The sequence below is a fragment of the Treponema vincentii genome (assembly GCF_010365865.1).
In the GTDB taxonomy this organism is placed as follows: Bacteria; Spirochaetota; Spirochaetia; order Treponematales; family Treponemataceae; genus Treponema.
In genome coordinates, this window is sequence record NZ_CP048020.1 from 173,015 (window position 1) to 403,700 (window position 230,686).

197 protein-coding genes, 10 tRNA genes, 2 other RNA genes and 16 pseudogenes (2 of these 225 cut by a window edge) are annotated in these 230,686 nt (G+C 44.3%); 130 read left to right on the top strand and 95 right to left on the bottom strand.

The annotated features are described in order from the left end of the window. Positions 1-623, bottom strand: the 5' portion of a protein-coding gene (locus GWP43_RS00755; RefSeq protein ID WP_162662037.1) for an endonuclease/exonuclease/phosphatase family protein. The gene continues 427 nt to the left of window position 1, outside the view; the window shows 623 of its 1,050 coding nt (coding positions 1-623); its start codon is at positions 621-623; its stop codon lies beyond the left edge, outside the window. Positions 624-833: 210 nt separating this feature from the next. On the opposite strand from GWP43_RS00755, the gene GWP43_RS00760 reads away from it, so the two are divergent. Continuing rightward, complete coding sequence (locus GWP43_RS00760; RefSeq protein ID WP_162662038.1) at positions 834-2,915, top strand: sodium-translocating pyrophosphatase; 2,082 nt, start codon at positions 834-836, stop codon at positions 2,913-2,915. Between the two features lie 125 nt (positions 2,916-3,040). Here GWP43_RS00760 and trpS read toward each other — a convergent pair whose 3' ends face one another. Both trpS and GWP43_RS00770 read right to left on the bottom strand, forming a co-directional pair. Further along, the gene (gene trpS, locus GWP43_RS00765) at positions 3,041-4,090 is read right to left on the bottom strand and encodes a tryptophan--tRNA ligase (RefSeq protein ID WP_162662039.1); all 1,050 of its coding nucleotides are present in this window, start codon (positions 4,088-4,090) and stop codon (positions 3,041-3,043) included. Positions 4,091-4,422: 332 nt separating this feature from the next. Then, positions 4,423-5,124 (bottom strand): Bax inhibitor-1/YccA family protein, encoded by a 702-nt coding sequence (locus tag GWP43_RS00770; RefSeq protein ID WP_162662040.1) that lies wholly within the window; start codon positions 5,122-5,124, stop codon positions 4,423-4,425. 91 nt (positions 5,125-5,215) lie between these two features. On the opposite strand from GWP43_RS00770, the gene ssrA reads away from it, so the two are divergent. Beyond that, positions 5,216-5,564, top strand: a transfer-messenger RNA (tmRNA) gene (gene ssrA, locus GWP43_RS00775). 3 nt (positions 5,565-5,567) lie between these two features. Here ssrA and GWP43_RS00780 read toward each other — a convergent pair. Further along, positions 5,568-6,611, bottom strand: a complete 1,044-nt coding sequence (locus GWP43_RS00780; protein ID WP_162662041.1) for a hypothetical protein — start codon at positions 6,609-6,611, stop codon at positions 5,568-5,570. 31 nt (positions 6,612-6,642) lie between these two features. On the opposite strand from GWP43_RS00780, the gene GWP43_RS15130 reads away from it, so the two are divergent. Then, complete coding sequence (locus GWP43_RS15130) at positions 6,643-6,768, top strand: hypothetical protein (RefSeq protein ID WP_269138863.1); 126 nt, start codon at positions 6,643-6,645, stop codon at positions 6,766-6,768. A gap of 487 nt (positions 6,769-7,255) precedes the next feature. On the opposite strand, the gene GWP43_RS00785 is transcribed toward GWP43_RS15130, so the two are convergent. The 3 genes from GWP43_RS00785 to lepB are packed head-to-tail and all read right to left on the bottom strand — an operon-like array spanning position 7,256 to position 11,668. Further along, positions 7,256-9,292: a motility associated factor glycosyltransferase family protein gene (locus tag GWP43_RS00785; RefSeq protein WP_203232427.1), complete on the bottom strand. Its 2,037-nt coding sequence runs from the start codon at positions 9,290-9,292 to the stop codon at positions 7,256-7,258. Next, complete coding sequence (locus tag GWP43_RS00790) at positions 9,273-11,150, bottom strand: penicillin-binding protein (RefSeq protein ID WP_162662042.1); 1,878 nt, start codon at positions 11,148-11,150, stop codon at positions 9,273-9,275. Before GWP43_RS00790 ends, GWP43_RS00785 begins: the two co-directional genes overlap by 20 nt. After that, positions 11,141-11,668 (bottom strand): signal peptidase I, encoded by a 528-nt coding sequence (gene lepB / locus GWP43_RS00795; RefSeq protein ID WP_162662043.1) that lies wholly within the window; start codon positions 11,666-11,668, stop codon positions 11,141-11,143. Before lepB ends, GWP43_RS00790 begins: the two co-directional genes overlap by 10 nt. A gap of 117 nt (positions 11,669-11,785) precedes the next feature. Here lepB and GWP43_RS00800 point away from each other — a divergent pair, with 117 nt between their 5' ends. The 38 genes and pseudogenes from GWP43_RS00800 (at position 11,786) to GWP43_RS00985 (ending at position 69,716) form a co-directional block, all read left to right on the top strand. Continuing rightward, positions 11,786-12,397 (top strand): tetratricopeptide repeat protein, encoded by a 612-nt coding sequence (locus GWP43_RS00800; RefSeq protein WP_230977826.1) that lies wholly within the window; start codon positions 11,786-11,788, stop codon positions 12,395-12,397. A 2-nt stretch (positions 12,398-12,399) separates the two neighbouring features. Further along, positions 12,400-13,026, top strand: a complete 627-nt coding sequence (locus GWP43_RS00805) for a hypothetical protein (RefSeq protein WP_162662044.1) — start codon at positions 12,400-12,402, stop codon at positions 13,024-13,026. A 148-nt stretch (positions 13,027-13,174) separates the two neighbouring features. Further along, positions 13,175-14,200 carry a hypothetical protein gene (locus GWP43_RS00810; protein ID WP_162662045.1) on the top strand — a complete coding sequence of 342 codons (1,026 nt, stop codon included), beginning with the start codon at positions 13,175-13,177 and terminating at the stop codon, positions 14,198-14,200. After that, complete coding sequence (locus tag GWP43_RS00815) at positions 14,197-14,958, top strand: hypothetical protein (RefSeq protein WP_162662046.1); 762 nt, start codon at positions 14,197-14,199, stop codon at positions 14,956-14,958. The genes GWP43_RS00810 and GWP43_RS00815 overlap by 4 nt, the downstream gene beginning before the upstream one ends. 12 nt (positions 14,959-14,970) lie before the next feature. Further along, positions 14,971-16,170: a type II secretion system protein GspD gene (locus GWP43_RS00820; protein ID WP_162662047.1), complete on the top strand. Its 1,200-nt coding sequence runs from the start codon at positions 14,971-14,973 to the stop codon at positions 16,168-16,170. Between the two features lie 30 nt (positions 16,171-16,200). Then, entirely contained in the window at positions 16,201-16,905 is a 705-nt protein-coding gene (locus tag GWP43_RS00825) for a hypothetical protein (protein ID WP_162662048.1), read from the top strand. 22 nt (positions 16,906-16,927) lie between these two features. Beyond that, on the top strand, positions 16,928-18,625 hold the full coding sequence (locus GWP43_RS00830; RefSeq protein WP_162662049.1) for a SpvB/TcaC N-terminal domain-containing protein: 1,698 nt from the start codon (positions 16,928-16,930) through the stop codon (positions 18,623-18,625). Between the two features lie 164 nt (positions 18,626-18,789). Next, entirely contained in the window at positions 18,790-19,503 is a 714-nt protein-coding gene (locus tag GWP43_RS00835; protein ID WP_162662050.1) for a hypothetical protein, read from the top strand. Positions 19,504-19,667: 164 nt separating this feature from the next. Beyond that, positions 19,668-20,528, top strand: coding sequence for a hypothetical protein (locus tag GWP43_RS00840; RefSeq protein WP_162662051.1), 861 nt, complete (start codon positions 19,668-19,670; stop codon positions 20,526-20,528). A 44-nt stretch (positions 20,529-20,572) separates the two neighbouring features. Beyond that, positions 20,573-20,791, top strand: a complete 219-nt coding sequence (locus GWP43_RS00845) for a hypothetical protein (RefSeq protein WP_162662052.1) — start codon at positions 20,573-20,575, stop codon at positions 20,789-20,791. 23 nt (positions 20,792-20,814) lie between these two features. Next, the gene (locus GWP43_RS00850) at positions 20,815-21,969 is read left to right on the top strand and encodes an FG-GAP repeat domain-containing protein (protein ID WP_162662053.1); all 1,155 of its coding nucleotides are present in this window, start codon (positions 20,815-20,817) and stop codon (positions 21,967-21,969) included. Between the two features lie 368 nt (positions 21,970-22,337). Then, positions 22,338-26,082, top strand: a pseudogene (locus GWP43_RS00855) (toxin TcdB middle/N-terminal domain-containing protein); the annotation flags it as partial. Between the two features lie 521 nt (positions 26,083-26,603). Then, a complete protein-coding gene (locus GWP43_RS00870) occupies positions 26,604-27,059 on the top strand; it encodes a hypothetical protein (RefSeq protein ID WP_162662055.1) in 456 nt (151 codons plus the stop codon). 99 nt (positions 27,060-27,158) lie between these two features. Further along, entirely contained in the window at positions 27,159-27,650 is a 492-nt protein-coding gene (locus tag GWP43_RS00875; RefSeq protein ID WP_162662056.1) for a hypothetical protein, read from the top strand. Positions 27,651-27,901: 251 nt separating this feature from the next. Next, on the top strand, positions 27,902-28,429 hold the full coding sequence (locus GWP43_RS00880) for a hypothetical protein (RefSeq protein ID WP_203232429.1): 528 nt from the start codon (positions 27,902-27,904) through the stop codon (positions 28,427-28,429). A gap of 15 nt (positions 28,430-28,444) precedes the next feature. Beyond that, positions 28,445-29,698, top strand: a complete 1,254-nt coding sequence (locus tag GWP43_RS00885; RefSeq protein ID WP_230977842.1) for a SpvB/TcaC N-terminal domain-containing protein — start codon at positions 28,445-28,447, stop codon at positions 29,696-29,698. A 19-nt stretch (positions 29,699-29,717) separates the two neighbouring features. Then, positions 29,718-30,200 carry a hypothetical protein gene (locus GWP43_RS14350; protein ID WP_230977844.1) on the top strand — a complete coding sequence of 161 codons (483 nt, stop codon included), beginning with the start codon at positions 29,718-29,720 and terminating at the stop codon, positions 30,198-30,200. Beyond that, entirely contained in the window at positions 30,160-38,157 is a 7,998-nt protein-coding gene (locus GWP43_RS00890) for a toxin TcdB middle/N-terminal domain-containing protein (RefSeq protein WP_162662057.1), read from the top strand. Before GWP43_RS14350 ends, GWP43_RS00890 begins: the two co-directional genes overlap by 41 nt. A 2-nt stretch (positions 38,158-38,159) precedes the next feature. After that, positions 38,160-38,528, top strand: coding sequence for a hypothetical protein (locus GWP43_RS00895; RefSeq protein WP_162662058.1), 369 nt, complete (start codon positions 38,160-38,162; stop codon positions 38,526-38,528). 277 nt (positions 38,529-38,805) lie between these two features. Further along, entirely contained in the window at positions 38,806-40,818 is a 2,013-nt protein-coding gene (locus tag GWP43_RS00900; RefSeq protein ID WP_414162712.1) for an RHS repeat domain-containing protein, read from the top strand. A 2-nt stretch (positions 40,819-40,820) separates the two neighbouring features. Next, positions 40,821-41,561, top strand: a complete 741-nt coding sequence (locus GWP43_RS00905) for a hypothetical protein (RefSeq protein WP_162662059.1) — start codon at positions 40,821-40,823, stop codon at positions 41,559-41,561. A gap of 12 nt (positions 41,562-41,573) precedes the next feature. Continuing rightward, a complete protein-coding gene (locus tag GWP43_RS00910; RefSeq protein ID WP_162662060.1) occupies positions 41,574-42,575 on the top strand; it encodes a tetratricopeptide repeat protein in 1,002 nt (333 codons plus the stop codon). 115 nt (positions 42,576-42,690) lie between these two features. After that, positions 42,691-47,145, top strand: coding sequence for a toxin TcdB middle/N-terminal domain-containing protein (locus tag GWP43_RS00915; protein WP_230977846.1), 4,455 nt, complete (start codon positions 42,691-42,693; stop codon positions 47,143-47,145). 86 nt (positions 47,146-47,231) lie between these two features. Next, a complete protein-coding gene (locus tag GWP43_RS00920; RefSeq protein WP_162662061.1) occupies positions 47,232-47,444 on the top strand; it encodes a hypothetical protein in 213 nt (70 codons plus the stop codon). A gap of 361 nt (positions 47,445-47,805) precedes the next feature. Next, a pseudogene (locus tag GWP43_RS15480) lies at positions 47,806-48,036 on the top strand (RHS repeat-associated core domain-containing protein); the annotation flags it as partial. 554 nt (positions 48,037-48,590) lie between these two features. Next, a complete protein-coding gene (locus GWP43_RS00930; RefSeq protein ID WP_162662062.1) occupies positions 48,591-48,992 on the top strand; it encodes a hypothetical protein in 402 nt (133 codons plus the stop codon). Between the two features lie 80 nt (positions 48,993-49,072). Beyond that, positions 49,073-49,390, top strand: a complete 318-nt coding sequence (locus GWP43_RS00935) for a hypothetical protein (RefSeq protein WP_162662063.1) — start codon at positions 49,073-49,075, stop codon at positions 49,388-49,390. A 41-nt stretch (positions 49,391-49,431) separates the two neighbouring features. Next, positions 49,432-49,635 (top strand): hypothetical protein, encoded by a 204-nt coding sequence (locus GWP43_RS14150; RefSeq protein WP_203232430.1) that lies wholly within the window; start codon positions 49,432-49,434, stop codon positions 49,633-49,635. A gap of 11 nt (positions 49,636-49,646) precedes the next feature. Then, positions 49,647-50,153 carry a hypothetical protein gene (locus tag GWP43_RS14155; RefSeq protein WP_203232431.1) on the top strand — a complete coding sequence of 169 codons (507 nt, stop codon included), beginning with the start codon at positions 49,647-49,649 and terminating at the stop codon, positions 50,151-50,153. 518 nt (positions 50,154-50,671) lie between these two features. After that, positions 50,672-50,770 (top strand): annotated as a pseudogene (locus GWP43_RS15335) (hypothetical protein); the annotation flags it as partial. A gap of 586 nt (positions 50,771-51,356) precedes the next feature. Continuing rightward, positions 51,357-59,759 carry a toxin TcdB middle/N-terminal domain-containing protein gene (locus GWP43_RS15340; RefSeq protein ID WP_162662065.1) on the top strand — a complete coding sequence of 2,801 codons (8,403 nt, stop codon included), beginning with the start codon at positions 51,357-51,359 and terminating at the stop codon, positions 59,757-59,759. Then, positions 59,744-60,247 carry a hypothetical protein gene (locus GWP43_RS00955; protein ID WP_162662066.1) on the top strand — a complete coding sequence of 168 codons (504 nt, stop codon included), beginning with the start codon at positions 59,744-59,746 and terminating at the stop codon, positions 60,245-60,247. Before GWP43_RS15340 ends, GWP43_RS00955 begins: the two co-directional genes overlap by 16 nt. 281 nt (positions 60,248-60,528) lie before the next feature. Then, a pseudogene (locus tag GWP43_RS15150) lies at positions 60,529-61,032 on the top strand (RHS repeat domain-containing protein); the annotation flags it as partial. Between the two features lie 946 nt (positions 61,033-61,978). Then, positions 61,979-62,161 (top strand): hypothetical protein, encoded by a 183-nt coding sequence (locus GWP43_RS00965; protein ID WP_162662067.1) that lies wholly within the window; start codon positions 61,979-61,981, stop codon positions 62,159-62,161. A gap of 673 nt (positions 62,162-62,834) precedes the next feature. Continuing rightward, a pseudogene (locus tag GWP43_RS14375) lies at positions 62,835-65,337 on the top strand (RHS repeat domain-containing protein); the annotation flags it as partial. Positions 65,338-65,942: 605 nt separating this feature from the next. Beyond that, entirely contained in the window at positions 65,943-66,986 is a 1,044-nt protein-coding gene (locus GWP43_RS00975; RefSeq protein ID WP_162662068.1) for a hypothetical protein, read from the top strand. A 157-nt stretch (positions 66,987-67,143) separates the two neighbouring features. Further along, positions 67,144-69,073, top strand: a pseudogene (locus GWP43_RS00980) (RHS repeat domain-containing protein). Between the two features lie 19 nt (positions 69,074-69,092). Beyond that, positions 69,093-69,716 (top strand): hypothetical protein, encoded by a 624-nt coding sequence (locus GWP43_RS00985; protein ID WP_162662069.1) that lies wholly within the window; start codon positions 69,093-69,095, stop codon positions 69,714-69,716. A 565-nt stretch (positions 69,717-70,281) separates the two neighbouring features. Here the strand turns inward: GWP43_RS00985 and GWP43_RS00990 are convergent. Beyond that, positions 70,282-71,166 (bottom strand): Rpn family recombination-promoting nuclease/putative transposase, encoded by an 885-nt coding sequence (locus GWP43_RS00990; protein ID WP_162662070.1) that lies wholly within the window; start codon positions 71,164-71,166, stop codon positions 70,282-70,284. A gap of 209 nt (positions 71,167-71,375) precedes the next feature. Between GWP43_RS00990 and GWP43_RS00995 the strand changes: the two genes are divergently transcribed. The 42 genes and pseudogenes from GWP43_RS00995 to GWP43_RS01205 all read left to right on the top strand — a co-directional run bounded on the left by GWP43_RS00995 (position 71,376) and on the right by GWP43_RS01205 (position 100,232). Then, the gene (locus GWP43_RS00995; protein ID WP_162662071.1) at positions 71,376-71,528 is read left to right on the top strand and encodes a hypothetical protein; all 153 of its coding nucleotides are present in this window, start codon (positions 71,376-71,378) and stop codon (positions 71,526-71,528) included. Continuing rightward, on the top strand, positions 71,529-71,897 hold the full coding sequence (locus tag GWP43_RS01000) for a hypothetical protein (protein ID WP_162662072.1): 369 nt from the start codon (positions 71,529-71,531) through the stop codon (positions 71,895-71,897). Positions 71,898-72,078: 181 nt separating this feature from the next. Then, complete coding sequence (locus GWP43_RS01005; RefSeq protein ID WP_162662073.1) at positions 72,079-72,300, top strand: hypothetical protein; 222 nt, start codon at positions 72,079-72,081, stop codon at positions 72,298-72,300. 9 nt (positions 72,301-72,309) lie between these two features. Beyond that, positions 72,310-72,702: a hypothetical protein gene (locus tag GWP43_RS01010; protein ID WP_162662074.1), complete on the top strand. Its 393-nt coding sequence runs from the start codon at positions 72,310-72,312 to the stop codon at positions 72,700-72,702. After that, a complete protein-coding gene (locus tag GWP43_RS01015; protein WP_162662075.1) occupies positions 72,699-73,283 on the top strand; it encodes a hypothetical protein in 585 nt (194 codons plus the stop codon). The genes GWP43_RS01010 and GWP43_RS01015 overlap by 4 nt, the downstream gene beginning before the upstream one ends. A gap of 2 nt (positions 73,284-73,285) precedes the next feature. Then, complete coding sequence (locus GWP43_RS01020; protein WP_162662076.1) at positions 73,286-73,573, top strand: hypothetical protein; 288 nt, start codon at positions 73,286-73,288, stop codon at positions 73,571-73,573. An 84-nt stretch (positions 73,574-73,657) separates the two neighbouring features. Beyond that, the gene (locus GWP43_RS01025; RefSeq protein ID WP_162662077.1) at positions 73,658-73,921 is read left to right on the top strand and encodes a hypothetical protein; all 264 of its coding nucleotides are present in this window, start codon (positions 73,658-73,660) and stop codon (positions 73,919-73,921) included. A gap of 44 nt (positions 73,922-73,965) precedes the next feature. Continuing rightward, positions 73,966-74,211 (top strand): hypothetical protein, encoded by a 246-nt coding sequence (locus GWP43_RS01030; protein ID WP_162662078.1) that lies wholly within the window; start codon positions 73,966-73,968, stop codon positions 74,209-74,211. A gap of 19 nt (positions 74,212-74,230) precedes the next feature. After that, the gene (locus GWP43_RS14380) at positions 74,231-74,854 is read left to right on the top strand and encodes a hypothetical protein (protein ID WP_230977852.1); all 624 of its coding nucleotides are present in this window, start codon (positions 74,231-74,233) and stop codon (positions 74,852-74,854) included. 246 nt (positions 74,855-75,100) lie between these two features. Next, the gene (locus tag GWP43_RS01040) at positions 75,101-75,580 is read left to right on the top strand and encodes a hypothetical protein (RefSeq protein ID WP_162661902.1); all 480 of its coding nucleotides are present in this window, start codon (positions 75,101-75,103) and stop codon (positions 75,578-75,580) included. A gap of 238 nt (positions 75,581-75,818) precedes the next feature. Then, positions 75,819-76,052, top strand: a pseudogene (locus GWP43_RS15485) (RHS repeat-associated core domain-containing protein); the annotation flags it as partial. Between the two features lie 508 nt (positions 76,053-76,560). Beyond that, a complete protein-coding gene (locus GWP43_RS01050; protein ID WP_162662079.1) occupies positions 76,561-77,268 on the top strand; it encodes a hypothetical protein in 708 nt (235 codons plus the stop codon). A 500-nt stretch (positions 77,269-77,768) separates the two neighbouring features. Beyond that, positions 77,769-79,880 (top strand): RHS repeat domain-containing protein, encoded by a 2,112-nt coding sequence (locus tag GWP43_RS01055; RefSeq protein WP_230977862.1) that lies wholly within the window; start codon positions 77,769-77,771, stop codon positions 79,878-79,880. A gap of 203 nt (positions 79,881-80,083) precedes the next feature. Further along, positions 80,084-80,704 carry a hypothetical protein gene (locus tag GWP43_RS01060; RefSeq protein WP_162661903.1) on the top strand — a complete coding sequence of 207 codons (621 nt, stop codon included), beginning with the start codon at positions 80,084-80,086 and terminating at the stop codon, positions 80,702-80,704. Beyond that, positions 80,682-80,918: pseudogene (locus tag GWP43_RS15490) on the top strand (RHS repeat-associated core domain-containing protein); the annotation flags it as partial. The gene GWP43_RS01060 and the pseudogene GWP43_RS15490, both read left to right, overlap by 23 nt. A gap of 599 nt (positions 80,919-81,517) precedes the next feature. After that, positions 81,518-82,438: a hypothetical protein gene (locus tag GWP43_RS01070; protein WP_162662081.1), complete on the top strand. Its 921-nt coding sequence runs from the start codon at positions 81,518-81,520 to the stop codon at positions 82,436-82,438. 329 nt (positions 82,439-82,767) lie between these two features. Then, the gene (locus GWP43_RS01080; RefSeq protein WP_162662083.1) at positions 82,768-83,430 is read left to right on the top strand and encodes a hypothetical protein; all 663 of its coding nucleotides are present in this window, start codon (positions 82,768-82,770) and stop codon (positions 83,428-83,430) included. A 527-nt stretch (positions 83,431-83,957) separates the two neighbouring features. Further along, positions 83,958-84,776, top strand: a complete 819-nt coding sequence (locus GWP43_RS01085; protein WP_230977866.1) for an RHS repeat-associated core domain-containing protein — start codon at positions 83,958-83,960, stop codon at positions 84,774-84,776. A gap of 21 nt (positions 84,777-84,797) precedes the next feature. Beyond that, entirely contained in the window at positions 84,798-85,322 is a 525-nt protein-coding gene (locus GWP43_RS01090) for a hypothetical protein (protein ID WP_162662085.1), read from the top strand. Positions 85,323-85,478: 156 nt separating this feature from the next. After that, positions 85,479-85,832 (top strand): hypothetical protein, encoded by a 354-nt coding sequence (locus GWP43_RS14390; protein ID WP_162661904.1) that lies wholly within the window; start codon positions 85,479-85,481, stop codon positions 85,830-85,832. A gap of 182 nt (positions 85,833-86,014) precedes the next feature. Then, a complete protein-coding gene (locus GWP43_RS01100; protein ID WP_162662086.1) occupies positions 86,015-86,227 on the top strand; it encodes a hypothetical protein in 213 nt (70 codons plus the stop codon). Beyond that, positions 86,211-86,534, top strand: coding sequence for a hypothetical protein (locus GWP43_RS01105; RefSeq protein ID WP_162662087.1), 324 nt, complete (start codon positions 86,211-86,213; stop codon positions 86,532-86,534). The genes GWP43_RS01100 and GWP43_RS01105 overlap by 17 nt, the downstream gene beginning before the upstream one ends. A 695-nt stretch (positions 86,535-87,229) precedes the next feature. Beyond that, a complete protein-coding gene (locus GWP43_RS01110; protein WP_162662088.1) occupies positions 87,230-87,616 on the top strand; it encodes a hypothetical protein in 387 nt (128 codons plus the stop codon). A 1,002-nt stretch (positions 87,617-88,618) separates the two neighbouring features. After that, on the top strand, positions 88,619-89,050 hold the full coding sequence (locus tag GWP43_RS01115) for a hypothetical protein (protein WP_162662089.1): 432 nt from the start codon (positions 88,619-88,621) through the stop codon (positions 89,048-89,050). A gap of 287 nt (positions 89,051-89,337) precedes the next feature. Further along, positions 89,338-89,634, top strand: a complete 297-nt coding sequence (locus GWP43_RS01120) for a hypothetical protein (RefSeq protein WP_162662090.1) — start codon at positions 89,338-89,340, stop codon at positions 89,632-89,634. Beyond that, positions 89,594-90,232 (top strand): hypothetical protein, encoded by a 639-nt coding sequence (locus tag GWP43_RS01125; RefSeq protein WP_162662091.1) that lies wholly within the window; start codon positions 89,594-89,596, stop codon positions 90,230-90,232. Before GWP43_RS01120 ends, GWP43_RS01125 begins: the two co-directional genes overlap by 41 nt. Positions 90,233-90,401: 169 nt before the next feature. Then, complete coding sequence (locus GWP43_RS01130) at positions 90,402-91,034, top strand: hypothetical protein (protein ID WP_162662092.1); 633 nt, start codon at positions 90,402-90,404, stop codon at positions 91,032-91,034. A 184-nt stretch (positions 91,035-91,218) separates the two neighbouring features. Continuing rightward, positions 91,219-91,410, top strand: a complete 192-nt coding sequence (locus GWP43_RS01135; RefSeq protein WP_162662093.1) for a hypothetical protein — start codon at positions 91,219-91,221, stop codon at positions 91,408-91,410. A gap of 95 nt (positions 91,411-91,505) precedes the next feature. After that, complete coding sequence (locus GWP43_RS01140; RefSeq protein ID WP_162662094.1) at positions 91,506-91,736, top strand: hypothetical protein; 231 nt, start codon at positions 91,506-91,508, stop codon at positions 91,734-91,736. A 789-nt stretch (positions 91,737-92,525) separates the two neighbouring features. Continuing rightward, complete coding sequence (locus GWP43_RS01145) at positions 92,526-92,957, top strand: hypothetical protein (RefSeq protein WP_162662095.1); 432 nt, start codon at positions 92,526-92,528, stop codon at positions 92,955-92,957. Between the two features lie 679 nt (positions 92,958-93,636). After that, positions 93,637-93,816: a hypothetical protein gene (locus GWP43_RS01150; RefSeq protein WP_162662096.1), complete on the top strand. Its 180-nt coding sequence runs from the start codon at positions 93,637-93,639 to the stop codon at positions 93,814-93,816. Positions 93,817-93,999: 183 nt separating this feature from the next. Continuing rightward, on the top strand, positions 94,000-94,173 hold the full coding sequence (locus tag GWP43_RS01155; protein WP_162662097.1) for a hypothetical protein: 174 nt from the start codon (positions 94,000-94,002) through the stop codon (positions 94,171-94,173). 62 nt (positions 94,174-94,235) lie between these two features. After that, on the top strand, positions 94,236-94,739 hold the full coding sequence (locus GWP43_RS01160; RefSeq protein WP_162662098.1) for a hypothetical protein: 504 nt from the start codon (positions 94,236-94,238) through the stop codon (positions 94,737-94,739). A gap of 152 nt (positions 94,740-94,891) precedes the next feature. Further along, positions 94,892-95,401 (top strand): hypothetical protein, encoded by a 510-nt coding sequence (locus GWP43_RS01165; protein ID WP_162662099.1) that lies wholly within the window; start codon positions 94,892-94,894, stop codon positions 95,399-95,401. A gap of 58 nt (positions 95,402-95,459) precedes the next feature. After that, positions 95,460-95,912 (top strand): hypothetical protein, encoded by a 453-nt coding sequence (locus GWP43_RS01170; RefSeq protein WP_162662100.1) that lies wholly within the window; start codon positions 95,460-95,462, stop codon positions 95,910-95,912. Positions 95,913-96,164: 252 nt separating this feature from the next. Continuing rightward, positions 96,165-96,446: pseudogene (locus tag GWP43_RS15495) on the top strand (RHS repeat-associated core domain-containing protein); the annotation flags it as partial. 586 nt (positions 96,447-97,032) lie between these two features. Next, positions 97,033-97,371, top strand: a complete 339-nt coding sequence (locus tag GWP43_RS01180; RefSeq protein WP_203232433.1) for a hypothetical protein — start codon at positions 97,033-97,035, stop codon at positions 97,369-97,371. 94 nt (positions 97,372-97,465) lie between these two features. Then, positions 97,466-97,744: a hypothetical protein gene (locus tag GWP43_RS01185; RefSeq protein ID WP_162662102.1), complete on the top strand. Its 279-nt coding sequence runs from the start codon at positions 97,466-97,468 to the stop codon at positions 97,742-97,744. Then, positions 97,741-98,322 (top strand): hypothetical protein, encoded by a 582-nt coding sequence (locus GWP43_RS01190; protein ID WP_162662103.1) that lies wholly within the window; start codon positions 97,741-97,743, stop codon positions 98,320-98,322. The genes GWP43_RS01185 and GWP43_RS01190 overlap by 4 nt, the downstream gene beginning before the upstream one ends. Positions 98,323-98,499: 177 nt before the next feature. Next, a complete protein-coding gene (locus tag GWP43_RS01195; protein WP_162662104.1) occupies positions 98,500-98,982 on the top strand; it encodes a hypothetical protein in 483 nt (160 codons plus the stop codon). A gap of 105 nt (positions 98,983-99,087) precedes the next feature. Next, a complete protein-coding gene (locus tag GWP43_RS01200) occupies positions 99,088-99,570 on the top strand; it encodes a hypothetical protein (RefSeq protein ID WP_162662105.1) in 483 nt (160 codons plus the stop codon). A gap of 326 nt (positions 99,571-99,896) precedes the next feature. Further along, positions 99,897-100,232 carry a hypothetical protein gene (locus GWP43_RS01205; RefSeq protein ID WP_162662106.1) on the top strand — a complete coding sequence of 112 codons (336 nt, stop codon included), beginning with the start codon at positions 99,897-99,899 and terminating at the stop codon, positions 100,230-100,232. A gap of 14 nt (positions 100,233-100,246) precedes the next feature. Here the strand turns inward: GWP43_RS01205 and mfd are convergent, their stop codons facing one another. From mfd to GWP43_RS01220, 3 genes are read right to left on the bottom strand one after another with little or no spacing between them, the layout of a single operon-like run. Further along, complete coding sequence (mfd, locus tag GWP43_RS01210; protein WP_162662107.1) at positions 100,247-103,861, bottom strand: transcription-repair coupling factor; 3,615 nt, start codon at positions 103,859-103,861, stop codon at positions 100,247-100,249. A 9-nt stretch (positions 103,862-103,870) separates the two neighbouring features. Beyond that, the gene (locus GWP43_RS01215) at positions 103,871-104,524 is read right to left on the bottom strand and encodes a Crp/Fnr family transcriptional regulator (protein ID WP_162662108.1); all 654 of its coding nucleotides are present in this window, start codon (positions 104,522-104,524) and stop codon (positions 103,871-103,873) included. Beyond that, positions 104,517-105,551 (bottom strand): cyclic nucleotide-binding domain-containing protein, encoded by a 1,035-nt coding sequence (locus tag GWP43_RS01220; RefSeq protein WP_162662109.1) that lies wholly within the window; start codon positions 105,549-105,551, stop codon positions 104,517-104,519. Before GWP43_RS01220 ends, GWP43_RS01215 begins: the two co-directional genes overlap by 8 nt. A 188-nt stretch (positions 105,552-105,739) precedes the next feature. Between GWP43_RS01220 and GWP43_RS01225 the strand changes: the two genes are divergently transcribed. Continuing rightward, positions 105,740-106,600, top strand: coding sequence for a PHP domain-containing protein (locus GWP43_RS01225; protein ID WP_162662110.1), 861 nt, complete (start codon positions 105,740-105,742; stop codon positions 106,598-106,600). Between the two features lie 108 nt (positions 106,601-106,708). Here the strand turns inward: GWP43_RS01225 and GWP43_RS01230 are convergent, their stop codons facing one another. The 15 genes from GWP43_RS01230 to GWP43_RS01300 all read right to left on the bottom strand — a co-directional run bounded on the left by GWP43_RS01230 (position 106,709) and on the right by GWP43_RS01300 (position 115,753). After that, the gene (locus tag GWP43_RS01230; protein WP_162662111.1) at positions 106,709-107,998 is read right to left on the bottom strand and encodes a glycine/betaine/sarcosine/D-proline family reductase selenoprotein B; all 1,290 of its coding nucleotides are present in this window, start codon (positions 107,996-107,998) and stop codon (positions 106,709-106,711) included. A gap of 10 nt (positions 107,999-108,008) precedes the next feature. Further along, the gene (locus tag GWP43_RS01235) at positions 108,009-109,298 is read right to left on the bottom strand and encodes a glycine/sarcosine/betaine reductase component B subunit (RefSeq protein ID WP_162662112.1); all 1,290 of its coding nucleotides are present in this window, start codon (positions 109,296-109,298) and stop codon (positions 108,009-108,011) included. A 100-nt stretch (positions 109,299-109,398) separates the two neighbouring features. Beyond that, a complete protein-coding gene (locus GWP43_RS01240) occupies positions 109,399-109,851 on the bottom strand; it encodes a threonine/serine exporter family protein (RefSeq protein WP_162662113.1) in 453 nt (150 codons plus the stop codon). Next, positions 109,851-110,657 carry a threonine/serine exporter family protein gene (locus GWP43_RS01245; RefSeq protein WP_162662114.1) on the bottom strand — a complete coding sequence of 269 codons (807 nt, stop codon included), beginning with the start codon at positions 110,655-110,657 and terminating at the stop codon, positions 109,851-109,853. The genes GWP43_RS01240 and GWP43_RS01245 overlap by 1 nt, the downstream gene beginning before the upstream one ends. A 254-nt stretch (positions 110,658-110,911) precedes the next feature. Further along, entirely contained in the window at positions 110,912-111,415 is a 504-nt protein-coding gene (locus GWP43_RS01250) for a Smr/MutS family protein (RefSeq protein WP_162662115.1), read from the bottom strand. Between the two features lie 86 nt (positions 111,416-111,501). After that, positions 111,502-113,451 carry a hypothetical protein gene (locus GWP43_RS01255; RefSeq protein ID WP_162662116.1) on the bottom strand — a complete coding sequence of 650 codons (1,950 nt, stop codon included), beginning with the start codon at positions 113,449-113,451 and terminating at the stop codon, positions 111,502-111,504. Between the two features lie 7 nt (positions 113,452-113,458). Continuing rightward, entirely contained in the window at positions 113,459-114,625 is a 1,167-nt protein-coding gene (gene metK, locus GWP43_RS01260) for a methionine adenosyltransferase (RefSeq protein WP_162662117.1), read from the bottom strand. A gap of 177 nt (positions 114,626-114,802) precedes the next feature. Further along, positions 114,803-114,901: signal recognition particle sRNA small type (ffs, locus tag GWP43_RS01265), an RNA gene on the bottom strand. Next, positions 114,902-114,988 (bottom strand) — tRNA-Ser (locus GWP43_RS01270). A gap of 97 nt (positions 114,989-115,085) precedes the next feature. Then, positions 115,086-115,170, bottom strand: a tRNA-Ser gene (locus tag GWP43_RS01275). Between the two features lie 7 nt (positions 115,171-115,177). Further along, positions 115,178-115,252 (bottom strand) — tRNA-Arg (locus GWP43_RS01280). Between the two features lie 17 nt (positions 115,253-115,269). After that, positions 115,270-115,344, bottom strand: a tRNA-Arg gene (locus tag GWP43_RS01285). A 17-nt stretch (positions 115,345-115,361) separates the two neighbouring features. Then, positions 115,362-115,436: transfer RNA gene (locus tag GWP43_RS01290), tRNA-Arg, on the bottom strand. Between the two features lie 74 nt (positions 115,437-115,510). Continuing rightward, positions 115,511-115,597: transfer RNA gene (locus tag GWP43_RS01295), tRNA-Ser, on the bottom strand. A gap of 71 nt (positions 115,598-115,668) precedes the next feature. Beyond that, positions 115,669-115,753, bottom strand: a tRNA-Ser gene (locus GWP43_RS01300). A gap of 249 nt (positions 115,754-116,002) precedes the next feature. On the opposite strand from GWP43_RS01300, the gene GWP43_RS01305 reads away from it, so the two are divergent. Both GWP43_RS01305 and GWP43_RS01310 read left to right on the top strand, forming a co-directional pair. Further along, positions 116,003-116,413 (top strand): single-stranded DNA-binding protein, encoded by a 411-nt coding sequence (locus tag GWP43_RS01305; protein WP_162662118.1) that lies wholly within the window; start codon positions 116,003-116,005, stop codon positions 116,411-116,413. A gap of 312 nt (positions 116,414-116,725) precedes the next feature. Further along, on the top strand, positions 116,726-117,400 hold the full coding sequence (locus GWP43_RS01310) for a DUF2715 domain-containing protein (RefSeq protein WP_162662119.1): 675 nt from the start codon (positions 116,726-116,728) through the stop codon (positions 117,398-117,400). Positions 117,401-117,619: 219 nt separating this feature from the next. Here the strand turns inward: GWP43_RS01310 and GWP43_RS01315 are convergent, their stop codons facing one another. The 7 genes and pseudogenes from GWP43_RS01315 to GWP43_RS01345 all read right to left on the bottom strand — a co-directional run bounded on the left by GWP43_RS01315 (position 117,620) and on the right by GWP43_RS01345 (position 126,330). Beyond that, the gene (locus GWP43_RS01315) at positions 117,620-119,119 is read right to left on the bottom strand and encodes an NAD(P)-dependent malic enzyme (RefSeq protein ID WP_162662120.1); all 1,500 of its coding nucleotides are present in this window, start codon (positions 119,117-119,119) and stop codon (positions 117,620-117,622) included. Positions 119,120-119,823: 704 nt separating this feature from the next. Further along, positions 119,824-120,771, bottom strand: a complete 948-nt coding sequence (locus tag GWP43_RS01320; RefSeq protein ID WP_162662121.1) for an L-lactate dehydrogenase — start codon at positions 120,769-120,771, stop codon at positions 119,824-119,826. Positions 120,772-120,908: 137 nt separating this feature from the next. Then, a pseudogene (locus GWP43_RS15500) lies at positions 120,909-121,049 on the bottom strand (BrnT family toxin); the annotation flags it as partial. Between the two features lie 166 nt (positions 121,050-121,215). After that, positions 121,216-121,632 carry a DUF488 domain-containing protein gene (locus GWP43_RS01330; RefSeq protein ID WP_162664706.1) on the bottom strand — a complete coding sequence of 139 codons (417 nt, stop codon included), beginning with the start codon at positions 121,630-121,632 and terminating at the stop codon, positions 121,216-121,218. 15 nt (positions 121,633-121,647) lie between these two features. Further along, positions 121,648-122,271 carry a DUF488 domain-containing protein gene (locus GWP43_RS01335; RefSeq protein ID WP_162662122.1) on the bottom strand — a complete coding sequence of 208 codons (624 nt, stop codon included), beginning with the start codon at positions 122,269-122,271 and terminating at the stop codon, positions 121,648-121,650. A gap of 303 nt (positions 122,272-122,574) precedes the next feature. After that, positions 122,575-125,421, bottom strand: coding sequence for a hypothetical protein (locus tag GWP43_RS01340; RefSeq protein ID WP_162662123.1), 2,847 nt, complete (start codon positions 125,419-125,421; stop codon positions 122,575-122,577). 66 nt (positions 125,422-125,487) lie between these two features. Continuing rightward, positions 125,488-126,330 carry a hypothetical protein gene (locus tag GWP43_RS01345; RefSeq protein WP_162662124.1) on the bottom strand — a complete coding sequence of 281 codons (843 nt, stop codon included), beginning with the start codon at positions 126,328-126,330 and terminating at the stop codon, positions 125,488-125,490. Positions 126,331-126,539: 209 nt separating this feature from the next. On the opposite strand from GWP43_RS01345, the gene GWP43_RS01350 reads away from it, so the two are divergent. Then, on the top strand, positions 126,540-127,700 hold the full coding sequence (locus tag GWP43_RS01350) for a glycosyltransferase (protein WP_162662125.1): 1,161 nt from the start codon (positions 126,540-126,542) through the stop codon (positions 127,698-127,700). A 137-nt stretch (positions 127,701-127,837) separates the two neighbouring features. Here GWP43_RS01350 and GWP43_RS01355 read toward each other — a convergent pair whose 3' ends face one another. The 3 genes from GWP43_RS01355 to GWP43_RS01365 form a co-directional block, all read right to left on the bottom strand. Then, positions 127,838-128,911 (bottom strand): DUF2804 family protein, encoded by a 1,074-nt coding sequence (locus GWP43_RS01355; RefSeq protein WP_162662126.1) that lies wholly within the window; start codon positions 128,909-128,911, stop codon positions 127,838-127,840. Between the two features lie 28 nt (positions 128,912-128,939). After that, positions 128,940-129,992, bottom strand: a complete 1,053-nt coding sequence (locus tag GWP43_RS01360) for an S-methyl-5-thioribose-1-phosphate isomerase (RefSeq protein ID WP_162662127.1) — start codon at positions 129,990-129,992, stop codon at positions 128,940-128,942. Positions 129,993-130,058: 66 nt separating this feature from the next. Then, a tRNA-Leu gene (locus GWP43_RS01365) sits at positions 130,059-130,142 on the bottom strand. A gap of 87 nt (positions 130,143-130,229) precedes the next feature. Between GWP43_RS01365 and GWP43_RS01370 the strand changes: the two genes are divergently transcribed. Continuing rightward, the gene (locus GWP43_RS01370; RefSeq protein ID WP_162662128.1) at positions 130,230-132,125 is read left to right on the top strand and encodes a DEAD/DEAH box helicase; all 1,896 of its coding nucleotides are present in this window, start codon (positions 130,230-130,232) and stop codon (positions 132,123-132,125) included. A 405-nt stretch (positions 132,126-132,530) separates the two neighbouring features. Here the strand turns inward: GWP43_RS01370 and GWP43_RS01375 are convergent, their stop codons facing one another. From GWP43_RS01375 to GWP43_RS01400, 6 genes and pseudogenes are all read right to left on the bottom strand, one after another. Further along, on the bottom strand, positions 132,531-132,668 hold the full coding sequence (locus GWP43_RS01375) for a hypothetical protein (protein WP_162662129.1): 138 nt from the start codon (positions 132,666-132,668) through the stop codon (positions 132,531-132,533). Positions 132,669-132,819: 151 nt separating this feature from the next. Then, positions 132,820-133,668 carry a carbohydrate ABC transporter permease gene (locus tag GWP43_RS01380; RefSeq protein WP_162662130.1) on the bottom strand — a complete coding sequence of 283 codons (849 nt, stop codon included), beginning with the start codon at positions 133,666-133,668 and terminating at the stop codon, positions 132,820-132,822. A 31-nt stretch (positions 133,669-133,699) separates the two neighbouring features. Next, complete coding sequence (locus GWP43_RS01385) at positions 133,700-134,635, bottom strand: carbohydrate ABC transporter permease (RefSeq protein ID WP_162662131.1); 936 nt, start codon at positions 134,633-134,635, stop codon at positions 133,700-133,702. A gap of 193 nt (positions 134,636-134,828) precedes the next feature. Continuing rightward, positions 134,829-136,136, bottom strand: a pseudogene (locus tag GWP43_RS01390) (ABC transporter substrate-binding protein). A 226-nt stretch (positions 136,137-136,362) separates the two neighbouring features. Beyond that, on the bottom strand, positions 136,363-137,025 hold the full coding sequence (locus tag GWP43_RS01395) for a methionine ABC transporter permease (protein ID WP_162662132.1): 663 nt from the start codon (positions 137,023-137,025) through the stop codon (positions 136,363-136,365). Continuing rightward, on the bottom strand, positions 137,022-138,023 hold the full coding sequence (locus GWP43_RS01400) for a methionine ABC transporter ATP-binding protein (protein WP_162662133.1): 1,002 nt from the start codon (positions 138,021-138,023) through the stop codon (positions 137,022-137,024). The genes GWP43_RS01395 and GWP43_RS01400 overlap by 4 nt, the downstream gene beginning before the upstream one ends. A 119-nt stretch (positions 138,024-138,142) precedes the next feature. Here GWP43_RS01400 and GWP43_RS01405 point away from each other — a divergent pair, with 119 nt between their 5' ends. After that, the gene (locus GWP43_RS01405) at positions 138,143-139,645 is read left to right on the top strand and encodes a Do family serine endopeptidase (RefSeq protein ID WP_162662134.1); all 1,503 of its coding nucleotides are present in this window, start codon (positions 138,143-138,145) and stop codon (positions 139,643-139,645) included. A 100-nt stretch (positions 139,646-139,745) separates the two neighbouring features. Here GWP43_RS01405 and GWP43_RS01410 read toward each other — a convergent pair whose 3' ends face one another. The 5 genes and pseudogenes from GWP43_RS01410 to thiD all read right to left on the bottom strand — a co-directional run bounded on the left by GWP43_RS01410 (position 139,746) and on the right by thiD (position 146,934). Continuing rightward, complete coding sequence (locus tag GWP43_RS01410; protein ID WP_162662135.1) at positions 139,746-142,082, bottom strand: adenylate/guanylate cyclase domain-containing protein; 2,337 nt, start codon at positions 142,080-142,082, stop codon at positions 139,746-139,748. A 182-nt stretch (positions 142,083-142,264) separates the two neighbouring features. Further along, positions 142,265-142,348: pseudogene (locus GWP43_RS15665) on the bottom strand (DNA-binding response regulator); the annotation flags it as partial. 275 nt (positions 142,349-142,623) lie between these two features. Continuing rightward, a complete protein-coding gene (gene recJ, locus GWP43_RS01420) occupies positions 142,624-144,756 on the bottom strand; it encodes a single-stranded-DNA-specific exonuclease RecJ (RefSeq protein ID WP_162662136.1) in 2,133 nt (710 codons plus the stop codon). 21 nt (positions 144,757-144,777) lie between these two features. Continuing rightward, positions 144,778-146,109 (bottom strand): thymidine phosphorylase, encoded by a 1,332-nt coding sequence (locus GWP43_RS01425; RefSeq protein WP_162662137.1) that lies wholly within the window; start codon positions 146,107-146,109, stop codon positions 144,778-144,780. 15 nt (positions 146,110-146,124) lie between these two features. Then, complete coding sequence (thiD, locus tag GWP43_RS01430) at positions 146,125-146,934, bottom strand: bifunctional hydroxymethylpyrimidine kinase/phosphomethylpyrimidine kinase (protein ID WP_162662139.1); 810 nt, start codon at positions 146,932-146,934, stop codon at positions 146,125-146,127. Between the two features lie 235 nt (positions 146,935-147,169). Here thiD and GWP43_RS14405 point away from each other — a divergent pair, with 235 nt between their 5' ends. Further along, complete coding sequence (locus GWP43_RS14405) at positions 147,170-148,924, top strand: hypothetical protein (protein ID WP_230977875.1); 1,755 nt, start codon at positions 147,170-147,172, stop codon at positions 148,922-148,924. A 71-nt stretch (positions 148,925-148,995) separates the two neighbouring features. Further along, positions 148,996-149,520, top strand: coding sequence for a DUF1697 domain-containing protein (locus GWP43_RS01440; RefSeq protein WP_162662141.1), 525 nt, complete (start codon positions 148,996-148,998; stop codon positions 149,518-149,520). A 491-nt stretch (positions 149,521-150,011) separates the two neighbouring features. Here GWP43_RS01440 and GWP43_RS01445 read toward each other — a convergent pair whose 3' ends face one another. The 6 genes from GWP43_RS01445 to GWP43_RS01470 form a co-directional block, all read right to left on the bottom strand. Further along, on the bottom strand, positions 150,012-150,719 hold the full coding sequence (locus GWP43_RS01445; RefSeq protein WP_162662142.1) for a PP-loop family protein: 708 nt from the start codon (positions 150,717-150,719) through the stop codon (positions 150,012-150,014). 60 nt (positions 150,720-150,779) lie between these two features. Further along, positions 150,780-151,427 (bottom strand): helix-turn-helix transcriptional regulator, encoded by a 648-nt coding sequence (locus GWP43_RS01450; RefSeq protein WP_162662143.1) that lies wholly within the window; start codon positions 151,425-151,427, stop codon positions 150,780-150,782. A 25-nt stretch (positions 151,428-151,452) separates the two neighbouring features. Beyond that, positions 151,453-152,379: a tetratricopeptide repeat protein gene (locus tag GWP43_RS01455; RefSeq protein WP_162662144.1), complete on the bottom strand. Its 927-nt coding sequence runs from the start codon at positions 152,377-152,379 to the stop codon at positions 151,453-151,455. Positions 152,380-152,453: 74 nt separating this feature from the next. Next, positions 152,454-153,209 (bottom strand): OmpA family protein, encoded by a 756-nt coding sequence (locus GWP43_RS01460; protein ID WP_162662145.1) that lies wholly within the window; start codon positions 153,207-153,209, stop codon positions 152,454-152,456. A 41-nt stretch (positions 153,210-153,250) separates the two neighbouring features. Then, complete coding sequence (locus GWP43_RS01465; protein WP_162662146.1) at positions 153,251-153,547, bottom strand: hypothetical protein; 297 nt, start codon at positions 153,545-153,547, stop codon at positions 153,251-153,253. Beyond that, a complete protein-coding gene (locus GWP43_RS01470) occupies positions 153,525-153,704 on the bottom strand; it encodes a hypothetical protein (RefSeq protein ID WP_162662147.1) in 180 nt (59 codons plus the stop codon). Before GWP43_RS01470 ends, GWP43_RS01465 begins: the two co-directional genes overlap by 23 nt. Before the next feature lie 330 nt (positions 153,705-154,034). On the opposite strand from GWP43_RS01470, the gene GWP43_RS01475 reads away from it, so the two are divergent. From GWP43_RS01475 to GWP43_RS01485, 3 genes are all read left to right on the top strand, one after another. Further along, positions 154,035-154,367: a helix-turn-helix domain-containing protein gene (locus GWP43_RS01475; RefSeq protein WP_162662148.1), complete on the top strand. Its 333-nt coding sequence runs from the start codon at positions 154,035-154,037 to the stop codon at positions 154,365-154,367. Between the two features lie 97 nt (positions 154,368-154,464). Next, positions 154,465-155,904: a potassium/proton antiporter gene (locus tag GWP43_RS01480; RefSeq protein ID WP_162662150.1), complete on the top strand. Its 1,440-nt coding sequence runs from the start codon at positions 154,465-154,467 to the stop codon at positions 155,902-155,904. A gap of 133 nt (positions 155,905-156,037) precedes the next feature. Next, on the top strand, positions 156,038-156,295 hold the full coding sequence (locus GWP43_RS01485) for a SemiSWEET family transporter (protein WP_162662152.1): 258 nt from the start codon (positions 156,038-156,040) through the stop codon (positions 156,293-156,295). Between the two features lie 88 nt (positions 156,296-156,383). On the opposite strand, the gene GWP43_RS01490 is transcribed toward GWP43_RS01485, so the two are convergent. Beyond that, on the bottom strand, positions 156,384-158,294 hold the full coding sequence (locus GWP43_RS01490) for a bifunctional metallophosphatase/5'-nucleotidase (protein WP_162662153.1): 1,911 nt from the start codon (positions 158,292-158,294) through the stop codon (positions 156,384-156,386). A 94-nt stretch (positions 158,295-158,388) separates the two neighbouring features. Next, positions 158,389-159,525, bottom strand: coding sequence for a YibE/F family protein (locus GWP43_RS01495; RefSeq protein ID WP_162662155.1), 1,137 nt, complete (start codon positions 159,523-159,525; stop codon positions 158,389-158,391). Between the two features lie 157 nt (positions 159,526-159,682). On the opposite strand from GWP43_RS01495, the gene GWP43_RS01500 reads away from it, so the two are divergent. Beyond that, positions 159,683-161,776 (top strand): methyl-accepting chemotaxis protein, encoded by a 2,094-nt coding sequence (locus GWP43_RS01500; RefSeq protein ID WP_162662157.1) that lies wholly within the window; start codon positions 159,683-159,685, stop codon positions 161,774-161,776. 558 nt (positions 161,777-162,334) lie between these two features. On the opposite strand, the gene GWP43_RS01505 is transcribed toward GWP43_RS01500, so the two are convergent. The 3 genes from GWP43_RS01505 to GWP43_RS01515 form a co-directional block, all read right to left on the bottom strand. Further along, positions 162,335-162,775: a GNAT family N-acetyltransferase gene (locus tag GWP43_RS01505; protein ID WP_162662159.1), complete on the bottom strand. Its 441-nt coding sequence runs from the start codon at positions 162,773-162,775 to the stop codon at positions 162,335-162,337. Between the two features lie 53 nt (positions 162,776-162,828). After that, on the bottom strand, positions 162,829-164,307 hold the full coding sequence (locus GWP43_RS01510) for a C69 family dipeptidase (RefSeq protein WP_162662161.1): 1,479 nt from the start codon (positions 164,305-164,307) through the stop codon (positions 162,829-162,831). Positions 164,308-164,430: 123 nt separating this feature from the next. Continuing rightward, complete coding sequence (locus GWP43_RS01515) at positions 164,431-166,527, bottom strand: methyl-accepting chemotaxis protein (RefSeq protein WP_162662163.1); 2,097 nt, start codon at positions 166,525-166,527, stop codon at positions 164,431-164,433. Between the two features lie 305 nt (positions 166,528-166,832). On the opposite strand from GWP43_RS01515, the gene GWP43_RS01520 reads away from it, so the two are divergent. After that, positions 166,833-167,522, top strand: a complete 690-nt coding sequence (locus GWP43_RS01520; RefSeq protein ID WP_162662165.1) for a hypothetical protein — start codon at positions 166,833-166,835, stop codon at positions 167,520-167,522. 66 nt (positions 167,523-167,588) lie between these two features. On the opposite strand, the gene GWP43_RS01525 is transcribed toward GWP43_RS01520, so the two are convergent. From GWP43_RS01525 to fabV, 6 genes and pseudogenes are all read right to left on the bottom strand, one after another. Then, positions 167,589-168,521: an acetyl-CoA carboxylase carboxyltransferase subunit alpha gene (locus GWP43_RS01525; protein WP_162662167.1), complete on the bottom strand. Its 933-nt coding sequence runs from the start codon at positions 168,519-168,521 to the stop codon at positions 167,589-167,591. Between the two features lie 30 nt (positions 168,522-168,551). After that, positions 168,552-169,308: pseudogene (locus tag GWP43_RS01530) on the bottom strand (acetyl-CoA carboxylase carboxyltransferase subunit beta). Positions 169,309-169,319: 11 nt separating this feature from the next. Further along, a complete protein-coding gene (locus GWP43_RS14410) occupies positions 169,320-169,688 on the bottom strand; it encodes a biotin carboxylase domain-containing protein (RefSeq protein ID WP_230978138.1) in 369 nt (122 codons plus the stop codon). A 9-nt stretch (positions 169,689-169,697) separates the two neighbouring features. Beyond that, positions 169,698-170,648, bottom strand: a pseudogene (locus tag GWP43_RS01535) (ATP-binding protein); the annotation flags it as partial. A 2-nt stretch (positions 170,649-170,650) separates the two neighbouring features. Continuing rightward, positions 170,651-171,229 (bottom strand): acetyl-CoA carboxylase biotin carboxyl carrier protein, encoded by a 579-nt coding sequence (gene accB / locus GWP43_RS01540; protein ID WP_162662169.1) that lies wholly within the window; start codon positions 171,227-171,229, stop codon positions 170,651-170,653. 29 nt (positions 171,230-171,258) lie between these two features. Continuing rightward, positions 171,259-172,455 (bottom strand): enoyl-ACP reductase FabV, encoded by a 1,197-nt coding sequence (gene fabV / locus GWP43_RS01545; protein WP_162662171.1) that lies wholly within the window; start codon positions 172,453-172,455, stop codon positions 171,259-171,261. A 105-nt stretch (positions 172,456-172,560) separates the two neighbouring features. Between fabV and rsxC the strand changes: the two genes are divergently transcribed. The 7 genes from rsxC (at position 172,561) to era (ending at position 178,785) form a co-directional block, all read left to right on the top strand. After that, the gene (rsxC, locus tag GWP43_RS01550; protein WP_162662173.1) at positions 172,561-173,937 is read left to right on the top strand and encodes an electron transport complex subunit RsxC; all 1,377 of its coding nucleotides are present in this window, start codon (positions 172,561-172,563) and stop codon (positions 173,935-173,937) included. A 3-nt stretch (positions 173,938-173,940) separates the two neighbouring features. Beyond that, the gene (locus GWP43_RS01555; RefSeq protein WP_162662175.1) at positions 173,941-174,963 is read left to right on the top strand and encodes an RnfABCDGE type electron transport complex subunit D; all 1,023 of its coding nucleotides are present in this window, start codon (positions 173,941-173,943) and stop codon (positions 174,961-174,963) included. Further along, positions 174,960-175,538 (top strand): RnfABCDGE type electron transport complex subunit G, encoded by a 579-nt coding sequence (locus GWP43_RS01560; RefSeq protein ID WP_162662176.1) that lies wholly within the window; start codon positions 174,960-174,962, stop codon positions 175,536-175,538. The genes GWP43_RS01555 and GWP43_RS01560 overlap by 4 nt, the downstream gene beginning before the upstream one ends. A 13-nt stretch (positions 175,539-175,551) precedes the next feature. Beyond that, positions 175,552-176,385, top strand: a complete 834-nt coding sequence (rsxE, locus tag GWP43_RS01565; RefSeq protein ID WP_162662178.1) for an electron transport complex subunit RsxE — start codon at positions 175,552-175,554, stop codon at positions 176,383-176,385. Continuing rightward, positions 176,372-176,944, top strand: a complete 573-nt coding sequence (locus GWP43_RS01570) for an electron transport complex protein RnfA (protein WP_162662180.1) — start codon at positions 176,372-176,374, stop codon at positions 176,942-176,944. Before rsxE ends, GWP43_RS01570 begins: the two co-directional genes overlap by 14 nt. Positions 176,945-176,962: 18 nt before the next feature. Then, positions 176,963-177,805: an RnfABCDGE type electron transport complex subunit B gene (locus GWP43_RS01575; RefSeq protein WP_162662182.1), complete on the top strand. Its 843-nt coding sequence runs from the start codon at positions 176,963-176,965 to the stop codon at positions 177,803-177,805. Positions 177,806-177,897: 92 nt separating this feature from the next. Next, positions 177,898-178,785, top strand: coding sequence for a GTPase Era (gene era / locus GWP43_RS01580; RefSeq protein WP_162664707.1), 888 nt, complete (start codon positions 177,898-177,900; stop codon positions 178,783-178,785). 163 nt (positions 178,786-178,948) lie between these two features. Here the strand turns inward: era and GWP43_RS01585 are convergent, their stop codons facing one another. The 10 genes from GWP43_RS01585 to GWP43_RS01630 form a co-directional block, all read right to left on the bottom strand. Then, positions 178,949-179,746 carry a metal ABC transporter permease gene (locus tag GWP43_RS01585; RefSeq protein ID WP_162662184.1) on the bottom strand — a complete coding sequence of 266 codons (798 nt, stop codon included), beginning with the start codon at positions 179,744-179,746 and terminating at the stop codon, positions 178,949-178,951. Positions 179,747-179,854: 108 nt separating this feature from the next. Continuing rightward, positions 179,855-181,054 (bottom strand): knotted carbamoyltransferase YgeW, encoded by a 1,200-nt coding sequence (ygeW, locus tag GWP43_RS01590; RefSeq protein WP_162662186.1) that lies wholly within the window; start codon positions 181,052-181,054, stop codon positions 179,855-179,857. Positions 181,055-181,109: 55 nt separating this feature from the next. Beyond that, complete coding sequence (locus GWP43_RS01595) at positions 181,110-182,456, bottom strand: YgeY family selenium metabolism-linked hydrolase (protein WP_162662188.1); 1,347 nt, start codon at positions 182,454-182,456, stop codon at positions 181,110-181,112. A 394-nt stretch (positions 182,457-182,850) separates the two neighbouring features. After that, positions 182,851-182,924 (bottom strand) — tRNA-Val (locus GWP43_RS01600). A gap of 205 nt (positions 182,925-183,129) precedes the next feature. Next, positions 183,130-183,888: a TPM domain-containing protein gene (locus GWP43_RS15155; protein WP_162662190.1), complete on the bottom strand. Its 759-nt coding sequence runs from the start codon at positions 183,886-183,888 to the stop codon at positions 183,130-183,132. A 16-nt stretch (positions 183,889-183,904) separates the two neighbouring features. Further along, complete coding sequence (locus GWP43_RS01610) at positions 183,905-184,567, bottom strand: regulatory protein RecX (protein ID WP_162662192.1); 663 nt, start codon at positions 184,565-184,567, stop codon at positions 183,905-183,907. Beyond that, positions 184,521-184,910 (bottom strand): 30S ribosomal protein S9, encoded by a 390-nt coding sequence (gene rpsI, locus GWP43_RS01615; RefSeq protein ID WP_044017141.1) that lies wholly within the window; start codon positions 184,908-184,910, stop codon positions 184,521-184,523. Before rpsI ends, GWP43_RS01610 begins: the two co-directional genes overlap by 47 nt. A 17-nt stretch (positions 184,911-184,927) precedes the next feature. Next, entirely contained in the window at positions 184,928-185,356 is a 429-nt protein-coding gene (rplM, locus tag GWP43_RS01620) for a 50S ribosomal protein L13 (protein ID WP_162662194.1), read from the bottom strand. Between the two features lie 88 nt (positions 185,357-185,444). Beyond that, positions 185,445-185,693: a hypothetical protein gene (locus GWP43_RS01625; protein ID WP_162662195.1), complete on the bottom strand. Its 249-nt coding sequence runs from the start codon at positions 185,691-185,693 to the stop codon at positions 185,445-185,447. A gap of 20 nt (positions 185,694-185,713) precedes the next feature. After that, positions 185,714-185,787: transfer RNA gene (locus GWP43_RS01630), tRNA-Arg, on the bottom strand. 160 nt (positions 185,788-185,947) lie between these two features. On the opposite strand from GWP43_RS01630, the pseudogene secA reads away from it, so the two are divergent. From secA to GWP43_RS01640, 3 genes and pseudogenes are all read left to right on the top strand, one after another. After that, positions 185,948-188,497 (top strand): annotated as a pseudogene (gene secA / locus GWP43_RS01635) (preprotein translocase subunit SecA); the annotation flags it as partial. Positions 188,498-188,572: 75 nt separating this feature from the next. Then, the gene (locus tag GWP43_RS15670) at positions 188,573-188,692 is read left to right on the top strand and encodes an SEC-C metal-binding domain-containing protein (protein WP_371922135.1); all 120 of its coding nucleotides are present in this window, start codon (positions 188,573-188,575) and stop codon (positions 188,690-188,692) included. Between the two features lie 24 nt (positions 188,693-188,716). After that, positions 188,717-189,868 carry a M20 family metallopeptidase gene (locus GWP43_RS01640; RefSeq protein ID WP_230977886.1) on the top strand — a complete coding sequence of 384 codons (1,152 nt, stop codon included), beginning with the start codon at positions 188,717-188,719 and terminating at the stop codon, positions 189,866-189,868. 235 nt (positions 189,869-190,103) lie between these two features. Here GWP43_RS01640 and GWP43_RS01645 read toward each other — a convergent pair whose 3' ends face one another. Then, complete coding sequence (locus tag GWP43_RS01645) at positions 190,104-190,751, bottom strand: peroxiredoxin (protein ID WP_162662197.1); 648 nt, start codon at positions 190,749-190,751, stop codon at positions 190,104-190,106. Between the two features lie 283 nt (positions 190,752-191,034). Between GWP43_RS01645 and infC the strand changes: the two genes are divergently transcribed. From infC to GWP43_RS01675, 6 genes are read left to right on the top strand one after another with little or no spacing between them, the layout of a single operon-like run. Continuing rightward, on the top strand, positions 191,035-191,556 hold the full coding sequence (infC, locus tag GWP43_RS01650) for a translation initiation factor IF-3 (protein ID WP_162662199.1): 522 nt from the start codon (positions 191,035-191,037) through the stop codon (positions 191,554-191,556). A gap of 15 nt (positions 191,557-191,571) precedes the next feature. Further along, positions 191,572-191,778 (top strand): 50S ribosomal protein L35, encoded by a 207-nt coding sequence (rpmI, locus tag GWP43_RS01655; RefSeq protein WP_162662200.1) that lies wholly within the window; start codon positions 191,572-191,574, stop codon positions 191,776-191,778. 24 nt (positions 191,779-191,802) lie between these two features. After that, positions 191,803-192,162, top strand: a complete 360-nt coding sequence (gene rplT / locus GWP43_RS01660; protein WP_162662202.1) for a 50S ribosomal protein L20 — start codon at positions 191,803-191,805, stop codon at positions 192,160-192,162. Positions 192,163-192,165: 3 nt separating this feature from the next. Further along, a complete protein-coding gene (locus tag GWP43_RS01665) occupies positions 192,166-192,636 on the top strand; it encodes a cell division protein ZapB (protein WP_162662204.1) in 471 nt (156 codons plus the stop codon). Positions 192,637-192,638: 2 nt separating this feature from the next. After that, positions 192,639-192,977: a cell division protein ZapA gene (locus tag GWP43_RS01670; RefSeq protein WP_162662206.1), complete on the top strand. Its 339-nt coding sequence runs from the start codon at positions 192,639-192,641 to the stop codon at positions 192,975-192,977. After that, positions 192,974-193,432: a YaiI/YqxD family protein gene (locus tag GWP43_RS01675; protein WP_162662208.1), complete on the top strand. Its 459-nt coding sequence runs from the start codon at positions 192,974-192,976 to the stop codon at positions 193,430-193,432. The genes GWP43_RS01670 and GWP43_RS01675 overlap by 4 nt, the downstream gene beginning before the upstream one ends. Here GWP43_RS01675 and GWP43_RS01680 read toward each other — a convergent pair. After that, positions 193,371-194,654: a GAF and HD-GYP domain-containing protein gene (locus tag GWP43_RS01680; protein ID WP_162662210.1), complete on the bottom strand. Its 1,284-nt coding sequence runs from the start codon at positions 194,652-194,654 to the stop codon at positions 193,371-193,373. The genes GWP43_RS01675 and GWP43_RS01680 overlap by 62 nt on opposite strands. 232 nt (positions 194,655-194,886) lie before the next feature. Here GWP43_RS01680 and GWP43_RS01685 point away from each other — a divergent pair, with 232 nt between their 5' ends. From GWP43_RS01685 to GWP43_RS01700, 4 genes are all read left to right on the top strand, one after another. Then, positions 194,887-196,326 carry an aminoacyl-histidine dipeptidase gene (locus tag GWP43_RS01685; protein ID WP_162662211.1) on the top strand — a complete coding sequence of 480 codons (1,440 nt, stop codon included), beginning with the start codon at positions 194,887-194,889 and terminating at the stop codon, positions 196,324-196,326. 348 nt (positions 196,327-196,674) lie between these two features. After that, positions 196,675-198,096: an alanine/glycine:cation symporter family protein gene (locus GWP43_RS01690; RefSeq protein ID WP_162662212.1), complete on the top strand. Its 1,422-nt coding sequence runs from the start codon at positions 196,675-196,677 to the stop codon at positions 198,094-198,096. Positions 198,097-198,421: 325 nt separating this feature from the next. Beyond that, on the top strand, positions 198,422-200,308 hold the full coding sequence (gene oadA / locus GWP43_RS01695) for a sodium-extruding oxaloacetate decarboxylase subunit alpha (protein ID WP_162662213.1): 1,887 nt from the start codon (positions 198,422-198,424) through the stop codon (positions 200,306-200,308). Positions 200,309-200,368: 60 nt separating this feature from the next. Continuing rightward, on the top strand, positions 200,369-201,730 hold the full coding sequence (locus GWP43_RS01700; protein WP_230977893.1) for a glycoside hydrolase family 3 N-terminal domain-containing protein: 1,362 nt from the start codon (positions 200,369-200,371) through the stop codon (positions 201,728-201,730). 46 nt (positions 201,731-201,776) lie between these two features. Here GWP43_RS01700 and GWP43_RS01705 read toward each other — a convergent pair whose 3' ends face one another. Both GWP43_RS01705 and GWP43_RS01710 read right to left on the bottom strand, forming a co-directional pair. Next, positions 201,777-202,076 (bottom strand): type II toxin-antitoxin system YafQ family toxin, encoded by a 300-nt coding sequence (locus GWP43_RS01705; RefSeq protein WP_162662215.1) that lies wholly within the window; start codon positions 202,074-202,076, stop codon positions 201,777-201,779. Then, a complete protein-coding gene (locus GWP43_RS01710) occupies positions 202,073-202,273 on the bottom strand; it encodes a DUF2281 domain-containing protein (RefSeq protein ID WP_162662216.1) in 201 nt (66 codons plus the stop codon). The genes GWP43_RS01705 and GWP43_RS01710 overlap by 4 nt, the downstream gene beginning before the upstream one ends. A gap of 216 nt (positions 202,274-202,489) precedes the next feature. On the opposite strand from GWP43_RS01710, the gene GWP43_RS15160 reads away from it, so the two are divergent. The 4 genes from GWP43_RS15160 to GWP43_RS01720 all read left to right on the top strand — a co-directional run bounded on the left by GWP43_RS15160 (position 202,490) and on the right by GWP43_RS01720 (position 205,165). Beyond that, positions 202,490-202,774, top strand: a complete 285-nt coding sequence (locus tag GWP43_RS15160; RefSeq protein WP_269138864.1) for a CC/Se motif family (seleno)protein — start codon at positions 202,490-202,492, stop codon at positions 202,772-202,774. Positions 202,775-203,101: 327 nt separating this feature from the next. Further along, positions 203,102-203,428: a 2-dehydropantoate 2-reductase N-terminal domain-containing protein gene (locus tag GWP43_RS15165; RefSeq protein ID WP_269138865.1), complete on the top strand. Its 327-nt coding sequence runs from the start codon at positions 203,102-203,104 to the stop codon at positions 203,426-203,428. Further along, positions 203,382-204,035, top strand: coding sequence for a 2-dehydropantoate 2-reductase (locus GWP43_RS01715; RefSeq protein WP_269138866.1), 654 nt, complete (start codon positions 203,382-203,384; stop codon positions 204,033-204,035). The genes GWP43_RS15165 and GWP43_RS01715 overlap by 47 nt, the downstream gene beginning before the upstream one ends. Positions 204,036-204,106: 71 nt before the next feature. Continuing rightward, the gene (locus tag GWP43_RS01720) at positions 204,107-205,165 is read left to right on the top strand and encodes a PTS sugar transporter subunit IIC (protein WP_162662217.1); all 1,059 of its coding nucleotides are present in this window, start codon (positions 204,107-204,109) and stop codon (positions 205,163-205,165) included. Between the two features lie 140 nt (positions 205,166-205,305). On the opposite strand, the gene GWP43_RS01725 is transcribed toward GWP43_RS01720, so the two are convergent. Then, positions 205,306-205,920 carry a YoaK family protein gene (locus tag GWP43_RS01725; RefSeq protein ID WP_162662218.1) on the bottom strand — a complete coding sequence of 205 codons (615 nt, stop codon included), beginning with the start codon at positions 205,918-205,920 and terminating at the stop codon, positions 205,306-205,308. 63 nt (positions 205,921-205,983) lie between these two features. On the opposite strand from GWP43_RS01725, the gene GWP43_RS01730 reads away from it, so the two are divergent. From GWP43_RS01730 to GWP43_RS01745, 4 genes are read left to right on the top strand one after another with little or no spacing between them, the layout of a single operon-like run. Next, positions 205,984-206,904 (top strand): ABC transporter ATP-binding protein, encoded by a 921-nt coding sequence (locus tag GWP43_RS01730; RefSeq protein WP_230977894.1) that lies wholly within the window; start codon positions 205,984-205,986, stop codon positions 206,902-206,904. Beyond that, positions 206,901-207,635: an ABC transporter permease gene (locus tag GWP43_RS01735; RefSeq protein WP_162662219.1), complete on the top strand. Its 735-nt coding sequence runs from the start codon at positions 206,901-206,903 to the stop codon at positions 207,633-207,635. The genes GWP43_RS01730 and GWP43_RS01735 overlap by 4 nt, the downstream gene beginning before the upstream one ends. Then, positions 207,632-209,200, top strand: coding sequence for a Gldg family protein (locus GWP43_RS01740; RefSeq protein ID WP_162662220.1), 1,569 nt, complete (start codon positions 207,632-207,634; stop codon positions 209,198-209,200). Before GWP43_RS01735 ends, GWP43_RS01740 begins: the two co-directional genes overlap by 4 nt. After that, positions 209,197-210,087 (top strand): DUF4340 domain-containing protein, encoded by an 891-nt coding sequence (locus GWP43_RS01745; RefSeq protein ID WP_162662221.1) that lies wholly within the window; start codon positions 209,197-209,199, stop codon positions 210,085-210,087. The genes GWP43_RS01740 and GWP43_RS01745 overlap by 4 nt, the downstream gene beginning before the upstream one ends. A gap of 50 nt (positions 210,088-210,137) precedes the next feature. On the opposite strand, the gene GWP43_RS01750 is transcribed toward GWP43_RS01745, so the two are convergent. The 14 genes and pseudogenes from GWP43_RS01750 to rsmI all read right to left on the bottom strand — a co-directional run bounded on the left by GWP43_RS01750 (position 210,138) and on the right by rsmI (position 223,317). Next, complete coding sequence (locus tag GWP43_RS01750) at positions 210,138-212,372, bottom strand: AAA family ATPase (protein ID WP_162662222.1); 2,235 nt, start codon at positions 212,370-212,372, stop codon at positions 210,138-210,140. Next, positions 212,365-213,405: a hypothetical protein gene (locus GWP43_RS01755; protein WP_162662223.1), complete on the bottom strand. Its 1,041-nt coding sequence runs from the start codon at positions 213,403-213,405 to the stop codon at positions 212,365-212,367. The genes GWP43_RS01750 and GWP43_RS01755 overlap by 8 nt, the downstream gene beginning before the upstream one ends. Before the next feature lie 14 nt (positions 213,406-213,419). Then, complete coding sequence (locus GWP43_RS01760) at positions 213,420-214,043, bottom strand: TP0733 family outer membrane beta-barrel protein (protein ID WP_162662224.1); 624 nt, start codon at positions 214,041-214,043, stop codon at positions 213,420-213,422. Positions 214,044-214,180: 137 nt separating this feature from the next. Further along, the gene (locus GWP43_RS01765; RefSeq protein ID WP_230977896.1) at positions 214,181-214,756 is read right to left on the bottom strand and encodes a hypothetical protein; all 576 of its coding nucleotides are present in this window, start codon (positions 214,754-214,756) and stop codon (positions 214,181-214,183) included. A 2-nt stretch (positions 214,757-214,758) separates the two neighbouring features. Beyond that, on the bottom strand, positions 214,759-215,352 hold the full coding sequence (locus GWP43_RS01770) for a hypothetical protein (protein ID WP_162662226.1): 594 nt from the start codon (positions 215,350-215,352) through the stop codon (positions 214,759-214,761). Between the two features lie 2 nt (positions 215,353-215,354). After that, a complete protein-coding gene (locus tag GWP43_RS01775; protein WP_162662228.1) occupies positions 215,355-215,822 on the bottom strand; it encodes a hypothetical protein in 468 nt (155 codons plus the stop codon). Further along, complete coding sequence (locus GWP43_RS01780; protein ID WP_162662230.1) at positions 215,819-216,841, bottom strand: RnfABCDGE type electron transport complex subunit D; 1,023 nt, start codon at positions 216,839-216,841, stop codon at positions 215,819-215,821. The genes GWP43_RS01775 and GWP43_RS01780 overlap by 4 nt, the downstream gene beginning before the upstream one ends. Then, on the bottom strand, positions 216,831-218,108 hold the full coding sequence (locus GWP43_RS01785; protein WP_162662232.1) for a 4Fe-4S dicluster domain-containing protein: 1,278 nt from the start codon (positions 218,106-218,108) through the stop codon (positions 216,831-216,833). The genes GWP43_RS01780 and GWP43_RS01785 overlap by 11 nt, the downstream gene beginning before the upstream one ends. After that, a complete protein-coding gene (locus tag GWP43_RS01790; protein ID WP_162662233.1) occupies positions 218,105-219,562 on the bottom strand; it encodes a hypothetical protein in 1,458 nt (485 codons plus the stop codon). The genes GWP43_RS01785 and GWP43_RS01790 overlap by 4 nt, the downstream gene beginning before the upstream one ends. Positions 219,563-219,565: 3 nt before the next feature. Then, complete coding sequence (locus tag GWP43_RS01795; RefSeq protein ID WP_162662235.1) at positions 219,566-220,051, bottom strand: divergent PAP2 family protein; 486 nt, start codon at positions 220,049-220,051, stop codon at positions 219,566-219,568. Between the two features lie 21 nt (positions 220,052-220,072). Next, the gene (locus GWP43_RS01800; RefSeq protein ID WP_162662237.1) at positions 220,073-221,002 is read right to left on the bottom strand and encodes a TrmH family RNA methyltransferase; all 930 of its coding nucleotides are present in this window, start codon (positions 221,000-221,002) and stop codon (positions 220,073-220,075) included. 3 nt (positions 221,003-221,005) lie between these two features. Beyond that, a complete protein-coding gene (locus GWP43_RS01805; RefSeq protein WP_162662239.1) occupies positions 221,006-222,154 on the bottom strand; it encodes an iron-containing alcohol dehydrogenase in 1,149 nt (382 codons plus the stop codon). Positions 222,155-222,308: 154 nt separating this feature from the next. Further along, positions 222,309-222,593, bottom strand: a complete 285-nt coding sequence (locus GWP43_RS01810) for a flagellar biosynthesis anti-sigma factor FlgM (protein WP_162664711.1) — start codon at positions 222,591-222,593, stop codon at positions 222,309-222,311. A 47-nt stretch (positions 222,594-222,640) separates the two neighbouring features. After that, positions 222,641-223,317, bottom strand: a pseudogene (rsmI, locus tag GWP43_RS01815) (16S rRNA (cytidine(1402)-2'-O)-methyltransferase). Between the two features lie 459 nt (positions 223,318-223,776). Here rsmI and yqeC point away from each other — a divergent pair. From yqeC to GWP43_RS01835, 4 genes are read left to right on the top strand one after another with little or no spacing between them, the layout of a single operon-like run. Then, a complete protein-coding gene (gene yqeC / locus GWP43_RS14420; RefSeq protein WP_162662241.1) occupies positions 223,777-224,547 on the top strand; it encodes a selenium cofactor biosynthesis protein YqeC in 771 nt (256 codons plus the stop codon). Positions 224,548-224,596: 49 nt separating this feature from the next. Beyond that, complete coding sequence (yqeB, locus tag GWP43_RS01825; protein ID WP_230978139.1) at positions 224,597-225,370, top strand: selenium-dependent molybdenum cofactor biosynthesis protein YqeB; 774 nt, start codon at positions 224,597-224,599, stop codon at positions 225,368-225,370. A gap of 9 nt (positions 225,371-225,379) precedes the next feature. Next, positions 225,380-225,943, top strand: coding sequence for a 4'-phosphopantetheinyl transferase family protein (locus tag GWP43_RS01830; protein WP_162662245.1), 564 nt, complete (start codon positions 225,380-225,382; stop codon positions 225,941-225,943). Positions 225,944-225,985: 42 nt separating this feature from the next. Further along, on the top strand, positions 225,986-226,279 hold the full coding sequence (locus GWP43_RS01835) for a hypothetical protein (protein WP_162662247.1): 294 nt from the start codon (positions 225,986-225,988) through the stop codon (positions 226,277-226,279). A 78-nt stretch (positions 226,280-226,357) separates the two neighbouring features. Here GWP43_RS01835 and GWP43_RS01840 read toward each other — a convergent pair whose 3' ends face one another. Beyond that, the gene (locus tag GWP43_RS01840; protein ID WP_203232456.1) at positions 226,358-227,041 is read right to left on the bottom strand and encodes a metal ABC transporter ATP-binding protein; all 684 of its coding nucleotides are present in this window, start codon (positions 227,039-227,041) and stop codon (positions 226,358-226,360) included. Positions 227,042-227,116: 75 nt separating this feature from the next. After that, a complete protein-coding gene (locus tag GWP43_RS01845; RefSeq protein ID WP_162662251.1) occupies positions 227,117-228,604 on the bottom strand; it encodes an HDOD domain-containing protein in 1,488 nt (495 codons plus the stop codon). Between the two features lie 529 nt (positions 228,605-229,133). Between GWP43_RS01845 and GWP43_RS01850 the strand changes: the two genes are divergently transcribed. Together GWP43_RS01850 and gltA are read left to right on the top strand one after the other, a co-directional pair. Beyond that, positions 229,134-229,979, top strand: coding sequence for a sulfide/dihydroorotate dehydrogenase-like FAD/NAD-binding protein (locus tag GWP43_RS01850; protein WP_203232457.1), 846 nt, complete (start codon positions 229,134-229,136; stop codon positions 229,977-229,979). A gap of 55 nt (positions 229,980-230,034) precedes the next feature. Next, positions 230,035-230,686, top strand: the beginning of a protein-coding gene (gene gltA, locus GWP43_RS01855) for an NADPH-dependent glutamate synthase (protein ID WP_162662255.1). Its footprint extends 860 nt past the window's final position; only the first 652 of its 1,512 coding nucleotides appear in the window; its start codon is at positions 230,035-230,037; its stop codon lies beyond the right edge, outside the window.

Consider the following 230,686-nt stretch of genomic DNA (forward strand, 5'->3'; position numbering starts at 1 on the left):
TGTTGAGCGCGGACGACTGCACTGTCGGAACCACCGGTTTTTGATTTCCAATGCACGGCAAAAACGGTTAATAACTGCGGCTTATCTTTGCTCCCCGTATTCAATACCACCTCAATTAGCGGACGCAGCGACACCCTTTTTTCGGTCTGCAAGCGATGTACAAAATAGCGTTCAACAGGATACTTACTCAAAATCACCGTAGTAAAGGCGCCTTTATCCGAATGCGGCGGGCATACTGCATAGGGATAATTTTCTCCATTCGGTAGTTGTTTACAGAAGTCCTCAATCACGCGGTTACTTTCAACCTCCTGCAAGACCACGATATCAGGCAACCGGTCTTTTTTCCCTGTCAGCTTTTCTCCTGCTGCAAATATGGTGCCTTTAAGCCGTTCGAGGCGGGCTTTGTACTTCTGAGCTGTCCATCGGGATTTACTCCCTTTGTATTCTTTAAACTCGGTACCGTCCTCTACGGCGTCAAAGAATGTCTGCGTGTTATACGTAACGAGTGTAACAGGCTCATTAAACTGCCTATCCGTAAGGGGAGTACACCGCGTGCATTGTAGAAAGAAAACGCCCACGGCAATGCAGGCAAAGAACGGAAATAACAATCGTTTAAGTTTCATGGCTTAACCTCCGGCTCTTATATAGAGCACGAGACGCAAAATGGCTATAAAATCAGGCTTGAAAAAACATATTTCATGTATTAAAATACGAAAATCAGTTCCAATAAAAAGTACTTTGGACACGTCACAGAAGCAATAGTTATAAATTGCAATAGAATCTTCTATAAAAAATTTTATAAAAGAGGGAAAAGTATTGAGAGGAGTAATAGTATGATAACTAATCTTGTGTATTCCGTATTGGTGCTTGTTCTTGCGGGGAGCATTGCAGCATTGCTGTATGCCTTTGCAAAAACGCGCTGGATTAACCGGCAGCCGGTAGAGAACGATGACTTACGGCGCATCAGCGGGTATATCTCGGAAGGAGCAATGGCTTTTTTGAACCGCGAATATAAGGCATTGGTGCCTTTTATTGCAGCGGTTGCTTTGTTTTTGGCTGCCGGGAATAAAGGCGAGCTTAAAATGGAAGCGCTTACTTTCGTATTGGGCGCAGCAGTATCCCTGTTGGCAGGATTTATCGGTATGAAGGTTGCAACTGCGGCAAATGCGCGCACGGCGCAGGCGGCAAAAAACGGCGGTCTTACCCCGGCATTAAAGGTTGCATTCTCCGGCGGCAGCGTCATGGGTATGAGCGTTGTCGGTCTTGCGCTATTCGGATTTTTTATTGTAATGCTTATAGGAACCCTGACTTACGGAACGGATATCAAGACTTTTTATAATATAACGCTACCGCTTGGAACCGCCTTTTCGCTTGGCGCTTCCTCAGTCGCGCTTTTCTCTCGTGTCGGCGGCGGTATCTTTACCAAAGCGGCGGACGTCGGTGCAGACTTGGTCGGTAAGGTAGAAAAAAACATTCCCGAAGACGACCCGCGCAACCCTGCCACTATTGCGGATAACGTCGGTGATAACGTCGGCGACGTTGCAGGTATGGGGGCAGACCTCTTTGAATCCTTTGTCGGTTCGCTGATTGGAGCGATGATTCTCGGTTTAACCGTCGTCGCTTCCGATTCCCTTAAATTAAAGCTTATGGTATTGCCGCTTTTGATTGCGGTTTTGGGTATTGTTGCATCCTTAGTCGGAACGATATTTGTACGTGCAAAACCGGGAAGCGATCCTCAAAAAGCGTTGAACGCCGGTACCTTCGGCGCGGCAATCCTGGCAACTGTTTTCTTGTTTATCGTATTGAAGTTCTTTATCGGCGAAGAAACCTTTAATGGAACCGCCGGTATGTACCATATCTTCGGCGCAACGATTACCGGTCTCGCCTCCGGCGTTCTTATCGGGCTTTTAACCGAGTACTATACCGGTACGGGCAAGAAGCCGGTTGTTTCGATTATGAATTCATGCGAAACAGGCGCCGCAACAACGATTATTACCGGTCTCGGCGTCGGTATGCGCAGTGCATTCCCGACCATCGTATTGATCGGAGCGGCAATCTGGGGCAGCTTCAGCTTGGCAGGCCTCTACGGTGTCGGTATTGCGGCAGTCGGTATGCTGGTTACGCTCGGTATTCAACTTGCCGTCGATGCTTACGGCCCCATCGCGGATAACGCAGGCGGCCTTGCTCAGATGGCGGAGTTCCCGGGCGAAGTACGTGAAATTACCGACAGCCTCGACGCCGTCGGAAACACTACCGCTGCAATCGGGAAGGGTTTTGCTATCGGTTCCGCAGCATTAACCGCTATCATCCTTTTCACCTCATTTAAAGAACATACCGGCGTCGATATTGTCGATATTACGAATATTCCCGTTCTGACCGGTATCCTGCTGGGCGTTGCGGTGCCGTTCCTCTTCTCCGCTATGGCGATGTCCGCAGTCGGTAAAGCCGCGTACAAGATGATAGAAGAAGTGCGCAGTCAGTTTAAAAATAAGCCCGGCATTTTGAACCACACCGAAAAGCCGGACTATAAGCGCTGCGTAGACATCAGTACGCAGGCCGCTATCCGCGAAATGGTTATCCCCGGCCTTGTTGCCATTATCACACCGATTTTAGTCGGCTTTGTCGGCGGCCCGGCGATGCTTATCGGGTTATTAACCGGCGTTACCGGCTCTGGCGTTGTACTCGCCATCTTTATGGCAAATTCGGGCGGCGCATGGGATAACGCAAAGAAGATGATTGAATCGGGCAGCGGCGCAGGCAAAGGCTCCGAAGCGCACAAGGCCGCCGTTGTCGGCGATACGGTTGGCGATCCCTTCAAAGATACCGCCGGTCCTTCGATCAATATTTTGATAAAGCTGATGTCGATGGTCTCATTGGTTATCGCACCGATGCTGAAAACTTTCTGGGGCTTATAAAAGAAGATCTCTGTATAGAACTTGCGGTAATACGCTCCGATGGGTGTAAACCGCAGGGCAAAAAAAAGCCGGTTTATGGTTGTCCATAGACCGGCTTTTTTATAATTTGTTGAATCTTCTTCTCGTTATCGGTTTTTTTTCTGTACTTCTTCCGCTTTTCGGGAAATTTTATTCCAAACACCGGAAACACCCATTGCTTTTTTTACGATTTTAAGGGTTTGTGCGGCTTCCGCCCGCATCTTCATCGTACCGTTGTAGATAATTTCGTCGATGAAGCCTCGCTTGGATGCATACATCGCACGCCGTTCTCTAATAGGTTCAAGGAAAGTATTGATGGCGGCGGCGAGTTTATCCTTTACTTCGACATCGCCAACCTTTCCCTTCCGGTAGCGTTCTTTTAAATCTTCAATTTCCGCTTTGTTCGGATTAAAGGCATCATGGTAGATGAACACCGGATTCCCCTCTACAGTTCCCGGAATATCGGCGCTGGTTCGGTTGGGATCGGTGTACATACTGCGTACCTTTTTTATCACTGTTTTTTCATCATCGCAGAGAAATATCGCATTGCCGAGGCTCTTCGACATCTTAGCCTGCCCGTCCGTACCAACAAGCGAGCCGCAATCGCTTACCATAACCTCCGGCAACGGAAACACATCACCGTACATATAGTTAAAGCGTTTTGCGATTTCCCGCGTCAATTCGACATGGCTTTCGTTGTCCTTGCCGACCGGCACCAGATTTGCACGGGGCAGCAATATATCGGCAGCTTGCAGCACCGGATAGCCGAGGAGCCCAAGCGGTAATTCGGAAAGATGGGCTGCCTTGGCCATATCCTTTATGGAAGGAATACGCTGCAGCCGCGGTACGGTAACAAGGTCGGAAAAGAACAGGTTCAATTCGCATACTTCCGGTACCGCTGATTGCAGATAAATAACCGATTTTTCAGGATCGATCCCGCAAGCTAAATAATCCAGAGCCATTTGCCGCACATTATCGGCAAGTTCATCGATATATTGTTTATCAGGCTTTGTCGTCAGTGTATGTAAGTCCGCAATGATAAAAAAGCATTCAAATTCGTCTTGGAGCCGTACGCGATTTCTAATCGAACCGACATAATGTCCCAGATGAAGGTTCCCTGTAGGACGATCACCCGTTAAAATTCGTTTTCTTTCCATAAAGGCGATAGTACCATGTTTATATTTAGCAGTGCAAGGGTAACCGCAAAAGAATCAACGCGTTAGTACATAATCGACTTAACCAAAATGAACAGCATTACATTCCTCATAACGAGTTCTGATAAATTGCCATTGGAAAATATATAGTTAAATCGAAAAAGGAAAGGATTATGATATATAGACGATTGGGTGGATGTGTAATATATGGAAGGAAAATAGCGCTCCGCTATCGAGATGCAGCAACCGGCAAAGTGTATACTTTGTTCAGCTGCCGCATTTCGAACAATTGTTATGGGAACCCCTAAAAGCTAACCCTGTTTTTAGAGATGTCTTTATCTTCTTTTGCCGAATAAGCGGAGGAGGGCTAAGAAGATATTAACAAAGTCAAGATACAGCTCTAATGCGCCGATAATCGCAACCTTCTTAAAATCTTCATTATCCTGTGCATAGCGGGCAGCTTGTGTAATCTTTTGCGTGTCATAAGCGGTTAGTCCGGTAAACACACCGACAGCCACAAAAGAAATCAGCCAACTGAGCGAAGAAGAATTCATAAACCAGTTAACGATTGATGCAATGATCAGTCCGGTTAGAGCCATCATCAAATACTTACCAGCTGAGTTTAGATTGCTCTTTGTCGTTGCCCCGTAAATACTCATTGCACCGAACATCAGCGCTGTTATGACAAAAATACTTACAACAGAAGTGCTCGTGTAGACAAAGAGTACCACCGAAAGCGTCAATCCGTTAACAATCGAGTAGATAACAAAAGAAGCGGCCGCAGCCGGAAAGCTCATCCTTCTGATACCTGCTGACAGGATAATGACCAGTGCAAATTCTGCGATAATCAACCCTAAGAAGGTAAAACGGTTCCCAAAAATAAAATAGAGGAGTGTTTCGCTGTTGAATACCGCAAAGGCTGCAATTCCGCTGATTGCTAAAGCTGCAACCATCCATCCATATACGGCGGTGATAAACCGCTGAGAGATTTTTTCATTTGCTTGCTGCAATGAAATGTTGTCAGGTGATGTGTTCATGTTCTTAATATACAAATGAATATCTAATATGTCAATCAATCGGGTGTTGACAGGAGGCGGGTAAATCCGTATATTCGATGCGATTAAGCCTGGGGATGTTCCGGTTTCGACTAGGAAGTAGAGGCTTGAGTTGCAGGTGGAGAGCCGTACTCCTAAAAAGCGGCAAACTTTATAACTGCCAACAATGACAGTTCCGACTACGCATTAGCTGCGTAATCGCGGAACCTACCGAGTGTTGCTTCCGAGCGAGGTAGAGTTCCGACGCTATTCGGAGCTTGCTTTTTACCGGATGCGGACGGTAAAAAGGACACTTCCCGCAATACGGATTCGACGCTTTCGGCGCTGACACCGGATCCCGACAATCACCTCGCGCCGATAAACCTGTAGACGCTCCTGTGTCTCTTTTTAGGACGGGGGTTCAATTCCCCCCATCTCCAACGTTTCTATTGATACATAATTAAATACGGGCGCGGGTTGAGTAAAAATACTTCTTCCGGCTTCATAATCGGAACGTCATAACCGGCGCCTGCAACCATCGGTTTTAAAAAGAGCTTAAACGACTTTAACGGAATATTTTTTGCGACTGCGTTATATGCATACGTTTCTTTTTTTAACTTCGGTGAGCCGAAACCGTCGGAACAATGGATGAGCTGCACCCGCTCGTAATTGCTTTTTACCAAGTGCCGCTGTTGAATCATTTTTGCATTAAACTGGTGAATAACCAACATACGCCTACCGCCGATACCGTGTTCAATCATATAATTCTGGATAATTTGCTGCGCTTCGTTGATCTCCTCCGCTGTAACGGAACCGATTTCCTTCATCGGTTTCGTGGTGCGCCATTCGGGGTCAAGCGCGAGATGGACATTCGGATATTTTAAGAACGGGAGTAATTTTTTCGTTGCCTCGGCTACAGAGTACTTGCCGATTTGATGGTCGAGGAACACATACCACCCCCGCGCTGCCGCAAAGGCAATGTACTGCTCTACAATATCGGTAGAGAGTATGCCGATTTCACCGGCAGGCCAGCAGGTGCCGTAAATGATATAAAATGCGGGGATAATTTTTCGATTGCCGTTTGCAACATCGTAGAGTTTAACGAATTCGTTCATAATCGGCTCAATCTCTGTAAGCGAATATTGACCGAGTATACCCATTGTGCGGGCATTCGGTTTTCCGTATAGCGCAAAAATATCGCTATTGAGCAATACCGATTGCAAGCCCTGTTCCGCTCGCTCTTTGTTTTTTAAAATATCCTGATACTCAATAGGACCAGCCAGACCGCCCGTTTCCATAACGCTAATTTCCGGTTTATTGAGAAAAAGAGCACGGGGAAAGACCGGTTTCCATTCAATCTGTCCCTGCGGAACGGCTGCATTCCTTTCAGGATTGACGGAATCATAGGCAAATGCGCCGGTGGTATAAAACACGGCGGTACAAAGAAGTAGGACGATTTTTTTCGGCAAAGATACTACCATAGCTTTCATAGTATCGGCAATAACTGAAAAAGCTATAGGTATGAAACACCCGCAGATTCTGCATGGAATCCCCGCCGTCCTTGGCAGTTCTGACACGTTGAGGATATTCAGAAGCGGCACGGATGCCATTGTTCGGGAATGTACATCCTTGCACATTCCCGAATAGCGCTTTTGCAAATAGACGGTATAGATACGAGGCGCGAGCACAAATTAACCGCAGGCACGGTAAAAAATATACATCCTTGTATATTTTTTACCGTGCCTGCGTGTTTGCAGGGCAAACACGCTACTGACTAAAACCACCACCATCCGTGGTGGAGATGACACGTTGAGGATTTTTCAGTAGCGGCACGGATGCCGCTGGTTCTATCAGAAGCGATGTTTCAGCGATGCTGAAACTCGCTGTCAAAAGTGTACAAGGATGTACACTTTTGACAAGGCAACGAAGTAGATATGCCGTATATTTTCAAAAGAAAAGGACGGTCTGATCAACAGCATCAAACCGTCCTTATTTCGGGTGTATAAGAAACGGCGTCTGGATGTTGATACCGCCGTTTAATGTCCCCTTCTTTTTTCATTATCGGCGGTGGCTTTAAAATATTGAGAAATATTTTTATTTTTATGGAAATATGCGAAAGGATATCGGTGCATTTTTAAAAAATATCTACTTGTCGGCTTTTAAATATATCATGTGCTTGTAACGCCATCAGACGAATCCTTTTGTAGATATTTTCCGCAGCGGCAATGGGCTGCAAATCGCTGTCTTTGCCGGTTTCGTCATTAAAAAAGAGCACGGCAACCAAATCTTTCGCAAAACCGTTCTTTATGTTCTCGTCTATTTTGTTGAGTTGTGCAATTAAGGCAGCCTGTTCACGGGTACCGCTTCCGTTGCCGGAATTTCCGCTTTCACGTTTGCCTGCTTTGTTGTATTCCGCTAATCGGCGGCACAACGCCTCGGCTTTTTCCGCTTGGGCTGCGAGACCGGCGGCACTCTCGGTCATTGCCTTGACCGAAGCGGCTAGCTGCCGCTTCCGCGCACCGCAGCCGTCTAGGAATGCTTGGGAATACACGCTTTTTACAAGAGTTTCCAACCGTTCATCGATGGCGACGCGCGGGAGGCCGCCGGTCATGCCTGCAAAATCTTCCGCAGTACAGGCGGGCATTCCGGGAATAAACACTCCGTGCGGCATAAGATTGAAGGTTTTAACCTCCGGATATTTGGCAAGCGTGCTTTCAAACCACCACGCATAGAGCAGCATCCGGCGGTCGGTCAGTACTGTACCTCCGGCATAATCCTGATGCAGCGAAGGAAATGCCGAATATAAGCTGTTAAAGTTCGCCTGCTCTGCGGAAGCAACACGGGTAGAGCGGGTATGGACGGCTTCTTCAAAGGTGCTGCCTGCAAAGTGCGTTTGCTTACCGGGATAGGCCAAATCCAACCCCGCCATGATAACGGGCTTGGCGCCGATATACCGCGCAAAATCCCACGCAGTCGTTGCAACCGAACCTCCGGCAGCGAGTACACAGTCCCCATCGCCGTTTTGCTTTTCACCTTTGCTTTCAAGATAACGGGCAAAGGGTACCGAAGATTCGGAGAGGAATACTGCGCGGTAACGCTGCCGGAGTACCGCCGGAAAAACCGCCGCCTCGCTGATTAAAATAGACTTGCTTGTGTCCAATCCGGCGGTATGCAGGTAGTTCCAATACTGCGGGTCAAAGCTGAGGATAAAATCCGGTGTAATGCCTGCCCGCAGACATGCCCGCAGCGCCGTATCCACCGCAATAATCAGAAAATCTTTGCCGCTTTTTTTTATCTCCTCAAGATGAGCGGTTAAGCTCGGCTCGCCGGCAAGGACGACGGCTACCGCATCGGGAAAAGCATTTTTAAAACAGCCGATCTTTGCCGTCGTGCAAAGCATATCGAGGTTCTTTACCGTATTTTTTAACCACAGTGTACCGAAGCGTTCCAGCGTTTTGGCATTGATGCTGTTTTTCATTTTATTCCGCTCGAGTAGCGTAAAAAAAGTTCCGTACCACGGCTTATACGCTTCGGTAGAAACGGGCGCTTTAAACAGTATTTTGCTGTTCCACCCCGTCGAAGCGAGAAACGAGGCTGACTCCTCCGGTTGTGTTCCGATCAGAAGGCTTAAATGCCGGTGCCGGAAAAGGGAATCGAGGCGACGGGCAGCCAAACAGCACAGAAAAATGTTCATATCCGCTTCGATGATCACCGCTTCGGCGGCAGGAAACCGTTCGATATACTGCGACGCAAGATAGCCTAAGCCAAGCCCCGTAAAGATACAGCGGCTCTGCGCCTCTGCGGTTTGAAAAAATTCGGAATCGAGGATACGGCGGGCTTCTTCTTGAGGGTTATATTTGGAATGCACAAAGCTGCCGTTTACCGCCAGCGTCGGCGTATGTTCCATACCCTTTGCTTTTGCTTGTACTAATCGGTATGCGGGCGGTACGGCTTGTAAACACTGAAGAGCCGTTTCCGGTCGATCGAGCCCGAGTCTTGCCGCCTGTTCGGGAAAGCGGGCGGTAAAGTCATTACAATTTTGGAGGAACACCTCGGTATCGATAGTAAAGGGTACGCAGACAGAAGTAGCTCCGGCACCGATGGACGCACCATTGCTACCGGTAGAAGCCGCACCGATAAAAGCTGCGCCGTTATTCGAGGGTGAGTTCAATGATCATTCCTTTTACAACCGGCGTTCCCGCCGCCGGACTCTGGGCAGTTACATAGCCGTCTCCGGTCAGCTTAACCGTAATATCGGTTCTGCCTAATAAATCGAGCAGCAACCGCTTGGGGGTGCCGATCAAATCAGGCATCGTGTCGCCGACGGTTACCGGTGTTTGGCGATGCGATTGAATAATGCCGGTATGGGTTACGTTCGGAGCATTTGCCCGCCCCATTCCACGATAATCGATAATTGCATTGGCCGCTTCCGAGATAGCCGGCGCGGCAACCAACGAACCGTATGTTTCTCCGACCGGACGGATAACCGCCATATACAAGATAATCTGCGGATCATCGACGGGAAAAATACCGATACAGCTGCTGAGGTAATCGGTGGAACTGTAGCCGCGCCCATCCGCTTGCGCCATCTGTGCCGTACCGGTCTTAACGGAAATCGGTACGCCTTTAATCGAAGCACGAAAACCAGTCCCGTCATCGGCAGCGGTCTGCATATACCCGAGTACCGTTTTTGCCGTTTGTGCCGAAATAACCTGTTCGAGTGATTTCGGTTTATGCCGGTAGACAGGCTTACCTGCCGAATCCAGAATTTCGGATAATAGGCTGAGTTTTAATGTTTTGCCTTTATTGGTAAATGCCGTTGCCGCTTGTACAATTTGCAGGGAGGTAACGCCGATTTCCTGCCCTATCGCAATGGTATGTTTAGTACGGGCTGACCATGACGACACCGGCGCAAAAATGCCCGCCGCTTCTCCGGGTAGCTCAAGGCCGGTCTTTTTCCCGAATCCGAATGCCCGCAGCTTTTCGGCAAAAGCCGCGGCATCCGTTTTGTCGGCAATCTGTGCCATCCCGTCGTTACAAGAAAATCTGATAATGTCGCGCGGTGTTACTTGGCCGTGTACCCGCAAACAGCGGATCACATTTTGGTCTTTTTTTTCACTTAGCTGCCGCGGTTTAAACGCAAATTGCGCATCGCAGGTGTAGACATCGGAATCCTTTGTCGTGCCGAGTTCTAAGAAAGATGCTATCGAAAAAATCTTAAAAACGGATCCCGGCTCATAAATAAAATAGGCGGGGCGGTCAAACCGTTCTTCTTTTTTACTGGATGTAAAATGAGCTAAATCGACCGACGGTTCGTTTATATACGCAAGGATTTCGCCCGTCTTTGCATCTGCTGCCAAAAAAATGACTGCCTCCGCCTTTGAGCTCTTCATTGTCCGTTCGGCTATCTGTTGCAGCATATACTGAATGGAAGCATCGATTGTTAAGGCAACCGTATAACCGTTTTTGTCCGCACCGGCAGTACCTTCAGGCGGGGAAAGGATATTTTGCATAGAGTATTCAATACCTGCCAATCCCTTACCGTCATCACCAAGATAGCCGATCAGCGTCGATGCAAGTGCATTCTCAGGATAGATGCGGTTTGCTACCGCTTCAAGTCTGATCCCTTTTAAATTATATTCCCGTATTGCATCTTTTAAAATATCTTTTTCATTTTCACTCAATTTCTTTTTTAAATACAAAAAGTTTGACTTGGAAGCCTGAATTTTATCAAGCAGCTCGGATTCCGATATTTCGAGAATCGGAGAAAGAATATTGACAAGACGGTTAACATCCCCAATCAATGTTTTATTTACCGATAGATTATACAGCGTTGTGGCTGCCGCTAAGATTTTTCCGTTCCGATCTAAAATTGAGCCCCGTTCGCGGGTCTTCTTAACGGTACGTACTTCCGGTTCCGCCCCAAGCATTGCCCGCGCATATTTTGCAGCGATTAAGCCGGTAAAGATGAGCAACAAGCCGATAAAAAAGATAATGCGTTTTTTAGAAATAAAATGATTTAGTTCCATAGTAACCGACCGCAGATACTATCAACCGAGACAAATCCGTAATCACGGGAGTCGCGGGATTGGATTGCATTATCGCCGAGTGCTAAAATAAAACCGGTAGGAACATATTGTTCGGCTTGCGGTAAAAATCCTCCCAGATTTCTAAATTGGACGCGGTTAAGCGCAACAGTTCTATTATCGTCTAATATAAGCGAACCATAACTTTCCGCCGATTTTTGCGGAGCCGAAATAAAATGCAGTTCCGTATTTTCTATTTTTACGCAGCGTTTTACCACAAACCGCCCGTCTATATGATAGAGGACGGTATCCCCTGTTTTTGGCATTCCCCAGCGGCAAAGATACCGGTTTGCAGCAGGAAGCTGAATTCCATACGCCAATTTCCATATAACAACAAACTGCCCATCGGAAAGGGTGGGTTCCATCGAATGCCCCGAAATCCGCCTTATATCTAAAACATAGCTTTTTAAAAAGAGCAGGCCGCCTATTAGCACAAGGAAGCCCAGGAGTTTTCTTTTCACCGGCTAAAGATAGCAAAAAAACAAGATTTTTTCCAGCGTGAAGCAACCGCGATGCTCTATTCTTCTTTTAGGTGAGAACAAACTATTTTTATTTTGACAGCGGTATTATGGTGTGGTATGCTTTTAGAATATATGATGATGGAACGAAATAAATGGCTTTTAGTTTTGGCGGCTGCCGTAGTTGCAGCGGCGGTGATGTCCTGCACGAGCGTGTGGAATAAGAAATACAAAGATGATGCAGGAGTCATGTATGGGATGATCTATGACGAACGGGAAGAAGGTGTGGCGTTGGTCAACGTAAAGGTAAACGGAAAGCTGAAGGCGGTGTCGGACGGGCAGGGGCGGTTTATCCTACAGTTTTATTTTGCGGATATAAAGGATAAGAAGGAACAACTGATAGAATTGGAAAAAGAAGGGTACGAAAAATTTAAGCAGGTATTTTATTATGAACCTCTGAGCTTATTGCATTTAAGGCTTGAAAGCGGTGAATACTTATTAAAAGAAGCGGAAGGGGGGATAGAGAACGGAAACTATGAAGAAGCGGAGGGGTTTCTTGATCGAGCGTTCGAAATAGAAGAGAGCCGAGATGAAAGTCTTTATTTGAGAGCGGTGATACGATATAAGGAAGGGAAAGCTGATGAGGCGCTTGCGGCGTTAGAAAGCATGAGCAGAAAGGAATATGCTGCGGTAAAAGCGTTTATGCAGATGCTGGAAGGGGTAAGGAAATAAAAGTGGAGCGGCGGATAAAAGGATACCTCAGAAAAGCTGCGGCAGTGTCGGCTTTTGCGCTTTTAGTTTTGAATACCGCTATACTGGTGAGTGTGCAAAGCAGGCAAAAAGAGATGGAAAGGATGCTGACGCTTGCTTTAGAGCAAGGGAGAGATGCAGCGGAAAAAGCGCTTGGGGCACAGGGAGAGGAAATAAAAGAGGCGATCGCGGTAAGCGAAGCGAATATAAACGGGCGACTGGACAGGATAGAGAAAACGATGATTGCACAGGGGCGGGTAAAACGCGGAGCGGCGGGGCAAGTTCCGGCAGGAGAAAAAGAAAGCGGGAGGGGAGTGCGGCTCTTGTATGATGAAACATATTTGGAAGGGAAAGAAGAAGAAGCCTACCGGCTTTTAAAGGGAAAGAAATATGCCGCGGCATATCAACTGTATAATGAAATTGTAGAAAAAGATCCGGAGCGACTTATGAGCCGGTATTACCGGATGTATAGCTTATTTTACGCGAATGAAATGAACAGAGAAAATTATGCGTTTTTATTGAAAGAAATCGAATATCTGCGGGGGATGGGGATGAATGAAGATAGCTTTAATAAGATAGAAGCGTTTATCGGAAAGGAAGGCTTATTTTAGACAATGCAGTTGGCATTGTCTAAAAACGCTGCGAGTTTGCGTTCGCAAACATCGCTTATTAACATGTGCGCTACCGCGCACGAATTCGGCAGCCTCAAAAATTGATATTTTGTTCGGCTGTCGAATTTTAAGGAACGAGGAATAGTAGATGAGGGGCGGTAAGTCGTTTTTATTGGCATGTGTTATTGCAGTATTGCATACGGTAGCGGCGCATGGGGAGCGCGTTTATATTGCGCCGATTTTAAGCGTGGATGCAGGTGAGGAACGGTACGAAATAGACGAGCGGTATCAGGATGATATTTATCAGAGCCTTGAAGAACAAAAAGGGGCGCTTGAAATGATGGTAGTAAAAACACCCGCGCAGATAAAGACAGTGAGGTCTTCCTATGATGCCTTAAAAGTATGTAAAGAAGAAAAGATTGAGTATTTGCTCTATGGATGGGTAAAAAAGAGCGAGCATACGTATGAAGGAGAACTGCGGATATTTGACGGAGAGGGGCGTAAGAATATTTATACCGTATACGAAAAAGACGGAGCGGCAGAATATGAAGCGTTTATAAGGAATATCAGCGGGAAAGTAGTAGAAAAGTTGCGGGAGCTTTTTTACCTACCGGCTGAGGAAAAAGGTGAAACGCACAGTAAAATCAATGTACAAGCGGAGATAGGCTATTGGACATTTATGAATAAAGATTGGCTCAAATATCTTACGGGAACAATAAGCGTTGGAGGAGGGCTTGAAGTAATACCGAAAGACGTAGTTTTTTCTTGGAAGAAAATAAATATGTATTTTTCGATCGGATTTGCAGCGGATTATCGTTTGGCAGTGAGCGGAAAAGAGGCAATAAAAAGTTACCTACATACCATTGATATCGCAGGATATACGAATGTGTATGTTAATTTTCATAATGAGCACACTATATACGGGAAAACGGGGGTATTCTATGATTTTGATATTCTTTCATATAGTGATAAATATGCAGACGGCAAGGTGTCCCACTCGGGAGCGGTAGGTATGGTTTTTGGACTTGGATATAAATACGGAATTAATGAGAAGGTGCGTTTGCTGTTTGAGAATGATTTTGAATGTATTTTTTATAAGAAAGTGATGGGAAAATATAAAGGGACGTTCGGGGTGGAAGTGGAAGTATTTAAAAAGGAGTATAAGGGAAGATGAGACGGAGCGTGGTTGCAGCGGCGTTAATAGTAGGTTCAATAGTGATATATGGCGGATGCGGGAACGGTATATACGGCATTGTTGCGCGGGATCAGGGAGATCCCGATACGTTTTATCTGAACGTAGATTCATTTAGCGAAGAGAATGTCATACGGTGCAGTTGGGCAAAAGATGAGCGGTGCGACAGATATATTGTGATGAGGAGCGAAGATAGGGAGCCGTTACATTTTGAAAAAGTATATGAGGGAGACGGGACGAGGTATGAAGATGCGGTGTTAAAAGAAGATACACGGTACTTATATCGGCTGGATAAGGTGCGGGGAAAAAGAGGTTTTAAAGGAAAGACCCATTACATGGGGATATACAGTAAACAGGTAAAAGATGTGTATGAGCCGAATGATAAGAAAGAGAATGCGGTTCTTTTGGAAAGTGATAAACAAGCAAATGTGTATTATTACCGGTCGACGGAAGGGACGATTTTAGAGGATGAAGACTGGTATAAGATAAGAGTTCCGGCGAGGAGGCAGGCGAAGATAACGATTATCTATAATGTTGCAAACCAGCCCTTTGTTATCACGAAACCGTACAACGGAGAGGAGGAGCGTCCTGCAACGAATGGCTTCGTTGAGATAAAAAACGATACGGACTACGAAAGGGAATTGAGGTTTAAAATATCATTGGATAAGAACATTGTCGTAAGCGGAAGTGCGGGAGGTGCATGCTATCGGTATACCTTGCGCCTTTTATCAATTGAATAGGGAAAGAGCGAGATGAAAAGAAAGGTCGTTTTGCTGGGCATACTTTTTTTATCGCTTTGCTTATATGGGCAGGAAGCGGAAGAAGAAAAGAGTAGCGAAAAATATGAGCTGCAATACATTGAAGCGAAAAAATTTATCGACGCATTACCGGAAGGATTGAAGAAGAACAAAATATATATATTAACGGACAGAAACGGATTTGTTATTCGGTGCGGAGAAGAAGAGAAAAAGGTAGTAGAAGAGTATATTCGGATACTGGATGAGGAGCCAAAAGCAACGGCGGTAACGCTAAAGTACCTATCGACGGAAGAACTGTTAAGGAATTTACCGCCGTCGGTGAATAAAGAAAGTATAACGGTAACGAGTAACCCGAACATTCTTTTTTTTAACGGGAGTGAAGGGAGAAAAGAGCAGTTTTTAAAAGAACTGGAACTGATTGATAAACCGAAGGCGCAGATACGGTACCAATTATTGGTGGTGCAGTATGAGAAAAGCGAGGATATGAATTGGACTAAGAGTCTTGAAGTAAAGAAGAGTAAGGGACAGCCGATGAGCGAATTTTCCGGAGTGATGAGTAATATCTTTAATATCAATTTTGATATTGTTTCGAAATTCGGCTATCAGTTTATTGCGAAGTTGAGCTTTGAGTTATCCGAAAATAAGGCACGAGTATTAGCGGACACAACGCTGAACGGACTGACGGGAGAAGAGGTAAAATTCCAAAATACGAATACGTTTCGCTATATCGATAAGACATTCGATTCAAATGGCAAGCCTTTATATGGGTCGATGAGGGAGATAACGTCTGGGTTATTGCTAAATATCAAGGGGAATGTTTCCGGAGACGGAATGATAACGATGGAAGTAAATGCGCAAGTGTCGAAGCAGGGATCGGGGGGAGTAACAAGCGGGGTACTGCCGCCGACGTCGGAGAAGATTGTAAAGACAAAGGTGAGGACGCAATCGGGTACGCCGATTATTATCGGCGGTTTGTTGCAAGCGGAAAGAAATTCGAGTGAAAAAAAAGTACCGGGACTCGGCGATATACCGATAGCGGGAATGTTATTTAAAGATACAAGTGGGGCGGAAACGGTGACGGAGATGGTTATTTACATTGTGCCGTATCTGCATCGGGAGAAAGAGAAAAAAGAGAAAAAGAGCGAGCGACTGATGCGGCTGTATAAGAAGTATGTAGAAGAAGAAGCGAACTGAAAAGCATCGGAAAATTTTATAGGAGTAACTATGAAAAAGACAAACAAGATTATTACTTTGTTGTTGTGCCTCGGATTATTGACAGGCTGTGTTAATCAGTACAGCCCGGGAGGCGCCGACGGAGATAACCCGCTTGACGAAGGGAAAGAGATAGAAGAAAAGGAAGATGAGAGCAAACCCTCTGAAGACATATTGTTTACTAAAGGAGCCGACGGGAAGATTATATTTAAGGTGAGAGACACAAAATATTGGAGCGTGAGGGGATACACTTTATGGAAATTTTTCGGGACAGAGATAGATAAACAGAAACCGTGCATACGGGTCGTAAAGAAAGAAGGAGCAAGCGAAGCCGGATACGGGCTTGTATGCTACAGTACCAAGACAGAGGTAGGACAGAAGCAGTACCGGATGCTCGTTGTACTGATACATACGGACGGAAGATACTCGGTAGGCTATGCAGTGAACGGGAAATATGAGCATATAGCATGGAAAAAAGTGAGCGAACGGTTGGCAAAGGGCTATGGGGTGTCGAATAGCATCAGCGTAAAGAAAGCCGGAAAGGCGATACAGATATACTTTAATGACGAAGGGTGTGAAGGAAAAGCAGACTACACGATTAACAATGCGGATGAGTATGCCTTAGGGGAAGGAGAAGCGGGAGTAATAGCAGTAACATCAGCGAAGGATAAATTTCCGAGCGAGTGCGTGTGGATAGAGTACGAGGCGGTACGGTAGGCTGAACAGAAGGGAGAAGCAGATGAAAAGAATAAAAGAAGCCTTGGCAGGGATAGTGAAGAAAGCAGTATTTACGGTCTACCTTTTTACGGTGATAGCGCCCGGCGGTGTGTACGGACAAGGGCGGAGAGAAGGGGCGCGCGGCGTGAAGAGAGAAGCGAGTACGGTTGTGGCGCAAAAGGTTATCGGGCAAGAGGGAGGAGTGTTAGAGGCGGAAGGAGTACGCTTTAGCATCCCCGAAGGAGCGGTGGAAGCGGAAGTCGAGATAACGATTAGCCGGCTGTATGAAGTAGCAGAGGGAGGAGAAGTAAAGAACGTCACGGCAGGGTTTGGCGGGTGGCGGTTTTTACCTAAGGGGATGAAGTTTAAAAGAGCGTGCGAACTCTCGCTTGAGTACGATGCGCGGATAGAAGGGGAAGACGCGCAGGGGATTTATACATACTACTATGATGAGAAAGAGAAGCGGTGGGTTGCATTAGAGCGAAAGAGAGTTGATGAGGAAGGGAAGCGGATCGAATCGTATACGGATCATTTTACGGATATGATCAACGGGACATTGAGCTTACCGGAGAGCCCCGAGCCGGTGCGGGTGAACTTAAACAGCATCAAGGAGTTAAAAGCGGCGGATGCGGCAGGGGGGATAGAGGGAATAGAAGGACTGAAAGGAGGAAGTGAAGGAAGCGCATCGTTTGGGATAAAGCTCAAAGTACCGGAAGGAGTGAAAGGGATGGCGCCTGCTCTCTCGGTGAGCTATTCGAGCGGGAGCGGGTGGGGGCTTATAGGGAAGGGATGGAGTTTAGGAGGAATAGAAAGCATCAGCATCGACACGAGGTTCGGGCTACCGGCATATGACAGGAAGGACACGTACTTGGTAGAAGGGAGCCGCGTGAAGTACGAAGGGGGCGTATGGAGAAAGGAGAAGGAGCAGCAGTACGAGCGGATAGCAAACGGCTGGGTCGAAGGGAGAGGAGTAAGTGAAAATTATTTTGAAGTAACGGGAAAAGACGGACGGGTAAAGATATACGGGAAAGAAAGGTGGAGCGGCAAAGGAGAAGGAGCAAAATATATTTATTATTTGGATAGGGAGAGCGACAGCTTCGGAAACGAGGTGAAGTATGTGTACAAGAAAGAAAACGGAGCGGACGGAGAAGAAGTTATCCTTGAGGAGATTGTATACGGGAAAGAGAGAGATCGAAAGGTAACGATAGCGTATGAAGGAAGAGGAGATACGCGGATAGACGGACGGGGAAAGTACGTGCGGAAAGAGAGTAAGCGGATAGCGAGCATAGAGATGAGCGTCGGCGGGCGGATAGTGAGGAGATACGGCTTTGAATATAGAGAAGATAAGGAAGTAGGAAATGAGGCGGGTGAAAATGAGATGGGAGAGAGCCTTCTTAAAAAGATAGAAGTGAAAGGGGAAGGAGAAGCGGAAGGGTATGCGTACAGGTTTGAGTATGAGCAGGCGGAGAAGGATAAGAGCGGAAACTTTGTGTCTCGGAGACGGAAGGCTGGGAGAAGCGGAAGCATTGCGGAAAGCGTGCACATAAGCGGAGGGGGAAGCGGCAGCGGAGGAGCGGGAGTAAACTTTATAGACAGCGTGTCGATATCCGGCGGGATAACGGCGTCAGCGGGAAGCGGAAGGGGGCACAGTAAGCGGAATTTTGTGGATGTAACTGGAGACGGGATAGCGGATATTGTGGGTGGAAGAAAGGGGAAATAAGGATATATGAAGGGAAAAAGCAGAGCGACGGAAAGATAGGATATGAGAAGGCTGAGTACTTTGATGGGAAGGCATTAAAGGGGCTTTATTTAAGTGAGAATGAGGATTGGAACTGGAGTGTCGGAGGGAAGTTAGATATCAGCGGGGCCGGTGTCGGAGCGGGGATGGGGTTAACGAAGCAGTGGAGCCGCGGAGAAAGTAGAAGTGAATTTACGGATGTAAACCGAGACGGGTATGTGGATTTTGTGTCGAACGGAAGATACTACGAAAACGATAGGGGAAGAGGCTTTAAAGGAGGAGTCGGTTTACAGGGAGCGGAGAAAGCGGGGATCGGGATAAGTGAAGCCGAGAAGAAGGAAGCGGAAAAAGGGCATTACTTTCAGGAAGGGGTACAAGCGTGGCGGAGTGAGGTAAGCGGGGAGATAGAGATAGGAGTAGAGATACAAGAGAAAGGGAGAGGACAGTTAAGCGTGTGGAAGGGGACGAATAAAGAAGGAGTGAAGATCGGGGAATGCACGGAGAAGAAACAGTATGTGTTTACGGAAGCGATTAGGAGAGGCGAGTATATCTATTTTGCGACTGAGACGGATGATAAAGCGGAGATAGGGGAGAGCATCAAGGCTGGGATACGGATACGGTACCTGAAGTACAAGCGAGATGAATTACTGGGAGCACATATAGCGTATCAGCTGCCGGGGAGGCTGAATGAGGAGCCTGATAGAGAATTAGCCTCGCTTTACACGGAAGAGGAAGGAGAGGCAGATGAAGATGGGAATCGGGATAGGTATTGGCAGCTAAAAACTGATTATCGAAGAGAGCTGAGTGAGCAAGCGATAGAGGATACTGGAAAAAGGATACTACACATACGTCGGAAGTGAGATAGCAAAGGAGACGTTTGAGAAGGTATTTAGCAGAATCGGCACAGATGATGAAAAGCAAAAGGTAAAAAAGAGCGTACAGTACGATGCGGGGTTTGAAGAATATATTTACACAGGGGATGGGTTCGGGAGTACGCTGTACAGCGATATCATCAAAAGGATGAGTGAGGGCGAACAAAAAAGAAGCGGCAGGATATAAAAACGTTGACGGAAGCGTAAGGTACCCGCTGTATGACGGGGATGGAAAGGCATACTACCGAGATAGGCTTACGTTAAAAGTGAACAGCGAGCGGGAAAAGGGTGAGCGTGGCTACGAGAATGAAAAGGGAGTAGAAGTAGGGCTCATCAACGGAAAGACGTACCGGTTTGATAAAGAGGGAGAGGAGCTTGTTCTGTATGAGCAGGGAAGAAGAAAAGAAGGGGCAGTGGTAACAAAAGAGGGAAATAACGTCAAGGCAATAGTAGCGGGGCGGAGTAAAAAGGGGTATGAATTTTCGATTGAGCTTGCGGGGAGAACGCTCGGCAAGGTTATCAGTGAAGAGGAGTACGAGAAGGGAGCGAATGATAGAGTTGAGAAGGATGTGGAATACCGGATCAATCGAGTAGAAAGAATAAGCGAAAAGGTATACGAGAAGATAAAGGATAGGACAATTATTAAAGGCTCCCAGACGGTTCGTATCGGGACACTGTATGAAAAGTCGGGGAACGAGTGGCATTTGAAAGAGGGCGCCGCAGAAGAGGATAAAAAAGAGATAGTAAAAGCGTTGAAAGAAGCGCGGAGAGAAGGGAAAGTCATTATCGAAGAACAATGTGCTGGAGTAGGGGAAAGAAAGATACGAGAGATTGGAATATTCACTGCGGAAGAGAGGAAAGAAATCGGGGAAGAATATTTTGAAGCGATAGGGGATGAGTATCAAATAAAGAGCGGGATAGGAGAAGCGAAAGTTGCGCGATTGGAAAAGAAGCTAAAGCGGTATGAAAGTGAAATGTATGATTTTCCGTACTTTACACATATGATAAGGTAAGAGGCGAATACCGGACGACGAAAGAGCATCTTGAAAAAGAAGAAGTGCAGGAGTTTTTAGCGTATGTCGAAAGCTATTATTACGAAAGGGTCGGAGCGTGTATAGCGTATCCGCGTGAGAGCCTTTATGAGGTGCAAGGCGGACAGATAGAAGTGGTGAAGATACAAGGGGGGGGAAGGTTGTCACAACATGGGAAGGGATACAAGAGTACCGAGGGAATGAGAACTATCGGATTGGAAAGTATGAAGGGAAAGAAGGGATAGCAGGGTTCGGCCGGTATGAGCAGATGTACGGCGGGGCAAACCGGTGGTACTACGGACTTTATTCGAGGTGGGGGCAACAGCGCTTCAGTGTGCAAGCCCTGTTTGCACCGAATGAATATGAGAAGGAGTATGGAGGAAAAATTGGGAATGAAGGAGCAAAAAAAGTTGATAAGGAACAGCAGGAACTAAAAAAACAGGCAGATGCGAAAACATCGAAAGCGCCAAGCGGCGAGGCGGTAAAAGATAAGGTACGTACAGAGATAGCAAAAGGCACTCTGGGCGGATATAGCGCGGTACAGACGTATGGGAAGTATGTGGAAGAAAGCGGCAAACAGGACTCGCCCGGCGAAGCGCCGAAGAAGGATGAGGGAAGCGGACGTATATTTAGCGATAAAAGCCTTGTCGGAGCGGTTGTAGGCACGAGTGAAAACGGCTTTGATGCAGACGGACAGATGGCAAGCGTCATACATTACTATGCCGCGTATATCGATGATGAGGTGCTGCACTCAAGCCGAATAACCGGCGGGGCATACCGGAATCTGCCGTGGGTGAAAGGAGGCAAAGGCTTTGCACTTTCTGCGAATGAGAGTGAAAGCTATGACACGAACGTCGGTGCGCATGCGCTTAACTTCAATGGGAGCTTAGGGGGTAACACCGGAGAAAGTAAACAGATACAAGGCTATCAGGACATCGACGGGGACGGCTACCCTGATATTTTAAAAACAAGTTCAGGAGGATTGAGCGTACAGTACGGTAGCGGTGAAGGAGTCTTTAGCCGACCGGGATACCTCGGAGGAGGGGGCTTAAGCATGAACAGCAATAACTCGACGGTGTACGGAGCAGGACTGGGACTGTCGGGAGGGACGCAGACCGTACGAACAGTGATTGGGAGCATAAAGGATATATCAGTAGAACCGGCAGGTTCGACACCGTACGGAGTAAGCGCGAGTGTGGGAGGCAATTATTCACACGGCAATCAGTATCAGAGCAGCGGCTTAGTAGACATAAACGGCGATGGTTTACCCGACTACCAGACGATAGCAGGAGCGAAGCTGAATATCGGAGAAGCGTTTAAAGCGGCCGGGAAATGGAGCGAAGCGAACATTTCAAGCGGAACGGTCAAAAGCGGAGGAGGAAACTTCGGGATAGGATTGGCTATCGGGCCAGCCATTGGCTAGTTACGGAGGAGGAAACATCGGGGTCAACGTGAACATCAGTCAGACGGCCACGGAAACCCTTATAACCGACATCAACGGAGACGGGCTGCCCGACCTTTTTGCGCGTACAAGAGGACGGCAGCTATGCTGTCAAATTGAATCGCGGAGCAGGATTCGACGGAAAAGAAAAGACAATTGAAGTACGGAATCTTGAAGGGGCGGAGTATAAAGATTATTACAATGGGGCGCTGAGCCGACTGGTAGGGACATCAGAACGTATCCAAGTGCCGTACCGACCGGGTGGCATGAATAAAAGTTTTGGAACAGCGGAAATAGAAAAGTTGTTACAGATACCGAAAGCACTGGAGTTTAACACGAGCCGGAGCGTGGGCGTGTCCGGAAGTCTTTCAGGACAGGTGGGGTTTCCGGTATGGGCAGGGATTAATATCATTTGTAACTTTTCAGGTGGAGCGAGCGGAACCTATAGCGAAAGTGAGGTGAGCTTACGCCTCTTTGACGTAGACGGAGACGGCCTCGCCGACCGAGTGTTCAACATCGGAGGGGCGAATAAGCTTTATGTACAGCGGAACAAGTTAGGGAAAGTAGGACTATTAAAAACGATACACCTACCGACCGGTGGCAGCTATGAGATAGAGTACCAAAGAGTAGGGAACACACGGGAGCTGCCGCAGAGTAAGTATGTGTTAAGCAGTGTAACGATGAACTCAGGGCTACAGAGTAAGAGCGGCAACATACAATCGTACCGCACAACCTATAGCTACAAAGACGGCTACTATGACCGCAAAGCAAAAGAGTTCTATGGGTTTAAGACAGTACGTGCGGTAACGGGAACGGGAAAGACGACCGAAACAGAATACTACATCGATGCCTATTACCGCAAAGGGATGGTTAAAAAAGAGACGGTCAGCGCTCAAGGAACCGTTTATTCGATAAAAGAGTATGAAACGGATGAAGTCCCTCACGCACGGGTAAAGCGAGAGTGGAACACCATACGGGAAGGATACCGGTCGATACAAACGGAAAGCGATTATCGCTATGATCGGTACGGCAATGTTACGAGCTTAGAAGATAAGGGAGACGTGAGTAATCCCAACGACGATATTATTGCCCGCATACGCTATTGGGACAGCGGCGATGAGCGGCGCTACTTTAAAGCACACCCGGAGCGCATCGAAGTGTTGGATGGTAAGAGCGGCAGGCTGTTGAGGAAGCGAGAAGGACGCTACGATAGCCAAACGGGCGCGATAACGGAAGTAAAACAATACACGGGCAATAACACACTCCTTACCTATACGATAGAGTGGGATGAAAGCGGAAATATCAAAACGCTCACGAGCCCCACCGGAAAGAAGGTGCGCTACCGATACCAAGACGGGATATATGTCACCAAAATAACGGAAGAAGGAAGCAAAGGTGGGACGCCATACGAAAGCACGCTCCTTTGGGATAGCGCCTTAGGGGTAAAACTTGAAGAAACCGATAGCGCGGGTAACACCATGAAGTATCGGTACGACGGCTTCGGGCGGGTCATTGAAGTGCGAAGCCCGTATGATGATCCGGCAAAAGTGCCCTACGCAAAGTACGAATACCATACCCCTTCATCTTCTTTCTGGTACACGGTAACGGCAAATAAGCTTACCACCGAAGCGGCCGACACGGCCGTGATGAAAACGATAGTCATGCATGACGGCTTAGGCCGCGCCCTCTACACGGCGAAAGAAGGAGAAGTCTACCGAGAAGGAACCGCCGGAGAAACAAATGTCGGCTGGAATATTTCGGGAGCGACACACTACGATGAGGCGGGAAGAAAGATAAAAGAAGGAATGCCCTTCTTCTACGCAGGCGATTTACCGGCTGAGCTTGCAAGTAAAGCTTCTTACGCAAGCGTCGAGCAGTTCTATGAAACAAACGATTTTACAGCGCTGCGAAACGAAACCGCGTACACCTACGACGGCATCGACAGGGTAATCAATACATTGTTACCCGACGGAAGCGAGCAAAAAAATGAGTACGCGATAGAAGACGGTTTACAGATAACAATCGCAACCGACCCGCTTGAGAATAAGAGCGTTACAAAGAAAGACGCGCGCGGAAACATCACGGAAGTAGAACGAAGAGACAAGGCAGATAACATCCTCACCAAAGGCCGCTATGAATATTCGGTATTGGGAGAGATGCTTCGCGCATACGACGCCAATGAAAATATTGTCTCGGTAACATACGACCTGCTCGGCCGAAGAGTAGCCCTAGAAAGTAAAGACACCGGCCGTAAGGAGTGGCGGTACGACCGTAAAGGCCTTCTTGAAGCGGAGACGGATTCTGTGCTGCGTGCAAAGATGAGCGAGATACAGTACCACTACGACGGTTTTGACCGGCTCGTAAAGATAGACTACCCGTTTAGCGAAGATGTTGAATACACCTACGGAGTGCCCGGCCAAGTTGGTGCAGGCGAGATAGTCCATAAAAAAGATGAGAGCGGAGAGATACGCTACAAGTACGGGAAGTTAAGCGAAGTCGTAGAAGAGACACGAACGATTAAGCGCTATGAGGTACTCAGTAAGCCGGAAACGGCGACCTTCACCTATTGCTCGGACTACCTCGGCCGTATGCAGACCATGCACTACCCCGACGGGGAAACTATTACCTACACCTACGACAAAGGCGGACAGCTGAAAGGAGTGAGCGGTGTCAAGAACACGATAAAAGGCTCTGAAACCTACAGTTACATCGACACGATTGTCTATGACGAGCACGGCCAGAGAGTCTACATCAAGTACGGCAATGGAGTTGAGACCCGCTACCGCTACGACGATAAACGCCGGTGGTTAAAAGACATTGAGACGAGAAATAAACAAACCGATGAAATCTTCCAAAAGATAAGCTATCGCTTTGATAAGGTCGGAAACGTCTTAGGCTATGCGAATGACGCGAGCGTGTACGAGACGAGCCAGAGTTACACCTACGACAACCTCTACCAGCTTATCGGGGTAGAGGGCACGAGCAACCAGTACAAGGCGATAAAGAGCTTTGGAAGTACGCCGGTCAATGTTGCAAAATATAAGCAAGACTTCGCCTTTGACGGCATCGGGAACATGACAAAGAAGATGAGTACCACGAACCTCCCCGGCGCCCGCGGCAACGCCCGCCTACCCGAAAGCCGAGCTTGACTACGACCTCACCTACGAATACGACCCGGCCTACGCACACCGTTTAATTCATGCAGGAAACCGCTACTACCGCTATGACGCGAACGGTAACATTACGGCAGAAAAAGACGGGCCGTTTACCGAGGACGAGGAGTTTGTCTTTACCTACAGCTATGACCCTGACACCGACGTCTACGGCACTGACTACGGCTTCGGCCTTGACGCCCCGAAAGAGACGGAAGAGAGTCATCCGGAGAACCTATTCGCGTACCGGCGTAACTACACGTGGAACGAGAAGAACTTACTCACTAAATCGAGCGACCGCAGCTACACCGTACACTACCGCTACGGTGAGGATGGACAAAGAGCGCTCAAGTATACGGAAGAAGGACGTTCTGAAACGCTCTACTTCAACAACTTCTACACGATACACATCCCCGTGCAGGATAAGAATAACCCGCAAGGCTTGCGAGTGCATAAGCACATCTTTGTGGGTAACAGCCGTCTTGTTACGGCAATGACCCATACCGATAACAACGGAGACAATGCAGAACAACGCGAGAAGCGCTACTACTACCACTCAGACCACTTAGGCAGCGCGCAATTCGTAACCGACTGGAGAGGGAAGCAGTATGAGCATATCGAGTACACGCCATACGGAGAACTGTGGATAGAGGAAGTAGCCGCAGGCTTAGACAAGCTGCCCTTCCGGTTCACAGGAAAGGAGATGGACGAAGAGACGGGCTTGTACTACTACGGTGCGCGCTACCTTGACCCGAAGTACAGTAGGTGGTTGAGTGGAGACCCTGCATTAAGCGATTACATACCCAAAGCCCCGATAGACGACGAGGCGAAGAAGCACAACGAGAACTTACCCGGCATGGGTGGGGTATACAACATAGTCAATATGCACCTGTACCACTACGCGGGGAATAATCCGGTGAAGTATACTGACCCGGATGGGAGAGCGCTAGAGACTCCGTGGGATATTGCAAATGGAGTCTTGGGTTCAATATCTGGATATATAGAACTGAGTGAAAGACAGTACGGGAAAGCTGCTCTTAGTTTCTTTGGCGCAATCCTTGATTTTACAGCAGCATGTGCACCTTGCATACCTGGCGGTGTTAGTATAGGGATAAAAGTATTCCAACATGGTAATACTGCGTATGGGGCAATATCAAATATAGCAGAGGGCGTAATGGAAGATGATAAACTTAAAATTGGAATAGGAATTCTCCAAATGTTCGGTATGGCGTTAGGAGAGGCCGGTAGTCATTATTTTAAATATGCAGAATCTGCATTTGAGCGAGCAAAACTTGTTCCGAGAAGCATGATAGTAGGTTTTATATGCTCAGGAATTAGAGATAAACATATGGGAATTTTTTATAAAGTTATGTCTATGCTTGGCGTAAGTGCGGATGTTGTTAAATCTTCCTACGAGGCCTATCAGTCATGGATGAATAATCACAAAAAAGAGGAGATAGATCAATGAGCTCATATAAATTAAGGATGTTTTTTGAATTTTTGTCATGTATGCCAGGACTTTATTGGATATTATTATGGTTTTTACTGTTGGTATATTGCGGCTTTTCATTATTAGGAAGATTTAATGAAAAGTTAAAATCAATTATATTTGACAGTTTTGATGTTGACACAGGGTTTCATATTTTCAGATATACAATAATACCGATTTTTATTTTTATATTGCTAACAGTGATTTTGCTGATGCGAATAATATCGGGTACTATGGATTATGGATACGGATCGCCTAAACTTTTAATAAAGGTTATTGTGATTGTGATTGTATTTGTTGTTCTTTGCTATATTGCAGAACTTCAACAAAGTAGGTGTAAAGCGGGAAAGATAGATAAAGTATATTATGTAACGGCAATAATTGGAGTTATAGCGCCATTTCTTGTTATACTTCCCCTTCTTTCATGGTAATGCTTTATATGAGCTATTCAAAAGCAGAAGCAGGGACGAACAGACAATTTATGACGTTTTTTTGAAGTAAACCATTTGCAATTTATATGAGGCCATTAAATGGATTTTATAATAAAGAGATTTGATTCGATGTCAGAAATGGTTTCAGTATATTCTGGTAAAAAAGATTCTGAGTATATTGAAATTGATTCTCAAAGTAGTAATACATTTTATGGTGTTGAATTTATGCAAAATAGTTATATTTTTTATTTAAGTTCTGATGGATTATATGATTTACAAGTGTTTTCAATAGATGAAATTGCAGGTGTTTTAATAGATGATTATTTTATTTTTATTAATTTAATAAATCATTCAAAAATAAAGTTTAAATTAAATTCACCGGGAGATACTTTATTGTATAACAGAGAAAATATGTCATTTTTTATAATTTATGAGACAGGCTTTTTGTCATTTAATATAAAAACTGAGACATATAAAGTTAAAGAGGTAGAAGATTTAATTTATGATTGGAAAATCGAGCCGGATACTAAAATTCTTTACAGTTATGAAGGTTCAAAATTCTATGAATTTGATTTTCGTTCTTTCAATTGAGTTCAACGGTTCCGTATTGTCAGACTAAATATTAGCAGATGATAATTAGGAATAGTGAGATTATAAAGAGCTCGTTATAAAACTTTACCCTCACTTCCCACATAACAAGTTACGGCCGTATGTGGGAAGCCATATCAAATCTGTACGTCCTTGTACAGATTTGATATCATGTTTTGCTGATGACAAAACATGATACTGTTTAGAACCACCACCATCCATGGCGGTAGTGAAGGGAAAAATATTTTTTTAAGGTGGAAACAAATTATTTTTATTCACAGCCTAATTATCCTCTCCCCCGGACAGCGATTGAAGCAGAAATCCTTTTTGCCGCGCGTATAATGCAAGTGCGGTTTTTGAAGCGACCGAGCGGAAAAACACTGCTTAAAAAAAGCAGCAGCGGCAAAAAGATTGGAGCGGAAAGCGCGGTGCTGCATTTTGTTTTCTTTATTGTAATAGTAAACAAAATGCAGCAGTCCGCCAAAAAAGCAAGAAACAAAAACAACAAAAGCTCTTTACCGGAGGTTTTTCCGCTTACGGCAGGGATTGCCGGAAGCGGAAAAACGATGCCTTTTGAAAAGAGACATGCCGGATGCGAGGAGCGAGAAAAAATTAACCGCAGGCGTATCTATGATACGTTGAGGATTAATTTTTTTGAAGCGACGAAGCAGACGGCGTGTATATTTTCAAAAGGGGGAGAAGCGGGAATGATAGCAGTAATATCAGCGAAGGACAAATTTCCGAGCGAGTGCGTGTGGATAGAGTACGAAGCGGTAAGGTAAGGGGAGAAGGTGAAGATGATGAAGGGAATAAAAGAAGCAGTGGCAGGGATAGTGAAGAAAGCAGTATTTACGGTCTACCTTTTTACGGTGATAGCGCCCGGCGGTGTGTATGGACAAGGGCGGAGAGAAGGGGCGCGCGGCGTGGAGAGAGAAGCGAGTGCGGTTGTGGCGCAAAAGGTTATCGGGAAAGAAGGAGGAGTGTTAGAGGCGGAAGGAGTACGCTTTAGTATCCCTGAAGGAGCGGTGGAAGCGGAAACAAAGATAACGATTAGCCGGCTGTATGAAGTAGCAGAGGGAGGAGAAGTAAAGAACGTCACGGCAGGGTTTGGCGGGTACCGGTTTTTACCTAAGGGGATGAAGTTTAAGAGGGCGTGCGAGCTTTCGCTTGAGTACGATGAGCGGATAGAAGGAGAAGATGCGCAAGGGATCTATACGTACTATTACGAAGAGAACGAGAAGCGATGGGTTGCGTTAGAGCGGAAGGGAGTAGATGAAGAAGGGAAGCGGATTGAATCGTATACGGATCATTTTACGGATATGATTAACGGGACGTTGAGCTTACCGGAGAGCCCCGAGCCGGTGCGGGTGAACTTAAACAGCATCAAGGAGCTAAAAGCGGCGGATGCGGCAGGGGGGATAGAGGGGATAGAAGGACTGAAAGGAGGAAGTGAAGGAAGCGCGGCATTTGGGATAAAGCTCAAAGTACCGGAAGGAGTGAAAGGGATGGCGCCTGCTCTCTCGGTGAGCTATGCGAGCGGGAGCGGCTGGGGGCTTATAGGGAAGGGATGGAGTTTAGGAGGAATAGAAAGCATCAGTATAGACACACGGTTCGGCCTACCTGAGTATAACGGGAAGGATACGTACATAGTGGAAGGCAGCCGTGTGAGGTATGAAGGGAATGAATGGGTAAAGGAAAGAGAGAGGGGGTATGAGCGGATAGCAAACGGCTGGGTCGAAGGGAGAGGAGTAAGTGAAAATTATTTTGAAGTAACGGGGAAAGACGGACGGGTAAAGATATACGGGAAAGAAAGGTGGAGCGGCAAAGGAGCAGGTGCAAAATATATTTATTATTTGGATAGGGAGAGCGATAGCTTCGGAAACGAGGTACAGTATGTGTACAAGAAGGAAACCGGAGCAGAGGGTGAAGAGGTACTTCTTGAACAGGTTATCTACGGGAAAGAGAGAGATCGAAAGGTAACGATAGCGTATGAAGGAAGAGGAGATACGCGGATAGACGGACGGGGAAAGTACGTGCGGGAAAGAGAGTAAGCGGATAGCGAGCATAGAGATGAGCGTCGGCGGGCGGATAGTGAGGAGATACGGCTTTGAATATAGAGAAGATAAGGAAGTAGGAAATGAGGCGGGTGAAAATGAGATGGGAGAGAGCCTTCTTAAAAAGATAGAAGTGAAAGGGGAAGGAGAAGCGGAAGGGTATGCGTACAGGTTTGAGTATGAGCAGGCGGAGAAGGATAAGAGCGGGAAACTTTGTGTCTTCGGAGAGACGGAAGGCTGGGAGAGAAGCGGAAGCATTGCGGAAAGCGTGCACATAAGCGGAGGGGGAAGCGGCAGCGGAGGAGCGGGAGTAAACTTTGCAAACAGCATCTCGATATCAGGCGGGATAACGGCGTCAGCGGGAAGCGGAAGGGGACACAGTAAGCGGAATTTTGTAGATGTGACTGGAGACGGGATAGCGGACATTGTGGAGTGGAAGAAAGGGGAAATAAGGATATATGAAGGGAAAAAAGCGGAGCGACGGAAAGATAGGATATGAGCGTGCTGAGTACTTTGATGGGAAGGCATTAAAGGGGCTTTATTTAAGTGAGAATGAGGATTGGAACTGGAGCGTTGGAGGGAAGTTAGACATCAGCGGGCCTCAGGTTGGGGCTGGGATGGGACTGACGAAACAGTGGAGCCGCGGAGAGAGTAGCAGTGAATTTACGGATGTAAACCGAGACGGGTATGTGGATTTTGTGTCGAAGGGAAGATACTACGAAAACGACCGGGGAAGAGGCTTTAAAGCGGGGATTGCGTTAAGCGGAGCGGAAAAAACAGAGATAGGGGTTAGTAAGGAAGAGAAGGAGGAAGCGGAAAAGGGGCACTATTTTCAAGAAGGAGTGCAAGCGTGGCGAAGTGCGGTAAGCGGGGAGATCGAGATAGCGGTAGAGATAAAAGAGATCGGAAGCGGGAAGCTCGGCGTATGGAAGGGAGTGAATAAGGGCGGAGTATTGGTTGGGGAATGCACGGAAAAGAAGGGATATCGTTTTACGCAGGCAGTGAAAAGAGGGGAGTATATCTATTTTGCGACGGAGACGGATAACAAGGCAGAAATTGGAGAGAGCATAAGAGCAGGGATACGGATACGGTACCGGAAGATCCAACGAGATGAGCTATTGGGAGCGCATATTGCATATGAGCTGCCTGAAAGGATGAATGAAAGCCCTGATGAAGTTTTGCAGCATTTTTACCAGAGAAAAAGCGAACATGATGAAGATGGGAGCCGTGAGTATTGGCAGCTGAAAGATTCTCAGTACGCTCAGCATCTGAGTGAGCAGACGATAGAGAAGATACTGGAAAAAGGGTATTACGGGTATGCCGGAGATGAGGTCGCAAAGGAGCGGTTTGAAGTATTTTACGGCAGGATTGGAAGCGAGAGTGAACAGGCGGCACTGAAGGAGCGCGTACAATACGATGCGGGCTTTGAGCAGTATGTGTGGAATGGAAGGGGAAGCGGCGGAGGGCCTTACAGCGATATCATCAATAAAATGAGCCAAGAGCAACGGAAAGAAATGGCAGGGTATAAGAGCGGCGACGGAAGCGTAAGGTACCCGCTGTATGACGGGGATGGAAAAGCATACTACCGAGATAGGCTTACGTTAAAAGTGAACAGCGAGCGGGAAAAGGGCGAGCGCGGCTACGAGGATGAAAAGGGAGTAGAAGTAGGGCTCATCAACGGAAAGGCGTACCGGTTTGAGAAAGAGGGAGAGGAGCTTGTTTTGTATGAGCAGGGAAGAAGAAAAGAAGGGGCAGTGGTAACAAAAGAGGGGAAGAATGTAAAGGCAATAGTAGAGGGGCGGAGTAAGAAGGGGTATGAATTTTCGATTGAGCTTACCGGGCGGAAAGTAGGGAAGGTTATCAGTGAGAATGAGTATGAAAAGGGGATGGCAGAGATAGTCGAAAAGGGAATCGAATACCGCATCAGCCGCGTAGAAAGGATAAGCGAAAAGGTATACGAGAAGATAAAAGACAAGAGGATACAGAAAGGTAGCGAGACGATAGCAATAGGGACACTGTATGAAAAGTCGGGGAACGAGTGGCATTTGAAAGAGGGCGCCGCAGAAGAGGATAAAAAAGAGATAGTAAAAGCGTTGAAAGAAGCGCGGAGAAAAGGGAAAGTCATTATCGAAGAGCTGCCGGAAGGAGAGAAGCGGATACGGGAGATTGGAATATTCACTGCGGAAGAGAGGAAAGAAGTCGGTGAAGAATATTTTGAAGCGATAGGGGATGAGTATCAAATAAAGAGCGGGATAAGCGGAGAAGGGTTACAGCAGTTCGAGAAGAAGCTGAAGCGGTATGAAAGTAAGACGTATAATTTTCCATACTTTACGCATGATAAAGTAAGAGGCGAATACCGGACGACGAGGGAGCACCTTGCAAAAGAAGAAGTGCTGAAGTTTTTAGCGTATGTCGGAAGCTATTATTACGAAAGGGTCGGGGTGTGTATCGTGTACCCGCGTGAGAGCCTTTATGAGGTGCAAGGCGGACAGATAGAAGTGGTGAAGATACAAGGTGGGAAGGTTGTCACGACATGGGAAGGGATACAAGAGTACCGAGGGAATGAGAACTATTGGATTGGAAAGTATGAAGGGAAAGAAGGGATAGCCGGGTTCGGCCGGTATGAGCAGATGTACGGCGGGGCAAACCGGTGGTACTACGGACTTTATTCGAGGTGGGGTCAGCAGCGCTTCAGTGTGGAAGCCCTGTTTGCACCGAATGAATATGAGGATGAGTATGGAGGAAAAAATGAGAAGGAAGGAGCAAAAAAAGTTGATAAGGAACGGCAGAAATTAAAAAATCAAAGTGAGGCAGGCGCGCCGAGCGGGGAAGAAGCGAAAGATAAAGTAAGGGAGGAGATACAAAAGCGTACGCTCGGCGGATATAGCGCGGTACAGCGGTATGGCACGTATGCGGAAGAAAACCTTAAACAGGAATCGCCTCCGGAAACGCCGAAGCAGGATGAGGGAAGCGGATTTTTCTTTAAAGAGAAAAGCCTTATCGGAGCGATTGCGAATACGAGTGAAAACGGCTTTGACGCAGACGGCGAGATGGCAAGTGTTATGCATTACTATGCGGCGTATATTGATGATGAGGTATTACACTCAAGCCGGATCACCGGCGGGGCGTACGGGAAGTTACCGTGGGTGAAAGGAGGCAAAGGCTTTGTGCTTTCTGCGAATGAAAGTAAAAGTTATGACTTCAATGTCGGCTCACATGCGGCAAGCGTCAATACGAGCGTAGGGGTTAACACGGGAGAAAGTAAGCAGATACAAGGTTATCAGGACATAGACGGGGATGGGTACCCTGACCTCTTAAAAACAAGTTCAGAAGGCTTGAGCGTACAGTACGGCAGCGGAGAAGGAGTCTTTAGCCGACCGGGATACCTCGGAGGAGGAGGCTTAAGCACGAACAGCAATAACTCGACGGTGCACGGAGCAGGATTGGGACTGTCGGGAGCGGTACAGACGATACGAACGGTGATCGGCAGCATAAAGAGTCAGTCATTAGCGCCTGCAGGATCGAGCCCCGGGGGAATGAGCCCGAGTGTGGGGGTAAATTTTTCAGACGGCAGACAGTATCAGAGAAGCGGGTTAGTAGACATCAACGGAGACGGCTTACCCGATTACCAACAGGCAGGCGTGGCGAAGCTGAATATCGGAGATGGGTTTACAGCGGCAGGAGCGTGGTGGGGAGAGAATATTTCAAGCGGAAGCGTTAAAAGCGGAGGCGGGAACTTCGGCTTAGGGTTGAATATCGGCGCCGCGCTTGTTTACGGGGGAGGAAACATCGGCGTTAACGTGAACATCTCTCAGACAGCCACCGATACCCTTATCGCCGACATCAACGGAGACGGGCTTCCCGACCTATTAACGGTAAAGGGTGGTAACTATACCGTCAAAGTGAACCGCGGGGCCGGATTCGAGACAGAAGAAAAGACCATTGCGATACGCACCCTCGAAAGTGGGGAGTATGAAGATTATTATAGCAAGTCGCTGAGCCGGCTCGTTGGAACATCGGAGAAGATCCAAGTACCCTATCGGCCGGGCAGTATGAATAAAGGGCTCGATACAAAAAAAATAAACGAGCTATTAAAGACGCCTGAGGCGCTGGAGTTTAACACGAGCCGGAGCGTGGGAGTGTCGGGAAGTCTTTCAGGACAGGTAGGGTTTCCGGTATGGGCAGGGATTAATATCATCTGTAACTTTTCAGGAGGAGCGAGCGGCACCTATAGTGAAAGCGAGGTAAGCTTACGCCTCTTTGACGTAGACGGAGATGGCCTCGCTGACCGCGTCTTCAACATCGGCGGCGCTGATAAGCTGTACGTACAGCGAAACAAGTTAGGGAAAGTAGGCTTATTAAAAACGATAAAGCTACCGACCGGCGGCAGCTATGAGATAGAGTACCAAAGAGTCGGGAACACACGGGAGCTGCCGCAGAGTAAGTATGTGTTAAGCAGTGTAACAATGAACTCAGGGCTGCAGAGTAAGAGTGGAAACATACAAAGCTATAAAACGGAATACACGTACAAAGACGGCTACTATGACCGCAAAGCAAAAGAGTTCTACGGGTTTAAGACAGTAAAGGCGGTAACGGGAACAGGAAAGACGACCGAAACAGAATACTACATCGATGCCTATTACCGCAAAGGGATGGTAAAAAAAGAGACGGTAAGCCATAACGGTGCCGTTTATTCAATAAAAGAGTATGAAACGGATGAAGTCCCTCATGCACGGGTAAAGCGAGAGTGGAACACGATACGGGAAGGATACCGGTCGATACAAACGGAAAGCGAGTATCGCTATGATCGGTACGGCAATGTTACGAGCTTAGAAGATAAGGGAGACGTGAGTAATCCCAACGACGATATTATTGCCCGCATACGCTATTGGGATAGCGGCGATGAGCGGCGCTACTTTAAAGCGCACCCGGAGCGCATCGAAGTGTTGGACGGTAAGAGCGGCAGGCTGTTGCGGAAGCGAGAAGGACGCTATGATAGCCAAACGGGCGCGATAACGGAAGTAAAGCAGTACACCTCAAGCGGCACAAACTTAACCTACACGATAGACTGGGATGAAAGCGGGAACATCAAAACGCTCACGGGCCCAACCGGCAAGAAGGTGAGTTACCGCTACCAAGACGGGATATATGTCACCAAAATAACGGAAGAAGGAAGTAAAGGCGGAGCGCCGTACGAGAGCACACTCCTGTGGGATAGCGCCTTAGGAGTGAAACTGGAAGAAACCGACAGCGCGGGTAACACCATGAAGTACCGCTACGACGGATTCGGACGTGTTATTGAAGTACAAAGCCCCTATGATGATACGGCAGGCACTCCCTACGCAAAGTACGAATACCATACCCCTTCATCTTCTTTCTGGTACACGGTAACGGCAAATAAGCTTACCACCGAAGCGGCCGACACGGCCATTATGAAAACGATAGTCATGCACGACGGCTTAGGCCGCGCCCTCTACACCGCAAAAGAAGGGGAAGTGTACCGAGAAGGAACCGCCGGAGAAACGAATGTCGGCTGGAATATATCAGGGGCGACACACTACGATGAGGCAGGAAGAAAGATAAAAGAAGGAATGCCCTTCTTCTACGGCGGCGATTTACCGGCTGAGCTTGCAAGTAAAGCTTCTTACGCAAGCGTCGAGCAGTTCTATGAAACAAACGACTTTACAGCGCTGCGAAATGAAACCGCGTACACCTACGACGGCATTGACCGCGTAATTAAGACGGTACTGCCCGACGGAAGCGAGCAGAAAAATGAGTACGCGATAGAAGATAATCTACAGATAACAATAGCAACCGACCCGTTAGAGAATAAGAGCGTTACAAAGAAAGACGCGCGCGGAAACATCCGGGAAGTCGAACGCCTCGATAAAAACGACACACGCTTAACCAAAGGCAGATATGAATATTCGGTATTGGGTGAAATGCTGCGCGCATACGACGCAAACGAAAACATTGTCTCGGTAACATACGACCTACTCGGACGGCGTATAGCCTTAGAAAGCAAAGACACCGGAAGGAAAGAATGGCGCTATGATAGCAAAGGGCTTCTTGAAGCGGAATCGGATTCACTGCTGCGTAGTAAATTAAGCGAGATACAGTACCACTACGACGGCTTTGACCGGCTCGTAAAAATAGACTACCCGTTTAGCACCGATGTTGAATACACCTACGGAGTACCCGGCCAAGCCGGAGCCGGAGAGATAGTCCATAAGAAGGATGAATCAGGCGACATACACTACGAGTATGGTAAATTAAGCGAGGTCGTAAAAGAGACGCGGACGATTAAGCGTTACGAGGCCTTAAGCGAACCCGAAACGGCAACCTTTACCTACCGCTCGGACTACTTAGGCCGTATGCAGACCATGAAGTACCCTGACGGGGAGACCATTACCTACACCTACGATAAGGGCGGACAGCTCAAGGGGGTGAGCGGCGTAAAGAACACGATAAAGGGCAGTGAAAACTACAGTTACATCGACACGATTGTCTATGACGAACACGGACAACGTGTGTACATCAAGTACGGTAACGGTGTAGAGACCCGCTACCGCTACGACGATAAACGCCGGTGGTTAAAAGACATTGAAACCAAAAATAGACAGACTGACGAAACCTTCCAAAAGATAAGCTACCGCTTTGATAAAGTCGGCAATGTCTTAGGTTACAGTAACGACGCAAGTGTGTACGAGACGAGCCAGAGCTACACCTACGATAGTTTATACCAGCTTATCGGCGTAGAGGGCACGAGTAATCAGTACAAGGCGATAAAGAGCTTTGGAAGTACGCCGGTACATGTTGCGAAGTACAAGCAAGACTTTGCCTTTGACGGCATCGGAAACATGACACGAAAGGCCAGCACCACGAACCTCCCCGGCGCCCGCGGTAACGCCTACCCGAAAGCAGAGCTTGACTACAGTCTTGATTACGAATACGACCCGGCCTACGCACACCGCTTAATTCATGCCGGAAACCGCTACTACCGCTATGACGCGAACGGTAACATCGCGGCAGAAAAAGACAGCCCGTTTACGGATGATGAAGAGTTTGTCTTTACCTACAACTACGACCCCGACACCGACGTCTACGGCACCGACTACGGCTTCGGCCTTGACGCGCCGAAGGAGACGGAAGAGAGTCATCCTGAGAACCTATTTGCGTACCGCCGTAACTACACGTGGAACGAGAAGAACTTACTTACCAAATCAAGCGACCGCAGCTACACCGTGCACTACCGCTACGGTGAGGACGGCCAGCGTGCCTTAAAGTATACGGAAGAGGGACGTTCTGAAACGCTCTACTTTAATAACTTCTACACGATACACATCCCCGTGCAGGATAAGAACAACCCGCAGGGCTTGAGAGTACACAAACACATCTTTGTGGGGAACTCACGCCTTGTTACTGCGATGACGCATACTGATAATAACGGAGATAACGCCGAGCAGCGCGAGAAGCGGTACTACTACCACTCAGACCACTTAGGCAGCGCCCAATTCGTAACCGATTGGCGAGGGAAGCAGTATGAGCACATCGAGTACACGCCCTACGGAGAACTGTGGATTGAGGAAGTAGCAGCGGGACTGGACAAGCTGCCGTTTAGGTTTACCGGTAAGGAGATGGATGAAGAAACAGGACTCTACTACTACGGTGCGCGCTATCTTGACCCGAAGTATTCGAGATGGCTGAGTGGCGACCCGGCACTGGGTGATTACATACCCAAAGCCCCGACAGACGATGAGGCAAAGAAGTACAACGAGAACTTACCCGGCATGGGTGGGGTGTTTAATGTCGTGAACCTACACCTGTACCATTATGCGGGAAATAACCCTGTGAAGTATACTGACCCGGATGGGAAGTTTATACATATAATAATAGGAGCTGTTGTTGGTGGTAGTCTTGCAGGGGGTGTTTCTGTTGCCACACAGTTCGTAAAGGGAGAAGGAATAGATCTAAAAAAAGTATTATTAGCTGCAGCTGGTGGAGCATTAAGTGGCGGTTTAGCTGCTACAGGAGTTGGATTAGTAGGTCAAGTTTTAGCTAATGGTGCAATATCAGCAACACAAGATATTGTAACTCAATTTGGTTTTGAACATAAAAACTTGTCAAATGCAGACTATCTGGAGCTTGGGTTAGCTTTTATTACAGGATCCGTAGCTGGAAAACTTGGTGGTAAAGGTGCAGATTCTTCGCATATAATGGCAAGTTCGACAAAGCAGCTTTTTCATAGAATTGGGAATGCTATTACTCATAAAACTGGAAAGGATTTAGTATCAGAACTGGGCAAAGCTATTGTATATTATGCAAAGACAAATGGATTAAAATCTATTAGCAAAGATACAGTGTGGAGTATTGTGAAAGGAACAGCACCTTCTGCACTTAACTTAGGCATTGAAATTTATAAAAAAGTAGAAAACATGATGCATGGAGAACAATAAGAATGAATGAACTATTTTTTACCACTCTAGCTTTAGTTTTTTCTAACACTATTATAATACGTCTGGTTTTATTTGCGCTTAGCTCAAATGAATACAGTAAAAAAATTCGGAAACTGATAAAAAGGAGGAATTCAAAATGGATACTAATACAAAGAATTACCGGTATTATTTATTGGAAAGATAAAAATATATTATTGAAAATTTCAGTAATTGTCCTTATTTTATCTTATATTCTTATTTTATATGCTTTGATTATATTAATTCTTTCAAAGGTAAATAATTTAAGCAATACTAGGCTAATTTCAGTACCGCTAAAAATATTTTGTATAATTGCTTCTATTAATTTTGCGTTATTATACACAAGTAAATAGATGAATTTTAAACTTAATGCAACAGGTGATTATATTTTAGTGGAAGTAAAAACCGTCTATCAGGTATTAAGTGATAGTTCATGAGATTATAAAGAGCTTGTTATAAGAGTTTATTCTCTCTTCTCACAGAACGAGTTACGGCCGTATGTGGGAAGCCGTATCAAATCTGTACGCCCTTGTACAGATTTGAGATTATATTTTGCTGACAGCAAAATATGATATTATTTAGAACCACCGCCATCCGTGACGGTAGTGAAGTGGAAAAATATTTTTTAAGGTGAAAACAAATTATTTTTATTCACAGCGTGCTTCTCCTCTCCCCCGGACAGCGATTGAAGCAGAAATCCTTTTTGCCGCTTGTGTAATGCAGGTGCGGTTTTTGAAGCGGCCGAGCGGAAAAACACCGCTTAAAAAAAATAGCAGCGGCAAAAAGATTGAAGCGGAAAGCGCGGTGCCGATACTTGTGTACCTTTGCATTGTATTGATAGTACACAAGTATCGGCAGTCCGCCAAAGAAAGCTGCTCATTAAAAAGAAACACTGTGTCGGAGGTTTTTCCGCTTTCGGCAAGGATTGCCGGAAGCGGAAAAACGAAGCCTTTTGAAAAGAGGCGGAGCAGATACAAGGAGACAGCCGAAAATAAAGCGGAGGCGTATCGGGTATACGTCGAGCATTTATTTTCGGCGTGCGACGCCGTAGATGCCCGCATATTTTCAAAAGGGGACGGGAACATGACACGTAAGATGAGCACCACGAACCTCCCCGGCGCCCGCGGTAACGCCTACCCGAAAGCAGAGCTTGACTATGAGCTCACCTACGAGTACGACCCTGCTTACGCACACCGGCTTGTACACGCAGGAAACCGCTACTACCGCTATGATGCGAACGGCAACATAACGGCAGAAAAAGACGGGCCGTTTACCGAGGAGGATGAGTTTGTCTTTACCTACAACTACGACCCCGACACCGACGTCTACGGCACCGACTACGGCTTCGGCCTTGACGCCCCGAAGGAGACGGAAGAGAGTCATCCTGAAAACCTATTCGCGTACCGCCGTAACTACACATGGAATGAAAAGAACTTACTCACTAAATCGAGCGACCGCAGCTACACCGTGCACTACCGCTACGGTGAGGACGGACAGAGAGCCTTAAAGTATACGGAAGAGGGACGTTCTGAAACGCTGTATTTCAATAACTTCTACACGATACACATCCCTGTGCAGGATAAGAATAACCCGCAAGGCTTGAGAGTACATAAGCACATCTTTGTAGGTAACTCACGGCTTGTTACCGCAATGACCCACACCGATAACAACGGAGACAATGCCGAGCAGCGGGAGAAACGGTATTACTACCACTCAGACCACTTAGGAAGCGCACAATTCGTAACAGACTGGCGAGGCAGGCAATACGAGCACATCGAGTACACCCCCTACGGAGAATTATGGATAGAGGAGGTATCCGCAGGCTTAGATAAGCTGCCGTTTAGGTTTACCGGTAAGGAGATGGATGAAGAGACGGGCTTATACTATTACGGCGCGCGCTACCTTGACCCGAAGTATTCAAGGTGGCTGAGCGGGGATCCGGCATTAAGTGAGTACATTCCAAAAGCCCCGATAGACGACGAAGCCAAGAAGCACAACGAGAATTTACCCGGTATGGGCGGGGTGTTTAATGTGGTGAATCTACATCTATACCACTACGCGGGGAATAATCCGGTGAAGTATACTGACCCGGATGGGAAGAGCCCGTTAAGTTTATTAATTCCGAATCCGGAAAAGATTTCTAAAGAAGATGCAAGGAAATGGATAGATGATAATGTTTGTACAAATAATTTTGGTTTCTTAATATGCCAAGATATGTATACGAAATCTTTTAGAGGTGATACTTCTGATTATGTAAAAGGAAAAGATACATATATTGCTACAGCGATGCGAAATGATACCGATGCTTATGCGAATAAAATAATTAAAACACGATTGAAAGCCGGTATAACGGAAGGTTCTGGTGGTACAACATCTTGGACAAAAAATGATTTAAAATTGTCCGTGGGCTCTTGTGGTTTTTCTTGGAAATTAGATTCTTATGACGAGAAAAATAAAATCGCCACTGTGACGGTTACCGTTACAGACATTTTTGATTTTAACAAAGATGATAAAGGTAATAGAGATGCTGATGCTGAAAAATTGACGGCATTAGGGAGGAAAGCAGAATTATCATCTTATAATGTGGAAGTTACGTATGAACTGCAGATAAAAGTAAGTATACCTTTAACTGAGGAGAAATAAATATGAGAAATATAGCGATACTTCCTTTTATGCTTATTTTTTTGATTGTAGGATGTGATAAAAATACAAGCGATATTGACAAAGAACTCTATAAATTGAGTTATGGTCGATATGAGATTGCAGGAGGAGGAATGTTTGATAAATACTATACGGATTATAAAGGCAATACAATATCAATGCCATTGCTTCCTTGTGGATTGTTTTTATATTTCTCTAATCATGAAGAATTACCAATTTTAGACTACCAGAAAAGAATTGAAGATGTAGGCTTTTATCCGATGCATAATGTACAAAAAGTAATGATTTGTCAAAAAAGATTGATTGTTTTAAATGACATCGGTAAAATATATGAAATCAGCTTAATGAATCCTTGGTACTATACCGAAAAGGATAATATTTCAGATTTAGATAAGAAAAAAAGTATCAAGGTATATAACTTTATAAAAAACGGAAAAAAATATAAAAATACTTATGCACATACATTTGGCCTACAAGATAATGATAAGAATAAGAAATATAAAGTTGCATACTCTACTCCCATTATTAATGGGATAACGAAAATTGGACTTTGTAGCCATAGATATTTAGTAGGCGAAACGATCTATTCATTTTTTGCCTTTGATATAAAGAATCAAGAAATTACATATTTTTTTGATGAAGAAGAGTATAAGGATTTTTGCTATAAGAATATTTATTCTGCCGGTTTTGAAATGCTTATTTCTTTATATTGTTACAAGAAATGAAAGAGAAAAATTATGAAGAAATTGTACCTAATCTTACTTTTTAGTATGTTTTTTGCTTTCAGTCTTGCAGCACAGCCTTTGTCGTACGATTCTTTTACAAAAAAATACAAAGAAGCTGCGCAGTTGTATTATCAAAAACGATACGAATCTGCTTTGCAAATTCTTGATATTCTAGCGGCAGATGATTATGCACAGACTTATCCATCTGTTTTTCTTAGCAGGTCTTTAGTGTTATATTACATGGGAAGATATGATGAAGCAAAAATAGACATAGAAAAAGCTATTGCCTTTCAGCCTTATACATTGAAACTGCGCTTATGTCGTTCGATGATAAATATGGCTTTGAAAGAATATGAAGAAGCTTTAGCGGATATAAACTATTGCCTGGAAAAGAATCCTACATGGGCAGACGCTTATCATCAAAAAGGTTTAATATATCTGACTTTATCAAATTATTCCGAAGCTTTGGATAACTTCGATAACGCACTTGCAACCGCAAACGGCTCTTACAAGCCGGAGTATTTTTCTGACAGAGGTTTTTCGTATTATTATTTGCACTATTTTGAAAAAGCAAAAGATGATTTTCTTCATTCACTGACACTTACAGAAAACGATAATGTATATTTATGCCTTATAGATGTTTGCTATAAATTACAGCAATATGACGAAGGTATTAAATATGCAAATATTCTCATAAAACCAGGACGGCGCGTTGAATCTGCAATAATAGACCGCGCATATATTTATCTTGTACAAAAGCGCTATGACGAAGTAAGAGCCGACTTAGATTTAATCGAAAAATCATGTGAAAATCTTAGTTCATATCATAAGGTAAAAGCAGTCTATGCTATATTAACAGGCGATAAAGCTTCTGCAATTGAAGCAGTTGATAAAGCTTATACATTAAATTCACAAGACAAAGATATTTTGATATTGAGGGAAGCGTTGAGTACAGATGAAATTGATATTCGTAAGATCGTAAATTTGCTAATAGATTTTAGCTATACTTTTTAACTTACATTATTTTCTCACAGAATGAGTTACGGCCGTATGTGAGGAATAAACAGAAATAGGGACGGTAGTATTCCGGACAGCGATTGAAGCGGAAATCCTTTTTGCCGCACGTGTAATGCAAGTGCGGTTTTTGGAGCGCTTAAGCGGAAAAACACCGCGGGAACAAAACAGCAGCGGCAAAAAGATTGGAGCGGAAAGCGCGGTGCCGATACTTGTGTACCTTTGCATTGTATTGATAGTACACAAGTATCGGCAGTCCGCCAAAGAAAGCGGTTTATTAAAAAGCAAGACTATGCCGGAGGTTTTTCCGCTTACGGCAATCCTTGCCGGAAGCGGAAAAACGAAGCCTTTTGAAAAGAGGCGGAGCAGATACAAGGAGACAGCCGAAAATAAAGCGGAGGCGTATCGGGTATACGGTGAGCATTTATTTTCGGCGTGCGACGCCGTAGATGCCCGCATATTTTCAAAAGGGGACGGGGATGGGTTAGCCGACAGGGTCTTTAACATCGGCGGAGCAAATAAGCTGTATGTGCAGCGGAACAAGTTAGGGAAAGTAGGCTTATTAAAGAAGATAAAACTACCGACCGGTGGAAGCTATGAGCTTGAGTACGCACGAGTAGGGAATACGCGGGAATTACCGCAGAGTAAGTATGTGTTAAGCAGCGTAACGATGAACTCCGGGCTCCAGAGTAAGAGCGGGAACGTACAGTCGTACCGCACAACCTACGCTTACAAAGACGGATACTATGACCGCAAAGCAAAAGAGTTCTATGGATTTAAGACAGTCCGCGCGGTAACGGGGACGGGCAAGACCACCGAGACCGAGTACTACATCGATGCCTATTACCGCAAAGGCATGATTAAAAAAGAGACGGTAAGCACCGGAGGAAGCATCTATTCGATAAAAGAGTATGAAGTAGATGAAGAGCCTCATGCGCGGATAAAAAAAGAGTGGAACACAATACGAGAAGGATACCGCTCGATACAAACGGAAAGCGACTATGAATACGACCGATACGGTAACGTTACGGAGCTGGACGACAAGGGAGACGTCAGTAGAAGCGACGACGACATCATTGCCCGAATACGGTATTGGGACAGCGGCGATGAGCGGCGCTACTTTAAAGCGCACCCGGAGCGTATCGAAGTGCTGGACGGCAAAAGCGGCAGGCTGTTGCGGAAGCGCGAAGGACGCTACGATAATAACACCGGTGCGATAACGGAACTAAAGCAATACATCTCAAGCGGCACGAGTCTTACCTACACGATAGACTGGGATGAGAAGGGAAACATTAAGACCCTGATAAGTCCCACAGGCAAGAAGGTAAGCTACCGCTACCAAGATGGGATATATGTAAGTAAGATAACCGAAGAAGGCAGTAAAGGCGGCACTCCGTACGAGAGTACGCTCCTGTGGGACAGTGCCTTAGGAGTAAAGCTTGCAGAAACCGACAGCGCGGGTAACACCATGAAGTACCGGTATGACGGCTTCGGGCGAGTTATTGAAGTGCGAAGTCCCTATGATGATCCTGCAGGTACTCCCTACGCAAAGTACGAATACCATACCCCGGAATCTTCTTTCTGGTACACCGTAACGGAGAATAAGCTGACTACCAAAGCAACGGACAAAGCCGTGATGAAAACCGTCGTCATGCACGACGGCTTAGGCCGCGCCCTCTACACGGCGAAAGAAGGGGAAGTGTACCGAGAAGGAACCGCCGGAGAAACGAATGTCGGGTGGAATATTTCAGGGGCGACCTACTACGATGAGGCAGGCAGAAAGATAAAAGAAGGAATGCCGTTCTTCTATGGCGGCGATTTACCGAATGAACTTGCCAACAAAGCCGCCTACGCAAGCGTCGAACAGTTCTATGAGCTGAACGACTTTACCAAGCTCCGCAACGAAACGGTATACACCTACGACGGCATAGACCGAGTAATAAAAACATTGTTGCCGGATGGAAGCGAACAGAAAAACGAGTACGCAATAGAAAACAGCCTACAGGTAACAACCGCAACCGACCCGCTTGAGAATAAGAGCGTTACAAAGAAAGACGCGCGCGGAAACATCCGCGAAGTGGAACGAAGGGACAAGGCAAACAACATCCTCACCAAAGGCCGGTACGAATATTCGGTATTGGGAGAGATGCTTCGGGCATACGACGCCAATGAAAACATTGTCTCGGTAACATACGACCTGTTAGGGAGAAAAGTAGCCTTAGAAAGTAAAGACACCGGAAGGAAAGAATGGCGCTATGATAGTAAAGGCCTCCTTGAAGCGGAATCGGATTCACTGCTGCGCAGTAAGTTAAGCGAGATACAGTACCACTACGACGGTTTTGACCGGCTCGTAAAGATAGACTACCCGTTTAGCGAAGATGTTGAATACACCTACGGAGTGCCCGGCCAAGTTGGTGCAGGCGAGATAGTCCATAAAAAAGATGAGAGCGGAGAGATACGCTACAAGTACGGGAAGTTAAGCGAAGTCGTAGAAGAGACACGAACGATTAAGCGCTATGAGGTACTCAGTAAGCCGGAAACGGCGACCTTCACCTATTGCTCGGACTACCTCGGCCGTATGCAGACCATGCACTACCCCGACGGGGAAACTATTACCTACACCTACGACAAAGGCGGACAGCTCAAAGGGGTGAGCGGCGTAAAGAACACAATAAAAGGAACGGAAAACTATAGTTACATTGACACGATTGTCTATGACGAACACGGGCAGCGCGTGTATATCAAATACGGAAACGGCGTAGAGACCCGCTACCGCTACGACGACAAGCGCCGGTGGTTAAAAGACATCGAGACGAGAAATAAACAAACCGATGAGGTATTCCAAAAGATAAGCTACCGCTTCGATAAAGTCGGGAATGTCCTCGGTTACAGCAACGACGCGAGTGTCTACGAGACGAGCCAGAGTTACACCTACGACAGCCTCTATCAGCTCATCGGAGTGGAGGGAACCAGCAACCAGTACAAGGCGATAAAAAGCTTTGGAAGTACGCCGGTACATGTTGCAAAGTATAAGCAAGACTTTGCCTTTGACGGCATCGGGAATATGACACGTAAGGCCAGCACCACGAACCTCCCCGGTGCCCGCGGTAACGCCTACCCGAACGCAGAGCTTGACTACGACCTCACCTACGAGTACGACCCGGCCTACGCACACCGGCTTGTGCATGCCGGAAACCGCTACTACCGCTATGACGCGAACGGCAACATAACGGCGGAAAAAGACGGCCCGTTTACCGAGGACGATGAGTTTATTTTTACATACAACTACGACCCGGACACCGACGTCTACGGCACCGACTACGGCTTCGGCCTTGACGCCCCAAAGGAGACGGAAGAGACGCATCCTGAGAACCTATTCGCGTACCGGCGTAACTACACATGGAATGAGAAGAACCTCCTCACTAAATCGAGCGATCGAACCTACACCGTACACTACCGCTACGGTGAGGATGGCCAGCGCGCCTTAAAGTATACGGAAGAAGGACGTTCTGAAACCTTATACTTTAATAACTTCTACACAATACACATCCCCGTGCAGGACAAAAACAACCCGCAAGGCTTACGCGTACATAAGCACATCTTTGTGGGTAACAGCCGGCTTGTTACCGCGATGACGCATACCGATAACAACGGAGATAACGCAGAGCAGCGGGAAAAGCGGTACTACTACCACTCAGACCACTTAGGAAGCGCGCAGTTTGTAACCGACTGGAGAGGCAGACAGTACGAGCACATCGAGTACACGCCATACGGAGAACTGTGGATAGAGGAAGTAGCTGCAGGGTTAGACAAACTGCCGTTCCGGTTTACGGGTAAGGAGATGGATGAAGAGACGGGGCTGTACTATTACGGCGCGCGTTACCTTGACCCGAAGTATAGCCGGTGGATTAGTACAGATCCTGCTCTTTCAGAATATATGGCAGGTTCCTCCGTAGGCGCAGGGGGAATATATAATACGGTCAACTTTAATGTATATCACTATGGTAATAATAATCCGATCAAGTATACGGATCCTACAGGAATGTGGATAGATAATGGAGATGGAACATATACTGCAGAAAAGGGTGATACCCTTTGGGATAAATACGGAGCTGATTGGAAGGAGAAGTCAGGATTTACAAGAGATCCACGGACTTTACAAGTCGGTGAAACTGTAGGAGAGAAAAATATTCCTACATATAGCGATGCATCAGCAGAAATGAAACAACAAATTCCACAGGGTAATGCTCAATATTCAAATGAGCAAGATACGCCATCGCCCCTAGTAAATTCAAATCCTGATAGTAAAGGTTATTCACGAGGTGCTAATATTGCTATTGGATTAGGTGAAATTTTATTGGGGATTGGTTTTTATGTTGGTTCGACTATAACGGCAGTAGGTATTGACGTTGCTACAGAAGGAACTGGTAGTTATTATGCAGGAATGGCTATTCTAGAAGGATATGCAACAGGCTCTTTGTTATTTGCATATGGAATAACTCGTTTGGCAGGAAGTAATAATCAAAAATTTAAGGATGATATAGTTGGTACCTTTGTGCCTCCTGAATAAGGATGATATAGTTGGTACCTTTGTGCCTCCTGAAGTTGATGTTGCCAATAGTATGAATGATTATTCAAAAAGGAGGAATAAATAATATGCATGATGGAGGAGTTATAATATTAATTATAGTTGGATTAATTACATCTTTACAGTTTGTTGTACGTTTTATAATTGACCCATTCGTAAAGAATAAAAACGGAGAAAAAAATAAATATAGTAAAATAAAAATTTTATTAAGCGTTTTTTATTGTATATTTTTCTTTGTTTTATTATTTCTAGATGTACAAGGCTTCTTTGAATATAAATAGAATTAGGGACGGTAATATTTCGGATAGCGATTTAATCAGAAATCCACTTTCCAGTGTTGTACGTTCTGAGTACAACGCTTGAAGGCGAGTTTGACAAAATGTCAAACCCGTGTACTGACAGGATGTCAGAAAAATAAGAACGTCCACGGATGTGCGCTTTTGCATGTTTCAATCCGTGGATGATTGTAAAGTTGCGCGGTTTTTGGAGTGAACGACCGGAAGTAGAAAAACGAGGTCTTTTGAAAAGAGACATGCTGGATGCGAGAAGCGAGAAAAAATTAACCGCAGGCGTATCTATGATACGTTGAGGATTAATTTTTTTGAAGCGACGAAGCAGACGGCGTGTATATTTTCAAAAGGAAAGGAGACGGGCGTTAATTACTACGGCGCACGCTACCTTGACCCGAAGTATAGTAGATGGTTGAGTGGGGATCCGGCGCTGGGTGACTACATACCGAAAGCGCCGATAGATGATGAGGCGAAGAAGCACAACGAGAACTTACCCGGTATGGGTGGGGTGTTTAATGTGGTGAACCTGCACCTGTACCACTACGCGGGGAATAATCCGGTGAAGTATGAAGATCCTGATGGGGCTTTTATTTTAATGGTTGGGCTATCTAATACGGCTGGTGGTGGATTAGGGGTATCAAATAATAGCGGTTTTTTTGTTTCACTTCCTTTAAACGGAAAAGATGCTTCTATTGGTACATACACTATAAGTCAAACAGGGGCGTATATAGGATTAGGAGCTTCTAGTGGAATTGAACTTACGCTGGCACCGTTTGCTGACGAATTTAGTGATATAGAAGGATTTTCATTAGTTAGTGGTGCTAGTGTTAGCATTTCTGGCCTCATAGGTGTCGGAGGAGAAATTGGATATAATCCTACAGCAAATAGTTTATCTGAGAAAATTCAAAGTATTACTATTGCTGGATCAATTACTGCTAATGTTCCAGGTGGTTCTCCTGGTGAAGTACATACATGGACGGCCTATACGGTAAAAGTCTCTGAACTAAATATAACTAAAACTCTTAAAGAAATAAAACAGATCACTAACGATATTGAGAAGTTTTTGAAAAATAACGATACTGATGGGTTGATGAATTATCTTAAAGAGAATGAATTAATATTTCAAGGGATGTGAGTATGGAAAGTATAAAGATTATAGAGGCTATTATAATTGCAGCATTTATTTTTCCGGCACTTTCTGTATTAATCATAATCCTTCTTGTGATTTTTACGCATATTTATTTTCATCGATCAAATCTTGCTTCTTCATTTTACGAACAAGCAACAAGAGAAAAAATATTTTTTTTTAAAAATGCCGTATATAATTCTGGATTAATTTCATCGTCGTGGGATAGATTTAGATTCATAGTAAAATGGTGTTTGAATGAAGACTATATAAAAGAAGATTCTATTCAAGCGAAACAAATAAAGAAGTGTGTTTTTATATTAAATATGGTACAATTGCTTTGTTTTCCTTTATCTTTATTGTGGGTTTTACTGTGTTTGATTACAGTAGCAATTACAATTTTCCTCATTTAGATAGGAGAGAAAAATAGTCAAATAATGAACGATCTATCGGGTTTGAATTTAAAAAAATTGAGGAGTAATAAAAGAAATATATGAAGAAAGTAGGAATATGTATTATTATATTAACTATAATATTTGTAATTATTGCTAATATGGATAAATATTATGCCAGTGAAAACTTGGTTTTTGATACTACAGATATTATTAATGATAATTATTATTTAACTGTTAAAGAAAATATGGAAAATATTCAGGTATCTGCTTTACAGTGGTATTATACTAATATTGTAGTTACTATTTTATTGGTGTTATGGATTCTGACAGGACTGCTATTTTTATATGTAATGACACGCTATGTATTGCCTTATTTGTGGTATAAAAAGTATGATCATATTTTTGATGGGTCTTAATTTTGTATGTATGCGTTATACTAAGAAAATAATTTCAGGCTATGAAAACAAAATTTTGTTTTTATTCACAGCCTAATTATCCTCTCCCCCGGACAGCGATTGAAGCAGAAATCCTTTTTGCCGCGCGTATAATGCAAGTGCGGTTTTTGAAGCGACCGAGCGGAAAAACACTGCTTAAAAAAAGCAGCAGCGGCAAAAAGATTGGAGCGGAAAGCGCGGTGCTGCATTTTGTTTCTTTATTGTAATAGTAAACAAAATGCAGCAGTCCGCCAAAAAAGCAAGAAACAAAAACAACAAAAGCTCTTTACCGGAGGTTTTTCCGCTTACGGCAGGGATTGCCGGAAGCGGAAAAACGATGCCTTTTGAAAAGAGACATGCCGGATGCGAGGAGCGAGAAAAAATTAACCGCAGGCGTATCTATGATACGTTGAGGATTAATTTTGAAGCGACGAAGCGACGGCGTATATTTCAAAAGGGGAGAAGCGGGAATGATAGCAGTAATATCAGCGAAGGACAAATTTCCGAGCGAGTGCGTGTGGATAGAGTACGAAGCGGTAAGGTAAGGGGAGAAGGTGAAGATGATGAAGGGAATAAAAGAAGCAGTGGCAGGGATAGTGAAGAAAGCAGTATTTACGGTCTACCTTTTTACGGTGATAGCGCCCGGCGGTGTGTATGGACAAGGGCGGAGAGAAGGGCGCGGCGGAGAGAGAAGCGAGTGCGGTTGTGGCGCAAAAGGTTATCGGGAAAGAAGGAGGAGTGTTAGAGGCGGAAGGAGTACGCTTTAGTATCCCTGAAGGAGCGGTGGAAGCGGAAACAAAGATAACGATTAGCCGGCTGTATGAAGTAGCAGAGGGAGGAGAAGTAAAGAACGTCACGGCAGGGTTTGGCGGGTGGCGGTTTTTACCTGAGGGGATGAAGTTTAAGAGGGCGTGCGAGCTTTCGCTTGAGTACGATGCGCGGATAGAAGGGGAAGATGCGCAGGGGATTTATACGTACTACTATGATGAGAAAGAGAAGCGGTGGGTTGCATTAGAGCGAAAGAGAGTCGATGAGGAAGGGAAGCGGATCGAATCGTATACGGATCACTTTACGGATATGATCAACGGGACGTTGAGCTTACCGGAGAGCCCCGAGCCGGTGCGGGTGAACTTAAACAGCATCAAGGAGTTAAAAGCGGCGGATGCGGCAGGGGGGATAGAGGGAATAGAAGGACTGAAAGGAGGAAGTGAAGGAAGCGCATCGTTTGGGATAAAGCTCAAAGTACCGGAAGGAGTGAAAGGGATGGCGCCTGAGCTGTCGTTACGCTATGCGAGCGGGAGCGGGTGGGGGCTTATAGGGAAGGGATGGAGTTTAGGAGGAGTAGAAAGCATAAGCGTCGACACGAGGTTCGGGTTACCTGAGTATAACGGGAAGGACACGTACATAGTGGAAGGGAGCCGTGTGAAGTATGAAGGGGGAAAGTGGAGAAAGGAGAAGGAGCAGCAGTACGAGCGGATAGCAAACGGCTGGGTCGAAGGGAGAGGAGTAAGTGAAAATTATTTTGAAGTAACGGGGAAAGACGGACGGGTAAAGATATACGGGAAAGAAAGGTGGAGCGGCAAAGGAGCAGGTGCAAAATATATTTATTATTTGGATAGGGAGAGCGACAGCTTCGGAAACGAGGTGAAGTATGTGTACAAGAAAGAAAACGGCGCAGAGGGAGAAGAAGTGCTTCTTGAGGAGATTGTATACGGGAAAGAAGGAGAGCGAAAGGTTAGGCTTGAGTATGAGGGCAGAGGCGATGTGCGGCTTGAGGGACGGGGAAAGTACGTGCGGAAGGAAAGCAAGCGGCTGAGCAGTATAGAGATGAGCGTCGGCGGGCGGGTTGTGAGGAAGTACGGCTTTGAATACCGAGAAAACGAGATGGGAGAGAGCCTACTTGTCAAACTTGAAGTAAAGGGAGAGGGAAGCAGCGAAGGATATGGGTATGAATTCGGGTATGAGCAAGCGGAGACGGATGAGAGGGGGAAGGTTAAAAGTATTTGGAGAGACGGAAGGGTGGTATACGGGAGAAGGGTTATCAGGAAAAAGCAATGGGGGAATACAAGTTTCAAGTGGATATGCTATGGGTTCAAACTATGCATATTCAACAGGGATAGGGATAGGTCCGGCAAGTGGGGAATTTGATATAAGAACGACTAGAGGTTCCGGAGCCGGTTTGGTAGAAGGAGAGCAGGCAATTGAGCAACAAGTATACGTAGATATAGACGGGGATGGCAGAGCCGATGCGATAAGTAGGGGAGAAAAGGGACTGTCGGTAATGCGTAACAACGGGCATGGATTTGATAAAGCGGAAATATGGGAAGTAGATATAAGCGGAATAGAAAAGGAAGAGAATCAGACAGTTAGTACAAGTATCAACAGGTTTTTGGGAGCAGGAGGGGGCGGCGGGGTAACCTATGGGTATACGCGGCAAAACAGTTATCATCATCTTAAAACGAGCTTTGCGGATATGGATGGAGATGGGCGAGCGGATATCGTAGTATCAGGAAAAAACTATTATTTAAAGAATAGCGGGGAAGGATTTAAAGCTGTAGAATTAAAGGGTTTGGAGAAGATTAAAGTACCGAAAGTGGAATTAAGTGAAGAACAGAAGAAGGAGTATGATAACAGTTTTTATCAGCAAAATCCGTTTCGGCAATGGAAGAGTCGATATGGAGGGACAATAAAGATAGAAAGTATTGCGGAAATGGATGAGGGAAATAAAGATAAACGAGAGGTGGTGTTAAGGGTCTATAAAGGGGAAAAGAAAGAGAGTGAAGAAAGCATAAGCGAAGAAAAGAGAGTGAGTGTAGGAGAAAAGAAGTTTGAAATAAAGGGTGGAGAGAGCCTCTATTTTGTGCCGTATGCGGCATGTAATGAAGGAGGGCAACGGATAAGATGGAAGATAAAGATAAGGTATGAGCAACTAGAGCCGTTTAACGATATGGAAGGACGGATAAGCTGGCGATTGGACAAAGGGAGTGGGAAACGGGAAGGAGCACTAAAGAGCATACGGGAGCAGGATAGCGATGGAAGTGTAAAGATACGAAAAGATTGGTTTGAGATCGTCAGTCGAGGAGCAAACGAGCAGGGAGGGGATGAGAGGAGAGCGGCGGAGTATCTGATAAGGAGAGGGAAATTTATCCCGATTATCATAGATAAAGAAGGGATGGATAGCATATTACAGGCAGCGGGATATGAGCATGAAGGAAAACAAAACGAAATAAAAGAGTTGATAAGCAGGTTGTATATCTATGAGATTGTAAATGAAAGATACGTACTTTTTGATGAGCAGATGAAAAAGCATAAGGTGTATGAAAGTGAAAGAGAATTAAGCGAAGCAGAAAAAGAGCTAATGCAGGTGATGGCCGCATTGAATGACGATCAGATCAGAGAGGTGCTGAAGTATCGGAATAAGTATATCACAGGAGAAAATGCGAAGCGGCTTTTCTTAGACGGTTGTTTTTGTGAAGGAAAAGAATGGGCTCGATCGCGGATAGAAAGGGAGCGAGAGATAGGAGTAAATAAGATTGGCTATGTAGATGAGAAAGGGAGAATATACCTTGATCGGCTTAACGGGAAATATGTTACGGCATTAGGGAAGGAAATCTATTTAGGAGAAGAAAAGATTGGTGAAGGACAGATAGAAGAAGGATATCGTAAGAAAAAGATCGTGTTTAAGATGAAAGGGGACGGGAGTCAGATAGAATATGAAGCCGGAGTATATGAGCCGAAAGGATTTAAGCTTGGAACGGATGAGATAGAAAGGATAGTCATATTCCGAGGTAAGAGCGGAGAATACAGGGAAGAACATGAACGGTGGAGTATTTTAGGGGAAACTGAATATGAACGGCTTATACGGGTTGCAGGACGAGAGGAAGAAGGAAGAGTCTTTATAGAGGGGATATATAGGAAGGATAAAGGACAATATTATCTTCGGAGACAGGATATCGGATCGAAGGAGAAGGAGCGGCTAAATAAGCTTTTAAAAGAATATGAGAAAGAAGAATTTGCCGAAGGAGAAGGATATCGCTATAACGAAAGAACGAGGGAATATGAGTTAGCGGATAGTGAATATTTACATCTGGTAAGCGAGGGGGAATTAGAAGACCTGAGTGAGGTGGAGCGAGAACAAGAGAAAAGAAGGTATGAAAAACTAAAAGAAGGGGCGCGAAACAGTTTTGTTGGGCGGTATGGACGAATAAAGCGGGTTATGAAGTATAAAGCTCATGATCGCTATAGCGTGCTGGCAAAAAGCGGGCAAGATTTCATACGGATATATCTGATAGAAGGGGATAGTCTTACCCATATTGACGTTGTGTTAGACAGATGGGATAGCGGAGAAGATTATTCGAATGAAGATATCGGAAAGGATGTACTGTCGTATGAAACGGAAAGCGAGCGGGAAGTCGTAAAGGGAATGGAAGAGAAAGATGGGGAGTTTACAAAAATAATAGAAAAAGTGAAAGTAAAGAGCAGGATGTCTACGGCGGTTAGGGAAATATTATCAGGGGGAACTAAGCAATGGTTTTATGGGATATGGATAAAGGATCAAAACAGAGAGGAGTACGCATTTAGTGAGAAAAAATTAACACCGAATATCAAAAAGATCAATCAACGAGAGTTGAAGCGTGAAATAGAAGAAAAGAATAGCAATAAAGAGAAGACAATGGAAGATATGACGGATGGCGAATCTCTGTCGTATTATGTGATGACGGCAAACAACAAGAAGAATAAAGAAAAGTATACGGTGATAAGAAAAGAGGCAGAGAGCGGGACTGAACTGGATGAGCAGTATTATGTAGGAAATATCAATGAATGGATAACGGAGGATAAAACAGAATTATATACGTACACACCGTTTTTATATCAGGATAGCATATACAGTAATAGAGTCGGCGGAAGCAAGTATTATCGGATACCGGGTATTGAGCAGTCAGAGATGAAAGGATTCCCAAGTATAAAAGGGAGTTCCAGTAGCAGTACAGAACATGCATTTGCTTCCCTTTTAAATTTTGAAAAGGACGAGTCACTCGAAAGTATTCCAGCTGATAAGTTTATGGAGACATTCTTCTCGAAAGCTGCGCATGTTGTAGAAAAAGTAATCAGACGGCTTTTAAGTAATATCAGTTATGCAAAGTCCGAGGGATTAAGTAGTACGAGTATTATGGTAACCGATATGGATGGGAACGGGACGGCCGATATTGTCATGAGCGAGGCGGATAGGGTAATCGTACATTTGAATAAAGAAAACCAATTTGGTGAAGGGTATGCTATTACCAACCTGTACAACCTTGCCGAAACAAAGGATCGTGTAGATACATTCGGAAGCGGATTAAGCAGAAGCGGCTCCGTAAGTAAAGACTATGATTCAAAGCACCGTTTGCTTATGGTAAGGCCGTCGTCCGGTGTAGCTATCAGTAAGGGGATCAGTATAAGCCGAGGAGAAAGTAATGATACGCAGTCTTTTATCGATATAAATGGAGATGGATTACCTGACAGTATGAGGACGGACGGAGCGTATATCAATACGGGAGATAGCGTGACTCGGATAGCAGGGCTGAGCTGTGCATTGGAAAAAAGAGAAACATATACGCTTGCAAGTTCAGTGAATATGGGAGGAGACCTTTGTACAGAGATAGAGATGCAACAGGTTTCTGCCAACGTATCAGGAGCGATAGGATATTCGGGAGCGTATAACAAGATAATACGGCGTTTTGTCAATATAAGAGGTACGCTGATAGATAGCATAACGATGAAAAAAGATGAGGCAGAATTAACGGTAAATACAGGGAATCGATTTTCGGAAAAGAAAGTACGGGTAGCATTGCCTGCATGGGATATAAGCGCCAAGAATAAAGCAAATTTGTTTTTTGTAATGGACGGAAATGTCTTTTTTACGTTTTTTAGTCATATACCGGGATTAGGGAAGGTGTTGAGTAAAAAACAAACGTCTGCTTTTGCACGTGACGGACTATCGTTAAATCCGCTAAGCGTCGCTTTATTGGCAAAAATAAATACGATAGGGATATCTTCGAGCGTTGCATTGTCGGCGAATGTCGGCGGGGGTGTTTCAGCAACGGTGAGTATTCCTATCGAGACGGTAAGAATAAATATACCCTTTAACGGCGGAAAGGGAATAAATATCATGGGAAATGTCAACGGTGTAGCAGTATCGATGCAGGATATAGACGGAGACGGCCTTGCCGACCGCATATTGAGGATACCGGGGAGAACCGGGGCGATCTATGTACAGCGGAACAAGCTTGGCAAGGTCGGGCTTTTAAAGAAGATAAAGCTACCGACCGGAGGCAGCTATGAGATAGAGTACCAAAGAGTAGGAAACACGCAGGAGCTGCCGCAGAGTAAGTATGTATTAAGCAGTGTAACGATGAATTCCGGGCTGCAGAGTAAGAGTGGAAACATACAATCGTACCGCACAACCTACACCTACAAAGACGGCTACTATGACCGCAAAGCAAAAGAGTTCTATGGGTTTAAGACAGTACGTGCGGTAACGGGAACGGGAAAGACGACCGAGACGGAGTATTACATTGATGCCTATTACCGCAAAGGGATGGTAAAAAAAGAGACGGTCAGCCATAACGGCATCGTTTATTCGATAAAAGAGTATGAAACGGATGAAGTCCCCCATGCACGGGTAAAGCGAGAGTGGAACACCATACGGGAAGGATACCGGTCGATACAAACGGAAAGCGATTATCGCTATGATCGATACGGCAATGTTACGAGCTTAGAAGATAAGGGAGACGTTACGAATCCCAACGACGACATTATTGCCCGCATACGCTATTGGGATAGCGGCGATGAGCGGCGCTACTTTAAAGCGCACCCGGAGCGCATCGAAGTGTTGGACGGCAAGAGCGGACGGCTGTTGAGGAAGCGAGAAGGACGCTATGATAGCCAAACGGGCGCGATAACGGAAGTAAAACAATACACGGGCAATAACACACTCCTTACCTACACGATAGAGTGGGATGAAAGCGGGAATATCAAAACACTCACAAGCCCCACCGGAAAGAAGGTACGCTACCGCTACCAAGACGGGATATACCCGGTTAAGATAACGGAAGAAGGAAGTACAGGCGGAGTGCCGTACGAGAGCACGCTCCTTTGGGATAGCGCCTTAGGAGTGAAACTGGAAGAGACCGACAGCGCGGGTAACACCATGAAGTACCGCTACGACGGCTTCGGCCGTGTTATTGAAGTACAAAGCCCGTATGATGATCCGGCAAAGGTGCCCTACGCAAAGTACGAATACCATACCCCTTCATCTTCTTTCTGGTACACGGTAACGGCAAATAAGCTTACCACCGAAGCAACGGACGGAGCCGTGATGAAAACGATAGTCATGCATGACGGCTTAGGCCGCGCCCTCTACACCGCGAAAGAAGGGGAAGTGTACCGAGAAGGAACCGCCGGAGAAACGAATGTCGGCTGGAATATATCAGGGGCAACACACTATGATGAGGCAGGAAGAAAGATAAAAGAAGGAATGCCCTTTTTCTACGCAGGCGATTTACCGGCTGAGCTTGCCAATAAAGATACGTATGAGAAAGTCGAGCAGTTCTATGAAACGAACGACTTTACAGCGCTGCGAAATGAAACCGCCTACACCTACGACGGTATTGACCGAGTTATTAACACATTATTACCGGACGGAAGCGAGCAAAAAAATGAGTACGAAATAGAAGACGGCCTACAGATAACGATCGCAACCGACCCGTTAGAGAATAAGAGCGTTACAAAGAAAGACGCCCGTGGAAACATCCGGGAAGTAGAACGAAGGGACAAGGCAAACAACATCCTCACCAAAGGCCGCTACGAATACTCAGTCCTCGGCGAGATGCTGCGCGCATACGACGCAAATGAAAACATTGTCTCGGTAACGTATGACCTGTTAGGGAGAAAAGTAGCCTTAGAAAGTAAAGACTCAGGCCGGAAAGAATGGCGCTATGATAGCAAAGGCCTCCTTGAAGCGGAAACGGACTCACTGCTGCGCAGTAAGTTAAGCGAGATACAATACCACTACGACGGCTTTGACCGGCTCGTAAAAATAGACTACCCGTTCAGCACTGACGTTGAGTATGAGTACGGAAAGGCAGGAGAGGCGGGAGCCGGCGAGATTATACACAAGAAAGATGAGAGTGGAGAAATACGCTACGAGTACGGCAAGCTTAGCGAAGTCATAAAAGAGACGCGAACAATTAAGCGTTACGAGGCGTTAAGCGAACCTGAAACGGCAACCTTTACCTACCGCTCCGACTACTTAGGCCGTATGCAGACGATGCGCTACCCTGACGGGGAGACCATAACCTATACCTACGACAAAGGCGGCCAGCTAAAGGGGGTGAGCGGCGTAAAGAACACGGTAAAAGGAACGGAAAACTATTCCTACATCGACACAATCGTCTATGATGAGCACGGGCAAAGAGTCTACATCAAGTACGGTAATGGTGTAGAAACGAAATACCGCTACGACGACAAACGCCGATGGCTGAAAGACATTGAAACAAAGAATAAACAAACCGATGAGGTATTCCAAAAGATAAGCTACCGCTTCGATAAAGTCGGTAACGTCTTAGGTTATGCGAATGATGCAAGTGTGTACGAGACAAGCCAGAGTTACACCTACGACAACCTCTACCAACTTATCGGAGTAGAGGGCACGAGTAATCAGTATAAGGCGATAAAGAGCTTTGGAAGTACGCCGGTACATGTTGCAAAGTACAAGCAAGACTTCGCCTTTGACGGCATCGGGAACATGACACAAAAAATAAGCACCACGAACCTCCCCGGCGCCCGTGGTAACGCCTACCCGAAAGCCGAGCTAGACTACAGCCTCGATTACGAATACGACCCGGCCTACGCACACCGTTTAATTCATGCAGGAAACCGCTACTACCGCTATGACGCGAACGGTAACATTACGGCGGAAAAAGACGGGCCATTTACCGAGGACGATGAGTTTGTCTTTACCTACAGCTACGACCCCGACACCGACGTCTACGGCACCGACTACGGCTTCGGCCTTGACGCGCCGAAGGAGACGGAAGAGACGCATCCTGAGAACCTATTCGCGTACCGCCGTAACTACACCTGGAACGAAAAGAACTTACTCACCAAATCAAGCGACCGAAGCTACACCGTACACTACCGCTACGGTGAAGACGGCCAGCGCGCCTTAAAGTATACGGAAGAAGGACGTTCTGAAACGCTCTACTTTAATAACTTCTACACGATACACATCCCCGTGCAGGATAAAAACAACCCGCAGGGCTTACGCGTACATAAGCACATCTTTGTGGGGAACAGCCGTTTAGTTACGGCAATGACCCACACCGATAACAACGGGGACAATGCAGAACAGCGGGAGAAGCGGTACTACTACCACAGTGACCACTTAGGCAGTGCACAGTTTGTAACCGACTGGAGAGGCAGACAGTACGAGCACATCGAGTACACACCCTACGGGGAACTTTGGATAGAGGAAGTAGCCGCCGGCTTAGACAAACTGCCGTTTAGGTTCACAGGAAAGGAGATGGACGAAGAGACAGGACTCTACTACTACGGCGCAAGGTATTTAGACCCGAAGTATAGTAGATGGTTGAGTGGCGACCCAGCGCTGAGCGACTATATACCCAAAGCGCCGATAGACGATGAGGCGAAAAAGCATAACGAAAAACTGCCGGGAATGGGTGGGGTGTTTAATGTCGTGAACTTGCACCTGTACCATTATGCGGGAAATAATCCGGTTAAATATGTGGATCCGGATGGGAGGGATATAGAACTTCAAAATGATAATTTATCTCCTAAAGAATTTAAAAAAGTTGAAATAGAATTTAACAAAGTGAAAGGGTCTGACACGGAAGCTGGAAAGATGTTAAGAGAGATTAGTGGAGACAAAACTAAAAAATTGACAATAAAATTTGGTAATGGTAAACAAGACGGTAGTTATTATCAAAAAGGTAATAATTTTATATATATAGAATTATCTAATATGGACGAAGAAGATTATTTTGAAACAGGATTATTCTATGATATCGATTCAACTATAGCTCATGAAACAGGGCACGCTCATGCTGATTTGTATGGCTATGATCCAGTAGGCGTAACTAGCTTCCATACTAAAGCATTAAGGGAGCAAGTTGCTGGTGGAATTGAAAATAATTATCGTGCTATTATGGGATCGGGGGAGAATCCAAAACAACGAGAGCGGTATTATGTTAATAATTCGGACGGGAGTGCAACTTATTTTGCTCTTCCACAATGGAATAAAGCGAACAAATCATGGAGTTTGTATGGAAGAAAATGGACGCCAAGATAATCTTTTTTAATGTTCTATTTATATCTTTTTTTTCTAGCTATGTTTTTTCCAACGGAGATATTTATATTAATAATGCTAGTGAACTGAAGGAAAAAAAATATAAAACTGATATTGAATTAATAATTGAATATCATACCAAACCTATGGAAGAAGTTTATAAGTATGCAACAGCTACTATTGAGATTATATCATTGTATGTTGACGGTGTTCTGAGAGAAGGGGCTGAGGATGAGCTGATATTAGAAGGGTATTTATTTTTGACTGAATGTACAAAAAATGGTCATATAAAAAAAAGAAAAATAATAGAATATCGTTCTCAATCTCATGAATGGTTCTTGTATTTAATGCCTCGTGGTAGGCTAACGTATTTAAAAACGTATCATATTCCTGAAGAAAGCAGAGAATTAAAGATTAATTACAAGATTGTACTTCCATTTCTAAACGAAGAATTTATGGAATCAAAGGAAAGTATTTTAAAAATACGTTAAATAAATAGAAGATATTGAGTATGTTTTTTATCAAATATGAAACTGAAGAAAATATAAATGGTGAACTACCACCGATAATATACTGCTTATTAAAAAGAAACACTGTGTCGGAGGTTTTTTCGCTTACGGCAATCCTTGCCGGAAGCGGAAAAACGAAGCCTTTTGAAAAGAGACATGCCGGATACGAGGAGCGAGAAAAAATTAACCACAGGCGTATCTATGATACGTTGAGGATTAATTTTTTTGAAGCGACGAAGCAGACGCCGTGTATATTTTCAAAAGAGGATAAAAACAACCCGCAAGGCTTACGCGTGCACAAGCACATCTTTGTGGGGAACAGCCGTCTTGTAACGGCGATGACGCACACCGACAACAACGGAGATAATGCCGAACAGCGCGAGAAGCGGTATTACTACCACAGCGACCACCTCGGCAGCGCACAGTTTGTAACCGACTGGAGAGGCAGACAATACGAGCACATCGAGTACACACCTTACGGAGAGTTATGGATTGAAGAAGTCGCGGCTGGCTTAGATAAGCTGCCGTTCAGGTTTACGGGAAAGGAGATGGATGAAGAGACGGGCTTATACTATTACGGAGCGCGTTACCTTGACCCGAAGTATTCAAGGTGGTTGAGTGGAGACCCGGCGCTGGGAGAGTATATACCATCTGCAGGAGCAGATCCGTCAAAGCTCGCGGGAATGGGTGGAGTATATAACACAGTCAATCTACACCTGTACCACTACGCGGGGAATAATCCGGTGAAGTATGAAGATCCTGATGGGATGTTTGATGTGTTGCCGTATCATATTCCTAATTTCCAAGTGGGTGGTCCAAAACTCCAAAAATTTACAGGGGTTCCTTTAGGTGGTGGTTATTCACAGAATCAAAAAGATTGGTTTAAAATAGCGGATATTCTTCAGGCATCACTAGGTGTATCTTCACTGGGTGACTATCAAACATTAGCATCATTACCTAGTAATGACTTAAAAGATACTCTTATAGAAGTAAGTAAGGCTATCGCTGGAGCTATATCTAGTTCTGCAGGAAAAATTATTTCTTTAGCTGATTTAGCAAAGGCTCTCTTTAGTACACCGGAAGCGAAAGCTCAAAATTATACCAAAAGCGAGAAAGAGTTTTTAATGATGGTAGGAATTGAGCAGTCATTTATTTCTGATCTATCAACTAAATTAATTGAGAAAGGTTTTCCTGTTCACGAAAAAAAAGATGGAAACTCTAATTTTATAATGAATATTACAATTACAAGTTTTACTGAATATACAACAAGTGGCATATTGGCAAAAGATGCAATACTTCTTATTGCGGATGAAGTGAAAGCATCAAATGAACTATATAAAGATATTAAAATTAACGAATAGGAGATATGGGTATGAAGTATGTATTTATTTTTTTAACTTTTATACATGTAACGGCTATTTTCGGTGAAGATATACAGAATAACTTTAATTATTATGTAAGACATTTTGACGGTTCATACGAATTGGATAGTGTTAGTAACGAAAACTCAAAATTCCACTTTTCTCGTATCACTATTTTAAAGATTCAAATCATGAATATATTAAAGGATTGTATTATGGCTCTGATAAGGTAAAATTTATAGATACCGTACAAAATAATAAAATATACAAGACCGTATACTATGATTTTTTTACAAATGAGGTTCTGTTTGAAAAACGATATACCTATACTGAAGATGGTGTTCTTACTTTTATGGAAATAGACAGTGTTACTACAGAAGATAAAAAAGGAAAGGCGTATGCAAGATTTTCATTTATAAAAGATGAGCAGGAGGATTTTAACTACACTGCTTATCGATTAGCCGAATATGATATTGGCATTACAGGGACTTATGCATATTCTGACGGAAAATTTGGTAAAATTTTCAACCACTAACGATTTATTCAACAATCATCAAAAAATATAAATTAGATATAGAGAGCATGAAAGTTATTGAGAAATATAGATATGATGAAAACGGTTCCATATATGATGTATATATAGACGGTTCTGAATTCCCGGTATATAAAAGGACAGACCTAATGCTTGATAATGGCACTTGTACAAATATTACGATGTATTTTGAGAATGGTATCTGGGACTCGAGCTATTTATTAAAAATCTACCGGAGAGTGAGATTGAAATATACTCTGATGTATTACAGAATTCAATAGAAAATGAAAACATAAAAATTCCTATTAAAGGCAATGTCCGGATTTTAAAGAAGCACGATCTTTGCAAACTTATGATTCTGAGCTGATATGTCAAGATGAAAAGTATATTTAAAAGATGAAAAGCCGGTAAAATCACTATTAACGATATTTAATGATATTTATACTGATGAGTTTAGACTTTCCCATGCATTATTTAGTGATAGAATATATTTTTCACGAACATTTAAGGATAAATGAGATGTATTTTAAATACTAAAATAATTGATAGAAAATAAAGTGATATTCTCTCTTCCTCACAGAACGAGTTACGGCCGTATGTGAGAAGCAAACAGAAATAGGGGAAGGTAGTCCCCCGGACAGCGATTGAAGCGGAAATCCTTTTTGCCGCTCGTGTAATGCAAGTGCGGTTTTTGAAGCGGCCGAGCGGAAAAACACCGCGGGAACAAAACAGCAGCGGTAAAAAGATTGGAGCGGAAAGCGCGGTGCTGCATTTTGTTTTCTTTATAGTAATAGTAAACAAAATGCAGCAGTCCGCCAAAGAAGGAAGAAGCAGAAGTAACAAAAACACCTTATTCGAGGTTTTTCCGCTTACGATAGGAAGCGGAAAAACGATGCCTTTTTGAAAAGAGGTGGAGCAGATACAAGGAGACAGCCGAAAATAAAGCGGAGGCGTATCGGGTATACGTCGAGCATTTATTTTCGGCGTGCGACGCCGTAGATGCCCGCATATTTTCAAAAGGGGACGGCATCGACAGGGTAATCAACACCCTATTACCGGACGGAAGCGAGCAGAAAAATGAGTACGAAATAGAAGACGGTTTACAGGTAACAATCGCAACCGACCCGTTAGAGAATAAGAGCGTTACGAAAAAAGACGCGCGCGGAAACATCTGCGAAGTAGAACGTCTCGATAAAAACGGCACACGCTTAACCAAAGGCCGATATGAATACTCTGTATTGGGAGAGATGCTGCGCGCATACGACGCAAATGAAAACATTGTCTCGGTAACATACGACCTGTTAGGGAGAAAAGTAGCCTTAGAAAGTAAAGACTCAGGCCGGAAAGAATGGCGCTATGACAGTAAAGGCCTCCTTGAAGCGGAAACGGATTCACTGCTGCGCAGTAAACTCAGTGAGATACAGTACGTCTATGACGGCTTTGACCGGCTCGTAAAAATAGACTACCCGTTTAGTGAAGACGTTGAATACACCTACGGCCAAGCAGGGCAAGCGGGAGCCGGAGAGATAGTGTATAAGAAAGATGAGAGTGGAGAAATCAAGTACAAGTACGGACGCTTAAGCGAAGTCGTAGAAGAGACACGAACGATTAAGCGCTATGAGGTACTCAGTAAGCCGGAAACGGCAACCTTTACTTACTGCTCCGACTACTTAGGTCGTATGCAGACGATGAAATACCCCGATGGGGAAACCATCACCTACACCTATGACAAAGGCGGACAGCTCAAAGGGGTGAGCGGCGTAAAGAACACGGTAAAGGGAACGGAAACCTATTCTTACATTGACACGATTGTTTATGATGAACACGGGCAGAGAGTGTACATTAAGTACGGCAATGGAGTTGAAACCCGCTACCGCTACGACGATAAACGGCGATGGCTGAAAGACATTGAAACCAAAAATAAACAAACCGATGAAACCTTCCAAAAGATAAGTTACCGCTTTGACAAGGTCGGCAATGTCTTAGGGTATAGCAATGACGCAAGTGTGTATGAAACGAGCCAGAGTTACACCTACGACAGTTTATACCAACTTATCGGAGTAGAGGGAACCAGCAACCAATACAAAGCGATAAAGAGCTTTGGAAGTACGCCGGTACATGTTGCAAAGTACAAGCAAGACTTTGCCTTTGACGGTATCGGGAACATGACACGTAAGGCCAGCACCACGAACATACCCGGTTCCCGCGGTAACGCCTACCCCAATGCTGATTTGGACTATAGCCTGGATTACGAGTATGACCCTGCGTATGCACATCGTTTAGTTCACGCAGGGAATCGCTACTACCGCTACGATGCGAACGGGAACATAACGGCTGAAAAAGACGGGCCATTTACCGAGGACGAGGAGTTTGTCTTTACCTACAGCTATGACCCCGACACCGACGTCTACGGTACCGACTACGGCTTCGGCCTTGACGCGCCGAAGGAGACGGAAGAGAGTCATCCTGAGAACCTATTTGCGTACCGGCGTAACTATACGTGGAACGAGAAGAACTTACTCACTAAATCAAGCGACCGCAGCTACACCGTACACTACCGCTACGGTGAGGACGGCCAGCGTGCCTTAAAGTATACGGAAGAAGGACGTTCTGAAACGCTCTACTTCAATAACTTCTACACGATACACATCCCCGTGCAGGATAAGAATAACCCGCAAGGCTTGCGAGTGCATAAGCACATCTTTGTGGGTAACAGCCGTCTTGTTACGGCAATGACCCATACCGATAACAACGGAGACAATGCAGAACAACGCGAGAAGCGCTACTACTACCACTCAGACCACTTAGGCAGCGCGCAATTCGTAACCGACTGGAGAGGCCGCCAATACGAGCACATCGAGTACACGCCATACGGGGAGCTGTGGATAGAGGAAGTTGCTGCAGGCTTAGACAAGCTGCCGTTTAGGTTTACCGGTAAGGAGATGGATGAAGAGACGGGCTTGTACTACTACGGGGCGCGTTACCTTGACCCGAAGTATTCAAGGTGGTTGAGTGGAGACCCGGCGCTAAGCGACTATATACCCAAAGCTCCGATAGACGACGAGGCGAAGAAACACAACGAGAACTTACCGGGCATGGGCGGGGTGTTTAATGTGGTGAACCTGCACTTGTACCATTACGCGGGGAATAATCCGGTGAAGTATACTGACCCGGATGGGATGTTTGATGTGTTGCCGTATCATATTCCTAATTTCCAAGTGGGTGGTCCAAAACTCCAAAAATTTACAGGGGTTCCTTTAGGTGGTGGTTATTCACAGAATCAAAAAGATTGGTTTAAAATAGCGGATATTCTTCAGGCATCACTAGGTGTATCTTCACTGGGTGACTATCAAACATTAGCATCATTACCTAGTAATGACTTAAAAGATACTCTTATAGAAGTAAGTAAGGCTATCGCTGGAGCTATATCTAGTTCTGCAGGAAAAATTATTTCTTTAGCTGATTTAGCAAAGGCTCTCTTTAGTACACCGGAAGCGAAAGCTCAAAATTATACCAAAAGCGAGAAAGAGTTTTTAATGATGGTAGGAATTGAGCAGTCATTTATTTCTGATCTATCAACTAAATTAATTGAGAAAGGTTTTCCTGTTCACGAAAAAAAAGATGGAAACTCTAATTTTATAATGAATATTACAATTACAAGTTTTACTGAATATACAACAAGTGGCATATTGGCAAAAGATGCAATACTTCTTATTGCGGATGAAGTGAAAGCATCAAATGAACTATATAAAGATATTAAAATTAACGAATAGGAGATATGGGTATGAAGTATGTATTTATTTTTTTAACTTTTATACATGTAACGGCTATTTTCGGTGAAGATATACAGAATAACTTTAATTATTATGTAAGACATTTTGACGGTTCATACGAATTGGATAGTGTTAGTAACGAAAAACTTAAAATTCCACTTTTCTCGTATCACTATTTTAAAGATTCAAATCATGAATATATTAAAGGATTGTATTATGGCTCTGATAAGGTAAAATTTATAGATACCGTACAAAATAATAAAATATACAAGACCGTATACTATGATTTTTTTACAAATGAGGTTCTGTTTGAAAAACGATATACCTATACTGAAGATGGTGTTCTTACTTTTATGGAAATAGACAGTGTTACTACAGAAGATAAAAAAGGAAAGGCGTATGCAAGATTTTCATTTATAAAAGATGAGCAGGAGGATTTTAACTACACTGCTTATCGATTAGCCGAATATGATATTGGCATTACAGGGACTTATGCATATTCTGACGGAAAATTTGGTAAAAATTTTCAACCACTAACGATTTATTCAACAATCATCAAAAAATATAAATTAGATATAGAGAGCATGAAAGTTATTGAGAAATATAGATATGATGAAAACGGTTCCATATATGATGTATATATAGACGGTTCTGAATTCCCGGTATATAAAAGGACAGACCTAATGCTTGATAATGGCACTTGTACAAATATTACGATGTATTTTGAGAATGGTATCTGGGACTCGAGCTATTTATTAAAAAATCTACCGGAGAGTGAGATTGAAATATACTCTGATGTATTACAGAATTCAATAGAAAATGAAAACATAAAAATTCCTATTAAAGGCAATGTCCGGATTTTAAAGAAGCACGATCTTTTGCAAACTTATGATTCTGAGCTGATATGTCAAGATGAAAAAGTATATTTAAAAGATGAAAAGCCGGTAAAATCACTATTAACGATATTTAATGATATTTATACTGATGAGTTTAGACTTTCCCATGCATTATTTAGTGATAGAATATATTTTTCACGAACATTTAAGGATAAATGAGATGTATTTTAAATACTAAAATAATTGATAGAAAATAAAGTGATATTCTCTCTTCCTCACAGAACGAGTTACGGCCGTATGTGAGAAGCAAACAGAAATAGGGAAGGTAGTCCCCCGGACAGCGATTGAAGCGGAAATCCTTTTTGCCGCTCGTGTAATGCAAGTGCGGTTTTTGAAGCGGCCGAGCGGAAAAACACCGCGGGAACAAAACAGCAGCGGTAAAAAGATTGGAGCGGAAAGCGCGGTGCTGCATTTTGTTTTCTTTATAGTAATAGTAAACAAAATGCAGCAGTCCGCCAAAAAAGCAAGAAACAAAAACAACAAAAGCTCTTTACCGGGGGTTTTTCCGCTTACGGCAATCCTTGCCGGAAGCGGAAAAACGAAGCCTTTTGAAAAGAGGCGGAGCAGATACAAGGAGACAGCCGAAAATAAAGCGGAGGCGTATCGGGTATACGTCGAGCATTTATTTTCGGCGTGCGACGCCGTAGATGCCCGCATATTTTCAAAAGGAGACGGGAACATGACACGGAAGGTCAGCACCACGAACCTTCCCGGCTCCCGCGGTAACGCCTACCCGAAAGCAGAGCTAGACTACAGTCTTGATTACGAATACGACCCCCTCTTATGCACACCGGCTTGTGCACGCAGGAAACCGCTACTACCGCTATGACGTGAACGGTAACATAACGGCGGAAAAAGACGGCCCCCCCTTTACGGATGATGAAGAGTTTGTCTTTACGTATAACTACGACCCTGACACCGACGTCTACGGCACCGATTATGGCTTCGGCCTTGACGCGCCGAAGGAGACGGAAGAGACGCATCCGGAGAACCTATTCGCGTACCGCCGTAACTACACCTGGAACGAGAAGAACCTCCTCACGAAATCGAGCGACCGCAGCTACACGGTACACTATCGTTACGGAGAGGACGGCCAGCGCGCCTTAAAGTATACGGAAGAAGGTAGAAGCGAAACGCTGTATTTCAATAACTTCTACACGATACATATCCCCGTGCAGGACAAGAATAACCCGCACGGCTTGAGAGTGCATAAGCACATCTTTGTCGGTAACAGCCGTTTAGTTACCGCGATGACGCACACCGATAACAACGGGGATAATGCAGAGCAGAGGGAAAAGCGCTACTACTACCACTCAGACCACCTCGGAAGCGCCCAGTTCGTAACCGACTGGAGAGGAAAGCAATACGAACACATAGAGTACACGCCGTACGGAGAGTTATGGATTGAAGAGGTTGCCGCTGGGTTAGACAAGCTACCCTTCCGGTTTACGGGTAAGGAGATGGATGAGGAGACGGGCTTGTACTACTACGGTGCGCGCTACCTTGACCCGAGGTATTCGAGGTGGCTGAGTGGAGATCCGGCGTTGGGCGATTACATTCCAAAAGCGCCGATAGATGACGAGGCAAAGAAACATAACGAAAAACTGCCTGGCATGGGAGGGGTGTTTAATGTCGTGAACTTGCACCTGTACCACTACGCGGGGAATAATCCGGTGAAGTATGTGGATCCTACCGGTAAGTTTTTTATTATTGATGATTTAATAGGGGCGGTAATTCAATCAATTCGTGATAATAATTGGTCAAATTTTGGAGAGAAATTTAAATCCAATTTTATTAATACATGGAAATTGATCGGTCATTCAATATTGATGTTGCCGCAGACATTGTGGTTTGGGACTCAAGAAATTCTCGGATTACTATTAGGGTATGGTTGTATTCTTGGATCAGGAGGAACGGTTGATTGGGATGGCGGTTTTACATATGTAAATATGACAGGCTCTTCATGGAAGGATAAGGGAATAACTTTAGGAAGTGTCGGTATAGGGGATCCTGATGTAAAATCGCATGAAAAAGGACATTATTACCAATCGTGGATATTGGGACCGTTATATTTATTTGTCATAGGGATACCAAGCGGTATTCATGCGGCGATGCATAATACAAATAAATGTAATAGATGTAATGAATTGTATGGAAATGGAGATAAAAATGCTTATAAGCATTTTTGGACGGAGCAATGGGACGAACGATATAATAAAGACAAGAATAAAGAAGAAAAAAAATAATTGAAATAAGGAGGAATGTATGAGAAAAATATACATAATATGTATAGCCGTAATAACGATGAGCCTGACATCATGTCTTGCTAGTGCGAGGCTTTATATACTTAATGCAACAGGTGGACCTATTTTAGTGGAAGTAAAAACCATCTATCAGGTATCAAGTGATAAATTCTATGATGTTAAAGTTCGATATGATGGACGGATGTCTCTTAAAGAAGACGAAGAAACTAGTTTTGGTCTTTCTGTAGCATTGGCTCCGATAGTCCTAAAACCTTCAGAGTTTGCCTGCTTAGCTTGTGAAGCCGATAGTTGTGATATTCTGCTTAGTATGGGCTTTGGTATTTCTATTTCACGAGATGAAGATGGTAAAAAATTTATAGATATGGATAAAATTATTAAAGCATTAGATACGGTGTTTATTGAAATGAATGTGTATAAAATTGTACCGAATGAAAATGGTAGAGAATTATTATACACTAAAACAGATATTTTGAATGAGAAAAATATCTGTTGTTATTTATTCGATTTAAAAAAAGAAATTGATATTGACAAAAAGTATAAGGAATTTTTAAAAAAACGTTTTCTTAGTAATGATTTTTATATAGTTATAAGGGAAAAAACTGAAGAAGAAAAAAATGAAAACTAGTTATTGTAGTGTACAGTTTACCCGGTCTATCAGGTATCAAATGATAGCCTATGAGATTATAAAGAGCTTGTTATAAAACTTTACCCTCACTTCCCCCAGAACGAGTTACGGCCGTATGTGAGGAATAAACAGAAATAGGGAAGGTAGTATCCCGGACAGCGATTGAAGCAGAAATCCATTTTCAAGCGTTGTACGTCCTGAGTACAACGCTTGAACACAAGTTTGGCGAAATGTCAAACTTGTGTACTGACAGGATGTCAGGGGGTATTGAGCAAGGGCGAGTTTTTCCACTGAAAAACTCGTAATTCAAAAATGTACACGGAAGTACATTTTTGAATATTTCCATCCGTGGACGATTGTAGAATTGTGCGGTTTTTGGAGCGGCTATCAAACCTGTATATCCTTGTACAGGTTTGATAGCACGTTTTGCTCAGCAAAACGTGTTTCTGCTTAGAACCACCGACATCCGTGTCGGTACTGAGAGCGGAAAAACACCGCTTAAAGAAAACAGCAGCGACAAAAAGATTGGAAGTGAGATCGGTTGACAGTCCATCGAATGGGAAAATTATAAATGGATTTTCTCGATTTCCTGTATGGTCAAACCGGTTGCGTGTGCAATAGTGTCGATAGATAAGCCCATAGAAAGTAAGTTCCGCGCTGTTTCGCGCTTACCTTCGGCGATACCAAGAGATCTGCCTTCGGTATAAGCTATTTTCCGCTCTTCAGCGCGCTGTACGGCGATATCGGTAGCATAATCGTATTCTGCTATTAACATATTTATGACCTCCTTGGCTTTTCGTTGCAGGTATTCTTTGAGAATACCGTTTTGTATACATTCTTTTATTGCATTTTCAAAACCGTGTTCTTTATCTTGTTCAATATTTCGTCGTACCGTTTCCACGAACATACTGTATTCCGCTAACGGTTTACAGTTTTGCAGTATTGTATGTTTTTTATTTTTATTGATATTCAGTACTTTTACTTTTAATTCTAACGGAATATGCTCCGGTTTTGTCATAAAAGAATCGGAAAGCTTTAATTCGGTTTCATTCGGATAGTCTTCGATTCCATTATAAAAAACATAAAATTCCGGCGTTGGGATTTTTACGAGCGAGCGTGCGTATCGTTCTTGAGCATCTAACAGCCGTTCATATAATCGTACGACATATTCGAGGCATCGTATTGGCATATTAGGATTGATGGTTGACTGATGTTCAGCCAATACAATCATTTTGTTATCAATGAGATATGATACATCATTGTAGAAAGACATATAGATAACTTGTTCAAGGCGGAGTGATTCTAACGGTACTGAATTGCCCAGATGAGTGCCGTGTAGAGCATTATATAATGAGAGAAAATTTTCTTTTGCGTTTTTATCTTCACCAAACAGGTCTACAAAAACCGAATCTTTATAATTCCTGTTTGCCGCTTGTTTTTGCTCTTGCATAGTTTCCAGTATAGCAGAAAAAAGTACATAGTGCAAATAGAGCGCAGCCGAAGAACAACAGGTGTATCCGTCTCGCTACGAATAAAGCATAGTTTTGATTTTGACAGCAGCACAGTGGTGTGCTAGGATAATAAGAAAGCCGGGAAGACGATACAGGTATACTTTAACGATGAAAAGTATGAAGGGGCGGCGGAAGAAAAGTCGCGATAATGATTAGCCGGCTGTATGAAGTAACAGAGGAAGGGAAGCGGATCGAATCGTATACGGATCACTTTACGGATATGATCAACGGGACATTGAGCTTACCGGAATCCCCTGATCCGGTGCGGGGGAACTTAAACAGCATCAAGGAGTTACAATAAATGAAAAAGATTGCATTGATAATAATATTTATTTATATATTTATAGGAGATGTGGCTGCTTTGAAAATTAGGGATATTACAAATATTACACCTACAATTGCTGCATGGATAGAAGAATATTATTCGTTAGAAGGAAGATATCCTGAAGAGTTTGAAGATGTGTTAAAAAAAGAACTGAAAGTTTTTGATTATGACATATCTGCGTATTATAATAATTTAAAAAAAGAAGGTTATAGTGCTTTTGTAAAAGACAAAACCCTTATTGTAATAGATTTAATTAATAAGAAAAAATGTATATATGTTTTTGAAACAAAGAATTTTTTCTTATATGATAGCTTAAAACTGCTTAGAGTGTTTAAAACAATGTAGGTGAATGCTGAGGTATTCTTTGTTTCTTGTAGTTTTTGTAAAAAATAATAACAAGAGTTTGCCGAAGAAAATCATGACTCCAAACGCTTAACTTTTTCAAAAGCAGGATTGGCGGGACTAGCAGGATATTTTAAGGTTGATAAATCTTTAGCAATGGATATGCAAGCAAGTTTAACCTTAAATGGAAAAGAAGTTGGCAGTTTTAAGGGGATACATTGGTGGGCGACCAGCTTTAATCCGAGGGTACATACAAGGGGTAAAGGCAAGCGACTTAAAAGCCCAGTTTACCGTTAATTTTGGTAACAATAAACAAATGTATCAAGATTTCAAAGCAGAATGGGATAAAAAAGATTCAAGGTGGACATTTAATGATGATAATTGTTCTGCAAAACTTAATTTCTAAGGAGTTGATATGAAAAAACTATTTTATGTTGTTGTATATGGAATGATATTATTTACTGAGGGGTGGAGATGGCCTCTGATTTTTCAAGATATGAAGCACATAGAGAAGAAAAGAACAGAAGCGCTTTTACTGGCAATAAAAAACAAAGATAAAATTAGTTTTAAAAAGCGCTTTATTCCTCACATAGAACACTTTTCCTCTCACTATGATGAAGATGTTGATCATTTATTTGAGCGATTTCAAATTCAAACGTATGAGGTTATTGATGTAATGGTGTATGAATCGGCTTTATACAAGGATGGAGAAGGTATCGTTCAGTGGAATGTTTCTATGTTAATTGCTACGGAATTTATTAACTACAATCCAGCAAATCCTTCGTATGGGATGAGAGTTTGGCCATGAAAAAATATGGTGTTATTATATTGATCTTTCTTTTTTGGGTAAAACTATCATCTCAAGAACTTCTTCCTGATACAAAATATTATTCTGATGATGGAAGTTCATATTTTAAATTTACAGAGCATGGCGGTGTAACTAAAGGATTTATATGGAATAAGAAAACTCAAAATGAGCTTATGATTTTTTCACTTAAATTGCGTTATAAACTTAGAAAAGATGCTATTAAATGGTTTAAGAATAAAATTTTCGAAATTAAAATTCATACGGGCAATCCGGGAGTTTATTCTATTTTTGTGTCAGTGAATGACGGAATAATATCTAATCCGGTTAATTTTGTGATGGCAGTAGATATTACCGGAAGCTATGCACTTGTAGGAGAAGAGGATGTTTATGTGTTAGATATATTCAAAGGAAAAAAGATATTTTATATAAATCGTAATTATGATAACACTGCAATTAAGTATTTAATTTTTGATTTAAAAGAAACTAAGTTTCTTGATAATGGAGATCTAATGATTACGTATTATAACCTGTCTATGGAAAAAATATATGAATTAATAAATAAGAATGATTTTATGAGATGAAAATGACTATAGGAGAAGAATTTGGCTATAATCCAACAGCTAAGAGCTTTTCTGAAAAAATTAGAAGTATAACAGTAGCAAGTTCTTACTCTTTTGTCTCTCTTGGCACTGAAGCTGAGGGGCACTCATGGATGGTGTATACAGAAAAAACTTCTGAACTAAATATTAGTAAAACATGCAGAGAAATAAAACAGATTTACAAAGATGTTCAAAAATTTTTAGAAAATGAGGATATTGATGGATTATTAAATTATCTTAAAGATAAAAGCTTATTACTTCTGGAGATGTAAAAGTGGAAGAAATAAAAATTATCGAAGCAATTGTAATTATGATGTCACCTGTACCACTACGCGGGGAATAATCCGGTTAAATATGTGGATCCTACCGGTAAGTTTTTTATTATTGATGATTTAATAGGGGCGGTAATTCAATCGATTCGTGATAATAATTGGTCAAATTTTGGAGAGAAATTTAAATCCAATTTTATTAATACATGGAAATTGATCGGTCATTCAATATTGATGTTGCCGCAGACCCTGTGGTTTGGGCCTCAAGAAATTCTCGGATTACTATTAGGGTATGGCTTTATTCTCGGATCGGGGGAACCGTTGATTGGGATGGTGGTTTTAAATATGTAAACCTCCCAAACCGTAAGGATGGAATAACATTAGGGAGCATTGGTATGGGACATCCTTCATTCAAATCGCATGAAAAAGGACATTATTACCAATCGTGGATATTGGGGCCGTTATATTTATTTGTCATAGGAATTCCAAGTATTATTCATGCGGCGATGCATAATACAAATAAATGTAATAGATGCAATGAACTTAGAGAAAATGGAGACGACGATCCTTATAAGCATTTTTGGACGGAGCAATGGGCTGAAAAATACAATGAAGAAAAGAATAAAGAAGAAAAAAAATAATTGAAATAAGGAGGAATGTATGAGAAAAATATACATAATATGTATAGCCGTAATAACGATGAGTCTAACATCATGTCTTCCTAGTGCGAGACTTTACATACTTAATGCAACAGGTGGACCTATTTTAGTGGAAGTAAAAACTATCTATCAAGTGTCAACTGATAAACTATATGATGTTGACGTTACTTATGACGGACTAATGGCTTTTAAGTACAAAGAAGAAAGTTCCTTTGGCCCCTCTATAGCATTGGCGCCGATAGTTATTAAACCTTCCGGATTTGCCTGCTTGTTTTGGAGGCCGGCTAATTCTGATATTCTGTATAGTATGGGGTTTGGTGATTCTTTTTCACGAGATGAAGATGGTAAAGAATTTATAGATATGGATAAAATTATCAATGCATTAGATACGGTGTTTATTGAAATGAATGTGTATAAAATCGTACCGAATGAGGATGGAAAGGAATTGTTATATACCAAAAAAGATATTTTGAATGAGAAAAATATCTTTTTTACAGTATTCAATTTGAAAAAAGACATTGAAATCGACAAAAAATACAAAAAATTCTTGAAAAGAGGTGGATTTGGAAATTCCAGTTATATAGTTATCAGGGAAAAAACTGAAGAAGAAAAAAATGAGGACTAGTTATTGTAGTGTACAGTTTAACCGGTCTATCAGGTATCAAATGATAGCCTATGAGATTATAAAGAGCTCGTTATAAAACTTTACCCTCACTTCCCACAGAACGAGTTACGGCCGTATGTGGGAAGCTATATCAAATCTGTACGTCCTTGTACAGATTTAATATCATGTTTTGCTGACGGCAAAACATGATACTGTTTAGAACCACCGCCATCCATGGCGGTAGTGAAGGGAAAAATATTTTTTAAATTGAAAACAAAATTTTGTTTTTATTTACAGCCTAACTATCCTCACCCCCGGACAGCGATTGAAGCGGAAATCCTTTTTGCTGCTCGTGTAATGCAGGTGCGGTTTTTGGGAGCGTTTATCAAACCTGTACATCCTTGTACAGGTTTGATAGCACGTTTTGCTCAGCAAAACGCGCTTCTGCTTAGAACCACCGACATCCGTGTCGGTACTGAGAAAAAAACACCGCGGGAACAAAACAGCAGCGGCGAAAAGATTGGAGCGGAAAGCGCGGTGCCGATACTTGTGCACCTTTATATTGTAATAATGGTACACAAGTATCGGCAGTCCGCCAAAAGCATAACAATAAGAATTGCAAGAAACACTTTACCGGGGGTTTTTCCGCTTACGGCAATTCTTGCCGGAAGCGGAAAAACGAAGCCTTTTGAAAAGAGGCGGAGCAGATACAAGGAGACAGCCGAAAATAAAGCGGAGGCACGGTAAAAATGTACATCCTTGTACATTTTTACCTACGTGTTTGCAGAGCAAACACGCTACTGACGTGAACCACCGCCGTCCGTGGCGGTTCTGATACGGTGAGGATTTTCAGAAGCGGCATGGATGCCGCTGGTTTAAACAGAAGCGATGTTTCGGCTCCGACCGAAACTCGTCGTCAAAAGCGTACACGGAAGTACGCTTTTGACAGTGCGACGCCGTAGATGCCCGCATATTTTCAAAAGGGGAGGAAACCGGTTTATACTATTACGGAGCGCGCTACCTTGACCCGAAGTATTCGAGATGGTTGAGTGGAGACCCTGCACTAAGCGATTACATACCGAAAGCGCCGATAGACGACGAGGCAAAGAAGCACAACGAGGACCTGCCGGGCATGGGCGGAGTGTACAATGTCGTGAACTTACACCTGTACCACTACGCGGGGAATAATCCCATTAAATACGAAGATCCGGATGGGAAATTCTCACAAAGCAAAGAAGTAAACAGAATAGAAAGAAATTTATCTTGGAATGATTTTTCAACTATTAGGGATGGGCAGAAAGCAAAGCAAGACAGGCGAGATACGGTTCATAGTTTTTTGGGTTTTGCTGCAACTGCTATATCAACATTCTTTAGTGGTGTTATTGGAAATATTGCTAACGCTGCTTCTACAGCAGATGGTTTATTGAGCGTAAAACCGGATAATTTAAATCAGTTAAATAATGCTTTGCAAAACATTAGTAATAAAGCAGCTGATATATCGCAGACAACAGGAGAAGTTCCAAACATTGAAATTGTAGAAATAACAACAAAAACGGCAAAAAACGAAGATGTCAGATCTATTAATGGGGCTGCTTTGGTTTATGCGCTAATGGAACATAGTATAACTGAGAAAACTACATTAGAGATTACAATCAATGGCGAGAAACAAAAACCTATAGAAGTTTCTAAAAAGCAAACTCATATCACTTATGAAAGGACCCTAAATTATGAAGATTTCAGCTGGGCAAAATAAACTTCCACAAAAAATAAAATATATAATCCTTATAATTCTGACAAGTCTGGCTACATTGTTTTGTGAAAGGGTTATTGAATTTATACGAACATTTAATCCGTATTATGATACGGAAAAGGTTATCGAGAATGCGATAGATTTTATTGTAAATGGTAAATTTCGAAATTCTTCTGATGATATATTTTTTACAACAAAAGTTAATGGAAATGTTTCGTTACTGGAAAATATGTATTATGTTGAAAAAAGAGTGGAATATGAGCAATTTGCTCAAATAAATTATATTTTATCATATTCTACTGATGATGAATCATTACATAATGCATTTTTAGATTTGCAGGCTAGATTTAAATGGGATATATGGAATGAACAAGAGTCTTTTTATAAGCGCATTCGTGAGGCTTTCCGGAAAAAGAGTTTGAAGAACTATAGAGAAACTACTGCAAGTGTTTTTCTTAAAGAACTGTCTAAGGATAAATCTTTCTATGTGATTTGTAATCGTTTTTATAAAGAAAAAAATCCAGACAGAGAATATTATATGATTCAAATATATATGCAGAACAAAGATGCTTTCGTATATATGAGTCATTTTGATTGGGGAATATTAGTTGGAAGATACGACGAGAAAGATTTAACAAATAAATTCAAGATAAAGTTTGATAACTATTTTGCAAATAGTAAATAATTGATTATTTTGTAGTATTTTTTGCAAATGTATTTATAGAAACACTGCTATGAATCGCATATTATAAAATATGATAGGCAAAAAAACTACCGCACGCGTGGTAAAAATGTACCTCTTTTCAATTATTTTGAGGTAATTAATTTGAAGAAAGAAATTGAAATCGATAAAAAAATTCTTGAAAAGAGGTGAATTTGGAAATTCCAGTTATATAGTTATAAGGGAAAAAACTGAAGAAGAAAAAAATGAAAACTAGTTATTGTAGTGTACAGTTTACCCGGTCTATCAGGTATCAAATGATAGCCTATGAGATTATAAAGAGCTCGTTATAAAACTTTACCCTCACTTCCCACATAACAAGTTACGGCCGTATGTGGGAAGCCATATCAAATCTGTACGTCCTTGTACAGATTTGATATCATGTTTTGCTGATGACAAAACATGATACTGTTTAGAACCACCACCATCCATGGCGGTATTGAAAGGGAAACTATTTTTTAAAGGTGAAAACAAATTGTTTTTATTCACAGCTTAATTATTCCCTCCCCCGGACAGCGATTGAAGCAGAAATCCTTTTTGCCGCTCGTGTAATGCAGGTGCGGTTTTTGAAGCGCTTAAGCGGAAAAACACCGCTTAAACAAAACAGCAGCGGCGAAAAGATTGGAGCGGTATGGTGCAGCGGAGCCGATAGGCGTAGCTTCGAAGCAAGCGCGGTGCTGCATTTTGTTTTCTTTATTGTAATAGTAAACAAAATGCAGCAGTCCGCCAAAGAAAGATTTTTATTAAAAAGAAACACTGTGCCGGAGGTTTTTCCGCTTACGATAGGAAGCAGAAAAACGATGCCTTTTGAAAAGAGACATGCCGGATGCAAGGAGCGAGAAAAAATTAACCGCAGGCGTATCTATGATACGTTGAGGATTAATTTTTTTGAAGCGACGAAGCAGACGGCGTGTATATTTTCAAAAGGGAATGGGAACATGACAAAGAAGTCCAGCACCACGAACCTCCCCGGCGCCCGCGGTAACGCCTACCCCAATGCTGATTTGGACTATAGCCTGGATTACGAGTATGACCCTGCGTATGCACATCGTTTAGTTCACGCAGGGAATCGCTACTACCGCTATGACGCAAACGGCAACATCACGGCAGAAAAAGACGGACCCTTTACCGACGACGAAGAGTTTGTCTTTACGTATAACTACGACCCCGACACCGACGTCTACGGCACCGACTACGGCTTCGGCCTTGACGCGCCGAAGGAGACGGAAGAGACACATCCTGAAAACCTATTCGCGTACCGCCGTAACTACACGTGGAACGAGAAGAACCTCCTCACCAAATCGAGCGACCGCAGCTACACCGTGCACTACCGCTACGGTGAGGATGGTCAGCGCGCCTTAAAGTATACGGAAGAAGGGAGAAGCGAAACCTTATACTTTAATAACTTCTACACAATACACATCCCCGTGCAAGATAAGAACAACCCGCAGGGCTTGAGAGTACATAAGCATATCTTTGTCGGTAACTCACGCCTTGTTACCGCGATGACGCACACCGATAACAACGGCGATAACGCAGAACAGCGAGAGAAGCGCTACTACTACCACTCAGACCACTTAGGCAGCGCGCAATTCGTAACCGACTGGAGAGGGAAGCAGTATGAGCATATCGAGTACACGCCATACGGAGAGCTCTGGATTGAAGAGGTAGCGGCCGGTTTAGACAAGTTACCGTTTAGGTTTACCGGCAAAGAGATGGACGAAGAGACGGGGCTGTATTACTACGGAGCGCGGTACCTTGACCCGAAGTATAGTAGATGGTTGTCGGGAGACCCGGCACTGGGAGAATACATACCCAAAGTCCCGATAGACGACGAGTCGAAGAAGCACAACGAGAACTTACCCGGCATGGGCGGGGTGTTTAATGTGGTGAATCTACACCTGTACCATTACGCGGGGAATAATCCCATTAAATACGAAGATCCGGATGGGAGATGTATAAATTTTGTAATCGGTGCTGCTGTAGGTTTTTTTACTTCTGTTGCATCAGAGGTTGGTTTAAGAATGGCATCTGGGCAGTCTTTTGGTGATGCCTTGAACAATACATTCTCAGATAAAACTTCCCGGGCGGTCATCGCCACATCTACAGCAATAGGTGCGTTGACTGCTGGTGTTTCTGGAGCAATTGTTACAAATGCAGCAAAAACTGCAACTATTCAAATAGCAAAAAGAGGTGCTGTTTCGGCGTCAAAAATTATTGCATCAAATGTTGCAAAAACAGTCGCTATAAATACAGTTTCTGGTGCAGTTGATGCTGGATTAAAAGATGTTGCTTCAAAAGCGATTAAAGGTAAAAAACAATCAATTTCTGAAACACTACAGGCTATGGGAAAAGGTGCCGCTTCTGCATTTGTGACTAGTGGACTTACACAAGCTGCTATTGGAAGTTGTTCAACAAGTACGAGTAGGGTTCCCAATTTATTAACAGGGACTGTTGAAGGTTTTGAAATTCAACAACCAAAATGGGCTGGAGCTGCTGGTGTGGTTGGAGAATCTGTAATTCCTACTGTTATAGATATGTATCATTCACTAAACCAAAAGTCAGAGTTGAGGTAGATTATGCGTCCTGTTCGTAAATTTTTTATCACATTGCTGATTTACTTTGGTTCTGCATTTTTGACTCTTGTAGTAGGTCTTTTTATTAATAGTTTTTTTCCATGGCTTGATAAATATGAGATTGTTTTAACAATCGAATTTAGTATTATTTGGAGTATTTTTGTTTCTATATTTATGATACTTGTTAAGATGGATTGATTATTTTGCGTGAAATAGATCGTAAAAAGATGAAGCATACAATGCGATGTCTAAAAAACGCTCTCTTTCTCACAGGACGAGTTACGGCCGTATGTGGGAAGCAAACAGAAATAGGGACGGTAGTGTTTCGGACAGCGATTGAAGCAGAAATCCTTTTTGCCGCGCGTATAATGCAAGTGCGGTTTTTGGGAGCGGTTATCAAACCTGTACATTCTTGTACAGGTTTGATAGCACGTTTTGCTCAGCAAAACGCGCTTCCGCTTAGAACCATCGACATCCGTGTCGGTACTGAGAAAAAAACACCGCGGGAACAAAACAGCAGCGGTAAAAAGATTGGAGCGGAAAGCGCGGTGCTGCATTTTGTTTTCTTTGAAGTAATAGTAAACAAAATGCAGCAGTCCGCCAAAGAAAGATGCTTATTAAAAAGAAACACTACGCCGGAGGTTTTTCCGCTTGCGGCAGGGATTGCCGGAAGCGGAAAAACGAGGCCTTTTGAAAAGAGACATGCTGGATGTGAGGAGCGAGAAAAAATTAACCGCAGGCGTATCTATGATACGTTGAGGATTAATTTTTTTGAAGCGACGAAGCAGACGGCGTGTATATTTTCAAAAGGGGGAGATGGATGAAGAGATCGGTTTGTACTACTACGGAGCGCGGTACCTTGACCCGAAGTATAGTAGATGGTTGAGTGGGGATCCGGCGCTGGGTGAGTATGTCCCAGCTGCAGGCTCTGATCCGTCAGAGCTTGCAGGAATGGGGGGCGTATTTAATGTGGTGAACCTACATCTGTACCACTACGCGGGGAATAATCCGGTGAAGTATATCGATCCTGATGGGAAGGAATCTGGATATATTTTGGATAATGAAGGAGCAGAAGGTTTTGGGCATGCTGGTATGTATGTCCAAACAAAGGATGGAAAATATGCTTTTTTTGAAGTGACTGGTATATCAAAAGAAGCTAATGGTATAAAAAGTAATATATCGCCAGGGAGTACTGTAAAAGATAAATGGGGTCATGATACAACTGTGCTAAGCAATCTGCCTCTAAAGTTTCCTACTCAAGGGAGCGTTCAAGCAATGAAGCAGCCAACCCGAGCTGGCTGTTTATTAAGGACTTTTGATAAGCGTGAAGATATGATTGCCGCTTTACAGAAAATGGATTTTGATGAAATGATAGTTTTTAATACTCAGGGTCGTGAGGATGCAAAAATTTATGATAAAGCATTTGTAGAAGGGCAATCCTTTTCCGGTTATCAAGTTTTTAATGATAGTTGCGGAATTTTTGCAAGAAATGCATTGACAGCAGAAGGTAGTGGTATAAAAGCAATAAATCCTTTTGTAAACATAAACCATATATTTAGTTCGTCAATTCCAAATGAAATCGGTGTAAATCTTTATCTCGCAAATCCTGAAAGTACTGTTATAAGATGGAGGCAAAAATGAAAAAAAATAGATATATTTATTTTATATCTTTTTGCTTAGTGGCCTTTTGTTTGTTTGTTTTTGCGTATAGTAAATATACCTCCCAAAAAGAAATTCAATCAAATTTAATTTATGAAGTGGAATCTGATAGAATTGTAAAATGGGGGAGTAGAACGATTAACATTCCGCAAGGCGCTGATTTTGCTTTTGATCAGATTTCACAAACAGGGTGGTTTCATATAGCAAAAAAAGATTATTCTGTGTTTATTTGCATAAATAAAAATGGAGAAGAAGAAAAATCAATTTTGGTAAAGTACAATGAGCCATCCGTATCTATCAGAGAAGTGCTTTTCTTTGTATCTGATTCTGTAGCTTTGATAGAAGGGAAGTATAATAACATGTTTTATCTAATAGATCTAAAAACAAGAAATTATCGGACTGTAAGTTCTGCAGCTTTTCATGGATTGCAAATATGCAGTTTTTATCGTGATATGATATTTTTTTATGACAGTGGAAATAACTCTATAACAAAATTTAATTATAATAAAAATATGGTTGAACGGGTAGAGCCTAATTTAATTGGGTATGGTTATATGCCTTTAAAGGAATCTTTTGTTGGAATAAATGAGAAGGGGAAGATTTCTATTTTGAACTATAATACATTAGAACAAACTGAATTAAATATTCGCGGATTAAAAAATGAGAAAAACGGTTTTGTAAACGATAGATATTATCTGACAGCTGATTATCTCTATTTTTCGAAATTTGATTATGGGTACTATATAAAATATCTGCCGATTTTTATTCTGATGAGCTTTTGTACGATAGCAAGACCTTCCGCTCCACATTCGTGGTATCGCTATTCATTTGAAAGTCATAGGATTGATAAAATTTCATCTGAGGATAAGTTTATTAAAATTTTAGGAACAATTGAATAATACATATAATGGAATCGCTTTGGTTGGTTCACTGATGGAATGTCGCATAACTGAGAAAACTACATTAGAAATTACAATCAATGGTGAAAAACAGGAATCTATAACTGTTTCTAAAAAGCAAATAGATATTAAGTATAAAAGGACTTTTAATAAGGAACTAATTATTTCGTTATTTCTCCAACATCGGATTACGATGGAACAATGGGAACTGACTCAGCTAAAAATAATCGAGGCGGATTAGGGTGGCAAAATATACCTGATGTAGGAATCGTTGTGCCTGTCAATAGAGTAACCGATTATATCATTTATACACAACAAGGAGGCATACAATGAAATGTCTAAAAAAAATAGCAATTATTCTATTTATCTCCCTATTTAGTTCTTGCCTTTTACATACTAAAAGCGAAATAAGTAGAATAAAGAATCCGATTTATGAATATGAAAATGAAACTTTGACCATTTCAGACGGTCAAAATAAAATTTTCTTTAATAATGTTAAAAGTTGGAATTTAACTTCTGGGAGGGATCATTTTGATTATTCAGTATCGGAAGATAAGTCTAAATGTGTTTTAATTCAAACATTGGGGGAAGTGGTCATTAATAGAGTTCATACACACAATCGGGCAGTATATTTTCTCGATTTTAAAAGGGGACAGATGAATAAGATTGATGAAAATATAATGGAAATAGCGATATCAAATGATCTAACCGAAATTGTTTATGTAAAAAATTATGATTATACAAGAGTGAATGAAATAAGCTTAATTTATTATAATACAAAAACAGGAAAGTCTAAAATGAAAACAATTCATTTTAAGGATTATGGCACTGCGATAGCGGACTATCCTGTAACAAAAATTTGTTATGAAAACGATGGTTTTATTCTTGAATTTTGGTCGGATGCAGCCAATTACGGAATTATGAGACTTGATATGGTGAACGATGTTTATACATTTGAGAAAGCTTTTAAAGAAGCTTTTGTAAGTCAATAAAAAAGAAAGAGGTAACAATCAAGGATGAAGTATGTGATGAGTGTTAAAAAAGATCTTTTCAGCTAATAAAAATACTCTCTTCTCACAGAACGAGTTGCGGCCGTATGTGAGGAATAAACAGAAATAGGGAAGGTAGTATCCCCCGGACAGCGATTGAAGCAGAAATCCTTTTTGCCGCGCATATAATGCACCTGCGGTTTTTGAAGCGGCCGAGTGGAAAAACACCGCCTGAACAAAGCAGCAGCGGCAAAAAGATTGGAGCGGAAAGCGCGGTGCCGATACTTGTGTACTTTTACATAGTCATAATAGTACACAAGTATCGGCAGTCCGCCAGAAGAAAGGTATTATTAAAAAGAAACATCTTAGCGGAGGTTTTTCCGCTTACGGCAATCCTTGCCGGAAGCGGAAAAACAATGCCTTTTGAAAAGAGGCGGAGCAGATACAAGGAGACAGCCGAAAATAAAGCGGAGGCGTATCGGGTATACGTCGAGCATTTATTTTCGACGTGCGACGCCGTAGATGCCCGCATGTTTTCAAAAGGGGACAGGACGGGCGTTAAATACTACGGTGCGCGCTACCTTGACCCGAAGTATTCGAGGTGGTTGAGTGCGGATCCGGCGCTATCTTACTATGTTGATGGAAAATCAAATGGTTCATCCGGTGGTATTTATAATCCAATAAATTTTAATTTTTATCATTATGCGGATAATAATCCGATTCGATATATTGATCCTACAGGTTTAGAAGAAGATGTTTCTGAGGCGGAAAGGCAATTAAAAGAACTGAGACAACTTGGAGAAGAAATGTTTTACAAAGGAACAATTAATGGAGTAAATTTGTATACAGAAAATTATGAAGATGGTTGCTATGCTCGAGCAACTGTTATTGCAGGAGAATTGGAAAAATTGGGTTTTGGAGTAACAGATTATTCTTATGTTACATCTCCTGTTATGCCGGGAGTTATAAAGGCAGAAAAAGCGGCAAAAAGAGATCCTTCAAAAGTTCCCGATAAAGATTCAGAAGATAATTCTAATCGCTATAGATTTCATGTAGCAGCTACAGTTATTATTGATGGAAAGAAATATGTAGTAGACCCGTATTATCATAAGTCGTGGTTATCAATATCGGAACAAGAAGATTGGTATTCTTGTCAATATCCAAGGGGAACGTCTACACAACCCGCACATGATAAAAGTGGAAATCTGATTGGATCTCCGGCTATGACTTCGTGGAAAACACGAAGTAGTTATACAGGAACATTATCTATAAATGAATATGTTCAGGGATGGTTAAAGAATTATGATTCTGTAAAAAGAGATAATGAAAAAAAACAAAAAGAACAATAATCCATATATATGGAGTGGCAAATGAAAAGAAAATTTTTAATAATAGGATCATTTATGATTTTTCAGATAAAGGCTCGTTGCTTTTCAGGGATAGTTTTTTGGGAATATGATAAAAAAGATACATATGATATAATAGTTTCAAAAAATTATAATGAATTAATTAAAGAAAAAGCATGTTCATTTTTTGTATCTTTTGATAAATGCTTGAAGTATGATAAAGAGGTATTGGAATTTTATTACTCAGATGAAGAAATAATGAATACGAAAATACAATTAAGAGATTATGATATTGGAAATGCATATTTTTCTGTTGTTGTTAATAATGAAGTTGTATTAACGGGATTAAACAGACTTGGCTACTTTGGTGAAAAAATGTTAAAAGAGGATAGTGAGAATGTAATATATGTATGTTGGATAGGAGTTAATATAAAGAGATTTAAATTAACAACAGATTATACAGCTGCATTTAACATGTGTTTTGATCAAGAAAAAGATTTAAAAAAAATTTGTACCAAAAAAATAGATGATTACTTTCTTAAAGAATAATAAAAGAGTAAAGATTAAACCTCATAATTTTTGTAAAATTGCTTAAATCACTGCTGTAAGCTCCTAATATCGAAATAGTATTTTACGATTTGCCATTAGCGCATTATAATAAAACAGTTTGAAAGAAATCTCTGCAAGATATTCCCATGAAATATTTTGCAGTTTTGCTCTTTGACAATTCAGCAGCGGCTCAGAATCATTGCGCTGGCGAACGACGAGGCGAAGAAGCACAACGAGAACTTGCCCGGCATGGGCGGGGTGTTTAATGTCGTGAACCTGCACCTGTACCACTACGCGGGCATCGGGCCGCGAAGCGATAGCGAGCTTCAAGCCAATAATCCGGTGAAGTATGAAGATCCTGATGGGAAGGAAGATGATATTGAAACTATTTATGCAAAATACATGGGTTTGGCTTTATCCAGTCAAAAAGCAGGTTCAATCGTAGTGGCCTCTAATCTACTACATTTTTTAAGTGCGGAAGGAACTCCTGTCAATTTAGACTCTAATTGATTGCGCTCATTTGATGAAGTAAATACGGTTCAAAATACTTGTATTTCATATTACGAAGCAGAATTTGAAAATATAGCGAATAGTATGAAAAATGGAGAAACAAGAACGGTGAACGAAGTTCCTTCTGATATTTTAGCACTGCTTCTGGGACATTTACAGTTACCGCTTTTTGTAATGTAAATATGAAGAAAAATAATGGAAAAACTATGGTAAGCGGCAGTATTTCATTTGGTTTTTGGGATTTATATGATTGGCATAATGAGTTTGGAGCTGTTATTATTTCTGGCAAAGGAGCTTATTGGAATTCTGAAGCCAATAAATTAGTCGAAAATGGTATGGCAGCATCTTTTGTGATGCGTCAAAACTGGAGTATAAATTATGAAAAAGAATTTTAAAATTATTATCGTAATGATTCAATTTTTAGTGTTTACTATGTTTAAATCTTTTGCTAATGAGTTACACTTATATATTCGTTTTACAAAAGTTGTATATAGCGAAAAAGAGCAGGCATTTATTAGGGAGTTTGACTATTCAGATGAATATAAGAAAAATATGATAAATGTTCTTAAATATTTGGGATATGCGTATTTAGAGAAAAACGGAAATTTATATATAACAATTCAATTAGATTCAGATATTCAGTATTTGTGGAATCTATGTAATACGGCAGAAGATCCTTCTTGGGTTGATAGATCTAAATGATAGCGATGTTCCTTTCTTATATTGCTGATCTTATTCAAGATGCATTTAATCCATAAGAGGAAAGGTAGAAAAATTATATGCGATCTAATAATTTAAAAGCAAAACTTTATATTTTGAGTGCATTTATATTATCTTTTATTTATGTAATGCTATTTTTCTTTTTCCCTGATATAAAAATATTCATTACCAATAAAATATTAAAAGCAATGACTTTAATTTATTTAGGGCCATTAGTAGTTGGTATTTTTTATTATGAGTTTAATTTCGAGAATATGGAATCTCAATTAGGCTATTTTTCAAAAGGTGTCCTTTTATGCTTATACGCTATTTTGACAATCTTTACTTATTTGCTTTTTATCTTATTAAAGCCAACATACGCAAATATTCTATATCCAAAGTTTAATTTTATATTTTCTGTTTATCATATATTATTTATGATAGTTGGATTACTATTAATTTGTGTGTTGGGAAGTATATCGAAATTTCATTTTAGTTATGATTACTATATTTTTCAGGTTTTAATAGCAAAATTTGCTTTTACGTTGTCGATATTGCCTTTATTTAAAGATATAAATTCATATCTTCATTTATTATTAATATTTATTAAAGATGCGAAAATTATATGAAAAAAAATAATAAGCGCTACAAGATCTCTTGCATCCCTAAAAAAACAAGAAAAATGATAAAGTTATAAAATGAAAGAAAGTTTTGTTAAATTAACTAGTTTAGAGCAAAGTAAAATATTTATCGTCTCCTCTGGACAACGATTGAAGCAAAAACGGCACAGCAATCTTATTGGAAAGATGACTATTCTAATGTATGAGAACAATCAAAGTGTTTCAGGTGTGAGAAACTACAAACTTGGAATTCATAGGATTGGGAATGCTATTACTCATAAAACTGGAAAGGATTTAGTATCAGAACTGGGCAAAGCTATTGTATATTATGTAAAGACAAATGGATTAAAATCTATTAGCAAAGATACAGTGTGGAGTATTTTGAAAGGAACAACACCTTCTGCACTTAACTTAGGCATTGAAATTTATAAAAAAGTAGAGAACATGATGCATGGAGAACAATAAGAATGAATGAACTATTTTTTACCACTCTAGTTTTAGCTTTTGCTAACACTATTATAATACGTCTGTTTTTATTTGCGCTTAGCTCAAATGAATACAGTAAAAAAATTCGGAAACCGATAAAAAGGATGAATTCAAAATGGATACTAATACAAAGAATTACCGGTATTATTTATTGGAAAGATAAGAATATATTATTTAGAATTTCAATAATTGTCCTTATTTTATCTTATATTCTTATTTTATATGCTTTGATTATATTAATTCTTTCAAAGGTCAATAATTTAAGCAATACTAGGCTAATTCCAGTACTTCTAAGAATATTTTGTATAATTGCTTCTATTGATTTTGCGTTATTATGCACAGAATTATATAGTAAATAGATGAATTTTAAACTTAATGCAACAGGTGATTATGTTTTAGTGGAAGTAAAAACCGTCTATCAGGTATTAAGTGATAGTTCATGAGATTATAAAGAGCTTGTTATAAGAATTTATTCTTTCTTCTCACAGGACGAGTTACGGCCGTATGTGAGGAATAAATAGGAATGGGGACGGTTGTACTTCGGACAGCGATAGGAAGCGGAAAAACGAAGCCTTTTGAAAAGAGGCGGAGTAGATACAAGGAGACAGCCGAAAATAAAGCGGAGGCACGGTAAAAATGTACATCCTTGTAGATTTTTACCTACGTGTTTGCAGAGCAAACACGCTACTGACGTGAACCACCGCCGTCCGTGACGGTTCTGATACGGTGAGGATTTTCAGAAGCAACTTTTTGGCCAAAGCCAAAACTTGCAAGTTTAAGCGGCAATGCCGCTTAAACATTGGCATGGATGCCGCTGGTTTAAACAGAAGCGATGTTTCGGTTGGATAAAAGCAAAGGTGATTTCTATCGGATTCATAAATTTTATAAATTCTTATCCTTTTTTATAATATATGTTTGTGGTTTATGGGGTGTATTGGTTATGATAATACTTGTTTTAATTTATTGCTGAGGTATACCGACATGATTATGACTCCTATAGGCTGTTTAGAAATTAAAATTGATGATATTCCTTATTTGTATGAATATCTCCCTCTTCCTACTCAGTTTGGTAATTTTTCTGTTTTACAGCGTTATCAAATTATTATTCCCATCCAAAAAAGAAGGAGGGCTTTAGTTATATTACATTATCAATGCGATGATGTATCGGAAGGTATTAATTCAGGAGAAAATTTATATGCAATTAGTTTTACTAAGAATAATTTAGATATTGAAATCGGGATGGAAGGTGATGTAGAAGGAATAAATTACTTAAAAATAAAGAATGGGTGTTGCTTAGTTATTTCTTCTGCATGTCAGCAATCTCATTTAAAGATAAATATTGCATGGAAATATAAGGAAGATGATTTTGATGTATCTGTATGGTTTGCTGTAGATCCGACTATAAATACATAAAATCTACACTTTCTTCCCCACAGAACGAGTTACGGCTGGGTGCGAGGAGCAAACGGAAATAGGAAAGGGGGTATTCAAGACAGCGATTGAAGCAGTAATAAATAAATAATAAACTTTCAAGTATCTATTACGATGATCCTGCAAAAAGGACAGGGGGTGAGATAAAAAGTCCATATACAAGAGAAACCTCGAGGGCAATTAAACTGGAACAACACCCGGTATTAGCACTTGGAGCAGCTTTACCAAGAGGTAATTATTCAGAGAGTGATTATTCTGATCCAAATCAAATGAAAGGACATGCAATAGAAAAAACAGGTACAGTTTTAGGTGCCTTGGGCCTTATTGATACTGTGGCAAAGAATCTGTCTAATGGATATTTGGGAGATGTTACCTTAAACTTAAAAAAAACAGGAAGAAATATAACTTCTTGGAATATTACTTTGACAACAATAAATCCATTAACCAGCAAAACAACTGGACGACAAGTTTTATCTAGAAAGGATGCATTGAAGTATTTAAATGAAAATAAGGAGATATTAAAAAATGATCCAGCATATAAAGAATTATGGGGTCTGTTTAATTAATATTTTTGTTGTTATCATTATTTCTATGTTATTTAGTTGCTCGTTTAAAGAAACTAAGCAAGTTAATCTTTATGATTATAGGATCGATGATAAAAGCATATCTATTACTTTAGGGTTCAAATTACAAGGTAGAATATATCAACGAAAAATAAGCTCAAATACTAAGAATATAAAACTAAATATGGGTAGTGAACTCTTTAGAATTGAACATGATTCTAAGTTTTGTACAAAGGTTATTTCAAATATCAATAGTATTGATATTTATATTTTCCCGAATGAAGTCGTTAAGGATAATAATGGTTTCTACTTATTAAATGAAGTTAAGAATGTATATGCATATTTTATTGAATATTATGATGAAAATACTGGAAAGAATTATTATATTTTCTCAAAAGATAACAGTGTTGAAAAGCAATCAAAAATTAATTATACAACAAATTATTTAGATGAATTGCAAGAACTGCGAGACAAGGATATTGCATACTATAATGAAGACGTGCAGGTTTTAGCTTATCCTTATGCTGGATATGTAGTTAGAGGCAGAGATGGAACGTTACTGTTATTATCAACATTGTGGGATAATAATTCAATAAATTAGTTATTGATATGATAAAAAATATTCCTTCCAACAGATATGGAAGAACAAGCTTTTGGAAATTGAATTTGTATTATGAAAATGTGACTGGCTCAGAGGTGTTTGAATGATAAAAAACACTTTTTTTACTTTCATATTATTTTATCCGATTTTTGTATATGGTCAGAATTATATGGATTTTTATGATGTACAAGAATGTCCTTATACATTGGTAAGAATTAAGGGAACTGGATGGCTTGAACATAAATACTTGGAAAAAGAAGACTTTACGGAATGTTATATTTCCGAATTTGAAAATTTAGAGGGTATAGAAAGTATAAGGTACTATCCTTGTCAAAATTTTATTGATACTAAAGGGAAAAAACATGGAAAAATTGAGCTTTGTAATCAAGAATTTTATTTTAATGGATGGGATATCTTTCTTGAAAGACAAATTTTTTACTTGATACAGTATAATGAAAAAGCTTATTTGGTATTAGTTGGTGATGTAGCGGCGTATGATGCATATAAATATTTTATTTTTGACATAACAGATTTAAAGAGAATACAGTTTTATGAGTTGGAAAATGGATTTTATAATAAAAAAATTGATTCCACAATATTTGGTATATTTAGAGGCCAATTATGTTTTTTTGCAGCACAACGTGTTTACCAATGGAATGGAGATTATTTTCTGTGTCCTTATATTATTAAAGATGGTAAATTGAGAGAATTTATTGATAGTGATGGAACAGAATTTCGCGTATATTTCTCATATATTACAAAACCGTATTTTGAATTTAAAATAGTAAGATGTACTTTTTAATGAAAAATTTACTAGGGAGTATGGAAAATGTAAATAACTGCTAAAGGGGGAGTAGGTATTGTGGTGTGAATAAAATTTCATCCACTCTCTTCCCACAGAATAAGTTACGGCCGTATGTGAGGAGCTATATCAAATCTGTACGTCCTTGTACAGATTTGATATCATGTTTTGCTGATGACAAAATATGATACTGCTTAGAACCACCGACATCCGTGTCGGTACTGAGAAAAAAACACCGCGGGAACAAAGCCGCAGCGACAAAAAGATTGGAGTGGTATGGTGCAGCGGAGCCGACAGGCGTAGCTTCGAAGCAAGCGCGGTGCTGTTTCTGCGTCAAAAATTATTGCATCAAATGTTGCAAAAACAGTCGCTATAAATACAGTTTCTGGTGCAGTTGATGCTGGATTAAAAGATGTTGCTTCAAAAGCGATTAAAGGTAAAAAACAATCAATTTCTGAAACATTACAGACTATGGGAAAAGGTGCCGCTTATGCATTTGTGGCTAGTGAACTTACACAAGCTGCTATTGGAAGTTGTTCAACAAGTACGAGTAGGGTTCCCAATTTATTAACAGGGACTGTTGAAGATTTTGAAATTCAACAACCGAAATGGGCTGGAGCTACTGGTGTGGTTGGAGAATCTGTAATTCCTACTGCTATAGATATGTATCATTCATTTAACCAAAAGTCAGAGTTGAGGTAGATTATGCGTCCTGTTCGTAAATTTTTTATCACATTGCTGATTTACTTTGGTTCTGCATTTTTGACTATTGCAGTAGCTTTTTTTATTAATAGTTGTTTCCCATGGCTTGATAAATATGATATTGTTTTAACAATCGAATTTAGTATTATTTGGAGTATTTTTGTTTCTATATTTATGATACTTGTTAAGATGGATTGATTATTTTGCGTGAAATAGATCGTAAAAAGATGAAGCATACAATGCGATGTCTAAAAAACGCTCTCTTTCCCACAGAACGAGTTACGGCCGTATGTGAGAATCCATATCACGCCTGTACGTTCTTGTACAGATTTGATATCATGTTTTCCTGATACCAAAATGTGATACTGTTTAAAACCATCGCCATCCGTGGCGGTACTGAAAGAAAAAATATTTTTTTAAGGTGAAAACAAAATTTCATTTTTATTTACAGCGTAACTATCCTCTCCCCCCCGGACAGCGATTGAAGCGGAAATCCTTTCCTGCTTCTACGACTAGAGAAAGCAATAATAAATCGGGTGTTGCTAAAAGAGAAGCGTATGAAGCTCTTTCAGAATTATATGCAAAAGCTGTTGTTGTTCAGCCAGGGCTATCTCGATGTAAAGATTTTAGAGCTGCAATAATTAGAATGAGTGAAGCGGTTAAGGATACAAAGGGTATATCATATATCAGGCGGTGGCACAGTTATGCGTGATGAATTTAAATATTCAGGAAAAAGCTATAGAATTGATTTAGAAAATTTGCGTGGTATAAACCTTGTGGAATAATTTTATGAATGAATTGATAAAGAAATATATTGAATTATTATTTAGTGAAGGCAATAAAAATAAACGGGATATAATAATAAATCTTGGTTTATTAATTGAAAAAAATACTGATAAGGAGAATCCTACAGATTATGTACAACTACTTCCTTCAGATTTATTGGTTGTTAATTTATCCGAAGAAGAAAAAAATTATATATTAGATGAATTAATTTATTTTTTAAGTAAAGGCAGAAATTATTATGATTCTGTCATTTGGGCTATCGGAAAATCTTATGATGAAAAATTTATTGAAAAAGCATTGGAGACTGTAATTCATGAAAAATTATATGTATATAAAGATGTCTTACAGCAAATTAATTTTGTTGTAGATATAATAAAAAGCGAAAAAATAGATGAATTATTATCTACTATTAACCTGATGCTTAAATTTGGTTGAGTGATATTTGCGTTAGCATTTGAGGATTGTCGGTTGCAGGTATATCAATTCAAAAGTCGGTATATATGAATGAGTGTAAAAAAATATATTTCTGTATTTTTATGTAATGATGTATAATTTATAATATAAGATTGGATAAATGGATACTGTTTAGAACCACCGCCATCCGTGGTAGTATTGAAAGGAAAAATATTTTTTTAAGGTGAAAACAAAATTTTGTTTTTAGTCACAGCGTAACTATTCTCACCCCCGGACAGCGATTGAAGCGGAAATCCACTTTCAAGCGTTGTACATCCGTGTACAACGCTTGAAGACGAGTTTGACGAACTGTCAAACTCGTTACTGCATAGAACCACGTCCATCTTTAACGATGAAAAGTATGAAGAGGCGGTGGAAGAGGAAACAAAGATAACGATTAGTCGGCTGTATGAAGTAGCAGAGGGAAGGAAGCGGATCGAATCGTATTTGGTAGTTTTAAGGGGATACATTGGTGGGCGACCAGCTTTAATCCGAGGGTACAAGGGGTAAAGGCAAGCGACTTAAAAGCCCAGTTTACCGTTAATTTTGGTAACAATAAGCAAATGTATCAAGATTTCAAAGCAGAATGGGAAGAAAATTCCCACTGGAAATTTAATGATAATTCCAATACAGCGGCTTTAAATTTTTAAAAGGAGAAAATATGAGTAAGCCAAAATTTATTGTATTTGTCGTTTTATATATGCTTATTTTTATAAATTGTCAGGGAAAAGAAACTATGCGGTTATTTACAAGCCATGATCAAAAAAAATTAGAAATTGCTGATAAAATAATAACATATTTAGACTTAAAGGATGAAGATGGATTATATTCTTTATTTTAAGAGCAAGTTATAGAAGAAGATGAAGCATTAAAAGATGAAATTTTAGCGTTATTTAGTTCTTATCCTGGTTCTGTTGTAAAATATGAGAAACGCGCTATTGGCGTGGAGACAAAAATTGAAAAGTGAGATAAGTTATCGCAACACTGTTCACGATTCCTAGTATGGATAGGTGAGACTGAATATATGTTACATTATATATATAGTGCCGGCTGTCAAATTTCTCATCTAGCTGATTTCAATGAGGTTACCAGTATATTAAAAGATATTGGTTTTAAGTATGGAGAAGGTAAAGACGCTTGGGTGAAAGGAGACAATATTAAAATAGTAATTAAGGCTCCACCAATAGTTGAAAATTAATCAACACCCCGACACAGAGCGTCGGGGTATTACTCCCTCCATACAAATAAAAAGGAGACTATATGGAAAAAACAATTCTCAAGATAATTTTTTTGTTATGTATATGTTTTAGGACTTATACATTACCAATGAATGGGGTGAAAATAGCTGAACCGACTTACTATAAGGATATGAATAGTTTTAAAATGATAACTTTTTACGAAAACAATAAAATTAGATTTTCTGATGATGAAAATAACAATTCAGATGATTTTTTATGGAATCATGTATTTGAGTATTCAATCAATACTGATGGTAAATTTTATCAGCTTAAGATAAAAAATGAAAATTATTCAAAATCATTATTGATGTTATTATCTGAAAGGTTCTTAGTTTTGTATGGAGAATCTAATGAACCTCTCTTTTTTGGTGCTTCAAAAATTAATACAGAACTCTTATATTTCCCATCTTATTTTGAAGCTTCTTCGAAACTACATGAAAAAGATATTATATTAACAATTATTGATGTGTATAAGGGTGAAAAATATACCGATACGTGTTTAAATGCAATTATACTAAAATATTAATGTGTACAGTTATGCTAAGTAAATTCTTTCCATCAGGAGCTACCCCGGAACAGATGGAAGCGATGCAATGAGCTTCAGATGGAAATTATAATCCCCGTGAACCAGGCGGTGAGTTTAATCAACTTAAAAAAATATGGAGATAGAGGTTTTGAATGAAATATAATACAGAAATTGAATATTGTTTAGTAGAATTTAAGATATCTAATCAAACATATTATTGTTTATGGTTTTCTGATAACCGTGACGCGTTTTTGATTGATAAAAATGGTAAATTAATTATGTTTTATTGTGAAGCTGAAATGAGAGATTTTTGTAAAATTCATGATTTAGATACTCAAGTAGATGCTGCTATATTGTATGATATTGATACATTTATAGAAAAAATATGTCTGAACGATATAGATTGCAATCTTATTTTACGTTTTTGGAACATTGCATCTGATATGGCATATACATTGAAAGAACCGTTTATAGGTGATGATAATGGTGTGGATTGTATAATCTTAGACGTATATAATAAACTGTTTTACGGAACAAATCCTCTCGCCTTGAAAAAGAACTCTCCTGAGATATATAGTCCTGTATGGGGAGAAAGCGAAATAAATATTATACGGAATATTATGAACGATAGTATTAGAATATTTCGTAAGTTTCTAAAGTAAATATGTCATTATTAGGACAATCATCAGGATGCAACAAAATGAGAAAAAGAGGGCAAAGATGATCGTAGATACATATACAAAATTTAAAAATGGAGCTAATCATTATGTGTCTATTCCAGAATTTTTATATTTAATGAGTAAATTAAAGTCTAATGGTTCGATACAAAAAAGTATTTCATTTAATCCATTTTATGAACATAAAGATTTTCTGTTGGAAATAGATGAAAGGATGCTTTATATAGAAAGACGAGATAGTCTGAATGAAATTGATACAAAGGAATTTTATGAGAGTCAAAAGTGTGAAGAAGATTTTTATAATGTCGATATTGAAAAAAGATATTTCCTAATACAAAGAGATGATGTGACAGAATATAAAAAAACTCTTGATAGGATAATTTCATATCTTGATGAGTTAATTCCTTATATACTGCAACGTTTAAAATCTGAATATAATATCAAAGAAGCTGGCTTATTGTTTGGGAATGTATGTTTTGAGATTTATTATGAATAGGAACTAGTCTTCTGGGGATGGAGATGCGTGGATTTTTGATGATTATAAAGGAAGTCACAATCCGCATTTAATACCCTAATAAGAATTTCCATTCTCTTCCCGCAGAACGAGTTACGGCCGTATGTGAGAAAACGGTGCCTTTTGAAAAGAGACATGCCGGATGCGAGAAGCGAGAAAAAATTAACCGCAGGCGTATCTATGATACGTTGAGGATTAATTTTTTTGAAGTGACGAAGCAGACGGCGTGTATATTTTCAAAAGGAGGAGATGGATGAAGAAACCGTGCTATACTATTACGGCGCGCGCTATTTAGACCCGAAGTATTCGAGGTGGCTGAGTGGAGACCCTGCCTTAAGTGACTACATACCCAAAGCGCCGATAGATGACGAGGCGAAGAAACATAACGAGAACTTATCCGGCATGGGTGGGGTATACAACACAGTGAATCTACACCTGTACCACTACGCGGGCATCGGGCAGCGAAGCGATAGCGAGCTTCAAACCAATAATCCAGTGAAGTATGAAGATCCTGATAGGAAGGCTTTACATGTGGCAATAGGTGCTTTATTGGGAGCAGCAGTGAGCGTAGCTTCAGTTGCGATTGGAGATTGTTTAACGGGTAATGTAAGTAGTATAGGTACGTATATAGGGGCAGCTGTAGGAGGAGCGATTTCAGGTGCTATTATGGCTGGCACATGCAATGGATATGCCGCAGGTGTAGCAGGTAGTAGTATTGGCGATTTAACTAAACAAATGATAGATAATAAAGGAAATATTACAAAAACAGATGTTAAAGAATTAATTACGGTTACAGTAATTGGGACTGCAACAGGTGTATTAAGTAATAATTCAATACCAGGAATAACTTCAGGAAAAGGATCTATGTTGGCGGTTTCAAAACAAGTTTCTATTAAATTAGCAAATGGCACAATAAAAAATATTAGTATAAAAACATCTGCAAAGATTGCTGTTGCAAGATGTAGCAATTGTGCATTAGTTGAAGGAACAGCTGCGGCAGTACTTTTATCAAAAGGCGTTAATCGAATAAAAGAGTATTTACCAACCGTAGATAAACAGCAAAAGCAATCAAATATGTTATATATAACAAATGGTATAGCAAATGGTGAGTAGAATAAAAAAATTGCTTATTTTATTTAAATCATATTTTTCTGAAAAGGAAGATACCGATTTTTTAAGGATAGACAAAGGAATAGGAGATAAAATTCTATTTTCCCCTGTTTATATTATGTTGATTATTTTACTTTTTTCTAATGCAACATGGTATGAAATGGCATTTTTTTGGATTTTATTTGCAATTATATTGATACCAGAAGTATGCGGTAGATATATACTCGTTTCAGATAAAAAAATAATACAAAGACAAGCATATATTCACAGAAAAGAGCTTGTTAACCAGTGTACATTCTTGTCCGTTGTGAAACTACAAGGAGACAGGTAAAAAGCATCACAGCCATATCTTTGATACGTTGAGGATTAATTTTTTTGAAGCGATGAAGCAGACGGCGTTTATATTTTGAAAAGGGGACAGAAACATGACGAAGAAATCAAACACGACGAACCTACTGGGTGCCCGTGGTAACGTCTGGCCGAGCGCCGGATTAGTGCACGCAGGGAAACGGTACTATCGCTATGATGCGAATGGGAACATCACGGCGAAAAAAGATGGTGCTACAGGATATTTAGAAAGTGATGGTCCATTAGTTATTCATAATCCTTCTGCGGAGGTTAAGGAAACAGTATTTTATGATAAAAATGGAAAAACGTTTGAAAGATTTGTTCATTATTCCAAGGAAATGATTAGAGTACAATGAAAAAGATAAAATATTTGTCAATGCTTTGTATGTTTGTAGAATTACTCATTGCATGTTCAAACCAAGAAAAAAGAATAAAAGATTTATGGAAAGTGGAAGATACTATAAACTACCAAAATTTTACGGATGATGAAAATAAAAAAATAGAAAACCTTCTAAATGCTTTTCCTTTTGAAGAAAAAATAGATAAGTTAAATTGGAATAGTGGATACTCTCAACAATGTTATGTATTAAGAAAACTATATTTTGAAAAAATTATTCCAAGGGGAGTTTTTCTTGATAGCTGTGCTTCTGTATACAAGCGATATGAAGCTAATCAAACTAATATTTCTTTTCATACTCTGGGATATGCAGTTTGTCTTTATTATTTGGGAGAAAGGAAGCAGGCTAATGAATTGTTTATAAAAATTTTAGATAAATCAGCTGAGAAATATTTTGCTTCAAAAAGGGATTACGAAATAATAGTGACTGTATGTAGTAAATTGCTGGGAATAGACAATGGTAATAATCTAAAGATAGACGAATTCTTTTTCAATATGACCGATGATGATATAATTAATATATTTTGCGGAAATTAAAAATAAAATTTTTTTATAGAATTGATAATTATTTAATATTGAGTATATAGTTAGTTATGCCTAGTGTTATGGTTTTCCTTGGTGATAATTGAAAGGGAAAAAAAACCATACATCTACAGGTCCTTTGAATAATTCGTATAGCGATTATAAGTATGCTGATACTTATGGAGATTAACTATGTCAAGAAAACTGAATATTTTTATACTTATTTTGATAACAATTTTGTGTATGTTATTTCTTAAAAATATAATAAATAATCCAACACTTGTTATAAAACGTGAAGAATGCAGTGGTATGATGAATTCTCTTGATTGTGATGTTTTGATAGAAAAGAAGATAGGAGACGAGTATATTCTTTATAAAGAATATACGGTTTCTAAGTTTGAGATATTAGGGGACAGTTTTAATTATACAAGAAAAAACCTATCTCTTGCAGGTGGGGAAAGAATTGTTTTGTCAATGCAACCAATGAAATATCGTATAAAGTGCGTAACTCCATTTGATAAACAAAATGGATATTTAAATAAAAAACATGATTGGGTTTCTGATTATGTATATGTGGATTTTACGCATGATTCTATCGCAACAATAGTTATAAATCCAAAAATTGATGAATTTGGTTATTCTGGGGGCTGGGAATTAAACATTGTTTATAAGTAAGATGGATATGTTTTTTGGTTTCTATGATATAATGTGCTGGTAAGTATGAGTCTATTATAAATTGTAAAAGATCAGAAGAATCAAATAATAAACGAGGACAAAGATATGAAAAGGAAGCTTTTAATAGGTATGCTCTTAGTGGAGGCTGTTATGCTGTTTTCACAAGAGATACAGTTACAAAGTTATATCGGTAAATGGAAGGTTGACCGTATTTTTACTGTTAATGAAGACTATCACGTTATCGGTGATTTAATAAAGAATGAAGCTTATGCGTACATGGGAGTGATTATTGAATATGATAGGGAAGGTATCGTACTTGACGGTGAAAAATTTATAAATACGAGGGAAATTCAGGAAAACTTTTTTACAGATGAACAGTTAAAGTATTATACGAGAGGTTCTTGGTATCCCGGCTATACTTTTAAGGATTTAGGGATAACCGAAAAAATTATCAAGGAAGTATATATGGATATTAGCAATAAGGAAATCGACTATTATGTTTTTGGATTTTCATTTTATCAAATAAATGATAATGAATTAATAATAAAATATCGTGGTTGGTTTTATCATGCGGTACGCATTAGGTAGTTAAAAACGGTACTTATCGATATACAGCACTGCCGAGTTTTTATCAAAACCGGAAGGAGAACACAAGGATATGAAGAAGATATTTTTAATCAGCATGATTTTAGTGGAGACGGCTATGCTGTTTTCACAAGAGGTACAATTACAAAGTTATATCAGTAAATGGAAAGTTGACAGGTATTTTACTATTACTGATGATAGTGCTTATATGCATTTTACTGATTTAACGAAGAGAGGCGTCTGCATATGATAAAGTAATTGTTGAATATGATAAGGAAGGAGTAGCGCTTGATGGTGAAAGATTTATAAAAGCGGAAAAGGTTGAAGAAATGTTTCTTACAGATGAGCAATTGAGAGCTGCGACAAAAGATGTTGTGTATTCAGGGTATACTTTTAAAGATTTAGGAATAACGAGTAAAATTATCAAAGCGATCTATGTGGAGCATCTTAACGGTAGGGAAGAGCGCCCTCTTTTCGGGGATACCTGTTATCAAATAAATGATAATGAAATAATCATTGCTTATCTCGGTTGGTTTTACCATGCGGTACGCATTAGCCGCGCAGGGAATAATCCGGTAAAGTATACTGACCCGGAAGCCTGTACGTCCTTGTACAGCTTTAAGTACCCTGTCGCGTTACTGACAGGATGTCAGGGGCGTCAATAGGAATACAATATGCGTTAGATAAGCTGATTGAGTTTTTCGCTGATAAATTCGCTCTTTTCTTTTAAGCCGATGGAACCGGTTTCGAGCATGATGACGTTCGGCTGCTTTGCATCGAGTTTAACCCGTCCCGCAGACTCTTTTATCATGCGAAGCAACTTATCGATAGAAATCTTTGAGACCTTCGCAAAGGTGATGCGCACGGTTCCGTTCCGCTCTTTAAGCGAGGCGATTGCAAGTTTTGCACAGATAATTTTAATTTCAGCAAGAGAAAGCAGGCTTTCAGCTTCTTCCGGAACGGGACCGAACCGGTCGGACAGTTCCGCGTAGAGCCTATCCAGTTCTTCCGCGGTACGGACGGCGGCGATTTTTTTGTATATTTCCATCTTTGTTTCCGGCACGCGGATATAGCTGTCGGGGATAAAGCCCGTGTACTCAAGCTCTATGACCGGTTCCGTTTCAGGCTCGTAACCGGCGTTTTGCAGCCGTTCCACCGCCTCTTCCAAAAGCCGAAGGTAAAGGTCAAAGCCGACGGAATAAATGTCGCCTGACTGTTCTTTTCCCAACAGATTCCCTGCGCCGCGGATTTCCATATCCTTCATCGCAATTTTAAAGCCGGAGCCGAGTTCCGTAAAATCGGAGATAACCTGCAGCCGCTTCATCGCAACCTCCGACAACGCCTTGTTTTCAGGATAGAGAAGGTACGCATAGGCCTTTCTGTCGGAACGCCCGACGCGGCCGCGCAGTTGGTACAGCTGCGAAACGCCGTACATATCGGCACGGTCGATGATGATGGTATTCGCATTGGGGATGTCGATACCGTTTTCGATAATCGTAGTAGCAATGAGGACATGAAAGCCGCCCATGTTGAAGCGGCGGAAAATATCTTCAAGTTCGTTTGCGCTCATCTGCCCGTGGGCGATATCGATAAGTACTTCGGGGATGAGCTGCTGGATCTTATACCGTGTTTCTTCGAGGCTCTCCACGCGGTTATGCAGATAGAACACCTGTCCGCCGCGGTCAACTTCAAAACGGATCGCCTGCGCAATTCTTTCGGGGTCAAACGGAGAAATAACGGTTTCTACCGGACGGCGGTTTTGCGGCGGCGTAGTTAAAAGGCTCATATCGCGGATTTTTAACAGACTGATATGCAGGGTACGCGGGATGGGGGTCGCACTCAAAGAGAGGCAGTCGATATTCGTCTTCATCTGTTTGAGTCGCTCCTTGTCTTTAACCCCGAAGCGCTGTTCTTCATCGACAATCATCAGTCCCAAATCTTTAAACTGTACGTCTTTTTGGATAACGCGGTGTGTGCCGATAACGATATCAAGCTCTCCGTTTTTCAGCTGGGTCAGCACTTTTTTCTGTTCAGCCTTGGGAACAAAGCGGGACAGCCGTGCCAGTTTTACCGGAAATTTTTGAAAGCGTTCTTGAAAGGTATCAAAGTGCTGCTCCGCGAGAATGGTGGTCGGGGCTAAAAAGGCAGCCTGCTTTCCGCTCATCACCGCTTTAAATGCCGCCCGCATCGCAATTTCCGTCTTACCGTAACCGACGTCGCCGCAGATGAGCCGATCCATCGGTATCGGTTTTTCCATGTCGGCCTTTACATCGGCAATACAGGTCAGCTGATCTTCCGTTTCCTCATACGGGAAGGCGGCCTCAAAAGCGGTTTGCCATTCGTTGTCTTTCGCAAAGGCAAAACCGGCGGCGGCTTTGCGGCGGGAATATAGGTCGATGAGTTTATCGGCAATATCTTCAACCGATTTTTTAACCTTGTTTTTCCGGTTTTCCCACGCCTTAGACCCGATGATATCCAGCCGCGGCGCTTCGCCTTCATTGCCGATATACCGCTGCACGAGGTTCGCCTGCTCGATCGGAATAAACACCGTTTCGTCCTGCGCGTACAGCAGATTGATATAGTCGCGCTCATGCCCCAGCGTTTTAACGCGCTCAATCCCCTTAAACTGTCCGATACCGTAGTTGACGTGGACAACATAGTCGCCGGGGTTGAGTTCCACAAAGGTATCGATAACCGAGCTTTTAACCTGCTTAACCGATTTCGGGATGCGCCGCCGCCTGCCGAAAATTTCGTTTTCCTGAATAACGAGTATTTTCAGCTCAGGGATGCCGAAGCCGGAAGAAAGTGTGAGCGGCAGCACGGTGGCTTTAATATCCTTGAGCAACTCACCGATACGGAGCGCCTGCGCATCGCTTTCCGCAAACACAAAAATACGCCATCCTTCCTGCTGCAAATGCGTTAATTCTTCTTTTAGATACACGATATTGCCGAAAAAACTGCGCGGCGGGTCGCAGTTAAACACAATCGACGCTCCGGTTTCATCCGATTCTTTCAGCGTCCGGAGGAAAAGACTTTGCGGATAGCTTTCGGTCAACTCCGCGAAGGGCAGCAAAAGGCGCTGCGGCATGGGATATTCGGTAATCAAAAGATTATGCTTGATGTCATCGTCGATTGCGCGGGTGATTTTGTTATATAAGCCGTGATACTCCCGCTCCAGCGCCTCCACCGCGTTCCGCTGCCGGTCGTAATCCATGTACAGAAGAACCGCAGGTTTCGCAGCGCCGCCTGTGCCCTGATGCCTTGAAGCGCCTCCGGTATTTCGCGGTGTTGATGCGCCGCCGTGCAGATACTCAAGATAATCAAGGACGCTTGCAGGTTTTTCAAAACAGAGCGGATAAAAAAGCTCTTCACCGTCAAAGGCTCGCTGTTCTTTTAAGTGCGCAATCAGTTTTTCCGTACCTTCGGCCGTAAATTCGGGCATCTGCGATAAATTCCGTTCGAGCGCGGCGATCCGCTCATCATCCCAGATAACCTCTTTCATCGGATAGAGCGTCAGGCTGTCAAATTCTTCAACCGAGGCCTGCGTGTGCATATCGAAGGATTTTATCTTTTCGATAGTAGTAAAGTCGAATTGGATACGATAGGCGGTGTGCTGCGAACCTTTGTTAGCGGCGGCGCAGATATCGAGTACCTCACCGCGGAGCGCAAACTCGCCCCGGACGCTTACCCGCGGCACCCGCGTATAGCCCCACTGTATCAGCATCGAGGCTATCTTTTCCGTATCGATTTCCTTGCCTTTATAGAGAGTACAGGTGAGTGTTTTAAGGTAGTCGGGCGGCGGAACCGGCGTTAGAAATGCCCGCTGGGTCATAACCGTTACCGTGTTTGCGGTCGAGTTTGATATCGCTGAGTTTGGTGCCGCCAATCCGGACACCGCCTTTGACGTCAAGCCGGACGATACCGAACCGGAGACGGCCGAACCGGATACCGGTGCCCCTGCGCAGAGTTCGGCTAAAACTTGAGCCCGCTCCGCAAATACCGGCGCGGAGTTTTGTACGGGCCGATATGCCATATTGCCCCACCACGGCAAAACCTGAGCTTGCAATCCCGCGATATCGAGGTCTGCGCGTAACTCTTCTATTTCTTTTTCCGTCGGTACGACGATACAGAGGTTAGCGTTAAAATGCCGGACATATTCGGCTAAGAAAAAAGCGAATATACCGCCTGAAAGGCCGTGTATATGATACGGAAAACGCTCTTCCCTCAAAGAGGAAAAAGCGTCTTGCATGGTTTTCCATGAGCGGATACTGTCTTGTAATGTGTGTTCTTTCATTACCGATGATTAGCCGAAAACGTTGTCTTTTGTGCGCCGTGTTGTTACAAAACGGGAGAGGTCAACGATATTTTTTACGATAATACGGTCGCCGTATACCTCTAACCGTCCCTGATCGGCAAATTTTCGCAGTGCATCGCCGGTCGCCTCCGCCGAAAGGCCTGCCCATCGGGCTACTTCTTCGGGTGTGATGATAAAGGTACGCATCTGGGTAGAACGATCAAGATCGGGTTGCGTTTCATCAAGCATTAAGAATACGTCGCCGACGCGGGCGATATTGTCTTGTATCGTTAAAATCATGAATCGCCGTTTCTGGACGTAAATACGCTTAACAAAGGTCTTTAACAGGCGCATTGCAATGGCCGGATTGCCGGTCAACAGAATTTCAAAGTTTTCTTTATTAAACTCAAGCGCAACAACATCGTCATACGCGATTGCGGAAGCGGAACGGGGAGAGTTATCCAAAACAGCCATCTCGCCGAAGATCTCCCCCTGTTGTAAAATATCAAGGTTTTTTTCCGCTCCGTTGATGATCTTAATCAGCTGAACGCGCCCCGATTGAATTAAATAAAAAGAAGCGCCCGGTTCAAATTCGGAAAAGATAACGGAACCCTTAGGAAACTTTTTTGCAAAACGGGCAAACGAGGCAAATAAATCAGGCATGGATAGCTCCTTCGCATGCAGCCAGTAGTTCTTTAATCTTAGGCACCAGCAACGGATCTGCCATCGTCAATGCTTTATCATAGAACGGTAACGCCTTATCGGGCCGATCCATACCTTGATAGCACATACCGAGGAACATCAAAATTTCTGCAAGTTTTAAAGATTTGGGGAATTGAGTAATAAAGCCCGTACCGAGCTGAATACAGCGAACAAACTCGGACTGCTTGTATAAACAGCGGGCAGCTCCTAAATAAGCTGCTTCCAGCTTTGTGCCCTGCTTCATTTCAATAATAGTATGATATTGCTTGTATGCATCAGCCCACTTCTCTTGTTTTGCAAGATCTTCGGCAAGCTGGAAAGTCAAATCTACAGAGGCATCGTCGGGCTGAGTCTGTTGAACGGGACCGCTCACCGGAATGGAAGCGGATGCGGCAGACTGACCGGAAGAAGTACCACCCATGCTGCCCGGCTGCCGCGCTTCTCCAAAACTTCGACCTGCCATCTGTGTCGAATTTGCAATAATCGGGCCAATTGCCGCCAAGTGCTTGCCTGCCGGATAGAGTGCCCTGTAGCGCGCAGCTACTTGGGCAGCCGCCTGATAATGCTGTGATTTATAAAAGGCCGATGCAACCGTGAATAAACCGTCTTCGTTATTCGTTTGCTGTTTACTATCCATTAACGATTCAAGCTGCCGGTGGATATTTCGCAGTTGCCGGGAGAAAACTTTCAACATTTGAAGGATAATACGTGTATTTGTCTGAGCAAAACTTTCAAATTCGGCAACAGAGAATGTATACACAAGCGAATCGGTTAAGACCATCGCGCTCTCTTCTCTCGGATAATTCCCAAGTGCGGATTTCACTCCAAAAAACTCACCGGTTTTAATATATTCCGTTACCTGCGCGCCGGTTTCAATATCAAGCGAATTGAGTGCGATATGCCCGCTATGCAGCAAAAATACTCGAGCATCAAAATCGCCTGAAAAATAAATAACAGAATTTGCGCTGTATTGAACAGCCTTTGGCATTTTGTCCTCCGTACCACACGCAGTTCTCAACTGTAATCATACATGGTGCTCCCTAAAAACTTCAGTTTTTAAAGGGTACCGCATATATTTATCCGAACAATTAACGGTAAGAACTATCTGCGATGATTATATCATACCTCGCGGAAAAAACCTAGTGCATTATGAATCTTTTTGCTATAATGATTGCTATGATAGATTTGCATACTCATTCCACAGCCTCCGACGGTACTTTTTCACCGGCGGAACTGGCAGCGGAAGCGCATAAGGCGGGACTTTCGCTGTTTGCCCTTACCGACCACGACACCGTAGCGGGCGTTGCGGAAGCACAACAGGCAGGGGAAGCGCTCGGCATCCGTGTTTTGCCGGGAATAGAAATCAGTGTTGAATGGCAGCCGGGCGAGCTGCATCTACTCGGACTGGGAATCGATATCGAAAATAAAACACTCTGCGGTCTTATGCAGTATGCGCAGGAAAAACGGCTGGAACGGAACCGTAAGATAATAGAAAAATTTAATGAGGCGGGGATCGTCATCGACGAAGAAAAGCTCGCCCAACTCGCCGGCGGAGCGGTAATCGGACGGCCTCATTTTGCAAAGTATCTTGTACAAGAGAAAAAAGCAAAATCCATTCAAGATGCCTTCCTGAAATACCTTGCAAAAGGACGTCCGTTTTATATTGAAAAGGAATGTTTACCGCTTACGGAATCAATTGACGCTATCAAAGACGCACACGGCGTTCCTGTATTGGCTCATCCGATGTCGCTCTATCTTTCGTGGGGAAAACTGCCTGAAACCATCGCCCAATTTAAAAAAGAAGGCTTAGTAGGCCTTGAAGCATGGCATTCGGGGGCGCGGTACGGTGAATGTATCCGGCTACAAGAACTTGCCGAAAGTCTCGGGTTGATTGTTACTGCCGGCAGCGACTTTCACGGAGCAAACCGCAAGGATGTGCATTTAGGCAGAACCGCCGCCAATCTCCCGATTGATGACCGCTTTTTTACGGATAACCTGCTTCCTGCACTTGCCGCGGTCAATACTAAGTATCGATAACGGTATTTTTATAAAAACGCCCTCTAAGACGATGCGTTTTAGAGGGCGTTCACACAAGAACTTCTTGCTTCCAACATCAGCTAATAGCCGAAGCCGTTAGCCGGTCTTTTAGAAAACAGTCTGCTCTGTGATGGGCGTTTGTAAGGCTTTTAAAGCTTTTTCGACAAGCGCACGGCGTAATTCTTTTTCGTCCTTTGCGTTCATTGTCGGGTTTCCGAGCGGGTGAGGAATTGCTACCGCCGGTACAATTCTATTCGCTCCTACTGTTTTTGAAATCGGAACAACGGTCGCAATATGCACAACCGGTAAAACTTTTTCAATTTCTTTAACCATCGTTGCACCGCAACGAGTACAGGTGCCTCACGTGGAGGTAAGAATAACTGCCTGCACTCCGGCGTTTACAAGCTTTCCGGCAATTTCGGACGCAAATCGCTTTGCATTCGCAACGCTGGTGCCGTTACCGACCGTCGTGTAATACAGCTCATACAACTTTCCTATTTTATGCTCGCGTTCCATATCACGCAGTACATCGACCGGTAAAACACGGTTGGGGTTAGCATTACAATAAGTAGGATCATAACCGCCGTGCGCCGTTTCGCTGTTTTCGGATGTCAGTTCTGTAAGTCCCGCGATGGAGTATTCACCGTAGTGAGAAGCGGAAGACGCTTCAATATGATCGGGGTTCCCTTTCGGAACAACACCGCCTGAAGTAACCAATGCGATAACTGCCTTGGAAATATCGGTGATAGGTGCATGGGGCGGTACACGGTCGAAAACCGGCATCGGATATTCGGTAACGAAAGCTTCACCTTTGAGCTTTTGTACGAGCATATCGACGGCACGTTTTGCTCCGCGCTCTTTTGCAAAGTAGTTTTGGCGGATACCGCGCGGCAATAAGCCATCGGCTGCAAGGTCGATTGCTTCACCGTTTAAAATTTTCTTTGCAACTGCAGCAATAGCCGGTACTGCATGGCGCATATCGGCAGCGGAATTCTTTGTTTTAACGGTGTACATACATGCTTTAAACACATCGTAACCGGGGTTCTCTTCATATAGCCCGGAAACAGCGGGAATGCCAAGCGCAGCCGCCGCTTTTGCAGCACCGCCGCATGCCATACCGTAACGGCCGGCGTTAAAACCGGGGCCGGCAATTAGCAAATCCGCTTTGTTTTCCCTTAAAACATCTTGGATAAATCCCATACACTCATCGGTGTGGTCGTTAAAATAGTTATCACCGCAGATAATCGTCTTAACGATTTTCCCCGCATCGCCGAGCGCTGCTTGAATCCCCATACCGGGTCCGGCATTTCCGTCGATTACTTCAATCTTGTAGTCGGCAACATCTTCTCCGCCCTTTCCGGCAAAGAATTGGTTGATATAGTGTACAATCTTTTTCATTGTTTACCTCTTATAATCCGCATGCGGATAAATTCCAGAAGCCCAGCTCATTCGTTGCGCCGGTAATAACCTGTAATTCCGCTTCAATACTTCCGTCTTTGTGTAAGCTGCCGTCCCATGCACCTGCAATAACGTTTGCTTGTTGGGGATCGCCGATAACCAAGTCCATCTTAGGCAGTTTGATAACCTGATTGGCGTTTCCGTTCGACACCACGGCATCCGCAGAAGGATGAGCATCCGCAAGCGACTGGCTCGCGCCGTCCTGTCCGGCATATTCGTCGGTCAGCAATACTGTTTTAATGCCCTTTGCAGCAATCTTGCGGCAGTTCATCATCAAGTCGGCGTCGGGGTTACCGAAACCTTCCTCGGAGATAATCACTGCATCAAGGCCGAGCTGTTCCGCAAGCCGTGCAGTTAAAGAAGAAGAGCGCTCTTTATCCGCCAGCGTTACGTTCTCGTTGGTTACGATGACGCCGATAAAGTTGTAATCCTTTCCGTGCCGCTTATACAACTCGTGGATAACGGGGCTGTTCTGGTGCACATACGTCGGGTTTTTGTCGCAGGCGGAAACGCAGTTGCCGCTTACGACTGCGCCGTCCATCGCCTCAGTGGGATACATAATGGTTGGAACAATCTGCTTAACATCGACGCCGTAGTAGTAGGTGTCATGCAGCAGCCCCTGGCTTTGCAGGGCATAGACATAGCCAACCTTCGGCAGATTGGGATATTGCTTAGCTTGTTCAATCGGGTTCAAGGTTTCGTACACTTCGGTTTCTGCCGGAGCAACGGACTTTGCGGCATTACCCAAATAGCGTGCGGCTTTAAGCCCCATCAAACGAAGTGATTTTTCTTTAACTGCACGAGTGGTGTCGTCTTTCACGGTGCCTTTTACCACAAGGTTAATCGTGCGGGAAAACGGCGTGTATTCGGCACCGGGGCCGCTCATATCGATAATACCTTCTTGGAATCCGACAACGGTACCGGTTGTTACCACCGCTGCACCGCGGAGTACGGCGGTTTTACCCGAGCCGACCGTATCTTCTTCGCCGGTAAAAAATCCGGGAAAACATACGCCGCTGCCTTCAACCTTGCAGCGCGGTTCAATAACGTCTTTAACGGAAATAATCCGGGTCTTGTCGCCCGGTTTGGTAATTGTCAGTGAAACATCAGTGATAAGCGGATCTTCTTTAATCAAAGATATCAGCTCATCCTTGTTTATTTCGAGACAAGTTCCTTTGATGGCAGTTTTATCGGAAAACCGCATCTCATGAATAGGGATAATTCCCAGTTCAAGCTTCATATCGACCTCCTATACTTTTTGGAAAGGGGCAGACTACCCCATAAGTATACAATAATATTTTATTGCAATTACTCTAGGCTGTCAATTTATACGAGCTTTTCTATCGTTTATTCTTTATAAAGTCTTTGATAGGCCGCCGAATCATGCGGACAATGGAGGTAGAGAGGATAATACCGACCGAGATTGCAACTGCCATAAAACATGAATGAACACCTTCAGCAAGCCCCTTATCCAGATCGCCGCGCACAAAGAAAAGCATAGAACGATATACGCGGAAACCCGGGACTAACGGGATAATACCGATAACGATAAAAGAGGTCGCAGGAGTTTTTTGAATAACAGCAAAGAGTTCCGCCAGGAGGCCGACCACAATAGCTGACAGCAGATTTGCAAAGATATAGCTGACTTGTGGAATGTCAAGACTTAACAGGATTGTCCAGCCGATTGCACCGTTAAGGGCCGCGAGCAATAATGTTCGTTTCTGAACATTAAACAGAACGCCAAAACCGAGACAGCTGATAAAGGCAAGCACGGTATGGACATAGATCGGCATTAAAGTCCTCCAAAAATCGAGTAGAGCATTAAAATACTGCCGACTCCGAACGCAATTGCAATGGCGACAAGAATTGCTTCTCCGATACGCGCGATACCGGAGAGCAAATCGCCTGAGATAAAATCTCTGATTCCTGCAGTAAATGCAACCCCTGGAACAAGAGCAAGTGCCGCACCGACGATGATATTGTCGAGGTTGTCAACTAATTTAATTTCAAAAGATATAATGGAAATGACTCCCACAAACATGCTTGCGATAAAATTACCGGTAAAAACAGTACGGGAACGCACCATTATTTTATCGCTGATAAAAACGGCAATATATGAAGCAAAAAACGCTGCGACAAAGTCTCCGAATTTTCCGCCTACTAAAACTGCAAAAATACCGCACCCGATACCGGTAGCAAATAACAGGAATCGATACGGGTATCCTTTATATTCATCTATCTTGCGTAGGCAATCCATTGCATCGGATATATCGATTTTGCCTTCCACAAACTTGCGAGAAAAATCACTGACTAAGGTAATCTTAGCGATATTGTTGCCTCTTTTTTTGATATCCTTTGTATAAAGTACGTTTTCTCTATCGCCTTTTGCAATAAAGAGAATGGTGGGAGTAACAAAAGGGGTAACATCGTACACACCGCCCGCTTCGCTTATCCGCACGATCGTTTCTTCGGCGCGGTACATTTCTGCCCCGTTGCGAACAAGCAGTTCTCCGGCGTAGAGCGCTATCTGCATTACTAAAGCATGCCGAGTGAGGGCATTGTCCTTTTCCCTAGCTACAATATCCGACTGGGTATCCATAATAATTGCTGATTGTAATTCTTTTTCGCTATTATGACAATGGAACTATTTAATATTTTTTGGGGACAGACGGGCAAACGCATCAGGTATTTTTTGATATTCACGCAGAATATTTGCAACTGGTCAAGCAGAGTTTCGCCGCGCTGCGTCTCAAATGCTTGCCCAATCTCAAATATCCTGCGATTTTAATCTACTCTACCTGATGCGTTTACTCTCCGCACAAATAAACTGCGTAAAATTTTGGGCAAAGGTATTTATTTTAATATTACCCATGTCGAACCTGTTCCTCCGTCGCGTCCTTTAGGGTGCCCTGTTTCACCCGCATGGGCATTTGTTTCTAAAAATTTTTGTACAAACCGTGACAGTACCGGGCCGTTTTGGGAATGATTCCCTTTCCCGTGAATGATGAGTATTTTCTGATACTTTCTGCGTAAGGCGTCTTCAAAAAAAGTAACCAGTGCACCATAGGCTTCTTCCAGTGTCATGCCATGCAAATCGATTTCAGCCTGGGGGCGCATTGCCCGTAGCCGCTGTTTATCGGCTAGATTATCAAAAAGGGCAGTATTTTCGGAATTATTCGCATCTTTGTCATAAACGCCGTAACGGCGTAGCCAATAATCCATCGGGTTTAACGTTTGAGTATTTTCGAGGGCATACGCTACGGCTGTCGGATTTTTTAAGTCTTTACGAATCCGCTTCTTTCCATAAGGCTGTTGTGTCTGCGCTTCCCATTGATTTAGAATCTCTTCAAAATTCATAATTTCCCTCGCAGGATTAAAGATAAATGATTAAACCATGAAATACAAAAAACGTTTCAATAATAATATTGAAATTTATCGATTTTTTACAAAGTTTCCATATTTGCTAAAGATATTCTTCCCCCCCTTACTCCCCATGTCGTATATAAAAAAGAATCCATTTGCATCGCTGCCTGCATAAAATCTTTCACCTTGGTCTTGCGAATGTATCTGCAAAGAGCCGGTTCAGCTGTATTCATTAACCGGAGCCATGAAAGCTGTACAAAATATTGTTGAAGTAAATCATTGCTTTGTTGGAGAAGATAAGCCATAAACTCGTTTTGCAGCAGGTAATCGTCGTCAGTGTTATACTGCAAGGCCGGATATATTTCAAAATAACGGCGTAAAAATAGCGTGGCGCGTGGGTTCGTCTGCCGAAAGACTTCCGTTACCGTATCACGGAAACTTCCTTCCGTAAAATAAATACCGTGCAGACACTCGTGGGTAATAAACCGGTAACGGAGATCCCGCTCAGATTGACGGCTTATAGATACGATTGCACCCTTCCCCGCCTCAATACCGGTTTCCGTACGAATAATAATGCCGTTACGGAAAAGGATTTTCCGTAAATGCAATTCCGATTTGTTAAGCAGGAAATGTTCTTCTTCAGCCTTTTGAAAGAATGCTGCAAGCGTTTCTGCTCTGTAGTCGTGGGCATTAAACCCGTGGAGAGAAGTCAGCGCTCCATCTGAAAGAAGCTTTCCCGTAAAGCCTTTTTTTTCCGCAAAGAACGAAAGCCGTTTAAGATAGGCATCCTGTACCGAATAGTCGGCAAAATCAAAGATCAGCACCGAAGGAAATTGTTCCCATGAAAACAGCTCGTAAGAGGGCTGTCGCCATTGTTCTTGCGGCCAATCCGGAATAAGCCCCGGATCGGCAGTAATCGGAGTCATCAGAGAGGGGGTAGAATATTCGATCGTAATACCGCAGACTATGGCTGCCGCATCTGCCTGCTCACCCGTATCAGGAAGCGTATCCGTATTGGATAACCGCTCCGCATCAGGCGGCATATCCGCAGCGGCCGCCTTATCCACATCAATCTGTTCAAGCGTTAAAAGAGGATCGGAAAAAAGGCAGCTGTCAAGCGTAAGTTGGTATATATCCGGTGCGCGAAATACGGATATACGCTTGTCACCGCATTGAAACGAAAGGCGCGGCTGTTTTTGCCCTGCCGTCAGATTAACCGGTTGGGTTTTGTCAAAATGAATACTGATAGAGTCCCTACCGCCTGTCTCCGTATTTCCCGCACGTATAATCGCCGACGGTTTAGGGAGCTCCGTGCGTAGGGGAACTCCCGATTCGGTACATAATTCCGGCGGGATAACATCTCCATCGGCGGTTGTACCGTACCACAGTGCAGCCCCATCTTTTAACCAACCGTACCGAACGGGTACGACAGCCGTACTTTTCAGCTTTAGAGCCGATTTTGCCGAAACCATAAAGCCCCTAATATGAGCTGTCCCCACCGCTATGCCTGCAAAGCCGATGCTAACCGTAAGGTTCCCTCGCGGCAGCAGCTTCGCTGTAACGGGATGCTGCGGGCGGAAGTTTTCTTTTAACTTACCGAAAGCGGAAAAATCATTTGCATAAAGCAGCCCTACGGCAAATTGGGCAGCATCAGTTTGAATAGCGTTTGGGTTGATAGGTGCTGTGCGGCTCGATTGACCGGTGAACTCTAACGGTTCAAACTCCAGCTCGAGGGCATATAAGCCGGAATCGGTTAAACCGAACATCGTAGGGCTTTTTTCAAAAGCGAAGCACATGACATCGGATTTTTCCGGATCATCTATCGTACCCGTTTGGGCATTTGTATTTAAAGCCTTGAGCGGCACGCACCGGCTCTGCATACCGGAAACGGATGCAGCTAATAGATAAACCACAGTATCATCGCTGTCTACCGGCAATGCAAGCGATACCGACGACGCGGGATCGGCACAAGAGGTACATAACCAAGAGGTAAAAACTAAAACAAGAACGCCACGCAGCAGGATATGCATGTCGCTACTATTTTATAGCTGCTTTTAGAGCGTCAATCTTATCGGTTTTTTCCCAACTGAATTCGGGGCGGCCAAAGTGCCCGTAGGCAGCGGTCGCTTGATAAATAGGTTTACGTAAATCCAATGTCTTGATAATACCGGCAGGGCTGAGATCGAATACCTGCTGAACGGCTTTTTCGATTGCATCTTCCGGAACCTTTGCAGTACCGAAGGAATCTACCCGAATCGAAACGGGAAACGGTACACCGATAGCGTAGGCAAACTGCAACTCGCACCGTTCGGCTAAACCCGCAGCAACGATATTCTTTGCGACATAGCGCGCCATATATGCAGCTGAACGATCTACCTTGGTCGGATCCTTACCGGAAAAGGCACCGCCGCCGTGCCTCCCCATACCGCCGTAGGTATCCACGATGATCTTCCGCCCCGTTAAACCGGTGTCGCCGAAAGGGCCGCCGATAACAAAGCGGCCGGTCGGGTTAATAAAGAATTTTGTCTTTGAATCCAGTAAACCGGTCGGTTCAAGGACGGGTTTAACAATCTTTTCGATAATCGCTTCTTTTAACGAAGCATAAGAAATTTCGGGGTCATGCTGATGGGAGATAACGACCGTATCGATACGCACGGGTTTATCTCCTTCGTATTCTACCGTTACTTGACTCTTTGCATCGGGGCGCAGCCAATCGATCTTTTTCGACTTACGCAACTGCGATGCCTTCCGCAGCAGCTTATGTGCATACATGATAGGGGCAGGCATCAATTCCGGTGTTTCTTTACACGCATAGCCGAACATCATCCCCTGATCCCCTGCACCCATTTGGTTCTGATACTCGCTGAGGCCGGTACCGTTTACCCCCTGCGCAATATCGGGGGACTGAGCATGAATCATACTTAAAACAGCCATAGAGTTGCAGTCAAGTCCGAATGCGGAATCGGTATAGCCGATGTCCCGCGCAATATTGCGGGCTGTTTGCTGTATATCAACAAAAGTATTGGTGGTAATCTCTCCACCGATAAGGATTAACGCAGTTGAAGCAAAGGTTTCGCACGCAACATGGCTTTCGGGATCATCACGTAAACAAGCGTCCAAAACTGCATCAGAAATTTGATCACAAAGTTTATCGGGATGGCCTTCTCCGACCGATTCCGAGGTAAATAATTTATGTTCGTTCATTATTACTCCTATCATTAAAAGTGTTACGAAGCAGCCGCTATCATACCGCTATCAGTCTAAATGTACAAGTTGCTTGTTAGCCGATGCGATCATCTTTCTAATGAATGCAATGACTATTCTTATAGAATAAATTGGAGGGATACGGTCAACTGAGAAAGAAAACTTACAGAGGATATAAAAAACCGGGAGCACTACGGCACAAGAAGAATTAATCTACCGCTGCTTCCTTCCGGATCTGACGGGGTTCGAAAAACCTTCTTTGCATAGGTCCCGGTACGGAGAGAGAGGGATTCGAACCCTCGGTACCCTTTCGGGCACACACGACTTCCAATCGTGTACCTTCGACCACTCGGACATCTCTCCAAAGTGTTGAAAGCACCTGAAAGTATTGAAATTTTCAAGGTGTTTCGTAAAACGCATAAAGAAAGACAATGCTTGAACGCGCGGCTCCGTTAAAAAACGGAGAGAGGGGGATTCGAACCCCCGGTACCTTGCGGTACAACGGTTTTCGAGACCGCCCGATTCGACCGCTCTCGCATCTCTCCAGTAGCATGAGACTAGGCGGGCTCGAACCGCCGACCTTCAGATCCGCAATCTGACGCTCTAATCCAACTGAGCTATAATCTCAAAATTAAAAAAAACAATGAGACTAGGCGGGCTCGAACCGCCGACCTTCAGATCCGCAATCTGACGCTCTAATCCAACTGAGCTATAATCTCAAACACAAAAAAACCGATGAGACTAGGCGGGCTCGAACCGCCGACCTTCAGATCCGCAATCTGACGCTCTGATCCAACTGAGCTATAATCTCAAATATCCCCGATATGCTTTGTCCATTACTGCATTCTAGCCATTTAATGTACAATAATACCCGGTTTTATCTTACGGAGCAGGGGGGATTCGAACCCCCGGTACCCGGATGGGTACAACTCCTTAGCAGGGAGCCCGATTCGGCCACTCTCGCACCGCTCCAAAGTTATTGCCTATCTAAGTTATCGGTTTTATATATGCACGTATAAAGGAACGTGCCGCCTTTTATTTTACGGAGCAGGGGGGATTCGAACCCCCGGTACCTCGCAGCACAACGGTTTTCAAGACCGCCGCCTTAAACCACTCGGCCACCGCTCCATAAGTGGTTTGTATATTAGCCTAGAATAACGGCGAATGTCAAGACTATCGCTCCAACCGTATCGATTTTTCTCTTAATAGTGATAGTGCATATAAAAAAAGTTTGTAAATTTTTTAATTTTTTTGCAAAAATACCGTAAATTTCCAGCCATTTTTAAATGAATGCTTTATATAACAGGTACTACAAGATCAAAAGAGACCGGCACCGCGGCGAGTGGCAACTCGGTACTCTTATTTTAGGAGGCTATTATGCACAATTTGAATTCGTTGATCATTGAGGGGAATGTGGTTCGCGATCCCGTGGTAAAGGCAACGCCTAAGGGGACACCGCTCTGTATGTTTTCCATTGCTTCGAACCGTTTTTTTAAGCAGGAAGATCAAACGACACAGGAAACTTCGTTTTTTGATGTAGAAACATGGGCACGTCTAGCGGAACTCTGCGGAGAAAATTGCACAAAAGGCCGCGGCGTACGAGTTGTCGGACGTTTAAAGCAAGACCGCTGGGTAGGCACCGATGGTAAACACTACAGCAAGATTAAAGTGGTAGCCGAACATATCGAGTTTAAGCCCTTGTTCAAAAACGGGAAACAGCCTGCTGATGCGTTAGACGATATGCGTGAGGAGACCGTCTCGGAAAAAGAGGCCGTACCTGCCTTTTAAGAAAAATGCCGGCGGTTCCGAATATAGAAACGCCGGTAAACAGTACGGGGATGCCCAAAAACCTCAAAACTTGGACATCCCCTCTCCCCTGTTATAGGACAAACGTCTTACGATAATTATGCAGGACTCCGCTCGATGTACCTGTTCGGATTTCCACTGTTGTATGAACTACACACTGCACAGAAAAGCGGCGGCTCTACGAAGAGTGCTGATAAATCCAGCCAAATAAACAACTTACAGATGAATGCTTGTTTTTTTTTCGTCAGATGTATACTCTTTTTAAGACGAGACTCGACTATTAGGAGTTCCGCAATGAAAAAAATAACAGGACTCTTTTTATGTATTCTAATTGGTGCAGTAAATAGTTTTGCTGCGGAAATTATTTTTTCACCCGGTATCGGATTTTCATCGTATACAGTGCGAAGTTATGAAGTTATAATAAGCGGAGGCACTCCTAAGACTTCAGATAAAGCGGCAACATATACTATTTTTGCTCCCGCTGTAGGGCTTGATATGCATTTTATTCATGAAAACAGCGGCTTTACCTTCAGTCTTATTAATAACGCAGCACTCCCTGTCGGCATATATAAAAGCGGTGGCTTCGGTGCCGAGTCAATGAAAGTCCGCGGTTTTATATGGGACGGCCAAATGCTGTTCGGTTATACGTATGGAATTAAACAGCCTTTCAGTATTCATGCCGGTATTGGCCCCGGTCTTGCGCTGGGAAGATTTTGGACGCGCTTAAATGGGCAAGGTTTGGAAAATTTTTATCATGCGTGGACACCAATAGCATTACATATCGGCTTCCAATATATTTTTACAGAGCACATCGGTATTAATATAGGACTGCATGATATGATAAGTTTTTCAGGACTTTTGCGTAGTATGGAAAAATCAAATATCGCTGACGACAATAATAAAGTCGGATCAACATTCGGCTTCGGTAATGTTTTTACGTTACGGATAGCTGCGGCGTTTAGATTGTAATTTGGCTGTTTATTATCGCTGTAGTAATCTACAACGGTCTTTATGTCTTATATAACTTTTATACAGACTTTGCCGCTGCTATGCGCAGTGGCAAAGATTATAAATGAAGGTTAAGCGGCTATTGTAGCGCTTTGCTTTTTAAATCAACAACCCCGACGCAAGCGTCGGGGTATTAAACCCTCCGCACGAATAAAATTTCCGTATTCAGAAAGCTTGTTTTTATTTGCTACGCTGGTTTTTGATTTGTTCGATCGCGTAATCCATCGCTTGATTAAAGAAGTCTTGCGGCGGTTCTTTGATAAACCCGCTATCCATCAGCTGCTGTGTCAGCGCTCTGCTTTCTGCAATTTCGGCCTTAGCTCGTTTAAATGCTTCATCCCATGTAATAGTGATACGGGCAAGACCTTCTTTTATCGCCTGCATTGCGACATCGGCCGCTTCGACGGCAAAGACATCCTCATCATTCATCTTTACGACGATGTTTTCAGGATCGATGCCTTTTTTCTCCGAATAGTCGGCAATGGAGTGCGCACAGCGGATAGCCATACCGTCGGAAATCTTCCGTGCACGAACCAACAACGCACCTTTCAAGATGCCGGGGAAGCAGACGGAGTTATTGATTTGGTTCGGGAAGTCTCCGCGCCCGGTACCGGTGATAAAGGCGCCGGCAGCTTTGGCATCGTGCGGCCAAATTTCGGGGACGGGATTTGCGCAGGTAAACACGATGGGTTTATCGCCCATAGAGGCAATTTGCTCTTTGGTTACCGTGTTGGGGCCCGGTTTGGACAGAGCGATCAGCACGTCGGCGCCTTTTAGCGCTTCGTTAAAGTCGTTTATCCGCTTGGGGTTTGTCGCTTGGCACAGCTCCCACTTGCGGTAATAGCGTGCATCGGCTTTGATGTCTTCCCTGCCTGCATGGAGCGCACCCTTGGAGTCGCAAATAATCATCTTTGCGGGATCTCCGCCGTCCTGCAGGATGAGGCGTGCAATCGTCGTGTTGGAAGCCCCGGCACCGAGTAACACGATGCGGCAGTCTCCGATTTTTTTACCCGCCAATTTCAGCGCATTGAGCAACCCTGCAAGCGTAATACATGCCGTTCCTTGAGCGTCGTCATGCCAAACAGGAATGTCGCATTCTTCCCGCAGCGTATCCAGAACTTTAAAGCAGTCCGGCTGCTGAATATCTTCCAGATTAACTGCGCCGACGCTCGGTTCCAGCATCTTCACAAAGTCGATAATCTTATCGGGGCAATGTTTACCGGCAGGGAAGTTGTATTTCTTTTCTTCATTCGGCTTGACGTAGGAATCGATACAGATGGGATACGCGTCGACACCGCCTAAGTACTTCATCAGCATACATTTTCCTTCCATAACGCCGAGACCGCCGGAAGGAGAACAATCTCCGTCCCCCAGTACGCGAGTGGAATCGCTGACAACGGCTACGAGGTTTCCCCGATTGGAAAGCATAAAGGAGCTGTCGTGATTATCACGGATTCCGGTAGAAACGGCGGATACGCCCGGCGTATACCAAACGTTAAACCAGTTAAACCCATAGATCCCGCATTTTGGGACGGTTTGCAGTTTTCCGCCATAAAACTCGTGTGTTAACAGCGAAAGCTTTTTTAAAAAAAGCGTTTTCGCCGCCGCTTTTTCATTTTCCGTAAAGTCGGAAGGGAAGTGTTCCGTAATAGATTGTAAATCTTTATTGATAGTTTTCATATGATAAGTGTAGCATGCTTACCCTCTCCCTGCAAGCTATCCTTTTGAAAATATACGGCATATCTACTTCGTTGCTGCGCACAAATTAATCCTCAACGTATCAAAGATACGCCTGCGGTTAATTTGTGCTCGCGCCTCGTATCTATACCGTATATTTTCAAAAGGCTTACGGAAAGGGTGCAGCTACTTCGTGCTGCGCACAAATTAATCCTCAACGTGGCAGAAGCGGCACGGATGCCGCTGGTTCTAAACAGTAACCAGTTTGCTTGCAAACTGGCAGCTTAAAAATGAACAAGGATGTTCATTTTTGGACGTGCCTGAGGGTGTTTTTTGTACGCTCCTAGCATCTTCAGAACGGACAGGGATGTCCGTGAAATTGAGCAGCAGCGAGTTTGCCCCGCAAACTCGACGTTGGACAGTGTACACGGAAGTACACTGTTCAACAGGCTATTTTCAAAAGGCTTACGGTAAAAGGCTTTTCAAAGCGGACAGGGATGTCCGTGGTTTCAAGCAGTAGCGAGATTTGTGTTATACACAAATCTCGTCGTGGAACAGCGTACAAGGATGTATGCTGTTCCACGGTCTATTAGCAAAAGGCTTGAGGGGAGAAGATTGGAGCCGGAAACCGTTTTATGTATCGTGTGTTTTTTTCATTGCACACGATACATAAAGCTGTCGTAAAATTCTAGATAAAAATATGTTTTTTAGCAAATGGAAAGGTATGCATCGTAAAGTCGGCGAGCGCTTGATTCGAGCGCAGACTGTTCATCCGCGGGTAGTTCGCCTTCGATAATTCTGTCAACACCGTTTCTGCCGACAATACAGGGAACGCTTAAGCAGGCGTCATGCAGACCGAACTCGCCGTTCAAGGCTGTAGAAACGGAAAGAATACTGCGCTCATTTCGCAGAATGGCGCCGGCAATTCTGGTAAGTGCTAGACCGACGGCAAAATAGGTTGAACCTTTGTAGTCGATGATATGATAGGCGGAATGGCGTACTTCGTCTAAGATTTTTTCTTTATCGAAGTGAATACCAGAACTACAAACTCCGTGGCCGCAGTATTCGTCGATGCGCCGTCCGGCTATGGTGGTCATCGACCATGCGGCAAATTCGCTGTCGCCGTGCTCGCCGAGGATGTATCCGTGTATATTACGGGCATCGACGCCGCATTCTTTGCTGAGTACGTAGCGGAAACGAGCGGTATCCAAGACGGTGCCGGAACCGATAACCCTTCCGCGATCCCAACCGCTTGCTTCGAGCGCTACCTTGGTAAGAATATCGACAGGGTTACTGACAAGCAGCATAACACCTTTACAGCCGCTTGCGGCGATTTCTTTGGCAATGGTTTTAATGATGGTGGCATTACGCTTAAGGAGGTCTATTCTCGTTTCTCCCGGCTGCTGTTTTGCTCCGGCGGTTATTACGATGATATCGCTGTCGGTGTAATCGTTCTGCCCGCCGGCATGAATATCGACTTGCGGCAAAAACGGTAAGCCGTGGACAAGATCCATTGCCTGTCCTTCCGCAAAGTTTTTATTCATATCGGTTATTGCAATCTCATCGGCAAAACCGCTTTGAGCTAACGCATAGGCAAATGTAGCCCCGACAGAGCCCGCACCGACAATCGTTACTTTTCGTTTCTTTTGATCCATAACGTCTCTCCTTATAAAAAATTAAAGTATTGCTTACTCTTCAAAAAAGTATAAGCGCTTCCATGTATCAATGATTATATACTTTTGGGAGGAGAAATTATAGAGAGCCTGATTGTAATTAGATCCGGTTCGGTCTATTAGTGGAAAATATGATATACCTTCCTCAAGTCTTTGTCTGCTTGCCGCGCAGATATTAACCGTATTCTGTCTTTCTTTTCAGTAAAAAAGACCAACACTATCAATATTCCGCTCAAATTGCCGATTCCGTAATATCTATCTTATTTGAAATGGCTGTTAGGTTTTATACATTCTTGCACATTAGTAATCATTGACTATTCCAGATAGAAGCCTATGAATGTACTCAGCGCAGTGATTAAGTCTAACAAATATCATTTTACGCTGAGGCATATATTTCGAAATTTAAAGTAATGTCTACTCCCCATATTAAAATAAGTGAACTATTTCAATATTTCCCCAATTTCGTGCTAAATATTCCGCTAATAATCTTCTATGACACTGGTCGGGACGATCTTCACTACAAAGTAATACACCGTTGATGATCTCGTCTTTTTTTATGATATTCAGTATATTTCTTTGTTCAATAATTCTTAAATACTCAACTTCATAATCTGCCCAGGTAATTTCTTTCTTTTGATAATTACGTAACAAGTCTTTTGTAGGAGCTAATAATGGTTTATAAATATATTGCCAATTTAAGAGCTTTTCTAAAAAAAATTCCAGATCATTTGATTTTGTAAATCCTGCCAATTGAGAGGCATTATTAAGTCTGATATCAATAAGTTTATTTGCTGTCGATTGACCTAATAATGAAAAAAAATTTTGTGCACTTTTTTTGAAAATCTGATTGTATAAATTTTATCTTTCAATCTCTACCTCACTGCTATGTAAACTGTAGGCAACTTTATGTTCAAGTATTTTATATAATTGAACAAGCGGATCATCATTGCCGTCAAATAATTCTGCCTCAATTGAATATTGTTTAAGCAGCTGCTGCTCTATGTCTTTAGTCGTCATTAGACTGCCGTCATATAAAATATGGTTTGCATAAACACCGATTCTCTCTGAAATGCCTTTAGCAACAAGGCTAAATCTATGGCAGTCGGCAGGTTCTTTTTCCGTGCACATAAGAGCAATACGATATCCTTCTTGTAGTCCTTTTCTAATTCTTTCTACCCCATTAATAAATATGGGAAGCTGCTTTACTTTATCAAAACTGACAGTATCGTTTGTATAAACACAGTTCTCTTTACGCCTAGCACCGAATTCCTTACTAAAAGATGAATAATAGATACGATTGTGACTTGTCACTCTCTGTAAATTCTCTTTATTGAATTGAGCCGTATGCTTGCTATAGGGAGTAGATCGGACGTCAATGGCGACATTAACTTCGTGTTTTTTGAGAATATCAATGAAAGATTCGATAGTATGAATCGAACACCCTATTGTATAGAGCTTACCTCCGCTGTTTATTGCACTCATAACCATCAAAAGATTCCTGCTACAATTTTAGAGCATTCTTCTCTCTTCTCATAATATCATAGAACGCTCTACATCTTCAATCTATTCGGATGCGGTACAACCGCCAAACCGGCTCGTCCTACCCCGCTGCCAAAACCTTACTAAAGGAGCAGATCGCGCCTACCCATAAAAAAAGCCATTTTATGTAGAATTTCTTCAACATAAAACGGCTTTTAGCTGGGCGCAATTAATGAACTAACGTTTCACCTCTGTATCCTTTATGCGTCCTGGTCTTTTCTCTAATTCATAATTACCAATTAGTGATTACTTCCACCCTATCGTGTAAATAACCTTTATGGTTCCCTTTGAGCGAGTTTCATCATGGTTATCTACCGTATAAGTAATTACAAAGTCTTTTTCTTCGCCGTCGGCAAGGGTAAAGTTTTCGTCGTAGGTAATCGTTACGCCCTTATAGGAAATTTTTCGGTTAGGATTCGGTTTTGTACCCGCAAATTCGGTCGGCAACGGAATATCGTCTGAGCGTTTTATATTAACATTGGCCTTATCTACCGTCCACATTCCCGTAGTTTCATTGTATACCAAAGGAAAAATACTGTTGTCGTCGATGGCTTGAAGAGGATATACATTCCCACCTCCCCATGTCGTCCATTCCGCCCACCAATAATCGTGTCGATTTGCTTTAATCAGGTAATTGGAAAGAGATATCTTTAAGTCAGAAAACGAAGAAAATTCGGTTGTCAACCAAGCGGCATCTGCGGATTTTTCGGCTCCTACTTTGATAAAATCTTCCGACTTAACCTTTATCCATTTCCCACTATTGTTTTCAATGGAAAACATGTAACCCCACGATTCTGTAATATTACTTCCACCGGTTACCTGAACCGCATTCTTACGAGAAAGATGAACCCCATCAATATATTTATGCTTGAAGTGATCACCGTCTGCCGTACTCCACGACTGTAAATCTACATTCTGTATTTTAGGTGTTACGGTAAGGCGCATCTTCGGCTCAAAAGAGACGGAAACGGCAGCATTTGCCGCTCCAACCGTTAATATGGCATATGTTTTGTCAGCAATGGATGCTTCGGGAGTAACACCTTCCCATTCTTTAACAATGTACCGGCGTTTCGGAGCTGCGATAAATTTGACCATCTCACCCTTTTTTACATAATCACCGGATTTAATGGGGTTCCCATTATGCAAGGCAGTAAGGGCTCCGCCATCTCCATCTACGAAAAATTCAACCTTGTAAGACTCTTCGATCTCGATTGCAGCATAAGCACTTTTTTTGCTTGCAGACTGTTCGCCTTGAACCGTACTGTTAGTATTCGTAATTAGGCAATAATAGTATGTTATGCCGGCAGCGGAGGCGTCAGGTGTAAAGGTGTACTCGGCTTTATCGGCATCCGTTACGGGCATTCCTTCTGCCACAGGCGAGGCAGCCTTGTACCATTGATATGATAAGGTGCCGCCGTCTTTGGATACGGCTTTTACTCTAATGGTAAGCTGTTCCGTACTGTTAAGACGAAGAGTTTTACTCTTAGGCTGTTCAGTTATTTCAGGATTTAAAGCGTCGGACTGAATTTGTCCGTCAGTTATGTGGCATTTTGCCCGTTCGCTTTCAGTTTGTTCCGATTTATTGTTGTCCGTATTCGTATTTTTGACGATGCAATAAAAATAGCATTTTGTTTCGGTTGAGGTATCGGTTATTTTGTATGATGCTTCCGTTGCGTCATCAATTTTCGTACCGGCTCCTGTCCGCATATCGGCCTTATACCATTGATACGAAAGCGTTTCGCCTTCAGGTACAGGTTCCGTTTTTACCTCAAAAACGAGTTCGGGGCTGTTCAGTTTTGCATAACCGTCTTTGGGCTGTTCCAAAATAACGGGTTTAACTGCCGTGTATTTCGGATTTTTATCCTTGGTAACGGTTTTTCTGGTTACTTTAACCTGTCCTCTATAGGGAGAATAGCCCGGTTTAGAAGACTTTTTTTCAGCAGGTTCTTTAAACGCAGCATCCTTTTGCGCATGATAATTATTTGCTTTTATATTCTTTTTTATCCAGTCATACAATACCACCGAGCCGTCTTCTTTTACAAAGCCGACGGGGTCAGTCATATAAAAAGGTTCAGGAAACTGAATATGTCTATTTTCACTAGGCTGTGCATAATCCGTCCAATCGGAGGGAACACCTAAACCGCTTATATCCTTAGGGTCACTGTAATAAAAGAGGAACTTTGAATACCTATCTACGCAAAACATTGAATTATCAAGCGATGTACCCTTCGATAAGAAGTGCGCACCCGAACTTGTAAAGCGATAAAAATAGAAGCGCTCTTCTTTCTCTGCATCATACAAGGGAGGAACCGTTCCACTCCATCTATTTGGACGAGATTTATAGCAGTAAAACCATACATTTTCCATTTCTTTAATACCGGAACCGAAGTTAGGATCATGATATTTTTCTCCATAAGCTCCGTCCGGCAGCCAAACAGCATCTTTAAATTTGTAACTTGCTACATTGTCAGCGTTGTTAAAACCGTTTATATATACAACCCATTCATTGAATTTGTTTGAGTTAAAGTTATCCGTATCCCGCTCATCGGGTTCCCCTTCTTTATAGTACACCCAAGGATCTACCTCTTCAGCTTCAGTTTTAATTTTTACGATAAACTTTTTATTACCATGCGGGTCTTTAGGGTTATAATCAGCACTACCGTTATTTATCGAGCTGTCTTGTTCCAAAAAAAGGAATTTTTGTACTTCGACGGCAGGGTTTTGTTCGTCTATTATTCTGATAGGAACGGTTACGGACTCCCCTTCTTTTAAAGCGGCCTGCCCGCCCGATCCTTTTATCGTTACCGAAACTCCAACGGGGGTGCCGGTATTATCCTTTACAGCGGCACTTATATCGTCGGGATAAAGTATTGCATCTTTTGCATTTACTTTTCCTATAAAATCTTCCCCGTTGACTTCGGGGTACAGCGTTACTCCGCATACCGTTATCGATTGTACGGTCAGCATTTTTTTATCTTCGCCGTCTTTAACGGAACGTTTATACCACGAGGCACCTAAAGCCGGTTGGCATGAAAAAAACAGGCAACCGGCAAAAACCGTTAAGCTTAAAATAAGTATCTTTTTAATTTGCATAAAACTCTCCTCCTAAACACTTTTTACAGGCGGTCTTTAAGCGCCTAAAAAAGCTTTCAGCTCTCATTACACCTTAAACAATAGCCCCAAACTTATACCGAAGTCAAAATTATTCATATAGAAAGACTTTAGTTTGTCCTTTTCAAAATCGATTTTAGGATTCACTTTTTTTGCATTTTCCATAAGTTTTCTCGGCAAGGAAACATACCCCGGCTTATAAATCGTATACGACATATAGGCGCCGACGGTAAGATCCATTCGGGAAATGACGGGCTGGTTGTATTCTATTGAGGTTTTTAATGTAAGCCCAAGCGGATTCATCTTTTCCATCATGGATTTAGGGATATAGAGTGTTCCCGTTTCGGGGTAAAAATCAGCACCTTCTTGTTTCAGTTCCTTTAGCTGTTTTTCGTTCAAGTTTGTATACAGTTCATACGTAGGCTGAGGATCCGCGAGCATCTTTCCGCCCAAGCCGAAACCGAGTGCAAACCTATTCTGAAAAAACATCGCTTTTACCGCCGTCCCAAAAGTTACTATGGGTGTCATATAGACGCGGCAATAGACTTCAACACCATTACTACCCGAAATCTGTCCGGAAAACCCCTGTCCGATACCAAGGTTAAAGGCCAGCCCGAGTCCGCTAAAGACGTCATTTGTTTGACAATTAAAGTAACGCACAGCATCGAAAGCATAAGCTAATTCGGCTTCTCCTGACATAACAAACCCAACCATACCCCGCATAAATTGGGCGCCAAGATACTCCATATCTTTTTTTCCAATATGAGGATCTGTGTACGAACCTGAAAAATTCGCCTTTAGCCCCAGCGTGAAGCCGGAATCGAACGCATATAAATGAATAGCAATGGCGGTCAATAATACCACCGCACCTGCTTTTTTATGTAAATGCATAGGTTTCTCCTCATTTTAGATACCACCGGGCATCACTCCGTGTTATTTAAAAAATACTCATTTTATGCTATCGGCAAAATATATAGTTTGTCAAGACATCAATCCGCTAGCAAATCACCCGATTTATGGCGACGGTAGAAAAACTTGGTTACAGCGTTTCAATCCCATCGTCTTTACGCTTATAACCTCTTTTTGATATAGTGTCTATAATGAGACAACGTATCGGCTTTTTATACCTAAAGACAGGCGGCGGACATATTTCCGGTGCGAACGCCTTAGTAGCGCGCTTAAAGGAAAAATATCCGGATAATGCCGAATATATACCGCAAAACGGCTTTAACAGCACTAATTTGGTTGCACGTATTTTTTGTGAAAAAGGGTATCTTGCAACTTCAAACTACTTTGAACTCGGTTATGTCGCATTCTATCAATTAACGAAGTCGAAAACCGTTTTAACATTTTGTAAATGGCTGTTGCGCCCTTTTCTTGTAAAAAATTTGATAACGTTTCTTAAAACCGAAAAAATTACAAAACTGGTTTGCCTGCACGAAATACTTATCCCGCTTGCACGGATTGCCATTAATAGAGTAAACCCTAGCATCCCGCTTATTTCCATTGTGATGGATCCGTTCACCGCGCATCCGTTGTGGTTTTATGAAAAAGATACCGAGCTTATCGTCTTTTCACGGAAGTTGCAAAGAGAAGCAATCTCGTACTACGGCTTTAAACCGGAACAAGTACATCAATTTCCTATTATGCTTTCGCGGAATTTTGACCGGCGGTATACGCTCGACGAAAAAATTGCCGCTAAAAAAAAACACGGCATCCCGCTTGATAAAAAAATCGTGATGGTTGTCGGCGGCGGAGAAGGGTTAAAAGCGACGCTTGCTATTGTCAACGCTTTTATCTTTCAACGCTGCCCAGCTCATTTAATTGTTATTTGTGGTAAAAATAAAGTGTTAAAAACGCAGCTGGAAATCCTGCTTAAAACCACGCGCATCGCTAATATTCAGGTGTTCGGGTTTGTCGCTTGTATGCCCGATCTAATCAATGTGTCCGATTGCGTTATCACTAAAGGTGGCCCTGCTACTGTTATGGAAACACTGTCCGCCGGTAAGCCGTTAATCCTTGCGAGCTATGTGCGCGGGCAGGAACTCGGGAATATGCTCTATGTTGTTAATAACAACCTCGGTTGGTATATTCCAAAACCGCGTAAAATAATAAAAAAAGTAAAAGAAATAATAGCCGATGATTCACTACTGGCTTCTATAGAAAAGAAAATCGATATGATGCATATCCAAAACGGTCTGGAACCCATTGCCGATTTTATCTATCAATTTCAAAAGTCACGGAACACGGAAGAGGAATAGTAACTCATAACGCAAATTAAATCTAAGGAAAACCTCTCAAAACTGATTCGCAGTCCGCGTTAGCAGATACGATGATTATTCCTTACAGAACAAGCTGATAGGCTTGCAGTTTTTAGAGGTTCCCCATACAGTAAAGCTTACATCCGCATCCGGACTTTTTTTGCAATGCCGGGAAATCCTTTTAGTTTGAGTACAACTCCGTCTTCAATTAAAAAAGAGCCTTCAAAAGTACCGCAGATAGTCTTATAATCCCGCCGCCAGACGAGTATGTTCAAGCTCCGCTGCGAAATTGCACCGGGTGTAAAGGTTAAATCGACCATATTTTCGGTATCTTGGATAATCCAGTTTTTGGAAGATCCGAACGGGTATGTAATACGCACCGGTGGTAACGGGATTCGTTTTCCGCCGTAAAATAAAATATTGTCGTTATAGCTGTAGCTGTCCGGAGCGATGGAATCACTTAAATGAAAAGAAACCTGAGCTCCCTCGATAAATCCCAGTCCGATAACAACGCTTCGCTTTGTATGAGGAGACGTATACGTTTTTCTGAAATCTAAAAAGCCGACTCCGCTTGCCTTACTCAGCTGTATATCTTGGTTATGCCCAAAAGTAACCCATCCGTTTACGGCAAACGAGCGAAAATATACGGCTTGGCACCGGCGGCTCACAAAAGCAGGAATAACGGCAGAATAGTCGGTACATTGCGGTGAACGCGAATCAAAATCGAGCCGCCCCTCGCATGACGGCCGATCGTTGGCAGCAAGAAAATCAAAATCGGCATAGAGCATCCCTTTGGAAAGGCGGGAAAAGATACGCACGTACCGCCGTTTAACGCGGCAGGTTGCAACGCTGTACGCAATGTATTTGGGCAGGTGCACAAACCCCAGCGGCAAAAGTTGCCGGTAGGCAAGCAAGCGGTTCGTGCGCCGATTCCACAGTGTTGTCTCCATAAAGGCAAAATATCCGCCGTAAAAAAATTCAATTTCGCCGATAAGGTTATCGTCGCAAAAAAGAAGCCGCAATGTGTCTGTTATGCGAGTGTCAGTAATGAACGACGGGAGCGGCAAATTCCCAAACGGCTTTTTGACGCCCCGTATGTCAAAGGTACGGAACATCCCCGAGTACGACCCAAACAGCGGTACTGCATCTTCGATGGGGCGGCGTGGAGCCGGAGTAATAACGCGGGTGTAAGGAACTTTTTGTATATCCATAGTAACAACCTAGCAATCTCGTAATAATCTAATAGAATCGCTCCTGCGGCGTATCGAAATACGCACCGAGTTCTTGGGGGTGATATATTCCCTTGTCGGTTACGATTCCGCTGATAAGCTGAGGCGGCGTAATGTCGAACGCAGGATAGATTCCTTTTACCGCAGGATGAGTATGCCGCACCCCATGGCACGAAAGCGCTTCCTCAGGATTACGCTGTTCGATGCGGATATCGGCGGCATCATTTTTATCTGCATCCGGTATACCGGTTACATAGTACGGTATCCCGAACCTATCCGCAAGCAGGGCAATTTGAAAAGTACCGATTTTATTTGCGATATGCCCGTCCCGCGTAATAGTATCCGCTGCCGAGGTAAAAAGATCGACGTGTCCCTGCTGCATCATATAGGCAACCATATTATCGGTAATAACGGTGGTGTCAAACCCCATATCGGCGGCGCAGCTTGCGGTTAAGCGAGCGCCTTGCAAGAACGGCCGTGTTTCAGCACAGATTATTCTAACGGGATTATTGCGCGCACGGGCTGCCTTCAGCATCATCCCGACAATCGTTTCCCCAAAGCACTGGGTAAGAACGCCGCCCCCTTGCGGAAAAAGCTCTGCAAGATAGCTTCCAACCTTTTCCATTATACCGTAGCGCCGATTCAGTGAGTCTATTGCAGTGTTAAAAAGGGCGGTTACTATATCTTGCCCCGCGTTCAAAGCGCCTTTAGCCACAGCAAGACTGCCCGCCGTAATCTGTCCCATTCTGTTTGCCGTCGTCGGCCGGGCATGAGCTAACCCTTGTGCCGCCTCTTCAAGAAAGCACCGCTGCTTCTCCGCCCCTTCATTCCGCACTTGATATGCTGCAAGCGCCATCCCCATAGCGGCAGCCGTGTACGGCCCAGCGCTCTGGGTTACCATATCGGCAATCGCCTGCCGGACTTCCTGCCACGAAGAACATTCGACATACGTTATTTTTTCGGGATAGATGCGCCGGTCAAGGATTCTGACACACCCTTTTTCATACCATGCGACATTTTCATATTGCAATAAAAATGCAAGTTCTGCGTCTTTTCGTTCCATGTTTCATTTTTAGTAGTTTTGATAGATTGAAGACCGGTGGATTAACAAGTGGTGAATTGAAGAACATGCCGGCGAAGGGACTTGAACCCTTACGGAGTTGCCCCCAATAGATTTTGAGTCTATCGTGTATACCAATTTCACCACGCCGGCTTCCAAGATAAGCACTATAACATATTAGCTTTCCTTTGTAAAGCAGGCTATGAACTTATCTTCGTATCTGATATACTCGCACCGATTATGGATATATCTTTTAGAGATTTGGGACTCGATGAGTCCGTGTTGAATGCGGTAGCGGCAAAAGGGTTTGAAGAGCCGACACCCATTCAAGTGTTGGCAATTCCGCGCCTCTTAAACGGCGATGCGAACGTTATTGCAAAGGCGAGAACAGGTACCGGTAAAACCGCCGCCTACGGATTGCCGCTTGTACAGGAATTGAGGGAACCGCGGGAAAAACCGCGTGCGTTGGTATTGGTGCCTACTCGCGAACTTGCGCTGCAAGTCGCTTCGGAAATAGAATCGTTTAAGGAAGGAACCCATCCCCGTATCACGACCGTATACGGTGGCGCGTCGATTGTCGAACAATTACGAAACTTAAAGCGCGGATGCGAAATTGTCGTAGGAACCCCCGGCCGTGTTATCGATCATTTAGAGCGCGGCTCACTGAATTTGGACAGTATCGACTATTTTATTTTAGATGAAGCTGATGAAATGCTGAACATGGGCTTTATCGAAGATATCGAAACGATATTCAAAAAGGCGAATCCCGATTCACGAGTACTGATGTTTTCGGCGACGATGCCCAAGCAGATTCTGAAAATCGCTACCGACTTTATGGGCGAATATGAAATTGTAGAAGAAGAGGCATCGGAAGAACCGCTGCCGCTTACCGAACAGTTTTTTTGGATGGTAAGGGAAGAAGATAAAAGCGAGGCCTTGGTGCGCCTGATCGACACCGCCGAAAACTTTTACGGGCTGGTCTTTTGCCAAACTAAGGTTGACGCCGATGCGGTTGCGAAAGAGCTTGACGAACGGCATTACGAAGCCGCCGCTTTGCATGGAGACATCCCGCAGGGGCAGCGCGAAAAAATCTTGAGCCGTTTTCGGGCGGGGAAAACCCGTATTCTCGTTGCAACCGATGTCGCCGCCCGCGGTATCGATATCGAAGGGATTACGCACGTTGTCAACTATTCTATTCCGTATGACGGCTCCACCTATACCCACCGTATCGGCAGAACCGGACGGGCGGGAGCGAAGGGGACGGCGGTAAGTTTTATCCGCCCGAATGAACGGCGCAGGATCGACTATTTGCGCCGCCATGCACGAGGCGAGCTGCAGGAAGGGAAAATTCCTTCTATAGAAAAAGTCCTCGCGCAAAAACAGGAGCGGCTCTTTTCCGATCTGCGGCGGAAGCTGGATACCGTCCGTGCCGAACATACGGTCAACAAGCCTTTTATCGAACTCGCCCGGGAACTCTTAGCCGAAAACAAAGCAAGCTTCGCCACAGCAGAAGAAAACGCCGCCGATGGTACCGATACTGCTGTTGCAAATACTGCAAACATTGATGAAGCCGTTGCCTTCGGCGCTGAGACCGCGGTATCCGGCGTCAAGAATATTAGCAGCGTCGAAGTGCTTGCCGCCGTGCTACAGTTGCATTACGGTTCGGTACTGTCGGCATCCCATTACAGAAATATCAAAGTCCCCCGCACCGAAGACAAGCGCGGAAAATTCTCCGGCGGGAATACCATCCGGCTCTATATCGGTCTTGGTAGAAAGGACGGAACGAGCAAGCGGAGCCTCGCGCAGTTTTTTAGTACGCTGCTCTCCATTCCCGAACACGCGGTTGACCACATCGAATTATTCGACCGTTTTTCGCTCGCGGATTTACCGGCCGACGCTGCTCACGAGGCACTGAGGCTTTCAAAGAAAAAAGCCAACATGCCGCATATCCACATCGACACAAAATCGGATAGCGTAAACGAAAAAAGCCCGCATACAGCCGGCTATACAAAAAAAAGCCCTTCACGAAAACTGCGTGAAGGGAACCGGCGCGAAGCCTTTTTCCGCGACAAAGACACGAGAAAGAAACATCCCGTTAGCGCAGGCTCCGCCGCTGCCTACAAAAAGCGGAAATAGCCTGTTGAGAAGCGCACATCCGTGTACGCTTCTCAACGACAAGTTTTTCTAACGAAAAACTTGCTACTGCATGGAACCACCGCCGTCCTTGGCGGGGGTGAACAGTGTACGTCCGTGTACACTGTTCAACGACGAGATTTGTGCATAACTCAAATCTCGCTCCTGTTTATTACCACGGACATCCATGTCCGTTCTGAAACTACAAGGAGTTTAGCAAAAGCGAAGCGGAGGCGTACTTACTGTACGTTGAGGATTAATTTGTGCGCTGCAACGAAAAGGGTATCCCCCTGCCAGCGCTTTTGAAAATAGACGATACAGATGCTAGGAGCGTACAAAAAACACCCGCAGGCACGCTAACGAATGTACGTCCATGTACATTCGTTAGCTACGAATTTAGCCTTACGTCTAAATTCGTTTCTGCTTCATACCCCCGCCGTCCGTGGCGGTTCTGAAAAGCTTTTGCCGTAAGCCTTTTGAAAATAGCCCGTTGAACAGTGTACGTCCGTGTACACTGTTCAACGACGAGATTTGTGCATAACTCAAATCTCGCTCCTGTTTATTACCACGGACATCCATGTCCGTTCTGAAACTACAAGGAGTTTAGCAAAAGCGAAGCGGAGGCGTACTTACTGTACGTTGAGGATTAATTTGTGCGCAGCAACGAAGTAGATGCCCCGTATATTTCAAAAGGTGGTTAGCCTTTGCGGGATTCATAAACCACCGACCCTCCAATAAAATATTTGGAAAGTCCGAAGAAGATGAGCATCATCGGGATGCTGGCAATAACGGCGGCTGCCATCATTGCGCCTTCGTCGGTGCTCCGTTCGGCCGTAAATGAGGTGATGTACTGCGGAATGGTTTTCATCGTATCGGACTGAGAAACCAGCAGCGGCCACAGCAGGTTATCCCACTGCGTTCTAAACGAAAGGATCGCGAGCGTCGCGATAACAGGTTTGCAGTTCGGCAGTACGATATGCGAATAGATGGAAAACTCATGCATTCCATCCACGCGCGCCGCATCCAAAAACTCATTGGGAAAGGTGATAAGGTATTGACGCATCATAAAAATACCGAATGCGCTCACCATAAAGGGCAGTATCAAACCCGTGTATGTATTTTGGATATGCAGCTTCGTTGCAATCATGTACAGCGGTATCATAATAGCCTCAAACGGAATCATCATCGTTGCCATAATCAGCATAAAGATGAGGTTCCGTCCGCGAAATCTGAATTTAGCCAGTCCGTAACCGGTGATGGATGCGAGGAGAACTGTAGTAAATGATACGGTAATCGCCACGATAAACGAGTTGATAATATTTCGAACGTAAATGTAATTGCCGTCGTTACCTTTCATTGCCGTTATGAAGTTGACATACTGCCAGCTTTCGGGAATCCATTTATACGGCATCTGCATAATCTCTTTTCCCGACATAAATGAAGCGGTCAACATAAAAATAAGCGGCATCACGGTAAAGGCAGCAAGCGCCAGCAATAATACCAGTTTAATAACCGAAAGCGCTCCCGTCGTCATAGATTGTTTCATATTTAACTCCTATGTGTCTTACGGCGCTCTTTTAATAATCCGTCTCGTCGGGTTTTGACGAGCGGAATTGCAGCCATGTTAAAAGGAGCATCATTAAAAATAATACGATACTCATCGCGCTTGCACGGCCGATCCGCTGCAGCTTAATACCGGTCTGATAGATATTCAACGTGATAACGTTAATCGGCTCGAGCGACGCTCCATTCTGGGTAAAGAGATATTGGGTGCTGAACGTTTTTAAACACTGCAACATCGCCATAATTGAAACCAATACAACCGTCGGTTTAAGGAGCGGCAGCGTAATCGACCAAAAGACTTGGAATCTATTTGCACCGTCGATTAAAGCCGCTTCGTACACCACCGGAGGAATGGTTGAAAGGCCGGTAATAAAAAGAATAACAAAGTATCCGATATATTTCCAAAAATATACAATCATTGTAGAAAGTTGAAGCATCGTACTGTTTAGCAACCATTGATGGTCAATACCAGGCGTGGAAAGGAGCTTATTAATCCAGTAATTTCCCAGTCCGCGGGGGTCAAAAATCAGCAGCCAAATAGCCGCGGCAACAACAGACGATAGAATGGCAGGTGTGTAATACGCTATCTGAAAACCTTTTTTTAAACTGTTCCGCTGCAATGAGCTGATAAGCACCGCGAACAAGAGACTTAATATCACAAGCGGTATAAATGTTCCGAGCGTAAACACGACTGTTGCACGCAGCGAATTTAAGAATGACATCGGATTATCGTATCGGGAAGCGTCAAAAATATAGAAATAATTTTGCAGCCCTACAAACTTAGGGGGAATATTGCTGAGTACGCGCTTATCGAAAAAACTTTCGATGAACGCATTTATAATAGGATAAAAACTGAATACGGCAAAAAATAACACTGCGGGAATAACAAAAATAACACCCCACCGTGCGATCTTTTTTTCGATACCGCCGCTTTTTTTTGAGTTAGACATAACCGCTTTTCCTTTTACCGATGAATACTAGACCTGTTCAATAGCTTGGTTGTCGAAACGGAAGTTTCCGAACAGGTTTAATCAACAACTCCGACGCAGAGCGTTGCCGAGGGCGGCGGGTATTAAACCCTCCGCATGAATGAAACAGCCTCTAAAAATACCGTTTTTTAGAGGCTGTTAATGACTGTTCTAACTATTTGTTTTCTTCGTCAAGAATTTCTTGAGCCGTTGCTCGCAAAGACTCAAGCGCTTTTTCGGGAGCTACGCCGGACAGCATAACCGACTCAACTGCCGAGCGGATTGCCGTTTGCAGCTCAGCACTGTTCGCTCCGTAGTACACCATGTGTCCTTTGTTCATATCGTTGATAAATACATCGGAATACGGCATATCTTTGAGTGTCTGCGAATCGAGCAGCGCTTTGGTCGGCTGAATAATGTTACCGCCTTCGCGTAGGTAGTCTTCACCGTGCTTGAGTAAAAAGCCGATAAGCTTCCATGCAGCTTCCTGCTTCGCCTTGGAAATATCGTTGTTAACCATTAAGAAATGTCCGTAATAGCAAGCGGGAACTTCTTTAACTGCGTTCTTAAATTGAGGGAACGGAACAACCATCCACTCACCACTATTATAGAAGTCGGGATTATCCTTGCGGATCCGTCCCTGCTGGTATAAACCGGTCGTCGCCATTGCAATGTCGTTATTGTCTTTATTGAACAGGTTACGTGCGCTCTTGTAGGTAGGAGAACCGAGGTTCTTTCCGGAGGGTCCCCCCAATCGCGCATAAAGGTAAGGAACTTGATCCATGCTTCATCACCGATAATCGCTGTTTTTTCCATCATCGCTGATCAGCTGACCGCCGAGCTGTTCCACCATCGGAACAAAGGCAACAAGATAATACGGATAGCGGAAATCGAACCCTCTGCGTACCAAAATATCACCGTCGCGGATAACCAATTTTTCGGAAACGGCAACCATATCCTCCCATGTTTTGGGATAATCTTTTTCGGGATCCGAACCGGCATCGCGGAAAATCTTCTTATTGATATAGATACACCAGTTGGTAATTTCCAACGGCAGACCATATAGTTTTCCGTCTTTTGTTACGGCATTGAGAATTTCCGGCAAATAGCTGTCATAGATTGCTGCCTGATCGGCATAACCGGCGGCTTTGGGATCGACCGGAGCGACTCTGCCATTTGCAACATAAGAATATTCATCTTCGATAGATAAATTGAAAATATCAGGCCCTTGATTAGCTGCAAAAGCGGTCTGTACCAGCTCAATCAGCTTTGCAGCGCCCTGAGTTGTCCGCTCTACTTTGATATTCGGATTTGCTTTTTCAAATTCGGCGATAAGCTTTGTTTCAAGCTCGGTACGGGCGGGATCTTCATGCGTCCAATAATGAAGCGTGATAGGTCCCTCTTCCTTTTTTTCCTGCGCACACGACATAAGAGCCGCAATCATCAGTCCCGCAGACAGAATGCTAACCAATTTTTTTAACATAGGTTTCATACTCCTTCTTGCCCTCATCTGTAGATTTGGTTGATTACGATGGGGAACAACTCTTTATTTTCGCATACTATCGGTGAAAGGTCAATTGGAAAACAAGACATGGAAAACAAGACATTGGAAAGAAGGCAATATGTCAGAGTTGTATTCCAATATTAGGGATGTATCAAAAGTTAGTTACTTTTTCGGCATCCCCGCAATGTTTTTCTTCTTAATGTTATTACCGCCGTTTTGCAAGTGCCGTACTGATCCTCGTGCCGATAAATTGAATAAGCTCTACCATCACTAAAATGACGATGACCGCCGCCAGCATAATATCACTGCGGAACCGCTGATAGCCGTATCGGATTGCCAAATCACCGAGGCCGCCGCCGCCGATTGCGCCCGCCATTGCCGAATACCCGATAAGGTTGATAATAGTGAGCGTAATGCCTGCAACGAGGGGCGGCAGCGCTTCCGGTATCATCACTTTAAAGATAATCTCCATCGTAGAAGAGCCCATCGCGAGAGCCGCTTGGATAACACCGCGGTCAATTTCCAGCAAGGCGCTTTCGATAACCCGCGCAACAAAGGGGGCGGCGGCGATGGAAAGCGGTACGACCGTTGCGGCGGTTCCGATGCTGGTACCGATGATGAGCCGCGAAAACGGAAAGAGTAAAATCATCAATATAATAAACGGAAATGAGCGTAATACGTTTACCACCCGATCGATAAGTTGATGCAACACCGGTCTTGGCATAAGGTTCCCCTCCGCAGTGATGCACAGCAGCACGCCGAGCGGCGCTCCGAGTATAAAAGAAAAAAGCGTAGAAAAGAATACCATTATAAGCGTTTGCCCCGTCGCCGTTCCTACCAGCTGCACTAACGTTGACCATGAACTCATTGATGTGTCTCCTCTACTTTGATACCGTTTTGGTTGAGATAAGCAAACGCTTTTTGCGTATCTTCGTGTGAACCGTTAATATCGACAAAGAGGGTTCCGACCACCGTTTCTCCAACCTTCTGCATACCGCCTGCACAGATATTAAACTCAATACCGTAATCGCGGGAAATTTTACTTAAGACCGGCTCACTCGTGAGCTCGCCGGAGAACCGGAGCGTATAGGCGCCGCCGTTTTTAGACCATCGGATAAGCTGCGTGTCTTCGGGATTGAGCGGGTTGATATGCATTAAGAAGTCTTTGGTTACTTCCGACTTCGGTGCAGAAAAGATTTCACGCACGGAACCTGTTTCTGCCACGGCGCCGTTATCGATAACGGCCACTTGCTGACAGCAATCGCGTACTACTTCCATCTGATGCGTTATCATCACAACACTTAAATTCATGTCTTTTTGAAGCCGCTTGAGCAGCTCCAAAATTGAGCGTGTTGTCTGCGGGTCAAGTGCGCTCGTTGCTTCATCACAAAAGAGGATATCGGGAGAAACAGCCAAGGCACGGGCAATCGCCACCCGCTGTTTTTGCCCGCCGGATAGGGTACTTACCCGCGCATCACCGCGTCCTTCAAGCCCGACAACATTCAGCATTTCTTCTACCTTTGCTGCGATAGCACGTTTCGGCATTCCCGCAATTTCAAGCGGATAGGCGATATTGCCCGCAGCCGTGCGCGATGCAAATAAATTGAAATTCTGGAAAATCATCCCGATTTTTTTATGCTGATTTCGTAAGAGCTTACCCGTCAAGGTATCTACGCGGGAGTCGCCGTAGTAAATCTCTCCCGAGTCCACCGGTTCCAAAAGGCTTATCAGTCGCACGAGCGTCGATTTTCCCGCGCCGCTTTTTCCGATAATACCGAAAATCGTATGAGAAGGAATTTCAAGGCTGATATTATCCACCGCTTGAAGTTCTCCGTACCGTTTGTTTACGTTTACTAACCGTATCATCCGTACATACAAACAAAATATAAAACCTCTGTCAAGTTATTATTGCCGATGGGTGTATCATAATAGTATGTTATATGTTTAAGAAGTAATTGAAAACTTCTAATGGTGGAGGTAAACGTATGTATTTAAGACAAAGATTTCAAACACTACTGTCATTCGCGACAGTATTAAGCATGGTTGTGATGGTCTTTGTATCATCATGCTCTGCAAGTCCTGCTTCGGCAACAACGGTTTATGCCGATACAAAGCATTCGGATGCAATTACAAAAGAGACGATTACGTTGTTGGAAGGACTGCAAAGCGCAAACCGGCAGGTATCCGCAGCGATTTTACCGTCTGTGGTAACGCTTTCGGTTACCGAAATTAAGAAAGTCAGAAACCCGCTTTCGGGTGACGGTTTCCCGTGGTTCTTCTTCGGAATGCCTAATCAGGAGAACGGCGAAAAATCCGATGGAAAAGATAGCGGCGAACAGGAATATAAATCAGAAGGTATGGGATCGGGCGTTATCGTTCGTAAGAGCGGTAACACCTATTATGTGCTGACTAATCAGCATGTTACCGGTACGGCTGAAAAGATTATCGTCAAGTTGTATAACGGACATACTGCGGAAGGAAAATTGGTCGGTGGTGACCAGCGGCGGGATATCGCATTGGTTTCGTTTGAATCCACCGAAAAAGATATTGTCATTGCCGAATTGGGTAATTCCGACGCAGTAGAAGTCGGCGATATCGTATTTGCTGTCGGTTCTCCGCTCGGGTATGTTTCGACGGTTACCCGCGGTATGGTCAGTGCGGTAGGACGGTCGGGCGGCTCGAATAATAACATCAACGACTTTATCCAAACCGATGCGGCAATCAATCAGGGGAATTCCGGCGGCCCGCTCGTGAATATCTATGGGCAAGTTATCGGCATTAATACTTGGATTGCATCGTCGAGCGGCGGATCCCAAGGGCTTGGCTTTTCCATTCCGATCAACAACGTCAAAGGCGCAATCGACTCGCTCATTTCCGACGGTAAATTGAAATACGGATGGGTCGGTGTCCAACTGACGAGCGCCGACGAAACGGTTATGAAAGCCCTAGGGCTCGGTGAAAAAACCGGAGCATTGGCTATCGATATATTTTTAGGTTCTCCTGCGTTTAAAGGCGGCATCCGCCCGGGCGATTTTGTCGTTAAGCTGAACGGCAAAGAAGTAAAGAGTGTCGATCAACTTGTCCGCGATGTCGGTGATCTTCGCAGCGGAACGACAGCAGAATTTGTAGTTATCCGTGACGGCAAAGAACAAACGCTTTCCGTAAAAATTGAAGATCGAGATCAAAACATCGTTACCGATTCGTCAAAACTCTGGCCGGGATTTATCGGTTACGAGCTCAGTGATGAAATACGTGATAAATTAAAGCTCGATAAAAAGCAAACGGGAGTACTGGTAACCAACATTACCAATAAAACACCCGCCGTTATTATCGGGCTTAAATCCGGCGACGTTATTACTGCGGTAAACGATGTATCGGTAGCGAATATGCGCGAATTCTATCGTGAATTATCAAAGCTCAAAAAAGAAGTATGGTTCGATGTATTACGTGAAGGGCAAACACTATCGACCTTACGTTATAAGTTTTAATAGAAGCTAAAAAAGGAAAACGCCGATTAACCCATCAGGATTAATCGGCGTTCTTTATACGTATTGCCTGCCCATGTTTGTAAAGGATGGCTCCAACCGATTATTTCACTCGCATAACGAAAACGCCTTTCCAATCTGCGGGCGGCGGAGAACTCCGATAATGTTCGATTCTTTCTAAGAAAACTTTTGCCGGTTTATCGTTATATTTTTCTACGCATTCCAAAAAATATTTTTCGGCAGTTTTCCATTTCCGCTGCCGATAATAGTCAAGCCCCGTTTCAAAAAGCTTTTTTAAATCATAAATTTTATCGCCGGTATTTTTTTTAGCTTCTTGCAGCACTTCAAAAATACGTACAACCTCCGTTTTCCCTTTAACCGTTATATAATCAAGCTCACGGCAAATAAATGCATTTCCCAGATTGTTGTAGACAGCCTCAGAAATAATAGTCTTTGATCCATACTGTTTATTTGCGCCTTCAAGCCGTGCCGCCAAATTAACCGTATCACCGATAGAAGTGAAATCTTTTCTCGTTTCGGAACCGACAGGGACGAATATAACGTAGCCCGTATTTATACCGATGCCGAGAGAAATTGTTTCTCTCCCTACCTTTAGAGCTGCCAGCTGTTCGCGATAGAGTGCTTCCCGTATTTCCATCGCTGCCTTACAAGCGTTGATCTCTTTTTTAGGACCTGCAAAAAAAGCCATCATTTCGTCTCCGACATACTTATCGACATCGCCGCCGTTATCAAAAATAATTTTAGTTTCGATGTTTAGGTAGCGATTTAACATCAATATGACCTCTCTCGCCGGCAATTTTTCGCAAAGCTTTGTAAAGCCTCTGATATCGGTAAAAAGGAAACAAAGATTTCGCGAGATACTTTTGGAACCGACATCTTTTTCCGCATTTCTAAGAGTATGGAACGAAATATATGGAAGCATACCACGCACAAGCGTAATAATATTTTTTATTTCTTTTGAAAGCGTTTTTATTTCGTCACGCGTTTTAAGATTATCATCAAACACAAGTTTGTGTGCATCGATCTTTGCATTTCCTGAAAATATTTCGTTTAATATATTAGTCGTCTTTCTAATATTTACACAAAGCTGAATAATAGGCTCGGCAATAAAATCGGCAAGAAAAAGTGTAATAATTATCGCCGCATACAAGAAAATAGCTGCAAGTGCAAAGATAAATACTTTTGCTTGGAAGTATGGCCGGTCAAGTATCTCTTTCATATATGTTACGACGGAAAACCCGACGAGTCTTTGGCCGTCTTTGCGTGAAAAGGTTATGGGGTGTACATAAAGGCACATCCGCTTGTCCGCTTTATAAATAGGCTGGCTCCGGGTATTTATATTTTGAAAATGTTTTATGTAAAGAGCAGCTTCTTCCGCAGTAATGCGTTTTTCTTCTGCGGGTATATTGCGCACCGCCCCTTGTTCTGTTGTATAGGAGAATACATTGAAATCGGGAAGCACTGTAGTATTATCAATCTTATCAAGAAATACCGGTTCTTTACTGTCCGTTGTAATAATATCTACGCGCCGGTGCGGAAACGGGGAAGATGCATTCGTTTTTTTTATTCCTTCGAGAAAGGCGCTTATTTTTGCATGAAGCCCGTCGGAAAATCCGTAGATTGCCGCCACTTGTTCGGCTTGGTTCTTACCGGTTGTATTCACATTTTGCGTTAAAAGCAATTTATAGTTCTTTAAATCCGTATAAATAAAGACTGAGATAATAATAATAATTGCGATAAGAATTACGCCGGCTATTTTATTTTTTAGGTGTGTCTTCTTTTCAGGATCCTTTATGCGATCGATCAACTCTTGAACTTGTCGTTTTATATTTAATTTTTCTTTGTTTTCCGGCTGTTTATCCGACTCCTCTGTTTTTTCACTTTCTAAAATAAGTTGTTTGTATGCGGAATACGTTTCATTTCTCGCTTTTATTAATGCAATGCCATAGCTGATTAAAAAAATATGGAACGTAAGTGCCAAAAAAAAGGCCATATACACCAAAATACTTAGCGACTGGAACCAGCGTATGGTGTTTGCAAATACCGTCATCCCTGAGATGGCAGCCGCAAGATAGCACGTTACAGCAACAAATGCAGAGATAATAACGATATTCTGTGTTATTCTCTTATTAAAGATTGATATAAATATTATGAGGAATGCTACGGGCAGTAAAAAAAATGAAAAACAACTTACATAAAAAAATAGAAAATTTTGTTGCACTAAGCCGGAGAATAAAACTGTAAAAGGGTAGAGAAGCTGCGGCGTTCGCGTATGATTAACAAGATCCATTTTGTCCATACCAAAAGGTAAGAATATCAGCGCAACAAAAATAACAAGAGAGACAATTTGCATCTTGTAGGGGAACTCTACGGTCTGTTTATGTACTGTTTCTAACTTTTCGTCTTCGATTACACGCATCTCAATGTCCTATATTTTTAGAATAGCTTATAACACAAAAGGATATCTTTCAACAGCCTGTCGATATGTTAATTATCGCTTATAGTGTATATTCTCGACATCTTTTGTCAAGGGAACGCCCCGCGTGCCAGGGTAAATACACTAGGCGATTTTTTAACAGCTCCGCAAAATAATTAGGAATCACGGCAGCTGCAGCAAATAATCGGCGTATTCGACGTTTTCCTGATTCGCCGCAACACTTCAAGTCCATTCAACTGAGGGAGCATGAACGCAGTGTGGAAGCTCCAGTATACCCGCAATGACGATAATACGCTCACACTGCGCGGTAGCGACTTACCCAAAGAGCTGGCAAACCTTACCTTGTCTCGGCAAGGGCGCTAACACCAACGAAGCGCAGGGCAAGCGAATCAGATGCTTGTTTAATATTCCCGCAGAAAAAGCGGAGCTGTTCAACCAGAATTGAACCTCTACGCTTGCCCCGCCGTCGTAAAAAAATTACACAAAATTTTATTCAAAATTTTGTGTATAAGAGAAACGCTGCTTAAATACCCGTGCCCGTCTTCCGCATATCCTGAATAACCATTTGAGGCACCGTATTGCCGTTAAAGGTATTCCGGCTCAACGTGAAGACGGCATCGATACTGTCACCGATCTTAAATTCAACGTTCAATTTATCCGCTGCCTGCCAATACACCGCTGTCCATTTATATGTTCCGCAGTCGAACGTAAGACGCAAATGCTGCGGTTGGGTTTTACCCATAATTGAGGCGGCGGCTATTTTTATTCCTTTAGCGGCAAATTGCAGCGCTGGGAACCCTTCGCCATAGGGCTCAAAGGTGTCATGCACGGTTAAAAGTTCGGGCGTTAAATAGTCATGCGGAAGTTCCGCATCGATGGAAAGCGGAGGGTTTTCAGAGTTTTCGTCAAATTCGATAGCAGCGGTAAATTCCTGAACTTTTTTTAAAAACGGCGCAAGTTTTTCTTGCATTAAGCTGAAGCCTGCCGCAAATGAGTGACCGCCATAGTCGAGGAAAAAATCGGGATATGCTTCCGGCAAAGAAAGCACCCGATAGCCGCGGGCGGAACGAAGCGAACCGACTGCGGTTCCGTCTTCCATAAGACAGATAACCATGCTGGGCACCTTAAACCTATCTGCAAGCCGGTTTGAAAGGATACCGGTAATGCCGCGATGGATTTTATCGCTTACAACAACGGTGAGTTTTTCGCGATATTTTGCAAGACTTTCCCGCGCAATCGGTTCGGCAATTGCCCAGCCGGTCTTTCCGAGTTCTTTCCGCTCCTCGTTCATTGCAATAATCGCATCTGCAAGTTCATTGCGTACCGCTGCGTTTTGCTCAAGGAAGAGCCGGATTGCCGTTTCCGGTTTACCCATCCGTCCGGTTGCGTTGATAACGGGGGTAATATTCCACGCAATATCGTTGGTGCCGATGTGCTTACCGATAAGCCCCTGTTTTATCATCAACTCGGAAAGACCGGCACGCGGCGCGGCATTGATGGCTGCTAAGCCTTGCTTTACCAATATCCGGTTTTCTCCGGTCAGCTGCATCAAGTCTGCGAGCAGCGAAAGCGCGACGAGCTGTAATTCACGCTTTCCTTTTTCACCGTACATATTATGCGCTTGTTGAACGAGCGTAATAAAGATATTGAAAAAGCCGTCGAGTTCGGACATCGGCGTGTCGTTGTACTTGCCAATCCGCGATAAATTCTTTAACCGCAAAAGGCTTAACTCGGCAAGCTGAGGCGCAATCTTTGCGCATTCAAGTCTAAAATCACTCACATAAAACTCAACCGACTTACCGAACACTTTTTCCAGCTGCTTGAGCTGCAACTCTTTATCCCAGACAAAAATCTGCTGCCCCTGCAAAAATCTGCCGAGCCGAGTATCTGAAAACGGAACCATACCGGGGATAATCGTTTCGGTGATTCGAGCCGTTTCAACTAAATTGACCGTATGGATAGCTTCCACTGCGAATGCATCGTTGACGGGGCGGACATTTAACAGGCAAATCTGCTGTTTATAAATGTCGAGAAGTCCGAAGCGCAGGGCAGTAACAACCTTCCACGCCGTAGCGCATCCGGAAAGATGTTCGTTGGGATACCCTGAGTCCGGCACCTTACAGTTAATGATTACTGCGGCATCGGGAAGCGTATCCTGCGGGGTATGATGATCGATAACGATAACATCAATTCCTTTCTCCGCAGCGTAGGCGACTTCTTGAATATTGGAAATACCGCAGTCTACGGTAATGATGAGGGTACCGCCGTCGGCTTCATGCGCATCAATCGCTTCGCAGGAAAGTCCGTACGGTTCGTCGCCGGTGGGGATACGCCATGTCGTCGGGATGCCTAAATCGGTCAGCGCCTCGTAGAGCACGGTAACGGCAGTAATCCCGTCCACATCACGGTCTCCGAAAATAAGCACCCGCTCACCTTCTTCCTTTGCATCGAGGATCCGGTCAACGGCATCCTCCATATTTACAAAAAGAAAGGGATTATGCACATAGCGCAGATCGTTTTCAAGGTGAAAAAACGCCTCGCTCCCTTCGGCAATGCCGCGCCGCAGCAAAATGGATGCAACAAGCGGGCTGCAGCCGTATTGCTGTGCCATGGAGCGGACAACATTAGGGTCTATATCTTTTTTTTCCCAATTCACTGTATGGTACCGGAAGCGCGGCTATAAGTCGGCCGCAGAAATTTCTTTAAATACCAGCGGACGCATTTGAGGCTTCTCCGCTGCATACCGTATCGCTGTTTTGATCATATCGGAAGCAGCCGGAAGGCACTCCGCATCCTTACCGTATACGTCCATGATGAGGTCGCCTTTTTTTACGGCATCGCCTGCGTGCTTATGCAGAATCATACCGGCATCGGGACACACCGCATCGGTAGTTTTATTGCGGCCGACCCCAAGATTAACTCCGGCAATACCGATTTTGAACGCATCGATATCCGCGATAAAGCCGTCCTGTTCCGCTTTAATGTGGCAGGTGTGCGGGCTGCGGCGCTTTCCGCATTCGGCCACAAACTGCTCTGCATTGCCGCCTTGCAGCGTAATGTTTTCTAAAAACAGCTCAAGCGCTTTGCCGCTGCGAAGCGCCTCTTGCGCTTTTTGAATTCCTTCTTCTTTTGATGCAGCCTTATGACCAAGCACGAGCATCCAGCCTGCAAGCTGTAATGTTAAGTTGGTTACATCCTCAGGCCCTGTGCCTTTCAGAACATTGTAGGTTTCTTCCATTTCCAAGAAGTTACCGACTGCATTTCCTAAAGGCTCATACATATTGGTTATCATCGCGATAACTTTTTTCCCCATCGCGGTGCCGGTACCGACAAGGCTCTTTGCGAGCGCTTCAGCTTCGGGCAGCGTTTTCATAAAGGCGCCGCTTCCGCATTTGACATCGAATACCAGCGCTTCGGCGCCTTCTGCAACTTTCTTGGAGAGAATACTCGCCGTAATGAGCGGTACCGATTCAACGGTTGCCGTAACATCGCGCAGGGCATAAATCAGCCGGTCGGCAGGGACAATCTCTTTTGTCTGCCCCGTCATTGCAAAGCCGGTTTTTTTAATGTAATTTCGGAATTGTTCAACGGAAAGGCCGGTCTTATATCCGGTAATCGATTCAAGCTTATCGAGCGTACCACCGGTGTGCCCGAGTGCGCGGCCGCTCATCATCGGAACCTTCACCCCGCAAGCGGCTACGATAGGTGCAAGCGGTAAAGAAAGTTTATCTCCGACACCGCCGGTGGAGTGTTTGTCGACAAAGGGACCTTCAATCCCCGACAAGTCCATAACCGCTCCGGAATGCAGCATGACGTCGGTAAGAACGGCGGTTTCATTAAACGTCATACCGTTAAAATAAACCGCCATCAGCCATGCGGCCATTTGATAGTCGGGAATCTCTCCGGCCACATATCCGTTCACTAAAAAGGCAATTTCTTCCCGAGAGAGCGTTCCTGCGCCGGTTTCTCTAAACCCGCGCTTTTTCATAATGATATCAACTGCACGCATGTTTTTCTTCCTCTTTTAATTGAAGGCCTTGCGCCACGCGGCGGGATTACCCGGGCCAACCCATTTATTGAGGGCAAAACCGTTCCGTAAACTTAACGTGATAAATTTCTTTGCGCGGAGGGCTGCTTCATACGGTTCAAGCCCGAAACCCAAGCCCGCAGTAATTGCAGCGGCAACGGTACAACCGCACCCGTGAGTCCATTCGGTTTTAATCAGCTCAGCTTCGAGATAGCGGAAATCCTTACCATCGTAGAAAACATCGATGGATGTCTCTGCATCTTTCAATTTTGAGCCTCCCTTAATGAATACATGCGGGGCGCCCATATCGTAAATCCGTTTTGCGGCATCTTTAATTTCTTCTAATGTCGAAGGCGTATCGATATGAGCAATCTGACCTGCTTCAAACACATTCGGCGTAATAATCTTTGCAAGCGGCAACAGTTTTTTAATCAACAGCTCATTGATTTCCGGATTAAGCGGCAAATTCCCGCCTTTACAGATCATTACCGGATCAAGAACATAGTTTTCTACCTTATATTTACCGAGATACTCGGCAGCAAGTTCGATTGCGTATGGAGTTGCCAACATTCCCGTTTTTGCCGCATCAACGCCGATACCGTTAAAAATGGTTTCGAGCTGTGACCGCAGTGAATCTTCACCGATCGGGAACACCTCATGGCTCCAATCCTTATGGGGGTTCATGGTAGCAACCAAAGTAATCGCTGCCATACCGTATCCGCCATACTCCTGAAATGTTTTTAAATCCGCTTCAAGCCCTGCTCCTCCGGATGCATCGGAACCGGCAATTGTCGCTAATTTTACCATTTTATACTCCTCAATTATGAAAATATCTACGAGTGAGAACTATATCACATTTGCTCGTTAAGTCAAGATCGGTGCGAGATTGTTGCGGGATAGCCCTCTGGTATCTTTTTAGGCTTTCCGATATAATTACCGATACATTCCATAAGACAAGGTATCTCTAAAAACTCGGTTAGATTTTTAGAGGTTCCCTACTATTTGTTTTCTTACTACGCCTTACCGTTAAGGAGGATCTTGGATGAAAAAATCATTATTATCGTTTATATTATTTTGCTTACTCATAATCGCTGCAGGATGTAAAACAGCTCCGGAAGATAAAACTCCCAAACTTACGCCCGTAGAAACTGCAAAAGCGTCTGCCTCGGATGTACAGGTAGTACAGACTGAAAACAAATCAGAGACAATGCAAAACTCGGCTACTGCGGCCATGCCTTCCGATTCAGAAAAGGTCGAACCTAAAAAAGTCGAGCCTCAAAAAGCTGAAGCAAAAACGTCTACGTCGACGCGAGCACCCGCTCAGAAGGTAACACCTCGAAAAACGACTGCTCAATCGGGAAGCGTTGCTAAAAACATGCCTCAAGCGAAAAACGCTCAGACAAAGCCCGCTAAACAGGGGTCGGCACAGCAGAAAACTGCGAAGTCAAATGCATCCGGCGCATCGGCTAAAAAAACCGACACGCCTAAGCAATCGGCAACGACTACGCCCTCAAAAGCGACGACAAAAGAGTCTGTTCAGAAGGAAACGCCTCAAAAAGCAGCGGCTGCAAAAACTGACGCCTCTAAGCAATCGGTAAAGACTGCACCCCAAAAGGCACCGGCGAAAGAATCTACTCAGAAGGAAACACCACAAAAGGCTGTTGCTCAATCGGGAAGCGCTTCTAAAAACAAAACCGCTTCTCAAGCAAAAAATGCTCAGACAAAGCCCGCTAAACAAGATCCGAAACAACAAGAAACGGCAAAGTCTAAAGCAACCGCAAAAAATAATAAGCAGTCTGCATCTCCGGAAGCGGTTAAGAAAGAGGCACCTAAACCGGCATCTACGAAGTCAGTTAAGAAAGATGCTCCTAAAACGATAGCCTCGACCAAGCAAGGGGCTGGTGATAAGGCTGTTTCTACAAAACAGCCTCAAAACAAAAAGGCTGAAGCTAAAACAAAAGAACCAGCTGCTCAAACGGCAGCAGCTCAAATTACCGACATTTCATGGATGATTGAGCAGGCTGATGCGTCCTTTGTTTCAAAACAGCATAAAGGTAAGGGAAAAATCTTTGTTACTATGCTTGCAAAATACAAAGGTGATCTAACAGCTCAAGACTTTAAAGAAGCTTTCTTTGCTTCACCCGCTGATGTGTGGGGGCTTGATGAGCAAAGTGCAAAGGGGCTGATGGAGATTAATAAAAAAGAGAAACTCTTGATGCTGAAACATCTGTCTTCGGGTGAAGGTGAGGGAGCGGCCGCTCTTGGAAAGTGGTTCGCATCGGTTACACTTGAGGGGCAGAAGCCGTTTGAAAAAGAATTGAATGTAACCGGAATCGGCGGCAAAACCGTTATGGAAGATAAGTCTACTAAAGGAGCCGCAAAAGGAAAAGTTCTCTTCCTTATTGTCCCTGCTGCGAAAGCAGAAAACGAACAGCAAGCACTTACAATGCCGGTTATACAATCCGTTTCCCGCGATTCCGATACAATAGAGATTATCTTTTCGGTTAACGATCCGCGGGTTAAAAATGCTTATTTCTATTTTGACGTGCCGGGAGAAGAATACTATCGCGATTCGGGTTCGATGATCGATGCAACGGGGAAACCGGTAAACGGATGCCGCTCGTTCTCTACCGATGGAAAAAAATGCCAGTATGTACTCCGCAAAGATGCAACCAATAAAGACTGGTTCGGCAAGGCGACTCAGTGCTTCCTCGTTGTTTCCGATGTAAACCGCGTTGCCTCCCCCTGGGAAGAACGCCACCGCACTATCAGCGCCGCATCGCGCATCGCAAAATAGCAATTATGGCGGGGTAATTAGATATTCTTTTGAATACCCCGCCATCCCATGGCGGAATTGATACGGAATATATGGATTATATAGCATTGCTCAGAGGTATCAATGTTGGAAGTTCTGTAAAAATTAATATGAAAGAATTGAAAACATTATTTGAGCAATGCGGTTTTTCAAACGTTTCAACATATATCAATTCCGGAAATGTCATTTTTCAATCACATGACGCGAAAAATAGTATCACAGAGAATATTGAACAAGCATTGCATATAACGACCGGGAATGAAGTAAAAGTATTAGTAAAACCAAAAAGTGAGATGGTAAAAATAGCAAAGAGCATCCCCTGTGATTGGCAAAATAATGATGCTCAAAAGACTGATGTAGCCTATTTATTTGACTCAATAGATAATGAAAACATAATAAATGAATTACCAATAAGAAAAGAATATATACAATTAATATATGTTAAGGGTGCGTTAATCTGGAGTGTTCGGCGAGAAGATTATAATAAAAGCCATTTAAATAAAGTAATATCGCATAAAGTATATAAAGATATGACAATACGAAATGTTAATACGGCTCGATATCTTGCAACGTGCTAATAAAAAAAATCACCCAACCACTGCTTCAACCTAACATTGCTTCGCAAGGCAGGCGATATGTTGAGTATTTTCAGAAGCGGCATATACTGTAAAACCTCTCCGTAAGCCTTTTGAAATAGACTGTTAAGCAATTGTACATCCGTGTACCTCTCTACCGATGTACGTCCATGTACATCGGTAGAGGACAAGTTTTGTTCCAAAACTTGTTTCTGACTTATTCCCCGCCCATCCTTGGGCGTTCTGACGACGAGATTTGTGCATAACACAAATCTCGCTCCTGTATAAACCCACTGCCATCCTTGACAGTTTTGATACGTTGAATATGTTCAGAAGTGGCATATCGTAAAACATATTTTCCGTAAGCCTTTTGAAATAGACGATGCAGATGCTAGGAGCGTACAAAAAACACCCGCAGGCGTACTTGTTGTACGTCGAGGACTGTTTTTTGTTAAGCGACAACGCAGATGCACCGTATATTTCAAAAGGTGTTACTAGGGTAGGTATGCTGTATTAACATTCCGCAACGCATCAAAGAGCTTACGCTTTAACTCATAGTTACCGTCCGTAAGCTTATCCAAGCGAGAACGAGCGGTTTTTCTGCCTGAATTATCCTGATAGCTGCATGTACAGGTAGAAGAAATATACCCCTGCATTTCTGCATGACGGATAATCATCGGAATGTCGGCAAGGCAGAGCGGGCGTATAAAGGTCAATGGAAATTTATCGAACTTCAGTACCGGAGGCATTGCTGCAAGCTCTCCCTTTGTCAGTGCATTCATTAGTGCCGTTTCGAGGATATCGTCCAAGTGGTGGCCGAGCGCAATTTTATTAAAACCGTGCTCCTGCGCGTATTTGCTCAGCTCCAACCGGCGCTGACTGGAACACCACCAGCAGTTCATCTTTTTGCCGGTTTTAAGCCGCTCAAGCACCGAAATGGTTTTAATATTTAACTCAATTCCCCAGTTTTTAAACCGCTCCGCCAATTCAGGCGCGAACGCTGACCCGATATCCGTGGCGATATGAAGTGCGGCGGCTTCAAAAACCGGATGCCGGCGATGGAGCCGTGCTGCAAAATATTCTGCAAGAGCGGTCGAATCTTTCCCGCCGGAAGCGGCAATCAAAATACGATCGTCTTCTTCTATCATATTATATTCGGAAACAGCTTTATCAATTGTTCTAAATAGTTTAGGGTTTGCCATAGAAAATAGCAGAAAATGCGATAGCCTATTACCGCTGCCGGTACAAAATATGACTTGGCATTATTGATGCCCGCTTGCACCGGCGTCTATATAGCTATAGAGTGTGTATTTGGAAATGCCGAAGTAGGTTGAAATTTTATCGCCGGATTTTGTAATTAAAAAAGCACCGGATCCATTTAAAAACTTAATCGCTGCGATCTTGTCTTCTTTATTCATCAATGCAACCGGTTTACCCACAATACGGACAGACTGTTCGATAAGTTCGTCCAATAGATCGTTGACATTCTGCGGAATATTTTCAGGTTCATTTTTAGCACTGATAGGCGAAATCAGCTGCTGCAACACGTTCTCTGCCATCTGCATCGGTGTAATATCAAGATTAATCGAAAACACTGCCTCGATTGCATTATTTTCGCCTCTGATAAACATACTGCTCGATTTAAGAATGCGCCCATCCTTCGTTTTTGTCAGATAACTGAGCTTATCTTCCAGCGTTTTATGATCACTATGCAACGCCTCAAGCACTACATGAGACGGCCCGTCGCCAATTTTCCGCATCGTAACAGTACCGTTTTCTATAATGACAATTGAACTATTGGTATAGTCGGCGGTGAGATCATGCACAAGTACTTCACAATTATTACCAAAGTGGATAGCGATACCGTGTGCGATTTGCTGCAGCATCGCAAGAGTGTGTTTGGACATCATATCGTGTAATTCCCTTTATCTCTCATTATTTTTTTAACTGAACATCATTTTGCAACTTATGTATTGCCTGATTGAGTCGTTGCACCGCGGCATTTTGAGGGTCTGCTTCGATAGCTTTGTGTAAATACTCGATAGCGGTTTCCGACTCAGTATTTTCCGTCATTAAGTAGGAATAAGCCGCTAAGTACCACGCTAACTGTAATTCGGCAGGTGAAAGGTCGCCGGTTTCTGCGGCGGCTTTATATTCATCGCTCGCTTTAAGGTAATTCCCCTGCTGTGCAAAGCTCTTTGCCCGTATGTCGGCACTCATCAACACGTATTTTCCTTTTAAGCCGGATCGATTATCGGGATCGAGCGCCGGTACTTGCATACGCAGAGAATCATAGCGGTGTGCTTCTGCATTGCCGACCGTGTTTAAAAAGGTGTCAATTGCTCGTGCTTTTTCCTGTCCTTTTGTAGTATTGATATGCTTTCGTGCCTCAATCACCTTCGTCCGCTGCGCAGTCAATGCTTTAATTTTTTCTATTAGCTGAGCTTCGGTTTTTATATCCGCTTCTATAACAGCAGAGGCATACATATCCTGTTCGGCTGTTTGCAGTATGATAAAAGGGATATCAGGTACTGCATATTCGGAAAACAACAGATAGTTCTTTTGAGCTGCTTCCCGTTCATTTTCCGAAGGGTTATGCAGCAAGTCGATAAAGCGGACGGCATAGAGCTGCGCCAATTCCGTTTTGCATGATTCGGTAAGAATGTTTTTGGAAAAATCTTTTGCTTCCTTTGACCAATCGGAACCGGTAAAGATAAGCAGTATATCTCTTTCATCCCTATTAGGGTTTTGGTTATTTCTCGTGGTGTTCTTTCCTGCTGAGGCGGTAGAAATACAGCTACTCACCATAACAACAAGGCAGAAGCCGATACATAGTAATCCATATCGATATAATTTTTGCATAGAACGATTATAGCATTAAATTAACAAATCGCAAAGAGATTTTTTTAGACGGTATCAGAGGTAGAGGCACCGTTTTACTCCATGATAGTGATTTCGACACGCCGGTTTAGTGCGCGTTCCGCTTCGGTTGTATTCGATGAGATCGGCTTTGAGCCACCTGCTCCGCTATAGATGAATACACCGGACGGGATGCCGCGTTTGGTCAGTTCATCGACAACCGTTTTTGCCCGCCGGAGGGACAGCCCGTGTTGGGTGCTTTTGTCACCGACATCAGCAGTATGGCCTTCAACAAAAAGGTTTTTAAAGGTTAGCGTTTTTAATACGGCGGCTATTTCATCGAGTTTTTTATCCTCTCCATGTAACAACTCCGCCTTATCCGCAACGAAATGTAAATTTTTCAAATTTAATAATATGCCGCGCGGTGTTTCCTGCACATTAAAAATACCGTCTCCCTTATCTTTTATGCGCTCCTTGTTTGAGCTCTCCGGTTTCACCGGATTCTTGGAGTGATCAAGTAATGCCGTTGTCGGTACGGAACCACCGTTGTAAACGGTATGCTGCCCGTAATTGTAAAAGTGCAGTAAAAAGCCGCGCTGCCGAATCGATTCAGCACCCTTATAGAAAAATGTTTCATCGATTTTTTCCCGAATAAAGAGCGGGCGATTCCGATCATCCAGATAAATATCCGCCGTTCTGCTTCCTTCCGAACGAAGCATATCAGCATCCCCTAAATGATCTTCACCGTGGTACCGCAAGGCGAATACTGCCTTTACATAATGAGTATCGGTTCCATTGTACTTCTTTTTGCCGATGTATTGATATTCAGCCAACACCGGTATTCTCGTAGGATTTTTCCCTTGCTGCGGACACACTACGATAGTGCTTTCAGCTGTCCATTTTTTTTTCCGCTTTCCTGTTGTTCGAGTCGCTGCGTAGGACTTGTCGGGAAATTCCGCAGCAGCGGATAGCCGGTATCTTGTGTAAAGTGAAGGGCTGCTATCTTTGTGCCGTCCGTTCCCCGATGGGCCGACTGCGTAAAAGCAATCGGTCTGATTTCATCAAGTTTTTTTGCCGTGCCGACCATATTCTTGCGGGTTTCTTCCAGCACAAAGGCTTCTCCTTCATACCGATAGGCCGGCTCGTCATTATAAACGGTAGCTTTTTTCATCAAGGTAGATATAGGCTTCTCGATAGGTAAGCCCTGCATAAGTATCGTTTTTATAAACCGAATAGTCGGCGCGCTCCGAAATGGTAATTCTTCCGTTCTCTGTAAACGCAATGACCGGAATCAATACACAGACAATAGATAGTATCGTTCGTTTCACTCATTTCTCCTCTAAAAAGCGCTAGCAGCACCGGCTTGTATCAGGTGTCTTTTATTATCATCGTCAAATACAAAGAAGATAATTACCGCCTCTGCCATGGTTGCAGGTTCCGGGATGTGTTACGGCAACCGTATTCATCAATATTTTCTTCGAGCAATACCGGCCGCTCTTTTTAGAAAACGAAATGAAGCCGTATTTACCTCACGTATAAATTTAACAAAAACCTTGACACCCTATTGGATAGGGGTATATAAAACCTCAGTAAAGAAGAAAGAAATCAGATGAAGCATTTAGTAACTGCTATAAAAAATGCAGAAAAGGAGGTAACCCATGGAAGAAGTTAATGTATTTGAAAGTATTATGAATGGACTTTCAGAAAGTCTTGAGTATGCAAAAGGAAAACCCAATAAGGCGCGGAAAATAACCATAACTATTGCAGACTTACCTTCATATCATTGTAAAGAAATAAAGCAGATTAGAGAGGAGTTAAATCTTACACAGAAAAATTTTGCTTGTGTGCTTGGCGTATCTCCAAAAACTGTAGAGGCTTGGGAAGCAGGTAGAAATGTACCGCAGGGTATGGCTCAAAGATTTTTACAGATGCTTCAATTGGGCGGAAAAAAAATGCTGCAGGATTTTAAGGTCATTGATTTTGCAAGATAGTTTGATTGCTTTAGAAGTAAACGGTATCAGCGATTGCCTCTGTTGATTTTACTGTCAAAATCGGTACAATCGGCATAGCTCCAACTTTGAGGTTTCTATGATTCTGTTTATCTCGTTTCTTATCATTTTGGCAATGCTGTCGACCAAAATCAGCGATAAATTCGGGTTGCCGCTCCTTATCGGTTTTATTCTTATCGGTGTTCTTGTTGGCGGTGATGTCTTAAATTTATTCTATTTTGATAATGCCCTTTTAACAAAAAAAATTGCTGATATCCTGCTGATCTTTATTATTTTTGACGGCGGATTTTGCATTACAAAGGAGACGTTTCAAAGAGTTGCCGGCCCGTCGATGACGCTTGCAACCCTCGGTGTTGCACTTACTTCCGTGACGCTTGGATTTTTAATTCACTTTATCCTTAAACTAGAGTTAACCTATTCGATGCTGATTTCTTCTATTATTTCTTCTACCGATGCCGCTGGTGTTTTTATGATTACCAAGTCCAATCCGATTAAGGATAAGCTTGCCGCAACGCTCAATGTTGAATCCGCTGCGAACGACCCGATGGCGATTTTGCTTACCCTCACCTTTGTGCATATTGCAACAGGGGCTTTTAAGTCCCCAGCCTTGGCGGTAGCAGAGCTTATTTGGCAATTTGTCGGCGGTATCATTATCGGCTACTTTGCTTTTCAAATTTCGATATGGCTGTTTAACCGGCTGCAGTCGGATAACAGAGGAAACTATAATGTGCTGATACTGGGATGTGTGCTGCTTGGATACGGCGCGGCGGAGCTCTGTCAAGCAAACGGGATTATCGCAGTGTTTTTTATGGGGTACTGGATCGGCAATACCGCTTTTCCTGCAAAGCGCAGCGTCGGAAATTTTCTCGAAAGCATTTCTACAATCTTTAATATCACACTTTTTATTATGCTGGGGCTTTTGTCATTTCCACACCATTTTGTTCATATCTGGAAAGAAGCGCTCATTATTGTCGGTATTATGATGTTTGTCGCCCGTCCACTTGCCGTGTTGGTTTCCACGTTTCCGTTTCAATATACACGGAAGGAAAAATTTTTTTTAATGTGGGGAGGGATTAAAGGTGCGGTTCCGATCGTTCTTGCGACCTATCCGCTTGCAAACGGGTTGGATAAGGACGGCTTTATTTTTAACTCTATCTTTTTTGCCGTTTTCCTTTCCTGTATTATTCAGGGAACCACGCTTGCTCCGCTTGCTCGGCTCTTGAAATTTACCAACCCTAAAAAACCGGAATCGCTGTATTCGGTCGAGCTGTATTCGCTTAAAGCAAGCGATATTGATATCTTCGATATTTATATTGAAGATCATTCCGGCAGCATCGGTCAAAAGATCAGCGAGCTTCATCTTGATAAGGATACGCTTATCAGTTCAATTGTACGCGAGGGAAAAATCATTTTCCCGAGAGGCGATACCGTTATTCAAAAAAACGATATCCTCTATGTACTTGCTCATTCTGCAAAAATAAAAGAAATTACCGACAAGCTCAACGAACCGAGCGAATAAGCTGCGGATAGTCGACAATATGTCCGGTGCGATTATCCGATATGCCCGAATATTGCCCAACACCAATAAAACAGGTATAGTAAACTAATTAATTCACAATTCTTAATGATGAATTAATATATAAGGAGCCGCAATGAGCGAAAATAAATTGAAGATTCTAGGATGGATAGGAACTGCATTATCGGTCACTATGTACATATCTTATATCCCACAGATTATGGACAACTTGAGTGGGAATAAAACCGTTTTTCTTCAGCCCTTAGCAGCAGCCGTCAATTGTACAATATGGGTTTTATACGCATTGCTGAAAGATAAACGAGATTATCCGCTTGCAGCGGCAAATGCACCGGGCGTTATTTTCGGTTTAATAGCAGCAATTACCGCTCTCTAGGCGCCCGCGGTTTTTTAACTAAACCTCTGAAAATTGTATAAGGCATCTCTAAAAATCTTATCAGTTTTTTAGAGATGCCTATTATTTTTTACTTCTTCAATTCGTAAATATTAATGGATTTTATGTTCGGGGTTCTGCCGTCTGCAGATCGAGGAATCATGATAGTACCCGCTCTAATCTCATCAAAAATCTTATCCCGTTCGGCAACATTCGGATTAAAGCCGATAATCTTCCAGTTGTAATTCACCTTAGGAGTAATAACGCCCTTATCGACTTTCTTTACATACGCACCAATCAGATCGCGTATGCGCCCTGCATCCTGCATGACTTCATACGAGTCGTAGTACACATCTTTGGGTGTCGCAAGTTTTAAGCTTTGCAGCGTTCCGAAACGGTAGTTGTTGACGGCAACCTTATACACCTTTTTAGGATCAAGGGTTTGCCCTTTTATCTTGGCGTTTGTGATTCTATTCCCAGCCTCTTTTGAAATATCAATGTCGTAATCGATACCTTCAAACATATCGTAGTTATAACCGCGCACATTGGGATTAAACGAAATCGTTACATCGCCTTTCTTTGCCGTGTTGTAATATGAAGCCGACCACTCCATGTATTTTAACAGATTCTCACCGGTCATATTAACACCCATCAGCGTATTGGAATATTTATAGATAAAGGCAACATCCTTTTTCTTGAAATCCCCTTTCTTTAAATTCATATCCAAGCGGAAAGCGGCAGCGGCAGCAACATCAGCCTTCGTGTAATAAAGCTGCACATCATTGATTAAGTCGATAAGTGCGGTATCTTCAAGCTGAATAGTAGGCATGGTGGTAACTTTATCTTGTCCGGTGATGTAGTCAACACGCGGGATAAAGTCCGCAGTAACTTTTCCGACAATGAGGTTTGCATCTGCAACGGACTTGTCATGCACAAAGCCAAACTCTTTTTCCATCGCTTTATCGGCAGCAATCTTAGCGGTTTCGCGGTTTTCCGCTTTTACGGAAACGACCTTCCATGCGCCGTTATCTTTTTTAACCTGTACTTCGCCTACCGCTAAAGCCCAACCATAGCAGCCCGGTTCAATAATCCATGTTTTATCTCCGTTCTGACCGTCGATAAGGGTTGCATACCGAGCGTGCTCATGTCCGCCGAAAATTAAATCGAACTCAGGGATTTGCTTTGCCATTTCGATAACGCCGCTGTTGGTGCCGTATTCACCATTGCGCCCAAGATGGAACGCACCGATTAAGACATCGTATTGCCCTTTTAAGGAATCGACGGTTTTGCGTGCAACCGCTATCGGATCTTCAAATTCCAGCCCTTTAAAGTGAGACGGTGCGGCAGCTTCCCACATCGGGATATGAGGCGGCACCATACCGATAACGGCAACACGGACTCCTTCAATGTCAAACAGCTGATAGGGTAGTACGAAATGGCTGCCGTCCTTTGTGTTTTTGATATTGGCGCTTAATACCGAACCGTTGAAGTGGCGGATATTACGGGCAAGGAATTCTTTTTCAAAGTTGAACTCATGGTTGCCCAAAACCCAAATATCGTAGTTCATGTAGTTGAGCGCTTGAATCATGGGGTGGGTGTCAAGGTCGTTAAACAGATCGGCACTGTTATCCTGCACTGTATCGCCGACGTCGATTAAAACGGTGTTGGGATTTTGTGCGCGCAGCTCTTGCGCCAATACGTATGTTTTTACAAAACCGGCAGCGGGTGTCTCCTCGCATACTGCGTAGTCATAGGCATAGAGTCGTCCGTGTACGTCGCCGGTTACGCCGAAGGTCAGGGTAACGGCATCCGCCCCCGGCTGTCCCTTTTGGATAACCTTGTGGGTAAGTTTTACCTCATCAGATTGCTTTCCGTGTGCCTTGGCTGTGCGTGCGGAAGTTTTTTCCGTGCTTCGTGCCGATGAATTTGTCTCCACGCAGGCTGTCAGCGAAAAAACAAAGATCAATGCAGCAACAAAACCTAGCATTCTTTTCTTGATCATGTGCATACTCCTTCACATTTTTTTTGGGTCTCTTTCACCAGCTGTACTGAGCGGTGATCAATTCCCTCTCTATAATAGTACGGATATTTTCCGTCTATTTTCGCATTTTTTCCGCAGCCGGTATTCTCAGTATAAAAAGAGCTACCAGTGCCGTACACGGAACTGCCGCAATAATACCAATGCTCCCCGAAATACCGTGCATAATTTCTATGACGATGCGCGGTATATTGATAAACTGCGTAAAGCTCATGCCGTAGCCCCAAATCATCATCACAAGCGGCAGGGACGAGCCGGCAAAGGCGAGAATGAGCGTGTTACTCATCGTGCCGGTAATATCTTTGCCCACAGTCAAGCCCGACTGAAAGAGTTCTTTTTTGCTGAGGCGCGGATTTGCGGATAAAATTTCTTGCATGGAAGATGCGATGGACATACTGACATCCATCACAGCGCCGAGCGAAGCAATCAAAATTGAGGTAAACAATAGCCCGTCCAGTTTGAGGTTATAATCAGGCGCCAAGTTGAGTAGCTGCTCGCCACCTTCCATATTCACACCGGAAAGCTGTGCCGAGTAGGATACAACGACAGAGATAATCCCCGCGATGGTAATGCCGGACACGGTGCCTGCGATTGCGGTATATGTTTTGCGCGTAAAGCCGCCTATCAAAATAAAGCTGACGATGGTCATAATGGAAACAAGACCGATAGAAACCGGCACGGGAGGAAAGCCTGCAAACAGGGCGGGAATAAGCACGGTAACAATGAGTACACAGGTGAACACCAGTCCGAGTGCGGATTTTAACCCTTGTCCCCTGCCGAGGAGGATAAGGGCAGCAAAGAACAGCCCCAGCAGCATAAAAACATGGGCATCGCGCTTGAGGTTATAAAGCCACACGGCTGTTTTCCCTCCGCTGTTCCGCAGTGTGAACACCGCTTTTAAGCCCTTATACGCAAAATTGCTGTGTAGACTGCTGAGCGTATTATACACTTCAAATTCCGTATTTTTATGAGTTCCTTCGAGGATTTTAACACGGAGCTTTTGCGTACCGCGGAACTTTCCTTGCACAATCGGATCGGGAGAAAGGTCTTCCTCGAGCACCTCCTCCACAATACCCTCAGCAAATTCTTGCGTAAACGGCGATTCAGGCTTGAGTTTATCTGAAATTTTCGGCATACCGATGCAGAGCAGCACCGTAATGATCAGCACTGCCCCTGCGAATATTTTTTCTTGCATACTCTCTTGTAAAAGTATACCGTGAGATTTCCCCACCCGTCAACAATTTTTTTCCTTTACCAAATAAGTTTTTTCCTATTTTCAAAAGGTATGGAATATGGTATATATACCGCTCGACTCAAAATTATTTAAAGTGAGATAAAAATAGGATTGTAATATGGCAAAAAAACGTTTTTCAATTAGCAACAAATTGATTATTATCTTTGGACTTTTAATTGCAGTAGCTTCGTTGACGGAAGGTGCGCTGGCAATCAGCTTTGCACGGAAGGCCGTAATCGAAAAATTGGAAATACAGCTCATCGATAAGGCCTTGGATGAAGCGGAGATCATCGACGCAAAAATAACTGCTTTTTTTCAGTTTTTAGAGGGACTATCCCATATCCCGATACTGTATGATCCAACCGCTTCATATCAAGAAAAATTGGAACAGCTGCAGAAAAATGCAGTGAGCAACAATACAATACAAGAACTCAATATCAGTGATACCGCAGGCGTTTGCTATGTAGAAAGCGGTACGGTAAATGTAAGCGATAGAGATTGGTTTAAGGCTGCAATAAAAGGAGAGCGTTTCGTTTCAGATTTATTGATTTCGAAAACAACTCAAAAACTGATTAGCACCTTTTCGATTCCGCTTTACGATGAAACCCATCGTATTATAGGTGTTTTATCTGCTGATATTTCCGGCTTGTGGTTCAGAGATAATATCAAAGACATTACCATCGGCAAAAGTGGCAATTGCTACATCATAGGACCTACGGGAGCAACGATTGCCGATCAGGATATTGATGCGGTAACAAGTATGCTCAATCCAAGTCAAGAAGGACAGAGCAATATTGAATTGGATTCTTGCGGAAGATTCGAAAGGAACGCGATAGCTTCTTCACAACCCGGCATCGGTTATTATGAGTACGAGGGTGTTCCCAAAATTGCAGCTTATACAAAATTGAAGTCGGCCGCATGGACTACTATCGTATGTGCGCCCGTACATGAATTTATGGAAACCGTAAACACGCTCCGGCTCAGTCTGATTTTAATCGGATTCGTTATTTTTGCAGGATCCGTTATTATCGTCTATTTAGTATCCAGAGGTATGATAAAACCGGTTAAACGAACAGTTTCGGCTTTAAAAAATATCGCACAGGGCGAAGGTGATTTAACCGTAAGCCTTCCGGTAACCGGAAATGATGAAATTACGGACTTATCGGAATATTTTAACGAGACGATTGCAAAAATAAGAAACGCAATCAAATCGATAGGTGTGAACTGCAATCAAATGGAAGAAATCGGAAATACGTTGTCTACCAATATGACTGAAACGGCAAGCGCGGTGCACCAAATCAGTACAAATATCGATGGTGTAAAACATCAAGCAATGACTCAAGCGGCAAGCGTTACCGAAACAGCGGCAACCGTTGAGGAAATCGTTCGTACCATTAAGCAATTGAATACAGGCATCGAAATGCAGGCAGCAAGTGTTGCACAGTCATCGTCATCTATAGAAGAAATGGTCGCAAATATCGCTTCGATTGGGCAAACGCTCACTAAAACCGATAGTGCTATTAAAGAGCTTACAACTGCTACTGCTAATGGCAAAGCTACGATCGTTACATCGAATACCGTAACGCAGAAAATTGCAGAAGAATCCGGTTCTTTACTGGAAGCGTCAAGCGTCATCCAGCACATTGCATCGCAGACAAACTTATTGGCAATGAATGCTGCAATAGAAGCTGCACATGCCGGTGAAGCCGGCAAGGGCTTTGCCGTTGTAGCTGATGAGATAAGAAAGCTTGCCGAAGAATCTTCGGTACAAGGAAAAACGATCACCACGACCTTAAAAATGCTTTCAGCGGAAATAGAAACACTTTCCGTATCATCAAAAACGGTAGAAGGAAATTTCAATAGTATTTTTACTCTTGCAGAACAGGTTAAAAAGATGAGTGCCCATCTAACCGAATCGATGAAAGAACAGGAGCACGGCAGCAAAGAAGTATTGACAGCTATTAAGAACATCAACACGGTAACAATGGAAGTACAAGCCGGTTCCGAGGAAATGCTGAAAGGCGGTGAAGGGGTCGCTCAGGAAATGCGAAAGTTGGATAATCTTACCCGCATCATAACTGACAGTATGAATGAGATGGCGGCAGGCGCGGTGCAGATTAACAATGCCGTGCAGGAAGTAAACGAGATTACACAAAAGAACAAGCAGAGTATCGAGAATCTGGCAACCGAGGTCTCTAAATTCAAAATTTAGACACAAATAGAGCGGTATCTACGGCGTTGCTGCACAAAAATAAATGCTCAACGTACACAAAGTACGTCTCCGCTTTATTTTTGTTCGCGCCTTGTATCTACTCGCTCTATTTGTGTCTAAGATATTTCGCAAAAGCGCTGAAAAAAATAATTTTCCGATAAAAAGAAAAATACCCCCTACAACCCCTAAAAAGAAAAATGACGGGTAAAGAGGGAGCCCCCTCTTTACAATCTCCCCTTATATGCCTCGCCTTTGTTCTTGAGCTTAGCTCTGATACAAAAGCTTGGCCGTCGGGGTTGCCACGATAACCTATTTCAGAACGTCCACGGATGGACGGGGTGCCAATTAGAAACGAATTTAGGCGCAAGACTAAATTCGCAGGCAACGAATGTATAGGTGTGCATTCGTTGCCGTGTCTCCGCTTTATTTTTGTTTGCGCCTTGTATCTACTCGCTCTATTTGTGTCTAAGATATTTCGCAAAAGGGTTGAAAAAACAGGTTTTTCGATAAAAAGGAAATACCCTTATACCGCTAAAAAACTGTCCCAAAGATATCAAGCTAGGTGTCTATTCTTTTTAATTCTGTCAGTGCTTTATTGCGATAAACTAAATCGTTTCTAACGGAAAAGCCTTCGTTTTCCCAAAAGGCATTACCATCTTTATTTTTAGTGAATACAACTAACGCGGTTTTGTGAATACCAATATGTTTTAAAGCATTCAGCACCGTGGAGATCAATTGGGAAGCAACCCTTTGTCTCCGCCATTTCGGATGTACAGCAGTATGGTATATGTAACCTCGCCTTCCGTCATTTCCTGCTAATATTGCGCCGATAATATCTTTTTCATTTTCCGCAACAAAACATGTTTCCGGATTGCGCTTCAAGAAACGAGCAATACCTTCTTTTGAGTCGTCTAAATCGTTCAAGCCCATTCCCGCACACGACATCCATAAAGCATATACCGCTTCATAGTCGGATACAAGCATAGTACGTATATTCATTGGTTGTTTCCAATTTCCGGCAGTTTAGCGGCTAAACTGCCGGAAGACATTATTTATTTTTCTTTTGCTACAGACGGTTCAAAAGCTTTTTTAGGAGTTCTGCCTTCGTTCTGTGCGGCAAAACCTACCAGTTCCGGGTATATTTTCTGTGCTTTTTCAAACACATCGGCTGCTTGGTCGTTTCCTAATTTGGTTGCATATTTTGCTGCGGCGGATTCACCTTTTTTGGTATAGAGCCGTGCAATTTCAGCATCTTTGCCTTTCTGCTCTTTAATCAGCTTTTGCTCATACGCTTTCCAATAGCTGCGGACATTCTTTCCGTACATATCCCTGTTTAAAGCTGAAAAGACATTGATAGTCCGCATCAGCCAATAAAACGAATCAGGCGTATACATTTTGTTGTCGACTTTATACGCAGCGTAGGTGTCCGTAATGTTGCCATAGAAGGGCAGATACACCGAATGTTCCGCATTTGCCATTGCCATCCACATCACACCGCCGACAGCTTTCGGTAATGTGTCTTTCATCTGAATGATATGGCACTCCATAGAAGTCGGTGTACCGATTGCGCGAACTCCTGCGTTTTCCGGTAAATTTGCATTTTTGTCGGTATCTTCATAGCGGTAGCGCTGCAATTCCATTACATCTTCAAGCGCGATTTTCTTGTCAGCCTTTCTCCACAAAGAGAATAGCTTCGTGTCATACGCAACCTTAGCGGATGGTGAGAGTTTGTTTTGTCCTCCCCAAAGCCGTACACGGTTGTAGTCGCTCATTTCTTCTCCATAAGTAAGTCCCGCATGGAATTTACCGTCAACTTCTTTATAAAAGCCTTTCGACTTAGGCAAATTGATTAAATCTTTTGATGCGATAACATCTTTACTTGTCGTATCGACATAACCGAGTAAGAAGCAATTAGGTACTACCGCATACATATCATCCGGAACCTTAACCGCTGCATACTGATGGCCGGTATAAATTTCCATGTACCAGCTTTCTTTATCGTCTGCGATAAACAGAATATTTCCTTCCGCTGAACCATACGTATCTACAATCTTTGCAATCCGTTCAACGCCTTCCCGGGCTGTCGTAATATACGGTAACACAACCGTTGTCATGGACGCTTCCGAAAGTCCGTTTTCAACCAGCGGGTCAGCTGCTTCTGCAGCTTTCCCCGGAGATGCCGAAACGGTTGCGCTCATCGCAACGCCGTACTCGTTAAAACCGACTTCGTCGTAGATGCCTTCGGACTGTTCGGCATCGCAAATAGCGGTATACCGATAGCTCTCTTTCGGCAATTCAATTTTAAAGCCGATTGAGTCGGTAAACTGTACCGGCTTCCTGTTTTTCTGATGCGGATATACCTTAAAGGTTTTGTTATGGGCGCCACTCAAATCTTCCGTACGCGCAATAATGCGAAAGCCGTCGGCTGTTGCATCCTTTCCTGCAACAAACCCCGTACAGCCGAAAGCATTGGACATTCCTGCCCATACGCCGGCCGCGGCAACCAATAAAAACAGACACATTTTTTTCATAATGTACTCCCTGTTAAAAATAATCCGATAAACACTACCGAATATAAATATGAAAAGGATTATATCATGCAGTATGAGACTTGTCAAAAATTATTCTTTTTATCGAAACAAGAAAAGTCTTCCCTAATTGGTTTTAAACTTACTCACCTCCGCCGCCAGATTTTCAATACTCCGCTTATTCTTTTGCGTAATTTCACTTACTTCCTGCACGGCATTGTTAATCTGCACTGCGCCCGCTGCCATTTCGTTCATACTATCGGTAATGATACGGGTGAGGTCATCGAGCTTGCTCATTTCCTCCGCAACACTCTCTCCGCCCTTCAGCATTTCGTCAGACCCTGCCTGTACTTCCGTTGTTACCATATTGATATTCTTAATGGCGATTAGTACTTCTTTGCTACCGTTTTCTTGTTCCCTCATTGATTCGGTTAGACGGGCGCTCATATCCTTAACTTGTTCTGCAAGCATAAAGATTGCGTTGAACTTTTCTTCTACCGTTTTGGAAGAGGCAGAAAGCATTGCGATTTCGCCGGAGAGGGTCTTGAGCGTTGCAGTGATCGTCTTTCCTTGCGTTGCAGAATCTTCGGCGAGCTTACGGATTTCGTCCGCAACGACGGCAAATCCCTTGCCGGCTTCTCCCGCATGAGCAGCCTCGATCGCGGCATTCATCGCCAATAGATTTGTCTGAGATGCAATATGCTGAATGACGCTCGACGCTTCCAGAAGCGAACCGGATTCTTCGGCAATCTTCTGTGTTACAGTATTGGAATTTACGAGTGTTGCTTTGCCGTCGCCGGTTGCCAGGGTAAGACTCTTGATTGCCTCGTCGGTTCTACCGAGCGTTTGCCCGATGGAGGCAATGTTGGCAACCATCTCTTCTACGGATGATGAGGATTGCGCGACACTCGCTGCCTGGGTTTCGATACCGATATTTAACTGCTTAATAGTACGGACAATTTCTTCGACAGTTGCAGCAGTTTCGGTAACGCTTGCCGCCTGAGTCATTGTCTGCTGCTTTACTCCTTCGATATTTGCACTGATTTCATTTACGGCACTCGCCGTTTCGGTCATGTTGGAGGCAAGTTCATTTCCAATTTCTTCCATTGCAGCACTGTTTGCACCGACCGCTTGTATCGAAGCACTGATTTTTGCGATTGTTTCGTTAAAGTATACAGATAAATCCGTTACTTCATCATTACCGATTAACGGCAACCGCACCGTTAGGTCTCCCTCTCCTTGGGCAATATTTTTTAGAGCATTGACAGCGGTCTGTACCGGCTTAACCATTGTGCGGGCGACAAAATAAACAATCGTAAGCGCAACAACTAAAATGATAACGCCAAGCGTATATAATGACCGGCGCAGTGTGCTGACCGTTCCCATAAATTCATTATACGGCGCCGATATAATTACCGTCCATCCGGTTGTCTTTATCTTTGCAAAAGATGCGATTTCCGGTTCGTTCTCCCAATAAAAAAATCCGGTAGAGGGTTCTTTCTCCGTCATGGCTCGCTGTTCGAAAGAGGCAATGGTAGAATATGCAGGATCCGTTTTAGCTCGTTCGATACTGCTGCCTTGGCTTTTTACAATTTCAATATCGGTATCGGCAATAGTAATGCCGGTAAGGCCGATGATGTAGCAACTCCCCGATTCCCCAACAATAATATCACTGATAGTGTCGGAGAGCCATTCGGCCTGCGCCGCCGCCCCAAGCACTCCAACTATCTGATGATTATTATCATAAATAGGAACCGAAAAGGTAATGATCATTTGATCGTTCGTGCGTGAAAAATACGGTTCGGTTATAAAAGATTTTCCCTGCATACCGGCTTGCACCCAATTCCTGTCGCTCGCTGCGATTTTTCGACCGTCGAGGGAATATAAATTTCCATCCATATCGGTAATGGCGGCATCGCGCAGTACATCATTGTAGGCAACTTCTCTTTTTAAAAATGCGGTTTTTTCGCGGTAGGACAACGTTTCATCTCTAAACATCGGCATCCGCGCAATTCCTTCAAGAAATTGAATGAAAGACGTAAGGCGCCCGTCAATAATCTCCGCTACGTCGGTTGCTTTATCGGTAAGATGTGCCTCAATTTTTTCACTTACTGCCGTACGAGCAATTTTAGTTGCTAAAAGGCCTTCAGTAATCCCCGCCGCTGCGATTAATATACCGAAAATCAGAATAAGCTTATAACGAATTGAAAACCGTTTTTTCATCGTATACCTCCCGCCAAATGCGCACTAAATTGTATGGAATACTGTATATCATATTTTATCTCTTTTGTAATAGTATACGAATTCAGTTTTATGCCTCAATTCATCTCTGAAATATTCGGATATCTTTTAGACCCTTACTGGCTTCTTAATACTTAAGAGAAAATTAATTTCCGTGGCATATTATGAATTACTTTACTTTTAGTAGAAAATTCAGTATGCTGTGTTTCGATATTTCAATGTTGTATGCTGCAAACATTTGCAAGGCGTACGGGAATATCCGAAATTTTCTTTTAGGAGGAAGGAATATGAAAAAATTCGCTTTCGTATTATCGGTTCTTTTTTTGACAAGTGCTCTTTCGTTTGCTTCCGGTGCTGCCGATTCCAATGCTGCAGCCGATGTCAAAATCGACTTTAGAATGAACATTGCCAAACAAGATTATGAGTCCAATTATTTTAATTGGACGCTTGGGAAAGAAGCAACTGTGCAGGACAAATTCGATGCTGTTTCGGGTGCAAGTTTGAAAGGTTCCACAAGAGCATTTAATGCCGTCCGCTATGCAGGTAATGCTGCAGATAAAAAAGCGGCGCTTCCGTCAGCACTGCGCAGTCTGTTTTTGTTCCCTCTTGCCGATTGGAAATTCGTCGAGGGATACGGACTTCAAATAACGAATACCGACGGTGCTCTTACGATACGGTTTGCCCGCAAAACGACTGCATATGAATTAACAACCGACAATCAGGGTAATTTTAACCTGCTTACCGGAGCAAAAATTGCAAAAGATATTGCGGAAAAAACCGATACCGGTTTTGCAATTAAGCCCGAATATCTCAAAGAGGGCGGGGATCCCACAAAGATGTCCGATTTGGATTGGAACAAGATACCGCTGAAAAACGACACTTTTGCTCCCGATGCCGCTTATCATTATGAAGGGACGCTCAAATTTGCGTTGAAAGATAACATTTTAACGGTGAACGGTGCATTAAATCGTAAATAAGTGACGGGTGTCTGAATAATCGAAAAAAAGAGCCTCTCTAAGCATTGTGCTTGAGAGGCTCTTTTTTTACTCCGAGTAAAGACCGATGGCGTGTATCTTTTTGCGGCGATACCGTACCAAGACTTTGGGATCACGTTTGCAGAGATCGGCTAAGTCATGCAGAATTTGCGCGCGTATTTTATCCGCTGCTTTTTGCGGATCGGTATGAGCACCGTCTACCGGCTCTTCAATAACCCCGTTAATCAGTTTAAGCCCGAGTACCTCACGGCTGGTAATTTTCAGCATTGCGGCGGCATCCTTCGCCTTGCTTGAGTCTCGCAATAAGATAGACGCACAGCCTTCCGGCGAGATAACCGAGAAAATTGCATTTTCCAGCATGTACACCTTATCACCGACTCCGATACCGAGCGCACCACCTGAACCACCTTCCCCAATGACAAAGCAGATAACAGGCGTCTTGACGCGACTCAACTCACGTAAGTTTACCGCGATAGCTTCGGCGATACCGCGCTCCTCCGAACCAAGTCCGGGATAGGCGCCTTGTGTGTCAACAAAGGTAATAATCGGGCGGTGGAATTTTTCCGCCTGTTTGATGAGCCTGAGTGCTTTGCGGTAACCTTCGGGATTCGCCATGCCGCCGTTCCGGTCGATGGTTTCCCGCAAGTTCCGCCCTTTCTGGTTGCCGATAACCGTTACCGGTATTCCGTTGATAAAGGCGATACCACCTATCAGTGCAGGATCGTCGCCGAAGCAGCGGTCGCCGTGCAGTTCGATAAAGCTATCAAAGACCATATCGATATAGTCGAGGGCACGCGGTCGATCGTTATTCCGTGCAAGCTCGATCTTCCTCCATACTTGGGAAATTGCAGAGCTTGCTTGCAGCTTTTCATTTATTGTTTTGAGTTCTTTGGTGATGTCGAGCCCGTATTTGTCGGCAATATCACGCAAACTCGACAGGATTTCGCTTTGGTCGGTCAGTTGTTCGTTTCCTTTATCCATATTACTTCCTTCCCTTGCCGAACGGCGGATTCATGTGTGTGCGTCAATCATCACGGCAAAAAAGTGTTTTTGCTCTATGCGCGGCACAATACAGTCAACAAAACCTTTTTTAAGCTGGAATTCAGCGCGTTGAAATCCCTCCGGCAGCTGCTGGTGGATGGTGCCTTCGATAACGCGCGGCCCGGCAAATCCGATAAGAGCATTGGGTTCCGCCGCGATAACATCGCCTAGCATCGCAAAACTTGCCGTGACACCGCCCGTCGTGGGGTCGCAGAGCATCAGGAAGAGGGGGGACGCCCTTGTCATCAAGTTCCGCCGCCGCGCTTGAGGTTTTCGCCATCTGCATCAGCGAGAAAAGCCCTTCCTGCATACGCGCGCCGCCCGATGTTGCGTAGATAATTACCGGTATCCGTTCCGCTGCGCCTTTCAGCATAAGCCGGGAAATTTTCTCCCCGACAACGGATCCCATCGAACCGCCGAGAAAGTCGAACGACATAACACCCAACAGCGCATCTCTACCTTCAATCTTGCATTTACCGGTAACGACAGCCTCATTCATCGAGGTTTTTGCCTCCGCAGCGGAAACTTTTTCTTCATATCCCGCCATCTGAATGGGATTCATTGTCCGTAAGGTAGGATCCAGCTCTTCAAACGTATCTTTATCGGCAATATAGGCAATCCGGTCGGGCACATCCATCCGCATGTGGCAGCCGCAGTCGGGACATACCATCAAGTGTTTTAAAAGCGTTTCCCGTTCATATTGTTTTTTACAATGAGGACATTCCATTATCTCTTTCCTTATTTATCTCCAGTAGTGAATAACTGCGCGTACAAACTTGTGCCGAAAGTACCCGATTGGAACTGAGCCGACCGTAAAATAGTTTTTTGCTCTTCAATATTGGTTTGGATACCTTCGATATGCAGCTCATCCAGTGCACACAGCAGCTTTTTAATAGTCTGTGCCCGATCCGCCCCATGCACAATCAGCTTGGCAGTCATCGAATCATAGAAAGGCACTACCTTGTACCCTTGATATAAAAATCCATCGAAACGGACACCATTTCCGCCGGGTATCCGTAGATTTGTAATCAGCCCGGGTGTACGTGCATTGATACGAGCTTCGATTGCCCAACCCTTTATCGGCACTACACCGTCAGGGAGCGTCATCTTGCCGCCCGTACACACAGAAATCTGTTCACGGATAATGTCGGTACCGGTTACCATCTCGGAAACGGGATGCTCAACCTGTACGCGCGCATTAACTTCCATAAAATAAAACTGATCACCGGAGACGAGAAATTCGATGGTACCCGCTCCGCAATACTTGAGCGAAGAAAAAAAAGCTTTTGCGCACCCGCGCACATTGCATCATACATTGCATCGCTCACCGCCTGCGAAGGGCTTTCTTCTATCAGTTTTTTGGTGATTCCGCTGTACCGAGCAGTCCCGCTCACCGAGAATTGCAACACCGCCTGTACCGTCGCCGATAACCTGCAACTCGACATGTCGCGGGTCGCTCAGGTATTTTTCGATATAAACTGTGCCGTCGGCAAAATTCGCTTCTGCTTCTGAAGATGCGATGGAAAGGTTTTCAGCTAAGTCGGCTTCCTTCCAAACGATGCGCATACCCTTCCCGCCGCCGCCTGAGGCTGCTTTGATAATAACCGGATAGCCGCATTCCTTCGCGGTTTCCGCAGCTTGTTCTTTGGTTGTAATCGCACCCTTAGAGCCGGGAGTAATCGGGAGTCCGCTTTTTTGTGCGGTCTCGCGAGCTCTCACCTTATCGCCGAGCATTTCGATAGTGTCGGGCTTGGAGCCAATCCAGAACATACCGGCTTTTTCTACCTCCCGTGCAAAACCTGCGTTTTCGGAGAGAAAGCCGACGCCCGGATGTACGGCATCGCAGCCGGTGCATAGTGCAGCAGTTATGAGCGTATCTTTATTCAAATAGCTTTTAGCCGACGGCGCAGGCCCGATGCACACTGCACGATCCGCTAACTGCACATGCAGGCATTCTTTGTCGGCGGTGGAATAAACAGCGACGGTTTCGATGTCCATTTCCCGACAGGCGCGGATAACGCGAACGGCAATTTCGCCGCGGTTCGCAATCAGCATTTTCCGTATCATACTTAAATCCTGATTGTAAAGAGCGGCTGATCAAACTCAACCAAATCACCATTTGCTGCAAGGATCTCTTCAACAGTACCGTCGTATTCGCACTCAAGGGTGTTCATCATCTTCATCGCTTCGAGGATGCAGAGCGGCTGTCCCTTTGAAACCTTGGATCCCTTGTCTACATACGCGGGAGCATCAGGAGACGGAGATCGGTAGAATGAGCCGACAATAGGGCTTTTCACCGTAACGAGATTTGCGTCAGTGCCGGGGGTAACCGCCGCGGCTGTAGTCGGTATACCTGCTGTTGCCCCCATTGCGTTTGCGTGCCCCTGTGTACCTGCTGCAGAAGCTGTTCCGCCGTTTGCAGGAAGGCTTTGCATACCGGTGCCCATCGCTGCATATCCGTTTGTATCAGTTCCGGCGATCGGCTGCATCGGCGCAGTGCGCAGTGTATACGGCACGGCCGCCTGTGTATTCTGATACGCAGCTTCTTTTTTAAGCGTTAGCTCCGCTTCTCCTTCCTTTATATGGAGCAGTACAGCCGAGCTCTTTTCAAACTTGTCAAAGACATTCAAAATAAATTTTTCGTTCATATTCTTACTCTGTTACTCTGTGTCAGCCTTTATATCCGGTCGAACCGGTCAATCTCGGCATCGTAATCGATACCGGCAATATCAAATCCGTTAATCGCCAAAAAGTCATGCCGATATTCATCGACATCGGTACGCTCGCGGCTGGTCTCGTCGGTAACGGTTGCCATAATCTCTGCAACGGCAGACTGTACCGATTCGTCTAACTCCCAGTCGTCGATACGGATACGGTGTTCGCTGTCCGTCGGAATAACACCGTCTGTCGTGTACAAGCGGCTGTCAAAGAGACGGTTTATCTGCTCGATACAGCCTTCGTGCGTGCCCTTTTCCTTCATCACTTTGAAAAGACTTGCCAAATACAGCGGAATAACCGGAATAACGGCGCTTGCACGGGTTACCAGACCCTTGTTGACCGACACAAATGCCTGACCTTTTAAGGCCGCAAGCTTTGTGTTCAGCGCATGGGCGGTAGCTTCCAAGTGTTCCTTTGCCTTACCGATGGTTCCCTTGCGATACAGTGCTTGCGTGGCTTCCGGCTCGATATAGGAATACGCAACCGTAATGCACCCTTGCGCCAATAGATTAGCGGCACCGAGCTTTTCTATCCAACGCTGCCAATCCTCACCACCCATAACTTTTACGGTAGCGAAGGCTTCTTCGTCGGTTGCCGGTTCCGCAGTAATTTCCGTCAAAGCACCGGTAAACGGGTCGAGGGTTTTACCGGTAAACGGCTTTCCGAAGGGCTTGAGTGCCGAGCGATAAGTAACACCGGTCTCCGGATCGGTACGCACGGAGCTTGCCACGCTGTAGATGATCAAGTCGAACTTTATACCCAGTTTTTTTGCTTCATCGATAACCTGTGTTTTAATAGCATCGGAAAACGCATCTCCGTCGATGGTAACGGATACCAGCCCTGCTTCTTTTGCCGCGGTATCAACGGCTAAGTTGTTATACCAGCCGGGTGTTCCCCACTTCTTTTCGCTACCGGCTTTTTCATACGATACGCCGATGGTTGTCGCACCGTACCCGAAAGCTGCCGTAATGCGGCTCGCCAATCCGTATCCACCTGAACAGCCGACTATCAGCACATTTTTCGGTACCGCGGTTCCTGCCGGGTGAGATTTTGCCCGCTTTTTTGTATACGCGATTTGATCTTCAACTGCTTTTTTACATCCTTGAGGATGCGCGTTTAAACAGATATTGCTCCTCAACATTGGTTTCATACTCATTTCTCTTTACTCCTTACTATATTAGTTGTTTATAATGCATGATTACGCCATAATTGGCAATAGCTTTTTCTTGACTGAATATATGATGTTTTATATAATAGAAGAATGAGTACTAAATCATTTAAAGGGGGGTGTCATCCTCCCGAGCGGAAAGCGATTTCCGCAGAATCCGAAGTCTTGGCTGTCATGCCGTCGACAAAGATGGTGTGGATTCCGGTTACCCAAGGCGGTGCTCCGAATACTCCGTTGGTAAAGGTTGGCGATACGGTTGTACGAGGTCAAAAAATAGCGGAAACGGACAAGTTTATGTCTGCGCCTGTACATGCCTCGATCTCCGGTACCGTAAAAAAAATAGAACCTCATCTCGTTACAGGTAATACGGACGCACTTTGTATCGCAATTCAAGCAAGCGAGGAACCTTCCGAAGCTTTTATGGAACCGCTTGATCCTTTTACCTGCACAAAAGAAGATGCCATTAAGCGTATCCGTGAGGCCGGCATCACCGGTATGGGGGGTGCTTCTTTCCCTGTGCATGTCAAATTGAGTCCTCCTAAAGATGCGAAAATCGATTACATTTTAGGCAATGCAGCGGAATGTGAGCCGTATCTGTGTACCGATGCCGCTACGATGTATCATTCCGCTGAAACGATTATAGACGGAATGGCGATTATCATGCACATCACCGGAGCCGACAAGGGAATTATTGCGCTTGAGGATAACAAAACGCACTTGGTTCCGGTGTTCGAAAAAGCGATTGCGAAGATAAAAGCAAACCCTGTCGGCCCGGGCGCCTACGACATTTCCGTTGAATTATGCAAAACAAAGTATCCGCAGGGCGGAGAAAAAAATCTGACTTCCGCAGTTGTCGGCAGAGAAATTCCTTCCGGCGGGCTTCCGTTCCAGATCGGCTGTATTGTTCAAAACGTCGGCACGATGAAAGCGATTTCCGATGCATTCCGTAAAGGTATCCCGCTTATAGATCGCCCGCTTACACTCTCGGGTGGCGCTTGCGAAAATCCTGTGAACGTAATTGCTCCGATCGGTACCTGCATCGGAGACCTCATCCCTGATGTCATCCGCTTAAAACCCGGTGTTACTAAAATCATTTCAGGCGGCTCGATGATGGGCTTTGCGATGAAAAACGCGGATTTCCCCGTACAGAAGAATACGTCCGGTGTTCTTTTCTTAACAAGGGAAGAAGTCAACCTTGATGAAGAAAGCCCCTGTATCGGATGTGGAAAATGCGTAACTCATTGCAGCTGCCAACTGTCTCCCGTTCTGATGATCCGCGCATTAAAAGCGAATAAGCTGGATGAAGCCGTTCGCTGCGGGTTGATGGACTGCGTTGAGTGCGGCATTTGTTCTTATGTGTGTCCGGCGCGTATAAAGCTCGTCCAACGGTTCAAGGTAGGAAAGCAGCTTTTACGTGAAGCAAAACAAAAAGAGGCCGCAAAAGCAGCCGCTGCGCAAGGAGGAAAATAGACTATGGCTGATACAGATAAGAACGAAATTTATCTTTCCCCCGCGCCTCATATCGCGAGCCCCGTAACCACCAGAAAATTGATGATACACGTACTGATTGCGCTTGCTCCGCTTGCGCTGTACGGTATTTATCTGTATGGAGTTCCGGCGCTCATCCGTATTATTGTTTCCGTAGGCGTTGCAGTCGGTGCCGAAGCCGCATTTCGAAAAGCGATGGGTAAGGACATCCGCATAAAGGATTGTTCTGCTGCCGTAACCGGTTTGCTGTTGGCGCTTGTTTTGCCGCCGCTTATTCCGATCTGGATTGTGGTGGTTTCCGCAATTTTTGCCATCGTCGTAGCAAAAGAATTTTTCGGCGGACTCGGCGCCAATCCTTTTAACCCGGCGCTGGTAGGTCGCGCCTTTGCGTTTGTCAGTTTTTCACGCTTGATGACTTCGTGGGTTGCTCCTCATCACGGCTTTGACGCGGTGAGTACGGCGACGCCGCTTTCGTACCTTAAAATGTCGGAAGGTGGGATTTCCACCGCAGCCGCAATCGCGGAGAAGATGGGCTTATCTTCCTCAAGCGATGTATATCTTAAACTCTTTTTAGGCGATCACGGAGGCTGTATCGGTGAATCAAGTGCGGTGCTCATCCTCATCGGTTTTGTCTACTTGCTGGTTACCCATGTTATTGAATGGCAGATTCCCGTTTCTATGGTGCTAACAGCTGTAGCGGTAACCGCGCTTGCGGGTATCGATCCGCTGCTCACGCTGCTAAGCGGCGGTTTGCTGTTCGGCGCCGTCTTTATGGCTACCGACTATGCAACCTCTCCCGTAACCTTTAAAGGACAGATCATTTTCGGCGCGGGCTGCGGCTTAATTACCGCTTTGATGCGGCTCTTTGCCGGAATGCCGGAAGGCGTTATGTACAGCATTTTGATTATGAATTCGGTTGTTACGTTCTTAAATAAACTGATTCAAAAGAAATACGGATATGTGAAGCCCGTTAAGGTTGCAAAACCGGCCAAGGAGGGCGCAAAATGAAACAGATGATGAAATTATCCGTTACGTTGGCGCTGTATACCGTTGTAGCATGTCTTGCGCTTGCGGCGGTTAATATGCTGACCTCTCCCCGTATCCTCGCGGCAAAAGAGGCCAAAACAAAGTTGGCGCTTCAAGCAATTTTCCCCGATGCGGATTCATTCCGTCCCGTTACCGAAGGAATGCCGAAATCGGTTGATAAAATCGCGTTCGGCGATACCTACCTTGCCTTCAACGGAGATAAACCTGTCGGAATTATCGTAACGGTCAGCGGTCATACGTATGATCAGGCGACTATCCTTATCGGTATCGATACGGAAGAAAAACTAAGGATGATTCAGTTTTTATCTTTAACCGACTCACCCGGTATCGGAACAAAGGCGAAGGACGAACCGTTCATCGGGCAGTTCCGCAATAAACCGACTACCGATGCCTTTGCGCTGGGAAGTGATGTTCAAGCGATTGCCGGCGCTACGATTACCTCTACGGCTGTTACCCGCATGGTAAAAATTGCCGTCGATGCCGCTTCTTCATATATGAGCAGTCAAGGACTTGGCGGCTCCGGCAGCGGAAACTAAGAGGAGAACGGTTATGAAAGAGTATGTACGTATTTTTACAAACGGGTTGGTGAAAGAAAATCCCCTCATCATGCTGATGATTGGACTTTGTTCCGCGCTCGCCATTACCACTTCCGTTGCAAACGGTATTGGAATGGGGCTCGCAATGACTTTCGTTATTGTGTTGAGCGAGATGATTATCAGTATGTTCCGAAAGTTTATTCCGAATGATATCCGCATTCCTATCTTTATTATTGTTATCGCATCGTTTACCACTATCGTAGACCTTTTGATGCAGGCGTTTTTACCGGAGCTCTCCGAATCGATGGGTATTTTTATTAAACTCATCGTTGTAAACTGTATCATTATGGGACGTGTCGAATCGTTTGCTTCAAAGGAATCTCCTTTAAAAGCGATGGCGGATGCATTGGGCATGGGGATGGGTTTTACGTGGGTGCTGGTCGTTATGTCTGCCATCCGTGAGCTTTTGGGTACCGGTACCGTGCTCGGTGTGCGCTTGTTGCCGGATGACTACCTTATTAAGTTCTTTGCAAACTCTCCCGGCGGCTTTTTTGTATTCGGTGTGATGATTGCCTTAACGTATTTGGTACAAGATCAGCGGAAGCAGCGGAAAATACGGAAAGCAGCCGCGTTAAAAGAAGCGGCGCTGAAAGAGGCTGCCGCATTACGGGAAGCTGAGCTGGCGAAAGAAGCTGCGCTCAAGGCGGAGGCTGCACAAAAAGAAGCCGCGTTAAAGGCTGAAGCGGAAAAACAAGCCGCCGCACCTGCGACCCAATCTGAGGCTGGTGCCGAACCCGCGGCCGTTGCAGCGCCTGCAAAGGAGGGAACTGAAAATGGAACTGTTTAAGATTTTTCTCGCTGCGGTATTCGTTAAGAATATCGTTTTTATCCGCTTCCTTGCACTGTGTTCGTTTATCGGTATGACCTCCGATGTGAAAAAATCCACCGGTATGGGATGGGCGGTTCTCTTTGTTACGGTTATCGCAACGGCTGCAACGTATCCGCTCTATAAATTGGTTCTTGCTCCATATCATCTCGGCTTTTTGCAGACACTGCTCTTTATCTTGGTTATTGCGAGTTTGGTTCAGTTGGTCGAGTTCTACTTAAAGAAGTCGGCGCCTGCTCTGTATTCGGCGATGGGGGTGTACTTACCGCTGATTACCACGAACTGTGCCATTCTTGCGGTTACGCTCGATGTTATCGCTGCCGACTATACCTTTATTCAGTCGATGGTATACTCAATCGGTGTCGCAATCAGCTATATGTTGGCGATGGTTTTGTTTGCCGGTTTGCGCGAGCGTATCGACATTGCCCCGATACCTAAGTACCTCAAAGGTACTCCTATCCTGTTTATCGCTGCCGCCCTGTTATCGTTGGCATTCGGCGGTTTTGCAGGCATGATTTAGAGGAGTGTAAAAAAGAGTATGCAAATAATTATTTTAACGCTTATCGTTTCGCTGATTTTATCGTTAGCGATAGGCTTTTTATTAGGCTTTTTTAAAAAGCTGTTTTATGTAGCACCTGATGAAACGGTTGCGAAAATCCGTGAGGTGCTTCCCGGTGCAAACTGCGGTGCGTGCGGTTTTCCGGGCTGTGACGGTTTTGCGGCTGCGGTTGCAAGCGGCAATGCGCCGGTAAACGGCTGTTCCGTCGGTGCCGGTCCCGTTGCGGCGAAAGTCGGTGCGATTATGGGCGTTTCGGCAAATGCCGATGCAAAAGTCGCAGTTCTGCTTTGCCAAGGTTCGCACGATGTCTGCAAAGAAAAGGCGGATTATGTCGGCGTTAAAACATGTCGCGCCGCAAAGATTTCAGTCAACGGACTGCGGGAATGCGATTGGGGCTGTATCGGCCTCGGCGACTGCGAAATGGCCTGTCCGTTTGATGCCATCCATGTTGAAGCGGACGGTATTCCTCATGTCGATTATGAAAAATGTACCGGCTGCGCAGTATGTGTTGCGGCCTGTCCTCAGCATATTTTGACCACGGTACCTACCTCGCGGAAAGGTTCCATTGCGCTTTGTTCATGCAGAAATCCGAAAAAAGCAGTTATCATGAAAAACTGCAAGCGCGGCTGTATCAAGTGTATGAAGTGCGAAAAGAACTGCCCAACCGGTGCGATCAAAGTTATTAACGGTATTCCGGAAGTGAATTACGAGCTCTGCGATTCCTGCGGTATCTGTATAAAGGGCTGCCCGACAAAGGTGCTCGCTTTAGTAGAAGATAAGATTGCAGTGCTGTCGCCCTGCAGCGCGTGCGAAGCGTGTTAATTTGTGCGAGATATTTAAATTACGGCTTACCGGCATGTTTAATGAATGCTCGGTAATATCGAGCAGGATTGGTAAATATGCCGGATAAAAAGATGCGGAGCGGCGTTGTCTGTATTATCGGACGCCCCTCCGCCGGAAAGTCAACATTTCTAAATAGTGTTTGCGGTGAAACGGTATCGATTGTTTCCGCGCTGCCGCAGACGACGCGCAGCTCCGTCCGCGGTATCCTTACGGCGGAGCTGGGGCAGATTATCTTTCTTGATACGCCCGGTTATCATATCAGTGAAAAAAAAATAAACCGCCGTATGCAGCTCATTGCGGAAAACCGTCTCCAAGAGGCGGATGCTATCTTGTATCTTATCGATGCAGCGCGTCCGTTCGGCGAAGAAGAGCTGGCTATCTGCGCATTGCTGAAAAATAAACAAGACCGCTTGATTGTCGGTATTAATAAAATCGACAGTCCAGCCGCGGGTCCGGGGCAAACCCGCCTGAGTGTGATGCAGGCCTTACCCGATTTACCGCAAGAGCGGATATTTGAGCTGTCTGCGCAGGAAAAAACGGGACTAGAGCCCGTGCTTGCCGCACTGTTTTCCCTTTTGCCGGAAGGTGAACTTTTGTATCCCGAAGACTTTTATACCGACCAGCCGGTGGATTTCCGTATTGCCGAAATTATCCGCGGACAGGCAATCAGCCGCCTCTACGAAGAAATCCCCCATGCGCTGTATGTTGATATTCAGGATATGGAGATGAAAAAGAACGGAAAGGAGCTTTTTGTCCGTGCCTTTCTGTGCGTAGAACGAGACAGTCAAAAGGCGATGGTTATCGGGAAAGGCGCGGCGATGATTAAAGCAATCAGGGTGGAATCCCAAAAAGAGCTGCGTAAAATTTTTCCGTATCGAGTACAGCTTGATTTACAGGTGCGCGTCGATAAAAATTGGCGCCAAAAAGACCGGGTGCTGCAATCCGTATTGCAGGAATAGTACCACTTTTGAAAATATACGACGCATCAGGCGCTCTTTCCGTAAGCTTTTTGAAAATAGACGCTGCAGATACGAGGCACGAGCACAAATTAATCGCAGGCGTATCTTTGATACGTTGAGAATTAATTTGTGCGCAGTAACGAAGTAGATGCACCGTATATTTTCAAAAAGGACTTCGAAGCTTTTTGCATATCAATACCAGCAACAGCATAAAAACCGAAATCAGTGCGGTAAAGCCGCCGGGGGCGACGTTTAAATAGTACGAGCAGACAAGTCCGAGCATAATGTCCGCGATCCCGAAACAGATTGAAAAAAACACCGTCCGCTTAAAGCCTACGTGCAGCTGGAGTGCGGCCGCAACCGGCAGGGCAATCATCGAACTTAATACGAGAATTCCTACTATCTTGATGGATACGGCAATTGTCGCCGCTACTAAAATCGAAAAAATATAGTTGATTGTCTTTACACGGATACCGGTGACATACGCGATGTCTTCATCAAGGGTTATATACAGCAGCTTATGATACAGAACGGCCAATACGGCAACGGCAAAAAAGCTCAATACGATAACGGTGATAACGTCGGAGGTTGAAACCGTTAAGATGCTTCCGAACAAATAGGCTTCGGCATTGGTGCGTATCAACCCCGAACTCATCAAGGTGATGGCAATACCGACACTGAGCGAAAGGACGATGGAAAGGATGAGATCGCTGTATTCTTTAAAATAGTTGCGCAGCGCTTCGATGAGTGCGCCTGCCGCAGAGGTAAAGGTAAAGGCTCCGATGATGGGATTGACACCGGTAACCAGCCCAAGCGTAATCCCCGTCAGCGATGCGTGTGCAAGGGTGTCTCCGATAAGCGAGTACCGCCGTAAAACAAGGAAAATACCGATTAACGGGCAAAGAATACCGATAAAGAACGACACAATAAAGGCATTCTGCATAAAAGCGTATTTCAACATAGCGGTTATATTATCAAATTTTACGGATAAGGGCTATCGGGGATTAAGGAGCCGGATACACAACCAAAGCTGCGCATCCTCGGCTCCTTAACGGTTTATTCTTAACTATTATAGTCCGGTGTGGCGGAGTGTTGCCCGCTTTTCCAGTTCTTCAAGCGTAAGCTGTGGATAGCGTACTTTTGCAAGGAAGATCATTGCGGCGATGATATACGGCTTAAAGCTTGCCTGCTTATAGAGCGGCACGCGGTAGCGGTCGAACACAGAACCGGCAACTTCACCTTCTTTGCAGCTGACACCGGTGATATCCGCCGGTAAGCAGTGCAGATAGAGCGCTTTACCGTCTTTGGTCAGCTTCATCATATCTTCGGTGCATTCCCAATCCTTGTGCTTAGCATTTTGAGCAAGCAGCTCTTTTTCGAGCGCTTTGATACCGTCAAAATCGCCTGCGCCGTAGAGGTTCGTCCGTTTTTCCATTGCGGTAAAGGGCGCCCAGCTCTTAGGATACACGATATCGGCATCTTTAAACGCTTCTTTCATGCTGTTGGTCTTGGTAAAGGAACCGCCCGATGCCTTTGCCTGTTTTCTCGCGACTTCTTCAACCTCAGGCATTACTTCATATCCTTCCGGATGTGCAAGTACAACGTCCATTCCCAAGCGGGAGAACAGACCGATTGCGCCCTGCGGAACGGAAAGCGGCTTGCCGTAAGAGGGTGAATATGCCCATGTCATCGCGATTTTCTTACCCTTGAGGTTTTCCAGCCCACCGAACTCGTGGATGATATGGAGGGTATCCGCCATAATCTGAGTGGGGTGGTCGATATCGCACTGCAAGTTAACGAGGGTCGGGCGCTGTTCGAGCACACCGTCTTTATTGCCTTCGGCAACCGCATTCATAAAAGTGTGCATGTAAGTATTGCCCTTACCGATGTACATATCGTCGCGGATACCGATAACGTCTGCCATGAACGAAACCATATTAGCGGTTTCACGGACAGTTTCTCCGTGGGCAATTTGAGACTTGCCTTCGTCCAAATCCTGTACTTCCAAACCGAGCAGGTTACACGCAGAGGCAAAGCTAAACCGTGTGCGGGTTGAGTTGTCGCGGAACAGCGAAATGCCGAGACCGCTTTCAAAAATCTTTGTAGAAATGTTTGATTCCCGCAAGGTGCGCAGCGCATCGGCTACCGTCCATGTTGCAAGAATTTCATCGAAGGTCTTTTCCCATGTAAGGAAAAAATCATTGTTGTACATTTTCTTAAAGCTCAAGCTATTGAGCTTTGTAATGTACGGATCCATAATCAAGGCCATAATTACTCCTAATACTATAGAGCATCTCTAAAACTCGAAGTTCCGGAGACTCCTTTTATAACTTTTCAACGTATATGGACGGCAGTGCGGCATATACGGCAGCGCAGGTTACCAAGTCCTGTTTCCACGTAATTTCGTTCGGGGCATGAGCCTGTGCTTCCGCGCCCGGGCCGAAACCGATACAGGGAACTTTATTCCGTCCCATGATGGAAACGCCGTTTGTAGAGAATGTCCACTTGTCAACGAGCGGGCGTGCTTCGCGCATAGCAAGCTGATCTTTCGGGCCGATACGCTTATCGCCGTATAAATTGTTATACGATTCGATCATCGAACGGGCAACAACATGTTCTTTCGGCAATACCCATGTGGGGAAGAAGCATTCGATCGGGTATTGTTCTCCCGTCCACGACGGCCGGTCGTAGTTGTACATCGAGACCGTTACATCTTTTCCGTATTTTTTGACGGCGGGAAGCTGGCGGATTTCTTCCAAGCATGATTCCCATGTTTCTCCGGCTGTCATACGGCGGTCGAGCGAAACGGAGCAGGAGTCCGCAACGGCGCAGCGGCTCGGGCTGGTATAGAAAATTTCGGAAACGGTAACGGTTCCGCGTCCGAGGAAGTTTGCTTCTTCCCATTCCTTGTTGTATTTTTTATCCAGCATTTTGACGAGGCCTTTAATTTCGGTGCCGTCAGCCGCATCGTTTTCATTCAACTTGCGTACTTCCTGCAAAATGTCGGACATCTTGTAGATTGCGTTATCGCCGCGCTCCGGTGCGGAACCGTGGCAGGAAACACCTTTAACATCGATGCGGATTTCCATGCGTCCGCGGTGTCCGCGGTAGATACCGCCGTCAGTCGGTTCGGTAGAAACAACAAAGTCGGGCTTGCAGAGTTTTTCATAACCGGGAACTTTGACGTCTTTTTTCAGGATATACTCCCAGCACATACCGTCGCAGTCTTCTTCCTGTACGGAGCCGACTACCATCGCGGTGTATTTATCGTTGAGAAGACCTAAGTCCTTCATCATCTTACAGGCATACATTGCAGAGACAACGCCGCCGGTTTGATCGGAAACCCCGCGTCCGCCGATGAATATGTCATCTTCAAATCCTTCGTAGGGGTCGAACTTCCAGTTGCTGCGGTTACCGATACCGACCGTATCGATATGGCCGTCAAAACAGACAATGTGTGGGCCGGTGCCCATCCATCCCATTACGTTACCGAGCGGATCGATCCATGTTTTGTTAAATCCGAGCTCGTCCATTTCCTTTTGGATGCGCTTTGCTTTTTCCCCTTCATGACTACTTTCACTGGGAAGGCGGATGATTTCGCGCAGAAAGGCGGTCATATCGGCCTTATATCCTTCTGCAGCAGCTTTAATCTTATTAAAATCCAAACTCATGCTTCCTCCTCTATCGTTTTTTCGAGCATTTTGCTCGATGCGATATTGATATAAACCGGGCTTCCGTAAAAATATATTTAACATATTTATAGAAGGAACCTTAGGTTATTTTAATTATAGAATTGAAAAATCCCTCTGTCAAGCATAATCTTCTAAAAATTTTTTAGACATGCTAATTCTTTTTTAGCATTGTAAAGAAGTCAACTGTTAGGTGATTTTGGCAATCTAGAGGAACAATGAACATTGATGGGGCAAAAGAGAGGAGGGGAGAGCAGAATTAAGTGGAGTGCTATCTTTTGTATGAAACGGGCAAACGCATAAAGGAAATCGATGGAATAAAAGTATGAATTTCGGTATTTTTGGGTTAAGTCTATATACAGCAAGGAATAAACTATGGGCGCTGACGGGATCGAACCGCCGACATTTTGGGTGTAAACCAAACGCTCGTACCAGCTGAGCTAAGCGCCCTAATAACAGAAAGGACTATATATAAACCGGATAAAAATGTCAAGCAGGGCACAGAGCTTTGTCGGGAATTCTTCATTATAAATATTTCAAGGGTTGAACAGCCCCAATGATCCTGCGAGGTTATCGATGTTAGTTAACAGGTACCTCATTCTATCCACGGGGTTGACTTAATGCCCCGGTGCGGTAACGTGCAATAACGGCAATGTTACCACGAGCCGGAAGAACCGCCGCCGCCAAAGTAGCCCCCTCCTCCGCTGAAACCGCCGCCAAAGCCCCCACTACCGAACCCTCCGCCGCGTCCCGAATAACCGCCTCTTCGTCCTGACGAAAGGAACAGCAACGGCCAGAATAAACCGCCGGGCATAAAACGGGAACCGAACAGAAAGATAATAATCAGAAAAATGACGAGTGGCAGCGGAATAGAATCGTCATTCTGCCGGCCGGCTTCTTTTACAGTCTCACTAATGAGGCTTTCGTCTTGAAGTGCAAGTCCAGCGAGGTTTTTAACCCCTAACAAGACGCCTTTTCCGTATTCCTGCTGTTTAAAGTAAGGTGCGATGATCGAACGGATAATCCTGCTGCTTTGTGCATCGGTGATGCGATCTTCGAGGCCGTATCCCACTTCGATACGCAGCTTACGGTCTTGGACTGCAATTATTAAGATAACGCCGCTGTCCTTGCCTTTTTGCCCAATCTGCCATTTTTCCGCGACACGGATGGAATAATCTTCAAGACTTTCGCCTTCCAACGAAGGAATGGTCAATACCGCTATCTGTAAATCGCTTTGGCGATCAATACTATATAAATATGCATTTAATTCCTGTGTTTCGCTTGCTGTGAATATATGTGCGTAATCGTTGACCGGACCGTTCAGGGGCGGAACGTCAAGCGCAAACAGAAAGACGCTTTGCACACAAAGACAGGCAATAATGATAAACCGAAAAGAATATTTTGAAAATTTCATAGCGTCCCCTTTAGTTTTATGATGCGGCGGAGGAAAGGCGTGTAAGACATCGTTTGATCATAGAGAATGGGAACCCTTTCCGTTGGAGGGCGCTGTAGAGCTTTTGCTCGGTATAGCCCTTACGGATAAGGCTTCGTGCTGCTCCTTCGCATACTTCTGCTTCGTCAATCTCTGTAAAAAAATCATTGAGCGCTTGCTTTGCCGTGTCTGCGGCTACTCCACGTTTACGCAGTTCGGAAAAGAGACGCGCACACCCCTCTTTTTTTGAAAGGCTCCTCGTATGTAAATATGCACCGGCAAAGCGGGAGTCGTCAAGCGTACCTTCGTCACGTAAATAATCCAACGCAGGCTGATATTCGTTTTTTATATAGCCTTTTTTTTGCAATTTGACTGTCAGTTGATAAGAGGAATGTTCGGCACGGTTAAGATAGGCGGCAGCTTGTTTTTCAGCTAAGAAACGCCGACCTGCTTGATAGAGATGTTCTGTTTGGGATTCTGTAAGGATGAGCGGGAGATCATCTATCGCAAGCGGTTCATCAAAGTAACAAAACCGGCTTACGATAGAAACATCCCCGGAGAGTACCAGTTTGACGGTATCCGAGGATGTATGCTCCACCGCAATAAGGGTAGGATTAACGCTTGCTGAACTGGAAGCGTCGGCGAGCACCGCGTTGGCCATACTTTTTACGTTCAACCATTCTGGAATCGCGAGTTAATAAGCCATTCGCTTTAAGTGAGCTGTGGTTAGAGGCATCTACCTGTGCAAGCGCACGGGCAATACCGTGTGAACAAGCGCCTGCCTGTCCGTTTAAACCGCCGCCATATACGGTAATGATGATATCATAGCGGGTATCGCTGCCGGTAACAAACAAAGGCCGTTTTGCCATTTGAACCTGCTCGGGAGTGGCAAAGTAGTCGTCCATATTCTTATTGTTGACGGTTACCGAACCTTTTCCTTCGCGGATATAAACCCGTGCTACCGAGGTCTTTCTTCGTCCTGTTCCTATTCCGATATTTTTCACAACCATTTCTCCTAAAATTATAACGCTACCGCAACAGGATTTTGTGCCGCATGCGGATGTTCGCTACCTGCATAAATTTTTACATTTTTAAGCAGTTTACGTCCGAGTGATCCTTTGGGTAACATACCTTTTACCGCGATATACAACGGTTCGGTCGGTTTTTTGCCGATAAGGGTATTGAAATTGACGGACTTGAGTCCTCCGGGAAACCCTGTGTGGTGGTGATACATCTTATCCTTGTCTTTATTCCCCGTAACAGCAACTTTATCGGCATTGATAACGATAATATAATCGCCCGATTCCTGATGAGGTGCGTAGAGAGCCTTGTGTTTCCCTCGAGCCATTGCAGCAACTTTTGCTGCAACCCGTCCGAGTGGCTTTCCTGCAGCGTCGATAACATACCAGCTCCGTGGTATTTCGCGCTCTTTATAAAAAATTGTTTTCATTTTCCGTGTACCTTATATGTTTTTATTGCAGATAATGTGGGTAAAACACTATATCAAAAAAGTAGTTATACAGTCAACCGGTAGAAGTTTATTCGGTTTTATTTTCCCCTGCGTTCATTGCAGCCTCTTCTTTTTTTGCGTCCTGTTTGTCTTTGATATCCGCAATTCCGATGAATACAGCAATTAGTCCGACAAAGGCTGTAAAAATCGGTAGACCGCCGCGCAAAAAGAGTAGAATATCCTTTCCCCAGCCAAGCCCAAAACCGGCTGTCTCCGGCGGAAGCGCTGCAAAGACTGTAAAGAGAATCATGGCTGCCCCGATAATAAGCGCAATCATACCAACCTCCTATTAAAGTATGACCCGTACACGATTCGAACGTGCGACCTGCTGCTTAGGAGGCAACCGCTCTATCCACCTGAGCTAACGGATCAAAAGATTATGCTGCTTAGATCGGCATATCAGCTATGCTCTTTAAACAGCCTACATCTTAGTGAGTATAAAAAAAAAAACGGCTTTTTACAAGCCCTCGCATTATCTCTTTTTCTCCGAAAATTGACATTTAGCTCAAATCGCAGTACATTGATATAATGATTGCAGATAAAATAATTAAAGCCGTTTTCGGTTCACAGCATGAACGGGATATTAAAGCTCTCCTTCCCGTTCTTCATCAAATAAATGAAAAAGAAGCATGGGCGCTTGCTCTTGCTCCCGAAGATTTTAAGCAAAAGACCGCCGAGTTTAAGGAGCGGTTTGCAAAAGGCGAATCCCTTGATGCCTTTATCCCCGAAGCTTTTGCGCTTGCACGGGAGGCGGCGCGGCGTATTTTACATGAGCGTATGTACGACGTGCAGCTCTTAGGTTCGCTGGTTCTTCATTCGGGACGCATCGTCGAAATGAAGACCGGTGAAGGTAAAACCTTGATGAGCATCGCCGCTTCATACCTCAACAGCCTTTCCGGGAAGGGTGTACACATTGTAACCGTCAACGACTACCTCGCAGAGCGCGATGCCGATTGGATGCGTCCCGTCTACGCATACCTCGGAGTTAGTGTCGGCGCAATCCTCTCAAACATGGACAACGCCGCGCGGAAAGCTGCTTACAATGCGGACATTACCTACGGTACCAATAACGAATTCGGTTTTGACTATCTGCGCGACAATATGCAACTTACAATAGAAGAAAAAGTGCAGCGCGGCTTTTCCTTCGCGGTTGTGGACGAAATAGACTCCATCCTCATCGACGAGGCGCGTACCCCACTCATCATCTCCGGCGCTGCCGAGGATGACACCAAGCGGTATTTCGATGTCGATAAGTTCGTCGATCAGCTTGAAGAGGTTAAGAAAAATCCCGAAACCGGCGAGTATCCCAATGAGCTGGAAGGGGAAGAGATTATCGGCGACTACACGCTTGACGAAAAAAGCCGCCGCGTGTCCTTTACCGACGCCGGTATGCTGCACATTCAGGACATTCTGCAAAAACAGGGCTTGATCAACGGCAGTCTCTTTGAAGAAGAGAACTTTGAATATATCCACTACTTTACGCAGGCAGTACGCGCCCACATCCTCTATCACATCGATGTTGATTATGTTGTAAAAGAAGGGCAGGTGCAGATTGTTGATGAGTTCACGGGGCGTATTCTTGAAGGACGCCGCTATTCGGACGGCTTGCATCAGGCTATCGAAGCGAAAGAGCATATCCGTATTGCTCAGCGCAACCGTACGATGGCGACTATCACTTTTCAGAACTTCTTCCGTATGTACGACAAGCTGTCCGGTATGACCGGTACGGCAGACACCGAAGCGGTTGAATTCAACAAGATTTATTCGCTCGATGTTGTGGTTATCCCGACCAACTTGCCCGTTATCCGCAAGGACGAACACGACGTGGTCTACCTGAACGAAGCGGAAAAATGGGATGCGCTCTGTAACGAAATTGCCGAAGCGCATAAACGCGGACAGCCGGTACTGGTCGGTACGGTGTCCATTGAAAAATCGGAAAAACTTTCGGCGCTGCTCACCCGGAAAGGTGTCCGGCACGAGGTATTGAACGCCAAAAACCACGCACGGGAAGCGCTCATCATCGCGGAAGCGGGCGCAAAAGGTTCTGTTACGATCGCAACCAACATGGCAGGGCGCGGTACCGACATCAAGCTCGGCGGTAGTCCCGAATTTAGGGCACGCAAGCGGGCAGGCACCGAAGCCGAGCCGGAAGTGTATCAAAAAATATACGAAGAAGAATACAAGAAGTGGCAGGAAGACTACAAGGAAGTTAAATCGCTTGGCGGTTTGTATGTTATCGGTACCGAACGGCATGAAAGCCGCCGTATCGACAATCAGCTGCGCGGTCGTTCGGGGCGGCAGGGCGATCCGGGGCGTTCAAAATTCTTCCTTTCCCTCGATGACGATTTGATGCGACTGTTCGGCGGCGAAAGTCTCAAGCGGGTAATGACAAAGGTCGGTATGGAACCTGGTGAGCCGATTGAGCATCCGTGGCTTAACAAGAGTATTGAAAAGGCCCAGACCAAGGTTGAAGAGCGCAACTTCGATATCCGTAAGCACCTCCTTGAATACGATGACGTGCTGAACGAGCAGCGCGGCTTTATCTATGAACAGCGTGATAAGATTTTGCAAGACGAGCACCTCGTTGAGCGTGTTTACACCACGATAGAAGAATACCTCGATGACGCCTTTGAGCAGTTCAAGCACGGTTCCCGCAAGGAAAAAGCGGAAGAGCTAAAAGAGCTGCAAGCAAACCTCAAGGCAAAATTCGGCTACATCTTCAGTGATGAGGATACGAAGCTGGCTCAAGCTGGTGATACAAGCGCACTGCAGCAGAAAATCTACGCTGCGCTCAAAGCGAATATCGAAGAAAAGATTGCGCTCGTCGGTAATGAAAACCTCAATATGTTTATCCGCTATCAGTATTTACAGGCAATAGATCGTAAATGGCTCGATCACTTGGAAAATCTGGAAGCCCTGCGCGAAGCCGTCTATCTCCGCTCCTACGGTCAGAAAAACCCGCTCACGGAATACAAGCTTGAAGGTTTCGACATCTTCTACGCAATGCTCGACGAAATCCGCTTTTCCATTGCCTCTTTACTGGTATTGGTACGGATCAGCACCGAAGAACCCTCTTCGCGCACCCCCAACCGCCGCATCCCACAGGGCTCCGCGCACCACAGCTCCATGGGCTCCTTCCATCAGAGCAGCTCCCCGATGGGTTCCAGCAGCAAGCCGGAAAACGTCCAAGTGGTACGCACTGCGCCTAAAGTCGGCAGAAACGATCCGTGCCCCTGCGGCTCCGGCAAAAAATACAAGCACTGCTGCGGCAGGTAATGGGTAGTGGGAAGGATACTACCGATGCAAAACTCTTTTGATTATATCGATGATGATGAACTCCGTGCGTTTTTTGCAGGCGCTGTAAAAATTCCCAGCATCAATCCGCCGGGGAACGAAGCGCCAATGGTGCAATATATAGAAAATTTTTTACAAGCGAATAAGATTGAATATGAGCGGATTCCGGTTGAAGGAAACCGCTGTGATATTGTCGCTCGGGTGCGTGGAAAAACCCGTGAAAACAGCATCATCTTTACCGGACACATGGACGTTGTACCGGTTTCTGACGAAGAGCGAAGGCGATGGAACTTTGATCCGTTCGGTGCTGAAATACGAGATGGTGTTTTGTACGGCCGCGGCAGCAGCGATATGAAAAGCGGACTGACTGCTGCGCTTTATGCAATGGCTGTTTTGCAGCGGCACGGTATTGTCCCCCCTACCGATATTATCTTTGCCGCGACAATCGACGAAGAAAACTACATGAAAGGTTCGAAACGGCTTTTATACTCTCCGTTGTTTGACGGAGCCCGCTCGCTGGTGGTGTGCGAACCGACCGATTTAAAGCTGTGTATAAAAGGAAAGGGTCGTACATGGGCAGATGTTTGTGTGAAGGGTAAAACTGCGCACGGTTCACAAGTCGGCGCTGGAGATAATGCGATTTACACGGCAATCAATTTAATAGAAAAGATTAAGCGTACGGAGTTAACGGGTTATTCTTCCGCGGAGAACGGTGAGTCTTTTTGGCGGACGCTGGCAATACAGGCGGGCGTAGAACCTCAGGTAGTTCCCGACACTTGTGTCTTTACCGTGGATGCTCGGCTCGCCGTCGGGCATCCCATCGATGCAGTATGGGCTCAGTTGGACGAACTGATTGCCGCATTGCACCAAGAAGTTCCTACCGCCCAAGTGTCGTATACCGTTATCGATAGGCGCCCCTCGTGGACTACAGCAGAAAGCGATCCGTTGGTGCGGCGATGTAAAACGGCATTGGAAGCCGTCGGTCTTCCGTATATTCCGGATATCTTTGCAGGTTCTACCGACGGCAGCGTATTGGTAAAGCAGGGGCTCATACCCGTGATTATCGGCCCCCGGGCGACCTTGCCGTTGTCCACCGCGAAAACGAGCATATTAAACTTCCTCAAGTTTATCAGGCGGCACGGTTGTATCTGTCAATGATGCTTACTTTTTGAAAATATACGGCGCATCTGCGTTGTCTATTTTCAAAAACGTTGGCTTAAAAATATACGGCACATCTGTGGTTTCGTGCCTGCGGGAATAGGGGCAGTGGTTGAATGGCAATTAAAAACCCTCTAAAAACTTGAGTTTTTTAGAGGGCTCGTTCAATGTCTTTAGCGCTGTACGGTTATCCGTTACGGGCAACTGTGCGTGATTTGTTGTTTTACAGTATCAGTTACTTTAATGCTTTGTGGCAGAACCACCAGTCGAAGCCTTCATATTCTTTGAGCCGCTTTTCGGCAGCTTTTACGTTTGAAGGTGGAGGAACAATTGCATGGTCTTTAATCAGACTGTTTTCAGGCCAGTTAGCAGGCAGCGCGACATCTTCTTTGTCGGAAATCTGCAAAGCCTTTACCGCCCGCAGGATTTCTTTCATGTTCCTACCGATTTCCTGTGGATAATATAGTACTAATCGGAGTTTTCCTTCGGGATCAACGATAAATACTGCACGGACGGTGTTCGTTCCTTTGCCGGGATGCAAAAGTCCGAGTGAATTCGCAATTGCATCATTTGCAGCAATAACAGGGAAGGTAATCTGCACATTGAGCTTGTCTTTCATCCATTCAATCCACTTCATGTGGCTAAATACCTGATCGACGGAAAGGCCGACCAGTTTTACACCAAGTTTTTCAAACTCGGGCATCAATTCCTGAAAACCGACAAACTCAGTTGTGCATACAGGGGTGAAATCTGCGGGATGGCTGAATACGATAAACCATGAACCTTTCAGATCGGCCGGTAATGTCATCGGGCCTTGTGTGGTTTGAACTTGCAAAGTGGGAAATGCATCGCCCAAGAGCGGCATGTTAATTCTTTCGTCCATAAATATCTCCTTAATCTTAATAATGATTCTTAATATATCATACTTCTTAAAAAAAAGCAAGCACTTTAATTTTTTTGCCGTTATTGTGCTTACATTGATTTTGCTATGTGTTATCTTGCATGAAAAAATTACGGTAAAAACCACTCTTGGTAGCGTGCTTATCACCGCAGGCTCCCTGTTGTTTTTTGCAGGATGCCTTGACATATCTAAAGAAAATTAGATATACTTACGGCCTATAGCTTTATTTTATGTGCATTGAGAAAAGTGTGCTGGAGGAGAATAGTTGGCGGAGAATAAAGGTTTGCGGATTAATGAACAAATCCGTGTCCGCGAGGTTCGTTTAATTGATGATGCAGGGGAGCAGAAGGGTATTGTTTCCACCCTTGAAGCTCTTAGGATGGCTCAAGACGTTAATCTTGATCTCGTTGAAGTGGCTCCGCAAGCGGATCCTCCCGTTTGCAAGATTTTAGATTATGGAAAGTATCGTTTTGAATTGGAAAAAAAGCTCCGTGATTCCAAGAAAAAACAGAAGCTGCAAGTTCTTAAAGAAATTCGTATGCAGCCTAAGATAAATGACCATGATCTATCTTTTAAAGCACGGCATATACAAGATTTTCTTGATGACGGCGATAAAGTAAAAGTAACAATCCGCTTTCGGGGGCGGGAGTTAGCCCATACCGAGCTGGGGCTGGACGTATTAAATAACGTACTGGCAAAACTCGGCGGAGATTTAACGGTAGAAAAACCTCCGGCAATGGAGGGGCGTTCCATGTCGATGACATTGGCGCCCAAATCGAAGAAATAATTTACGAGGTGTATCATGCCTAAGATGAAGAGTAAGAGTGCCGCAGCAAAACGTTTTAAGTTTACCGGCGGCGGTAAAGTAAAGTATAAGCAAATGAATTTGCGCCATATTTTAACAAAAAAATCTCCACAACGCAAACGTGATTTGCGCAAAGGCGGAATTTTAGCCGAAGTCGACAGCAAAAAGGTAAGAAAACAACTGCTTCCTTACGGTACTAATTAAGTTTTGATTATTTAGGAGAATACAATGCCGAGATCGTTATGTTCAAATAAACGCATTCATAGACGCAAGAAGATTTTAAAGTTAGCAAAAGGATTCCGCGGACGCAGAGGTACGAACTATAAAGCGGCAAAAGATGCCGTTGTAAAAGCACTTACCCATAGCTTTGAAGCACGCCGCGACCGCAAAGGTGACATGCGCCGCTTGTGGATCAGCAGAATAAATGCTGCTGTTCGTGCAGAAGGAATGAGCTATTCACGCTTTATCAACGGAATGGCCAAAGCGGGGATTGCTTTGAACCGCAAGGCCTTATCCAATATGGCTATCGAAGATCCGGCCGCTTTTAAAAGCGTTGTCGAACAGTCAAAAAAAGCATTAGGAGTTTAAAGTATGGTAAACCTCGATCAAATTAAACAGCTTGAAGCGAGGGTTTCTAAAGCGATTGAGCTGATGCAGACCCTCAAAGATGAGAACGATTTATTAAAGCTTGAATTGCACGATCGCCAACAGCGAATTGAGGAGCTGGAGAATATAGTTCTTGTTTTTAGAAATGACCAAGCAAAGATCGAGGAAGGTATCATCAATGCACTCAATCACCTGAGTGCATTTGAAGATACTGTATACCAAGCGGCAAATTCGACAGCTGCTTCTGCCGTACATGAAGCAGCTCCGGCCGCGAATGAAGTGCCGGAAATGCAGCCGACAGCATTAAATCCCACTGGAGCCGTTGCATCTGAACAGCCCAACCCCATACACGAAGAAGCTTCGGAAACGCAATCGCCGACTGCTGTTGCCGAGACGGTGCCGCAGCAAGCTCCACAGGAACCTATAAATCATTCCAATCAACTGGATATTTTTTAACGATGGCCGAACGCAAAGGGCGGCTGCAAATCGACCTATTAGGTACGTCGTTTGCGCTTGAGGCTGATCAACCCGCTGAATATTTACAGTCAATCTATAAGCATTATAAAAAAGTCGTCTCGGAGGTTCAACAAACGTCCGGCGTTAATGATTCATTGCGCGTTGCGATTATCGCCGGTATCTTGTTGTCGGATGAACTGAGCAAAGAGCGGCTTAATCCGCAGGCGCTGATTCCGCAGCATGAAACAGAGGTCTTAATCGAGCAATCGGCAAAAAAGATGATCGAAGATATCGATTCGATTATTTATTCGCTTACTCCGTCAAATGATGGACACGTATGACTCTTTTTGTCGATGCGGATTCCTGTCCGGTACGAATCCGCGAGATTATTTGCAGGACGGCGCAGCGATTACACGTTCAAGCGATCTTTGTTGCTAATAGATCAATTCCAATCCCTAGAAATTCTTATTGCACTACTATCGTAACCAAAGCTGAGGATCAAGCTGCAGATATGTATATCATTACTTATGCGGCACAAGGTGACATGGTTATTACCCGTGATATTCCCCTTGCAAAACAGCTTGTCGAAGCCCATATCAAAGTGATTAATGATCGAGGTGTCGTGTATACTGCCGAAAACATTGATGAACGGTTGTCTATCCGGAATTTTATGTATGAATTGTCGATAAACGGTCTTGCTCCCGAGCGGACGAAGGCGTTCGGGAAAAAAGAAGTTATGGAATTCGCTCAAGCGCTAGATCGGGAAACGCAGCGTCTTCTGAAAACCGATCCTTGATTTCTTTAATCCTGGGGGCAACTTCAAAAAATGCATCAGTGACTTCAGGATCGAATTTTATACCGCGTAACCTTCGTATCTCTCCCAAAACTTTATCTTCAGTCCATTTTTCTTTATATACTCGTTTACAGGAAAGTGCATCGTAAACATCTGCGAGCGAGGTAATACGTGCACCAAGGGGAATTTCCTCACCGATAAGCCCTTGCGCTGCGGTATGCATACGGTTGTATTTTTCTATTGCGCCTGTTTCCTCTGAGATATGGCCGGGATACCCGGTTCCATCCCAATTTTCATGGTGCCGTAATGCAATATCCCGCGACATAGTATCCACTGTCGAATTACCCGACAAAAATAGCTTTGAACCGCGCCATGTATGGCTCTGCATAATCCGGTATTCTTCGGGCGTGAGTTTGCCGGGTTTTTTTAGAATTGTGTCGGAAATACCGATTTTTCCGACATCGTGCAGCATTGCAGCAATCTTTAGCGCATCGCGAAATTTTTCGCGTTCATGCCGGTGGATATTATGGTTAAATGCCCAACGATCATAAATTTCTACTGCGTAGTTTGCGACGCGATGCACATGAAGCCCTGTCTCCCGCGGATCGTGCAACTCTGCCATTTGCACCATACGCAGGATCATCTCGCGGGTTAACGAAGCATGCATAAGCGTTGCTGCAGCGTTTGCTGCAAAATGAGAGAGGAACATTTCGTCATCGGAAGTAAATGCACGGACTTTGCCATGTATGTCAAGCGCATTAATCATCTGTAAAACACCCAATACGTCACCAGAGATGGCAATGAGCGGAATCGTCAGCGTCGATACTGTTTTGTAACCTGTTGCCACATCACTGACAGTACCGAATTTATAATACTTATCAGGAGAAATGGCATAAACATCAGGTTCATTGATCAGCTGTTTAGTCATCGCAGCCGATCCGGCAATAGTCGTAACATCGATCGGGAATGAAAAAATATGGAAAGGAAGTTTTTCTCCAGGATTTAATCGCTTTTGCAGCGTTGCATTTTGCGCATAATGGATAACCAGACGATTCCCTTCGACCAAGTAAATGGAGCCTGCATCGGCATTCAAGGCTTGCCGTGCCTCAGTTAATATCCTTTCCAGTAAAATATCTTTATCCCGAATACTATATAATCGGGAAGTTGTCTGCATGATATCAAACAGAATTTCTTCCCGTGTTCTTACTGTCGGCATCGTACTCATAACATTTCCTCTTTGCCTATAATAACAATATAGAGGCTTTGATAGTATCACCTAATATGCGATATGACAATAAGAAATACCCTAAATTTTTGCCAATGACATTTGAGCATGTTCATAAAAAATATCTTGCACTGCCAAACTTGTAAAAGTGTGATACACTGAAAAGGAGCTCTAAGCGATATTTCGACTATGGTTTAGAGAGAACTACTATTTCTGTTCAGGAGGAACAAGCATGAATATAGAACACATTCAACCCAAAGAAGTATTCCGTTGGTTTGCCGAAATTTCGGCTGTGCCGCGCGGTTCACACAATGAAAAAGCCATCAGCGATTTTTTAGTACGCTTTGCAAAAGAACGTTCGCTTGAAGTGTATCAGGATGAGGCGCTCAACGTCATTATCAAAAAGCCCGGGACGGCCGGCTACGAAAAATCCCCTACGGTTATATTGCAGGGACACATGGATATGGTCTGCGAAAAAACAGCGGATTCAAATCACAATTTCCTTAAAGACCCGATCAAGCTGATCGTAGAAGGAGACACTCTCCACGCCGACCGAACAACGCTTGGCGGAGATGATGGTATTGCGGTCGCGTATGCACTGGCTATTCTTGATTCCAAGTCGCTTGCCCATCCGCCGCTTGAGGTCTTGATTACTACAACCGAAGAAGTTGGGATGGACGGAGCGAGAGCCTTAAAAGCAGATCATTTACAGGGGAGAATCCTTTTCAATGTCGATTCCGAAGAAGAAGGCGTATTTTTGGTTAGCTGCGCGGGCGGCGCCAATACCCATGTCGATTTTAAGATTGAAACGGAACCACTGAAAGGGCAGGCGCTTGCAATTAAAATCGACGGACTACTCGGCGGGCATTCCGGTATGGAGATTATTAAGCAGCGTGCAAACGCCATCAAACTGCTGGGACGGGTCCTGTCGGCAGTAAAAGTGGAGCAGGCTGTGCATATCGTATCGATTTCGGGTGGTTCGAAGCATAATGCCATTGCAAAAGAAGCGCTGGCAATTATCGCTGTTGAAGATGCCGCCCGTGCACAGGCTGCAATTGGGCAGTTAGCGACAGCGATTAAAGCGGAATACCGTGCCGCCGATAAGGATATCCGCATCGCTGCAGAACCGGCAACAGCACTGCCTAAGATGATGTATAATGGAACAGTTAGCAGCGGTATCATAGATTTTATGACGATAGTGCCGGACGGCGTGCAATACATGAGTATGGACATCCCCGGATTGGTACAAACCAGCTTGAACAACGGCATTCTCGCCCTGAGCGGAGAAACCCTAACCTTTACGATTTCGGTACGTAGTTCGGTAAAAAGTGAACTGGATGAAATTGTGCAGGTACTGAAGCTATGCGCAGAGCGTACCGGAGGCATATTCAGTAAGGTGTCGGAGTATCCTGCATGGGAGTATTCGCCGCAGTCTCGTGCCCGGGACGTTGCCGTAAAAACATACAAAGAACTCACCGGCAAGGAACCGGTTGTTTCTGCTGTTCACGCAGGCCTTGAATGCGGACTTATCAAAAAGACCATCCCCGATATCGATGCCGTCAGTTTAGGCCCGAATTTGTACGATGTGCATACCCCGAATGAACACCTGAGTATCTCATCAGTCGAACGGATGTGGAAATTTATCGTTAAACTTCTGGAAAATATGCGGTAGATAATATAACCACAACGGGTTTACGCAGGGGAGCGGGGAGAGGCATGGTTGGGTCTCACTCGATGCTTCCCTGCGTTTTTTTGTGTACTGCGCGGTTTTATTTTAATTAACCGGTAAATCCGCAGAGAGTGCAAAGGATCCGGTATGGTTATGTTTAGAGAATAAATTATCGCTCCAATCAATTATTCAAGCTCTTCTACTTCTTAATAGATCCTTTTTATTTATTATTTGTTTTCTATCTTTATTAAAAATATTTATAAATAGATAAAAAAATAATTATATACTTGCGAGTGCCGATAATGTATGATACCATATATCAAGATTATTAATTGGAGGTTCTATTTAATTATGGAAGCGTTTTTACAAAATCTTACTAACCTAGTCGCAGGCATAAACAGCTTTGTATGGGGACCGTATTTTCTTATCCCTCTGCTTTGCGGAACAGGTTTATTTTTCACGCTCCGATTAAAGGGTGTGCAATTTTCAAAATTCGGTGCCGGATGGCGCAGACTGTTCAGCAATTTCTCATTAAAAGGAGAAAAAGCGGGGAAGCACGGTATGAGTTCTTTCCAAGCCGTTGCAACCGCGATTGCAGCGCAGGTAGGAACCGGTAACTTAGTCGGTGCAATGACGGCTTTGATTATGGGCGGCTCGGGCGCAATTTTTTGGATGTGGCTCGCCGCATTAGCGGGTATGGCGACGAACTTTGCCGAAGCCTGTATCGCACAAGTCTACAAAACAAAGGATAATTCGGGACAGACCGTCGGCGGCCCTGCGTATTATATTTCCCGCGGTTTGGGAAATACGGGCTTTTCAAAATTCCTTGCAGCATTCTTTTCCGTTGCGATTATTCTCGCGCTTGGATTTATGGGTAATATGGTTCAAGCGAACTCAATCTCCGATGCGTTTTTAAATGCATTCTCCGTGCCGACATGGATAACAGGGGTTGCCCTTGCCGTTGTTGCCGGCGTTATTTTTATGGGCGGCGTGAAGCGTATTGCATCCGTTACTGAAAAAGTTGTTCCATTGATGGCAATTATCTATATTGCTGTCGGTATCATCGTTATTCTTATGAATGCGCATAACATTCCAGCTATGTTCTCTATGATTTTTAGAGGGGCGTTTAATCCGCGATCCGTTTGGGGAGGTGCTTTAGGCTTCGGTATAGGGCGTGCTGCTCGTTATGGTATTGCTCGCGGTCTTTTTTCCAACGAAGCCGGTATGGGATCTACACCTCATGCCCATGCAGTTGCAACCGTCGATAATCCTGTCGAGCAGGGTGTATTGGGAATTGTTGCCGTATTTATCGATACCTTTGTCGTTTTGAATATTACCGTCTTTACGGTTTTAAGTGCCGATATCATCAGGTTTGAAGGCGGACAGCCGGTGATGAAAGGTATTCAGCTGGTTCAGGAGGCGTTTTCGCAACACCTTTTCGGACACACCTTCGGTTATCTTTTCATTGCAATCTGTTTGTTCTTTTTTGCATTCTCTACGATTATCGGTTGGTATTATTTTGGTGAAACCAATATCCGATACCTGTTCGGTTCAAAGGGCTTAGTACCGTATCAACTGTTGGTTGTAGCATTTATCTTTTTAGGCAGCTTGCTGAAAATCGATTTAGTATGGGAGTTGGTAGACTTCTTTAACGGTATTATGGTTATCCCGAACCTTATCAGCTTATTGCTACTGAGTGGCACGGTTGCGGCAGTCTTGCACGATTATAACGCAGGTAAGCCGTACGATGTTAATAATTATATCAGAAAATAACTGAATTTAAAACGTACCAATCCGCCGATTAGTCTTTGTTCTGATTCGTGCAGTGGGTTATCTCACATGCCGCATCGAGGGCGTTGATTAGTCGGCGCGATTCTCGTCTTTACCCTTCCTAACACAACTTATGAGAACCTCTAAAAGCTTTAGAAACCAACTGCAGAATAATGAGACTATGATTTTTAAAACCAGTCTTTCCGTTAGCCTTTTGTAAAAAGTGCATCGCATATTTACAAAAGGTGTATACCTTGCAAAAAGCACCAATAAGCAATATCATTGTGCCCTGATGTTCATTGTATGAACCGCATAGGAGTAATAATATATGGCACATAAAGTTCGGATTTCCGATCTGGTATTAAGAGACGCGCATCAGTCTTTACACGCAACGCGCATGACAACCGCAGATATGCTGCCTATTTGCAACAAGCTGGACAGCGTCGGGTATTGGAGCCTGGAAGCATGGGGCGGAGCGACGTTCGATTCATGTATTCGTTTTTTAAATGAAGATCCGTGGGAGCGGCTGCGCTCTTTGCATAAGGCGCTGCCAAATACTCCTATTATGATGTTGCTGCGCGGACAAAACTTATTGGGTTACCGGCACTATGCCGATGATGTCGTCGATGCGTTTGTGAAAGCTGCCGCCGATAACGGCGTTGGTGTGTTCCGTATTTTTGATGCGCTTAATGACCCGCGCAATCTTAAACGTGCAGCTGATGCAGCAAAGAAAACCGGCAAGCATGTTCAAATGGCTATCTCCTTTGCGACAACTCCGTATCATACTATCGAAAACTATGCGGAACTGGCAAAAACGTATACGGAATTCGGTGCCGATTCCATCTGTATTAAAGATATGGCAGGGCTTTTAAAGCCGATGGAAGCATTCGATTTAGTAACGGCGATTAAAAAGAAGACGAGTATCCCGATCAATATTCATACCCATGCAACAACAGGGCTCTCCGTAGCGACACTGCTCAAAGCGGCCGAAGCGGGAGCTGATATCTTGGACACTGCGATTTCATCGATGGCGATGGGAACCTCGCACAGCCCGACAGAAACTATGGTAGAAATTTTCCGCGGCACCGAATGGGATACCGGTTTGGATATCAACCTGCTCCTTGAAATTGCAGCCTATTTCCGCGAAGTGCGCAAGCATTATGCTCAGTTTGAATCGAGCTTCCTCGGCGCGGATACCCGTATCCTCGTGTCGCAGGTGCCGGGCGGTATGCTTTCCAACCTTGAAAATCAGCTGCGCGACCTTAAAGCCTCCGACAAAATGGATGCGGTATTAAAAGAAATCCCGATTGTTCAAAAGGACTGCGGCTATATTCCGCTTGTTACTCCGACTAGCCAGATTGTCGGCACTCAGTCGGTATTCAATGTCTTGTTCGGACGGTATAAAAAACTGACCGCAGAGACCCGCGACCTGCTTATCGGCCGGTATGGTAAAACTCCCGCTCCGTGCAACGAAGAACTGGTAAAAATCGCTTTGGCAGAAGCAAAAGTTGAAGCCCCTGTAACAGCGCGTCCTGCCGACCTCATTCCTAATGAGCTGGATAAAATAAAAGCCGAAGCAAAAGAAAACGGGGCGGGCAATTCCATCGAAGATGTTTTGACTTACGCGATGTTCCCCAAGGTTGCCCCCAAATTCTTTAAAGAGCGCAGTAAAGGCCCCGTTGTGTTTACGGCGCCGGCGGCGGAGAAAAAAGTAGCAGGCAGTGCAAGCAGCGGCTCGTATACGGTAACGGTAAACGGAACCGATTATGAGGTTTCTTCATCTAACGGAACATTCACCGTAAACGGTACTGCATACGCAGTAAGTGTAAAAGAGAACGCCTCCTCCGCATCTACGCAAAGAACGGCTGCCGCAGTTTCGGCATCGACCACATCGGCAACCCCTGCCGCAGCGCAAGCAGTACCGGCATCAAAACCGGCAACGTCCGCGGCTCCGACTGCTTCTAAACCCGTTGCGGCATCTTCATTAGCAGCAAGCGACAGTGGTACAAAGCTGCTCGCTCCGGTAACCGGTACCCTTTTGCGCTACACTGTTGCGGAAGGTGCACAGGTGAGCGAAGGGCAGACGGTCATGATGCTTGAATCGATGAAGATGGAGTTGGAAATTAATGCGCATAAGGCGGGAGTTATTCACTTTGTGGCTGCAGCCGGTGCGCAGGTAGCAGAAGGCGACTCACTCGCAGAAATACGCTCATAGCCGCTCCGCCGGTATTACTTCTCTATGTTATCGCTAAAACAAATATGCTGCAGCTGTTGTATGACGGCTGCAGCTGTTTTCTTTTTTACCATTCCCGCTTTATTTGCGCAACCTTTTGCCGCCTTGCTACAAGCGGCTTCTCTCTCAACACAAACAGCGCCAACATCAGCGCAGAACGGCAGCTCTCCCGAATATACCGGCAAGAGAGCCGTACTGTCACGCAATCTTGCCGTATCAACAGCAGCTCCCGAACATACGGCATCATCTCAAAATGAGGAAGCCCTACGTGCCGTTGTTTCTCAGCTTTCGCTTGAAGAAAAAGCGGCGCAAGTACTGATGGTTAATATTGCAGGGAGCAAAACGGCGGATGCAAAAAGCATCGCCTCGTTTAAAGGAACCGCTCCGGGTGCCGTGCTTTTGTTCGGGTATAATATCGCAGACACGCCCCAAGCGGTCACAGATTTTTTGGAATCGGCCGTACAAGGTTTTCAGGAAGCGGCGCGCCGTTCAGGTCATATTTTTATCCCGCCGCTTTTCGCGCTGGATAATGAAGGCGGTACCGTATACCGAACCCGCCGCATTACCGCCCCGCTGCCCGCTGCAGAGGAAATCGCCAAGCGTTTTTCTGTCGAGGAAACGGAGGAGCTCTATCGATTGTTGGGACAGCAGATGCGGGAGCTTGGTCTCCATCTTAATCTGGCACCGGTTGCGGAAGCAGGATCGGAAGACGTTTCAGCGGCGCTCGGTACGCGGACATTTAGCCCGGATCCCGAACAAGCGGGACAATACGCCGCCGCCGCAGTGCGCGGTATGCAGGGAGCCGGTATTCTTGCGACGGTCAAGCACTTTCCCGGCAACGGCACCGCAGATTTGCACAAAGGCGCTGCCGAATTAACCGTTGACTATGACACCTTCCTCAGCCGCTATTGCTCAGTATTCCGGCCTTCAATTACGGACGGTGCGGCAGCGGTGCTCATTTCTCATATTACGGTGCCGGCAATTGAAGCAGTGCCGTTCTGCTTTTCCGCAAAGGGAATTGCCCTGCTCCGTAATGCATTGGGATTTTCCGGTCTTATCATCACCGATGACATTGCGATGCAGGCATTAAACCGGAACGGCGCATCGCCTGAAGAAAATGCCGTGCGTGCAATCGCTGCCGGTTGCGATATGGTTATGTGTTCGCTGTCGAAAATCTATCCGTTGATTGAAGCCATTGCCGAAAAAGCCCGCACCGACACCGCGTTTGCAAAGCGGCTTGACGAAGCAGTGCTGCACGTTTTAACTGCCAAGCAAAAAGTGAAACTCATCGATACAAGCAAGCCCATTGCTACCAATGACTTCTTTATATTGCATACACCGGATTGGGAAAAATTCCGACACGCAAAAGAAGCCGCCGCCGTATACGGAAAGGCAACTCGTTAAAAACTCATTGTAAGCAATACTATCGGGTTGAAGCGGATATTAGGCTTTAATTCTTTTTACTTTTACTTATATCAAATATATTTGTGTGGGAGCTAATCCTGTAGACGGTAAGGATTAATAATTCATCATTAACAGATTTTTTATAAACTAAAAGCAAATCAGGATGTATATGACATTCTCTATATCCCTCATAATTTCCATGTAAGCCATGGTCATGATATTTTGACTCAAGAATTTCATTATTCAAAAGTTTCTTTATTACATAGTCCGTATCTTCAATTTCTGATTTTGATAACTTTTTGTAGTCTTTGCGAAAAGATTTTGAAATATGAAGTTCACTTTTCACACCATTGCCGCCTTAAAATCATCAAAGGATTTGAAAATTTCTACTTCACCCCGTTCAACTTCTGAAATTGCTTCATCAAGGCCGTTTTTAGAAGTTTTTTTACTCTTGAACAACAAGAAATCTATAAATTCTGAAACCTCTTGCATATAGTATTCCGGAACAGTCTTTAATTTCTCCGCAACAACTGCATACGACATAAAAAACTCCTTATAAGCTATTTACAACTATAACAAATATATCACATCCAGCTTCTTTTTTCCATCAGGTAAATGATCTTCCTGCTACGCAAAATTTTTTTAATAGATTTGACGAAAAGTAAAATTTTTTTTATATTACTTTCAGAAACTAGGAATAAATCCTATAATTGAGAAATTTCTTTAATGTTTTAATGTATTGAAGAAAAAGGAGGAACTATGACAGTTACTGTTGATGAAAAAGCAAGAGCTTTTCTTGCAAAACACAATGAAACCAGCGTGTATACCTACTTAGGCGGATGCCGCACGTGAGGCGGCGTCGTACCTCAACCGGCCGTGTTTGCCGGTTCGCCTGATTCGCTCGATGACTACGACACCTTTAATGCTGACGGTATTACCGTCTATGTACGCAAGGATACCCAAACCGAAAACGGCTCGCTTACCATTACGGTGGTTAAGATGCTGTGGATGGATTCTTTAGCGGTAGAAGGGATGGCATATTAGCCGCTGAAATTATCCCCGCAGGATGAACGCCTCCGGCAATCGATTTTCACCCTCTTGTGAAAATCGATTGTTGGGGTTACCGATATGTCTTAAACGGAAGAAAATAAGCTGAAAACCTGCAATAATTTATAAACATTATCAGGGAGCTCGATTTTTGCCTAACACTGTGAGTTCCGTGATACCGGCGTATGATTTATAGACATTGTATATGAAAAGCGATAAAATACCGGCCATTAGGATAGCGGTGTTCTATACGGGTTTTATAATCCTATTTTTATAGATAATATACTATCTATTATACCGGTCTATCCTAATAGAGGAGTTTTTATGAAGGTTGTTATTGCCGGCTCAGGTGCTATGGGCTGCAGTTTCGGTTTTATGCTGCAAAAAAGCGGTAATGATGTAACACTGCTGGACGGTTGGCAGGATAATATCGATGCAATTAGGAAAAACGGTTTGCACTTGCAAGACGGTACTGCGGAACTATCGACAAAGATCGATGTTTATAAGCCGGAAGAGTTTAAGGGCACTGCCGATTTTGTTATCGTGTTTACAAAATCGATGCAGTTGGAACATATGCTGAGTAGTATTAAACATGTTCTGAGGGATGATACAAAAATCCTCTGTCTTTTTGAATGGCCTCGGGCATACTGAAACACTGAAAAAGTTTATCGCGCCTAAAAATATTTTTATGGGTGTTACCGTAGTAACTGCCGGTATGAAGGGGCCGGGCAGTGCAGTGTTGTCAAGCCATGGAAAAACAGAAATTCAGAATATTGTACCGGAAGGCAAAGCCGGTGCGGAGGCCATTGTAGAAGCGCTCAATAAAGCAACAATGCCTGCCGTTTATTCCGACAATATTTTATGGTCTATTTGGCGGAAGGCTGCACTCAATGGAGCAATGAACAGTACCTGCACAATTATGGAATGCAATATGCTGGAGCTTGGCGGTATCGTAGGTTGTAAAGATATGATGCGCTGTATTATCTCCGAATTTGCCGCAATAGCAAAAACACAAGGGGTTACATTGGATATCGACTCCGTAACTGACTACGTTTACGGGTTTACGCAGCCGGACTTTGTCGGGGCAAAGCACTATCCTTCGATGCACCAGGATCTGATCAAAAATCACCGTTTAACTGAAATTGATTTCTTAAATGGTTATATTTCCCGTAAAGGTAAAGAACTGCATATCCCTACACCGTATTGTGATCTTATTACCACCTTTGTACACGGCAAAGAGAAATTATTCGGGTTATAAAAGGGCAATGGGAGTATCATTTTGGGGTACTCCCGTATTTGATAGTATAAGGATATAAGATCGAGAACATTATGGCTGAACAAACAAAGAAAATTACGGTTAAATTTTTTATTAATACGCTTTTAAATGGCATGGCTGCAGGAATTGTTGTTGCCCTTATTGCTAACGCTGTTTTAGGACAGATATTTAAGGCGCTGGCGCCATACGGTGCCATATTCGGTATGCTGTACCAGTCTGTTGCGGATGTGCAATATTTGGTATCTGCGGTGATCGGCTTTATTGTCGGTATACAGCTCGGTTTTGTGCCGATTAAGGCTTCTATGATCGGTCTTGCCGGTTTTATCGCGTCTGGAGCAGTACGCCATGTAGACGGTATTGTTAAACTTGTCGGTATCGGCGACTTAATCAATGTGATGATTATTGTTGCACTGGCAGCCCTTGTTACGCTGTGGTTGGGTAACAAGCTCGGCTCGCTTACGATTATTGTGCAGCCGATTATTGTCGCAGGCGGGCTGGGAGCATTGGGGCTCTTTATCTTGCCGTATGTAGCAGAAGTAAGCGCTGCAATCGGCCGCGGTATTAACTCGTTTACCGTGCTGCAGCCGGTACTGATGTGTATTCTTATTGCCGCATCTTTCTCTATTGTCATTATCTCACCTATTTCGACGGTGGCAATCGGTATTGCGATTGGACTTGCAGGGTTAGCATCCGGGGCTGCAAACTTGGGTGTTGCTGCTTGTACTGCCGTACTTATTGTAGGATCGTGGCGTGTAAATAAGGCTGGAATTACCGCAGCTATTGCCCTCGGCGGTATGAAGCTGATGATTCCAAACCTTGTGCGTTACCCTATTATGGCATTGCCGGTTGTATTAACGGCCGCTGCATCAGGGATCGCAGGGCGTTTCCTAGGTATTATGGGCGATAAGGTGAGTGCCGGTTTTGGTATTGCAGGGCTTGTCAGTCCGATTAAGGCATACGAGCTATTAAGCGGATCTCCCGCTGTGCGGATTGGTGCATTGCTGATTGCATACTTAGTTGTACCGTTCGGCTGTGCTTTGCTGCTGCATATTTTGTTTACAAAAATAATTAAACTCTATAAGCCGGAAATTTATAAATCCGAAGCGGTGTAGGTATTTAACGTCATGCATGGCAACTGTATCGGATATTTCCGATGCAGTTGCCGTATTAAGACGGAATATCTTCATGTAAGAATATCATATCATTAGAAGCAACAACCCCGACGCAGAGCGTTGCCGAAAAACGGCAGGTATTAAACCGCACGAATAAAAGCAAAATAAAATATCGCAGTAAAGAAATAGAAAATTGCAATAATATAAAAAAACAAAGCGGAAGGGATAAATGCGGAAGCGGCTGCCCCGGCGGCAAAACATACGATACCGGACAGATAATGTACACCGCGCCGTAGTTCTTGTCGTTTTCCACGCATGACCTTTCCCATCGCGAGTCCCGCATCCGTTAAATAGCCGCTAAAATGCGAAGTTCGTATTAAAATTCCGTCATAAGGAATGAACATACCGTTTTGTATACCAAGTATTACGCAAGTTATGATAAGCACGATTTGCAATGGCGGTCTTATAACGGCGATCGCGAAAAACACTGTTGAGAAAACCAATAATAGAATACCGTAGCGTTTTGAGAATGTACAATCACTTTTATGAAAAAGCATACCGGAGATGCATGCGCCGATATAAAAAGAAAGAATAAGCAATAAAAATGCGGCGGCCTCTGCAACAGCTCCTTGGGAAAGGGTCAGCGCTGCACGAGTAATAGTACCGGTGTGATGGCTGACCGCCGTACCGGCTATAATAAAAAATACACCGTTCAGGAACCCTGCGATAAAGGTTAGCAGATGTATTAATATCATTAGAATAAGTTTATGTCTTTTACTCACTCGAATACTATAATCCGATTTCGATAGAAAAGCTACGTGATTGGTTCATACAAAGGCTTTAATACCTGTCGTTTCCGTTCTACTCCGGGGTTTGTTGATTATTCGAAAAGTGATATAGTACCGGCAGAGGCGATAGTGATTATCCTTGAAGTACAAGACATCTGTAAATATTACGGCACAGGAAAGAAGCGGCAAACCGGTTGCGAACACATCAGTTTTACCGCTGAGGCTGGAGGTATTTACTCCCTGCTCGGATTAAACGGGGCGGGGAAAAGTACGGTATTGAACAGCATCAGCGGGTACCGCTTGCCCTCTTCCGGAGATGTATCGATTTGCGGATACTCCATTTTGAACGAACCGATCGAGGCTAAGCGGAATATCGGGATTTTGTATGAGCAAAACCCGCTCTATGATTCGATGACGGTGCGAGAGTTCCTGCTTTTTACGCTGCAAATGCGCGGCTTCGGTAACATCGTGCAGCAAGACCTGCTTGACGAGGCGGTTGAGTTTACCGATCTGCAAGAGGTATACGCCAAACGGATTAAAGAGCTGTCGAAAGGGTATCGGCAGCGGGTAGGGCTTGCGCAAGCGATTATCCATCACCCCCGCCTCGTCCTCTTGGACGAACCCGCGTCCGGCCTTGATCCGTTCCAGCTGAAAGACTTCGAAAAAAAGATACTCGCGCTATCCACGTATGCGGCGGTCATCCTTTGCACCCATCAGCTTGAGCTGGCCGGACGGATATGCTCGCAGCATATTCTGCTCCACAAGGGACGGCAGATTGCCGGAGGAACACGGGCGGAACTCGCCGAGCGTTTATACGAGGACTTCGGCATTGAAGAAGATGCTGCTTCCGATACGCTTTTGTTCAAGACCTTTGAACAGTACGCCGGAGTTACCACCCGCGAGTTCCGTGAATCTGCCGTTTCCGAATCCGGTAAGCGGGGGCGGCGATGAATCGATTCCCGGCGTTTAAGGCGCTTTTTAACAAGGAACTACATACCCTCATATACAGCCCCGCGCTCTATGCGGCGGCGCTCGTGCTTTACCTCGGAGCGGCGCTCCCGTTCGTGGGTTCAGGCTACTGGTTTTCGGCGGGGCTATCGGACTTCCGCGCTTTTTTCCTCAATCTGCCGTTCCTGTTCTGTATTGTCATTCCTCTGCTTGCGATGAACAGCTGGGCTGATGAAAAAAAGCACGGCACCGACCGACTCCTTGCCGCCTATCCGGTGGATAAACGCCTGCTTGCCGCGGCAAAATACGCAGCCCTGCTCGTCTGTTTTGCAGGAGCCGCCACGCTTACGATGGTGATTCCGCTTTCGGTTATTCCGCTTGTCTATTTTGATTTTTTTCCGTTTTTTCTCTCATATTGCGCTGTCCTCTTCTTCGGCGCAGCCTTTACCGCATGGTCGCTCGCACTTTCAAATATCTCTGCGCACACTGCCGTCAGTTTTTTGCTCAGCTTTTTTACCGGTATCTTTTTTACCGCAAGCCACGTCTTAGCTCAAGTTTTGCCGCTCCCGTCAGCCATTGTAAAAATACTACACTATTGCTCTTTTACGCTTCATTTTGAATCGGCTGCGCGCGGTATTTTCGACACTCGTGATTTCTTCTTCTATATACTGCTCATCGTCGCGGCGCAGGGGCTTTCGGTTTTTTTACTGTACGTTCAGGAGGAAAGCCGATGAACACAAAATCGATAAGCATAAAGATGCGCAGCGTAAAAGAGTATCGTATTCAAGCCCTGCTGTTGGGCGCCATCGTCGTAACGGCAGCGCTGCTCTCACAGCGGTTCTATGCCCGGCTTGATATGACACAACAGCGCACCTATTCGCTTTCAGCCTATACCCGATCGATACTGAACGGCCTCGAAGGGACGGTAACAATCACGTGGTTCCGCTCGTACAATATTGACGGGTTCCTGCCGTCGCTTCAATATGTTGAAGACATCCTTGCAGAATATCAGCGTACTGCGGACGGACGCTGTCTCGTGCGATACAAGGATACGGAGAAGCTTTCCCCGCAGCAGCTGAATCAGCTCGGCATTGTCGCTCGGCAAATTGAACGGAACAGCAATAATACGCAGGTACTGCAAAACCTCTATTCGGGATTGCTGTGCGAGTACCGCGGGGAAAGCCGCGTTATTCCGTTCCTCTCCGATATCTACACCCTTGAAGCTGATATTGCGCGTTTTATTACCGAGATGAATCAGGATGCGCAGGGGCGAAAACTCGACCGCTCCGTTTATGTTGCGTTTCCCGAAGGCGGTGCAGAAAACGGCGCAACGGGTAATTATAAATATGTGTTGCCGTGGCTTGAGTATGCGGGGTTTGTACCGATTACGTTGACCAAGCCTTATCCGGAGCTGCACCCCGAAATTCCGCTATTGGTAATCGGCTCTTCCTACTTTGATGCCGATATGCTGACGGCTGTTGATACCTTCATTAACAGGCACGGTTCCGCCGTCTTTTTTGTGTCCGCAAACACCGTGGATATCGGCGGCAGCTGGGAGGCAACACCCAAAAAAGATGACGGACTGCTTGAACTGCTCGCTCGCTCCGGCTTTGCGGTGCAGACTAATCTTGTGATGGATCCCGTGAACTTCCGCATGACATTACCGGCCGCCGACGGCTCTCGGTATGAGCATATCAACTACCCGTTTTGGGTTCAGGTGTTCCGGCAAGAGGCGGAAGCGATTCCTCCGTTGCTATCTGCGGCAAAGCCCGCGCAGTTTTTCTGGCCGTCGGAGCTGGTGTGTACCGCCGCGCGGGGAAAGACGCCGCTTCCACTGCTTGTTTCAAGCAACAAGTCGGCGCTGCAACTGCCGCCGTATAACACCGACCCGCACGGAACTCAGCTTACAGCCGCCGCGAACGGCGAACACGCAGCCTATCCGCTTGCAGCTTTCAGCGAGCGGGGCGTCAATGCGGTGAGCGGTATCAGCGGCGCAGACAATGCGCGGCTTTTGGTGGTTGCGGATGAGTATTGCGTGAGTTCCGCCGTAGAATACACAAATTCCGATGCGAATTTGGACTTTATGGTGAATACCGTGTACTGGATTGCGCGGCAGGATGCGCTTTTACAGCTAAAAAACAAACAGCCGGCAGTTTTGCCCTTCCGCTACTTTGAAAGCGATGCGGCGTTTAACCGCATTATCGCCGCCGCCCGTATCCTTAACCTTGTGCTGGTACCCATGCTGATTATCGGTGCAGGCGCCGCGCTATACATCCTCCGGCGGAGGAACCACGCATGAAAAAAGAAACAAAGGTTCTGTTTATCATCCTCTGCGTGCTGCTCTGTTGCTATGCGCTGAGCTTCTTATACCGGCCTTCCCGGGCGGGCATTTTTTCGAGCAGCTTGATGCATGAACCGGATATCCGCGAGGTTGCGGAAATCCGGTTTTCCATTCCGACAAGGGCTGAACCGGTAGAGATGGGCGAAATAACGCTGATTAAAGACGGCGCCCGCTTTTATCTCCGCACCGGAAACGGCAGCTATCCGGTCAGGCAGGAAATTATCGATCGTTTTTTTTCGCTGCTCGGCGCCGGACGATCCTTTCTCCCCATATCGGCACGTCCGCAGGATTATCCCGATTACGAAATCGATGACGGACACGCTTCGCGTATTGTCTTTGTGCGGAAGGATAAAACCATTCTTTCGGAACTCTTTTTCGGAATGACCGATGCGGCCGGCGCTGGTCGGTATGTGCGGACGGGAACAAGCGTCAAGGTGTTTTTAATCGATAATGCGTTTGAACCTTTTTTAACGGTCGCCGCTCCGTTCTGGCTCGACTTACAGATATACGCGGCACTTTTCCGCGGCACGGGCATCCAAGGCTTGGAGTATGGAAATCACAGCGTAATCAGAACGGAAGCGAACGGTGCTGCGTTCCGTGCATTGGAAAGCTTTTTAGAAAAATTCTCCTGTATCGACATATACAGCGCGCCGCCATTGCAAAGTCCTCAAACCGCATGGGTGCGTTTAGCGCTCGGCAACGGCACGGAGCTGCACTTTTCGTTTACGCCCCTGCAAAGCGGCGACTATGTATTCTTCGACAGCCGCAACTCAAATGCCTACCTCATCAGCGGATATACCTGTGAACAGCTGCTCCGGCATATCGATGCGGTATGTAATTCATAATGGGGATAGAAACTAAGGATTGGATAAAACGCCGTTATGGTGGAGTTTCTCTAAAGGGAAACACTCATGTATACGACGGTGCGGGTATACACGGCAGGTTTTCTACACCGCTGTTCCAGCTGCTGAATGATTTTTTCGAGGGAACCTTCCTCCGAAACAAAAGCGCTGCGGATTGCCGTGCCGTATTCGGATTCTGCCGAGAACCATCGTCCGAGTTCGGCCTGTGTTACCAGCCGCTTTTCTTGATAGTCTACCTTTTTCAGCAGCTGTATGCGGTAGCCTGCTTTTTCGGCGATGTCTACAACGGTGTTCTCCGTCCATGCGATGTGTTTATTTCGGCTGTCGGAAAAAAATGCGGCTTCGGCAGCCGAAAAACGATTTACGGATTCGTCAGACGGGAGCAGTGCCGACAGCCGGAGTCCCTGTTGCGGAAGCGCGAATGCAAAAATGATACGCGCACCGGTGGCATGTTCTTGCGCGATACGGGAAAAGAAAGCGGTAAAACCGTCCGCAGTCGCAGCGGGGTTATACGAAAGCACAACATCAAAGGCCAGCTCGGGAAAAAGAGCCTTACTATCTGACGGAGCGGATAGGTTTTCATCGAGCTGAGTAGCGGCAGGTATTTTTTCTCTAGGGTGGGTACAGGCTGGAAGCACGGTCATAATCGGATGGTCTAAAAATTCAAAGGTTTCCGCGTACCGCTGTGCGGATTGCAAGGCTTCTTGGTGTTCAAAGATTCCTGCGGTACATCCGTTAAGGGTGATACGGGTACTCGGCCACAGCAAAGGCCCCCCGTCAGCCCGGTACACCAGCACACGGTCATCGGCGGACAGATTTGCTAACTTGATAAGGGTGTCCCGTATCTGCTCCAGTATTTCGGCGCTGCTGCCTTCCGTCCGTGCCTGCCAATCCTCAACCGTAAAGGCATCCTTCTTTCCCTCGGCAGCCTCGTGTATTGCAGCCAGCTGGGTTTCCCGCTTTGCCAGTACCTCGTTCCGTATCTTTTCTTCATAGCCGGTGTATCCGGGGGTGTAAAACACCCTGCCGATCAGTTCGTCGGGCAAGTACTGCTGTGCAATCCAGTGGTCGCGGTAGGCATGGGGATACAGGTACCCTTCTCCGTGCCTGAGCGATTCTCCATCGCGGTTTGCATCTTTCAAGTGATTCGGCACCTCGGTCTGTTCCTTTTCTACCGCCTTAAGGGCATCAAAAAAACCGAGCGAGCTGTTCGATTTAGGGCATGTCGCAAGATACAACGCAGCATGGGTCAGATGATACCTACCCTCCGGCAAACCGATACGGTCAAAAGCTGCCGCTGCGCTCGTAACGACAGTCAGTGCATAGGGATCGGCAAGTCCGATATCCTCGCAAGCGGAAATAAGCATACGCCGAAAGATAAAGTGAGGGGACTCCCCTGCCCGCACCATTCGGGCAAGCCAGTAAAGAGCAGCATCGGGATCACTCCCTCGGATTGATTTTATAAAAGCACTGATGATATCGTAGTGGTAATCGCCGTCCTTATCGTAGAGTACCGCTTTTTGCTGGATACTTTCCTCAGCGGCCTGCATATCGATGATGATTTCCGTACCGGCAGGCGGCGGCCAGTGTTCGGTAGATGTCTCAACGGCTAGCTCAAGAGCGTTTAAGAGACTGCGGGCATCACCTGCAGCGGTTTCGACAAGATGCTCCAATGCGCCTTCGGTAAAAGAGACCTTCCATTTTCCGTAGCCCCGCTCCGTATCCTGCAAGCACCGTTCCACAGTCCGGTACAGGTCGGCATCGGTGAGCGCCTTGAGCTGAAATACCCGACTGCGGCTCACTAAGGCTTTATTCACTTCAAAAAAAGGATTTTCGGTTGTCGCGCCGATAAAGATAACGGTTCCGTTTTCCACCCACGGCAGCAAAGCATCCTGTTGGGCGCGGTTCCATCGGTGTACTTCATCGACAAAAAGAATGGTCGGTTTTCCGTAGAGTTTTTTATATTGCTCCGCCGATGCAATCGCATCGCGTATCTGCTGCACGCCTGCAAGGACGGCGTTTAAACTTAAAAAATTACTTTTGGTATGATTGGCAATAACTTGAGCAAGGGTGGTTTTTCCCGTCCCTGGCGGCCGGAAAAAGATAACGGACGAGAGCCTATCCGCTTGGATTGCTCTTCTTAAAAGCCTCCCTTTCCCAACAATGTGTTCCTGCCCGATATATTCGTCAAGACTGCGGGGGCGCATTCGTGCAGCAAGCGGAAGCCGTTCCGCCGCCGCTGCTGTCTCGAATAAATCTTTATTCACGGTTCCATTCTATTTGACCGGGATTGTAGAAGCCCCATAAACCGGTATATCTCGTATTGGGATCGTTTATACCGGCATAGATGACATAACCGGTACTGCTATCAAACGCATAAATAGGATTAATCACATATTTTCCAACGCTGTTGTTATATTGAAGAATATTCCCCGGCGGGACGGAAGAATCTGCGGAACCCGCTTTAATCGGTTGTGCACCCGCAAGAGTAGGCGCATCGCCGGCAAGCTTAATTTCTCCATATCCCTTTATACCGCTGCTGATCAGTACTAAGTGCTTATTTTCCAAATAGGTAATACTTTGAGGGCTGCTTACTCCGTGTACAATATTTGTCCAAGTCGAAGTATTGCCGTTATAACAGTACAATTTCGTGTTGTCAACAACAAAGACGGAGGAGTCTGTAGGTCCTTCACAAATACCCTTTAGTCCCGAAGAAGGACTACCAGGTATCTTTGTCCTGTCCTTCTTGTAAAGACCATCTTCCAATAAGCAGTATAAACCGGCTGCACCGACCGGCGCCTTGTCGGTAGGCGACGTCCATGGAGCCGATAACGTACCATGTTCAATGGTTCTTATCGTATAGGTTGTCGCATTACCGCTCTTTCCCGATTCGATTGCAAAAACAAGCCGCGATCCGAAAACAGCCTGCGCCGTTAGTCCGGACGCCTTAGTCCAAGATTTAGTTCCCGTGTCGTAGTAATGAATTGCAAAGGTATCGCTTTGTTCAAATGCGGCATAGAGGTCGGGGCCATCGACAGCAAGCCCTGTACACAGACCTGAGGGACAACCCTTCATCTCCGACCACTTTCCTGTTTTTCCCTTTTCCTTGTACCATATTTTTCCGTTTGAAGCATATAACGTATCGCCAATCTTAACTATTCCGCGGACGCGACCTTTAACGGTAGCTGGGTTGAGTTTTACTTCCTGCTCTATTGCAGCGAATATCGGCGGGTTTTTACATGCTGATAACACGATTACAAGAGAAACCGCGAGGGTAGCGGCAAATAGTATTTTTTTCATAGTTCTGTTCCTTTTTAGAAGTGATACCGGGCTGCAAAGCCGATATTCAAGAAATTGCCCGTACGATTAAAGCTTGAATCTTTATACCATTGCGGAACTATATCCCATGATAATTCGCCGCCGAACGACCATTCGGGGGAATACTGATAGAAAACGCCGGCTTGCGGTCTAAAGAACAAGCTGAAATACCGCGTACCGTTATAGGATTGAAAATCGCCGCCGATCCCGAACGTGAGCGGAATACGGAATTTTTCGATTGCAAAAGTGTATCCTGAATTGATGGTAAAGGGAATGGCAAAATAGAGATTGCTGCCGCGCGTTAAATGAAAGGTAAAAGCAACATCACCGCCGATGGAAACTCCTTTCGTCAGATAATGAGTATAACCGAGGAAGATGCTGCCGCCCGGATAAATCTTGGGGTTAATCGCAAACTTATTCGGCGAGGTATTAAAAAGCGGTATCCCCAGCTGTAAACCCATGCGGATAAACTGATCGCCCTTCCGAATAGGTTCATAAACATACGCAGCAATAGGGGCTTGCGCAGACGGCGTTTCCGGTTCTTGAGTTTCGGCAGCTTCTTGCGCAAAGGTATTCCATATCAAAATAGAAAAAAAGAAAAATAACCAACAACGTTTCATAAAGGAATTCAACTCCATCTCATTTTATAGGATTGGGCATCTCTAAAAACTCAAGTATAGATTTGTAGAAGATCCCAATAAAACAATATCAAAATTATCTCGTAAAGTATTTCTAAACAATCACCCTGTACCATAAGTTACAGAAGTGCCGGTGTCAGCCATGCAACGTCCCATGCATAGAGCGCTAATGCAATCAACCCCATACTGATTAGTAATAGCGGGGCATTTTTCCATTGCGCGCTGACATTGCTTTCCTCAACCCTCCGTCTGACAGCGCAGAGCACAAACGACCAAACAAGCATACTTACTAAGGCGCTCACCAGAATAGCAATCAGTTCGATATAGGTGAAAGCCTGATAGAGGGCAAAGATAACGGTACCGCCCGAAAACAAGCGTTCCCGTATCAGCCGACTTTCAGAATGTTTAAAAAATATTCGGTGTACGGCCAGATCGCACAGATATACGATTATCAATGCGGCAATCGGCGTTATACTTACGATATCGAGCGGTAATAAAATAGAAAATTCAAGCAGCCAGCTGAGTGATGCAGAAATGAGCATCACCGCGCCGTCCCGTAGAATAAACGGAATCACTACGCGGGTTGAACGCGCATTCATCGAAAGGCGTTCCAAACCGATGCCTTGTAAAAAAATTAAAGAAGCGGGGAGGGTATAAAAAAAGATTATAGATACGATAAACATATGCCTTCTCACTACTATCGATTCCGATGCATTTCATCGGTTTGGAAGGGTAACAACTCACCTTTGTGGAAGCTGAGGAAAAGCCAGAGTGCAACACCGAGCATCATAAGAACGCCGGCGCTGCTCCCCAAAAACTTAAGCGGTAAAGGGAACGGGATAAGCGTAATACTGAATAAGCCGGAGCGAGCAGGTAAAGAAACCGTACCGAACACCACGAGTTCCCGCAATATCGAAATAACCGCTAAGAGAATTGAATAGAGTATCGGCATTTCAAACGGATATTGGCTTGAATCATACATACCGATGCTGATAATCAGTATATACGAAAACCCAACCATATATATGTATCTTTCGAGGCTAATTGCCATCACGGGAAAAATTGCCCCTACGATTTGCGCATATAATGCTGTCGCAAGAATAATATCAAGGAAGAGTATAATCTGAGAAAATTTATCAATTTTAAAATAAGCGATAAGCATCTTACTTACTATTCCGACCGCCAAAAGAAGCCAAAATTCCGCAATAAAGATCAGACCTTCAGCAAAATGAGCTACGAGAGGGATGACCGGACATAAACCTAAAAAAAAGACAACCGATTTATTGACCATAATTATCGCTCCTGCTTCTTCATTAGCGTGCCGATTTTATTCCGATGTATTGCAATAGCTGATTGCGTTATCCCGTAACTCTCCGCCTGCTCCGGAAGAGCATCAACCCCTGCAAGTCCACAGAATACACAGCCGCTCGAGCGTTCATAAAAAAAGACGGCAGGATAAACGCCGTACTTGCCTGTTATCGGAAGCATAAATACTAACGCCTCATGTCCGGAGTATGTTGCGGACAATACGGCTCTAAATGGCAAGCCGGATAATCTTGAATTATCCTGTCCTAAGATAATTATTTGCTGCCCTTTAAAGCCGGGATATGCCCGGCAAAGCTTTTCTGCAGCGGCGGTCAAACATAAGGCATCCGCTTTTTTCCGTAGATATGACAGCCCAAAAAATGAGGCTAAGAATACAAGCACAATTCCGGCAAGTGCAGCATATTTTTTTAAAAGGTGTTTTGCAGCATCGGTCATAATGCACCTCGTCTCCTTTTATAAAAATATGCTTCCAGCCACTCGATGAGGGGAGTGAGGCAACCAACAAATAAAACGGCAAAAGGGATACCGGCCGGTATCGCACCGGGACCCGCAATACAAAAAGCGAAGATGCCGGTCAATATGCCGGTGATAAATCTCCCTTCCCATGAACGGGGAATGGAGCCGCTGTCGTTCATGACAAAAAAGGCCGAAAAAAGAGCGCCGCTCGTCAGTATCGCAGATAATACATCACCCTGTCCGTATGTACTTGTGTGCCCTGCGGAGGGAAACAAATATACAAGCAGGCCGTAGACGATCAAAAAAGTAAAAGGAAGTGTTTTATGGATCGTTTTTACTGACAACAATACGATTGAAGAGCATAACGTTAAAAGATTATATCGAAAAGCCGGTATGGCGGATGGATAGTGAAGAAAAAGTCCGATATACCCTTCCGGAAGTGTTACGTCAACTTCGTGCAAAAATGTCGAGTTGAACATTGACGTTATATATTGATCGGCCGGTGTCTGCAACAAACCGGAGCCTTTCAGGGCGGAAAAAACACTGCCTTCGGAGATTATCCGATTGATACCGGCCGGTTGTACAAAGCAATCGGGCTTGCACACTGCAGCAATGCAGGCGGCAAGCATGACCGGATTAATCCATGAGAAACCTTTTCCGCCGAAAACACCCCAGCTGAAAAAATAACTCATAAACGCGATCAAGAAGCTAAAAACGAAGCCTCCGTTAACCGGTAGGAAAAAACCGATCAACAATCCGGTTACGAGCGCATGAATATCAAAGGAACTTTTTCCTTGCATATAACCGATAAGAAAAGACGCAAGCGCTGCTGCCGCTCCGGCAGATATGACCAGAAAGATACTTGCAAAATCGTGCATAATGCCCATCGCGATAAGCTGAAGCGATAGGAGGCTCAGCACGAGTATAGCGGTTTGCCGCGCATTCATACCGGTATAGATGTAGGGTGCAGGAGCGAGCATTGTACGGTTATACGGCATAACTATCCCCTCTTGCTGCTGCCGATTTGATAATCGCGCTTAACGGAATACGTACCGGACATACTGCCGAACAACAGGCACAACCACTGCATAATGCAATAGAACGCAGCGTTTCGGCTGTGTACCGATCCCTTTGAATATGGCGCACCGTATTTATGGGGTCGATATATGCAGGGCAGCTCCGCAGGCATTGTCCGCAGTGCCCGCATTCCTCCAGTTGTTGTTGAATATCAATATCTTTCCCGACCGCGTGGATCGATTTAATTCCCTTGCCGGCAGGTAAGTCTAAACTGTCAACCAACGTTCCGCGCAACAAACCGTTAATAATGATATGTGTATTTTTGCTTTTAAAGCCGCCGCATTCTTCTATCAGGTGTCCGATCGGTGTCCCGATGCGTACTTTAATAACCTTGGCGTGTTCCAATGTCTTGCCGGTAAGGAGCAAATACGTTGTCAACATCGGTTGGTTTTGTTGCACCGATTCATAAACCGACAACGCAGTCGAAGCGTCGATCACGACAGCATCTTTTTCTGCCGAGCGTGTATGGGCAGTTCCTGCGGGATAGGTTTGCGAGACAGTAATATGTGCAAGGTCTCGGTCGGGGATAACGGTTCCGATCGTATCAAAAAGGGCACGCTCTTTCTTTTCCGTGCCTGTTTCTACAATGATTTTTGCGGCGCCCATCGCATGAGCGATAATGTTGATTCCTTCTGCGACTTCGCGGATAAACCGGCGGGCTAAAAAAGAATCCAGTAAGCAGGTAGGGTCTTTATCGTAAAGCATAACGGTTAGCGTTTTTATACCTTGCTTTACCGCCGTTCTAATGTCTTCTGCGAGAGAAATCGTTTCTCCGGAGGTATTGACTAAACCGGCAAGATCGAGAAAGTGAATCAGTCCTGTCTGATCGCTTTGCTTCCATAAATACGGAGTGCGTTGCTTACCCAATATTCCAAAGCTGCCCCCTGTTTTGATATGAAGTCCACGGAATGAATGGCCGTTTGGCAGCTGCGTATCGACAATCCCCGAAACAATGCCGGGAACCGAGGCATGAACATGTGCTGATGCGCTATTTCCCGCACGAGCAATCATCTGCCCTTCATTTACAGACTCTCCTATGGAGACGAGCGGAAGGCCACTCGTTTGTGTCCTGAATGCAAGCGGCACCAGTGCATATCGCGGCAGAAAAGCGTTTCCTTCAAATTGGGGCTCTAAGCGGATATATTTCGCTTGCTGTTGTCCCCGTTTAAACCGTATAAATTCTATCATCGTACCTTGCTCATTATAATCAGAACACAGGGAAATAACAACGTACCGAGGATAATAAAAAATGAGGTAAACGGACTCAGTGTAGATACGTGTAAGGGGCGATAGGCAGCAGCTAAAAAACCGGTCTGAGCTATCAGCATTTTCTCTAATGGGAGCAGTACCAGCCGTTCATTCCTTAATGCGCGGAGAATAAACACCGTATCGAAGGAGTATATAACTTTTTCTTCACGATGCAGTCTTCCGTTCGAATCCTCATAAAAGGAATCAAAGTACACCCGCATATTCGAAGTAAGTGGTTGCAGCGATTCATGCACATTTAGGTAGGGCAAAACAGCCGTATACCAATAATCTTCTATATAGTTACTTAAATCGGGAAGATAATCTTGCGGCCGCGATGCCTGCACGGTGAAAAAGCCGGAATCGGTAAACGGAATCGGCTGCCGTGAAACCGACTGGGGCGCACTCAATTTAGCGGCAGCGGGACTCAAACGGTTCGTTGAGAACACAAGCGGTATAATCGCAGACACCAGCAGCAAACAGCCGGTTAAAACGGTAGCAGTAATTGCATATCGTGTGTTCCAAAACTGTGCCCATGATTGCGGATGCATGGCAAACAGCTTTAACGAAGGATGTTGACGGTACTGCTCCCAATAGGTCTCTTTCAGCTGCAAAAAGCTGTATACGGAAAAGAGTATGCTTGCCGATAACAGCAGCGCCAGCAAGAAAAAGCACAAGGAAACTACTCCACCGATAGCCGCAGTCAACAGCGGGGCAGCAGGGAGAATCAGCATGAATATATTATGCTTTATCCGCTCTTTAAGTTGCTTCCACTGAATAGTCAATTCGTTTTCAAGAGCTTCCAGCCAATATGCGGCAGTCAATATACTTAACAGGGCAGTTGCAGACGATAAACTGCTTTTAATACAAAAAGCATAACAGACAAAGCTGGACGCAGCGGCAAAAAACAGCAATTTTTTACGGGAACCGGCAATGCAGTAGGCAAACAGAATAAGCGCAAGAAGTCCTTGTATCGGACTATATGGAATAGCAGCTTCAAGAAAGAAATGAGCTCGTTTACCGTAGAGCGAAAAATAGAACGAAAGGTATTTAAAAATCGAAGTATACGGAAGGTACAGATATTGATATCCGCCGTCGTCATCGCGGAACCATCGGGTATAACGGCCGATATCGGTAAATGGAAACCGTTCATGCCGGCCGGTTCCTAGTAATGAAAAGCGGTTTGAAACGGAAAACTCCGATGCAACTCCCGATATACCGGCCTCTTCCGCAGCTGAAACATACGGTTCAATATCGTCCGAGCAGGGAACCGCTGCTATCCGGTATCCAGCCCATACAGGAGCATAAAAACGGAGAGGAAAGATGATAAAAAGCAAGAGAATTCCGGTTGCGATGAACGCCGACAAGAAATATAAAAAACCGTTCAGCCGCTTCATGGGTTACACTGTATAATAGAGTGAAAAATAACTTCCGATTACAACACCGAGAATCATACCGGCAAAGACTTCAACAGGGGTATGACCTTGAACTTCTTTCACGGGCTTAAAAGGTATGTCCATTGTTTCGGCCATTTTAGCGCCTACTTCGTTTAACATTTTTGCTTGAAGGCCGCTTGAGCGGCGGACGCCCATTGCATCTCTAATAACAATCATCGCAGAAAAAATAGAAAAAATAAATAAATCCGAAGAAACGCCCTGTTTAAAACCGATTGCAGTCGAGAGAGCTGTCACAAGAGCAGAGTGACTTGAGGGCATACCTCCTGTGCGCCATACCAATAAGTCGAAAAAGACCGGCAGAGAATGTACTGATGAACCGCAAAATCCGATGAATGTTTTGATGAATTGACTCAAAAGCCAGCTTGTAATCGCCGCTAAAAAAATCGGATTTTGGGCTATAATTTTAACTTGTGTAAAAAAAACCTGCATCTTGTGGACAGTTTTGTATAATTAACAGCTTTTGTCAAGCACCGTGTCTTTTAAAGAGGCTATCCAGTATTGCATGAGAATGCCGAATGCCACCGCGACATTGAGCGAGGCTTTGATGCCTTTCATCGGAATGCTGACAATACCGGCGGAAACCTTTTTGAGAGCTTCTGCGCTAAGCCCCAGTTCTTCGGAGCCGAGCAGGACGATGCCATGCTTGGGGAAAGAAAAAGAGGTAATCGGAGTGCCACCGGTTTCAAGCGCAAAGACGGGTAAGTCGGCAGGCAGGGATTCAAGCGAGCAATACTCCCACGGCAGAAAGTGGGTGCAGCCCATTGCCGACCGTTGCGCACGGGGTTGTTCGGGTGAAACGCAGCCCTCCGACAAGAGCAGCTTTTCCGCACCGAAAGCCTCTGCGGTACGGAATATGGAACCGAGGTTAAAAGGTGCGCGGATATCTTCGGCATACACATATACCCCCGGATAAAACGGGCGCGTTATCGGAAGCACTGCCGAAGGCGCAGCGATCTGTGTTTCTGTATCAGACACTGCCGGATTCGGCGCGGTTGTATCGTACTTCAGTGCATCGGTTCCGTAGCGCAGCCCGGGAGCGATTAAATCCCATTCGGAGGGCTGCACACCGCTCTGGCGGTACAGCGCATGGCGTAGTGCATTAAACAGTATACGGTAATCCCCTGCGGTCAGCGTTTCCGCACGTAAGGCGGACATATAGGTTTTGACGGCAGCGGTAATAACGGAATCGGACGGATACATTGACGCAAGGTGCGTGCAAAGCCCTTCGATATAAAAGGAATCGCACGAAAGCGGAGTAGCCGAATACGGCAAATCAGAAGAGCATGCAACGCATTCGGTTTCGAGAGTCTCGATGATTTTGATAATCTTGCGTATTTTTTGAGTATGAGGAAGCCGAACAAGCTTAAAAAGCTCGATCATGTACTAATATGCTTGTTTAAGTAGCTCAAACACATCGTCGCTCCGCATCGGTTTGGGGATATAATTCATAAAACTCAGCGAAACGGCATCTTCGGAAATAGCAACCAGCTGCTCAATGGATAAACCGATATCTTTTAAGCGGGTAGGTAGATTTGCTTGAGCCAAACGACGACGGATTTCTTCGATAGCAGACTTTGCTACATAAAGCGGATCGACACCGCGTGTATCGACATTCAGCATCCGCCCGATTTTTACGAGCCTATCGAGGCTCGATGTTTGTGCATTTGTGAGGACATACGGCAAAAGGATTGTTCCGACTACCGAACTGGAAATATTATAGCGGCTTGCACATGCAAGGGCAATGGCGCTACCTAATCCGGGGCTGGAAAAAGAAATGCCTATGGCGGTTAAACAGGCTGCTTCTGCAATAACCGTTTCGCGGGAAGCACCGGTAGCCCGTCCGTACTGCGGATCAAGCGACAATAAGAAGCGGTCAATAGCTTTCCCTAAAATCGTTTCCGACAAAAAGTTTGTTTTTGAGGAAATATATCCTTCAAATGCAATACCGACTCCTTGAAGAATGGTTGCTACGGTTGCATTCGGCGCAAGGTTTGAATAACAGGCGGTATCAAAGACGCAGAGTTTACAAAGGTCATTGCGTACTTTTAGCAAATGAATTTTTCGGGATCGTACATCGACAATCGGGCTGAACGGCGTAAAAGTGAACGGTTCCCTACAAGTAGCCGGGACTTCGATGAAAGGAAGCGGCTCTGCTGTACAGGGTTTTCCTTCGATAAAGTCATAGATTGAGCCGGACTCATTGTACAGCGAGGCAACAGCACGACCAATAGCAACGGGTCCCATACCGCCGGATGCAATGACGGCATCGATAAAAACTCCGCGTGCAAGGCCTAATGCGTTTTCAATGATATCGGAGTCGGCGGAACGTTTTACACCGTCGAATACAAGAACGGATATACCCCTTTCTTCCAGTGCATCAATAACTTTTTTAGCAATACCGGTTTCGTGCAGCAACGGATCAACAATAAATAAGAATTTTTTTCCGAACTGAACGGCTTCCGCACCTATTTTTGCTATGGAGTAGCTTCCGAGGATAATATTTGATGTAAGCTTAAAGGTAAAATTAGACATACTCGTATTCCGCCCTCATTTCAGGTTTTTCGGGAAAATATATTATCGGGAACCTCTAAAAACTGAAGTTTTTAGAGGTTTTCCTTGATTTTAATTTGCGATTAAAATTGCGTTAAAACGACACACCACGGCTTTACCGTACTGTCACACACTTTTAGAGACCGTAATCGTCTAATATCTTGTCAGCAACAAGTTCCAAGAGAGCATTATTTATATATGAAGGATCTGCAAACTTTTTCTTTACCTCGGCAACCTTATCCTCACGAATATCCGGCGCATTTCGTACTGCTTCCAATGCAATGTTTGCATCTGATAACACCCGTGCTTCGTTTGAAACGGAAACGGCATCGGCTTTACCGACCACCTCAGCCCTCTGTGTCCGTTGAATAGGTTGTACAGGTTTTACAGGATCAATTCCGTTTAGTCTATCAATCGTCATGTTTTCTCCGCCTTCCATAGCTTTTATCGGCATTTTTATCAAAAAAATTAAGTCTTCCCTGATACAAAAACAGAAAACTCGCCTTTTATCGATTGCCGCTCCTGTAATGTATGTAAAATATCCGAAACCCGTCCGGATAAAATTTCTTCATGCAGCTTGGTCAGCTCGCGGCCGACAACAACCTGTCTGTTGCTATCAATATCGGCAATATCTTGTAGGAGCTTGATAATTCTAAACGGGGATTCGTAGAGTACAAAACCCGTTTGCATATCGAACAACTCCTGAAGCCGTCGCTTCCTCCGCCCCTGTTTAGGGGGATAAAAACCCCTCAAAAAGCACCGAAGAGTCGCCCGTTCCCGCGATGCTGACCATAACCGCAAATGCGGAAGCGCCCGGGGATAGGGACAACAGGATACCCTGCCTCACGTACCAGCTTGACGAGAACGGCGCCGGGATCGCTCAAAGCCGGAGTACCGGCATCGCTCGCATAAGCGACATCTTTACCTTCAGCCAATAGGCTGATAATCTTCTGTGCGGCCTCCGCTTCGTTCTGCGACCGGCACGAAATAAGTGGCTTCCGTATCTCAAAATGGGTTAAAAGCCCCAGCGTGTGCCGTGTATCCTCGCAGGCAATATAGTCGGCCGTTTTGAAAATTTCCAATGCCCGCACTGTAATATCGCCCAAGTTTCCAATCGGTGTTCCGACTATATATAACGATGCCACGACAAAAGTATACTGCGTTTTATAGGTTGTCGCAAGTCCATGAATCGTGTATCTTATTTATATGGGTACGTTTCTTTCACCGCTTTCATGGTTTATATTGGTATTTATCGGTATACTATTAATGGGGATCGCTTATTTCTTATTTACTTTTAAAAGTAGAAAAATAGGGGATGCAAAATATTTGCCGAAAGGAAAACCGGGAGCCCCCGGCGTCTGCCCTATTTGCTGTACTGTATTAAAGAAAGGGGAGCAGTTAAAAACAAAGGTTTACCCATCGGAAGGAACCGATAGCTTATGCTCAATCTATGGGTGTCCTCACTGTTATCCGATAATCGAGCCCGATGCAGACCGTTTTTGTCCTGTGTGTAAAGCGCCTATTCCAGCCGATTCATATCTGATTGCCCGGTTATTTGACCGCAGTAAAACAGATAAGCATGTCCATATTCTCGGATGTAGAGCATGCCGGCACGCATAAACCGACAATGTCGTATCCTCAATTTTAATCGCAGAAGTATATGCCCCCTTACGGAAAAACTCCGCCTCCGTCGCGGTGATGTCGTCTCGTTTATCGGGAGCGGCGGCAAAACTACGTCTATGATTACGACGGCGAATGAACTCGCTGCTTTGGGGTTGCGCGTTGCGGTAACTACTACTACAAAGATGGGCGTACGCGAAAAAGAACGGCTTAATGCTGCCGTGTCCTTTTTCGGCACGGAGGCAGGAGGAAAGTTGAGTGCACCGCCGTCAGGGGTAATCGAGAGTCTCTGCGATAACTATGATGTTGTTTTAATTGAAGCGGACGGCAGTAAACGGCGGGCGGTTAAGGGCTGGAACGATACCGAGCCTGTCATTCATCCTCGTACCACAAAGACGGTGGGACTTATTTCCACGCGGACGCTCGGCAAGCCGGTGAATGAAACATGGGTTCATCGGCCGGAACGGTTTTTAAACATTACTACCGCAAAGATGAACAGACCGCTGCGACTTACTCATATTATGCAAGCGGTTTTTCATCCGAACGGACTTTTTTTTAAGGCACGCGGTACCTGTTTTGTACTCTGTATCGCGCCGAGGAGCGAACATGAAGCAATCCTCACCGCTTATTATCGTGCGCGGGGCAGGCGATTTAGCCAGCGGGGTACTCGCAGTAATCCATATCTCAGGTTTTCGTGTCCTTGCACTGGAAACCGCAAACCCATCCGCCATCCGCCGCACCGTTGCGTTCAGTGAGGCTGTTAGGCTTGGGCATTGTATAATAGAAGGAATCGAAGCGCGCCTTATTGCAAAAGAACAAGCCGCAGCTATTTTGTCTGCAAATGATAGTGAATCCGGTGCCGATACTACGGTCGCTCTGCACGGTTCAGAGGCGATTACAACCGTCTTATCAGGTGCAGAGGTGATTGCAACCGGTATCAATACTCTTGCGACCGAAACCGGCGCCGCGACCGACTCCAAAGCAAATCCTACAAGTTTTATCCCGATTGCGGTTGACCCTACAGGAGAACTGATCGACATTTTGCACCCAGCTGCCGTCGTAGATGCCGTCATCGCAAAGAAAAATTGCGGTACCCGCCTCGATATGGCGCCGCTTGTGATTGCGCTGGGGCCGGGCTTTACCGCAGGAAAAGATGCGCATATTGTTATCGAAACAATGCGCGGGCATAATTTAGCGCGATTGATTTATCGAGGAACGGCGCTTCCCAACACCGGCGTTCCCGGACTGGTCGGCGGAGAAAGCGTCTTGCGGGTTATCCATGCACCGGCGGAAGGTACGCTGCGCGTTATACACGATATCGGTTCTTCCGTTACCCGCGGTGAAGTCATCGCTCGCATCATACAGGCGGACGGTAGCATTATCGATGTTGCCGCTTCGCTTAACGGGATAATCCGCGGTATGCTGCCCGATGGGTTTGTCGTTCGACGCGGTCTCAAAATGGCGGATATAGACCCGCGCCTTACCGAATTGAACAATTGCTTTACCATTTCCGACAAGGCACGCTCACTCGGTGGGGCGGTATTGACGGCGCTGCTATCCCGCGGTATCGTACCATGAGATAGAACAATGACGGAGCTGTGGATTTGCAGGCATAATGGGTTATCTTCAGAACAAGAGCGCACGCAAGCAAGAAAATTGTTGAAGGCTGCGCTTGTCGAACGGATTCCTCATTGTCCCGATCAGCTCCGGTTTGAATACGGAAAGTATGGAAAGCCGTACCTGAAAAATGCAGCGCTGCAATTCAGTTTATCGTATACGCATGGGGCATATATTATTGCATTATCCGATGATGAGATCGGAGCTGACATTGAACGGCTGCGCGCTGCAAAACCGCATGTTGCAAGCCGCTGCTTTACCGATGCCGAAAACAGCTATCTTTACCAAGACATGACATTGTTTGATAAACGGTTTTACGAGTTGTGGACACAAAAGGAGGCGTATCTCAAATACACGGGGAAGGGGTTTCATTGCTCACCGAAAAGCGTTGATGTTTTAGCCCAACCTATTTACGAATGCCTCTATACGTTGACGGATGATGAGGTAATAATCTCGTTATGCGGTCGAAACATACATCCCGTTTCGGTGTATAAGGTTTCCGACAAATGGAAAGAACCGCTAATGACCGATTGAGTTTTTAACGCTTCTATAAATTAGAAAGTAAAGAGGTATTTTATGAATCAAAATACGGCGATACTGTGTGTTATCGGCGCTCTTTTGCTTATCATGTCGATAAGCTGGATTATCAACCTTGTACGGGCAGCTAAAAATAAGCATCCGTTGCGCTGGCTGGGGCGCGTAGTATATATATCAGGCATCATTTGTATCGGTTTGAATGCAATCCGCAGTTGGCGAATCTATGAAGATAGCGCCGGTATCGTTATCGCAGCTCATGTGATCGCTCTATTCAGTATTTTATCGGCATTTATCCGGTCTGAACGGCAGTACGATGAAAAAAACGACTTCTGAATACGATCGGATATCTACAGGTACCCTTTAAATGCGTCGAACAACGGTATTAATCGACGGCTGTGGGCGCTTAGTTTTTTAAAGTTTGGCATCCGCAGTATACGGCGGGCGGCGGAAGTGAAGGAACTCCGCCGCGTATTTTTGCGGATTGCATAAGTGTCCGCATCCGTTTGCAAGATGAAAAATATCGGTTGAGTTGAGTACTGCCGCGTCGAGGTTATGCTCTACGGAGATAACCGTAAGCCCCTGCTCAGTATTTAATTTTTTAATAAAAGCGTAGATTTCCTGCTGGCTCTGTATGTCGATTCCTGTTGACGGTTCATCAAGGATGAGCAAATCAGGTTCACCGATAAGCGCACGCGCTATATACATTTTTTGCAGCTGCCCGCCGGACAACGTTCCTGCCAAAGCATACTTATAATCGAGCAGCCGGACATCCGAAAGATAGCGGTCGATAACGCCTTTGTCGTGCTGCTTGCGCAATATCCGATACGAGTTTAACGTTTCGTAAACAGTAATGGGAAATCCCGTTATCGACGCTTTTTTTTGCGGTACATAGCCGACACTGCGCGCTCCGCACCGGATACTGCCCGTGTTGGGGGTTAAAAGTCCGAGAATCAGCTTTATCAACGTACTTTTCCCCGTACCGTTTTCGCCGACAATTGAGATGTATGCTCCTTTCTTAATCGTAAGGCAGAGATTTTCAAATAATGCTTTTTTACCGGCGCCGTATTTAAAAGATAAGCCTTGAACACAGACCATCCCGCATGCATCTCCGTGCTCGTGTGCGGGAATAGAGGCCGGTTGAAGAGATTCTTGTTCGTTCATACTAATGTGTTATACGGGTTCGTGGAATTTGGCATTGAGCTTCCCGCATAGTTCACGTAACTGTGCCTCATTTTCAATATTATGCTGCTTTAATAAGACCGGTGGAATTTGATAATAACTGATATTACCGTCAAAAAACTGCAACATAAATTCGGCAAAACTGACCGTAGAAACGAGCTCATAATATTTTTTAGGGGCAGCTTCCGGTTCGTATTGGTATTTTATCGTATTGATAATAGCTGCGGGGAGATGCCATTTTTCCGCAACGGCAACACCGATTGCTTGGTGCTCCATGCCCGACATCACGCTCTTTATGACCTGATCGGGGATATTTTTTTCGGCTTGCAAGGTTTTGATTTTTTCCAGTACTTCCGGATAAATGGAACTGAATACAATCTTACCTAAATCATGTAACAAGGCGCAGACATATATTTCTTCGAGAAGATGGGTTTTCCCTTGCATTTTAGCAAGGTTATATGCAAAAAATGCACATCGATATGTGTGGTTCCATAGTCTTTTCTGTTCATTTCCCGTTACTTTTAAAACTTGTAGCGTCCCAACGGAATACAACAGATGTTGAATACCCCGTAAACCGGCCATTTTGACCGCTTCGGTAATGCTCATACATTCCTTTGTAAGGCCGAACGCAACCGAATTGACGAGTTTTAAAAGATCGGTTGTTAACGCAATATCATCGCTGATAAAAGATGCAATTGTCCCCATCGTTGCATTCGGATCGTTGATGAGATGCTGTATTTGCATGATTTTTTCGGGGAATTGTGGGATTTCTTCAATATAATTGACAATCGTTTTAGTCAATTCCACCAAATGCCGGTTTGCTTCAAAATCAATTGGAATGGTAATCCGATTAATTGTTAAATCTTTTTCGGCAATCAATTCAAATGCATCCTCTTGCAAACCGATTTTTTTAAGCATAAGGAGCATAATAATTAAACCAAGTCCCGCCCCTTCCGTATCGTCGATCGCCTGCATAAAGGCTTGATCCATATTTTCATAGTCTCGTGCAACCACCATTCGGTCGAAAATACGCTTAAATTCTGTTGCGACCATTTGGACATTGTTTCGTACTTCGAAAATAATGTGTCCCTGCTTTACCTGCATAATAACTTTAATATAAAGACCCGCTTTTTTTTGTTGCTGCAGATAGTATTCAATGTTATCGAGACTTTCTTGTTTAAAATTAAGCATTCCCTCGTCGTAGGACTTTTGGTCATAGATATCGAAGCCCTTTTCTTTAAAATATACCCGTTTGGTATTTGCCTTCTTCGCATTTGTGGTCAGTTCATTGAGGCAATAGACAATATAGTCTTGGATTGCGTCCTGATGAATTGCTCCGAGGAAAGCCTTTGCAACATCGACGATATAGGTTTCCGTTTCCTTAGGGAGCGTATAAGTATTAATCGAGATGGGAATATTCATCTGCACCGCTTGTTTAATTTTGTTTTTATCTACCGGTATAGTTGCAACAGTATCCATATATTCAGTATATGAGAGATTGATAATTTTCGCAATGCTTTATATTGATATTCCTAGGGTAAACGCATTAGGCCGTCTTTTTAACAACCCCGCAGAAAAATTGAAACTATTCGACCAGAGTTGAATCTCTTCGTGATTCAAATGGTCTCACAGTCTCAATTTTTCTGCGATTTTTATCTACCCTGCCTGATGTGTTTACCTATTTGCTAGAAAACTGTGCGAAATTTTATTTCCCTGAAATGCAACAGTTGAATAAAATATGAATTTTTGAAACCGTTGCATTGGTGCGCCTCAGGCGCACACGTCAATACGCAAGTTTTCGAAAGAAAACTTGACGGTTAAGATGAGCGGCAGCATTGTAGACGCTCATCTTATACCTATGAAATTTCGCACAGAAGGAAGGCAACCGCTAAAAATATTTTTGATACGGTTGCCCTGTTGATATTCCGTACCATTACGAGTAAAATAGCACGAAATGTGTATCACCTATAAATGATACCATATTTTATCTATATAAAGAGGTCGAATGATTCACACGATTTTAGAGAAGAAACAATTCTCAAAAGATGTTTTCTATCTGCGCGTTGCGGCACCGGAAATTGCCCGTCAGAGAAAGGCAGGACAATTTGTTATTATTCAGCTTGATATCGATTACGGCGAGCGCATTCCGCTTACCATCGCCGATGCCGATCCTTCCGAAGGGTGGATAGCCCTTGTCGTTCAGGCAGTTGGGGCAACCACGATTAAGCTCTGCCGAAAAGAAGTAGGCGATTCGATTGCGGCAATTCTCAGTCCGCTCGGTAATCCCACGCATATTGCAAAGGTCGGAAAAGTTGTCTGTGTCGGCGGCGGTATTGGTACGGCGCCTTTACACCCGATTGCCCAAGCTTATAAACGTGCCGGTAATGAAGTTATCATTATCATCGGCGGTCGTACAAAAGAACTCGTGATTTTCGAGGAAGAAATGCGCAAGATAGCGGATGAGCTCATTATCGTAACGGATGATGGAAGCTACGGCCGAAAAGCGCTGGTTACCGAACCGTTAAAGGAAATCTGCGAAAGCGCAGCGCCGCCTCAAGAGGTTATCGCAATCGGTCCACCGATTATGATGAAGTTCTGCGCAGCAACAACTCGTCCGTTCGGAATACACACGGTGGTCTCGTTAAATACGATTATGATTGATGGCACTGGAATGTGCGGAGGATGTCGCGTTACGGTTGACGGAAAGACAAAGTTTGTCTGTGTAGATGGACCTGAATTTGACGGACACAAAGTCGATTTTGACAATATGATGATGCGGATGAAGGCCTTTAAGGAACGGGAAGATCACGATCGTCATGCATGCAGAATTGGACTGTCAAACGGCGCCAATTAATCCGAACAAGGATGAACCGGCATTTTCGGAGACTTGCCGGATAGAGGAGTATGAAATGGAAAATGAAAATACAAATACCGAACATCACTATGTGCCCCGTGAAGAACTTGCGGAACAGGCAAAAACATATTGGGGCGAACTGAAAGATAAAGAATTAAAAATGAAGGATCGCGGCGCTATCCCGATACAGGAAATGCCGGTACTTGAACCGCATGCCAGAGCCCGCCTTATGGACGAGGTTGCAACCGGCTATACCGAAGAACAGGCGCGGATAGAGGCGGAACGTTGCTTAAACTGTAAGAACCGCCCCTGCGTACAGGGTTGTCCGGTCGGTATACCCATCCCCGAATTTATCACCTGTATTCAGAAGGGAGATTTTAAGGCTTCTGTCGATACGATTAAAACGACGAACTTGCTTCCCGCTATCTGCGGCCGCGTATGTCCGCAAGAAAAACAGTGCCAAGCAGTATGTACCGTCGGCAAAATGCATAAATCAGTGGATAAGGCGGTTGCAATCGGCAGATTGGAACGCTTTGTTGCGGATTGGGAACGAAACAATAATAAGACGACGATTCCACCGGTTGCTCCCGATACCGGAAAGAAAGTCGCAATTATCGGATCGGAACCTGCGGGACTTGCCGCCGCTGCCGATATCCGCCGTGCCGGTCATGCGGTAACCGTATTCGAAGCATTCCATAAAACGGGCG

What these genes read in the sequence shown, in the direction of transcription:
- GWP43_RS00885 (WP_230977842.1), top strand. Translation starts at nt 28,445, where the DNA reads ATGATGAAGGGAATAAAAGAAGCAGTGGCAGGGATAGTGAAGAAAGCA.
- GWP43_RS01810 (WP_162664711.1), bottom strand. Translation starts at nt 222,593, where the DNA reads ATGACGATTGATAGACTAAACGGAATTGATCCTGTAAAACCTGTACAA.
- metK (WP_162662117.1), bottom strand. Translation starts at nt 114,625, where the DNA reads ATGAACGAACATAAATTATTTACCTCGGAATCGGTCGGAGAAGGCCAT.
- GWP43_RS01140 (WP_162662094.1), top strand. Translation starts at nt 91,506, where the DNA reads ATGGGAAAAGGTGCCGCTTATGCATTTGTGGCTAGTGAACTTACACAA.
- GWP43_RS01505 (WP_162662159.1), bottom strand. Translation starts at nt 162,775, where the DNA reads ATGAATATACGTACTATGCTTGTATCCGACTATGAAGCGGTATATGCT.
- GWP43_RS01625 (WP_162662195.1), bottom strand. Translation starts at nt 185,693, where the DNA reads ATGATTGCGCTTATTATCGGGGCAGCCATGATTCTCTTTACAGTCTTT.
- GWP43_RS01585 (WP_162662184.1), bottom strand. Translation starts at nt 179,746, where the DNA reads ATGTTGAAATACGCTTTTATGCAGAATGCCTTTATTGTGTCGTTCTTT.
- GWP43_RS01830 (WP_162662245.1), top strand. Translation starts at nt 225,380, where the DNA reads ATGACGGAGCTGTGGATTTGCAGGCATAATGGGTTATCTTCAGAACAA.
- GWP43_RS01755 (WP_162662223.1), bottom strand. Translation starts at nt 213,405, where the DNA reads ATGAAAAAAATACTATTTGCCGCTACCCTCGCGGTTTCTCTTGTAATC.
- GWP43_RS01225 (WP_162662110.1), top strand. Translation starts at nt 105,740, where the DNA reads ATGATAGATTTGCATACTCATTCCACAGCCTCCGACGGTACTTTTTCA.
- GWP43_RS01010 (WP_162662074.1), top strand. Translation starts at nt 72,310, where the DNA reads ATGAAAAAACTATTTTATGTTGTTGTATATGGAATGATATTATTTACT.
- GWP43_RS00935 (WP_162662063.1), top strand. Translation starts at nt 49,073, where the DNA reads ATGAAGAAAGTAGGAATATGTATTATTATATTAACTATAATATTTGTA.
- GWP43_RS01110 (WP_162662088.1), top strand. Translation starts at nt 87,230, where the DNA reads ATGAAAGAAAGTTTTGTTAAATTAACTAGTTTAGAGCAAAGTAAAATA.
- GWP43_RS01665 (WP_162662204.1), top strand. Translation starts at nt 192,166, where the DNA reads ATGGTAAACCTCGATCAAATTAAACAGCTTGAAGCGAGGGTTTCTAAA.
- GWP43_RS00920 (WP_162662061.1), top strand. Translation starts at nt 47,232, where the DNA reads ATGCATGATGGAGGAGTTATAATATTAATTATAGTTGGATTAATTACA.
- GWP43_RS01475 (WP_162662148.1), top strand. Translation starts at nt 154,035, where the DNA reads ATGGAAGAAGTTAATGTATTTGAAAGTATTATGAATGGACTTTCAGAA.
- GWP43_RS01085 (WP_230977866.1), top strand. Translation starts at nt 83,958, where the DNA reads ATGTTTTCAAAAGGGGACAGGACGGGCGTTAAATACTACGGTGCGCGC.
- GWP43_RS01640 (WP_230977886.1), top strand. Translation starts at nt 188,717, where the DNA reads ATGCAAAACTCTTTTGATTATATCGATGATGATGAACTCCGTGCGTTT.
- GWP43_RS01840 (WP_203232456.1), bottom strand. Translation starts at nt 227,041, where the DNA reads ATGGTCTGTGTTCAAGGCTTATCTTTTAAATACGGCGCCGGTAAAAAA.
- GWP43_RS00820 (WP_162662047.1), top strand. Translation starts at nt 14,971, where the DNA reads ATGAAAAGAAAGGTCGTTTTGCTGGGCATACTTTTTTTATCGCTTTGC.
- GWP43_RS15165 (WP_269138865.1), top strand. Translation starts at nt 203,102, where the DNA reads ATGAAGGTTGTTATTGCCGGCTCAGGTGCTATGGGCTGCAGTTTCGGT.
- GWP43_RS01770 (WP_162662226.1), bottom strand. Translation starts at nt 215,352, where the DNA reads ATGGTCAATAAATCGGTTGTCTTTTTTTTAGGTTTATGTCCGGTCATC.
- GWP43_RS01720 (WP_162662217.1), top strand. Translation starts at nt 204,107, where the DNA reads ATGGCTGAACAAACAAAGAAAATTACGGTTAAATTTTTTATTAATACG.
- GWP43_RS01180 (WP_203232433.1), top strand. Translation starts at nt 97,033, where the DNA reads ATGGTGAGTAGAATAAAAAAATTGCTTATTTTATTTAAATCATATTTT.
- GWP43_RS01560 (WP_162662176.1), top strand. Translation starts at nt 174,960, where the DNA reads ATGAAACAGATGATGAAATTATCCGTTACGTTGGCGCTGTATACCGTT.
- GWP43_RS01355 (WP_162662126.1), bottom strand. Translation starts at nt 128,911, where the DNA reads ATGGATATACAAAAAGTTCCTTACACCCGCGTTATTACTCCGGCTCCA.
- GWP43_RS01450 (WP_162662143.1), bottom strand. Translation starts at nt 151,427, where the DNA reads ATGATGTCCAAACACACTCTTGCGATGCTGCAGCAAATCGCACACGGT.
- GWP43_RS00790 (WP_162662042.1), bottom strand. Translation starts at nt 11,150, where the DNA reads ATGGAACTAAATCATTTTATTTCTAAAAAACGCATTATCTTTTTTATC.
- GWP43_RS01345 (WP_162662124.1), bottom strand. Translation starts at nt 126,330, where the DNA reads ATGCATTTACATAAAAAAGCAGGTGCGGTGGTATTATTGACCGCCATT.
- GWP43_RS01395 (WP_162662132.1), bottom strand. Translation starts at nt 137,025, where the DNA reads ATGAGTTCATGGTCAACGTTAGTGCAGCTGGTAGGAACGGCGACGGGG.
- GWP43_RS01455 (WP_162662144.1), bottom strand. Translation starts at nt 152,379, where the DNA reads ATGCAAAAATTATATCGATATGGATTACTATGTATCGGCTTCTGCCTT.
- GWP43_RS01090 (WP_162662085.1), top strand. Translation starts at nt 84,798, where the DNA reads ATGAAAAGAAAATTTTTAATAATAGGATCATTTATGATTTTTCAGATA.
- GWP43_RS01190 (WP_162662103.1), top strand. Translation starts at nt 97,741, where the DNA reads ATGAAAAAGATAAAATATTTGTCAATGCTTTGTATGTTTGTAGAATTA.
- GWP43_RS01130 (WP_162662092.1), top strand. Translation starts at nt 90,402, where the DNA reads ATGGATTTTTATGATGTACAAGAATGTCCTTATACATTGGTAAGAATT.
- GWP43_RS01775 (WP_162662228.1), bottom strand. Translation starts at nt 215,822, where the DNA reads ATGACCGATGCTGCAAAACACCTTTTAAAAAAATATGCTGCACTTGCC.
- oadA (WP_162662213.1), top strand. Translation starts at nt 198,422, where the DNA reads ATGGCACATAAAGTTCGGATTTCCGATCTGGTATTAAGAGACGCGCAT.
- GWP43_RS01495 (WP_162662155.1), bottom strand. Translation starts at nt 159,525, where the DNA reads ATGCAAGAAAAAATATTCGCAGGGGCAGTGCTGATCATTACGGTGCTG.
- GWP43_RS00895 (WP_162662058.1), top strand. Translation starts at nt 38,160, where the DNA reads ATGAATGAACTATTTTTTACCACTCTAGCTTTAGTTTTTTCTAACACT.
- GWP43_RS01485 (WP_162662152.1), top strand. Translation starts at nt 156,038, where the DNA reads ATGAGCGAAAATAAATTGAAGATTCTAGGATGGATAGGAACTGCATTA.
- GWP43_RS01685 (WP_162662211.1), top strand. Translation starts at nt 194,887, where the DNA reads ATGAATATAGAACACATTCAACCCAAAGAAGTATTCCGTTGGTTTGCC.
- GWP43_RS01795 (WP_162662235.1), bottom strand. Translation starts at nt 220,051, where the DNA reads ATGCAGGTTTTTTTTACACAAGTTAAAATTATAGCCCAAAATCCGATT.
- GWP43_RS01115 (WP_162662089.1), top strand. Translation starts at nt 88,619, where the DNA reads ATGATTATGACTCCTATAGGCTGTTTAGAAATTAAAATTGATGATATT.
- GWP43_RS01805 (WP_162662239.1), bottom strand. Translation starts at nt 222,154, where the DNA reads ATGTCTAATTTTACCTTTAAGCTTACATCAAATATTATCCTCGGAAGC.
- GWP43_RS15130 (WP_269138863.1), top strand. Translation starts at nt 6,643, where the DNA reads ATGAAACACCCGCAGATTCTGCATGGAATCCCCGCCGTCCTTGGCAGT.
- GWP43_RS01245 (WP_162662114.1), bottom strand. Translation starts at nt 110,657, where the DNA reads ATGGATACCCAGTCGGATATTGTAGCTAGGGAAAAGGACAATGCCCTC.
- GWP43_RS01135 (WP_162662093.1), top strand. Translation starts at nt 91,219, where the DNA reads ATGATACTGCTTAGAACCACCGACATCCGTGTCGGTACTGAGAAAAAA.
- GWP43_RS01120 (WP_162662090.1), top strand. Translation starts at nt 89,338, where the DNA reads ATGAAAGGACATGCAATAGAAAAAACAGGTACAGTTTTAGGTGCCTTG.
- GWP43_RS01515 (WP_162662163.1), bottom strand. Translation starts at nt 166,527, where the DNA reads ATGAAAAAACGGTTTTCAATTCGTTATAAGCTTATTCTGATTTTCGGT.
- GWP43_RS01370 (WP_162662128.1), top strand. Translation starts at nt 130,230, where the DNA reads ATGGATATATCTTTTAGAGATTTGGGACTCGATGAGTCCGTGTTGAAT.
- GWP43_RS00890 (WP_162662057.1), top strand. Translation starts at nt 30,160, where the DNA reads ATGAAGGGAAAAAAGCGGAGCGACGGAAAGATAGGATATGAGCGTGCT.
- GWP43_RS01700 (WP_230977893.1), top strand. Translation starts at nt 200,369, where the DNA reads ATGACGGCTGCAGCTGTTTTCTTTTTTACCATTCCCGCTTTATTTGCG.
- thiD (WP_162662139.1), bottom strand. Translation starts at nt 146,934, where the DNA reads ATGGTAAAATTAGCGACAATTGCCGGTTCCGATGCATCCGGAGGAGCA.
- GWP43_RS01050 (WP_162662079.1), top strand. Translation starts at nt 76,561, where the DNA reads ATGAAGATTTCAGCTGGGCAAAATAAACTTCCACAAAAAATAAAATAT.
- GWP43_RS00770 (WP_162662040.1), bottom strand. Translation starts at nt 5,124, where the DNA reads ATGAACACATCACCTGACAACATTTCATTGCAGCAAGCAAATGAAAAA.
- GWP43_RS01555 (WP_162662175.1), top strand. Translation starts at nt 173,941, where the DNA reads ATGGCTGATACAGATAAGAACGAAATTTATCTTTCCCCCGCGCCTCAT.
- GWP43_RS01335 (WP_162662122.1), bottom strand. Translation starts at nt 122,271, where the DNA reads ATGAGTGCAATAAACAGCGGAGGTAAGCTCTATACAATAGGGTGTTCG.
- GWP43_RS00870 (WP_162662055.1), top strand. Translation starts at nt 26,604, where the DNA reads ATGAGCTCATATAAATTAAGGATGTTTTTTGAATTTTTGTCATGTATG.
- rplT (WP_162662202.1), top strand. Translation starts at nt 191,803, where the DNA reads ATGCCGAGATCGTTATGTTCAAATAAACGCATTCATAGACGCAAGAAG.
- GWP43_RS01400 (WP_162662133.1), bottom strand. Translation starts at nt 138,023, where the DNA reads ATGATACGGTTAGTAAACGTAAACAAACGGTACGGAGAACTTCAAGCG.
- GWP43_RS00990 (WP_162662070.1), bottom strand. Translation starts at nt 71,166, where the DNA reads ATGCAAGAGCAAAAACAAGCGGCAAACAGGAATTATAAAGATTCGGTT.
- GWP43_RS01310 (WP_162662119.1), top strand. Translation starts at nt 116,726, where the DNA reads ATGAAAAAAATAACAGGACTCTTTTTATGTATTCTAATTGGTGCAGTA.
- GWP43_RS01740 (WP_162662220.1), top strand. Translation starts at nt 207,632, where the DNA reads ATGAACACAAAATCGATAAGCATAAAGATGCGCAGCGTAAAAGAGTAT.
- GWP43_RS15155 (WP_162662190.1), bottom strand. Translation starts at nt 183,888, where the DNA reads ATGAAATTTTCAAAATATTCTTTTCGGTTTATCATTATTGCCTGTCTT.
- GWP43_RS01240 (WP_162662113.1), bottom strand. Translation starts at nt 109,851, where the DNA reads ATGCCGATCTATGTCCATACCGTGCTTGCCTTTATCAGCTGTCTCGGT.
- era (WP_162664707.1), top strand. Translation starts at nt 177,898, where the DNA reads ATGCGGAGCGGCGTTGTCTGTATTATCGGACGCCCCTCCGCCGGAAAG.
- rsxC (WP_162662173.1), top strand. Translation starts at nt 172,561, where the DNA reads ATGAGTACTAAATCATTTAAAGGGGGGTGTCATCCTCCCGAGCGGAAA.
- GWP43_RS01595 (WP_162662188.1), bottom strand. Translation starts at nt 182,456, where the DNA reads ATGAGTTTGGATTTTAATAAGATTAAAGCTGCTGCAGAAGGATATAAG.
- GWP43_RS01150 (WP_162662096.1), top strand. Translation starts at nt 93,637, where the DNA reads ATGAGTAAGCCAAAATTTATTGTATTTGTCGTTTTATATATGCTTATT.
- GWP43_RS01380 (WP_162662130.1), bottom strand. Translation starts at nt 133,668, where the DNA reads ATGAAACAATCTATGACGACGGGAGCGCTTTCGGTTATTAAACTGGTA.
- GWP43_RS00910 (WP_162662060.1), top strand. Translation starts at nt 41,574, where the DNA reads ATGAAGAAATTGTACCTAATCTTACTTTTTAGTATGTTTTTTGCTTTC.
- GWP43_RS01710 (WP_162662216.1), bottom strand. Translation starts at nt 202,273, where the DNA reads ATGTCGTATGCAGTTGTTGCGGAGAAATTAAAGACTGTTCCGGAATAC.
- rpmI (WP_162662200.1), top strand. Translation starts at nt 191,572, where the DNA reads ATGCCTAAGATGAAGAGTAAGAGTGCCGCAGCAAAACGTTTTAAGTTT.
- GWP43_RS01340 (WP_162662123.1), bottom strand. Translation starts at nt 125,421, where the DNA reads ATGCAAATTAAAAAGATACTTATTTTAAGCTTAACGGTTTTTGCCGGT.
- GWP43_RS15340 (WP_162662065.1), top strand. Translation starts at nt 51,357, where the DNA reads ATGAATTCGGGTATGAGCAAGCGGAGACGGATGAGAGGGGGAAGGTTA.
- GWP43_RS01155 (WP_162662097.1), top strand. Translation starts at nt 94,000, where the DNA reads ATGTTACATTATATATATAGTGCCGGCTGTCAAATTTCTCATCTAGCT.
- GWP43_RS01255 (WP_162662116.1), bottom strand. Translation starts at nt 113,451, where the DNA reads ATGCATATCCTGCTGCGTGGCGTTCTTGTTTTAGTTTTTACCTCTTGG.
- GWP43_RS01425 (WP_162662137.1), bottom strand. Translation starts at nt 146,109, where the DNA reads ATGCGTGCAGTTGATATCATTATGAAAAAGCGCGGGTTTAGAGAAACC.
- GWP43_RS01490 (WP_162662153.1), bottom strand. Translation starts at nt 158,294, where the DNA reads ATGATCAAGAAAAGAATGCTAGGTTTTGTTGCTGCATTGATCTTTGTT.
- GWP43_RS14405 (WP_230977875.1), top strand. Translation starts at nt 147,170, where the DNA reads ATGAAAAAATCATTATTATCGTTTATATTATTTTGCTTACTCATAATC.
- GWP43_RS00975 (WP_162662068.1), top strand. Translation starts at nt 65,943, where the DNA reads ATGAAGTATGTATTTATTTTTTTAACTTTTATACATGTAACGGCTATT.
- GWP43_RS01005 (WP_162662073.1), top strand. Translation starts at nt 72,079, where the DNA reads ATGGAAAAGAAGTTGGCAGTTTTAAGGGGATACATTGGTGGGCGACCA.
- GWP43_RS01205 (WP_162662106.1), top strand. Translation starts at nt 99,897, where the DNA reads ATGTTTCTTACAGATGAGCAATTGAGAGCTGCGACAAAAGATGTTGTG.
- GWP43_RS00905 (WP_162662059.1), top strand. Translation starts at nt 40,821, where the DNA reads ATGAGAAATATAGCGATACTTCCTTTTATGCTTATTTTTTTGATTGTA.
- GWP43_RS01760 (WP_162662224.1), bottom strand. Translation starts at nt 214,043, where the DNA reads ATGAAACGTTGTTGGTTATTTTTCTTTTTTTCTATTTTGATATGGAAT.
- GWP43_RS01350 (WP_162662125.1), top strand. Translation starts at nt 126,540, where the DNA reads ATGAGACAACGTATCGGCTTTTTATACCTAAAGACAGGCGGCGGACAT.
- GWP43_RS00830 (WP_162662049.1), top strand. Translation starts at nt 16,928, where the DNA reads ATGAAAAGAATAAAAGAAGCCTTGGCAGGGATAGTGAAGAAAGCAGTA.
- GWP43_RS14410 (WP_230978138.1), bottom strand. Translation starts at nt 169,688, where the DNA reads ATGACGCTCCCTGACGGTGTAGTGCCGATAAAGGGTTGGGCAATCGAA.
- GWP43_RS01200 (WP_162662105.1), top strand. Translation starts at nt 99,088, where the DNA reads ATGAAAAGGAAGCTTTTAATAGGTATGCTCTTAGTGGAGGCTGTTATG.
- GWP43_RS00760 (WP_162662038.1), top strand. Translation starts at nt 834, where the DNA reads ATGATAACTAATCTTGTGTATTCCGTATTGGTGCTTGTTCTTGCGGGG.
- accB (WP_162662169.1), bottom strand. Translation starts at nt 171,229, where the DNA reads ATGAACGAAAAATTTATTTTGAATGTCTTTGACAAGTTTGAAAAGAGC.
- mfd (WP_162662107.1), bottom strand. Translation starts at nt 103,861, where the DNA reads ATGAAAGAACACACATTACAAGACAGTATCCGCTCATGGAAAACCATG.
- GWP43_RS01015 (WP_162662075.1), top strand. Translation starts at nt 72,699, where the DNA reads ATGAAAAAATATGGTGTTATTATATTGATCTTTCTTTTTTGGGTAAAA.
- GWP43_RS00825 (WP_162662048.1), top strand. Translation starts at nt 16,201, where the DNA reads ATGAAAAAGACAAACAAGATTATTACTTTGTTGTTGTGCCTCGGATTA.
- GWP43_RS01575 (WP_162662182.1), top strand. Translation starts at nt 176,963, where the DNA reads ATGCAAATAATTATTTTAACGCTTATCGTTTCGCTGATTTTATCGTTA.
- GWP43_RS00875 (WP_162662056.1), top strand. Translation starts at nt 27,159, where the DNA reads ATGGATTTTATAATAAAGAGATTTGATTCGATGTCAGAAATGGTTTCA.
- GWP43_RS01745 (WP_162662221.1), top strand. Translation starts at nt 209,197, where the DNA reads ATGAAAAAAGAAACAAAGGTTCTGTTTATCATCCTCTGCGTGCTGCTC.
- GWP43_RS00810 (WP_162662045.1), top strand. Translation starts at nt 13,175, where the DNA reads ATGAGGGGCGGTAAGTCGTTTTTATTGGCATGTGTTATTGCAGTATTG.
- GWP43_RS01510 (WP_162662161.1), bottom strand. Translation starts at nt 164,307, where the DNA reads ATGAAAAAAATGTGTCTGTTTTTATTGGTTGCCGCGGCCGGCGTATGG.
- GWP43_RS01735 (WP_162662219.1), top strand. Translation starts at nt 206,901, where the DNA reads ATGAATCGATTCCCGGCGTTTAAGGCGCTTTTTAACAAGGAACTACAT.
- GWP43_RS14155 (WP_203232431.1), top strand. Translation starts at nt 49,647, where the DNA reads ATGCAGCAGTCCGCCAAAAAAGCAAGAAACAAAAACAACAAAAGCTCT.
- GWP43_RS00815 (WP_162662046.1), top strand. Translation starts at nt 14,197, where the DNA reads ATGAGACGGAGCGTGGTTGCAGCGGCGTTAATAGTAGGTTCAATAGTG.
- GWP43_RS00995 (WP_162662071.1), top strand. Translation starts at nt 71,376, where the DNA reads ATGATTAGCCGGCTGTATGAAGTAACAGAGGAAGGGAAGCGGATCGAA.
- GWP43_RS01385 (WP_162662131.1), bottom strand. Translation starts at nt 134,635, where the DNA reads ATGTCTAACTCAAAAAAAAGCGGCGGTATCGAAAAAAAGATCGCACGG.
- GWP43_RS01675 (WP_162662208.1), top strand. Translation starts at nt 192,974, where the DNA reads ATGACTCTTTTTGTCGATGCGGATTCCTGTCCGGTACGAATCCGCGAG.
- GWP43_RS01670 (WP_162662206.1), top strand. Translation starts at nt 192,639, where the DNA reads ATGGCCGAACGCAAAGGGCGGCTGCAAATCGACCTATTAGGTACGTCG.
- GWP43_RS01520 (WP_162662165.1), top strand. Translation starts at nt 166,833, where the DNA reads ATGAAAAAATTCGCTTTCGTATTATCGGTTCTTTTTTTGACAAGTGCT.
- GWP43_RS01835 (WP_162662247.1), top strand. Translation starts at nt 225,986, where the DNA reads ATGAATCAAAATACGGCGATACTGTGTGTTATCGGCGCTCTTTTGCTT.
- GWP43_RS01145 (WP_162662095.1), top strand. Translation starts at nt 92,526, where the DNA reads ATGAATGAATTGATAAAGAAATATATTGAATTATTATTTAGTGAAGGC.
- GWP43_RS14350 (WP_230977844.1), top strand. Translation starts at nt 29,718, where the DNA reads ATGAGCGTCGGCGGGCGGATAGTGAGGAGATACGGCTTTGAATATAGA.
- GWP43_RS01410 (WP_162662135.1), bottom strand. Translation starts at nt 142,082, where the DNA reads ATGCGTGTAATCGAAGACGAAAAGTTAGAAACAGTACATAAACAGACC.
- GWP43_RS01195 (WP_162662104.1), top strand. Translation starts at nt 98,500, where the DNA reads ATGTCAAGAAAACTGAATATTTTTATACTTATTTTGATAACAATTTTG.
- GWP43_RS14380 (WP_230977852.1), top strand. Translation starts at nt 74,231, where the DNA reads ATGAGAAAAATATACATAATATGTATAGCCGTAATAACGATGAGTCTA.
- GWP43_RS01220 (WP_162662109.1), bottom strand. Translation starts at nt 105,551, where the DNA reads ATGCCAAAGGCTGTTCAATACAGCGCAAATTCTGTTATTTATTTTTCA.
- GWP43_RS01030 (WP_162662078.1), top strand. Translation starts at nt 73,966, where the DNA reads ATGGGACATCCTTCATTCAAATCGCATGAAAAAGGACATTATTACCAA.
- GWP43_RS01020 (WP_162662076.1), top strand. Translation starts at nt 73,286, where the DNA reads ATGACTATAGGAGAAGAATTTGGCTATAATCCAACAGCTAAGAGCTTT.
- GWP43_RS01215 (WP_162662108.1), bottom strand. Translation starts at nt 104,524, where the DNA reads ATGCCTGATTTATTTGCCTCGTTTGCCCGTTTTGCAAAAAAGTTTCCT.
- rsxE (WP_162662178.1), top strand. Translation starts at nt 175,552, where the DNA reads ATGAAAGAGTATGTACGTATTTTTACAAACGGGTTGGTGAAAGAAAAT.
- GWP43_RS01000 (WP_162662072.1), top strand. Translation starts at nt 71,529, where the DNA reads ATGAAAAAGATTGCATTGATAATAATATTTATTTATATATTTATAGGA.
- GWP43_RS01250 (WP_162662115.1), bottom strand. Translation starts at nt 111,415, where the DNA reads ATGAATTTTGAAGAGATTCTAAATCAATGGGAAGCGCAGACACAACAG.
- GWP43_RS01185 (WP_162662102.1), top strand. Translation starts at nt 97,466, where the DNA reads ATGACGAAGAAATCAAACACGACGAACCTACTGGGTGCCCGTGGTAAC.
- GWP43_RS00850 (WP_162662053.1), top strand. Translation starts at nt 20,815, where the DNA reads ATGTACGGCGGGGCAAACCGGTGGTACTACGGACTTTATTCGAGGTGG.
- GWP43_RS00955 (WP_162662066.1), top strand. Translation starts at nt 59,744, where the DNA reads ATGGACGCCAAGATAATCTTTTTTAATGTTCTATTTATATCTTTTTTT.
- GWP43_RS01645 (WP_162662197.1), bottom strand. Translation starts at nt 190,751, where the DNA reads ATGGACGAAAGAATTAACATGCCGCTCTTGGGCGATGCATTTCCCACT.
- GWP43_RS01690 (WP_162662212.1), top strand. Translation starts at nt 196,675, where the DNA reads ATGGAAGCGTTTTTACAAAATCTTACTAACCTAGTCGCAGGCATAAAC.
- GWP43_RS01790 (WP_162662233.1), bottom strand. Translation starts at nt 219,562, where the DNA reads ATGAAGCGGCTGAACGGTTTTTTATATTTCTTGTCGGCGTTCATCGCA.
- rplM (WP_162662194.1), bottom strand. Translation starts at nt 185,356, where the DNA reads ATGAAAACAATTTTTTATAAAGAGCGCGAAATACCACGGAGCTGGTAT.
- GWP43_RS01305 (WP_162662118.1), top strand. Translation starts at nt 116,003, where the DNA reads ATGCACAATTTGAATTCGTTGATCATTGAGGGGAATGTGGTTCGCGAT.
- fabV (WP_162662171.1), bottom strand. Translation starts at nt 172,455, where the DNA reads ATGAGTATGAAACCAATGTTGAGGAGCAATATCTGTTTAAACGCGCAT.
- GWP43_RS01715 (WP_269138866.1), top strand. Translation starts at nt 203,382, where the DNA reads ATGATACAAAAATCCTCTGTCTTTTTGAATGGCCTCGGGCATACTGAA.
- GWP43_RS01125 (WP_162662091.1), top strand. Translation starts at nt 89,594, where the DNA reads ATGATCCAGCATATAAAGAATTATGGGGTCTGTTTAATTAATATTTTT.
- GWP43_RS01070 (WP_162662081.1), top strand. Translation starts at nt 81,518, where the DNA reads ATGAAAAAAAATAGATATATTTATTTTATATCTTTTTGCTTAGTGGCC.
- trpS (WP_162662039.1), bottom strand. Translation starts at nt 4,090, where the DNA reads ATGGAAAGAAAACGAATTTTAACGGGTGATCGTCCTACAGGGAACCTT.
- GWP43_RS01105 (WP_162662087.1), top strand. Translation starts at nt 86,211, where the DNA reads ATGAAAAAGAATTTTAAAATTATTATCGTAATGATTCAATTTTTAGTG.
- GWP43_RS00965 (WP_162662067.1), top strand. Translation starts at nt 61,979, where the DNA reads ATGGAAATAGACAGTGTTACTACAGAAGATAAAAAAGGAAAGGCGTAT.
- GWP43_RS01785 (WP_162662232.1), bottom strand. Translation starts at nt 218,108, where the DNA reads ATGATAGAATTTATACGGTTTAAACGGGGACAACAGCAAGCGAAATAT.
- GWP43_RS01315 (WP_162662120.1), bottom strand. Translation starts at nt 119,119, where the DNA reads ATGAAAACTATCAATAAAGATTTACAATCTATTACGGAACACTTCCCT.
- GWP43_RS01570 (WP_162662180.1), top strand. Translation starts at nt 176,372, where the DNA reads ATGGAACTGTTTAAGATTTTTCTCGCTGCGGTATTCGTTAAGAATATC.
- GWP43_RS00930 (WP_162662062.1), top strand. Translation starts at nt 48,591, where the DNA reads ATGGAAAGTATAAAGATTATAGAGGCTATTATAATTGCAGCATTTATT.
- GWP43_RS01525 (WP_162662167.1), bottom strand. Translation starts at nt 168,521, where the DNA reads ATGGATAAAGGAAACGAACAACTGACCGACCAAAGCGAAATCCTGTCG.
- GWP43_RS01165 (WP_162662099.1), top strand. Translation starts at nt 94,892, where the DNA reads ATGAAATATAATACAGAAATTGAATATTGTTTAGTAGAATTTAAGATA.
- GWP43_RS00835 (WP_162662050.1), top strand. Translation starts at nt 18,790, where the DNA reads ATGGGGTTAACGAAGCAGTGGAGCCGCGGAGAAAGTAGAAGTGAATTT.
- GWP43_RS01235 (WP_162662112.1), bottom strand. Translation starts at nt 109,298, where the DNA reads ATGAAGCTTGAACTGGGAATTATCCCTATTCATGAGATGCGGTTTTCC.
- GWP43_RS01800 (WP_162662237.1), bottom strand. Translation starts at nt 221,002, where the DNA reads ATGATCGAGCTTTTTAAGCTTGTTCGGCTTCCTCATACTCAAAAAATA.
- ygeW (WP_162662186.1), bottom strand. Translation starts at nt 181,054, where the DNA reads ATGGCCTTGATTATGGATCCGTACATTACAAAGCTCAATAGCTTGAGC.
- GWP43_RS01780 (WP_162662230.1), bottom strand. Translation starts at nt 216,841, where the DNA reads ATGCCGTATAACCGTACAATGCTCGCTCCTGCACCCTACATCTATACC.
- GWP43_RS01465 (WP_162662146.1), bottom strand. Translation starts at nt 153,547, where the DNA reads ATGAAAAAAGCTACCGTTTATAATGACGAGCCGGCCTATCGGTATGAA.
- GWP43_RS14150 (WP_203232430.1), top strand. Translation starts at nt 49,432, where the DNA reads ATGAAAACAAAATTTTGTTTTTATTCACAGCCTAATTATCCTCTCCCC.
- GWP43_RS01170 (WP_162662100.1), top strand. Translation starts at nt 95,460, where the DNA reads ATGATCGTAGATACATATACAAAATTTAAAAATGGAGCTAATCATTAT.
- GWP43_RS01725 (WP_162662218.1), bottom strand. Translation starts at nt 205,920, where the DNA reads ATGATATTAATACATCTGCTAACCTTTATCGCAGGGTTCCTGAACGGT.
- GWP43_RS01080 (WP_162662083.1), top strand. Translation starts at nt 82,768, where the DNA reads ATGAAATGTCTAAAAAAAATAGCAATTATTCTATTTATCTCCCTATTT.
- GWP43_RS00985 (WP_162662069.1), top strand. Translation starts at nt 69,093, where the DNA reads ATGAGAAAAATATACATAATATGTATAGCCGTAATAACGATGAGCCTG.
- GWP43_RS01500 (WP_162662157.1), top strand. Translation starts at nt 159,683, where the DNA reads ATGGCAAAAAAACGTTTTTCAATTAGCAACAAATTGATTATTATCTTT.
- GWP43_RS01480 (WP_162662150.1), top strand. Translation starts at nt 154,465, where the DNA reads ATGATTCTGTTTATCTCGTTTCTTATCATTTTGGCAATGCTGTCGACC.
- yqeC (WP_162662241.1), top strand. Translation starts at nt 223,777, where the DNA reads ATGCCGGCACGCATAAACCGACAATGTCGTATCCTCAATTTTAATCGC.
- GWP43_RS01680 (WP_162662210.1), bottom strand. Translation starts at nt 194,654, where the DNA reads ATGAGTACGATGCCGACAGTAAGAACACGGGAAGAAATTCTGTTTGAT.
- GWP43_RS01100 (WP_162662086.1), top strand. Translation starts at nt 86,015, where the DNA reads ATGAAGAAAAATAATGGAAAAACTATGGTAAGCGGCAGTATTTCATTT.
- GWP43_RS15670 (WP_371922135.1), top strand. Translation starts at nt 188,573, where the DNA reads ATGGGTTCCAGCAGCAAGCCGGAAAACGTCCAAGTGGTACGCACTGCG.
- GWP43_RS01160 (WP_162662098.1), top strand. Translation starts at nt 94,236, where the DNA reads ATGGAAAAAACAATTCTCAAGATAATTTTTTTGTTATGTATATGTTTT.
- GWP43_RS00780 (WP_162662041.1), bottom strand. Translation starts at nt 6,611, where the DNA reads ATGAAAGCTATGGTAGTATCTTTGCCGAAAAAAATCGTCCTACTTCTT.
- GWP43_RS01845 (WP_162662251.1), bottom strand. Translation starts at nt 228,604, where the DNA reads ATGGATACTGTTGCAACTATACCGGTAGATAAAAACAAAATTAAACAA.
- GWP43_RS00915 (WP_230977846.1), top strand. Translation starts at nt 42,691, where the DNA reads ATGCAAGTGCGGTTTTTGGAGCGCTTAAGCGGAAAAACACCGCGGGAA.
- GWP43_RS00800 (WP_230977826.1), top strand. Translation starts at nt 11,786, where the DNA reads ATGCTTTTAGAATATATGATGATGGAACGAAATAAATGGCTTTTAGTT.
- GWP43_RS01440 (WP_162662141.1), top strand. Translation starts at nt 148,996, where the DNA reads ATGGATTATATAGCATTGCTCAGAGGTATCAATGTTGGAAGTTCTGTA.
- GWP43_RS01405 (WP_162662134.1), top strand. Translation starts at nt 138,143, where the DNA reads ATGTATTTAAGACAAAGATTTCAAACACTACTGTCATTCGCGACAGTA.
- GWP43_RS01360 (WP_162662127.1), bottom strand. Translation starts at nt 129,992, where the DNA reads ATGGAACGAAAAGACGCAGAACTTGCATTTTTATTGCAATATGAAAAT.
- GWP43_RS01445 (WP_162662142.1), bottom strand. Translation starts at nt 150,719, where the DNA reads ATGGCAAACCCTAAACTATTTAGAACAATTGATAAAGCTGTTTCCGAA.
- GWP43_RS01610 (WP_162662192.1), bottom strand. Translation starts at nt 184,567, where the DNA reads ATGGCCAACGCGGTGCTCGCCGACGCTTCCAGTTCAGCAAGCGTTAAT.
- GWP43_RS01320 (WP_162662121.1), bottom strand. Translation starts at nt 120,771, where the DNA reads ATGGATCAAAAGAAACGAAAAGTAACGATTGTCGGTGCGGGCTCTGTC.